The sequence below is a fragment of the Nonomuraea sp. NPDC059007 genome (assembly GCF_042740555.1).
In the GTDB taxonomy this organism is placed as follows: domain Bacteria; phylum Actinomycetota; class Actinomycetes; order Streptosporangiales; family Streptosporangiaceae; genus Nonomuraea.
In genome coordinates, this window is the sequence record NZ_JBHYJD010000016.1 from 1 (window position 1) to 212,419 (window position 212,419).

191 protein-coding genes are annotated in these 212,419 nt (G+C 71.7%); 69 read left to right on the forward strand and 122 right to left on the reverse strand.

What is annotated here, in order from left to right; genetic code table 11:
* On the reverse strand, positions 1 to 1,372 hold a 1,372-nt coding region (locus ACFWY5_RS25965), incomplete at its 3' end, for a class I adenylate-forming enzyme family protein (protein WP_379634898.1).
* Positions 1,373 to 1,579: 207 nt separating this feature from the next.
* Between ACFWY5_RS25965 and ACFWY5_RS25970 the strand changes: the two genes are divergently transcribed.
* From ACFWY5_RS25970 to ACFWY5_RS25995, 6 genes are all read left to right on the forward strand, one after another.
* Positions 1,580 to 3,118 carry an aldehyde dehydrogenase family protein gene (locus ACFWY5_RS25970; protein ID WP_379634900.1) on the forward strand — a complete coding sequence of 513 codons (1,539 nt, stop codon included), beginning with the start codon at positions 1,580 to 1,582 and terminating at the stop codon, positions 3,116 to 3,118.
* 48 nt (positions 3,119 to 3,166) lie between these two features.
* Positions 3,167 to 4,402 (forward strand): hypothetical protein, encoded by a 1,236-nt coding sequence (locus ACFWY5_RS25975; protein WP_379634902.1) that lies wholly within the window; start codon positions 3,167 to 3,169, stop codon positions 4,400 to 4,402.
* Positions 4,399 to 5,412 carry a hypothetical protein gene (locus ACFWY5_RS25980; RefSeq protein WP_379634904.1) on the forward strand — a complete coding sequence of 338 codons (1,014 nt, stop codon included), beginning with the start codon at positions 4,399 to 4,401 and terminating at the stop codon, positions 5,410 to 5,412. The genes ACFWY5_RS25975 and ACFWY5_RS25980 overlap by 4 nt, the downstream gene beginning before the upstream one ends.
* Position 5,413: 1 nt before the next feature.
* Positions 5,414 to 6,829, forward strand: a complete 1,416-nt coding sequence (locus ACFWY5_RS25985) for a hypothetical protein (RefSeq protein ID WP_379618885.1) — start codon at positions 5,414 to 5,416, stop codon at positions 6,827 to 6,829.
* Entirely contained in the window at positions 6,826 to 10,341 is a 3,516-nt protein-coding gene (locus tag ACFWY5_RS25990) for a tetratricopeptide repeat protein (RefSeq protein ID WP_379634906.1), read from the forward strand. Before ACFWY5_RS25985 ends, ACFWY5_RS25990 begins: the two co-directional genes overlap by 4 nt.
* 108 nt (positions 10,342 to 10,449) lie before the next feature.
* Positions 10,450 to 11,727 carry a CehA/McbA family metallohydrolase gene (locus ACFWY5_RS25995; protein WP_379618881.1) on the forward strand — a complete coding sequence of 426 codons (1,278 nt, stop codon included), beginning with the start codon at positions 10,450 to 10,452 and terminating at the stop codon, positions 11,725 to 11,727.
* A 73-nt stretch (positions 11,728 to 11,800) separates the two neighbouring features.
* On the opposite strand, the gene glnII is transcribed toward ACFWY5_RS25995, so the two are convergent.
* The 14 genes from glnII to ACFWY5_RS26065 all read right to left on the reverse strand — a co-directional run bounded on the left by glnII (position 11,801) and on the right by ACFWY5_RS26065 (position 28,148).
* Positions 11,801 to 12,820: a glutamine synthetase gene (gene glnII / locus ACFWY5_RS26000; protein ID WP_379634908.1), complete on the reverse strand. Its 1,020-nt coding sequence runs from the start codon at positions 12,818 to 12,820 to the stop codon at positions 11,801 to 11,803.
* A gap of 22 nt (positions 12,821 to 12,842) precedes the next feature.
* A complete protein-coding gene (locus ACFWY5_RS26005; RefSeq protein ID WP_379634910.1) occupies positions 12,843 to 14,783 on the reverse strand; it encodes a nitrate- and nitrite sensing domain-containing protein in 1,941 nt (646 codons plus the stop codon).
* 33 nt (positions 14,784 to 14,816) lie between these two features.
* Positions 14,817 to 16,052: an amidohydrolase family protein gene (locus ACFWY5_RS26010; RefSeq protein ID WP_379634912.1), complete on the reverse strand. Its 1,236-nt coding sequence runs from the start codon at positions 16,050 to 16,052 to the stop codon at positions 14,817 to 14,819.
* Positions 16,040 to 16,861, reverse strand: coding sequence for an energy-coupling factor transporter transmembrane component T family protein (locus ACFWY5_RS26015; protein WP_379634914.1), 822 nt, complete (start codon positions 16,859 to 16,861; stop codon positions 16,040 to 16,042). The genes ACFWY5_RS26010 and ACFWY5_RS26015 overlap by 13 nt, the downstream gene beginning before the upstream one ends.
* 4 nt (positions 16,862 to 16,865) lie before the next feature.
* A complete protein-coding gene (locus ACFWY5_RS26020) occupies positions 16,866 to 17,444 on the reverse strand; it encodes an ECF transporter S component (protein WP_379634916.1) in 579 nt (192 codons plus the stop codon).
* A complete protein-coding gene (locus ACFWY5_RS26025) occupies positions 17,441 to 19,063 on the reverse strand; it encodes an ABC transporter ATP-binding protein (RefSeq protein ID WP_379634918.1) in 1,623 nt (540 codons plus the stop codon). The genes ACFWY5_RS26020 and ACFWY5_RS26025 overlap by 4 nt, the downstream gene beginning before the upstream one ends.
* Positions 19,060 to 20,244: an adenosylhomocysteinase gene (locus ACFWY5_RS26030; protein WP_379618867.1), complete on the reverse strand. Its 1,185-nt coding sequence runs from the start codon at positions 20,242 to 20,244 to the stop codon at positions 19,060 to 19,062. The genes ACFWY5_RS26025 and ACFWY5_RS26030 overlap by 4 nt, the downstream gene beginning before the upstream one ends.
* Positions 20,238 to 20,573 carry a hypothetical protein gene (locus tag ACFWY5_RS26035; RefSeq protein ID WP_379634920.1) on the reverse strand — a complete coding sequence of 112 codons (336 nt, stop codon included), beginning with the start codon at positions 20,571 to 20,573 and terminating at the stop codon, positions 20,238 to 20,240. Before ACFWY5_RS26035 ends, ACFWY5_RS26030 begins: the two co-directional genes overlap by 7 nt.
* 35 nt (positions 20,574 to 20,608) lie before the next feature.
* Complete coding sequence (locus tag ACFWY5_RS26040) at positions 20,609 to 21,958, reverse strand: cytochrome P450 (RefSeq protein ID WP_379634922.1); 1,350 nt, start codon at positions 21,956 to 21,958, stop codon at positions 20,609 to 20,611.
* Between the two features lie 63 nt (positions 21,959 to 22,021).
* A complete protein-coding gene (locus ACFWY5_RS26045; protein WP_379634924.1) occupies positions 22,022 to 22,459 on the reverse strand; it encodes a hypothetical protein in 438 nt (145 codons plus the stop codon).
* A 31-nt stretch (positions 22,460 to 22,490) separates the two neighbouring features.
* Complete coding sequence (locus ACFWY5_RS26050) at positions 22,491 to 23,969, reverse strand: MFS transporter (protein ID WP_379618859.1); 1,479 nt, start codon at positions 23,967 to 23,969, stop codon at positions 22,491 to 22,493.
* A 69-nt stretch (positions 23,970 to 24,038) separates the two neighbouring features.
* Positions 24,039 to 26,924 (reverse strand): AAA family ATPase, encoded by a 2,886-nt coding sequence (locus ACFWY5_RS26055; RefSeq protein ID WP_379634926.1) that lies wholly within the window; start codon positions 26,922 to 26,924, stop codon positions 24,039 to 24,041.
* A 10-nt stretch (positions 26,925 to 26,934) separates the two neighbouring features.
* Positions 26,935 to 27,612 carry a hypothetical protein gene (locus ACFWY5_RS26060; RefSeq protein WP_379634928.1) on the reverse strand — a complete coding sequence of 226 codons (678 nt, stop codon included), beginning with the start codon at positions 27,610 to 27,612 and terminating at the stop codon, positions 26,935 to 26,937.
* Between the two features lie 128 nt (positions 27,613 to 27,740).
* Positions 27,741 to 28,148: a hypothetical protein gene (locus ACFWY5_RS26065; RefSeq protein ID WP_379634930.1), complete on the reverse strand. Its 408-nt coding sequence runs from the start codon at positions 28,146 to 28,148 to the stop codon at positions 27,741 to 27,743.
* Between the two features lie 103 nt (positions 28,149 to 28,251).
* Between ACFWY5_RS26065 and ACFWY5_RS26070 the strand changes: the two genes are divergently transcribed.
* Positions 28,252 to 28,518, forward strand: coding sequence for a carboxymuconolactone decarboxylase family protein (locus ACFWY5_RS26070; RefSeq protein ID WP_379618851.1), 267 nt, complete (start codon positions 28,252 to 28,254; stop codon positions 28,516 to 28,518).
* A gap of 93 nt (positions 28,519 to 28,611) precedes the next feature.
* Positions 28,612 to 29,835 (forward strand): lipopolysaccharide biosynthesis protein, encoded by a 1,224-nt coding sequence (locus tag ACFWY5_RS26075; protein ID WP_379634931.1) that lies wholly within the window; start codon positions 28,612 to 28,614, stop codon positions 29,833 to 29,835.
* Here ACFWY5_RS26075 and ACFWY5_RS26080 read toward each other — a convergent pair.
* Positions 29,819 to 30,277: a flavodoxin gene (locus ACFWY5_RS26080; RefSeq protein WP_379618847.1), complete on the reverse strand. Its 459-nt coding sequence runs from the start codon at positions 30,275 to 30,277 to the stop codon at positions 29,819 to 29,821. The two genes, ACFWY5_RS26075 and ACFWY5_RS26080, sit on opposite strands and share 17 nt — an antisense overlap.
* Entirely contained in the window at positions 30,274 to 31,449 is a 1,176-nt protein-coding gene (locus tag ACFWY5_RS26085) for a PQQ-dependent sugar dehydrogenase (protein WP_379634933.1), read from the reverse strand. The genes ACFWY5_RS26080 and ACFWY5_RS26085 overlap by 4 nt, the downstream gene beginning before the upstream one ends.
* A 53-nt stretch (positions 31,450 to 31,502) precedes the next feature.
* On the opposite strand from ACFWY5_RS26085, the gene ACFWY5_RS26090 reads away from it, so the two are divergent.
* Positions 31,503 to 32,252 (forward strand): SDR family NAD(P)-dependent oxidoreductase, encoded by a 750-nt coding sequence (locus tag ACFWY5_RS26090; RefSeq protein ID WP_379634935.1) that lies wholly within the window; start codon positions 31,503 to 31,505, stop codon positions 32,250 to 32,252.
* A gap of 62 nt (positions 32,253 to 32,314) precedes the next feature.
* Here ACFWY5_RS26090 and katG read toward each other — a convergent pair whose 3' ends face one another.
* The 8 genes from katG to ACFWY5_RS26130 all read right to left on the reverse strand — a co-directional run bounded on the left by katG (position 32,315) and on the right by ACFWY5_RS26130 (position 38,405).
* Complete coding sequence (katG, locus tag ACFWY5_RS26095) at positions 32,315 to 34,534, reverse strand: catalase/peroxidase HPI (protein ID WP_379634937.1); 2,220 nt, start codon at positions 34,532 to 34,534, stop codon at positions 32,315 to 32,317.
* A 29-nt stretch (positions 34,535 to 34,563) separates the two neighbouring features.
* Complete coding sequence (locus tag ACFWY5_RS26100; protein WP_379634939.1) at positions 34,564 to 35,001, reverse strand: Fur family transcriptional regulator; 438 nt, start codon at positions 34,999 to 35,001, stop codon at positions 34,564 to 34,566.
* A 67-nt stretch (positions 35,002 to 35,068) separates the two neighbouring features.
* Positions 35,069 to 35,503: a hypothetical protein gene (locus ACFWY5_RS26105; RefSeq protein WP_379634941.1), complete on the reverse strand. Its 435-nt coding sequence runs from the start codon at positions 35,501 to 35,503 to the stop codon at positions 35,069 to 35,071.
* A gap of 82 nt (positions 35,504 to 35,585) precedes the next feature.
* Positions 35,586 to 35,720 (reverse strand): hypothetical protein, encoded by a 135-nt coding sequence (locus tag ACFWY5_RS26110; RefSeq protein WP_379618837.1) that lies wholly within the window; start codon positions 35,718 to 35,720, stop codon positions 35,586 to 35,588.
* A 191-nt stretch (positions 35,721 to 35,911) separates the two neighbouring features.
* The gene (locus ACFWY5_RS26115) at positions 35,912 to 36,502 is read right to left on the reverse strand and encodes a TIGR00645 family protein (protein ID WP_379634942.1); all 591 of its coding nucleotides are present in this window, start codon (positions 36,500 to 36,502) and stop codon (positions 35,912 to 35,914) included.
* 28 nt (positions 36,503 to 36,530) lie between these two features.
* Positions 36,531 to 36,668 carry a hypothetical protein gene (locus tag ACFWY5_RS26120; protein ID WP_184962790.1) on the reverse strand — a complete coding sequence of 46 codons (138 nt, stop codon included), beginning with the start codon at positions 36,666 to 36,668 and terminating at the stop codon, positions 36,531 to 36,533.
* Between the two features lie 69 nt (positions 36,669 to 36,737).
* Positions 36,738 to 36,944 (reverse strand): hypothetical protein, encoded by a 207-nt coding sequence (locus tag ACFWY5_RS26125; RefSeq protein ID WP_379618833.1) that lies wholly within the window; start codon positions 36,942 to 36,944, stop codon positions 36,738 to 36,740.
* 240 nt (positions 36,945 to 37,184) lie between these two features.
* Complete coding sequence (locus tag ACFWY5_RS26130) at positions 37,185 to 38,405, reverse strand: ABC transporter ATP-binding protein (RefSeq protein WP_379634943.1); 1,221 nt, start codon at positions 38,403 to 38,405, stop codon at positions 37,185 to 37,187.
* Positions 38,406 to 38,516: 111 nt separating this feature from the next.
* Between ACFWY5_RS26130 and ACFWY5_RS26135 the strand changes: the two genes are divergently transcribed.
* The gene (locus ACFWY5_RS26135) at positions 38,517 to 39,674 is read left to right on the forward strand and encodes a LacI family DNA-binding transcriptional regulator (protein ID WP_379634945.1); all 1,158 of its coding nucleotides are present in this window, start codon (positions 38,517 to 38,519) and stop codon (positions 39,672 to 39,674) included.
* A 47-nt stretch (positions 39,675 to 39,721) separates the two neighbouring features.
* On the opposite strand, the gene ACFWY5_RS26140 is transcribed toward ACFWY5_RS26135, so the two are convergent.
* Complete coding sequence (locus tag ACFWY5_RS26140) at positions 39,722 to 40,207, reverse strand: glutathione peroxidase (protein WP_379618827.1); 486 nt, start codon at positions 40,205 to 40,207, stop codon at positions 39,722 to 39,724.
* A gap of 417 nt (positions 40,208 to 40,624) precedes the next feature.
* On the opposite strand from ACFWY5_RS26140, the gene ACFWY5_RS26145 reads away from it, so the two are divergent.
* On the forward strand, positions 40,625 to 41,128 hold the full coding sequence (locus tag ACFWY5_RS26145; RefSeq protein ID WP_379618825.1) for a transglycosylase SLT domain-containing protein: 504 nt from the start codon (positions 40,625 to 40,627) through the stop codon (positions 41,126 to 41,128).
* On the opposite strand, the gene ACFWY5_RS26150 is transcribed toward ACFWY5_RS26145, so the two are convergent.
* Positions 41,125 to 41,814 carry a TetR/AcrR family transcriptional regulator gene (locus ACFWY5_RS26150; protein WP_379618823.1) on the reverse strand — a complete coding sequence of 230 codons (690 nt, stop codon included), beginning with the start codon at positions 41,812 to 41,814 and terminating at the stop codon, positions 41,125 to 41,127. The genes ACFWY5_RS26145 and ACFWY5_RS26150 overlap by 4 nt on opposite strands.
* An 85-nt stretch (positions 41,815 to 41,899) precedes the next feature.
* Here ACFWY5_RS26150 and ACFWY5_RS26155 point away from each other — a divergent pair, with 85 nt between their 5' ends.
* The 5 genes from ACFWY5_RS26155 to ACFWY5_RS26175 all read left to right on the forward strand — a co-directional run bounded on the left by ACFWY5_RS26155 (position 41,900) and on the right by ACFWY5_RS26175 (position 48,666).
* Positions 41,900 to 43,018, forward strand: a complete 1,119-nt coding sequence (locus ACFWY5_RS26155) for a ferritin-like domain-containing protein (protein WP_379634946.1) — start codon at positions 41,900 to 41,902, stop codon at positions 43,016 to 43,018.
* A gap of 40 nt (positions 43,019 to 43,058) precedes the next feature.
* Complete coding sequence (locus tag ACFWY5_RS26160; protein ID WP_379618819.1) at positions 43,059 to 43,637, forward strand: TetR/AcrR family transcriptional regulator; 579 nt, start codon at positions 43,059 to 43,061, stop codon at positions 43,635 to 43,637.
* Positions 43,638 to 43,683: 46 nt separating this feature from the next.
* Positions 43,684 to 44,439, forward strand: a complete 756-nt coding sequence (locus ACFWY5_RS26165; protein WP_379618817.1) for an SDR family NAD(P)-dependent oxidoreductase — start codon at positions 43,684 to 43,686, stop codon at positions 44,437 to 44,439.
* A 266-nt stretch (positions 44,440 to 44,705) separates the two neighbouring features.
* Positions 44,706 to 46,034: an SWIM zinc finger family protein gene (locus ACFWY5_RS26170; RefSeq protein WP_379634948.1), complete on the forward strand. Its 1,329-nt coding sequence runs from the start codon at positions 44,706 to 44,708 to the stop codon at positions 46,032 to 46,034.
* Positions 46,035 to 46,125: 91 nt separating this feature from the next.
* Entirely contained in the window at positions 46,126 to 48,666 is a 2,541-nt protein-coding gene (locus ACFWY5_RS26175; RefSeq protein ID WP_379634950.1) for a hypothetical protein, read from the forward strand.
* A 15-nt stretch (positions 48,667 to 48,681) separates the two neighbouring features.
* Here ACFWY5_RS26175 and ACFWY5_RS26180 read toward each other — a convergent pair whose 3' ends face one another.
* From ACFWY5_RS26180 to ACFWY5_RS26210, 7 genes are all read right to left on the reverse strand, one after another.
* Complete coding sequence (locus tag ACFWY5_RS26180) at positions 48,682 to 48,957, reverse strand: cation:proton antiporter (protein ID WP_379618811.1); 276 nt, start codon at positions 48,955 to 48,957, stop codon at positions 48,682 to 48,684.
* Positions 48,954 to 49,214 carry a monovalent cation/H+ antiporter complex subunit F gene (locus tag ACFWY5_RS26185; RefSeq protein WP_379634952.1) on the reverse strand — a complete coding sequence of 87 codons (261 nt, stop codon included), beginning with the start codon at positions 49,212 to 49,214 and terminating at the stop codon, positions 48,954 to 48,956. The genes ACFWY5_RS26180 and ACFWY5_RS26185 overlap by 4 nt, the downstream gene beginning before the upstream one ends.
* Entirely contained in the window at positions 49,211 to 49,750 is a 540-nt protein-coding gene (locus ACFWY5_RS26190) for a Na+/H+ antiporter subunit E (protein WP_379634954.1), read from the reverse strand. The genes ACFWY5_RS26185 and ACFWY5_RS26190 overlap by 4 nt, the downstream gene beginning before the upstream one ends.
* Entirely contained in the window at positions 49,747 to 51,303 is a 1,557-nt protein-coding gene (locus ACFWY5_RS26195) for a Na+/H+ antiporter subunit D (protein WP_379634956.1), read from the reverse strand. The genes ACFWY5_RS26190 and ACFWY5_RS26195 overlap by 4 nt, the downstream gene beginning before the upstream one ends.
* A 1-nt stretch (position 51,304) precedes the next feature.
* Positions 51,305 to 52,114, reverse strand: coding sequence for a Na(+)/H(+) antiporter subunit C (locus ACFWY5_RS26200; protein ID WP_379634958.1), 810 nt, complete (start codon positions 52,112 to 52,114; stop codon positions 51,305 to 51,307).
* A complete protein-coding gene (locus ACFWY5_RS26205) occupies positions 52,111 to 54,867 on the reverse strand; it encodes a Na+/H+ antiporter subunit A (RefSeq protein WP_379634960.1) in 2,757 nt (918 codons plus the stop codon). The genes ACFWY5_RS26200 and ACFWY5_RS26205 overlap by 4 nt, the downstream gene beginning before the upstream one ends.
* Before the next feature lie 115 nt (positions 54,868 to 54,982).
* A complete protein-coding gene (locus tag ACFWY5_RS26210) occupies positions 54,983 to 55,513 on the reverse strand; it encodes a GNAT family N-acetyltransferase (RefSeq protein ID WP_379634962.1) in 531 nt (176 codons plus the stop codon).
* A gap of 163 nt (positions 55,514 to 55,676) precedes the next feature.
* Between ACFWY5_RS26210 and ACFWY5_RS26215 the strand changes: the two genes are divergently transcribed.
* Together ACFWY5_RS26215 and ACFWY5_RS26220 are read left to right on the forward strand one after the other, a co-directional pair.
* Complete coding sequence (locus ACFWY5_RS26215) at positions 55,677 to 57,398, forward strand: ABC transporter ATP-binding protein (protein ID WP_379618797.1); 1,722 nt, start codon at positions 55,677 to 55,679, stop codon at positions 57,396 to 57,398.
* A complete protein-coding gene (locus ACFWY5_RS26220) occupies positions 57,395 to 59,218 on the forward strand; it encodes an ABC transporter ATP-binding protein (RefSeq protein WP_379618795.1) in 1,824 nt (607 codons plus the stop codon). The genes ACFWY5_RS26215 and ACFWY5_RS26220 overlap by 4 nt, the downstream gene beginning before the upstream one ends.
* 72 nt (positions 59,219 to 59,290) lie before the next feature.
* On the opposite strand, the gene ACFWY5_RS26225 is transcribed toward ACFWY5_RS26220, so the two are convergent.
* A complete protein-coding gene (locus ACFWY5_RS26225) occupies positions 59,291 to 59,593 on the reverse strand; it encodes a hypothetical protein (protein ID WP_379618793.1) in 303 nt (100 codons plus the stop codon).
* A 101-nt stretch (positions 59,594 to 59,694) separates the two neighbouring features.
* Here ACFWY5_RS26225 and ACFWY5_RS26230 point away from each other — a divergent pair, with 101 nt between their 5' ends.
* Positions 59,695 to 63,603 (forward strand): tetratricopeptide repeat protein, encoded by a 3,909-nt coding sequence (locus ACFWY5_RS26230; protein WP_379634964.1) that lies wholly within the window; start codon positions 59,695 to 59,697, stop codon positions 63,601 to 63,603.
* Here ACFWY5_RS26230 and ACFWY5_RS26235 read toward each other — a convergent pair.
* The gene (locus ACFWY5_RS26235; protein WP_379618789.1) at positions 63,596 to 63,919 is read right to left on the reverse strand and encodes a DUF202 domain-containing protein; all 324 of its coding nucleotides are present in this window, start codon (positions 63,917 to 63,919) and stop codon (positions 63,596 to 63,598) included. The two genes, ACFWY5_RS26230 and ACFWY5_RS26235, sit on opposite strands and share 8 nt — an antisense overlap.
* A gap of 2 nt (positions 63,920 to 63,921) precedes the next feature.
* Entirely contained in the window at positions 63,922 to 64,248 is a 327-nt protein-coding gene (locus tag ACFWY5_RS26240) for a YidH family protein (RefSeq protein ID WP_379618787.1), read from the reverse strand.
* A 50-nt stretch (positions 64,249 to 64,298) separates the two neighbouring features.
* Between ACFWY5_RS26240 and ACFWY5_RS26245 the strand changes: the two genes are divergently transcribed.
* Complete coding sequence (locus tag ACFWY5_RS26245) at positions 64,299 to 65,222, forward strand: DUF3500 domain-containing protein (RefSeq protein ID WP_379634966.1); 924 nt, start codon at positions 64,299 to 64,301, stop codon at positions 65,220 to 65,222.
* Between the two features lie 202 nt (positions 65,223 to 65,424).
* Here ACFWY5_RS26245 and ACFWY5_RS26250 read toward each other — a convergent pair whose 3' ends face one another.
* Genes ACFWY5_RS26250 through ACFWY5_RS26280 form a run of 7 tightly spaced genes read right to left on the reverse strand, consistent with a single transcriptional unit; the run spans position 65,425 to position 72,527 of the window.
* Positions 65,425 to 65,802, reverse strand: coding sequence for a hypothetical protein (locus ACFWY5_RS26250; RefSeq protein WP_184962838.1), 378 nt, complete (start codon positions 65,800 to 65,802; stop codon positions 65,425 to 65,427).
* Between the two features lie 40 nt (positions 65,803 to 65,842).
* Positions 65,843 to 67,129, reverse strand: a complete 1,287-nt coding sequence (locus ACFWY5_RS26255) for an ABC transporter substrate-binding protein (protein ID WP_379618783.1) — start codon at positions 67,127 to 67,129, stop codon at positions 65,843 to 65,845.
* 14 nt (positions 67,130 to 67,143) lie between these two features.
* Positions 67,144 to 68,307, reverse strand: coding sequence for a branched-chain amino acid ABC transporter permease (locus tag ACFWY5_RS26260; protein ID WP_379634968.1), 1,164 nt, complete (start codon positions 68,305 to 68,307; stop codon positions 67,144 to 67,146).
* Positions 68,304 to 69,191: a branched-chain amino acid ABC transporter permease gene (locus tag ACFWY5_RS26265; RefSeq protein ID WP_379618779.1), complete on the reverse strand. Its 888-nt coding sequence runs from the start codon at positions 69,189 to 69,191 to the stop codon at positions 68,304 to 68,306. The genes ACFWY5_RS26260 and ACFWY5_RS26265 overlap by 4 nt, the downstream gene beginning before the upstream one ends.
* A complete protein-coding gene (locus ACFWY5_RS26270) occupies positions 69,188 to 71,002 on the reverse strand; it encodes an AMP-dependent synthetase/ligase (protein ID WP_379618777.1) in 1,815 nt (604 codons plus the stop codon). The genes ACFWY5_RS26265 and ACFWY5_RS26270 overlap by 4 nt, the downstream gene beginning before the upstream one ends.
* The gene (locus ACFWY5_RS26275) at positions 70,999 to 71,763 is read right to left on the reverse strand and encodes an ABC transporter ATP-binding protein (RefSeq protein ID WP_379618775.1); all 765 of its coding nucleotides are present in this window, start codon (positions 71,761 to 71,763) and stop codon (positions 70,999 to 71,001) included. The genes ACFWY5_RS26270 and ACFWY5_RS26275 overlap by 4 nt, the downstream gene beginning before the upstream one ends.
* Positions 71,751 to 72,527, reverse strand: a complete 777-nt coding sequence (locus tag ACFWY5_RS26280) for an ABC transporter ATP-binding protein (protein ID WP_379618773.1) — start codon at positions 72,525 to 72,527, stop codon at positions 71,751 to 71,753. The genes ACFWY5_RS26275 and ACFWY5_RS26280 overlap by 13 nt, the downstream gene beginning before the upstream one ends.
* Before the next feature lie 107 nt (positions 72,528 to 72,634).
* On the opposite strand from ACFWY5_RS26280, the gene ACFWY5_RS26285 reads away from it, so the two are divergent.
* Both ACFWY5_RS26285 and ACFWY5_RS26290 read left to right on the forward strand, forming a co-directional pair.
* Entirely contained in the window at positions 72,635 to 72,892 is a 258-nt protein-coding gene (locus ACFWY5_RS26285) for a UBP-type zinc finger domain-containing protein (protein ID WP_379618771.1), read from the forward strand.
* Between the two features lie 18 nt (positions 72,893 to 72,910).
* Positions 72,911 to 76,468: a protein kinase gene (locus ACFWY5_RS26290; RefSeq protein ID WP_379634970.1), complete on the forward strand. Its 3,558-nt coding sequence runs from the start codon at positions 72,911 to 72,913 to the stop codon at positions 76,466 to 76,468.
* On the opposite strand, the gene ACFWY5_RS26295 is transcribed toward ACFWY5_RS26290, so the two are convergent.
* Together ACFWY5_RS26295 and ACFWY5_RS26300 are read right to left on the reverse strand one after the other, a co-directional pair.
* The gene (locus tag ACFWY5_RS26295) at positions 76,465 to 78,012 is read right to left on the reverse strand and encodes a Na+/H+ antiporter (RefSeq protein WP_379634972.1); all 1,548 of its coding nucleotides are present in this window, start codon (positions 78,010 to 78,012) and stop codon (positions 76,465 to 76,467) included. The two genes, ACFWY5_RS26290 and ACFWY5_RS26295, sit on opposite strands and share 4 nt — an antisense overlap.
* Before the next feature lie 83 nt (positions 78,013 to 78,095).
* Positions 78,096 to 79,289 carry a hypothetical protein gene (locus ACFWY5_RS26300; RefSeq protein ID WP_379634974.1) on the reverse strand — a complete coding sequence of 398 codons (1,194 nt, stop codon included), beginning with the start codon at positions 79,287 to 79,289 and terminating at the stop codon, positions 78,096 to 78,098.
* Between the two features lie 238 nt (positions 79,290 to 79,527).
* On the opposite strand from ACFWY5_RS26300, the gene ACFWY5_RS26305 reads away from it, so the two are divergent.
* Entirely contained in the window at positions 79,528 to 81,498 is a 1,971-nt protein-coding gene (locus ACFWY5_RS26305) for an ATP-dependent DNA helicase (protein WP_379634976.1), read from the forward strand.
* A gap of 561 nt (positions 81,499 to 82,059) precedes the next feature.
* Here the strand turns inward: ACFWY5_RS26305 and ACFWY5_RS26310 are convergent.
* From ACFWY5_RS26310 to ACFWY5_RS26380, 15 genes are all read right to left on the reverse strand, one after another.
* Entirely contained in the window at positions 82,060 to 82,818 is a 759-nt protein-coding gene (locus tag ACFWY5_RS26310; RefSeq protein ID WP_379618760.1) for an SGNH/GDSL hydrolase family protein, read from the reverse strand.
* The gene (gene aroQ / locus ACFWY5_RS26315) at positions 82,818 to 83,249 is read right to left on the reverse strand and encodes a type II 3-dehydroquinate dehydratase (protein WP_379618758.1); all 432 of its coding nucleotides are present in this window, start codon (positions 83,247 to 83,249) and stop codon (positions 82,818 to 82,820) included. The genes ACFWY5_RS26310 and aroQ overlap by 1 nt, the downstream gene beginning before the upstream one ends.
* Complete coding sequence (gene aroB / locus ACFWY5_RS26320) at positions 83,246 to 84,316, reverse strand: 3-dehydroquinate synthase (protein ID WP_379634978.1); 1,071 nt, start codon at positions 84,314 to 84,316, stop codon at positions 83,246 to 83,248. The genes aroQ and aroB overlap by 4 nt, the downstream gene beginning before the upstream one ends.
* The gene (locus tag ACFWY5_RS26325) at positions 84,313 to 84,813 is read right to left on the reverse strand and encodes a shikimate kinase (protein WP_379634981.1); all 501 of its coding nucleotides are present in this window, start codon (positions 84,811 to 84,813) and stop codon (positions 84,313 to 84,315) included. Before ACFWY5_RS26325 ends, aroB begins: the two co-directional genes overlap by 4 nt.
* On the reverse strand, positions 84,810 to 85,991 hold the full coding sequence (aroC, locus tag ACFWY5_RS26330; protein WP_379618752.1) for a chorismate synthase: 1,182 nt from the start codon (positions 85,989 to 85,991) through the stop codon (positions 84,810 to 84,812). Before aroC ends, ACFWY5_RS26325 begins: the two co-directional genes overlap by 4 nt.
* A 43-nt stretch (positions 85,992 to 86,034) precedes the next feature.
* Positions 86,035 to 86,670 carry a prepilin peptidase gene (locus ACFWY5_RS26335; RefSeq protein WP_379618750.1) on the reverse strand — a complete coding sequence of 212 codons (636 nt, stop codon included), beginning with the start codon at positions 86,668 to 86,670 and terminating at the stop codon, positions 86,035 to 86,037.
* 163 nt (positions 86,671 to 86,833) lie between these two features.
* On the reverse strand, positions 86,834 to 87,361 hold the full coding sequence (locus tag ACFWY5_RS26340; RefSeq protein ID WP_379634983.1) for an SseB family protein: 528 nt from the start codon (positions 87,359 to 87,361) through the stop codon (positions 86,834 to 86,836).
* A 62-nt stretch (positions 87,362 to 87,423) separates the two neighbouring features.
* Positions 87,424 to 88,347 carry an LD-carboxypeptidase gene (locus ACFWY5_RS26345; protein WP_379618746.1) on the reverse strand — a complete coding sequence of 308 codons (924 nt, stop codon included), beginning with the start codon at positions 88,345 to 88,347 and terminating at the stop codon, positions 87,424 to 87,426.
* The gene (locus ACFWY5_RS26350; RefSeq protein WP_379634985.1) at positions 88,344 to 89,516 is read right to left on the reverse strand and encodes an ABC transporter ATP-binding protein; all 1,173 of its coding nucleotides are present in this window, start codon (positions 89,514 to 89,516) and stop codon (positions 88,344 to 88,346) included. The genes ACFWY5_RS26345 and ACFWY5_RS26350 overlap by 4 nt, the downstream gene beginning before the upstream one ends.
* Positions 89,509 to 90,462, reverse strand: coding sequence for an ABC transporter ATP-binding protein (locus ACFWY5_RS26355; RefSeq protein ID WP_379634987.1), 954 nt, complete (start codon positions 90,460 to 90,462; stop codon positions 89,509 to 89,511). The genes ACFWY5_RS26350 and ACFWY5_RS26355 overlap by 8 nt, the downstream gene beginning before the upstream one ends.
* Positions 90,455 to 91,276, reverse strand: a complete 822-nt coding sequence (locus ACFWY5_RS26360; RefSeq protein ID WP_379618740.1) for an ABC transporter permease — start codon at positions 91,274 to 91,276, stop codon at positions 90,455 to 90,457. Before ACFWY5_RS26360 ends, ACFWY5_RS26355 begins: the two co-directional genes overlap by 8 nt.
* Positions 91,273 to 92,229 (reverse strand): ABC transporter permease, encoded by a 957-nt coding sequence (locus tag ACFWY5_RS26365; RefSeq protein WP_379618738.1) that lies wholly within the window; start codon positions 92,227 to 92,229, stop codon positions 91,273 to 91,275. Before ACFWY5_RS26365 ends, ACFWY5_RS26360 begins: the two co-directional genes overlap by 4 nt.
* Positions 92,222 to 94,033, reverse strand: a complete 1,812-nt coding sequence (locus ACFWY5_RS26370; RefSeq protein WP_379634989.1) for an ABC transporter substrate-binding protein — start codon at positions 94,031 to 94,033, stop codon at positions 92,222 to 92,224. The genes ACFWY5_RS26365 and ACFWY5_RS26370 overlap by 8 nt, the downstream gene beginning before the upstream one ends.
* Positions 94,034 to 94,147: 114 nt before the next feature.
* A complete protein-coding gene (locus tag ACFWY5_RS26375) occupies positions 94,148 to 95,239 on the reverse strand; it encodes a ring-opening amidohydrolase (protein ID WP_379634991.1) in 1,092 nt (363 codons plus the stop codon).
* Positions 95,240 to 96,154, reverse strand: coding sequence for a carbamate kinase (locus ACFWY5_RS26380; RefSeq protein ID WP_379634993.1), 915 nt, complete (start codon positions 96,152 to 96,154; stop codon positions 95,240 to 95,242).
* A gap of 74 nt (positions 96,155 to 96,228) precedes the next feature.
* Here ACFWY5_RS26380 and ACFWY5_RS26385 point away from each other — a divergent pair, with 74 nt between their 5' ends.
* From ACFWY5_RS26385 to ACFWY5_RS26400, 4 genes are read left to right on the forward strand one after another with little or no spacing between them, the layout of a single operon-like run.
* Complete coding sequence (locus ACFWY5_RS26385; protein ID WP_379634995.1) at positions 96,229 to 98,841, forward strand: tetratricopeptide repeat protein; 2,613 nt, start codon at positions 96,229 to 96,231, stop codon at positions 98,839 to 98,841.
* Positions 98,831 to 99,490, forward strand: coding sequence for an alpha/beta fold hydrolase (locus ACFWY5_RS26390; protein WP_379634997.1), 660 nt, complete (start codon positions 98,831 to 98,833; stop codon positions 99,488 to 99,490). The genes ACFWY5_RS26385 and ACFWY5_RS26390 overlap by 11 nt, the downstream gene beginning before the upstream one ends.
* A 17-nt stretch (positions 99,491 to 99,507) precedes the next feature.
* Positions 99,508 to 100,458: a hydroxyacid dehydrogenase gene (locus ACFWY5_RS26395; protein WP_379634999.1), complete on the forward strand. Its 951-nt coding sequence runs from the start codon at positions 99,508 to 99,510 to the stop codon at positions 100,456 to 100,458.
* 45 nt (positions 100,459 to 100,503) lie between these two features.
* Positions 100,504 to 101,586: an aromatic acid exporter family protein gene (locus tag ACFWY5_RS26400; protein WP_379618724.1), complete on the forward strand. Its 1,083-nt coding sequence runs from the start codon at positions 100,504 to 100,506 to the stop codon at positions 101,584 to 101,586.
* Here the strand turns inward: ACFWY5_RS26400 and ACFWY5_RS26405 are convergent.
* Both ACFWY5_RS26405 and ACFWY5_RS26410 read right to left on the reverse strand, forming a co-directional pair.
* Positions 101,573 to 102,838: a hypothetical protein gene (locus tag ACFWY5_RS26405; RefSeq protein ID WP_379635001.1), complete on the reverse strand. Its 1,266-nt coding sequence runs from the start codon at positions 102,836 to 102,838 to the stop codon at positions 101,573 to 101,575. The two genes, ACFWY5_RS26400 and ACFWY5_RS26405, sit on opposite strands and share 14 nt — an antisense overlap.
* Positions 102,835 to 106,638, reverse strand: coding sequence for a PQQ-binding-like beta-propeller repeat protein (locus tag ACFWY5_RS26410; RefSeq protein WP_379635003.1), 3,804 nt, complete (start codon positions 106,636 to 106,638; stop codon positions 102,835 to 102,837). Before ACFWY5_RS26410 ends, ACFWY5_RS26405 begins: the two co-directional genes overlap by 4 nt.
* Positions 106,639 to 106,758: 120 nt before the next feature.
* Here ACFWY5_RS26410 and ACFWY5_RS26415 point away from each other — a divergent pair, with 120 nt between their 5' ends.
* Complete coding sequence (locus ACFWY5_RS26415; protein WP_379613554.1) at positions 106,759 to 106,911, forward strand: hypothetical protein; 153 nt, start codon at positions 106,759 to 106,761, stop codon at positions 106,909 to 106,911.
* Positions 106,912 to 106,966: 55 nt separating this feature from the next.
* Here ACFWY5_RS26415 and ACFWY5_RS26420 read toward each other — a convergent pair whose 3' ends face one another.
* Together ACFWY5_RS26420 and ACFWY5_RS26425 are read right to left on the reverse strand one after the other, a co-directional pair.
* Positions 106,967 to 107,503 carry a carboxymuconolactone decarboxylase family protein gene (locus tag ACFWY5_RS26420; protein WP_379635005.1) on the reverse strand — a complete coding sequence of 179 codons (537 nt, stop codon included), beginning with the start codon at positions 107,501 to 107,503 and terminating at the stop codon, positions 106,967 to 106,969.
* The gene (locus ACFWY5_RS26425) at positions 107,500 to 108,051 is read right to left on the reverse strand and encodes a peroxiredoxin (RefSeq protein ID WP_379613558.1); all 552 of its coding nucleotides are present in this window, start codon (positions 108,049 to 108,051) and stop codon (positions 107,500 to 107,502) included. The genes ACFWY5_RS26420 and ACFWY5_RS26425 overlap by 4 nt, the downstream gene beginning before the upstream one ends.
* A gap of 117 nt (positions 108,052 to 108,168) precedes the next feature.
* Here ACFWY5_RS26425 and ACFWY5_RS26430 point away from each other — a divergent pair, with 117 nt between their 5' ends.
* Positions 108,169 to 109,092, forward strand: a complete 924-nt coding sequence (locus tag ACFWY5_RS26430; protein ID WP_379635007.1) for a LysR substrate-binding domain-containing protein — start codon at positions 108,169 to 108,171, stop codon at positions 109,090 to 109,092.
* A gap of 10 nt (positions 109,093 to 109,102) precedes the next feature.
* Here the strand turns inward: ACFWY5_RS26430 and ACFWY5_RS26435 are convergent, their stop codons facing one another.
* Positions 109,103 to 110,266: a pyridoxal phosphate-dependent aminotransferase gene (locus ACFWY5_RS26435; protein ID WP_379635009.1), complete on the reverse strand. Its 1,164-nt coding sequence runs from the start codon at positions 110,264 to 110,266 to the stop codon at positions 109,103 to 109,105.
* Positions 110,267 to 110,291: 25 nt separating this feature from the next.
* Between ACFWY5_RS26435 and ACFWY5_RS26440 the strand changes: the two genes are divergently transcribed.
* From ACFWY5_RS26440 to ACFWY5_RS26460, 5 genes are all read left to right on the forward strand, one after another.
* Complete coding sequence (locus ACFWY5_RS26440; RefSeq protein WP_379635011.1) at positions 110,292 to 112,196, forward strand: alpha/beta fold hydrolase; 1,905 nt, start codon at positions 110,292 to 110,294, stop codon at positions 112,194 to 112,196.
* Positions 112,197 to 112,246: 50 nt separating this feature from the next.
* Positions 112,247 to 113,104, forward strand: a complete 858-nt coding sequence (locus ACFWY5_RS26445; protein ID WP_379635013.1) for a DUF418 domain-containing protein — start codon at positions 112,247 to 112,249, stop codon at positions 113,102 to 113,104.
* Positions 113,064 to 113,855 (forward strand): carbon-nitrogen hydrolase family protein, encoded by a 792-nt coding sequence (locus ACFWY5_RS26450; RefSeq protein WP_379613568.1) that lies wholly within the window; start codon positions 113,064 to 113,066, stop codon positions 113,853 to 113,855. The genes ACFWY5_RS26445 and ACFWY5_RS26450 overlap by 41 nt, the downstream gene beginning before the upstream one ends.
* A gap of 9 nt (positions 113,856 to 113,864) precedes the next feature.
* On the forward strand, positions 113,865 to 114,311 hold the full coding sequence (locus ACFWY5_RS26455; protein WP_312896416.1) for a hypothetical protein: 447 nt from the start codon (positions 113,865 to 113,867) through the stop codon (positions 114,309 to 114,311).
* Between the two features lie 67 nt (positions 114,312 to 114,378).
* A complete protein-coding gene (locus ACFWY5_RS26460) occupies positions 114,379 to 114,765 on the forward strand; it encodes a hypothetical protein (RefSeq protein WP_379613571.1) in 387 nt (128 codons plus the stop codon).
* 3 nt (positions 114,766 to 114,768) lie between these two features.
* Here the strand turns inward: ACFWY5_RS26460 and ACFWY5_RS26465 are convergent, their stop codons facing one another.
* Complete coding sequence (locus ACFWY5_RS26465) at positions 114,769 to 115,149, reverse strand: winged helix-turn-helix transcriptional regulator (protein ID WP_379635015.1); 381 nt, start codon at positions 115,147 to 115,149, stop codon at positions 114,769 to 114,771.
* 257 nt (positions 115,150 to 115,406) lie between these two features.
* Between ACFWY5_RS26465 and ACFWY5_RS26470 the strand changes: the two genes are divergently transcribed.
* The gene (locus tag ACFWY5_RS26470; protein WP_379613575.1) at positions 115,407 to 115,919 is read left to right on the forward strand and encodes an RNA polymerase sigma factor; all 513 of its coding nucleotides are present in this window, start codon (positions 115,407 to 115,409) and stop codon (positions 115,917 to 115,919) included.
* Positions 115,916 to 117,892 (forward strand): hypothetical protein, encoded by a 1,977-nt coding sequence (locus ACFWY5_RS26475; protein ID WP_379635017.1) that lies wholly within the window; start codon positions 115,916 to 115,918, stop codon positions 117,890 to 117,892. The genes ACFWY5_RS26470 and ACFWY5_RS26475 overlap by 4 nt, the downstream gene beginning before the upstream one ends.
* Here the strand turns inward: ACFWY5_RS26475 and ACFWY5_RS26480 are convergent.
* Genes ACFWY5_RS26480 through ACFWY5_RS26500 form a run of 5 tightly spaced genes read right to left on the reverse strand, consistent with a single transcriptional unit; the run spans position 117,885 to position 123,665 of the window.
* A complete protein-coding gene (locus ACFWY5_RS26480; protein ID WP_379635019.1) occupies positions 117,885 to 119,453 on the reverse strand; it encodes an ABC transporter permease in 1,569 nt (522 codons plus the stop codon). The two genes, ACFWY5_RS26475 and ACFWY5_RS26480, sit on opposite strands and share 8 nt — an antisense overlap.
* Positions 119,450 to 120,340 carry an ATP-binding cassette domain-containing protein gene (locus tag ACFWY5_RS26485; protein WP_379613581.1) on the reverse strand — a complete coding sequence of 297 codons (891 nt, stop codon included), beginning with the start codon at positions 120,338 to 120,340 and terminating at the stop codon, positions 119,450 to 119,452. The genes ACFWY5_RS26480 and ACFWY5_RS26485 overlap by 4 nt, the downstream gene beginning before the upstream one ends.
* Positions 120,337 to 120,963 carry a TetR/AcrR family transcriptional regulator gene (locus ACFWY5_RS26490; RefSeq protein ID WP_379635021.1) on the reverse strand — a complete coding sequence of 209 codons (627 nt, stop codon included), beginning with the start codon at positions 120,961 to 120,963 and terminating at the stop codon, positions 120,337 to 120,339. The genes ACFWY5_RS26485 and ACFWY5_RS26490 overlap by 4 nt, the downstream gene beginning before the upstream one ends.
* Positions 120,964 to 121,023: 60 nt before the next feature.
* Entirely contained in the window at positions 121,024 to 122,511 is a 1,488-nt protein-coding gene (locus ACFWY5_RS26495; RefSeq protein WP_379613585.1) for a carboxyl transferase domain-containing protein, read from the reverse strand.
* Positions 122,508 to 123,665, reverse strand: coding sequence for a CaiB/BaiF CoA transferase family protein (locus ACFWY5_RS26500; RefSeq protein ID WP_379635023.1), 1,158 nt, complete (start codon positions 123,663 to 123,665; stop codon positions 122,508 to 122,510). The genes ACFWY5_RS26495 and ACFWY5_RS26500 overlap by 4 nt, the downstream gene beginning before the upstream one ends.
* 76 nt (positions 123,666 to 123,741) lie before the next feature.
* Between ACFWY5_RS26500 and ACFWY5_RS26505 the strand changes: the two genes are divergently transcribed.
* The 4 genes from ACFWY5_RS26505 to ACFWY5_RS26520 all read left to right on the forward strand — a co-directional run bounded on the left by ACFWY5_RS26505 (position 123,742) and on the right by ACFWY5_RS26520 (position 126,687).
* Positions 123,742 to 124,272: a uridine kinase gene (locus ACFWY5_RS26505; RefSeq protein ID WP_379635025.1), complete on the forward strand. Its 531-nt coding sequence runs from the start codon at positions 123,742 to 123,744 to the stop codon at positions 124,270 to 124,272.
* Between the two features lie 123 nt (positions 124,273 to 124,395).
* Positions 124,396 to 125,004, forward strand: coding sequence for a superoxide dismutase family protein (locus tag ACFWY5_RS26510; protein ID WP_379613590.1), 609 nt, complete (start codon positions 124,396 to 124,398; stop codon positions 125,002 to 125,004).
* 129 nt (positions 125,005 to 125,133) lie between these two features.
* Positions 125,134 to 125,607 carry a pyridoxamine 5'-phosphate oxidase family protein gene (locus tag ACFWY5_RS26515; RefSeq protein ID WP_379635027.1) on the forward strand — a complete coding sequence of 158 codons (474 nt, stop codon included), beginning with the start codon at positions 125,134 to 125,136 and terminating at the stop codon, positions 125,605 to 125,607.
* 138 nt (positions 125,608 to 125,745) lie between these two features.
* On the forward strand, positions 125,746 to 126,687 hold the full coding sequence (locus tag ACFWY5_RS26520; protein ID WP_379635029.1) for a serine hydrolase domain-containing protein: 942 nt from the start codon (positions 125,746 to 125,748) through the stop codon (positions 126,685 to 126,687).
* Here the strand turns inward: ACFWY5_RS26520 and ACFWY5_RS26525 are convergent.
* Positions 126,665 to 126,934: a hypothetical protein gene (locus ACFWY5_RS26525; RefSeq protein WP_379635031.1), complete on the reverse strand. Its 270-nt coding sequence runs from the start codon at positions 126,932 to 126,934 to the stop codon at positions 126,665 to 126,667. The two genes, ACFWY5_RS26520 and ACFWY5_RS26525, sit on opposite strands and share 23 nt — an antisense overlap.
* On the reverse strand, positions 126,927 to 127,475 hold the full coding sequence (locus ACFWY5_RS26530; protein WP_379613598.1) for an RNA polymerase sigma factor: 549 nt from the start codon (positions 127,473 to 127,475) through the stop codon (positions 126,927 to 126,929). The genes ACFWY5_RS26525 and ACFWY5_RS26530 overlap by 8 nt, the downstream gene beginning before the upstream one ends.
* 204 nt (positions 127,476 to 127,679) lie before the next feature.
* Here ACFWY5_RS26530 and ACFWY5_RS26535 point away from each other — a divergent pair, with 204 nt between their 5' ends.
* On the forward strand, positions 127,680 to 128,141 hold the full coding sequence (locus ACFWY5_RS26535; RefSeq protein ID WP_379613600.1) for a hypothetical protein: 462 nt from the start codon (positions 127,680 to 127,682) through the stop codon (positions 128,139 to 128,141).
* On the opposite strand, the gene ACFWY5_RS26540 is transcribed toward ACFWY5_RS26535, so the two are convergent.
* Complete coding sequence (locus ACFWY5_RS26540; RefSeq protein WP_379613602.1) at positions 128,119 to 128,715, reverse strand: TetR/AcrR family transcriptional regulator; 597 nt, start codon at positions 128,713 to 128,715, stop codon at positions 128,119 to 128,121. The genes ACFWY5_RS26535 and ACFWY5_RS26540 overlap by 23 nt on opposite strands.
* Before the next feature lie 236 nt (positions 128,716 to 128,951).
* Positions 128,952 to 129,632: a histidine phosphatase family protein gene (locus ACFWY5_RS26545; RefSeq protein WP_379635033.1), complete on the reverse strand. Its 681-nt coding sequence runs from the start codon at positions 129,630 to 129,632 to the stop codon at positions 128,952 to 128,954.
* A gap of 73 nt (positions 129,633 to 129,705) precedes the next feature.
* Between ACFWY5_RS26545 and ACFWY5_RS26550 the strand changes: the two genes are divergently transcribed.
* Entirely contained in the window at positions 129,706 to 131,646 is a 1,941-nt protein-coding gene (locus tag ACFWY5_RS26550; protein WP_379635035.1) for a hypothetical protein, read from the forward strand.
* Positions 131,647 to 131,891: 245 nt separating this feature from the next.
* Here ACFWY5_RS26550 and ACFWY5_RS26555 read toward each other — a convergent pair whose 3' ends face one another.
* The 5 genes from ACFWY5_RS26555 to ACFWY5_RS26575 form a co-directional block, all read right to left on the reverse strand.
* A complete protein-coding gene (locus ACFWY5_RS26555) occupies positions 131,892 to 133,874 on the reverse strand; it encodes a hypothetical protein (RefSeq protein ID WP_379635037.1) in 1,983 nt (660 codons plus the stop codon).
* Complete coding sequence (locus tag ACFWY5_RS26560; RefSeq protein ID WP_379635039.1) at positions 133,871 to 135,031, reverse strand: DegT/DnrJ/EryC1/StrS family aminotransferase; 1,161 nt, start codon at positions 135,029 to 135,031, stop codon at positions 133,871 to 133,873. The genes ACFWY5_RS26555 and ACFWY5_RS26560 overlap by 4 nt, the downstream gene beginning before the upstream one ends.
* On the reverse strand, positions 135,028 to 135,747 hold the full coding sequence (locus ACFWY5_RS26565) for an amidohydrolase family protein (protein WP_379635041.1): 720 nt from the start codon (positions 135,745 to 135,747) through the stop codon (positions 135,028 to 135,030). Before ACFWY5_RS26565 ends, ACFWY5_RS26560 begins: the two co-directional genes overlap by 4 nt.
* Positions 135,744 to 136,412: a hypothetical protein gene (locus ACFWY5_RS26570; RefSeq protein WP_379635043.1), complete on the reverse strand. Its 669-nt coding sequence runs from the start codon at positions 136,410 to 136,412 to the stop codon at positions 135,744 to 135,746. The genes ACFWY5_RS26565 and ACFWY5_RS26570 overlap by 4 nt, the downstream gene beginning before the upstream one ends.
* Positions 136,413 to 136,719: 307 nt before the next feature.
* Positions 136,720 to 138,702 carry a PQQ-binding-like beta-propeller repeat protein gene (locus tag ACFWY5_RS26575; RefSeq protein WP_379635045.1) on the reverse strand — a complete coding sequence of 661 codons (1,983 nt, stop codon included), beginning with the start codon at positions 138,700 to 138,702 and terminating at the stop codon, positions 136,720 to 136,722.
* 104 nt (positions 138,703 to 138,806) lie between these two features.
* Here ACFWY5_RS26575 and ACFWY5_RS26580 point away from each other — a divergent pair, with 104 nt between their 5' ends.
* From ACFWY5_RS26580 to ACFWY5_RS26590, 3 genes are all read left to right on the forward strand, one after another.
* The gene (locus ACFWY5_RS26580; protein WP_379613619.1) at positions 138,807 to 139,529 is read left to right on the forward strand and encodes an amidohydrolase family protein; all 723 of its coding nucleotides are present in this window, start codon (positions 138,807 to 138,809) and stop codon (positions 139,527 to 139,529) included.
* Entirely contained in the window at positions 139,526 to 140,248 is a 723-nt protein-coding gene (locus ACFWY5_RS26585; RefSeq protein WP_379635047.1) for an amidohydrolase family protein, read from the forward strand. The genes ACFWY5_RS26580 and ACFWY5_RS26585 overlap by 4 nt, the downstream gene beginning before the upstream one ends.
* A 77-nt stretch (positions 140,249 to 140,325) precedes the next feature.
* The gene (locus tag ACFWY5_RS26590; protein WP_379635049.1) at positions 140,326 to 142,266 is read left to right on the forward strand and encodes a hypothetical protein; all 1,941 of its coding nucleotides are present in this window, start codon (positions 140,326 to 140,328) and stop codon (positions 142,264 to 142,266) included.
* On the opposite strand, the gene ACFWY5_RS26595 is transcribed toward ACFWY5_RS26590, so the two are convergent.
* The 5 genes from ACFWY5_RS26595 to ACFWY5_RS26615 form a co-directional block, all read right to left on the reverse strand.
* Positions 142,238 to 143,155: a dihydrodipicolinate synthase family protein gene (locus ACFWY5_RS26595; protein WP_379613624.1), complete on the reverse strand. Its 918-nt coding sequence runs from the start codon at positions 143,153 to 143,155 to the stop codon at positions 142,238 to 142,240. The two genes, ACFWY5_RS26590 and ACFWY5_RS26595, sit on opposite strands and share 29 nt — an antisense overlap.
* An 18-nt stretch (positions 143,156 to 143,173) precedes the next feature.
* Positions 143,174 to 144,040 (reverse strand): carbohydrate ABC transporter permease, encoded by an 867-nt coding sequence (locus tag ACFWY5_RS26600; protein ID WP_379613626.1) that lies wholly within the window; start codon positions 144,038 to 144,040, stop codon positions 143,174 to 143,176.
* On the reverse strand, positions 144,037 to 144,903 hold the full coding sequence (locus ACFWY5_RS26605) for a carbohydrate ABC transporter permease (RefSeq protein WP_379613628.1): 867 nt from the start codon (positions 144,901 to 144,903) through the stop codon (positions 144,037 to 144,039). Before ACFWY5_RS26605 ends, ACFWY5_RS26600 begins: the two co-directional genes overlap by 4 nt.
* Before the next feature lie 57 nt (positions 144,904 to 144,960).
* Positions 144,961 to 146,214: an ABC transporter substrate-binding protein gene (locus tag ACFWY5_RS26610; protein ID WP_379635052.1), complete on the reverse strand. Its 1,254-nt coding sequence runs from the start codon at positions 146,212 to 146,214 to the stop codon at positions 144,961 to 144,963.
* A gap of 110 nt (positions 146,215 to 146,324) precedes the next feature.
* The gene (locus ACFWY5_RS26615) at positions 146,325 to 147,455 is read right to left on the reverse strand and encodes a DegT/DnrJ/EryC1/StrS family aminotransferase (protein WP_379635054.1); all 1,131 of its coding nucleotides are present in this window, start codon (positions 147,453 to 147,455) and stop codon (positions 146,325 to 146,327) included.
* 68 nt (positions 147,456 to 147,523) lie between these two features.
* Between ACFWY5_RS26615 and ACFWY5_RS26620 the strand changes: the two genes are divergently transcribed.
* The gene (locus tag ACFWY5_RS26620; protein ID WP_379613634.1) at positions 147,524 to 148,729 is read left to right on the forward strand and encodes a hypothetical protein; all 1,206 of its coding nucleotides are present in this window, start codon (positions 147,524 to 147,526) and stop codon (positions 148,727 to 148,729) included.
* Positions 148,730 to 149,118: 389 nt separating this feature from the next.
* On the opposite strand, the gene ACFWY5_RS26625 is transcribed toward ACFWY5_RS26620, so the two are convergent.
* The 6 genes from ACFWY5_RS26625 to ACFWY5_RS26650 form a co-directional block, all read right to left on the reverse strand.
* A complete protein-coding gene (locus tag ACFWY5_RS26625) occupies positions 149,119 to 150,141 on the reverse strand; it encodes a dihydrodipicolinate synthase family protein (protein ID WP_379635056.1) in 1,023 nt (340 codons plus the stop codon).
* A gap of 65 nt (positions 150,142 to 150,206) precedes the next feature.
* Positions 150,207 to 151,214: an NAD-dependent epimerase/dehydratase family protein gene (locus tag ACFWY5_RS26630; protein WP_379613638.1), complete on the reverse strand. Its 1,008-nt coding sequence runs from the start codon at positions 151,212 to 151,214 to the stop codon at positions 150,207 to 150,209.
* Between the two features lie 53 nt (positions 151,215 to 151,267).
* Positions 151,268 to 152,161, reverse strand: a complete 894-nt coding sequence (locus ACFWY5_RS26635) for a Gfo/Idh/MocA family protein (protein WP_379635058.1) — start codon at positions 152,159 to 152,161, stop codon at positions 151,268 to 151,270.
* Positions 152,162 to 152,217: 56 nt separating this feature from the next.
* Positions 152,218 to 154,029, reverse strand: a complete 1,812-nt coding sequence (locus ACFWY5_RS26640; RefSeq protein ID WP_379613642.1) for a hydantoinase B/oxoprolinase family protein — start codon at positions 154,027 to 154,029, stop codon at positions 152,218 to 152,220.
* A 3-nt stretch (positions 154,030 to 154,032) separates the two neighbouring features.
* On the reverse strand, positions 154,033 to 156,072 hold the full coding sequence (locus ACFWY5_RS26645) for a hydantoinase/oxoprolinase family protein (protein WP_379635060.1): 2,040 nt from the start codon (positions 156,070 to 156,072) through the stop codon (positions 154,033 to 154,035).
* A gap of 42 nt (positions 156,073 to 156,114) precedes the next feature.
* Positions 156,115 to 156,498, reverse strand: coding sequence for a hypothetical protein (locus tag ACFWY5_RS26650; RefSeq protein WP_379613646.1), 384 nt, complete (start codon positions 156,496 to 156,498; stop codon positions 156,115 to 156,117).
* A 61-nt stretch (positions 156,499 to 156,559) separates the two neighbouring features.
* On the opposite strand from ACFWY5_RS26650, the gene ACFWY5_RS26655 reads away from it, so the two are divergent.
* Positions 156,560 to 157,204, forward strand: coding sequence for a thymidine kinase (locus tag ACFWY5_RS26655; RefSeq protein WP_379635062.1), 645 nt, complete (start codon positions 156,560 to 156,562; stop codon positions 157,202 to 157,204).
* Here the strand turns inward: ACFWY5_RS26655 and ACFWY5_RS26660 are convergent.
* The 3 genes from ACFWY5_RS26660 to ACFWY5_RS26670 form a co-directional block, all read right to left on the reverse strand.
* Positions 157,201 to 157,869, reverse strand: coding sequence for a DsbA family protein (locus tag ACFWY5_RS26660; protein WP_379635064.1), 669 nt, complete (start codon positions 157,867 to 157,869; stop codon positions 157,201 to 157,203). The genes ACFWY5_RS26655 and ACFWY5_RS26660 overlap by 4 nt on opposite strands.
* A 36-nt stretch (positions 157,870 to 157,905) precedes the next feature.
* Complete coding sequence (locus tag ACFWY5_RS26665; RefSeq protein ID WP_379613652.1) at positions 157,906 to 158,802, reverse strand: hypothetical protein; 897 nt, start codon at positions 158,800 to 158,802, stop codon at positions 157,906 to 157,908.
* 100 nt (positions 158,803 to 158,902) lie between these two features.
* Positions 158,903 to 159,562, reverse strand: a complete 660-nt coding sequence (locus ACFWY5_RS26670) for a carbon monoxide dehydrogenase subunit G (protein WP_379613654.1) — start codon at positions 159,560 to 159,562, stop codon at positions 158,903 to 158,905.
* 256 nt (positions 159,563 to 159,818) lie between these two features.
* Between ACFWY5_RS26670 and ACFWY5_RS26675 the strand changes: the two genes are divergently transcribed.
* Entirely contained in the window at positions 159,819 to 160,493 is a 675-nt protein-coding gene (locus ACFWY5_RS26675) for a polysaccharide deacetylase family protein (RefSeq protein ID WP_379635066.1), read from the forward strand.
* On the opposite strand, the gene ACFWY5_RS26680 is transcribed toward ACFWY5_RS26675, so the two are convergent.
* Positions 160,475 to 160,597, reverse strand: a complete 123-nt coding sequence (locus ACFWY5_RS26680; protein ID WP_379635068.1) for a hypothetical protein — start codon at positions 160,595 to 160,597, stop codon at positions 160,475 to 160,477. The two genes, ACFWY5_RS26675 and ACFWY5_RS26680, sit on opposite strands and share 19 nt — an antisense overlap.
* An 11-nt stretch (positions 160,598 to 160,608) precedes the next feature.
* A complete protein-coding gene (locus tag ACFWY5_RS26685; protein ID WP_379635070.1) occupies positions 160,609 to 160,854 on the reverse strand; it encodes a hypothetical protein in 246 nt (81 codons plus the stop codon).
* A gap of 203 nt (positions 160,855 to 161,057) precedes the next feature.
* On the opposite strand from ACFWY5_RS26685, the gene ACFWY5_RS26690 reads away from it, so the two are divergent.
* On the forward strand, positions 161,058 to 162,395 hold the full coding sequence (locus ACFWY5_RS26690) for a cytochrome ubiquinol oxidase subunit I (RefSeq protein WP_379635072.1): 1,338 nt from the start codon (positions 161,058 to 161,060) through the stop codon (positions 162,393 to 162,395).
* A gap of 10 nt (positions 162,396 to 162,405) precedes the next feature.
* Complete coding sequence (gene cydB, locus ACFWY5_RS26695; RefSeq protein WP_379635074.1) at positions 162,406 to 163,299, forward strand: cytochrome d ubiquinol oxidase subunit II; 894 nt, start codon at positions 162,406 to 162,408, stop codon at positions 163,297 to 163,299.
* Positions 163,300 to 163,304: 5 nt separating this feature from the next.
* Here the strand turns inward: cydB (ACFWY5_RS26695) and ACFWY5_RS26700 are convergent, their stop codons facing one another.
* From ACFWY5_RS26700 to ACFWY5_RS26725, 6 genes are all read right to left on the reverse strand, one after another.
* Positions 163,305 to 163,772, reverse strand: coding sequence for a hypothetical protein (locus ACFWY5_RS26700; protein ID WP_379635076.1), 468 nt, complete (start codon positions 163,770 to 163,772; stop codon positions 163,305 to 163,307).
* A gap of 12 nt (positions 163,773 to 163,784) precedes the next feature.
* Positions 163,785 to 164,531: an ABC transporter ATP-binding protein gene (locus ACFWY5_RS26705; RefSeq protein WP_379635078.1), complete on the reverse strand. Its 747-nt coding sequence runs from the start codon at positions 164,529 to 164,531 to the stop codon at positions 163,785 to 163,787.
* Positions 164,524 to 165,252, reverse strand: coding sequence for an ABC transporter ATP-binding protein (locus ACFWY5_RS26710; RefSeq protein WP_379613669.1), 729 nt, complete (start codon positions 165,250 to 165,252; stop codon positions 164,524 to 164,526). The genes ACFWY5_RS26705 and ACFWY5_RS26710 overlap by 8 nt, the downstream gene beginning before the upstream one ends.
* Positions 165,249 to 166,235, reverse strand: coding sequence for a branched-chain amino acid ABC transporter permease (locus ACFWY5_RS26715; protein ID WP_379613672.1), 987 nt, complete (start codon positions 166,233 to 166,235; stop codon positions 165,249 to 165,251). The genes ACFWY5_RS26710 and ACFWY5_RS26715 overlap by 4 nt, the downstream gene beginning before the upstream one ends.
* Entirely contained in the window at positions 166,219 to 167,097 is an 879-nt protein-coding gene (locus ACFWY5_RS26720; RefSeq protein ID WP_379613674.1) for a branched-chain amino acid ABC transporter permease, read from the reverse strand. The genes ACFWY5_RS26715 and ACFWY5_RS26720 overlap by 17 nt, the downstream gene beginning before the upstream one ends.
* A gap of 586 nt (positions 167,098 to 167,683) precedes the next feature.
* On the reverse strand, positions 167,684 to 168,802 hold the full coding sequence (locus ACFWY5_RS26725) for an amino acid ABC transporter substrate-binding protein (protein ID WP_379613676.1): 1,119 nt from the start codon (positions 168,800 to 168,802) through the stop codon (positions 167,684 to 167,686).
* A 203-nt stretch (positions 168,803 to 169,005) separates the two neighbouring features.
* On the opposite strand from ACFWY5_RS26725, the gene ACFWY5_RS26730 reads away from it, so the two are divergent.
* The 4 genes from ACFWY5_RS26730 to ACFWY5_RS26745 all read left to right on the forward strand — a co-directional run bounded on the left by ACFWY5_RS26730 (position 169,006) and on the right by ACFWY5_RS26745 (position 174,662).
* The gene (locus ACFWY5_RS26730; protein WP_379613678.1) at positions 169,006 to 170,037 is read left to right on the forward strand and encodes a LacI family DNA-binding transcriptional regulator; all 1,032 of its coding nucleotides are present in this window, start codon (positions 169,006 to 169,008) and stop codon (positions 170,035 to 170,037) included.
* Positions 170,038 to 170,849: 812 nt separating this feature from the next.
* Positions 170,850 to 171,779 (forward strand): calcium-binding protein, encoded by a 930-nt coding sequence (locus ACFWY5_RS26735; RefSeq protein WP_379613680.1) that lies wholly within the window; start codon positions 170,850 to 170,852, stop codon positions 171,777 to 171,779.
* 217 nt (positions 171,780 to 171,996) lie between these two features.
* Complete coding sequence (locus ACFWY5_RS26740; RefSeq protein ID WP_379635080.1) at positions 171,997 to 173,457, forward strand: PQQ-dependent sugar dehydrogenase; 1,461 nt, start codon at positions 171,997 to 171,999, stop codon at positions 173,455 to 173,457.
* The gene (locus ACFWY5_RS26745; protein WP_379635081.1) at positions 173,454 to 174,662 is read left to right on the forward strand and encodes a hypothetical protein; all 1,209 of its coding nucleotides are present in this window, start codon (positions 173,454 to 173,456) and stop codon (positions 174,660 to 174,662) included. Before ACFWY5_RS26740 ends, ACFWY5_RS26745 begins: the two co-directional genes overlap by 4 nt.
* A gap of 62 nt (positions 174,663 to 174,724) precedes the next feature.
* Here ACFWY5_RS26745 and ACFWY5_RS26750 read toward each other — a convergent pair whose 3' ends face one another.
* The 9 genes from ACFWY5_RS26750 to ACFWY5_RS26790 all read right to left on the reverse strand — a co-directional run bounded on the left by ACFWY5_RS26750 (position 174,725) and on the right by ACFWY5_RS26790 (position 184,847).
* Positions 174,725 to 175,147: a hypothetical protein gene (locus ACFWY5_RS26750; protein WP_379613686.1), complete on the reverse strand. Its 423-nt coding sequence runs from the start codon at positions 175,145 to 175,147 to the stop codon at positions 174,725 to 174,727.
* A 196-nt stretch (positions 175,148 to 175,343) separates the two neighbouring features.
* Positions 175,344 to 176,090 carry a leucine-rich repeat domain-containing protein gene (locus ACFWY5_RS26755; protein WP_379635083.1) on the reverse strand — a complete coding sequence of 249 codons (747 nt, stop codon included), beginning with the start codon at positions 176,088 to 176,090 and terminating at the stop codon, positions 175,344 to 175,346.
* Positions 176,091 to 176,412: 322 nt separating this feature from the next.
* Positions 176,413 to 178,764 (reverse strand): aerobic carbon-monoxide dehydrogenase large subunit, encoded by a 2,352-nt coding sequence (cutA, locus tag ACFWY5_RS26760; RefSeq protein WP_379635085.1) that lies wholly within the window; start codon positions 178,762 to 178,764, stop codon positions 176,413 to 176,415.
* On the reverse strand, positions 178,761 to 179,240 hold the full coding sequence (locus ACFWY5_RS26765; protein ID WP_379635087.1) for a (2Fe-2S)-binding protein: 480 nt from the start codon (positions 179,238 to 179,240) through the stop codon (positions 178,761 to 178,763). Before ACFWY5_RS26765 ends, cutA begins: the two co-directional genes overlap by 4 nt.
* A complete protein-coding gene (locus tag ACFWY5_RS26770; RefSeq protein ID WP_379635089.1) occupies positions 179,237 to 180,115 on the reverse strand; it encodes an FAD binding domain-containing protein in 879 nt (292 codons plus the stop codon). Before ACFWY5_RS26770 ends, ACFWY5_RS26765 begins: the two co-directional genes overlap by 4 nt.
* Positions 180,112 to 181,467: a uracil-xanthine permease family protein gene (locus tag ACFWY5_RS26775; RefSeq protein ID WP_379635090.1), complete on the reverse strand. Its 1,356-nt coding sequence runs from the start codon at positions 181,465 to 181,467 to the stop codon at positions 180,112 to 180,114. The genes ACFWY5_RS26770 and ACFWY5_RS26775 overlap by 4 nt, the downstream gene beginning before the upstream one ends.
* 150 nt (positions 181,468 to 181,617) lie before the next feature.
* Entirely contained in the window at positions 181,618 to 182,925 is a 1,308-nt protein-coding gene (locus tag ACFWY5_RS26780) for a uracil-xanthine permease family protein (protein ID WP_379635092.1), read from the reverse strand.
* A gap of 87 nt (positions 182,926 to 183,012) precedes the next feature.
* Entirely contained in the window at positions 183,013 to 183,222 is a 210-nt protein-coding gene (locus ACFWY5_RS26785) for an RNA-binding S4 domain-containing protein (protein ID WP_379613698.1), read from the reverse strand.
* Positions 183,223 to 183,233: 11 nt separating this feature from the next.
* Complete coding sequence (locus tag ACFWY5_RS26790) at positions 183,234 to 184,847, reverse strand: PucR family transcriptional regulator (RefSeq protein ID WP_379635093.1); 1,614 nt, start codon at positions 184,845 to 184,847, stop codon at positions 183,234 to 183,236.
* Between the two features lie 130 nt (positions 184,848 to 184,977).
* Here ACFWY5_RS26790 and ACFWY5_RS26795 point away from each other — a divergent pair, with 130 nt between their 5' ends.
* From ACFWY5_RS26795 to ACFWY5_RS26820, 6 genes are all read left to right on the forward strand, one after another.
* On the forward strand, positions 184,978 to 185,871 hold the full coding sequence (locus tag ACFWY5_RS26795) for a DUF2877 domain-containing protein (RefSeq protein ID WP_379635095.1): 894 nt from the start codon (positions 184,978 to 184,980) through the stop codon (positions 185,869 to 185,871).
* The gene (locus ACFWY5_RS26800) at positions 185,868 to 187,175 is read left to right on the forward strand and encodes an FdrA family protein (RefSeq protein ID WP_379613704.1); all 1,308 of its coding nucleotides are present in this window, start codon (positions 185,868 to 185,870) and stop codon (positions 187,173 to 187,175) included. Before ACFWY5_RS26795 ends, ACFWY5_RS26800 begins: the two co-directional genes overlap by 4 nt.
* Entirely contained in the window at positions 187,172 to 188,560 is a 1,389-nt protein-coding gene (locus ACFWY5_RS26805; protein WP_379635097.1) for a DUF1116 domain-containing protein, read from the forward strand. Before ACFWY5_RS26800 ends, ACFWY5_RS26805 begins: the two co-directional genes overlap by 4 nt.
* A 158-nt stretch (positions 188,561 to 188,718) precedes the next feature.
* Positions 188,719 to 191,136, forward strand: coding sequence for a protein kinase (locus ACFWY5_RS26810; RefSeq protein ID WP_379635099.1), 2,418 nt, complete (start codon positions 188,719 to 188,721; stop codon positions 191,134 to 191,136).
* A 186-nt stretch (positions 191,137 to 191,322) separates the two neighbouring features.
* The gene (locus ACFWY5_RS26815; protein WP_379613710.1) at positions 191,323 to 192,138 is read left to right on the forward strand and encodes an MOSC domain-containing protein; all 816 of its coding nucleotides are present in this window, start codon (positions 191,323 to 191,325) and stop codon (positions 192,136 to 192,138) included.
* Between the two features lie 177 nt (positions 192,139 to 192,315).
* Positions 192,316 to 193,692: an MFS transporter gene (locus tag ACFWY5_RS26820; protein WP_379635101.1), complete on the forward strand. Its 1,377-nt coding sequence runs from the start codon at positions 192,316 to 192,318 to the stop codon at positions 193,690 to 193,692.
* Positions 193,693 to 193,699: 7 nt separating this feature from the next.
* On the opposite strand, the gene ACFWY5_RS26825 is transcribed toward ACFWY5_RS26820, so the two are convergent.
* Positions 193,700 to 195,289 carry a bifunctional 3'-5' exonuclease/DNA polymerase gene (locus ACFWY5_RS26825; RefSeq protein ID WP_379613714.1) on the reverse strand — a complete coding sequence of 530 codons (1,590 nt, stop codon included), beginning with the start codon at positions 195,287 to 195,289 and terminating at the stop codon, positions 193,700 to 193,702.
* Between the two features lie 21 nt (positions 195,290 to 195,310).
* Positions 195,311 to 196,654 carry a metallophosphoesterase family protein gene (locus tag ACFWY5_RS26830; protein WP_379613716.1) on the reverse strand — a complete coding sequence of 448 codons (1,344 nt, stop codon included), beginning with the start codon at positions 196,652 to 196,654 and terminating at the stop codon, positions 195,311 to 195,313.
* A gap of 250 nt (positions 196,655 to 196,904) precedes the next feature.
* On the opposite strand from ACFWY5_RS26830, the gene ACFWY5_RS26835 reads away from it, so the two are divergent.
* The gene (locus tag ACFWY5_RS26835) at positions 196,905 to 197,309 is read left to right on the forward strand and encodes a hypothetical protein (protein WP_379613718.1); all 405 of its coding nucleotides are present in this window, start codon (positions 196,905 to 196,907) and stop codon (positions 197,307 to 197,309) included.
* A gap of 34 nt (positions 197,310 to 197,343) precedes the next feature.
* Here ACFWY5_RS26835 and ACFWY5_RS26840 read toward each other — a convergent pair whose 3' ends face one another.
* Positions 197,344 to 198,900: an FAD-binding oxidoreductase gene (locus tag ACFWY5_RS26840; protein WP_379635119.1), complete on the reverse strand. Its 1,557-nt coding sequence runs from the start codon at positions 198,898 to 198,900 to the stop codon at positions 197,344 to 197,346.
* Positions 198,901 to 198,929: 29 nt separating this feature from the next.
* Between ACFWY5_RS26840 and ACFWY5_RS26845 the strand changes: the two genes are divergently transcribed.
* From ACFWY5_RS26845 to ACFWY5_RS26860, 4 genes are all read left to right on the forward strand, one after another.
* A complete protein-coding gene (locus ACFWY5_RS26845; protein WP_379635103.1) occupies positions 198,930 to 199,430 on the forward strand; it encodes a TetR/AcrR family transcriptional regulator in 501 nt (166 codons plus the stop codon).
* Positions 199,423 to 200,877 (forward strand): glycerol-3-phosphate dehydrogenase/oxidase, encoded by a 1,455-nt coding sequence (locus ACFWY5_RS26850; protein ID WP_379635105.1) that lies wholly within the window; start codon positions 199,423 to 199,425, stop codon positions 200,875 to 200,877. Before ACFWY5_RS26845 ends, ACFWY5_RS26850 begins: the two co-directional genes overlap by 8 nt.
* A gap of 158 nt (positions 200,878 to 201,035) precedes the next feature.
* Positions 201,036 to 201,905, forward strand: a complete 870-nt coding sequence (locus tag ACFWY5_RS26855; protein WP_379613724.1) for a sucrase ferredoxin — start codon at positions 201,036 to 201,038, stop codon at positions 201,903 to 201,905.
* A 101-nt stretch (positions 201,906 to 202,006) separates the two neighbouring features.
* Complete coding sequence (locus tag ACFWY5_RS26860) at positions 202,007 to 202,318, forward strand: WhiB family transcriptional regulator (RefSeq protein WP_157245964.1); 312 nt, start codon at positions 202,007 to 202,009, stop codon at positions 202,316 to 202,318.
* A 108-nt stretch (positions 202,319 to 202,426) separates the two neighbouring features.
* Here the strand turns inward: ACFWY5_RS26860 and cydB (ACFWY5_RS26865) are convergent, their stop codons facing one another.
* From cydB (ACFWY5_RS26865) to ACFWY5_RS26880, 4 genes are all read right to left on the reverse strand, one after another.
* The gene (gene cydB, locus ACFWY5_RS26865; protein ID WP_379635107.1) at positions 202,427 to 203,422 is read right to left on the reverse strand and encodes a cytochrome d ubiquinol oxidase subunit II; all 996 of its coding nucleotides are present in this window, start codon (positions 203,420 to 203,422) and stop codon (positions 202,427 to 202,429) included.
* A 9-nt stretch (positions 203,423 to 203,431) separates the two neighbouring features.
* The gene (locus ACFWY5_RS26870; RefSeq protein WP_379635109.1) at positions 203,432 to 204,811 is read right to left on the reverse strand and encodes a cytochrome ubiquinol oxidase subunit I; all 1,380 of its coding nucleotides are present in this window, start codon (positions 204,809 to 204,811) and stop codon (positions 203,432 to 203,434) included.
* 54 nt (positions 204,812 to 204,865) lie between these two features.
* A complete protein-coding gene (locus ACFWY5_RS26875; RefSeq protein ID WP_379613729.1) occupies positions 204,866 to 205,099 on the reverse strand; it encodes a DUF397 domain-containing protein in 234 nt (77 codons plus the stop codon).
* A gap of 103 nt (positions 205,100 to 205,202) precedes the next feature.
* Positions 205,203 to 206,081 carry a helix-turn-helix domain-containing protein gene (locus ACFWY5_RS26880; protein WP_379635111.1) on the reverse strand — a complete coding sequence of 293 codons (879 nt, stop codon included), beginning with the start codon at positions 206,079 to 206,081 and terminating at the stop codon, positions 205,203 to 205,205.
* A gap of 163 nt (positions 206,082 to 206,244) precedes the next feature.
* Here ACFWY5_RS26880 and ACFWY5_RS26885 point away from each other — a divergent pair, with 163 nt between their 5' ends.
* Entirely contained in the window at positions 206,245 to 206,727 is a 483-nt protein-coding gene (locus tag ACFWY5_RS26885) for an ATP-binding protein (RefSeq protein ID WP_184971621.1), read from the forward strand.
* Positions 206,728 to 206,734: 7 nt separating this feature from the next.
* Here ACFWY5_RS26885 and ACFWY5_RS26890 read toward each other — a convergent pair whose 3' ends face one another.
* From ACFWY5_RS26890 to rsgA, 3 genes are all read right to left on the reverse strand, one after another.
* Entirely contained in the window at positions 206,735 to 207,514 is a 780-nt protein-coding gene (locus tag ACFWY5_RS26890; protein ID WP_379635113.1) for a hypothetical protein, read from the reverse strand.
* Between the two features lie 101 nt (positions 207,515 to 207,615).
* A complete protein-coding gene (locus tag ACFWY5_RS26895; protein WP_379635115.1) occupies positions 207,616 to 208,245 on the reverse strand; it encodes a phosphoribosyltransferase in 630 nt (209 codons plus the stop codon).
* 28 nt (positions 208,246 to 208,273) lie between these two features.
* Positions 208,274 to 209,371 carry a ribosome small subunit-dependent GTPase A gene (rsgA, locus tag ACFWY5_RS26900; protein WP_379613738.1) on the reverse strand — a complete coding sequence of 366 codons (1,098 nt, stop codon included), beginning with the start codon at positions 209,369 to 209,371 and terminating at the stop codon, positions 208,274 to 208,276.
* Positions 209,372 to 209,675: 304 nt separating this feature from the next.
* On the opposite strand from rsgA, the gene ACFWY5_RS26905 reads away from it, so the two are divergent.
* The 3 genes from ACFWY5_RS26905 to ACFWY5_RS26915 all read left to right on the forward strand — a co-directional run bounded on the left by ACFWY5_RS26905 (position 209,676) and on the right by ACFWY5_RS26915 (position 212,318).
* A complete protein-coding gene (locus ACFWY5_RS26905; RefSeq protein WP_379613935.1) occupies positions 209,676 to 210,236 on the forward strand; it encodes a sigma-70 family RNA polymerase sigma factor in 561 nt (186 codons plus the stop codon).
* The gene (locus tag ACFWY5_RS26910) at positions 210,233 to 210,946 is read left to right on the forward strand and encodes an anti-sigma factor family protein (RefSeq protein ID WP_379635117.1); all 714 of its coding nucleotides are present in this window, start codon (positions 210,233 to 210,235) and stop codon (positions 210,944 to 210,946) included. Before ACFWY5_RS26905 ends, ACFWY5_RS26910 begins: the two co-directional genes overlap by 4 nt.
* 136 nt (positions 210,947 to 211,082) lie before the next feature.
* Complete coding sequence (locus tag ACFWY5_RS26915) at positions 211,083 to 212,318, forward strand: CHRD domain-containing protein (protein ID WP_379613742.1); 1,236 nt, start codon at positions 211,083 to 211,085, stop codon at positions 212,316 to 212,318.
* The last annotated feature ends 101 nt before the right edge of the window (positions 212,319 to 212,419 follow it).

A 212,419-nucleotide genomic window follows, 5' to 3' on the forward strand; every position in this document is an offset into this window, starting at 1 on the left:
CGCTCAAGTCCTCGGGCACGAGCGCGGCCAGCGCGCCGAGGTCCGGCGCCCGCCCCGCGGCGGGCACCACGAACGCGTGCACCGCCTCGCCGGTCTCCCGGTCCGGCGCGCCGACCACGAACGCCTGCTCCACGTCGGGATGCGCGGCCAGCACCCGCTCGATCGCGCCCGCGTAGCAGACCTCCGCGCCGACGATGATCACGTCGCGCGTCCTGCCGGTCAAGTGGAGCAGCCCGTCGCGGTCCAGGAAGCCGAGGTCGCGGGTGCGCAGCCAGCCGTCGCGCAGCACCTCGCCGGTCAACTCGGGCGCGCGCCAGTATCCGGCCATCATGTGCGGGCTGCGCACCCACACCTCGCCGTCCGCGCCGTGCGGCACCGGCCGCCCCTCGCCGTCACGAAGGCTCACCTGTACGGCCGGCAAAGGCCGCCCCACCGCCCCGGTACGGCCGGCCGCCACGTCATCCGGTGTCAGCATGGCGATCACGCCCGCCTCGGCCTGGCCGTACCCCTGCCAGATCACCGGCCCGAGCCGGTCGGCGGCCCGCTCCAGCAGCGACGGCGCGGCCGGCGCGCCCCCGAGCACCAGCGCACGCAGACTGCGCAGATCGGCGTCCTGGTCGAGCAGGCCGCCCAGGACCGGCGGCGCCATCATCGTGGCGGTGGCCCGGTGGGCGGAGATCGCCTCGTGCAGGGGCAGTTCGGGGATGATCGCGACGCCGCCGGCGACCAGCGTCCTGCCCAGGTACGTCATCATGACCGGGCCGGCGAGGCTGGCGTGGATCAGGCAGCGCTCGAAGTTCGCCATCAGCGCCTTCAGCGGCGGCGGCCAGGCGGTGGTCCGGTAGGCGAGGCTGTAGGCGCGGTAGGTCTGGACGGGTGCCTTGGGACTGCCGGTGCTGCCGCTGGTGAACGTGAGCCGGGCCAGGTCGTCGGGCCGCGCGCCCACCTCGGCCGCGCCCGCGGCGGATCCGGCGGCCAGCTCGTTCACCTCGGCGCCGGTGAGCACGGCGTCGAAGCCCGCCGCCCGCGCCTCGGCCGTGCGCACCGGGCCCCAGCCGGGACGGGCCATGCCGACGAGGCAGCCGAGCGCGTGCGCGGCCAGCTGCGCGGCGTAGACCTCGGGGGTCGAGGCGGCGACGACGAGGACGCTGGAGCCGGGACGCAGCCCTCTCGCGCGCAGGCCTCCCGCGCACCGCGCGATCAGCCCGAGCAGTTCCCCGCGGGTGACCACCCGCTCGCCGTGCTCGATGGCCGTCCGCGCCGGCGCGCGCTCCAGCGACTCCAGAACCGGGCCGGGGAAGAGCATCGTCACTCCAGGTGTGAGGGCGCGCGCCCCGGTGGACCGCCACAGCACCCGGGGACGCGCGCGCACGGCCGTCTCCCCGCACACACCCCTTCGAGGAACGGCACCCCAGCCGTTTTTTCGGGAAGACGGTCGTCCGGTTATACGCATCCGGACAGGGCCAGAGATTCGCCTGCGCAGTAATACGAACCAGGACATCGCCGGACGTTCGCCAGGGCTTGGGAAAATGTGCGGCAGGATGATTGTCTTTGCGGAGGAACTACGAGGAGGTCATCGGTGACCCGTCAGATTGTCTCCATTGTCGGTGGTAAGGACGTTCCTGCCACCAGCACCTACATCTCGGCCAACCCGGCGCGCACCGGCGAGGTCGTGGCCAGTGTGGGCCTCGCGGACGCCGCCGCCTTCGCGGCCGCCTGCCGTACCGCCAAGGAGGCGCAGCGCGAGTGGGCCAAGGTGCCGGCGCCGGTGCGCGGGCGGGTGATCGCCTCGATCGGGCGGCTGGTGGAGGCCAACGCGGAGGCGCTGGCGCGGCTGGTGACCGAGGAGATCGGCAAGCCGTACAAGGAGTCGCTGGGCGAGGTGCGGGAGATCGTCGACACCTGCGACTTCTTCCTGGGTGAGGGCCGCAGGCTGTACGGGCAGACCGTGCCGTCGGAGATGCCGGACAAGAACCTGTTCACCTTCCGCAACCCGGTCGGCGTGGCCGCGGTGATCACCGCCGGGAACTTCCCCGTCGCGGTGCCCTCGTGGTATCTCGTTCCGGCGCTGCTGTGCGGCAACGCGGTGGTGTGGAAGCCCGCCGAGTACGCCGCCGCCTCCGCGCACGCCATGTACAAGCTGTTCGCCGCCTCCGGCCTGCCGGAAGGCGTGCTCAACATCGTCTTCGCCGACGGCAAGGAGACCTTCGAGGGCCTGGACCTCGCCCTGACCGAGGGCACCGTGCAGAAGGTCGGCTTCACCGGCTCCTCCGAGGTGGGCAGGAAGATCGGCGAGCTGACCGGGCGCCACCTGCAGTCGGCCTGCCTCGAACTCGGCGGCAAGAACCCGATGGTGGTCATGCCGGACGCCGACCTCGCCCTGGCGGTGGAGGGCGCGCTCTTCGGCGGCTTCGGTACGGCCGGCCAGCGCTGCACCAGCCTCGGCACCGTCATCGTGCACGAGAGCGTCCACGACGAGTTCGTCGAGCGCTTCGCCCGCGCCGTCTCCAACGCCAAGATCGGCGAGCCGATGGGCGACGTGCTGGCCGGGCCGCTGCTGGATGAGAAGTTCGCGGTCCGCTACGAGGAGTTCCTGACCTGGATCCAGCCGCACCACGAGGTCGTGACCGGTGACACGGGGAAGATCAGCAAGGAGAGCCCGCACCACGAGTTCACCGGCGAGGGCGGGCTCTACTACCATCCGGTGGTGGTCGACGGCGTACGTCCCGGCGACCGGCTGTTCCTGGAGGAGACGTTCGGCCCGATCGTCGGCGTGACCACGTTCCAGACCATGGACGAGGCCATCGAGCTGGCCAACCTGCCCGGTTACGGCCTGTCGAGCTCCATCTACACCACCGACGCGAAGCACGCCTTCCGCTTCCGCGAGGGCGTCTCGGCCGGCATGGTCAGCGTCAACAACTCCACCAGCGGCGCCGAGGCGCACCTGCCGTTCGGCGGCAACGGCAAGTCGGGCAACGGCAGCCGCCAGTCCGGTATGTGGGTACTTGACCAGTTCACCCGCTGGCAGGCCATGAACTGGGACCATTCCGGACGTCTGCAAAAGGCCCAGATGGACGTGGCAGATATCACTCCTGACCTGGACTTCCGCCTCCCCTAGGCAACCTTCCCTCCGGAGCCTCACAATGTTGCTCCGGAGGGATGCACAGTGGGCTCACGACAGCACCTCGACGGCCTCGCGCGGTCGGCACGATCCCTGCAGGACACGGTCGGTGAGCTCCATGCCGCGCTGACCGCGGGCAACGAACGGCGGGCCGGCTACGCCCGCGACCGCCTCGTCGAACAGGCGCGCGCCGCCCTGGACGAGAGCGGCACGTACGGCTTCGAGCCACCCCGCCCCACCAGCCCGCCCCACCGGCCCGCCCGACCTGGACCACGACCAGGACCGCAACCCCGGCCCCCACAGCCCGGCCCGGACGACCTGCTCGCCGAGGCCGTGCGCGACCTCGCCCTGTCCCAGGCCCTGATCTCCGCCGCAGCCGGCGTCGGTGAGGCCGCGGCCGACGTCGGCGAGCCCGGTGCCGGAGAAGGCGGCGGCGGGGCCGATGGCAGCGGAGGAGGCTGGGGCGATGGCGGAGGAGCAGGGGCCGTTGGCGGCGGAGGTCGGGGTGGGGCGGATGCCGGGTCCGGGCGGCTGCGCGAGGCCGGGGACTCCCTCGGGCTTCTGGCCACGGCGCTGAAACCCCCGGACCACTTCGGCTTCGAGGCGGCCACGCGCGCCTCCCCCGACCTGCCCACCGCGATCGCCACCCTCCGCCAGGAGGCCGCCGCCTGCCTGGACCGCATCCACGAACGTTCGGCCGGCGTGGCCGGCGCCGCCCTCGCCAAGATCCCCGTCGTGAGCACGGTCGCCACGACCGCCCAGGAGATCCTCGACAAGCTCGGCGTCGGCGCGCTCACCGGCACCCTCACCAAGCTCGCCGCCCGCGCCCTGCACAAGGCGCTCACCGCGCTGCACCACCTGATCCCCGCCGCCGCCCTCGACCGGGTCAACACGGCCGTCTCCCAGTTGGCCGACGGCCTGGACAAGGACGAGGCGGCGGGCCCGCTCCTGGTGTCCGCGCTGCTCGGCACCGACGGCGTCAGATCCGCGCTCGACGAGCGGCTCGCCCGCGACGCCCTGGACCGTGCCAGGCTCGACGGCGCCCGCGCCGAACTGGCCGAGCTCGGCGACCGCTTCGGCAGGCACATGGACGTGCTCGCGATCGCGATCACGGTCAGCACCGGCCTGGTCGCGTGGCTGGCCACGCCGCTCGCCGCGGGCGCGGTGGCCGCGCTCCTGCTCGGCGTGGTGCTCGTGCTGGCCGCCGACTACGCCGACGCGTGGTCCCTGCCGGTGGCCGTACGCGGGGTGCGTACCGTGGTCGAGGACGCCACCGCATGATCGACGACCATGTCAGCGCCGAGATCGACGCCCTCGACCAGGCCGCCGGCCTGGCCTTCCGCTCGGAGCCCTGCACCGCGACCGCCCGCTCCATCAGGCACCACGCCGACGACCTGATACTCGAACTGCGGGAGGTGCGCGACTGGGCCCACCTGCGCCACCTGCGGGAGAAGACCGAGCTGCTGCGGGTCGAGGCGCTCGACTACGCGCAGGCCGTCCTGCTGCGCCGGCACGCGCTCGGCGCCGACCGGGGCGCGGCCGAGGCGCTGGTGAGCTTCCTGTGCGAGCGCGCGGGCGTCCCCGCCCACGTGGCGATCGCCGCGTGCGCGCGCTCGGAGTCGTACACCAGAACCTCCGACATGCTCCGGCTGCCGCCCTCCCCCGACGCCTGGCACCTCCCGGTCCTCGCGCACGAACTCGGCCACTACGTCATCCGCGAGGTGGGCCACGTCCGGGACAAGGACGAGCGGCCCCTGCTGGAACGGGCCGACCACCCGCACAGCGAGGAGCTGATCGCCGACTGCTACGCCACCTACGCCCTCGGCCCCGCCTACCCGCTGTCGTGCGTGCGCCTGCGCATCGACCCGGACGAGGCGGACCTGACCGGCCCGTCACACCCGTCGTGGCGGATACGCGTGCACACGATGACCGAGTTACTCATGGCGATGGCGGACAAGCACGGCAGGACGTACGCCCGCGCCGTCGAAACCATGATCGAACCGGCCTGGACTGCGCTCACCGGCGAGAAGGCGAACGCCGAGCCGGAGCACCGGGCCCACATTCCCGCCGCGGCCGTCTTCGACCTGCTGGAGCGTCACCTGCCCCGCGCCCGGTACGAACCCGGCGGCATGGTCGGCGCGGCCGAGCGCGCGCTGACCGGCGAGGAACGCCGGCGTCCCGGCATCACCCCGGCCCACGTGCTCAACGCCGTCTGGCGCCTGCGCCTCGACGGCAGGGTCACCGGGGAGACCGGCGTCCGGGCCCTGGCCATGCTCGCCAGGGGCGGCTGACGTGGACGGCAAACTCATCCTGACGATCAGGCTCGACTGCCTGCTGGCCGACCTGGACCGGATCAGCGGCGCGGTGACCGACGCGATCCGCAAGCGCGAGCACATGCGCGAGGTGATGGACGCGCTGCAGGAGGCCGAGAACGCCGTCGGCGAGCTCGCCAGCAACGCCGCCCCGATCAAGCAGGAGCTGGCCAGGCCGGGCAAGGGCCGGCTCGGCGACCTCGGCAACCGGCCGCTGACGACCAGCATCACCGACCTGGACGGCCACATCCGGGCGGTCGAGGACGGCGTCGCCAGGATTCGCGAGACGATCGAGCCGCTCAGCGACCGGATGGTGGAGCTGGAGAAGCAGACCGTGCTGGAGGAGGACCTGCGGGCCGCGACGGGGAACCTGCGCTTCGAGGCGGAGAAACTGCGCGACCGGCTCGACTCCGACGGCGCCGACCTGCCCGAGCTGTGGCGCGGGTACGCCGAGTTCGTCAAGACGGAGGCCGAGCCGGTCTACGACAACTACGTCGAGTTCGTCGCGGGCCTGGCCATGCGCGACAGCGCCGTCGAGGACAGCGTGTGCATGGTGACCGACCACCTGCTCACCCGGATGCTCGGCCCGCACCAGGCCTTGTCCCTGCCCTCGCGGACACCGGCCTTCAGCATGCGCGCGGTCATCAAGCTCGGCTTCCCCGACTGGAACATCTGGGGCGTGCCGCTGGCGGCCAGGGAGGCGGGGGCCAGCGTCGTCAAGCACGCCGCCGACAAGGCCAGGATGCTCAACGAACTGCTCGCCCGGCCGCCGACGCCGTACGCGGCCCGGCTGGCCGAGGACGCGCTGGCCGCGTTCATGCTGGGCCCCGCCTACGCCCGCGCCATGTTCACCTTCCGCCTGCACCCGAGCATGCCCTCGGTCGCGAACCTGCACCCGAGCGTGCCCTCCGTCGCGAAACTGCCGCCGGACACCCTCAGGGCGCAGATGATCCTTTCCATGCTGCGGCTGGCCGGCCCCGCCGACGGCCAGGACGCCTTCGCCGAGGAGGTCGACCAGCTCGAGGACTTCTGGACGGACCTGCTGCGGCAGCTCGGCGTCCCCCCTGAGCCCGTCCTCGATCCGGACTTCTGCCGCCACCTCCACACCGCGCTGCACAGGGACCGCTTGCGCGGCTTTTCCGCCAAGAACTGGGCAGACGTGCAAACATGTGCTGACCACCTCCTCCTCGGGGACACCCTGCCGCCCCTGACCCCCGTCGACCGGGTGGTGATCCTCCTCAACGCGGGCTGGGTGGCCAGGCATCGGGACCCCCTCCACACGAACGTGATCGCCGGCCGGCTCATGCACCATCTCAAGCACGACGGCACGGGCCGCTCCCCGGATGCCAGGAGCGGCGGCCGCCCGCTCACCACCCGAACCCCCAGGGGAACATGATGACGTCACACCACGTGGCGATGGCCGAGCTCTGGCGTAACCGCCGGCGCGCCGACCTGGTCCCCGACACCGGCGACCTGTCGCAGCAGGTGGGCTGGCTGCTGGCCGGCCTGTGGCTGGAGCACTCCGACGGCCTGGCCGAGCGCGCCGCCGCCCTGGAGGACACCCTGCACGCCGCGCTCAAGGCCCGCTCCGCGCACTGGCACGCGGAGCTGAACGGCCTGCTCGGGCTGGTGCTGATCGCCCGGGGCATGCTCAAGCGCGAGTCCGGCGACCACGCAGGCTCCGGCGACCTGTTCGCCAGGGCGCTGAAGGTCTCGCCGCCCTCGTTCTCGCGGCCGCTCTACGCGCTGGCGATGCTGCACACCGGCCGCCGCGAGGAGGCGGCGCGGATCGTGGCCGAGGGGGGCGACGCCGAGAGCCCCTACACCGCCTACGCACAAGTACTGCTGGCCGAGGCCGGCGACCCGTACGCCGCGCTCGACCTGGCCGACCGCGCCTGCGCCCGGTGGGAGGGCGACGTCAGGCTGTCCAGGCTCCGGCTCGGCCTGGCCGAGCGGCTTGGCAAGCTCACCTCCACGGCCTGGCGCGACCTCGGCGGCGCGCTGCTGGCGGCCGACCGCCACGAGGAGGCGATCGAGGCGCTGCTGCGGGCCGACCGCGACGATCCGGACATCCTGGAGTGGCTGTCCATCGCCTTCCAGAACATCGGCGACGACGAGAGCGCGGCCGACGCCGCCACCGAGGCCGCCCGCCGCCGGCCGGGTGCGGCGCTGCATCTGGACGCCGCCGACGCCTGCGCCAGGGCGCGCCGCCGACCCCAGGCGCGCGAGCACGTGGATGCCGCACTCGGCGCCGAGGAGGACCACGTCGTCCGCTTCGCCGCCGCCCAGATCCTGCTCGGCACCGGCGACATGGACCGGGCTCTGGAACTGGTCCGCGCCATCAGGGCCGACCTGCCCGACGACACCAGGGCGCTGATCGTGGAGGGCATCGCGCTGTTCGGCGTCGGCCAGGTGCGGGAGGCCGAGCGGACTCTCGCCACGGCGGCCGCGCTCATGCCCGACGAGCCGGTCGTGCTGCGCCACCTGGCCGTCGCCCGCCTCGATCTGGGCCTGCTGGAGGAGGCCGCGCCGCTGCTCGACCACGCCCTCGAGCTGGACCCGGACGACGGCTGGATGCTGGCCGTACGCGGCGACCTGCGCAGGCGGCTGATGGACCTGTCCGGCGCCAAGCGCGACCTCGACCGGGCCGCGAGCGTGGGTTTCGAGAACGCGTGGACGCTGCGCGCGCAGGCCCAGGTCGCCGAGGCCGACGACCCGGCGGAGGCGCTGCGGCTGCTGGACCGGTCGCTGGAGCTGGACCCTGAGGACGCCGCCGCGCACGCCGCCCGGGGCAAGATCCTGCACGGGCTGAAACGGGTCCAGGAGGCCGACGCCGCCTTCCGCAGGGCGCTGGAGATCGACCCGTTCGACCCGCGGGCGCTGACGAAGCTGACCGAGTTCTGGCTGCCGGAGCTACCCGTCGCCGACGTCACCGACCTCAGGGAGGCGGTCGAGCAGGCCATCGAGCGCACCCCCGACGACATCCCGCTGCGCTGGGCCTACAGCGAGATCCTCAGCGTGCAGGAGCAGGCGAAGGACGCCCGCGACGTGGCAAGGCACATCACCCGCATGCCGCCGCGCGACGCCGAGGACCACCGCCTGCTGGGGCTGGCCTACAGCAAGCTGGAGGAGCGCGAGGCGGCGGTGGCCGCCTTCCGGGCGGGCATCGAACTCGCGCCCGGCTACGCCGACCTCCACGCCCACCTCGGCGTCGAACTGGGCCTGGCCGACCGGCGCGAGGAAGCCGAGCGCGAGCTGGCCAAGGCCGTCGAGCTCAACGAGGACTACCCGTTCGCGCGGGCCAGGCTCGGCAACGCGCTGCTGGCGCTGGGCCGCTTCGAGGAGGCCGAGCCGCACCTGCGCCGGGCCATCGAACTGTGGCCCGGGGTCTCGGACCCGCTGCTCGACCTGGCCGAGGTGCTGCGCATGACGCGCCGCCCCGAGGAGGGCCTGGAGCTGGCCGAGCAGGCCGTACGGCTGCAGCCGTCCGCCTTCGCGATCGGCTCGCGCGGCCAGCTCTACTACACCCTCCAGCGGCTGGAGGAGGCCAGAAAGGACCTGGAACGCGCGATCGAGATCGACCCGGAGCTGTCCTGGGCGCGCGGCACGCTGGCCGAGGTCTACCGCATGACCGGCGAGCTGGACGACGCCATCGCCCACGCCACCCGGGCCATCCCCCAGTCCGACGACAGCAGGTGGCTGCTGTCGGTACGCGGCGCCGCCAAGTTCGCCCAGGGCCACTACGCGGAGGCCGAGGCCGACCTGCGTGAAGCGGCGGAACTACGCCACCCGGCCGAGCCGGTCGACCTGCTGGCCCTGGTCATGCTCCGCAACACCCTGCAGCGCCTGGGCCGGGCCGAGGAGGCGGTGCGCCTGCTGCGCGGCCACGCCATGACCGGCACCGTGGTCAGCAGGGAGGCCGACCCCCAGGTAGTCGTGCACTACTCCGAGGCGCTGCAGTACGACGGCCGGCTCGACGAGGCCAGGGAGGTGCTCCACCAGGCGGTCCGGGTCTGGCCCGAGGACCCGGAGATCCACTCGGCGCAGGCCTGGCTGGAGGCGGCCACGGGGCGCTACGAGGCCGCGCTCGAGGCCGCGGGCCGGGCGGTGGAGCTGGCGCCGGGCAACGCCGAGCGGCTCTACGTGCTCGGCTCCATCCAGCGCACCGCCAGGGACCCGCTGTCGGCCATCAGAAACCTCACCCGGGCGGTGGAGCTGGAGCCCGACGCCGCCTGGATCTGGGCGGAGCTGTCGATCACGCTGTCGTACGTGGCCGCGTGGGAGCTGGCGATCGAGGCGGGGCTGGAGGCGACCGCGCCCGGCCGGCAGGTGACCGCCTACTGCGAGGAGATGCTGGCGTGGGCCTACCGCTACCGGGAGACGCCCGACCTGGACGCGGCGCTGGAGGCCTACGACCGGGCGCTGGCGCTGGACGCGGGCTCCACCGGGGCGCTGGCGGGCCAGGGTGACACGCTCTTCTCGCTGGGCGAGCGGGAGCGGGCCGCGGCGTGCTACGAGGCGGTGCTCGACGCGCTCAGCCCGTACGATCCCGACCACCTGTCGACCAGGGGGTGGTGCCTCTACCGGCTGGGCCGGTACCAGGAGTCGCTGGACTATTACCAGCAGTATCAGGCGGTCAAGCCGGACCGGCCGGGTTTCCTGCTGTTCGACCTGGGGTTGCTGGCCTGGGCCGAGGGCGATGACGAGGCGGCGAGGACGGCGTACGACCATGCCCTGGAGCGGGCGTTCCAGGAGGTGCCGCCGCGTACCCGCGGGCTGATCGAGGTGGCGATCCGGGACCTGGAGTCGGACCGGCGCGGCGACCCGGAAACACAGCGCGCGCTGATTGCCCATCTTCATGGGAAACGCGCGGATCTGCCCAAATACGAACCACCACCTCGACTCTAGATCCTTCTACCTCGGAGTAAGAAAGCCACTCCGCCGGGGATGGGCGGGCTTTCCGGCGAGTCAGGGTCGTGGCACGATAACGGCGCCTTCGATTACGGGGAGAAGCCGATGCGTGACGATCTGACACTACTCGCCGCCCAGCAGACCCTCCGCCTGCGCGCCGGCTTCCCATGCCGGTGGAGCGTCTGGACGGCCGACGGCCGGGGCTGGTATCCGCACGGCACCTCACCGGCCAGGGACATCGACGGCCTGCCGTACTTCCACGGCGACGACGTCGTGCTGGAGGTGCCGTCGAGCCGGCTCACCGTCAGGGCGGCGCGGGGCATGGAGTACGGCCACGCAGAGACCACGCTCACCCCCGGCGCGGGCGAGACGCTGGTGGAGCTGGCCCCGCCGCGCATCTACGACGCCGCCGCCCGCGGCTGGTACGGCGGCGACCTGCACGTACGGCTCAACCGCCCGCCCCAGTGGGTGGCCGACTCGCAACATGGCGAGGACCTGCACGTCGTCAACCTGCTCGCGGGCGACGGCGACACAGAAGACCTCTGGGCCGGCCGCAACCTGCCCTGGTCGGACGCCACCCACGTGGCCCGGGTGGGCCTGGCGCAGGACGCGCCGAGCGTCCCGTCGGGCTCGGTGGACAAGCTGCGCGAGCGGGGCGCGCTGATCGGGTACGCCAACGCCTTCCGCGGCCCGGTCGAGACGCCGGAGCAGTTGTTCGACGGCGGCTACCCGATCTACGACGCCCGCATGTCCGTCGTGGACGCGGCGCTGGGCCTGGTCGACAGCTTCTCCTCGGCGATCGGCTCCGACCGGGCCTACCGGCGGCTGATCGGGGCCGGAAACCGGGTGGCCGCGGTCGCCGGCACCGCGGGACGCCTCGGCCCGATCGGGGGCGAGCGCACGTACGCGCACGTGGACGGCCCGCTCACCGCCGAGTCCTACGCCCACGCGGTACGGCACAGCCGTACCTTCGCCACGACGGGCCCTTTCCTGGAGCTGTCGGTGGAGGGCGAGCGGCCGGGCGCCACGATCGACCTGCAGGCGGGCACCCGGGTGCGGGCCACGGCGCGGGTGATCGGCCCCGGCGTGCAGCGGGTGCGGCTGCTGACCGCCGACGGCGAGCTGGCGGCGGGCCCGCCGAACGAGGTGTCGGCGGAGTTACGCGTGGACTGGCCGACGTACGTGGTGGCGGTGGCGGAGGGCGGCGGCCTGGTGCGGGCGCATTCGAGCCCGGTCTACCTGGACGTGGAGCGCCGCAGGGTGGCGAGGGAAGAGGACGTGACGTTCTGCCTGCGCTGGCTGGACCTGCTGGAGGAGCTCGTCAAGGACAGGGGCGGGCTGGTGACGGAGGCCCGCAGGGTCTACCAGTCGCGCCTGGCGTGACGGTTCTGCCAAGTGAAAAGGAGGAACGCGGGTCCCGATCGGGGGTGCCCGCGTTCCTCCGGAGAGCGTGCCGTCAGACCTGGCCGGCCTTCTCCAGGGCGGCGCAGCAGGTGTTGACCAGCAGACGGGTCACCACGTACGGGTCGACGTTGGCGTTGGGGCGGCGGTCCTCGATGTAGCCCTTGCGGTCCACCTCGACCTGCCACGGGATGCGCACCGAGGCGCCGCGGTTGGAGACGCCGTAGGAGTACTTGTTCCACGGGGCGGTCTCGTGCGCGCCGGTCAGGCGGGACTCGATGTCGGCGCCGTACTGGCGGACGTGCTCGAACGGCTTGTCGCCCTCGCCGAGCGCCTCGCAGGCGGTGATGATGGCGTCGTAGCCCTCGCGCATGGCCTTGGTGGAGAAGTTGGTGTGCGCGCCGGCGCCGTTCCAGTCGCCGCGGGCGGGCTTGGCGTCGAGGGTGGCCTCCACGCCGAACTCCTCGGCGGTGCGGTAGAGCAGGTAGCGGGCGACCCACAGGTGGTCGGCGACCTCGAGCGGGCTCGCCGGGCCAACCTGGAACTCCCACTGGCCTGGCATGACCTCGGCGTTGATGCCGGAGATCTTCAGGCCGGCGGCGAGGCAGCGGTCGAGGTGGAGTTCGACGATCTCGCGGCCGAAGACGGCCTCGGCGCCCACCCCGCAGTAGTAGTGGCCCTGGGGAGCGGGGAAGCCGCCCTCGGGGAAGCCGAGCGGGCGCGAGCCCTTGAAGAAGGTGTACTCCTGCTCGATGCCGAACCACGACTCCTGGTCGGCGAACTGCTCGGCGATCGGACGCAGGAGGGCGCGGGTGTTGCTCCGGTGGGCCTCGCCGTCGATCTCCTCGACCTCGCACAGGACCAGTACGTTGTCACCGCCGCGGATCGGGTCCGGGCAGGTGAACACGGGGCGGAGCACCCGGTCGGAAGCGTGGCCCTCGGCCTGGTTGGTGCTGGAGCCGTCGAAACCCCACACCGGCGGCTCGGCGCCGGCGGCAAGGATCTTGGTCTTGGCGCGGAGCAGAGCCGTGGGCTCGGTGCCGTCGATCCAGATGTACTCAGCCTTGTAGCTCACGGAGGTCCTTTCGGGGTTTTACTCAGCCACGCCGAGGCTGCCAGGCTGCCGTTTCCCGGTTTTTGCCCGAATGTGAACGCCGTGTTAATCCGGAGACGATGAGGGACTGCGGAAGCAGGACGACTGCGGTGATACCTCCGTAAGCCGACTTGCTGAGGGTGACCTTGATGCCGTGGCGGCGGGCGAGGAGTCCGACCACGAGCAGGCCGAGCCGTTCGCTGTCGGCCAGGTCGAACTCCGGCGGGTCGGCCAGCCGGGAGTTGACCTCCTCGCGGATGGTGTCGGGCAGACCGAGCCCGCGGTCCTCCACCTCGATGGCGAAGCCCCGGCCGACGACCTGCCCGTACACCTGGACGGTGGTGGTGGGCGGGGAGAAGGCGGTGGCGTTGGCGACCAGCTCGGTCAGCAGGTGGGTGACGTCGGAGGCGGCGGCGCCGTCGAGGAAGGCGTCGGGGATGGGCGGGGCGTTCACCCTGGTGTAGGCCTCGACCTCGGAGATGGCCTCGCGCACCACGTCGGCCAGCGGGACCGGGTCGCCGTTGGCGGGCCCCGGCGAGCCGCCCGACAGGATGAGCAGGCCCTCGGACTGGCGGCGCATGCGGGTGGTGAGCCGGTCGAGCGTGAACAGGTCCTGGAGCGTCTCCGGTTCGGTGATCTGCCGCCTGATCACGTCGAGCTGGACGAGCTGGCGGTGTACCAGCGCCTGGTTGCGCCGGGCCATGTTGCGGAAGACGCGGCCCAGGCCCTTGCGCAGCGCGGCCTGGCCGACGGCCGCCTCGACCGCGGTGCGGCGTACTCCGGCGAAGGCGTGGGCGACGTCGCGGATCTCCTGGGTGGCGCCGTCGGTGGGGATGGGCGGGGCCTCGACGTCGACGTCCACGTCCTCGCCGCCGCGCAGCTTCTCCACCACGCGCGGCAGCCGTTCGTCGGCCAGTTCCGCGGCGGCGTCGCGCAGGGTGTCGAGCTCGGTGGCCAGGCGGCGGCCCAGGCGGGCCGACCACATGACGGCCGCGATGATGGTGACCAGGCCGAGGAAGCCCACCACGACGATCCGCACGACGATCTCGCCGGCGGCGGCCTCGGCGCGGGCGTTCAGCAGTTCCGAGCGGCTGACCAGCAGCCGGTCGAGAGTGGCGCCGAAACTGTCGGCGGCGGCCTGCCAGGAGTTGCGCACGCGCGGCAGCCGCGCGGTCTCGATGATCTCGCGCTCGATCGCGGAGATCCTCTGGTGCTCGGGAGAGGCCAGCAACAGGTCGTACGGCGCGCGCAGCTCGGCTTCCAGGGCCGCCACGCCATCGACGAGCAGCAGTTTCCTGTTGGGCGAGAGCTCCTCGACCGCCTCGTACTCCTCCCTGGTGATCCGCCCGGCCAGCGTCGCCCCGGAGATCAGCGCGTCCTCGCGCGACATGAGGTCGCGGGCGTGCGCGATGCGCTGGAGCCCGGCGGCCTGCTGGTAGAGCTTGATGTCCGGCACGGTGACGGCCTGGTCGTAGAGGCGGTAGACCTCGTCGGTGGCCTCGCCGTAGGCCTGCACGACCGACAGGCGGCTGGTGGTGCGGTCGTCGACCTCCCTGCGCACCGCGTCCAGGCCGCCGATCTTGCGCAGCACGGCGTCGATGGCCTTGCGCAGTTCGGGCGTGGTGATGGTCTGCGCCTCCTCGGAGGCCGACAGCGTGCGGAACGCGGCCGCCGCCGCGTTGGTGCGCTTGCGCGCGGAGACGAGCAGGCTGCCGTCGGGCGGCGGCGAGGACAGGAACATCGCCGCCGACTTGCGCTCATGCTGCAGCTCGGTGACCAGCGCCGCCGCGGGGGCGCTGATCTTCTCGAACGCGGTGGTGGCCCGGCGCAGCTCGAAGAAGTCTCCGACCACATGACCGGCGACGAAGGTCCACAGTGCGACGAGCGCCACGATCGGCAGGCTGAGGAGGGAGTACAGCTTGAAGCGCAGGCTCTGCGATGCCATCGTCCCGGGACGCTAGCACCTGCTCGGACGCCCCTAAAGGGCCCAAAGTTTCGTGCCGCCCACAACCGTGGCCACGCACCGTCCAGAACCGTGCTCCACCAGGCCGGCGTAGGGGTCGCGGGGATCCACGTCGAAGACGGCGAAGTCGGCGCGCCCGCCCGGCCGCAGGACGCCGATCTCGTCCCGCAGGCCGAGGGCGTGGGCGCCGCCGAGTGTCGCGGCCTCGATGAGCCGCCGGTCGAGGTCGGGGTGGTGGTAGCCCTGCCGTACGGCGAGGTGCTTGAGCGCGGCGACGTCGGCGAGCAGGTCGAGTGACGGCGCGGACGACAGCGAGTCGGTGCCGACGGCGATGGGGTTGCCCTCGCGCAGCAGCGCGGCGACGTCGGGGCCGTCGAGCCCGAGGGTGCGGTTGGAGCGGGGGCACAGCGCGATCGCGGTGCCGCGCTCGCGCAGCAGTGCGCGGTCGTCGGGGCCGAGGTGGACGCCGTGGGCGAGGTGGCAGTCCGGGCCGAGCACCCCGAGGCTGTCGAGGTAGGCGGCGGGCGCCAGGCCCGAGCCGCCCTCCAGCAGCGCGAACGGCGCGGACCACTGGCGCACCAGCTCGGCCAGCGGCCCGGTGCCCGCCATCGTGTACTCGCGTTCGTGCGCGGACTCGGCCAGGTGGATGTGGATGCGGGTGCCGCGCTCGCGGGCGAGCACGGCCGCGTCGGCGAGCACGCCGGTGTCGAGCGTGTAGGGCGAGTGCGGCGAGATGCCCGCGCGGCGCCCGCCGAGCGTCTTGAGGAAGCGCTCGCGCCCGTCCTCCTGCCAGCTCGCGTCGGTGTCGCCGATGATCTCCAGGTACGCCAGGCCGCCCAGCGGCGTGTCCACGAACGCCTCAGGATCGGTCACGATGTCGGCGGCGGCGGTGGTTCCCGAGCGCAGGCACTGCCAGGCGCCCTCGGTGGCGGCGGCGGCCCAGTCCCAGGCGCCGGTCCTGAGCGCGGGGTCCCAGCTGCCCTCGCCGCCCTTGAAGTAGGCCTGGTTGAAGACCTCGGACCAGTGCTCGAAGGAGTCGTAGACGCGCCGCCCGACCTCGGCCATGCAGGTGTACTGCAGGTGGGTGTGGGCGTTGACCAGCCCGGCGACCATTACACCCGGCCAATGCACCTCGGCCCTGCCCCGCCCGATCTCCACGACGCGGCCGTGCTCGACCGTGACGGTGCCGTCCTCGATGGGCGGGCCGTCCATGGTGAGGACGAGCGGCGCGCCGTGGACTACGGGACCCATACGACGTCCGTGCCGAGGATCTTGTACGCCAGCAGTGCCAGCGCGAAGGCGGCGAACGCGCCGAGGAGCAGGTAGTCGGCCCGGTCGAAGGCCAGCTCGCGCATCCAGGTGCGGTGCTTGGCGCCGAAGCCGCGCAGGTCCATGGCGTTCGAGGTGTCCTCCGCGTCGATGAGCGAGTTCACGGTCAGGGGGATCACGACCGGTTTGAGGGATATTAGCCGCTTTATCGGATTATTCGTGCGCGGGTGGGTGTAGCCGCGTACCCGCTGCGCGTCGATGATCTGCTGCATGGTCGCCGCCGTGGACGGCAGGAACCGGAACGTCAGGTCCACCCCGAACGCCAGCCGCTGCGAGACCCGCAACCGGGCGAAGCTGACCCCGAGGTCGCCCGGCGCGATGCAGAACGCCACGGGAAAGCCCACCATGGCCATCGCCACGAACCTGATCAGAAGCGTCAGCGAGTACGACAGCGTCGCCAGGCTGACCGGATTCCCGGTGACCGGCATGTCGAACAACGGCGGCGCAAGCTTGGTCGCCTCGATCTGCAGCGCGTTGGTGAAGACGCTGTTGACCAGCACGGTCAGCGTCATCAGTGTCAGGACGAGGGCCCAGTTGGCCCTGACCGCGTGCCACGGGATGCCCGCCGCACCGTAGTAGGCCAGGGCCACGAGGGCGCAGACCAGCATGAGGCGCAGGTCGCTCACGCGCGCCACCGCCACGAGGAAGCAGACCGGGACCAGCAGGAGCACGCGCGGGTCCCGCCGGCCCAGGAAGGACTCGCCTCCCAGATACCGTGGCGTGACGTCCACGCGGTTACCTGCCCATGCGCTTGGAGATCGGTTCCCAGATCGCGTCGAGCGCGGGCACCAGAATGAGGGCGACCAGCGTGTTGCTGAGCAGCAGCGGGCCGAAGGCGAAGGAGGCCCAGCCGCCGAACGTGAGGTCCTGCAGCCACATGTCGGTGAAGGTCGTGGCGAACCCGATGAGCATCGAGACCCACGCGATGGCGCCCACCAGGACCAGGCGCAGCATCTCCTTGGACGCGCTGATACGCCTCACGAGCAGGGCGAACAGGATGCCGGCCAGCAGCCCGGTCAGCGCGTTGGCCAGGCTCCAGTTCCAGTAGAACAGCGCGCCGTAGCCCTTGATCTGGTCGATGACCATGTTGCCGACCAGGCCGGTGAAGAATCCGGCGATCGGGCCGAACCGCATGCCGATGAACGGCACGAGCGCGAAGGCGGGGCGGATGTCGACGTTCTGGGTGCCCGGAATGGTGAAGCTGATCAGGCCGAGCACCGCGTACAGGGCGGCGCCGACGGCGGCGAAGACGACCACGCGGGAGTTGATCTCCCACAGCGAGGTGCGGACGGGTAAGGCGTCGGGGGATTTCATGGCAGGTGAGTCCTTCCAGATCTGGCCAGCTCGAACGGGTGCGGTATCGCTCCTTTCGCCATCGCTCCTTTCCCGGGTAGCAGGTCGCGGACGGCGCGGACCAGGCTGGTCTCGCGCAGGCCGCTGCCGGTCCACAGCCGCTCGTCGTGGGCCAGCTCGGCCGGTGCGGCGTCGGCGACGACGCGGCCGCCGTCCACGATGACGATGCGGTCGGCGCGGGTGAGCGCCAGGTCCACGTCGTGGGTGATGAAGTAGACGCTCTGGACGCCGTCGAGCACGCGGTCCATGAACGTGGTCGTGGTGCGCAGGTCCTGCCCGGCCGTCGGCTCGTCGAGCACGAGCGTCCTGGGGCGCATGGCCAGCGCGAGCGCCACGGTCAGGCGGCGCTGCTGGCCGTGCGAGAGCGTGTGCGGCGGGCGGGACATGATGCCGGGCTCGCGGTCGAGCAGCATGGTGGCCAGCGCCTCGCGGGAGACCTCGGCGATCTGCTCGGGGTCCTGCCCGAGGTTGCGGGGGCCGAAGGCCAGTTCCTCCTGCACGGTGGCGGAGAAGAGCGCCTGGCCGGGGTTCTGGAAGACGTAGCCGAAGGTCGTGGCGAGGCTGAGCGTGTCCCGTTCGCCGACGGGCTCGCCGTCCACGAGGATCTCGCCGCCGGTGGGTTCGAGCAGGCGTACGGCGGCGCGCAGCAGGGTCGACTTGCCGGCGCCGTTGCGGCCGAGGACGGCGACCCGTTCGTCGGCCTTCAGGTCGAGGTCGGTGTCGTGCAGGACGGTGCGGGAGCCGTACCCGAGCGAGACGTTCTTGTAGGCGAGGCGGGAGGGGCCGGTGCGGGCCGGGCGCGCCGGCTCGGGGAGGCTGGGCAGTTCGGCGGCGCGGGCCACGAGGGTCTCGAAGGGGAGTTTGACGTGCGCCACCGGCGCCTGACGCAAAAATCCCGAAATGTCGCCCGAGTAGCGGATGCGGCCCTCTTCCAGGTAGAGCGCCTTTTCCGGGCCGAACTCCAGCAGTTCCTCCACCCGGTGCTCCACCACCACGGCCGCGCCGCCGTCGTCGACGAAGCGGCGTAACGCGCCCAGCAGGCGGCGGCCGGCGTCCGGGTCGAGGTTGGCCAGCGGCTCGTCCACGACCACGACGTCCGGGCGCATCACCAGCACTCCCGCGAACGCCACCATCTGCAGCTCGCCGCCGCTCAGCTCGTGGGTGGGCCGGGCCAGCAGGTGGGCGATGCCGACGCGGGCGGCCACCTCGTCGGTCCTGGCGCGGATCTCGGCGCGGGGCAGGCCGAGGTTCTCCGGGCCGAAGGCCAGTTCGGTGGCGACCGTGGTGCCGACGATCTGCTTGGCGGGGTCCTGCAGCAGCGTGCCGACCACGGTGGAGAGCTGCCGGATCGACTGCTCCAGGGCGGGCCGGCCGCCGATCTCCACCCGCCCGGTGACCTCGGCGCGGTAGGCGTGCGGGACCAGCCCGTTGAGCAGCCGCAGCAGTGTGCTCTTGCCGCACCCTGACGGCCCGGCGACCAGCACGAAGTCGCCGCGCTCCACGGCCAGGTCCACGCCGTGCAGCACTTGCTGCCCGGTCGAGCGGTACCGGACGGTGGCGTCGCGGACGTCGACGATCACAGTCCACGGTCCAGGAACGCGCGCTGCCGATCGGTCGCCCGGTCAAGCCGTACTCCCAGCGCGTCCAGTTTCAGCCTGGCCACCCGCTCGTCCAGTTCGTCGGGCAGCGGGTGCACGCCCGGTGGCAGGCGCCGCCCGAGCAGGTGGCCGACGGCCAGTGCCTGCAGTGACAGGGACAGGTCCATGATCTCGATCGGGTTGCCCTCGGCGGCGGCGCAGTTGACGCACTCGCCCTCGGCCAGCAGGTACCAGCCGCCGTGGTCGGTGACGCCGGGACGGACCTGGCGGCCGCCCGGCGGCCGCTCCACCTCGTCCTCCACTCCCCCGGCCACCGCGACGAAGGCGCCCGGCTTCAGCGCGGCGAGGTGCCCGGCCGTGATCGTGCCGGCGACGCCGGTGGCGCTGAACAGCAGGTCCGCCTCCGGGCAGGCGTCGATCAGGGGCAGCACGCGCCGGCCGTCGTGGTGGGCGCGCAGCGCGGCGAACGGGTCCACCTCGCTGACCACGACCTGCGCGCCCAGGGCCGCGGCGTAGCGGGCCACGCCCTGGCCCACGTGGCCGTATCCGGCGACCACGCAGGTCAGCCCGTCGAGTTCCAGTCCGCTGAGGTCCAGCGCGGCCATGACGCACGACTGCCCGGTGCCGTGCACGTTGTCGAACAGGACCTTGCAGCGGGCGTCGTTGACCGCGAGGACCGGCACCCGCAGGGTGCCGTCAGCGGCCATGACGCGCAGCGGACGCAGCCCGCTCGTGGTCTCCTCGGCGGCGCCCCTGAGCGGGCCGAGCCGGTCCTCGGCGTGGGCCAGCCTGATCACCCGGGAGCCGTCGTCGACCAGCGCGTCGAGCCCGGCGTCGAGCATCCGGCGGGCCAGGTCGTCGTCCTGGGCGCGCGTCGTGCGGGATCTGGCCAGCACCTGGATGCCCTCGCGCACCAGCGCGGCGGCCACGTCGTCTGAGGTCTCCCTGCCGGGGCAGTGCGCGATCACCTCGGCCCCGGCGTCCCGCAGCGCGAGGGCCAGGTTGGCGGTCTTGGGCTCCAGGACGAGCACCAGGCCGACCCGCCAGCCGTCCAGGTCGAGCTCTCCCGACAGCGCGCCGAGCACGGGCATGAAGCGCCGCGCCCACGCGATCCGGTCGGCTCCGCCGGGCCAGAGCCCGGGGTTGGCGATGTCGGTCAGCACGGGACGCTCACGAGGTACACCTCGGCGCCGTCGGCGCCCAGGTTGATGCAGTGCACGTCCTGCCTGACCTCTGTCATGCCGAGGATGTCGCAGCGTATGCTGCCCACGATCACGGCGCCCGGCTTCAGCGCGCGTGGCTGTAAGCCGTCGCCGAAGACGAGGTCGGCCTCTTCGATGGAGCTGCCGGGGTGGGCGCCCATGTCGCGCAGCCGCGTGGCCAGGCCCGGCGGCGCGTCGCCGACGATCGCCACGCGTTTGCCGGCCATGAGCAGGTTCGTGCGGCGCAGTACGGCCTGGATGAGCCCCTGCGCGCTGAGGAGCCGGGTCAAGGGCGTCCTTCCGATCTTCGCGGGATCCGATTGAATTAGACCACTTTGTACAGTCTCATCGGAATCCCATCGCGCGGCCGGAGTGTCACCGTCGCCTCCGCCCGCACCTCCGCGCCCGCCTCCATCTCCAGCCGGAAGCGCCGCACCAGCATGGCGATGATCAGGGTCGCCTCCATCACCGCGAACCCGGCCCCCACGCAGATCCGCCGCCCGGCGCCGAAGGGCAGGTAGCTGAAGCGGCGCGGCGCCGCCCCGGGCAGGAACCGCTCCGGGTCGAACCGGTCGGGATCCGGCCAGGCGCCCGGGTCCCGGTGGGCCAGGTAGACCGGGACGACCACGTTCGTGCCCGCGGGCACCGGCAGGTCGCCGAGGTGGTCGTCGGCCACCGCCGTACGCACGATCGACCAGGCCGGCGGGTAGAGGCGTAAGGCCTCCTGGAAGGCGGCGGCGGTGTAGACGAGCCGGTCGGCGTCCTCGGCGGTCGGCACGCGGCCGCCGAGCACCTCGGCCACCTCGGCCTCGACGCGGCTGCGTGCCTCGGGGTGCAGGGCGAGCAGGTGCCAGAACCAGGCCAGGCCGTTGGCGGTGGTCTCGTGCCCGGCCAGCAGGAAGGTCATCACCTCGTCGCGTACCTGTTTGTGGTCCATGGGCGCCGCGAGCAGCAGGCCGAGCAGGTCGTCGGTGCCGCCGGGGTGCGCCGCGACGACCGCCTCCACGACCTCGTCGGTGGTGGTCAGGACGTCGTGCAGGCCCCGGATGCCGGGGATCCACTTGGGCGCCCGCCGTACGACGGCGTGGGCGGCGTCCACCAGCCACGGCGGCGTGCGGAAGAGCAACTGCAGGCGGGTCGCGCGCACGCCCGCGCGCAGGCCGGAGGTGAGGACGGGCCCGAGCCGCGCGGCCTGCTCCGACAGGCCGGAGCCGAACAGCGCCCGGCCGACCACGTCGAGCGTGAGCCGGTTCATGGCGGTGGCGGCGTCCACGCGGGCGCCGTCCGGCAGTTGCTCCCATTCCTTGGCGAAGTCCGCGACGGCCTCGGTCATGTGCTCGGCGAAGCGGCCCAGGTGGCGCTTGGCGAACATCGGCTGGATGAGCCGCCGCTGGCCGGCCCACCGCTCGCCCTCGCTGGTCAGCAGGCCGTCGCCGGTGACGACGGCGAGCAGCCGGTACTGCGCGGACTTGGCGTAGAGGTGCTGGTGGGTGACGAAGACGCGCTCGACGTGCTCGGGCGCCCACACGACGAGGTAGCCACCGCGCCGGCTCGTGCGCACCTGTACGGCTCCCGCCGACCGATCTGCGATCATGTCGAAGCGATCGAGCACATCCTGGAAGGTGTAAAGCGCCCGCAACCGGTTCCGCAGGCTGATCCGCACGACCTCCGGCATCTCGCACCCCACTATTAGCCGCTATGTCTAATTAGTGGGGCACGGGGCGGTCCGGTCAAGACATCAGGGCACTTCGTGCAGCAGGCCCTGGCCGTCCACCTGCACCTTCGCGTTCGGCCCGCCCTCGCCGCACTCGGGCCCGTTGGGGAAGCGGCCGCGCGGCATCACCTGGACATCCCGCTCCACCACCGGCTCGCCCGCGGTGCCGGTCAGCTTCAGCGAGACCTCGGCCCGCTCCTTGCGCAGCCCTTCCACGTTGCCGAAGCCGGACCGGCCGCCCCGGTCGGCCCGGAAGAGCTCCAGCCTGGCCGGCCGGCACGTCCCCGCCTGGCACACCTCCATCTCGGCCGCCGCCACCCGGTCGGAGATCGGCGGCGCCACGTCCACCTGGATGCCGACGGGCGTACCGATGAGCGTGCAGACACGGTCGCTCTGGCAGGCGGCGAGCGGGAGGGCGGCGAGAAGCACGCACATGCCCTTCAGCGGGAGAAGGCGGTTCATATCCTGACGACGGCCCGCCACCGCGGCAGGTTCACGGTTCCTCGCTCTTGAGCCGCCGCGCCTTGGCCTCGATCGCGCTCAGCGGCTCGGCGATGGTCTCCAGCGCGGCGCGCTCGGCCTTCACCCCGAAGCGCAGCTCCACCAGGCCCGCGAAGATCATCATCCCGGCGGCGAAGAGGTAGCCGTAGAACAGCCGCGTCGGTTCCGGGCTGGCCTGGTCGCCGATGAGCGCGCCGAAGACGGCCGGCCCGAAGGAGCCTACGACCTGGCCCATCGCGAAGAACAGCGAGATCGCCTGCGCCCGCATCTCGATCGGGAAGATCTCGCTGACCGTCAAATACGCCGAACTGGCCGCCGCCGAGGCGATGAAGAAGATGACCGACCACATGATCGTCTGCGTGGTCGCGGTCAGCACGCCGCGCTCGAACAACCACCCGGTGAAGGCCAGCAGCGACCCCGAGACGATGTAGGTGCCGGCGATCATCTGCCGGCGTCCCACGGTGTCGAACAACCGGCCGAGCACGATCGGGCCGAGCAGGTTGCCGAGGGCGAAGGCGAACATGTACTTGGGCACCTCGCCGGCCTCGACGTCGTAGAAGTGGGTGAGCACCAGCGCGTACGTGAAGAAGATCGCGTTGTAGAGGAACGACTGGCAGATCATCAGCGTGGCGCTCAGGAACGAGCGCCCCGGATAGGTACGGAAGAGCGTCCTGGCCACCTCGACCAGCGGCAACCGCTTCTGCGGCACCACCTCGATGGCCGCGCTCTCCGGCACCGGCTCCAGGACGAGCCTGTCCTCCTTCTCCACCTCTTTCTCGATCGCGGCGACCACCCGCTCCGCCTCGTCCTCGCGGCCGTGGGTCATCAGCCAGCGCGGACTCTCCGGCAGGTGCCTGCGCAGGCCCCAGATCAGGATGCCCAGCACCGGGCCGATGAGGAAGCCGAGCCGCCACGCCCAGTCGGGGTCGAGCGGGCCCGAGGGGTTGAGCAGGACGAAGGTCGCCGAGGTGGCCAGCAGCGCGCCGAGCCAGTAGGTGCCGTTGATGGCCAGGTCCACGTGGCCCCGGTACTTGGAGGGGATCAGCTCGTCGATCGCCGAGTTGACCGCGGCGTACTCCCCGCCGATGCCGGTGCCGGCGACGAAGCGCAGCACGAGGAAGCTGCCGAGGTCCCAGGAGAAGGCGGTCAGGCCGCTGGCGATCAGGTAGACGGCCAGCGTGAGGATGAACAGCCTGCGCCTGCCCATCCGGTCGGACAGCCACCCGAAGAACAACGCGCCGACCACCTGACCGATGAGGTACACGGTCGCCGACAGGCCCACCTCCGCCGAGGTCAGGCCCAGCGTGTCGGAGCGCTGCAGAAACGCGGCGACGTTGCTGACGATCGTGATCTCCAGCCCGTCCAGCACCCATGCGACGCCGAGCGCGATCACCAGCCGGGTGTGGAACGGCGACCAGGGCAGGCGGTCCATGCGCGCGGGCACCAGGCTGCGGACGATTCCAGGACCCATACGACGATCACTCCTTGCTCGGGTCCGTATCACCCTAAGCAATGAAGCGACCACCTTATGTGATTGAGGTCATCCTTCTCCGGCAGCCCGTCCGCCGTCGTAGCCGAGCAGGCGCATCGCCGTGTCGGGGTCCATGGCGGCGGCCAGCAACTGGGCGCGGGCATGGGCCCGGTCGCGCTCGACCTCCGCCCTGGCGCGGGCGGCGCGCAGCCCCCTGACGGCCACGACCGCCAGGCAGGCGCCCACGATCAGCGCCACCACGACCACGAACAGGATCACCAGCAGTCCCGGCGAGGCCAGCTCGGTGCTGGGTCCCGACCGGGTGACCGCCAGCCCGCCCAGCACCGCCACCGTGACCAGCCCGGCCAGGCTGCCGACCGCGATCAGTACCGCCCGGCCCAGGCCCGGCCGGGCGCGCTCGTTGACGGCCGCGACGGGCCGCTGCGGGTGCGCTTGCGGCGGACGGGCCGGTCGCGGCTGGACCTGCTGCGGGCGGGCCTGTTGCGGCTGGACCTGTTGTGGATGGGTCTGTTGTGGATGGGTCTGTTGCGGTTGGACCTGATGGGGGCGGCTCTGTTGCGGTTGGACCTGCTGGGGGCGGCTCTGTTGCGGTTGGACCTGCTGGGGGCGGGCCTGTTGCGGGGGTATCCAGGCCACGAACTCCGGCCGCGCCGTACCCCCCGCAGCCGGTACGGCAGGCCCGCCGGAACCAGGCCTGCCCCAGGAAGGCACGCCCCCAGGCGGAACCGGCCCGGCCGGGGCGGGCATGGGCGGGTTCCGGAAGGGCACCGCCGCGGGCCGGTGATCCACGACCTCGTCCGCCACCACGCCCGGCAGTTCCCGCTCGACCCGGCTGTGCTCGCGGTGCGCCCTGGCCGCCTCCCGGTGGTAGTCCTCCAGTTCGGCGTGGAACTCCTCCGAGGCGTACACGGTCCCGTCGGCCAGCGGGCCGGCCCGCCGCTCGATGATCGCCACCACGTCGTCCCCGTCGAGCGTGCGGTGCGTCTCCAGCGCGTGGGCGACGCTCAGCACCTCCCGCCGGTGCTCCCGCAGCAGCAGCTCGGTCTTGTCCAGCAGCCGCGCGAGGGTGACCTCGATCCGCTCCCCCAGCCCGTCCGGCATCAGGCCGGTCATGATCTCCAGCTCCCGCAGCGCGGGCAGCGAGGCGACCCCGGAGCCCATCCCCCACGAGGACTCCATGAGCGCGGTCAGGAACGTGGCCGCGTGCAGGTCGCCGGAGACCCCCGAGGAGTTGTCCTCGGCGAAGAACATCCGCTCCCCCGCCAGCGAGGCGAGCGAGACCATGATGTCGGCCTCGTACTCCGACTTCCACCGGGTGAACCGGTCCTCCGGCCTGATCGAGGCGACCATGCCGAGGTGGTCGGCGCCCTTCTCGATCGTGGCGACGTCGATCTCCAGATGGGAGCGCACGTGGTAGGCCACCACGGCGTGGCAGGCCTCGTGGACGGCGACGGCGTGCCGTTCGCGCTCGATGTACTCGACGCCCTCCGGCGGCCCGAGCTGCTTGAACCGGTGGGCACGGAGCACGTCGGCCCAGGTGATGACCTCGCGGCCGGCGCGGACGGCGGTGATCAGCGACTCGTTGACCAGGTCCTTGATCGTGGCGCCGGTGGCGTAGGGCGTGATCGTGGCCAGCTTGCCGATCTGTTCCGGGGTGAGCTCGTGCCGGACCTTGCCAAAGTAGCCCTGGTAGGTGCGTACCCGCCCGGCTTTGGACGGGTAGCCGACCTTGTGGACGCGGTCGATGCGGCCGGGCCGTAACAGCGCCTCGTCGAGCGCGCCGGGGTGAGTGGCGGCCATCACGATGAGGATGCGGTACCTGGGTGGTGGCTTGGGCCGCATGTTCAGCACGCGGCGTACCTGCCGGTCGCGCGGCTTCTTCAGGCCGGACAGCTCGGTGAGCAGCGCTCGCAGGACGCCGGAATCGGGGTCCGGCTCGGGGCGGCGCGCCTGGAAGGCGAGGACGGACCGGGTCTCCTCCGGCAGGTAGTTCAGGCCGTGGCAGCCGCTGAAGCACTGCCGGGCCGGGCGGTCGCGCCTGCCGAGGGAGTCGGCCCCGTCGAAGAGGACGATCACGCCGCCGTGGCACAGGGCGAGCTTGCGCAACCTCCTGAAGAGCGCCTTCATCTTGAGGCCGCCCGTGAACCTGCCGGTGAAGGCGCCGGAATCCACGAGCACGTACGGCTTGCCGGCCTCACCGGCCACCGCCTCGGCCATCAGCGTCTTGCCGGTGCCCGGCGGCCCCCAGAGCAGCAGCCCGCCGGGCACGTAGCCGCCGCGTTCCTCGATGGCGCCGGGCCTGTCCAGGAAGACGATGTTCTCCCTGAGCCGCTCGACCACGTGGTCCTGCCCCCACACGTCGGCGAAGCGGGTCGTGATGTCGTCGGGCAGGTACGTCTCCACGCCGCCGCGCGACAGGAGCCAGAACAGCCCGGCGGCCAGGACGACGATCACCAGGAGCGGGAGGACGAACGGCAGCGCCGGAGCCCTGAACGGGGCGACGAACGGGCTGACGTCCAGCACCACCCCGAGCACCAGCGCGACCAGCGACACCCAGAAGACGATCTTGACGGCTCTGGCGGCGCGGAAGCGGGTCCAGTCGCCGAAGCGGCGGTGCGACCAGCGTTCCAGGCCGCCGAAGACCTTCTGGCTCCAGAACCGGTGATAGCCGGAGGAACGCTCGCCGGCCAGGAAGTGCGCCTGCCGTACCGTCTCGGCGGCCAGCAACCAGAAGATCCACGGATGGGCCGGCCCGACGTACCGCACGGCCTCCCCGAACGGGATGATCCCCTCGAAGTCCGCCATCGCCTTCCAGGTCAGGACGAGGAAGACGGCCAGCAGCCCGATCAGGAACCTGCCGCGATCCCACAGCCGCAGCTTCTTCCTGGTGGCACGGGTGACAGCGGCGCCCCGGTGGGGGGTGGTCGTGGTCACTGGAGCTCCCTCATCCGGGCAGCCGGAGCAGCTTGAACGATCGCGCGATCTCGTCGATCTCGCCGCCGCGCTCCCTGAAGCAGAGCGACCGGCAGCTGACGATCAGCACCGAGACCGTGGAGCCCTTCTCGTCGAGGATCGCGGTCTGGTCGAAGGTCTGGACGTCGGGGCCGATCTGGTAGTTGAAGCGGAGCCGTACGCCCCTGGCGCCGCCGTCCAGGGTCAGGACCCGGTCGAGCAGCGGCTCGAACTTGCGGTAGAGCGGCATCTGCCCGCTGCCGAGCCGGTCGGTGACGTACGCGGTCCTGGCCGGCTCGGTCACCGGGAAGACGAAGTCGCGCAGCCCGTCGAGCGAGACCCGGTCGCGCTCGCGCACGGTGAGCTGGTGGACGGTGGAGTACACGAACGGCTCGCCGGAGCTGAGCAGGTGCTGGAGGGTCGGCGCGCCCGCCTGGTCGAAGGCGGTGGACCACACCCGCTCCTTGCGCAGCCTGGCGGCCTCGGAGTCGGGGTGGAGCCTGCTCAGGTACAGCTCGATCGGGTAGGCGTCGAGCTGGGCGAAGGAGGAGGGGACCTTGAAGTAGGTCGTGCCGCCCTTGTCGCGTACGTAGTGGAAGGCCGGCTGGCCGCAGGCCGATGCCAGGAGAGCCGCGATCATGACCACGGCCCAGGTCCGTACCGATATCACCGGGGCTTACCTCCGCTTAACGGACCAACGGTGTTGTTGTGCCCTTTTTCATGCGGAATGAGCGTCATGACCGGTGACAAATCTTGACCAAATCTTGGCCGTCCCTTGGCTTTACTTGTTACGGAAGCCTAGGGATATTCCTTGACCGGCACCTGCACGGTGACCGTGCCCGCCTCCTGGAACTGGAAGGTCGCCGGAACCCACGAGCCCACCCGCGCCTCCAGCCCGGTGGCGGTGGCGATCGCCCGGTCCCCGCCGACCGGCTCGGCGGGCGGCAGCTCGATCGGGGCGGGCAGGGCGAGCTTCCCGGAGGTGATCGTGAGCTGGACGAGCCGGTCGCCCCGCGCGCCGGAGTTGATCAGCACGGCGTGCAGCGAGCCGCCTTTCAGCAGGTAGGCGTTGCGCACGTGCACGCCCCGCTGGCTGGCGTTGCCGCCGTCGTTGCGGGGCAGCGCCGCGCCCGGCGCCTCCCCCTGATCGGCCCCGCAGGCCGTGACGAACAGCAACGCGGCGGCGAGAAGACCTAAGGCACGCATGCCTTCACGGTCACTCCGCCGCAACGTTCCCGCAACCCCCATTGGTCCATCTCCGGAAGTAGCGAAAGATATGGGGATCACCCGGATAGGGAGTGCGGTTTGTATGGCAGAGATGACGTTCGCCGATCTGTGGTCACGAGACGCGCTCTCTTTCCGAGAACGCCGGCTCCTGCTGCTCGGCCTGCTCGTCGGCCAGGGCGGCCTGGACGAGGAACTGCTGATCCAGCTGGACGCGGCGGTGCGGGCCAGAGAGCTGAGCGTGGAGGAGTTGCGGGAGGTCGTCGCCTTCCTCACCCACTACGCCGGCTGGACCCGCGGCGCCCGTCTCAACGCCCAGGTGGAGGATCTCATCGACCAGATTTCCGGCTGAATTCCCCTCCTTGGCAAATGCAGACGATCTCCCGACTTCACGGAAAACCACGCCACATAATCCGCGACGGGAGTGGTCCCTAGGATCTGCCCCATGGGCCGGGCGCTGAGAACGACCATCCGCGCGGCCTTCCCGATGATGGCCGCCGAGGCCGTGAAGACGGCGCTCGGCATCGTCGCCGGCGCCGCCCTGGCCCGCGCCCTCCACCCGGAGGGCAGGGGCCTCTACGCGGCGATCGTCAGCATCGCCACGACCGCCGTCCTCATCGGGCACTGGTCGCTGAACACCTCGCAGATCGCCTTCTGGCCGCACCGGGTACTGCGCGCGCGGCTGGCGGGCAACGCCGTCGTCATCGGCTTCGGCATGGGCACGATCACCGCCCTGCTCGCCTTCGCCGCGGCCGCCGCCTGCGATCCGCGCGCCGCCACGCCCGCGCTGGCGATCGCGCTGGCGTCGGTCCCGTTCACCGTCTGCTGGCTCAACCTGCGCGGCGTCCTGCTCCTGCGCGGCCGGACCCGGCTGGTCAACCAGGCGCAACTGGCCTCCGGGTTCGCGCAGTACCTCCCGATCCTGGCGCTGGCCGCCTTCGACCTGCTCACGCTCACCGCCGTCGTCGCGTGCTGGGCGGCGGCCAGCGTACCGGCCGTGCTGCGCTTCACCGGCGCGCTCGGGGCGCGCGCGCTGCGCCCCGCCAGGGCCCTGGCCGTCCGCCAGCTCGCCCTGTCCGGCCGCTACCACCTCGGCCTCGTCGCCTTCCACCTGCTGCCCGCCGCCGACACGCTACTGCTCGGGTTCCTGCACTCACCCCGCGAGGCGGGCTTCTACACCGTCGCCGCCGGGGTCCTCATGCTGGTGAAGATCCCGACCGAGGCGGTGGCCCACGTGTGCCTGCCGGGCCAGGCGGGCGGCACCGCCTCCGGCTCGCGCGCCGTCACCGCCCACATGCTCACGCTCAACCTGGTGATCTCACTGGGGTGCGTCGCGCTGATCGCCGCCGGGGCCGCCTGTGCGCTGCCTTTCGTGTACGGCCCGCCGTACGCCGCGAGCGTGGCCCCGCTCCTCGCCCTCGCGCCCGCGGCCGTGATGGCGGCGCTCATCAAACCCGTCGAGCAGCACCTGGCCCGGCTGTCCAGGCCACGCCCGATGACCATGATCACGCTGTCGGCCCTGGCGCTCAACCTCGGCCTGGACACCGCGCTGATCCCCGCCTGGGGCGCGACCGGCGCGGGCGTGGCCTCCAGCGTCACGCACGCGGTGACGGCGGCCCTGATGATCGCCTGGTTCGTGAGATCGCCGGAGGTCAGCCGGCCGGGCTGATGACCGCGGCCAGGGTCGCGCCCAGCTCCCAGCAGGCTTCCAGGTCGGTCTTGGCGGGGCGGCCCGTGACGGTGACCGGCGCGGCCGCGCGCTCCCAGCCCAGCCCGCCCGCGATCGACTCCACCGCGCGCACCGCTCCGGTGGTGTCGTTGTCGCCGTGCACCCACAGCCCGTACGGCAGCCGCCGCGTCTCGGCCAGGCACGGGTAGTAGACGGTGTCCAGGAAGTGCTTGAGCGCGCCCGACATGTAGCCGATGTTGGCACTCGTCCCCATGAGCAGCCCGTCGGCGGCCAGCAGGTCGGCCGCCGTGGCGCCCAGGGCCGGTTCCGTCACCACCTCGACCCCCTCGACCTCGTCCGTGGTCGCCCCCTTGAGCACCTGCTCGAACAGCTCGTGCGTGGCCGGTGAGACCGTGTGGTGCACGATCAGCAGGCGGCTCACGACGCCGCCTCGATCTTGTAAACGGGTCCCTGGAGGCTGAGCGCGTACAGCTCCCCGTCGGCCGCCTGCCCGAACGACGACAGTTGCTCGACCGTGCCCACGTCCACGACGTCTTCCAGCTCGTCGGCCTGCGCCGCCTTCACCCATCCCGCGCAGAAGTCCCCGTACAGGAACCGCCCGCGCAACCACGGGATCTTCTCGCCCCGGTAGACGAACCCGGCGATGACCGAGCAGTTGCCGCCCTCGCCCAGCGGATAGGTGATCACCGGATCGGTGAGTTCCTTCCCCCTGCCGCCGTTGAACGGCTGGTCGCCTTCGCGCAGGTTCCACCCGTAGTTCTCGCCGCCCTCGGAACCGGCCGGCTGGAAGTCGACCTCCTCCCAGGCGTTCTGGCCGACGTCCCCGATCCAGAGGTCGCCGCTGTCCCGGTCGAAGGTGAACCGCCAGGGATTTCGCAGCCCATAGGCCCAGATCTCCGGCTTCGCGCCTTCTTTCCCGGTGAAGGGGTTGTCCTCCGGCACCTTGTACGGCGTCCCGCGCGGGTCGATGCGCAGGATCTTGCCCAGCCACGTGCCGAGATCCTGCCCGTTGCCCTCCGGGTCGCCGCCGCTGCCCCCGTCGCCCAGCGCGATGTACAGATACCCGTCGGGGCCGAACGCCAGCTGCCCGCCGTTGTGGTTGGCGAACGGCTGGTCCTGCCGCAGAACGTCCCGGCGCCCGGTGGCCTCGCGCCCGTCGAAGGCCCACTCGGTCACGTGGGTGTGGCCGTCACGGTCGGTCCAGTCCAGGTACAGCCACCGCCCGCTCGGATGGAAGGCCACCCCGAGCAAACCCTGCTCGTTGCCGGTGCTGACCTCGCCGGACAGGTCGAGCACGGTCGCGCCGTCCAGCGTGCGGAGCTTGCCGCCCTGCTCGGCGACGTAGACGCGCGCGTCGTCCTTGCGCACGGCGAAGGCCACCGGCTTGTCCATCGTGGCCACCTCGGTGAACACCAGCTTGCCCGGCGTCTCGGGCGAAGCCGTCGAGGCCGATGTCGCGGTGGCCGATGGCGTGGCCGAAGGCGCGCCGGACGGGGCGGAGGGCGTACCGGCCACGGGAGCGGAAGGTGCGCAGGCAGGCGCCGTCACGGTGAGCACCACGACGGCCAGCGGCGCGAGAAGAGCCGATCGCACCCCCCGATCCTCTCACGCCACCCACGCCCTCGACGGCGGGCTAATCTGCGAACATGCCTACCGCACTGATCACGGGCGCGACCGCCGGCATCGGCGCCGCCTTCGCCCGCCGCCTGGCCGCCGACGGTTTCACGCTGGTCCTCGTCGCCCGCGACGAACAGCGCCTGGCCGAGAGCGCCGAGCAGCTCAAGCTCCGGTACGGCGGCGCCGTCGAGACCCTGCCCGCCGACCTGTCCACCGAGGACGGTCTCACCGCGGTCGAATCCCGCGTCCGCGACGGCGTGGACCTTCTGGTGAACAACGCCGGCTTCGCCCACCCCGACACGTTCCTGCGGACCTCGGTCGAGGACGAGCAGCGCATGCTGAAGGTGCACTGCGAGGCCGTTCTGCGCCTGACGCTGGCCGCGTTGCCCGGCATGAAGTCCCGGGGCCGCGGCGCCGTGATCAACGTCGCCTCGGTGGCCGCCTTCTTCACCCGCGGCACCTATAGCGCCTCGAAGGCCTGGGTGGTCAACTTCAGCACGGCCGCCGCCGTCGAAGTGGGCCACCCGCGCGTGAAGATCATGGCGCTGTGCCCGGGACTCGTCCGTACCGAGTTCCACGAACGCGCCAACATGGACACCTCCGGCCTGCCCGGCATCCTCTGGCTCAAGGCCGACAACGTGGTCGCCGAAGCCATGCGCGACCTGGCCCTGGGCCGCGTGATCAGCATCCCGGACCTGCGCTACAAGGCGATCGTCGCGGTGGGCAGGCTCGTCCCCCGCAACCTGGCCGCCCAGATCTCCACCAAGGTCGGCCGCTGACGACACGGGAAAGCCCCCGTCCTCCTGCGGGAGGGCGGGGGCTTGCGGTCCGGCGAGGGTGATCAGCGCAGGTCGAACCGGTCCAGGTTCATGACCTTGTTCCACGCCGCGACGAAGTCGTTCACGAACTTCTCCTTCGCGTCGTCGCTCGCGTAGACCTCGGCGAGCGCGCGCAGCTCCGAGTTCGAGCCGAACACCAGGTCGGCCCGGGTGCCGGTCCACGTGACCTGGCCCGAGGCGTCGCGGCCCTCGAAGGTGTTGGCGTCCCCGGCGGTCGCCTTCCACGTCGTGCCCAGGTCGAGCAGGTTGACGAAGAAGTCGTTGGTCAGCCTCCCGGGCGTCGTGGTGAGCACGCCCAGCGACGACTGCTGGTGGTTCGCGCCCAGGACGCGCAGGCCGCCGACGAGGACCGTCAGCTCGGGGGCGCTCAGCGTGAGCAGGTTCGCCCGGTCGAGCAGCAGGAACTCGGCGGGCAGGCGGTTGCCCTTGCCGAGGTAGTTGCGGAAGCCGTCGGCCGTGGGCTCCAGCGCGGCGAACGACTCCACGTCCGTCTGCTCCTGCGCGGCGTCCACGCGGCCCGGCGCGAAGGGCACCTCGACGTCGAAGCCGGCGTCCCCGGCGGCCTTCTCGACACCCGCGTTGCCGGCGAGCACGATCAGGTCGGCCAGCGAGACGTGCTTGCCGCCCGCGTTGAACGCCTGCTGGATGCCCTCCAGCGTGCGCAGCACGGTCGCGAGCTGGTCGGGGTCGTTGACCTCCCACCCGCTCTGCGGCTGCAGGCGTACCCGCGCGCCGTTGGCGCCGCCGCGCTTGTCGCTGCCGCGGAAGGACGCGGCCGAAGCCCACGCGGTGGACACGAGCTGCGACACCGACAGACCCGAGGCGAGGACCTGGGCCTTGAGCGCGGCGGCGTCCGCGGCGTCGAGCAGGTCGTGCGTCCGCTCGGGCAGCGGGTCCTGCCAGAGCAGCGTCTCGGCCGGGACCTCCGAGCCGAGGTAGCGCACGATCGGGCCCATGTCGCGGTGGGTCAGCTTGTACCAGGCGCGGGCGAAGGCGTCCGCGAGCTCGTCCGGGTTGTCCAGCCAGCGCCGGGTGATCTGCTCGTAGATCGGGTCGACGCGCAGCGACAGGTCGGTCGTCAGCATCGTCGGGGCGTGGCGCTTCGACGGGTCGTGGGCGTCGGGCACGGTGCCGGCGCCCGCGCCGTCCTTGGGACGCCACTGGTGGGCGCCGGCCGGGCTCTTGAACTGCTCCCACTCGTAGCCGTAGAGGATCTCCAGGAAGCTGTTGTCCCAGGTGATCGGCGTGTTCGTCCAGATGCCCTCAAGGCCGCTGGTGATCGTGTCGGCGCCCTTGCCGGTGCCGAACGCGTTCTTCCAGCCCAGGCCCTGCTCCTCGATCGAGGCGGCCTCCGGGTCGGCGCCGACGTTGTCGGCCGGGCCGGCGCCGTGGGTCTTGCCGAACGTGTGACCGCCCACGATCAGGGCCGCGGTCTCCTCGTCGTTCATCGCCATGCGGCGGAACGTCTCGCGGATGTCGCGCGCCGCGGCGAGCGGGTCCGGGTTGCCGTTGGGGCCCTCCGGGTTGACGTAGATGAGGCCCATCTGGACCGCGGCGAGCGGGTTCTCCAGCTCACGGTCGCCGGTGTAGCGCTCGTCACCGAGCCAGGTGGACTCGGGGCCCCAGTAGACGTCCTCGTCGGGCTCCCACACGTCCTCGCGGCCGCCGGCGTACCCGAAGGTCTTGAAGCCCATCGACTCCAGGGCGACGTTGCCGGTGAGGATCAGGAGGTCGGCCCACGACAGGTTCTTGCCGTACTTCTTCTTGACCGGCCACAGCAGGCGGCGGGCCTTGTCGAGGTTGCCGTTGTCCGGCCAGCTGTTGAGGGGGGCGAAGCGCTGCTGGCCGGCCCCCGCGCCGCCGCGGCCGTCGCTGATCCGGTACGTGCCCGCGCTGTGCCAGGCCATCCGGATCATGAACGGGCCATAGTGGCCGAAGTCGGCCGGCCACCAGTCCTGCGAGGTGGTGAGCACCTCCAGGATGTCCTGCTTCACGGCCGGGAGGTCGAGGCTCTTGAAGGCCTCGGCATAGTCGAACTCCTCGCCGAGCGGGTTGGCGACGGCGGGGTTCTTGGCGAGGATCCTCACGTTGAGCCGCTCCGGCCACCACTGGCGGTTGCCGCCGCCCTGGGTCGGATGCGCGGCACGCCCGTGCGCGACCGGGCAACCGCCCGCTTCCTCTGTCTTCGCGTCTGTGACGATCGCGTCGTGGTTCTCAGACATGGGAATCCTTCCGGACTGTCGGATCATGTTCAGGCACTGCGTGCGGTGGTGCAGGCGGGGCACAGGCCCCAGTAGACGACCTCGGCCTCGTCGATCGTGAAGCCCTGGTCGTCGGCGGCTCTCAGGCAGGGCGCGTGGCCGACGGCGCAGTCGACGTCGGCCACGGCACCGCACGAGCGGCACACGACATGGTGGTGGTTGTCCCCGACGCGCCCCTCGTACAGGGCGGGGCTGCCGGCCGGCTCGATGCGCCGGACGAGGCGCGCGGCGGTGAGCGCGTGGAGTGCCTCGTACACGGCTTGCAGCGAGATGTGGCCGACGCGCTCACGCACCCTGGAGGCGATCTCCTCGACACCGAGGTGGTCGCCGTGGCGGACGGTCTCGAGCAGCGCGACACGGGCGGCCGTCACCCGAAGGCCGGCCCCACGCAGTTCCTCGGCGGTGGTCGGAGTCACGGGTGCGGTCATGGCGCCAAAGCTACCCGCATAAACACGAACGATACAAGAGAACTAACGATGCAAGCTTGGCGAACACCTACATGCCGTCACATGACACGGTGGACGCGCCCACGACGTACTCGTCTCCCTCCATCAGGAGCGAGAACGTGACACCGCCCTTCTCGAAGCAGCTCGCCTCGCCGGCGACCCACCGCCAGCCATGACGCAGCGCGACCTCGCGATAGTAGGGCTCCACCTCCGCCCGCGAGGATCCCGGACGATAGGACTGCTCGACGCTGGCGAAGTAGTCGTCGGTGTCACAGCCGGACTCGCGCTCGCCGCGCGCGAGCGCGCCGGGCGGGCGTAACGCGAGGAGATCGACCGGCGTCAGCGCCCCCTCGATCCGGTCGTACGCCTCGCCGCACCTGCGCCAGTCCTCCAACCCCCAGGGGACCACGGCGATGGCGACGACCGCTAGGGCGGCGACGGCCATGAAGACGAATGCCGGACCCCACGTGCGTACCGCGTTCACGGCCCAGAACATAGCCGAAAGATCACGAACCTGGGAGCCGGGTGGGTGCCCGCCGCGGCAAGCGGGCACCCGGCTCGGAGGGTCAGGCGTCGTCGTCGGACACCCGGGAGGCGCCGCCGCAGTCGGTGACCGAGGTGCTGAACAGGACGCCGGGGCCGCCACAGGTGCTCACCGGAAGGGAGACCGGTTCGACGATCTCGTCGTTGAAGACGATCACGTCGCCCACGAGGGCCGTGGGCGCCTGGGCGGGTTCCGCCTCAGCGGCCTCGGCCTGGACGGGCTCGGCCTGGGTGGATTCCGCCGGGGCGGGTGCGGCCGGAGCGGGTGCGGCCGGGGTGGGTGCGGCCTGGGCCGGGGATGCCAGCAGCGCGCCGCCGAGCAGTCCGGCGGCCAGGGCGAGGCCGGTCCTCAGGCGGCGATCTGCTTGCGGGGCTGCTCGTCGGCGGCCGGGGTCTGGGGGTCGGACCGGTGGGCGGGACGCGGTCCGTCCATGATGCGATCGATCACCGCGAGCGCGACCGCCGAGAGGATGAAGGTCAAATGAATGAGCGTTTTCCATAGGAGTTCTCTGTCGGTTATGGCGGGCTTGGCCGCGTTGATGAAGATCTGAAGGAGGTGGATGGAGGAGATGCCGATGATCGCCATGGCCAGCTTGACCTTGAGCACGTTGGCGTTCACGTGGGAGAGCCACTGGGGCTGGTCGGGGTGTCCTTCGATCCGCAGCCGCGAGACGAAGGTCTCGTAGCCACCCACGATCACCATGATCAGCAGGTTCGAGATCATCACGACGTCGACCAGGCCGAGCACGATCAGCATCACCGTGGTCTCGGCGGGCCTGCCGCCGAATCCGAGTTCGATGAGGTGGAGAAGCTCGGCCATGAAGCGCCAGACGTAGACCACCTGGGCGGCGATGAGCCCGAGGTAGAGCGGGGCCTGGATCCAGCGGCTCAGGAACATGATGTAGCCGAGGCGCCTCAGCGCGCCGCGCGGCTGAGGCACTCGGGCTATGGATAGCAGTGGTTGCATCTCAGGAGGTCAGGACGTACAGATTCAGCCTGTCGACGATGGCCTGCACATTGAGGGTGGCCGGGTCGCTGCTGCCCATGAGGGCGGCGGCGACCGCGAGTGCCGCGGCCGTTCTTGCTACGAGGGCTCGGATGTCCAACGGAACTCCTTCGCGAAGGGGGGATGCCGGAGGGACGGCGCGGCGTGGCCCGCCGCGCCGCCTGTCGGGTCAGGGCTGAAGGCAGTTGACCGCCGGCACTTCAGCGGGTACGCCCGGCGCGGTGGGGTCGACCAGCGCGGTCACGTCGACGGCCGTTTCGGTGAGGCAGCCGAGCACGGCTGCGGGGTCGACCACGGCGTGGGCCGGTGCGGTGGCCAGCAGCAGGCCACCTGCGGCGAGGGCGGAGAGGGCGAGGAGACGAGTCGTGCGGGGCATGAAACCTCCTGTTTCAGGCTGCGAACGATTACCGACAGTAGTGGATCAGTAACGATCGGCTCAAGAGGTTGGGGTGCCTGGTCAGGATCTTCGCACCTTCTGGACAGCGTTTCCCCAGGTAACAGCTCCGGAGCCGCCTGTCGCGCTACCCAAACAAAAAAGGACCCCCGAAGGGGTCCAGGAAACAGCCGATCCCCACCACAGGAGGGGGTTGTGGTGGGGATCGGAGCTCGGGGGGCGTTACTTGCCGATGTTCGCCGCGTGCCCGATCGACAGGCCGGAAGCGGAGTCGAAGAAGTGCAGGTTGTGCGTGTCGATGACCAGGTCGATGCTCTGGCCGGGACGCGCGTGGCTGCGGGCGTTCACGCGGGCGGTCCACAGGGACTTGTCGCCCACGAGCGGCAGCGCGGCCTCGTCGTCGTCGCCGGTGTCCTGGGCGGCGACGGTGTCCTTGTGCTCGACCGGCGGGGCGTCGATCAGGAACAGGACGTTGATCTCGGAGCCGAGCTCCTCGGTGACCTCCGCCTTGACGTGCAGGGTGGCCCAGCCGTTGGCGTGGTTGCCGGCGGAGGCGGCGTCCTCGAAGTCGGAGGGACGGATGCCGAGGATGATCTTCTTGCCGATGTACTGGTCGAGACCGGGCTTGTCGGAGAAGGTCGACTCGGGGATGGAGAGCTTGATGTCGGCGAAGGAGACGGCCGCGCCGCCGCCGTCGCGGACGAGCTCCGCGGTCACGAAGTTCATGGACGGCGAGCCCATGAAGCCGGCGACGAACAGGTTGACCGGCTTGTCGAACAGGTTCTGCGGGGTGTCGACCTGCTGCAGGAGGCCGTCGCGCAGGACGCAGACCCGGTCGCCGAGCGTCATGGCCTCGACCTGGTCGTGGGTGACGTACACGGTGGTGACGCCGAGGCGCTCGTGCAGCGTGTTCAGCGAGGCGCGCATGGAGACACGGAGCTTGGCGTCCAGGTTGGACAGCGGCTCGTCCATGAGGAAGGCCTGCGGCTCACGCACGATGGCGCGGCCCATGGCGACACGCTGGCGCTGACCACCGGAGAGCGCGGCGGGCTTGCGCTTGAGGTAGGTGTCGAGGCCCAGCATCTTGGCGGCCTCGCCGACACGCTTCTGGATCTCCGCCTTGGGCATCTTGCGGAGCTTCAGGCCGAAGGCGAGGTTCTCCTCGACCGTCATGTGCGGGTAGAGCGCGTAGTTCTGGAAGACCATCGCGATGTCGCGATCCTTCGGCGGGAGGTGGTTGACCACCTTGTCGCCGATGGAGATCTCGCCGCCGCTGATGTCCTCGAGGCCGGCGATCATCCGGAGCGCGGTCGACTTGCCGCAACCGGATGGGCCGACCAGCACCATGAACTCGCCATCCTTGATCTCAAGGTTGAGCCCGTTCACAGCCTTGACGCCACCGGCGTAGATCTTGTCGACGTTGTTTAGGACGATGGAAGCCATGCGCACTCCTGCGTGGATACGTTTTCATGCATCTCACCCGAAACGGACATCCATGTCAAGAGCCAGGGGCAACACTGGAAAGCGCGTCGAAACCATGATGGAATCGTTTCCATGAAGAGGGCGACCATCAAGGATGTGGCCGAGGCGGCGGGCGTCGGCGTCGCGACCGTATCCCGGGTGCTGTCCGGCGGCTCGGCCAGCCCGCAGACCCGCGAGCGGGTGCTGGCCGTGGCCGCGCAACTCGACTACCGGCCCAGCGCCCTCGGCCGCAACCTGCGCCAGCAACGTACCGGCGGCATGGGCCTGCTCCTGCCCGACCTGACCGACAGCTTCTACGGCCAGCTTGCCGAGGGCGTGCTCGCCTGCGCCCGCTCGGCCGGGGAGCCGGTCGTGATCGGTTCCACGGCCGACGATCCCGAGCAGGAGGCCGAGCTGATCGGCATGCTGCTGGAGCAGAGCGTCGACCGGCTGATCGCGGTGCCCTGCGGCGACGCCGACACCTGGCGTCCGGCGCTCAAGGCGGGCATGACCGTGGTGTTCGCCGACCGGCTGCCGCCCGAGCCCGACCCGGGCACGCCTCGGCCCGCTCCGGCCGGGGCCGAGCTGGGCGGGGCCGTACCGGAAAGTGAGCTGGAAGGCGCGCTGAGCGGCCTCGGCTCGGCGGCGCTGTCGGAGCTGATGATGCTCGACGGCGTCGGCGCGCTGCCCGGCGCCCGCCCGGCCGCGCCACGGCCCGCCGCGCGGCCGCTGGACGTGCCCGCCATCCTCACCGACGACCGATCAGGCATCCGTACGGCGGTGCAGTACCTCAGGGGCCTGGGCCACCGCCGCATCGCCTACCTGGGCGGCCCCGGCCGCGAACGCAGGGTGGAGGCGTTCCGCCAGGCCGTGGGCGGCGTGCCGGACGAGGAGCTGATCGTCTTCTCCGACGGCAGCCGCGACTCGGCCTACGCGGCGGCCTCCGGCCTCTTCCAGACGCGCCCCGACCTGACCGCGCTGGTGGCGGGCGGCAACATGCTGGGCGAGGCGGCGGTGCTGGCCGCGCGCGAGCTCGACCTGCGCGTGCCCCGCGACCTGTCGGTGGTCATGTACGACGACGTGCCGTGGGCCGAGTTGTGCTCCCCGCCGCTGACGGTGATCGCGCAGCCGGCCCGCGACATGGGCTACCGGGCGGCCGAGCTGGTGCTGCGCGCCGGCTCCCGCCGCCCGCGCAGCGTGCTGCTGCCGACCGAACTGGTCATCCGCGGCAGCTGCGGCCCCCGTCTGTAGGCGTCCTCAAAGTAGGCGTTCTCAGAGCACGCTCAGAGCAGGCGTCCTCAGAGCACGCCTTCGATCGCGCGCACGAGCTCGGGGGCGCCGGGCTCGGTGCCGGGGCGGAAGCGGGCGGCGACCGCGCCGTCCCGGGTGACGAGGAACTTCTCGAAGTTCCACTGGATGTCCCCGCCCGCGCCCTCGGCGTCGGCGGTCTTGGTCAGCTCGGTGTAGAGGGGGTGGCGGGTGTCGCCGTTGACGTCGGCCTTCTCCAGGAGCGGGAAGTCGACCCCGTAGGTCGTCGAGCAGAACTCCTGGATCTCCTCCGCGGAGCCGGGCTCCTGGCCCATGAACTGGTTGCACGGCACGCCGACGACGGTGAAGCCGCGCGGGCCGTACTCCTGCTGGAGTTTGACCAGCCCGGAGTACTGCGGGGTCAGCCCGCAGCGGGAGGCCACGTTCACTATGAGTAGCGCCTTGTCGCCGGCGAGTTCGGCGAGTGTGGTGGGGACGTCCGCGAGGGTGCGGACGGGGATGTCACGAAGGCTCATGATCCCCACAGTACTCCTCCCCAAAACCGCTCAGACCAGGCAAAACCCCACCCCCGGCGGTACGGCGGCGCGCCGGGCCCCCTCTGGCCATCCACGCCCCGCGGGCCCTTTTTCCCAAGCGGGAACCGGATGTTCGAATCCCCCGGCCCAGGAAGCGGCCGGACCGGGCCAACCCGACCCCGCCAGAACACAAAGTCCTGTCCTCCGCAGGCCCGAGGTCCCTGACCAGCGCCGACCCCGCGCACTAGAAAACGCCTAGGACATGTCGTGGAGCTTCCGGGCCGCCCTCAACGGGCGGAACCAGATCCCGGGAAGCCGCGCGGACCCTCCTCATCCAAGCCACGGATCGGGGATCGGCAGGTACTGAGCGGTGACGCTGAGTAATCGTCTGCACACGGCCTGACAGCAAGGATCGATTTGGACAGCAAACGCGCTCTGCGCAGCACCCTCGTCACCCTGCTCTCGTTCGCGGGAGCGACCGGCGGGAGTACTGCCGCCGCCTCGGCCGACACCGAGGTGGAGCACCGGGGTATCTGGCGTACCAGTGTGGAGACACCGGACGTCAGGCAAGGGACCTGGAGCACCAAGGCCAGGCCCAAGACCACGCCCAGGCGGCCCGAGGGACGGAACAAGAGGATCGCGCTCGGCCTGGTGGTTCAGCGGGCCTGGTCGCTTCGCGAGTTCCAGTGCCTGGACAGCCTGTGGACCCGGGAGAGCAACTGGAACCACCGGGCGTACAACCGCTCGTCGGGCGCCTACGGAATCCCGCAGGCACTGCCCGGCGGCAAGATGCGGGGAGCCGGGCACGACTGGCGCTACAACCCGGCCACGCAGATCCGCTGGGGCCTGAAGTACATCAAGGGCAGGTACGGCAGGCCGTGCGGCGCTTGGGGCCACTTCAGGTCGCACAACTGGTATTAGGACAGCCGCTCAGGGGAAGGGGCGGCTGCCCCGGAAAGGGCATCCGGCGCGCCGGGTGCCCTTTTCCTGTGGACGGCGATCGCCTGGATGAGCAGTTCCACGCCGAAGTCGAACTCCTCGTCCGGATCGCAGGAGTCGAGCAGCGGCGCCAGCGAGGCGACCGTGGGGAACAACTCGGCGTCGACCCGCTCGGCCCGCATCCTGGCGGGCAACGGCGCGAACGACGGCGTCACCCCGACCTCGCGCAGCAGCGAGCCCACGATGTAGGCGATGAACATGCGCAGCACCTTCACCGCCTCCGGCCCGTCGAACCCGGCGCTGCGCAGCGTGGCCAGCGCCCGCTCCACCGGCAGCAGCCCCGCGTTGGAGTGGAGTTGCCGGCTGACGACCAGCATGGTCGAGCGGGGATAGTGATGGGCGATCTGGCGGAAGGCGCGCGCCTGGATGCGGACCCGCTCGGTCCACTCGGCGCCGGGGTCGTCGGTGAACTCGATCTCGCTGAGCACCGCCTCGGCCACCTCGGACAGCAGGGCGTCCTTGTTGGGCACGTGGTTGTAGAGCGACATCACGCCCACACCCAGCTCGGCGGCGATCCTGCGCATGGATATCGCGTCGGCGCCCTCGCGCTCGATGAGGCCGATCGCCGCGGTGACGATGCGCTTCTTGGACAGCGGCTCGGAGGGCATGGCTCATTCTAGTTTCATTGACGGACCCCGAGAGTCCATGCGAGCCTGCAGGCATACGTACGGTGTACGTCCCCCTGGAGGCGGCATGTCGACGCACGATCTCTACACGATCCCCGCGGAGCTCTCCACCTGGAACGTGGAGATGGCCGGTTCGAGCAGATTCACCTGGGAGTACGACGACGGCCGCGACCGCATGCTCGCCCTGTACCAGAAGGGCAAGGACAAGCAGTGGGACTCCACCAAACGCATCGACTGGGACCTCGAGGTCGACCCGTACAACGTGCTCGGCATCCCCGACCAGACCATCGCCATCTACGGCACGCCGCTCTGGGACCGGATGGACGAGAAGACGCGCCAGGACGTGCGGCTGCACAGCGCCGCCTGGCAGTTCTCCCAGTTTCTGCACGGTGAGCAGGGCGCCATGATCTGCTCGGCGAAGATCGTGGAGTCGGTGCCCGACCTCGACTCGAAGTTCTACGCCGCCACCCAGACCATGGACGAGGCCCGTCACGCCGAGACCTACGCCCGTTTCCTGCAGGAGAAGGTCGGCCTGGCCTACCCCATCAACGAGCATCTCAAGGCGCTGCTCGACAGCACGCTCGGCGACTCCCGCTGGGACATGCCCTACCTCGGCATGCAGGTGCTCATCGAGGGCCTGGCCCTGGCCGCGTTCGGCGTCATGCGCGACATCACCACCAAGCCGCTGCCCAAGCAGATCCTCGCGTACGTCATGCAGGACGAGGCCCGCCACGTCGCCTTCGGCCGGATGGCGCTGCGCGACTACTACCAGAACCTGACCGAGGCCGAGCGCAACGAGCGCGAGGACTTCGTCATCGAGGGCTGCTACCTCATGCGCGACCGGCTGCGCGGCAGGGAGACCTGGGAGACGATCGGCCTGTCGAAGGCGGACGTCGAGGAGGCCATGCGGGCGGTCGACCAGTCCGAGTACCTGCGGCTGTTCCGGTCGCTGCTGTTCAGCCGGATCGTGCCGTGCGTGAAGGACATCGGCCTGTGGAGCCCGCGCCTGCAGCAGGCCTACGCCGACATGGGCGTCCTGGACATGGCCGGGCAGTCGCTCGACACGCTCATGCGCCAGGACGAGGAGATCGCCGACAAGCTCGACGAGGCCCGCTTCGCCGAGGAGGAGGCGGAACGCCACGCCGAGGTCGCCGAGACCATCGCCCTGGGCGGCGAGCAGGACTGATATTTGACCGTTCGTTCTTGAATGGGCTAGGTTCTGGGCCATGGCAAGGACGAAGGAGTTCGACCCGGATCTCGCGCTGCACCGGGCCATGGAGCTCTTCTGGCGCAAGGGCTACGAGGCCACCTCCATGGCCGATCTGGTCGAGCATCTGGGTGTGGCGCGGGCCAGCATCTACGCGACGTTCGGCGGCAAGCGCGAGCTCTACCTTCAGGCTTACGAGCGCTACCTGGAGAACGGGGTCGACTTCACGGGGCGGCTGGGCGGTCCCGGGCCGGTGCTGCCGGCCGTACGGGAGCTGGTGCGACAGTACGCCGAGGAGGCCGCGCACGACGCGCAGCGGCGCGGCTGCCTGGTCGTCAACACCGCGGTCGAGCTCGCGCCGCACGACACCGAGATCGCCCGGCGGGTCCGCGTCAACTGGGACTTCGTCGAGGACAGCCTGGCCGCCGCGCTCTCCGGGGCGCGCGAGCGGGGCGAGCTGGCCGAGGGCAAGGATCCGCGGGCGATCGCGCGCCTGCTGCTCGTCGTGCTCCAGGGCCTGCGGGTGATCGGCAAGGCCTCCGACGACGCCGCGCGGGTGCGCGACGCCGCCGAGCAGGCGCTGTCACTGCTCGACTGATGCCCTTTTTCAAGACTGATCGTTCTAAATATTGAGGAGTCGTGTCATGCGTTTCAGCGACAAGGTCGTTCTGGTCACGGGTGGCGGCAGCGGGGTCGGGCGGGCCAGCGCGCGGGCGTTCGCGCGGGAGGGCGCCGCCGTGATGGTGGCGGGGCGCAACGCCGGCGCGCTGAAGGAGACCGTCGAGCTCATCGCCGCCGACGGCGGCGAGGCCGCGGCCGTGGCCGCCGACGTGACGCGCGAGGACGACGTCGCCGCGATGGTGGCCGAGACCGTGCGCAGGTACGGCGGGCTGCACGTCGCCCACAACAACGCCGGCGTCCTCAGCGCACTCGGCCCCGTCGCCGACCTCGACGCCGACACCTGGCGCCACGTCCTGGACGTCAACCTGACCGGCGTGTTCCTGTCGATGAAGCACGAGATCGCCCACATGCGCCAGCACGGCGGCGGCGCGATCGTCAACACCTCCTCCAACATCGGCGCGCACGGCCGCCGCCCCGGCTTCGCCGCCTACGCCACCTCCAAGGGCGCGGTGAGCCTGCTGACCAGGTCCGCTGCCCGCGACCACATCGGCGACGGCATCCGCGTCAACGCCGTCAGCCCCGGGGCCAACGAGGGCCCGATGTCGTCGCTGCCCGGCGAGAGCCACGAGGAGCGCGCCGCCCGCTACGCCTCGCTGATCCCGCTCGGCCGCATCGGCACGCTGGACGAGGTGAGCGCGGCGGTGCTCTGGCTGGCCTCGGACGAGGCCGGGTTCGCCGTCGGCCATGACCTGGTGATCGACGGTGGTGTCACCGCCTGACCCCGGCCGGGCGTACCGGCCTCAACCCCGAAAAGACCACAACCACGGGCCCGAGACAGACCGAAAGCACCACGCGGACAGCGCCGCGAGAGACGCAGGCGGGCCGTCAGTGGCGCGCAGGCGGGCCGGAAGAGACGCGCGGGCGGGCCTGAGAGACGCGCGCGGACGGGTCGGAAGAGACGCGTGGGCGGGCCGGAAATGGCGCGGGGGCAGGGTCGGAACACGCGTAGGCGATTTTGTCGGAGTCGATCTCTAACTTCACCGCCATGACTGCCGTTCAGGCGTACTCCTACGCCGCACCCTCCTTCCTCGACGGCTCCCGGCTGGGCCTGTCCACCTCCGGCGGACGGGCGCTGTCCGGCCCGCTGCCCCGCCCGCGCTTCTTCAGCGGGCTGGTCACCGAGGCCGCCCCCGCCGCCGCAGGGCTGCTGGCCCTGTCGGACGTGGCGATGACCCGCTACCACCAGCCGCGTCCCGGCTGGACCCGCGACCCGGTGGTGACCTGCGACGGGCAGCGGCTGCGGATGGAGTCGTTCTCCGCGTGCGGCGGCGTCTACGCCCGGCTCGACCTGGCCGCGCTCGACGGCGACATCCTCGACCGCGGCACCACCAACGTCGACGTCAACGGCCCGCTGCGCGAGGCGCTGGCCCGCGTCGGCGGCAAGGACCCGCTGCACCTGGGCGTGGGCGCCGACGAGATGTCCGTGACCACGCTCGACGGCGCGGTCGTGGAGAAGAAGGTCCCGCTGCCGCCGCGCTGGCTGCGCGGCTTCGCCGAGGTCCAGGTCATCGCCGCCGGATTCGACCTGCGCGCGGAGCTGACCGGCCCGCACGCGGTGCGCTTCCTGCGCTCGCTGCCGCGCGCCGCCGGCGCCACCGTCTGGGTCACTCCCGCCGGACGCGACCTGCGCGTCCACTCCGACGCCCGGCCCGGCGCCGTCTGCCTGGCGGGCGCGGGCCGCGTCGCGACGCTCCTGCCGCTGCTGCGCTTCGCCAAGGCCCTGCGCGTGTACGGCCCGCCCGCCGGATCCGGTTCCACCGCGAGCGTATGGGAACTGGAGCTGCCCGGAATGCGCTACACGCTGGCCATCTCCCCCGCGCCCTCGCGCGGCTTCTCCGGCGAGGGCGCCGTCCTCGACCACCTGTCCACCGACGAGGCGGCGGGCGACGCCGACGTGCTGGCCCCGCTGCTCGCCTTCGAACCGGCCATCGAGGTCGGCGCGCTCGCCGACGCCTCCGGCCTGGCGCCGGCCCGCGTACGGGCGGCGCTGACCCAGCTCGGCACGGCGGGCCGGGTCGGCTACGACCTCCACGAGAGCGCCCACTTCCACCGGGAGCTCCCCTACGACCGCGACCAGGTCGCCGAGCTCAACCCGCGGCTGACCGCCGCCCGCGCACTGGCGTCCTCCGGGGCGGTGCGGGTGTCGGGCGATCGGGCCGAGGTGACCACGCCGGGCGGCGTCAGGATCGTCGGGCTGGCCGACGGTTCGTGCACGTGCGAGTGGTGGTTCGACCACCGCGGCTCACGCGGGCCGTGCAAACACGTGCTCGCCGCCAGGATCGTCGCCCGCGTGGCCGTCGGGGTGAACGCGTGAACGGGCAGGCGTGGAAGAGCCGCGCCGACCGTCAAGGTGGTCGTGTGAACGGGCAGGCGTGGGAGAGCCGCGCGGGCGTCAAGGTGGTCGCGTGAACGGCCGGGCGTGGGAGGCCGTGCGCAAGGGGATCACCCGGGGCGACGCGGGTGAGGTCGCCGAGCGGGTCCTGGAGCTGGACGAGGCCGGGCGGCGTGAGGTCGCCCGCGAGCTTCCCGGCCACATCGCCCCGGCCAGGGCGGCGCAGCGGCGGCTGGCCGAACGGCGGCGCACCTGGGACTGGCAGCTGACCCAGGAGTGGATCGAGCCCATGCGGGTGGCCGGAGCGGGCACGATCGGCGGGGCGGCGGCGGTCGCGAGCTGGCTCTACCGGCGCGAGTTCGCCCGATGGTCACCGGTGTCCGACATGGAGCCGCTGCTGAAGGTCATCGCGGCCCGCCCGGCCGCGTGGCAGGCCGACCTGGCCGTACGGCTGGCGCTGCGGCTGCGCGGCTCGCGTGCCCAGGCCGGTGACGACAGCGCCGCCCTGGCGCTGGAGTTGCTGCGCAGGACCGGGACCGTGCCGCCCGACCACGAACCGCTGGTGGCCGCCTGGGTCGCCCTGCCGCCCAGGCTGCCTGACGACCCGCTGGCGGCGTACCTGCTGCCGCGGATGTTCGAGGCGGAAGGGGTGGGCCGGGCCCTGCGCGAGGACCGGATCGAGCCGCCGCAGTGGGAGTGGGAGCCGCAGCACTCCTGGTCGCGCACGCTGCGCGACCTGGCCGCCTCCGGCGTCCTCGACCGCGAGATGCTCACCGACGGCTGCGTGCGCCGGTTCCTGCGCGGTGGCAACGCCGCCGACCTGCGCTTCTTCGTCCGCCTGCACGAGCTGCTCGATCCCGCCCCGAGTCCCGGCCGCGCCCGCGACTACCTGCGGCTGCTGCCCGCCGCGCCGGGGCCGATCGCCGAGGTGGCGCTCAAGCAGTTGCGCGGCACGCTCGACGGCGACGACGCCGGTGAGGCGGTGTCCGCGCTGCTGTTCCGGCCCGAGAGCAAGCTGGTGCGGGCCGGGCTGACCTGGCTGGACCGTCTGGCCCGCGAGAGCGACGGCGACCTCGACCACCTGGCGCCCGCGCTGGCGTCGGCGTTCCTGTGCGAGTCCTACCCGGTCCAGGAGCGGACGGTACGGCTGGCCGTACGGCATGCGGGGCGTTTCACCCCCGTCGGCGCCGAGGCGGTGCGCGAGGCGGCGACCGTGCTGCCGGCGGACCTGCTCGCCCGGCTGTCCGAGGCGTACGGCCATGTGGAGCCGGAGGGCGGCCTGGACGACGGATTCGTGCCGGTCGCACTGCCAGAGTTCAAGCCGCCTGTCCATGAGCTGGACCCGTTCGAGCAGTGGCTCGACGGATTCGTCAAGGACGCGCCGGCGGCGGGCGGGCGGCGCGGGCCGGCCGCCGTGCGCGGGGCGGTGTTGGCGGCGCTGAACCTGCCCCGGAGCCGTCTCGACGCCGAGCGCACCTGGAGCAGCGTGGATCTGTGGGCGGAGGCGCTGATGCGCGAGGCCGCCCATCCGGGTGAGCGCACGGGAGAGCCACGGGAGCACCTGCCGAAGTCGCGCACGGTCGCCGCACCGCACCGGATGATGCTGGAGCGGTGCGCCGAGATCCTGGCCGGGCTGCGGGCAGGGACGCTGCCGCCGTACCTGCTGGCGCCGCCCACGACGGCGGCGGGGCAGGTCGAGGCCGCCGAGCTGGTCACCCGGCTGGAGGGCTACGAGCGAGTCGGGGCGCAGGCGCTGCCCGCCGACCTGCAGCAGGCGTTGCTGAGGCTGCCGCGCGCGGTCCCGGCGGAGGTGGCCGAGCGGGCAGGGCGGCTCATGTCCGAGGCGGGAGCCACGCTGGCGCGCTGGCTGGCCGACCGGCCCGAGCCGCGCCTGCGGGTGGTGTGGCGCGGGCTGCGGCCGCAGGTCGTCGTGCACCTGGAGCGGACCGGGCTCGATCTGGTCGACGCGCTGCTCGGACGGGTGTCCTCCACCCGGCTCGGACAGTCGATGGAGGACTGGCACCGGGTGCTGCCGTCGGACCGGGAGGCGCTGGCCATGCACCTGCTGCCGCACGTGCACGCGACCTGGGAGCGGCCGACGAACTTCGGCGACCTCGTGTCGGCCGTGTTCCATCTGGAGGGCCCGGCCGGTGAGGCCGTCGGGGCGCTGCTGGCCGCCCTGCTCGGCGAGCGCGAGTGGTACATGCCGGCGGAGCGGGCCGAGCGGCTGCTGCTGGAGGCCGCGGCCACCGGCGGCCTGCCCGCCGAGCGGTGCGGCCACCATCTCGGCCTGGCGCTGCGGGCGGGCCTGATCAAGTCGGCCGAGGCGCGCTCTTCCCTGGAGTCCTGTGCCAGGCAGGGCGCGCACCGCGAGGTCTGGGAGATCATGACCGGCCTGCTCACGTCCTACCTGCCGGCCGCCGACGAGCGGGGCACCGCCGCCCACACCCGGATCCTCGCCTTCGCCTTGGACGTGGCCCGCTGGGCCGGCGCTCACGGAGCGGTGGGGGTCGTCGCGCAGCTCGCCGACCGGCCCCGCTCCAGCGCTCTGGTCCGCGCGGCCCGCGTCCTGGACGACCACCTCACCGCGGAGAAGTCCCGCCAAGCCTCATGACGCGGACGACCGTGATCAGTCGGACAGGTAGGCGGCGCGGCCGACCACGTAGGTGGCCACGGCCACGGTGATGATCTGCGCGCAGCCCACGATGAGCAGCGGTCCGCCCGTGGCCGCCGTGGGCTCGCGCAGCCACATGCCGGCCAGGATGAGCAGGATGCCGGGCACCTGGGGCTTGCTGCCGGCGTGCATGCGGGCCAGAGTGCCGGGGAAGCGGACAAGGCCGACCCCGGCCACGAAGGTCAGCGCCGCGCCGAGCAGCAGGCAGGTTCCGGCGAGGACGTCGGTCATCGGCCGCTCCTGGCGAAGAACCTGGCCAGGCAGACCGACCCGACGAAGCCCAGCAGCGACAGGACGAGCAGGATCGGCGTCGCCGAGTATTCGCGGTAGACGGCGGCGGCGGTGCCGACGGCGCACATGGCCACGGCCGTCAGCACGTCGAAGGCGACCGCCCGGTCCAGCATCGAGGGGCCGCGGGCCAGCCGGTAGACGGTCATCGCCGCCGCGCCGCCGAGCAGGATCACCACCGCGACGTAGACCACGCTCATCGGAGTTCCTCCCTGTCGGCCCTGGTGCCGAAGACGGCGATCACCCGGCTTTCGAGCCGGGTGACCTCCTCCTGGACCGAACCGGTGTCCGTGGTGCCGAGCACGTGCACGACCAGTTCCTTCCTTCCGGTGTAGGCCTCGACGACGAGGCTGCCGGGCAGCGACGACAGCGCCACGATGATCAGCGTGGTCATCGGCTCCGACGAGGTGCGCAGCGTCGCGGTGGCCAGGTGGACCGGCGGGTCGCAGGCCCCCGGCCGCAGTGCCCACCAGGCCACGCGCACGCTGGAGACGACCATGTCCAGCGCGTAGCGGGGCAGGAAGGCCAGCAGCGCCACGGGCCTGAGCCGGATGCCGGGATCGAGCAACGGCAGCGGCAGCATCCAGGAGATGACCGCCCCGGCCAGCAGCCCGCCCAGGAGGTTGCCGACGCTGAGGTCGCCCCACAGCAGCACCCAGACGAGCGCCAGCCAGATCACCAGCGGCAGCGGCACGTGCCGCCCGAACACCCGCGGCGCGAACAGACGCGTCCTCATCGACCGCTCCCCGACACGGCCTCCAGGTACGGCTGCCGCGCCATCAGCTCACCGGCGGCCCGCCCGGCCAGCGCCGACAACGGCCCGGCCAGAACCGTGTACGCCAGGGCCAGCACGACCAGCGCCGCCGTGGCGGCCACCATGGGCCAGGGCGGCAGCACGGTGGTGCGGATCGCGCCCTCCTCCGACGACTCCTCGCTGTCCAGCACGGTCTCCTCCGCTCCGGCCGCGGCCGGCGGGCTGCGCCAGAACGCCTTGCCCCAGGTCTTGGCCACGGCGTACAGGGTCAGCAGGCTGGTCACGAGGCTGCCGGCGACCAGGGTGAGCGCCAGCGGCCCGCCGTCGGCCAGCCCCGCCTGAACCAGCAGAAGTTTCCCCAAAAATCCGGACATGGGGGGTATCCCGGACAGGTTCATGGCCGGGATGAAGAAGAGCACGGCGATCAGCGGGGCCAGCCGCATCAGCCCGCCGAGCCGGTCCACGGACGTGGTGCCGGTGCGCCGCTCGATCAGTCCGGTCACCAGGAAGAGGCTGGTCTGGACGGTGATGTGGTGCACGACGTACATGACGGCGCCGGCCATGCCGGCGATCGACGACAACGCGACGCCGTACACCATGTAGCCGATGTGACTGACCAGGGTGAAGGAGAGCATGCGTTTGATGTCGGTCTGGGCGACGGCGCCGGCGACGCCGATCAGCATGGTCAGCAGGGCGGCCCACATGAGGATCGTGGACACGGGCCCGCCGGGGAACAGCAGGGCCTCCAGCCGGATGATCGAGTAGATGCCGACCTTGGTGAGCAGGCCGGCGAAGACGGCGGTGGCCGGGGCCGGGGCGGTGGGGTAGGAGTCGGGCAGCCAGGCGGACATGGGGAAGACCGCCGCCTTGATCGCGAAGACCAGCAGCAGCGTGAGCTCGACCAGCAGCTTGAGGTGCTGCGGCAGCCCGGCGAAGCGCTCGGCGAGCTGGGCCATCGACAGGGTGCCCGTGCTGGCGTAGGTGATCGCGAGCGCGATCAGGAAGAGCATGGACGAAGCCAGCCCCATGACCGTGTAGGTGGCGCCGGCCCGGATGCGCGGCAGGGTCCCGCCGAAGGTGAGCAGCACGTACGAGCCGCCCAGCAGCATCTCGAAGGCGACGAACAGGTTGAACAGGTCACCGGACAGAAACGCGTCCGCCACCCCCGCGACCATGATCAGGTACGCCGGGTGGAAGATCGCCATCGGCGCCAGGTGCTCCTGGTCGGCGTAGGCGTTGGCCAGCGAGTAGAGCATGACGCAGAACGTCACCGCCGACGACACCACCAGCATGAGCGTGGACAGGCGGTCGGCGACCAGGCAGATGCCGGTCGGCGCCGGCCAGCCCCCGACGCACGCGACCAGCGGACCGCCGCGGTCGGCCGCCACGAGCAGGATCAGCGAGATCACGACCATGGCGCCCAGCGTCGCCAGGCTGATCAGCGCGTGCAGCCGGCGCAGCCGCCCGCCGATGGCCAGCTTCAGCGCCGCGGCCAGCAGGGGCAGCAGCACCGGCGCCGGGATCAGCGCCTGCATGTCAGTCCTCCCCTTCCAGCTCGGGATCTTGGGCGAGCGCCTGCCTGCGCAGGTCCTCGCGGATCGCCGCCCGCAGCTTCCTGCGCACCTCGCGCTGCCTGGTCCGCAGCTTGCGCCGCAGTTCCTGCTCGGCGGCGTCCTGTTCGCGCTGCTGGCGGGCGAAGTCGTCGCGCAGCGCGCGTACCCGATCGTCCTTGCCGCGGGCCTGGGCCTCCTCCTGCTGCCTGGCCTCCTCGAAGCGGCGCAGCAGTTCCTCAGAGGTCAGCCCGTCGTTCTTGTGCGCCTCCATCCAGCGGCCGAGATCCACGTTGATCTCCAGGATCCGCGACTCCAATTCGGCGGCCGCGCGGCGTTCGCGCTCGATCCGCTCGGCGTCCAGGCGGGCCAGTTCGGCGCGCTGGTCGGCGACGAGCCGCTCGTAGGACTTCTCCCTGTCGCGCAGTCCCCGGCTCAGCTCGCCCGCGGTGGCCCTGATGCGCACCCGGCGGTCCTCGGTGTCGTCCTGCACCGCGTCGTCGCCGGTCAGCTGCCAGGAACGGTGCGCCATGGCCAGCAGGAAGGCGGTCACGCCCAGCGTGATCACGATCGAGGTCAGGACCATCGCCTGCGGCAGCGGGTCGGCCATCCCCTCGGTGCCGGTGAACGGCGGGCGGCCCGCCGGCCCGCCCGCGGTGACGATCAGCAGGTTGACGCCGTTCGACAGGACGATGACGCCGATCAGGATCCTGACCAGGCTCCGCTCCAGCAGCAGCGTGACGCCCGCGGCGATGAGCACCGCGCACAGCGCGAACGGCACCAGCGGCAGGCTCACGAGCCCTCCATCTGCCGGTCCAGCTCGGCCCCCAGGCTGCGCAGGACGTCGCCGACCATGCCGACGACGGACAGATAGATGCCGAAGTCGAACAGCAGCACCGTCGACAGGTGCAGGGTCCCGACCAGCGGGAGCGTCACGTCGGCCGCGAGCATGCGCAGCGCGTCCCCGCCCGCGCCCCACCCGATCAGCGCGCAGCACACCGAGAGCGTCAGCCCCACCCCGATCAGCACGCCCGCGTTGACCGGCAGTGCCCTGGCCAGCTCGTAGCGCCCGCCCGCCAGGTAGCGCACCGCCACCGCGAGCCCGGCCACGATGCCGCCCGCGAAGCCGCCGCCCACCCGGCCGTGCCCGGTGAGCAGCAGGAACACCGACAGCAGCAACATCGTGTGGAAGGTCAGCCTGGCCACGATCTCGAAGATGACCGAGCGCTGGCCGGCCGGCAGCGTGGCCGACAACCAGTGCGTGCGCCCGTCCGGGAGCGGCGCCGCGTCCTCACGTTCGAGGCTGAAGGTACGGCGGCGCAGGAAGACCAGGCTCGTCACGCCGAGTGTGAGCACGATGATCACCGAGCTCTCGCCCAGCGTGTCCCAGGCGCGGATGTCCACCAGGAGCGCGCTGACGATGTTCGTCGCCCCCGCCCGCTCGGCCGCCGCCGCCAGTTGCGTCCCGACCGGTACGGCGGTGCGCTCGTGCAGCGCCACCATCCCGGCCCCCGCGGCCACGACCCCGGTGACCAGGCCCAGGCCCAGCCGCAGCCCGAACGGCACCCGGGCCGAGTCGCGCTCCGGGCTGACCGGCAGCCGCCTGAGCACCAGCGCGAACATCACCAGGCTGAGCGTCTCGGCGAGGAACTGGGTGAGCGCCAGGTCGGGCGAGCCGTGGACCAGGAACAGCAGGGCGGCGCCGTAGCCGGTGACGCCGGCCATCAGCGCGAGCAGGATGTGGCCGCGCACGAACAGCAGGGCGACGGCTCCGGCCACCAGGACCGCGCCGATGACCGGCTGCTCGGGCCTGGCCCAGGCGGTGACGTCCAGGTCGAGGACGGGGGCGCCGCCGTACAGGAAGGAGAAGCAGCCGGTGGCGGCCATGACGGCAAGGGCGAGCGTGAGGTAGGCGGGCAGGGAGCCGCGCTGGAGGAGACCGGTGAGGATGGTGGCGTTGCGGTCCACGCCGCGCATGAACGCCCAGTAGAGCTGGGCGGCGTCGAGCACGTGGAGGGAGGCGCCGAGCCTGGCCACGGGTTCCCTGATCAGGAAGAGGGCGATGCCGCCCGCGAGGGCGACGGCCGACAGGGCGAGCGGGGTCATGGCGCCGGACCACAGGGCCAGGTGGACCTCCGGGCCGTGGTCGGGGTAGGTGGCGGTGTAGGGGGTCATGGCGACGCCGTACCAGCCGGCGGAGAAGGCGGTGGCGAGGCCGAGGACCGACAGCAGCGCGGGCGGGGTGAACATCGGCGCCGGCGTGGGCCGCACCGGCGTGGGCGGCAGGCCGGGCTTGGCGGCGAAGGCGCCCCAGAGGAAGCGGGCCGTGTAGGCGACGGTCAGCACCGAGCCGAGGACGACACCGGTCAGGACGAGCGGGTCGTGTAGCAGGGCCTCGAAGGCCGCTTCCTTGCCGGCGAAGCCCAGCAGCGGCGGCAGCCCCGCCATCGACGCGGCGGCCAGGACGGAGGCGGCGCACACCCACGGCATCGTGGTACGCAGCCCGCTCAGCACGGTCAGGTCGCGGGTGCCGGTGGCGTGGTCGACGATCCCGACGATCAGGAACAGCGCCGCCTTGAACAGGGCGTGCGCCAGCAGCATGGCCACGCCCGCGAGGGCCGCGGCGCCCGTGCCCGCGCCGAACAGCACGGTGAGGAAGCCGAGCTGGCTGACGGTGCCGTAGGCGAGCAGGCGTTTCAGGTCGGTCTCGCGCAACGCCCGCCAGCCGGCCAGCAGCATCGTCGCCAGGCCCAGCGGCACCGCGACCAGCCGCCACACCGCCACGTCCCCGAACGCCGGCCCGAGGCGGGCCAGCAGGTAGACGCCCGCCTTCACCATCGCGGCCGCGTGCAGGTACGCCGAGACCGGGGTCGGGGCGGCCATCGCGCCGGGCAGCCACAGGCTGAACGGGAAGATCGCCGACTTGGCCAGCGCGCCGGCCAGCACCAGGACGAGCGCCGCCACCACCATGCCGCCCTGGGGCGGGTCGGCCACGATCCGCGAGATCCGGTACGTGCCGGCCGCCTGGCCGATGACGACCAGCCCGGCCAGCATCGCCAGCCCGCCGAGCGTGGTGACGGTGAGCGCCTGCATGGCGGCGACCCGGCTGGCCCGGCTCTCGGGGTCGTAGCCGATCAGCAGGTAGGAGAAGACGGTGGTCAGTTCCCAGAAGACGTACAGCAGGAGCAGGTCGTCGGCGACCACCAGCCCGAGCATGGCCCCCGCGAACGCCACCAGGAAGCCGGCGAAGCGCCCGAGCCCCTGGGCGTCCCGCCCGAAGTAGCGCGAGCAGTACCACAGGACCAGCGCCCCGATGCCGGTCACCAGCGTCACCATTAGCGCCGACAACTCGTCGACCCGGAAGGCCAGCTCCAGCCCGAGCTGCGGCGCCCACGCGCGTGTGTGCTCGTACGGGACCCATGCCGCGATGAACACCAGGGCGATCGCCGGGACCGCCGCCAGCACCGTGAAGGCACCCCTGCCCATCACCCGCACGAGCACCGGCGCGCACATCGCCGCCACGGCGTGCAGGATCAGCAGCGGCTCCATGCGCTCCTCACGGGCTACGGCGGTCCGGCGGGATCGTGGGCCGGTCGCGTCCCACTGTGCCGCGCGTGATCATGCCTGTCCGCCGCGCGACGCGCCGCCTTGACCGATTCCCTGCCTAATCGGGGCGGCGGCGACAGTGCCGGTGACCGTCGTTCGGGTACGGCCCCTCGGCCGGGAGGGTCTCCTCGAACAGGTAGCCCGTCTTCTCCGCCACCCTGCAGGAGGCGAGGTTGTCGACCTGGTGGAGCAGCTCCAGCAGGGCCAGGGCGGGATAGGTGGCGAACGCCCAGGCGGTCAGCGACTCCACCGCCCGCGGCGCCACTCCCCTGCCGCGGGCCGGCGCCGCCGTCCAGTAGCCGACCTCGCCAATGTCACCATGCGGGTCGGTGCGCTTCATGACCACGTTGCCCAGAAGCGCGTCCTTCCCCTCCTCCCGTACGGCGAAGCTCATCCGCTCCCCGCTCTCCCAGCCTTGGTGCTGAAGGTCCAGCCAGCGCCGCCCGTCGTCGTCGGTCACGATGGGGTGAAGCGTCCACTTGCGCAGCTCGGGATCCCGGTACGCGCTCACCAGCGCGGCCAGGTCGTCGTCTCGCCAGGGACGGAGGAAAAGGACGGGGGACGCTTCAGCGTTCACGATGACGGTCACGCGCGACATTGGATCACGCGCACGTCCGTCACGCCGATTTAGGGCCCGACCGAAATCAACCCCGGCCAAAAATGGGTTGATCGGTCGAGTTAGCATTGATTGAGTGCCTCCCGATACCACAACCTCCCGCCGTCCTGTGCTGTCTACCAACTCCCTCTGGCGGATGAAGGGCTACCTCCGCCCTTACATCGGCAAACTCGTCTTCATCTGGCTGGTCGCCCTCCTCGGCATCGGGGCCAGCATCACGCTCCCCCTCATCGGGAAAGAAGTCATCGACGGGCCCGTGGCCAGCGGTGACCAGGGGGCGCTGCTTCCGCTCGGGCTTCTGGCGCTCGGTGTCGGCGTCATCGAAGCACTCCTCACCTTCCTCCGCCGCTGGGCCCAGGTCGGGCCGGTCCTCGGGCTGGAGACCCGCATCCGGGACAACCTCTACCGGCACCTCCAGCGGCTGCCGATGGCCTTCCACAACGAATGGCAGTCCGGCCAGCTGTTGTCACGTGCCACGACGGACCTGTCGGCGATCCGGCGCTTCCTCGGCTTCGGGATGCTCTTCCTCGTCATGAACATCCTGCAGCTGACGACCGTCACCATCGTGCTGCTCAACATGTACTGGCCGCTCGGGCTACTGGTCGCCGGGTCGGCGATCCCGATCGTGGTGGTGTCGCTGCGGTTCGAGAAGCGCTACATCCTCATTTCCCGCCGGGTCCAGGACGAGCAGGGCGACCTCGCCACGCTGGTCGAGGAGTCGGCCATCGGCATCCGGACGATCAAGGCGTTCGGCCGCCGGCACCACGTCTTCGACTCCTTCGACGACTCCGCGCTCAAGGTGTACGGGACCTCCATGGAGAAGGTGCGCCACTCCGCGCGCTTCTTCACCTTCCTCGAGGTCATCCCCAACTTCACGCTCGCGCTCGTCCTGCTGCTCGGCGCGCTCGCGGTGGGCGGCGGCGACCTGTCGCTGGGCACGCTGGTCGCCTTCACCACGCTGATGCTGCAGCTCGTCTGGCCGATCGCCAGCCTCGGCTACATCCTGGCCATGTCCCAGGAGGCCATGACCGCCGCCGACCGCGTCATGGAGGTCATGGACACCGTCCCGGAGATCCAGGACGGCGCGGACACGGCCAGGGAACCACGCGGCCACCTGCGCTTCGAGGGCGTGGAGTACCGCTTCCCCGGCGCCGAGAGCCCCGTGCTCGACGACCTCTGGCTGGAGGTACGGCCCGGCGAGACCGTGGCCGTCGTCGGCGCGACCGGCTCCGGCAAGACGACGCTGACCTCTCTGGTCCCCCGCCTGCTCGACCCGACCCGCGGCCGGGTCACGATCGACGGCCACGACGTACGCGAGCTGGAGCTGGGCTCGCTGCGGCAGATCGTGGCGACCGCGTTCGAGGAACCGACGCTGTTCTCGATGAGCGTCAGGGAGAACCTCACGCTCGGCCACCTCGACTCCTCCGAGGAGGAGCTGGACGCGGCGATCCGCACGGCGCAGGCGCAGTTCGTCTACGACCTGCCCTGGGGGCTCGACACCCGGATCGGCGAGCAGGGCATGTCGTTGTCGGGCGGGCAGCGGCAGCGCCTGGCGCTGGCGCGGGCCGTACTGAGCAAGCCGAGGATTCTCGTCCTGGACGACACGCTCTCGGCGCTGGACGTCGAGACGGAGGCGCTCGTGGAGGAGGCGCTGCGGCGGGTGCTGCGCGACGCGACCGGCATCGTCGTGGCGCACCGCGCCTCGACGGTGCTGCTGGCCGACAAGGTGGCGCTGCTGCGCGGCGGCACGATCACGCACGTCGGCACCCACCACGAACTGCTGGAGGCGGTCCCCGAGTACCGGGAACTGCTGGCCCAGGACGCCGACCTCGACCCCTCGGAAGGAGCGCTGCGATGACCACCCCGACCAAGGCCTGGCGAGGCGTGGCCTCCGAGGAGCAGGACGAACTCGACGAGAAGGTCTCGGTGTTGCTGCGGGAGCGCTCCCGAAAGCTCCTCGGTGACCTGCTGAAACCGCACAAGAAGCAGATCGCGCTGCTGACCGCGATCATCATCGTCTCCAACCTGGCGGGCCTGGCGATCCCGTACCTGGTGAAGGTGGGCATCGACGAGGGCATCCCGCCGATGCTCAAGGGCACCGGGACCGGCACGCTGCTGACCGTGGTCGGTGTGATCCTGGCCGCAGCGGCGACACAGGCGCTCACCCGGCAGGCGTTCCTGAAGCTGTCGGGGCGCATCGGCCAGGACATCCTGCTGGAGCTGCGCCGGCGCGTGTTCGACCACTTCCAGCGGCTGTCGCTGTCCTTCCACGAGAAGTACACATCGGGCCGGGTCATCTCGCGGCTGACCTCCGACATCGAGGCGATCGCCGAACTGCTGCAGTCGGGCTTCGACGGCCTGGTCACGGCCGTGCTGACGATGTTCGGCACGGCGGCGCTGCTGATCGTCCTGGACGTGCACCTCGGCCTGCTCGCGCTGATCCCGCTGCCGCTGCTGCTGCTGTTCACCCGGTGGTTCCGCAGGCAGTCCGCGATCGTCTACCGGCGTACCCGCGAGACGGTCGCGCTGGTCATCGTGCACTTCGTCGAGTCGATGACCGGCATCCGCGCGGTCCAGGCCTTCCGCCGCGAGCACCGCAACCAGGAGATCTTCAAGCAGCTCAACGCCGACTACCGCGACGCCAACGCGCGCAGCATGCAGCTGCTCGCGATCTTCATGCCGGGCATCAAGCTCATCGGCAACGTGACCGTCGCCGGCGTGCTCATGTACGGCGGCTGGCTGGCCCTGCACCAGGAGGTCACGGTCGGCGTGCTGGCGGCGTTCCTGCTCTACCTGCGCCAGTTCTACGAGCCGATGCAGGAGATCAGCCAGTTCTACAACACGCTGCAGTCGGCGGGCGCGGCGCTGGAGAAGCTGTCCGGCGTGCTGGAGGAGCAGCCCGCGGTGCCCGAGCCGCGCAAGCCGGCCCCGCTGGAGAGCGCCAGGGGCAAGGTGCGCTTCGAGGACGTGCGCTTCGCCTACACCGAGGAGATGCCCATCCTGCCGCGGCTGGACCTGACGATCCCGGCCGGGCAGAGCGTGGCGCTGGTCGGGGCGACGGGCGCGGGCAAGACGACGCTGGCCAAGCTGATCTCCCGCTTCTACGACCCGGCCGAGGGGCGCGTGCTGCTCGACGGCGTCGACCTCACGATGCTCGACGAGCCGACGCTGCGCCGCGCGGTGGTCATGGTGACCCAGGAGAACTTCCTGTTCTCCGGCACGGTCGCCGACAACATCCGCTTCGGCCGGCCGGGCGCCTCCGACCACGAGGTACGTGAGGCGGCCAGGGCGATCGGCGCGCACGAGTTCATCAGCGGGCTGCCCGACGGCTACGACACCGAGGTGGGCAAGCGCGGCGGGCGCATGTCCGCCGGTCAGCGGCAACTGGTCGCGTTCGCGCGGGCGTTCCTGGCCGACCCGGCGGTGCTCATCCTGGACGAGGCGACCTCGTCACTGGACGTGCCGAGCGAGCGGCTGGTCCAGCGGGCGTTGCGCACGATCCTGGCCGACCGTACGGCGCTGATCATCGCGCACCGGCTGTCGACCGTGGAGATCGCCGACCGGGTGCTGGTGATGGAGCGCGGCGAGATCGTCGAGGACGGACAGCCCGACGAGCTCATCGCCGCCTCCGGCCGCTTCGCCGGGCTGCACAGAGCCTGGCTGGAGAGCCTCAGCTGACCGTTTCCCGGAGGGGCGCGAGGCCCCTCCGGGATTCCCCTTCGCGGCGGGGCTCCGGGTCTTCGCCAGGATTCAGAGCAGCCGGGGTCGTACCGGGCTCAGCAGGGCCGTCTCGTCGGTGACCACCGGCTGCGCGGCCAGCCGCGCCTCCGGGTGGCGGGCGAGATAGCCCTCGGGGAAGGTCGTGGTCTGCTGCCCGCCGCAGTGGGGGCAGACCGCGGCGCTCGACGGCGGCGGGACGAGCACGCCCGAGCGGACCCACACCTCCCTTTCGTTACCATGGCGGTCGTCGACCGATCGCACGAGGTAGTCCTCTTCCCAGACATGCCAGCATCCCCGGCACTCGAACGGCACGCTCCTGCGCTGTTCTTCCATGAGGTCACCCCCTCCCTTCGAGTGTCCGCCCGGCTTGCGCGTGGCCGCAAGCGGGGTAGAAACATCGGCACGGACCCGGTAACCCCCCACCTGGAGCGGCAGTGGCGCGTCAGATCTTCGTAGGCCGTACGGAAGAGCAGGAGCGCTTCGCCTCGCTGCTGAGCGCGCTGCGCGATCCGGGGGACGGGCCCGACGAGGGCTTCGCCGTTCTCGTGCACGGCCACGGCGGCATGGGCAAGAGCACGCTGGTCAACCGGTACGTGGACATGGCCGCGGCGGCCGGGCTGCGCGGGGTGCTGGTGGACCTCGACGCCGAGCAGGTGCAGGACCTCGACCAGGCGGTGGGCCTGTGGCGGGCCAGCCTGGTGAGCACGCTGGAGCGGATCGCGTTCGAGCTGTGCCCGCCGGGCGAGCGGCGGCAGGGCCGCGCGGCGGGCAAGGAGTTCGAGGACTTCGTCGCCGCCGTGGACGCGCTCGGGGAGAGCGACCAGGACGCGCCGGAGGGCGAGGAGGCCGACTCCGGCGCCCGCGCCTGGACCAAGGGCGCGCTGGAGCTCGGCGGGGAACTGGTCGGCGACGCGCTGTTCGGCGTGCCGCTGCCGACCAGCCCGCTGGACCGGATGGTCGACCGCGGCGCCGACGCGCTGCACCGCCGCAAGCAGCAGAAGGCCGAGCGGCTGGCCAGGGAGCAGGACCGGGTGGCGCGGATGCGCGACCAGGTGGTGTCCGCGTTCGCGGCGGGGCTGCGCGGCCTGACCGGCGGCCGTAAGGGCTCGCCCATCGCGATCTTCCTGGACACGGCGGAACTGCTGCGCCCGGCCGACCACCGGCGGCTGCGCGAGGCGATACGCCTGTCGGGACCCGGCGTCGTCTGGGTGATCGCCATGCGGCTGGAGGAGGAGCTGAGCCCGACCGAGGGCAACGAGGCCTCCCTCTACCAGCGCCACCTGCCCGGCACCCGCTTCCGCCGCATCCTCATGGAGGTCTTCGACATGGGGACGCTCGCCGAGTACCTGGACCGCCGCCTCGGCCCGGCCGCCGACGACCTGCCGGTGGAGCGGATCTGGCGGGCCAGCAGGGGCATCCCGCTGGCGGTGTCGATGCTGTGTCACGAGATCGAGAGCACCGGCGACGTGGAGGACGCGCTGGCCGAGATCGGCGAGAACGGCGAGGTCTCCTTCGTCATCAGGACGCTGGCCGAGCGCTACCTCAAGCACACCCACGACCCGCTTGAGCGCATGCTGCTGTTCGGCATGGCCCTGCACCGCTCGGAGCGCCTGGACGCCTCGCTGCTGTCGGCGCTGTGGGACGTCGGCGAGCCGCTGGCCTTCGCCCGCATCATGAACGAGCTGGTGCGCCGGCACGACTTCATCCTGACCAGGACCCGCCGCCTGCACCAGGCGGTACGCTCCACGTTCCGCTCGTTCCTGCTCGGGCCGCAGGACCGCTACACCGTGCTGGAGGCCAACCGCCGCGCCATCGAGGTGCTGTCCGAACGGCTGGCCGGCCAGGACGGCCTGGACGGCGCCGAGCGCCTGGACGACCGGGCCTGGCGGGAGAACGTCGAGACGCTGCTGTGGCACGCCTTCTGGACCGACAACGTGGACGGCCTGCGGCTGATGGCCAGGCTCTTCCCGATCTGCGTCCTGGATCGCGGCTTCGCCGGCGACCTCCTGCTCACCGCGCGCTTCTTCGAGCCCGTGCTGACCCCCGACCAGCGCGAGCACCTGGACACCATGCAGGACATGCTCAGGCCGGGCTTCACCCCCTACCAGAAGACGCTGGAGCGCACGTTCGCGCTGATGGACAGCGCCCGCTCCGACTACAGCCCGGTCGAGGGCGAGATCCGGGCGGGCCTGCTCGACCTGCTGCGGCTGCGGCACGCCCGCTGGCTGTCGCTCGACACCGGCGCGCGGATCGTGCTGACCGAGCGGGCCGCCGCGCTCCTGGCCGGGTCGTCGCCCGCCGTGCTCGAGCAGGTCGCGCAGGCCGCGATGGAGATCGCCCGCGACCTGGTCGACCCGGCCAACCTGCGCCGCTCGCCGTCGAACGACGCGCTGCGCGCGGCCGAGCTGGCCACCAGGTACGCGCCGGACGCCGCCGACGCCTGGCGCCACCTCGGGCTGACCGCGCTGGCCCTGGGCGAGCAGTCACGGGCCGAGGATGCCTTCGCCACCGCGGTCAGGCTCGCCGCCGACCCGGCGTCGCTGGCGATGGGACTCGGCCACGACATCACCGCCCTCGGCTACCAGGGCCTGGCGCTCGGCTTCTACCGCGAGGCCGCCGAGCTCAAGCCCGGCGACGAGGGGGCCTGGACCCAGCTCGGCCTGGCCCTGCGCCAGTACGGCAGGTACGCCGAGGCCATCCGGGCCTTCGAGGCGGCCAGGAACGACGACGACGAACGCTTCTGGCCCGCGCTGCACATCTGGAACTCCTACCACCTGTCCGGCCCCAGGGTCCTGGAGCTGGAGCACCGGGGGCGGGCCAGGAGCATCCTGGCCGAGCAGCTCGAACACGCGCCGGAGGACCCGAGCTTCCTCGACTGGTCGTGCCTGCTGGCCGAGGCGTCGGAGGAGCACGAGCAGGCGCTGGCCCTGGCCGACCGGTTGACCCGGGTACGCCCCGACAACCCCGACACCCACACCTACCGGGGCAACGCCCTGCTGGCCCTCGGCCGGATGGAGGAGGCGGAGGCGGCGTACCGGATGGTGGTGGAGCTCGATCCCGAGGACTTCAGCGCCTACGGGCGGCTCGGGTCGGTGCTCGCGCAGCTCGACCGGCCGCAGGAGGCGCGGCGGCAGTGGCGGCTCGGGCTGCGCATCCTGCAGGCGGAGGTGGAGCGCAACCCGGGGTCGGGCCCGATGTACGAGTGGCTGGGGGCCCTGTACTCCAACCTCGAAGAGCATGAGGCGGCGGCCCGCGCCTACCAGCGGGTGATCGAGATCGGGCGCACGATGTTCATCGGCAAGCAGCTGGCCGACACCCTGCACGCCCTGGACCGGCCGCAGGAGGCGGAGGCGGCGTACCGGATGGCGATCGAGATGGACGCCGGCAATCCCTATGCCCATGAGGGTCTGGGGTACGTGCTGCGCGACCTCGGCCGGCACGCGGAGGCGGTCGTGGCCTGGAGCACGGCCGTCGAGCTGACCGAGCGGCGGCTGGAGCTTCGGCCGGGCTCTTCGGGGCTGCACTATCTGGCGGGCGTCCTGCACGCGTGCCTGCGCGACGTCGCCGCCTCGGCCAGGTCGCTGGAGGAGGCGGTACGCCTGGATCCGGAGCACGCGGCGGCGCACCTGGAGCTGGGCAACGCCTACTTCGCGCTCGGCGACAACGGGGCGGCCGAGAGCGCCTACCGGGCGGCGATCAGGGTCTCACCCGACTACGCCAGGGCCTACTACCTGCTCGGCGGGCACCTGACGGCGTTGTGCCGGCTGGAGGAGGCGGCTCAGGTCTACCGGCAGGGGCTGCGGGCCGGTCCCGACCATTCCGGGATCACGGCGGGGCTGGCGGTGGTCCACGCCATGTCCGGCGAGGACGCGGCGATCACCGAGGCGGACGCGGCGAACGCCGACCACCTGGACTGCGCCATGGTCGAGCTGATGCGCGGCGCCCCGGACGCGGCCCGCGCCCATCTGGAGCTGGCGCACGCGGCGGAGCGGGACGGCTACCGGGGCTACAGCGTCCGGCTGGGCGTGATGCTGCGCAAGTCCGACCCGGAGCGGGCGGAACGGCTGCTGGTCCAGGCCGCAGAGCCGAACCCGGCGCACACCGGCAGCGAGAAGGACCGCCACGTACGGGCGCTGGCGCTGGCCTGCCTGGGCCGCACCGACGAGGCGGTGCGGGAACTGGAGCCGCTGCGGGGGCGGGATCGGGCGGACGGCTACTTCCGCTGCTTCTGGGATCTGCTGGACGATCCGCCGGTTCCGGGACGCTACCGGCTGCTTTCCCTGCTGGACGATCTGGGGCGCGGGGAGTTCCCCCATGGCTGGCGTACGCGCGGACTCAGCTGAGGACGAAGAAGATCGCCCCGCCCACCACGCAGAGGGTGCCCAGCCAGGCGAACAGCACGTCGAGGCCGGCGTCCAGGGGGACGCCTTCGTGCAGGGCGCGCTGGTGGCTGCGGAAGCGGGCGCCGGTCCTGGCCAGCAGGACGCCGCCGCTCAGGGCGGCCAGGGCGAAGCCGGCCACGGCGGCCGGGGGCAGTCCCGCCCGCAGGGTGAGCCCGGCCGCCGCGAGCCCGCCGGTGGAGAGGGCGACGGCGGTCCGTACCCAGGCCAGGCGGGTGCGTTCGCTCTGCAGCCCGGGGTCCCAGATCTCCTTCGACATGGTCAGATCGCGAGAACGATGAGCACCAGGGCGATGACGGCCACGGCGGCGACGCCGTACCCGAAGACGGCGGCGAGGGCGGGCGGCGGCAGGGGAGACTGGTCGCGCAGCGCGCGCTGGATGTTGCGCCAGCGCGGGTAGGCCATGCCGGCGGCGAGCGCGGCCAGGGCGACGAGCATGATGGCCAGGCTGGTGCGGATCCACGGGACGAAGACGTCTTCCGGCACGGCGGCCATCGCCACGCCGCCCGCGCTCAACGCCAAAGCGGTGCTCAACCACGTCAAAAAGGTACGTTCATTTGCCAGGGTGAATCTGGGGTCGGGCTCCATAGAATCACCATAATTCGTACATACAACCCCTAGAGAAGGCGGGAATCACCATGACCGCACAGGCCATGGCGGCCGTCGCCGGGGAGTTCCTCGACGCCCTGGACGAGGAACAACGGGGGCTCGCGGCGCACGAGTTCGCCGACCCGCTGCGCGTGCAGTGGACGTACGTGCCCGCGTGGCGGCCGGGCGTCCCGCTGCTCGGGCTGGGCAGGAGCGCCCGCAACGCCGCCCACCGCCTGCTGGCCACCGCGCTCGCCCCGCACGCCTTCGCGCAGGCCGTGACGGTGATGGCGCTGGAGGAGGTGCTCGACCTGCGCGAGGATGGCCGGGGCAGGCGCCACAGCGACGACTACCACCTCGCGCTCTTCGGCGCGCCCGGCGCGCCCCGCTGGAGCTGGCGCTTCGAGGGCCACCACGTCTCGGTGACCGCCACGGTCAGCGGGGACGAGGTGGAGGTGGCGCCGCTGTTCCTGGGCGCCAACCCGGCCACGGTCGGCTACGAGGGCGTCGCGGTCACCCGCCCGCTGCCGCTGGAGGAGGAACTCGCGCGGGCGCTGCTCGCCGACCTGCCCGCGACCCACCGCGCGGCGGCCCTCATCGCCGGTACGGCCCCGCCGGACATCCTCACCGGCACCGCCATCGCCACCGACCTCCTGGACCCGCCTGGCGTGCGCGGCGCGGAGCTGGCGGGCTCGGCGGCGGCGCTGCTGGGCAAGCTGGCGTCGGTCTACGTCGACCGCCTGGCGCCCGCGCTACGCGTACCGGTGGAGCCGGGCAAGCTGGCCTTCGCCTGGGCCGGACCGGCCGAGCGCGGCCTGGGCCACTACTACCGCGTCCAGGGCCCCGGCCTGCTCATCGAGTACGACAACACCCAGAACGGCGCCAACCACGCCCACTCGGTACTGCGTCGTCCCGGCGCCGACTTCGGCGCCGCGCTGCTGCCCGCCCACCTGGCCACAGAACACCAGGGGTGATGGCCGCCGCCGCGCCAGGGCCTGACGGGCCAGGCCCCAGCGCCCCGTCAGGCCCACGGCCTGAGGGCCCGCGCGGTTTGAGGGCCCGCGCGGTTTGAGCACCCGCGCGTCTTGAGCACCCGCGGGGTTGAGGGCCCGCGGGGTTTGTGGGCCCGCGGGGTTTGTGGGCCCGCGGCCCAAGGGGTCGCGCGGGCCGGGGCCGCTAGGAGCAGGCCTTGGCGATCTTCTCCAGGTAGGCAGCGGTGTCGGCGGTCACCTTCTGCGCGGAGTCGACGGCGTCGTTGGCGGTCTTGACGTTGATGTTGCCCAGCGACGTGGCCAGACTGTCGGTGGCTTCCTTGAGGGTGGTGTTGGAGGCCTTGTCGGCCACGCCGTTCAGCTTGGTCGCGGCGTCGTCGATGGCCTTGTCCATTGCCTTCGGATCGTTGGTGAACTTGCCGACCTCGGCCACCAGGTCGGCGACGATCTTCGGCGCCTCCAGGCACGCCTGGGCCTTGTCGATGGTGCTGTTGACCTCGCCGCACCCGGCGAGGAAGACGGCAGAGGCGAAAAGGGCTAGGGGCACAAACCGGAGTCGCATACCTGCGACCCTACCCAACGGCTCGCGCCCCCGGCGGCGGCTACAGCTTGGCGTAGCAGGGACCGTCCATGGCGTGGGCCTGGGCGGTGGGGCCGATGAAGAAGTCCTTGACCGTGGTGACACCGGTGGGAGCGGTCTCGTCCAGCTTGTTGACGAGCGTCTGGCGGAAGGTGGCGGTGTTCGGGTCGCCGGAGAAGTTGCCCGCCTCCGGCGGCAGCATGCCCTCGTAGTCCACGGTCGCGAGCGTCTTGACCGCGGCCAGCAGGCCCTTGCGGCTGATGTCGCCCGAGGCCACCATCTTCTCCAGCGCCGCCTTCAGCGGGTAGGACCAGACCCAGCCGGAGGTGTAGCCGTCGTTGGGGGTGACGCCGGTGAGCGCCTCGCGCATGGCCTTGTGGCCGGGCGTGTCGGCGTTGAAGGGCTTGCCGGGCGACGACTGCTCGTACAGGGCCTTGAGCGCGGGCGCGGCGGGCGACTTGAGCAGCGCGGGGTTCCACGTCGGGCCGGTGCCGATGAAGCGGCCCTTGAACCCGGCGGCGGCCGACTGGCCGACGATGGCGGCGGCGTCGGCGGGGCCGGTGGTGAGGATGACCAGGTCGGGCTTGTTCTTGGTGATCTCGGTGATGGCCCGGCCTTGCTCGGTGGCGCCGGGCGGCGTCTCGACGGCGGTGAACGTCAGCCCGTTCTTCTCCGCCGCGACCTTCGCGCCCGCGGCGGCGTCGGCGCCGTAGTCACCGGCCAGGTGGACGGCCATCACGGTCTTGGGCTTGTAGGTCTCCATCGCGTAGTCGACGGAGTTCATGGCCTCGACGCAGTAGTTGGCGCCGCTCTCGACGATCACGTCCTCGAACTCCCACGCCGAGGTCCAGGAGGCCGGGGCGGAGACGACGTTGTTGGCCTTCAGGTCGCCGATGATCGCCGCGGTGGTGGGTGAGCCGAGCGTCTGCGCCAGGCCCAGGACCTTGTCCTTGATCTCGTTGTAGACCTGCCGGTGCACCTCGGGGTTGTACTTGTTGTCGCGCACGTAGGCCTGCACGTCCACCTCGTACTTGCCGCCGATGCCGCCGGCGGTGTTGACGCGCTTCCAGAACGCCTTCTGCGCGTCGGTGATCGGTACGGCCAGCGCCGCGAACGGCCCCTGGGTCAGGTCGGAGATCGTGCCCAGGTAGATGCAGCCCTTGTTCTTGTCGACGGCCAGCGGACACGGTTCCCGGGTGACGCCGGTCGTCACGGCGCCCTTGCTGCCCTCGTCGTCCCCCCGGATGACGCCGCACGCGGACAGAAGGGCCACTATCGCGACGAATGTCACGCCATAGCGCACCTTCATCAGTTTTCCTCTCGTTAGTAGGAGAACGGCCAGGACTTCCAGTAGGTACGCACGCGGATCCAGATGCCGAACAGGCCGCGCGGCTCGAAGACGAGGAACAGGATGATCAGCAGGCCGTAGAGCACGGTCTCGACCTGGAACACGTTGGGCGTGACCGTGGTGTCGGCGCTGACGATCGGCAGCAGTTCCGGCAGCGACCGGGTGATCGGCTGCAGCAGCGAGATGAACAGCGCCCCCGCGATGGCCCCGGACACCGTCGCCACCCCGCCGATGAGCACCATCGCGATGAACTGCACCGACAGCAGCAGGCTGAACGAGCCGGGTTCCACATACCCGGAGATGCTGTAGAACAGCCCCCCGGCGCACCCGGCGTAGAAGGAGGAGATCCCGAAGGCCAGCACCTTGGAGCGGGTCAGCGGCACGCCGATGACCGCGGCGGCGATGTCCCGGTCGCGGATGGCCGAGAAGGCGCGCCCGATCCGCGAGCGGGCGAGGTTGCGGGCGGCCACCGCGAAGACGATCAGCAGCACGAGCATGAGCACGTAGAGCTGCTGCTCCTTGGTGGCGGCGCCGTCCTGGTCGAGGGGCATGCCGAACAGCTGCGGCACCGCCGCCTCCCGGCCCACGCCGGGGCCGCCGGTCAGGTGGTCCCACTCCTTGAAGACGTGCTCGCCGAGAAAGACCAGCCCGAGCGTGACGACGGCCAGGTAGAGCCCGCGCAGCCGGGTGGCAAGCGGCGCGACCAGCACCCCGAACAGCGCGGCGACCAGCCCGGCGGCCGGCAGCCAGATCCAGATCTCGGCCAGCCCGAACCCCAGGTGCTCACCCCCGCGCGGCCCGGAGACCGCCGCCGCCGTGTACGCCCCGATGGCCACGAAGAACGCGTGCCCCAGCGACACCTGCCCGGCGTACCCGGTGACGATGTTGAGCCCGATCGCCCCGATGGCCAGCACGTACGCCCCCGCCAGCACCTCCAGCGACCGGTCGGCCAGCACCACGGACAGCGACAGCGCGAGCAGCACCAGCAGCCCGGTCCAGATCTTCTTGGCCCGGGTGTCGAGCAGCGCCATGTCCTGGGCGTAGGAGGTGTAGAGCAGCGGGCGCCCGCGCGGGCGGCGCGATCGCCCGGCCGGGGCGTCGGGCACCTCCGCCTTGGCGGTGGACCTGGTGTCGGTCATACGCGCTCGACCTCCCGGGTGCCGAACAGCCCGTACGGCCGCACCAGCAGCACGACCAGCATCACCACGTACGGCGTGACCACCGCGAAGTTCTGTCCCAGCCACGGCGCGAACTCGCCCTGGTAGCTCTGGAACAGCGACTCGACCACCCCGATCGTCAGCCCGCCGGCGACCGCGCCGCCGAGCGAGTCGAGGCCGCCGACGATGATGGCCGGCAGCGCCTTGAGCGCGACGATCCAGGTCAGCTGCTCCACGCCCTGGCCGGTGCCGACGAACATGCCGGCGATCGCCGCCAGGAACCCGGCCAGGGCCCACGACAGCGCGAACACCGCCCCGACCGAGACGCCCTGCGCGAGCGCGGTCTCCTGGTCGAAGGCGGCGGCCCGCATGGCCAGGCCGTACCTGGTGTGGCGGAAGAACAGGAACAGCAGCGTGACCAGCACGGCCGTCACGGCCAGCATGGCCAGCCACCGCTGCTGCACGACCAGCGGGCCGAGCGCGACCTGGTTCAGGCCCCACGGGTCGCCCATCTGCCGTACGTCGCGGCCGATGAAGCCGTTGACGACCACACGGACGACCACGTCCACGCCCAGCGTGATGATCGCGACGACGAACACCGGGCGGCCGACCATGGGCCGGATCGCCACCCGCTCGATGCCGAGCGCGACCCCGGCGATGAGCAGCGCGGCCAGCAGGACCGCGAGGTAGAAGCCGGTCACCTCGGTCAGGTAGCTGACCGCCACGGCCCCGGCCAGCATGAGCGCGGGCTGGGCGAAGCTGATGACCCTGGTCGCCTTGTAGATGATCACGAATCCGAGTGCCAGCAACGCGTAGACCGAGCCGTTGCCCAGACCTCTGATGACCGATTCGAGCACTCCTATCACGCGCGGTACATCCCTTCGACCAGCTCCTCGAACAGCTTGGCGATGGCGCCGCGCTTGACCTTCTGCGTGGCGGTCAGTTCGCCGTCCTCGTGGTCGAGCTCCTTGGGCAGGAAGGCGAACTTCTTGACCTGCTCGACCCGGGCGAAGCGCTCGTTGACCCGCAGGACGACGTCCTGGACCAGCGCCCGCGTCTGCGGCCGCTCGGACAGGTCGCGGTAGGTGGTGTAGGCGATGCCGCGCCGGCGCGCCCACTCCCCCACGGTGTCGAGCTCGATGCCGATGAGCGCCACGAGGTAGGGCCGCTGGTCCCCGACGACGACCGCCTCCTTGATGTACGGCGAGGCCTTCAGCGCGTTCTCGATCTCGGAGGGCGCGACGTTCTTGCCGCCGCCGGTGATGATGATGTCCTTCATCCGGTCGGTGATGCGCACGTGGGTGCCGCCGTCCCACTCCCCCACGTCGCCGGTGTGCAGCCAGCCGTCGGCGTCGAGCACGTCGGCGGTGGCGCGCGGGTTGCCCCAGTAGCCGGCGAAGGTGCCCGGGTGCCTGGTCATGATCTCGCCGGTGGCCTCGTCGATCTTCAGCTCGATGCCGGCCTGCGGCTCGCCGACGGTGCCGAGCCTGACCCTGCCGGGCCGGTTGGCGGTGGCGATGGCGGTGTTCTCGCTCATGCCGTACACCTCGTGCATGGCCACGCCGATGCCCATGTAGAACTTGAGCACGTCGGGGGCGATCGGGGCGGCGCCGGAGGCGGCGTAGCGGACGCGGCGCATGCCGAGCCGCTCGCGCAGCGAGCGGTAGCAGAACACCCAGCCCAGCGCGTAGAGCAGGCGGGTGGCGGCGGTGTGGGTGCCGCCGGTGCGCACCAGCGTGTCGCCGGCCCGGTCGGCGACCCGCAGCCAGAGCCTGGTCACGGCCCGTTTGAGCGGCGAGGCGGCGTCGAGCTTGATGTTGACCTGGGCCAGCACCTTCTCCCAGATGCGCGGGACGCCGAACAGGATCGTCGGCTGCACCTCGCGCAGGTTGGCCTGGACGGTCTCGATCGACTCGGCGAAGTTCACCTGGACGCCGGCGCCGGCGTTGAACCAGACGGTGAAGGCGCGCTCGGCGACGTGGCAGAGCGGCAGGTAGGACAGGATGAGGTCGCGTTCCGACGGCGGCGGCGAGGTGAAGCCGCCGTCCTCGACGAGCGTCTTGATGGCGAACTCGATGTTGCCGACGGTGAGCATGACGCCCTTGGGCGGGCCGGTGGTGCCGGAGGTGTAGATGAGGGTGGCCACGTCGCCGGCCGTCGCCTCGTCCATGCGGCGGGCCAGCGCGTCCGGGTGCTCGGCCCGGTGGGCGGCGCCGATGGCCAGCAGGTCGGGCCAGTGGAGCAGGCGCGGGTCGTCGTACCTGCCGCGGATGCCGCGGGGCTCCAGGTAGACGATGCGCTCCAGGTCCTCGACGGCCAGCGCCTTGTCGAGCTGCTCCTGGTCCTCGGCCAGCAGGATGCGGGCGCCGGAGTCGGCCAGCAGGTACGCGACCTCGGCGGGCGGGTTGGTCGGGTAGAGGCCGACGGTGATGCCGCGCACGGCGACCGTGGCCAGGTCGGCGTAGAGCCATTCCGGGCGGTTCTCGGAGTGGACGGCGACCCGGTCGCCCGGCTCGACCCCGAGGGCCAGCAGGGCGTGCGCGACGAGTTCGACCTGGCTCCAGTAGCCGGACCAGGTGATCTCCTGCCAGACGCCGAAGTCCTTGTGCCGCAGGGCGACGACGCCGGGCGTGCGCGCGGCCCGGTCCCGGACCCGGGTGACGATGGTCGGCCTCACGCGGTCCCTCCCAGATACGCCTCGATGACCTTGGGGTCGCGCTGCACCTCGGCGGGCGTGCCGAGGGCCACCTGGCGGCCGAAGTCGAGCACGAGCACCCGGTCGGCCAGGTCCATGACCAGGCCCATGTCGTGGTCGACCAGCACGATCGGGATGCCGAGCTCGTCGCGGATGTCCAGGACGAACCTGGCCATGTCCTCGGTCTCCTCCAGGTTCATGCCGGCGACGGGCTCGTCGAGCAGCAGCAGCCTGGGCTCCATCGCCAGCGCGCGGCCGAGCTCCACCCGCTTCTGGATCCCGTACGGCAGCAGCCGCACCGGATGCCGCCGCCAGGCGGTCAGCTCCAGGAAGTCGATGATGTCCTCGATCCTGGCCCTGGCCTCCAGTTCCTGCCTTCTGGCCCGGCCGAACCATGCGATGGCCGACAGCGTCCCGTACCGGAAGTGGCAGTGGCGGCCGAGCATGAGGTTGTCCAGGACGGTGAGGTTGTGGAAGAGCTCGACGTTCTGGAAGGTGCGGGCCAGGCCCATCGCGGCGATCTCGTCGGGGCGCCGGCCGAGCAGGTCGGTCTCCAGGAAGACGACCTTGCCGCGCTGGGGCCGGTAGACGCCGGACAGGACGTTGAAGATCGAGGTCTTGCCGGCGCCGTTGGGGCCGATCACCGCGAACAGCTCGGTGGGGCCGACCTCGAAGGAGACGCCGTCGATGGCGCGGACGCCGGCGAAGGACAGGCCGACGTCCTCGACGGTCAGGACAGCCATCTCTTCCTCCGTTTGTAGTGCTTGACCTCGCGGAAGGACCTGGCCGCCCCCTCGGCGCCGAGCCCGAGGTAGAACTCCCTGATGTCCTCGTCGGCCAGCAGTTCCGCGGCCGGCTTGTCCATCACGATCTTTCCGGTCTCCATCACGTAGCCGTGGGCGGCGATCGACAGCGCCATGGTGGCGTTCTGCTCGACCAGCAGGACGGTGGTGCCCTGCTTGTTGATCTCGACGATGAGGTCGCGGATCTGGGCGACGAGCGACGGGGCCAGGCCGAGGCTGGGCTCGTCCAGGAGCAGGTACGCCGGTCCCGCCATGAGCGCGCGGCCGACGGCCAGCATCTGCTGCTCGCCGCCGGACAGGTAGCCGGAGACGCTCTTGCGGCGTTCGGCCAGCACGGGGAACAGGCCGTAGACCCGGTCGAGGTGGGATCGCGCCGCGGTGTGGCCGCCGACCTTGAGGTTCTCCTCCACGGTCAGCTCGGCCAGGATGCGGCGGCCCTCCATGACCTGGCTGAGGCCGCGCCGTACGATCTGGGCGGGTTTGAGGTGGTGGATCGGCTGGCCTTCAAGGGTGACCGTTCCTTTGGTGATCTCTCCGTCGTGCACGTCGAGCAGGCCGGACAGCGCGCGCAGCAGGGTCGTCTTGCCCGCTCCGTTGGCGCCCAGGAGCGCCACGATCGAGCCGGGCGGGACGCTCAGGCTGACGCCGCGCAGCACGAGCATCACGTCGTCGTAGACCACCTCGAGGTTGCGGACCTCAAGCACGAGGGCTCCCTTCGCCGCCCCCGATTAGCAAAGAGTCCACTGGACCAAGCGCTCGATCAATAGGTGCGGCCAAATTGGAATGTGCTTCTAGTCCTACGATTTCGCTTATGGCAATCTGCGAACATCTTTCCAACGCCGGCGACCCGCCCGCGCGTACGCCCGAGGGCTGCGAGGAGTGCCTGGCGACCGGTGGTCGCTGGGTGCACCTGAGGCGCTGCCTGTCGTGCGGACATATCGGCTGTTGCGACTCCTCACCGTCCCGGCACGCCAGCAAGCACGCGGGAGGCGACGGCCACCCGGTCATCCAGTCCTTCGAGCCCGGCGAGAGCTGGCGGTGGTGCTACGTCGACAACCAGATGGGCTGAGCGCGCATCTAACCGCTCGTGAACGGGGAACCGCTGCGGCTGGGGGACTACTGGCTGGCCGGCCGGCTGGGAGCCGGCGGCCAGGGCGTCGTCTACGAGGCCTATGACGAGGCGGCCAACCGGGTGGCGGTCAAGGTCCTGCACGCCTACCTGTCGGGGGACTCCGCGCTGCGCAGGAGGTTCCTGCGCGAGGTGCGCGCCGCCCAGCGCGTCGCCTCCTTCTGCACCGCCCGCATCATCGACCACGACCTGACCGGGGAGCGGCCCTACCTCGTCACCGAGTTCGTGGCCGGTCCCAGCCTGCGCCGGGCCGCGCCGTTCGCCGGCGACGCGCTGCACCGGCTGGCGCTCGGCGTGGCCACGGCGCTGGCCGCCATCCACCACGCCGGAGTGGTCCACCGCGACCTCAAGCCGGAGAACGTCCTGCTCGGCCCGGACGGCCCGCGCGTCATCGACTTCGGCATCGCCCGCGCCGCGGGCCTGTCGATGACCTCGACCGGCGAGCTGACCGGCACGCCCATGTACATGGCGCCCGAGGTCTTCTCCGGCGGCCGGGCCGAGCCCGCCGCCGATGTCTTCGCCTGGGGCGCGCTGGTCTACTTCGCCGCCACCGGCCGGGACGCCTTCACCGCGCCGACGACGGTCGCCGTCATCAACCGGCTGCTCAACGACGAGCCCGACCTGTCGCCCGTGCCCGCGCCGCTGCGCCCGCACGTGGCCGCCGCGCTGGCCAAGGACCCCGAGCTGCGGCCGGGCGCGCACGACCTGCTCACCGCGCTGCTCGGCGCCTCCATGGCCGGGGAGCCGCTCATGGCCTCCGGCGCGCGGGAGGCGGCCGGGGTTCGCCCGCCCGAGGAACTGGCCGGCGAGCCCGCGCTCGGCCTGGTCGCCGAGCAGGTCTACGCCGCGCTGCCGCCCGCCGAACGCGAGCTGGCCCGGCAGGTGCTGCTGCGCCTGGTCGACGTGCGCGAGGGCGAGGAGAGCCCGCGCTCCGCCACGCTCGGCGAACTGCTCGACGGCCGCCCCGCCGCCGAACCCGTGCTGGCCGAGCTCGAACGCGCCCGGCTGATCGAGCGCGGCCCCGACACCGTCTCCCTGGGCCGGCCCGCGCTGCTGCGCGCCTGGCCACGCCTGCACGAGTGGGTGGCCGGCGACCGCGCGGCCCTGGCCCGCCACCGCAGGCTCGGCGAGGCCGCCCGCCGCTGGTCCGCGCACGGCCGCCGCGACGAAGACCTGCTGCGGGGTACGGCCCTGCGCGAGGTCGTCGACCGTCCCGTGCCCGGCCACCTGACGCTGAACGCCACCGAGCGGGCCTTCGTCGAGGCGAGCCGGAGCCACGACCGGGGCGGGGCCAGACGGCGGCGCCTGGTCACCGCCGGCGTGGCCGTCCTGACGATCACCGCGCTCGTGGCCGGCATCCTGGCCTGGCAGCAGACGCGGCTCAGCCAGGCCAGCGGGAAGCAGCTCGCCGACCAGCGGGCCGAGGAGCGGGCCAGGCTGGTGGCGCTGCAGGCCGACGGGCTGCGCCGGACCGATCCGGCCAAGGCGATGGCGTTGAGCGCGGCCGCGTACCGGATCGCGCCCGTGCCGGAGGCGAAGGCGGCGGTGCTGAGCTCGCTCGCCCAGCCCGAGACGCACACCTTCAAGGATCCTTTGCTCACCAACACCGGACGGACGCTCAGCCGCGACGGCTCGCTGCTGGTGAGCGCCGGGGACGACCGGGTGCGCGTCTACGACGTGCGCAGCGGCGCGGTGAAGCGGGAGTTCGGCGGCGTCGGGGCCGGGCCGTTCCGCGCGGCGCTGTCGCCGGACGGGGACACGCTCGCGCTCGGCGCCGCCGGCAAGATCCGGCTGTGGAGCCTGCGCACCGGCAGGCTCGTGGCGCAGGACCGCTCGAAGGACGTGCTCGGCACCGGCGCCAACATCCCCGGATCGCTGCGCTTCAGCCCGGCGGGCGGCTACCTGGAGGTCACCGCCAACCAGGGCGGGCCGTTCATCGGGCTGTGGAGCAGGGCGGAGGGCACGTTCGCCCGGTACGGGGCCGGTGACCAGGAGGTGGGTCCCGGCGACCGGTTCACCGTCATGGACACCGGCGAGGAGGAGGGCGGCAGCGCGGTGCGCGGGCTGCCCTCGGGCCCGGCCAGGAACCTGCCCCGCCGGCTGCCCGGCACGGTGGCCGGCATCACCCCGGACGGCGCCGGCGCCGCGGTCTCGGAGGAGGACAACCTGGCGTTGATCAGGCTCGCCGACGGCAAGCGCGTGCGGGACTTCCCCGGCGAGGCGCAGACCGCCGACTTCTCCGCCGACGGGGCGTACATGGTGACGCTCAGCCACCTCAGCGACTACGGCGTCGTGGTGACCGAGCCCTCGGTCGTCACGCTCTGGCGGGTACGCGACCGGGCCAGGCTGATGCGGTTCACCACGACCGCGCCGCTCACCCAGCGGCCCGCGCTCAGCGCCGACAACAAGCGGCTCACCCTGCTCGACGACGGCGGCCAGGCCACCGTCTACGACCTGGCCCAGTACACCGGCGGAGGGCGCACGTTGCCCGCCGGGACCACCCGGCTGCGCATGACCGCCGACGGGAGCACCGCCTACGGGCTGGTCGGCTCCGAGGCGCGTGCGTGGACGCTGCCGTCGTTCACGCCCGCCCGCCCGGCGATCAAGGCCTTCGGCAAGCTCGAGTTCGGCCTCGAACCCGACCTCGCCCTCAGCCCCGACGGCCGCACCCTGCTCACCGCCGTCCCCAACGACCAGACCACGCCGATCCAGGTGTGGGACACCGCGACCGGCCGCCGCACCGGGATCATCGAACGGCCTCAGCGGGGCGTGGCCGACAACATGGGGCGGATGGTGTTCAGCCCCGACGGGCGGTGGGTGGCGATCGGGTTCATCTGGTCCAGCGACTACCCCGGAACCGGGCACGTGGCGCTCGTGGACGTGCCCGGCCGCCGGATCGCCAAGGTCTTCGGGCCGGTCTCCTCCCAGGACCTGTCGTTCAGCGCCGACGGGCGCCACCTGCTGGCCGGGGACTCGGTGCGGGTCGACGTGATCGACCTGGCCGCGATGACGGTCCTGCCCAGGACGTCGGGGCCCGGCACCGTCGCCAGGCTGTGGATGGTGCTCGACCGCTCCGGCGGACGCGGGGCCTCGCCGTACGGCGGGAGCGGGGTGGCACTGTGGGACGCGGCCACCTGGAAGCCGACGGGACAGGTCTTCCAGGTGGAGGGAACGGTGCGCGGGGCCGCCTTCTCCCCCGACGGCAGGACGCTGGTGCTCGCGCACGACGAGCAGGTGACCGTCTTCGACCTGGACACCGGCCACCGGCTCGGCGCGGCCCGCACCGTGGCCGCCACCCGGGCCGAGATGGACGGTCTGGAGGCGGCGCCGCGCCTGGCCTTCCTGCCCGGCGGCGACCTGCGGGTGCTCGGCTACGACGGCACGCTGCGCGACCTGCCCATCAGCGCGGAGCGGGCGCTGCCCCAGGTGTGCGCGCGGATGGAGCGGCCGCTGTCGCGCGCGGACTGGCGCGCGTACGTCGGCGACGACCTCCCCTTCAGGGACCCCTGCGCCTAGCGCTCCAGGATCGCCTCCTCGAAGTCCAGCTCCGCCATCATGCGGCGCATCACCTCGTCGTCGATGCGCCGCTCGTTGCGCAGCCTGACGAACACCTCGCGCTCGGCCACCAGCATGTCGCCGCGCAGCCGCCGGTACAGGGCGCTCGGCGTCTCCGAGCCGCCCTGGGCGGTGCCGCCGCCGAGCCGTTCCCACGCCGACATGGCCCGGCGCTCGGTCTTCTGGCGGAGCTGGCCGACCACGTCCTGGGTGATCTCGTCCATCTCGTCGTCCGGCGGGAGCTGCCTGTTCAGGGCGTCGAGGCCGGCCTGGATGGCGGCCTGCTTGGCGGCTGCCTCGCCGAGGTTGTCCTCGTAGACCTCGTTCTCGCTGGTCACCCTGAGGCGGCGGATCAGCGTGGGGAAGGTCAGGCCCTGCACCAGCAGGGTCCCGATGACCGTGGTGAACGTCAGGAAGATCATCAGATCCGCGCCCTCGAACCCCTCCGGGATGGCGAAGGCGGCGGCCAGCGAGACCACGCCCCGCATGCCCGCCCATCCCACGATCACCACGTTCGGCCAGGGTGGCCGGGACTTCTGCAGGTAGGAGGTGGGGACGACCCACACGAAGCGGGCCACCACGGCCGCCGCGAACACCGCCAGCGCGTACCCGGCCAGCTGCCAGCCGGTGTACTCCTTCGGGATCACGTACGTGAGCTGCAGCCCGATGAGCGCGAAGACGATGGTCTCCAGGAAGAAGTCCACCATCTTCCACACGCCGGAGGCGACCAGCCGGGTGCCGAACCCCTGCCGGTGCATCCGGGCCCCCAGATAGAGGCCGACGATCACCACCGAGATCACCCCGGAGGCGTGCACCAGCTCGGCGGCCAGGTAGGCGCCGAACGGGATCATCAGCATGATCGTGTTCTCGACCAGCGCGTCCTTCAGCCGGGGCAGCAGCCATCCGAACACCAGCGCCAGCGCCACGCCGATGACCACGCCCACCACCGACGCGTACAGGAACTGCCCGACGGCGCCGGTCAGCTGGAAGACCGTGCCGGTGGCCGCGCCGATCGCCACCCGGTAGGCGGTCAGCGCGGTGGCGTCGTTGAACAGGCTCTCGCCGATGAGGATCGTCAGCGTACGGCGCGGCAGCCCCAGCCGGCGCGCCACGGCGACGGCGGCGACCGCGTCCGGCGGCGCGATGATGGCGCCCAGGGCGAAGGCGGCGGCCATCGGCAGCGCCGGGACCAGGAGGTGAACGACGTACCCGACCACGACCATGGTGAACAGCACCAGCCCGACCGACAGCAGCGCGACCGGCCTGGTCACCTCGCGCAGCCGCAGGTAGGAGCTGTCGAGCGCGGCCGAGTAGAGCAGCGGCGGCAGGAAGACCAGCAGCACGACCTCGGAGTCGAGCGGCACCGGCGGCACCAGCGGCGAGGCGATCAGCCCGGCCAGCACCAGCAGCAGCGGCGCCGGCCAGCCTCTGCGCCTGGCGACGGCGGCCACCAGGAGCGCGCCCGCGGCGACGAGCAGCAGGCGCAGGGCCATCTCCGGGTTCACGGCAGCCTCCTCGGAACGGGCGGTGACACGCTGTGTCACATGGCATGATGCCCGATCAGGAGGCTGTCATCGATCTCCGCGGCTCACCACTCGCGACGGTCGCCCCGGTCGTCGTACTGCTGCTCGGGCCGCAACCGCTCGCCCGTGGAGAACATCGGGTCGCCGACGTAGGGCCGGGTGATGTCGGGGTCGGGGTGATGCGGCGGCACCGGGTTGCTCAGGGCCAGCAACGGGTCCACGGGGTTGGCGGCCGGGGCCTGGTAGGGCTGGTGGTCGCCCGAGTGGTAGTCCTGCTGGGCGCGCCGGCCGGCGCCGGGGATGCCGTGCATGGGCGTGCCGAGCCCGGCCGTGCCCTGGCCGCGTTCACGCTGGTGCTGCGGCTGCTGCTGGTAGGCGGCGGGCGCCGCGTGCTGGCCGGTCGCGTACGGGTCCGGCTGCGGGGTGTACTGCTGGTTCGTCTGGTAGTGGCCGCCCTGCTGCTGGTGGTACGGCTCGGCCGCCTGCGAGGGGAAGCCCAGCGGGTCGGTGGACAGCGGGGCCTGCCGGTGGCGGGACTCGGTGGCGGGCAGCTGGTAGAACGGGTCGGCCTGGGCGGCGGGCTCGGCGTACTGCGGGCCGGTGAAGGGCTGCTTGACCGGCTGGGTCTGGTCGGGGTGGTAGCCGGACCGGTCGCCGTAGTGCTGCTGGTCGCCGTAGGCGGGCGTGTCGTTGTACAGCGGCGTGTCGTTGTAGGCGGGCTGCTGCTCGGTGTAGGGCTGTTGCTCGCCGTAGTGCTGCTGATCGGCGTACGACGGCTGGTCGCCGTAGGCGGGGCGCTGCTCGCCGTACCCCGGGATGGGCATCTCGCGCGGTGGGGTGGTGTCGTAGGAGGCCACCAGCTTGTCCGGCGGCGCGGGAGCTCCCCTTGCCACCAGGACGTCGTTGGGCGACAGCGCCGCGGTCGGGCGCTCGTCGGCCTGGGCCTGGGAGTAGTGCGGTGGCTGCGGGAGCCCGCTCTCCGGCGGGCGGTGGTACTGCCCGGTGCCGGGGATCACCTCGGGGTCGTGCGCGGGCACGGCGGGCTGCTCGCCCGTCGCCTCCGCGAAGCCCTCGTCGAGGGTGTCGAGCAGGCGCCCGACGTCGTCCATGGGCATGCGGAAGGAGGCCGTGCACATCTCCCCACGCCATAGGCTGAGAACGAGCGTTCCCTCGTGCCAGGTGACCCGGAGACACCGCTCCTGACCTCGCGCATCGAAGAACACCTCGCCGAACGACGGCAACGGGACAACTTCCGACATGGCAGACATACTGCTTTAACCAGCCTTTATTCGTCCACTCAACCCCGGAAAACCCTACTGAACCGGCCGACCCAAACCCACCGCAACCCCCTCTGATCACGATAGGAAGATCTTTCTTGACCGGTTGGGATTCCGACCGCAAGTGTGCCATGCGAGATGCCCGACCGGTTCGGTAACGCCGGGATGCGTCCACTCGATCACTCCCCGACTACCCCGGAAATGCCGGTAGCTTTGTGGGGTGCCGGACTCCCATCTGCCCCCAGTCGAAGAGCTTCTCAGCGCCGCCGTCACCGCTCTCGGAGGGAGCGAGCGGGCCGGTCAGATCGAGATGGTGCGGGCGGTCCAGCGGGCCATCGACACCGAGGAGCACGTGGCCGTCCAGGCGGGCACCGGCACCGGCAAGTCGCTGGCCTACCTCGTGCCCTCGATCCGCCACGCCATGGGCACCGACTCCCCCGTCGTCGTCTCCACCGCCACCATCGCGCTGCAGCGCCAGCTCGTCGACCGCGACCTGCCCCGGCTGGCCGAGACGCTGGCCAAGGAGCTGCCCCACGAGCCGTCGTTCGCGATACTCAAGGGCCGGCGCAACTACCTGTGCCGCTACAAGGCCACCGCCGGCTGGCCGGAGGAGGACGAGCAGGACCAGCTCTTCGACCCGCGCGAGGTCAGCGCCACCGGCCGGATGGTCCAGCGCATCCAGGAATGGGCGGAGGAGACCGAGACCGGCGACCGCGACGAGCTCGTGCCCGGCGTCAGCGAGCAGGCCTGGCGGCAGTTCTCGGTGAGCGCCCAGGAGTGCCTGGGCGCCCAGCGCTGCCCGAGCGGCGCCGAGTGCTTCGCCGAGATGGCCAGGGCCCGCGCCGGCGAGGTCGACGTCGTGGTCACCAACCACGCGCTGCTGGCCATCGACGCCATGGGCGAGATCCCGGTGCTGCCCGAGCACGAGGTCGTCGTCGTGGACGAGGCCCACGAACTGGTCGACCGGGTCACCTCCGTGGTCACCTCCGAGCTGTCGGAGGCGTCGGTCTCGCTGGCGGTGCGCCGCGTGGCCCGCCTGATCGACCAGCCGGTCTCCGACCAGCTCATGGAGGCGGGCGAGGATCTCAAGGCGCTGCTGGCCGCGGCGCCCGCCGGCCGTATCGACGAACTGCCCGAGGTGCTCGGCCTGACGCTCGCGCTCGTGCGCGACTCGGCCGCACGGTGCGTGACCGCGATGGGCCCGCGCGGCGCCGACAAGGACGACCCGGAGCGCGCCGGGCAGCGCAAGGCCGCGTTCAACGCGCTCGACGAGGTCCACGACACCGCCGTACGCATGCTGGAGGCCTACGGCCACGCCGGCGAGGAGGACCGCGCCGAGGTCGTCTGGCTGGAGGACGGCAACGACCGCCGCCCGCCCGTCCTGCGCGTCGCGCCGCTCAACGTCGGCGGCATGCTGCGCGACAAGCTCTTCGGCGAGCGCACGGTCGTGCTCACCTCCGCCACGCTCGCGCTCGGCGGCACGTTCGACGGCATGGCGCGGCAGTGGGGCCTGACCGACGACAAGGGCTGGAACGGCCTGGACGTCGGCTCCCCCTTCGACCACCCGCGCGCCGGAATCCTCTACGTCGCCAAGCACCTGCCGCAGCCCGGCCGCGACGGCCTGCCGCAGCAGTACCTCGACGAGATCACCGAGCTGATCGAGGCGGCCGGCGGGCGCACGCTGGGCCTGTTCTCCTCTATGCGCGCCGCCAAGGCCGCCACCGAGGCGCTCAGGGAGCGGCTGGACGTGCCGCTGCTGTGCCAGGGGGACGACTCGACGATGCTGCTGGTGAAGCAGTTCGCGGAGTCCGAGCCGACCTGCCTGTTCGGGACCCTGTCGCTGTGGCAGGGCGTCGACGTGCCCGGCCCTTCGCTGCGGCTGGTCATCATCGACCGCGTGCCGTTCCCGCGGCCTGACGACCCGCTGACCTCGGCCCGCCAGCGCCACGTGCAGGCGCGCGGCGGCAACGGCTTCATGACGGTGGCGGCCACGCACGCGGCCCTGCTGCTCGCGCAGGGCACGGGGCGGCTGCTGCGCTCCATGGACGACAAGGGCGTGGTGGCGGTCCTCGACCCACGCCTGGCCACCGCCCGCTACAGCGGCTTCCTCCTCGGCTCGCTTCCCCCGTTCTGGCGCACCACCGACCCGGCCGTCCCCCGTGCCGCCCTCAAGCGCCTCTCCGGCGCGTAGCTCTCTTCCCGCGGTCGCGCGCCTTAGGGCTCTGTGATCCGTTACGGCGAGCCGCCCCACCCGCCACCCGCCGACGTGCGCGGGCGCCGATCGGGGGGATCGCTTCTCACGTCGGACGGGCCGACCACCGTCACGGCGCCCTCCTGGCCCGCGCCAGGGCACCCCACGCTCCTGGCCCGCGCCAGGGCACCAAAGACACGCGCCGCAGCGTTACGCGCACAGACGAGGCGCATCGTGCCAGGTCCCGAAAGGCGGCCAGGCGCGTGTCAACGGGCGCCGTTGCGGTGGGGACCACGTCCGACGTGAGAAGCGATCCCCCCGATCGGCGCCCGCGCGGGTCGGCGGGTGGCGTGGGAGCGGCTCGCCGTAACGGATGAAAGCCCTGAAACGGATGGAAGCCCTGAAGTGGAAGAGAGGGTGTGGTGGCGGGGTCCGCCCCGACTCCGCCACCACGTTCCCTCGGTCAGCACGGGTCGAGTCAGGCACGTCGCCGTGCTCTGCCCCTCCGGTCCCGACGGGAAGTGAGCCTAGGAGACGGCGCTTTTGATTGGCTTTTTCGCCCTACGACCAGGGGGTCAGGTCGGGGCGTTTCGGGAGGACGCCATCGCCTGAGCTGGTTCCGCGCAGGCGGCGGGTGACCCAGGGCATCAGGTGCTCCCTGAGCCACTGGGCGTCCTCGCGCCGCTTGGCACGGGGGTCCAGGGCGCGCTCCGGCCACTCCTTCTGCCACGACTCGTCGAACGGCACCCCGAGCACGTCCAGGACCCGGGCGGCGACCAGGCGGTGGCCGTCCTCGTTCATGTGGAGGCGGTCGGCGCTCCATGCCCGCCAGTCGCGCAGCCCCTGCATGGACCACTGGTCGACCAGGCGGCAGCCGTACAGGTCGGAGATGGAGCGTATGTGCAGGTAGAAGACGGCGAACTTGCCGCGCATGTGGCGCATCAGCGGGGTGTCGCGCGGGTCGACGCCGGTGAACAGCAGGACGTCGGCGCCGGCGGCGCGCAGGGTGCGGGCGGCGGCGGCGAGCTTCTTGGCCATCGTGTCGGGGTCGCTGCCGGGGCGCAGCAGGTCGTTGCCGCCCGCGCACAGGCTCACCAGGTCGGGGGCCATCTCGGCGGCGACCGGGACCTGCTCGGCGACGATCTGGTCGATCAGCCTGCCGCGGACGGCGAGGTTGGCGTACCGGAAGGCGGGGTTGTCCACGGCGAGGCGCTCGGCCACCCGGTCGGCCCAGCCGCGGTAGTGGCCGTTGGCGCCGGGGTCGTTCAGGCCTTCGGTGAAGCTGTCGCCGAGCGCGACGAAAGAGCCGTAGTGCCGCATTACTTGCTTGCCATCTCCATGATCGCGTGCAGGGCGAGGACGTAGGAGCGTAGCCCGAACCCGGCGATCGTGCCGGTCGCCACACCGGCCACCACCGAGTTGTGGCGGAACTCCTCCCGCGCCGCGGGATTGGAGATGTGCACCTCGACCAGCGGCGCGGTGCGCTGGGCGATCGCGTCGCGCAGACCGTAGGAGTAGTGGGTGAACGCGGCCGGGTTGAGCACCACCGGGATCTTGCCGTCGGCGGCCTCGTGGATCCAGCCGATCATCGTGGCCTCGTCGTCGGTCTGGCGTACCTCGACCTCGACGCCGAGCTCGCGGCCGGTGGCCCGGCACAGCTCGGTCAGGTCGGCGAAGGTCTCGGCGCCGTAGACGTCGGGCTCGCGGGTGCCGAGGCGGCGCAGGTTGGGGCCGTTGAGCACGTAGATCATCGTGCGATCTCCTTGTACGCCGCCGCCAGCAGTTCCTCGGCAGGATCCTCCAGGCGGCCCGGCTTGGCCAGGCCGTCCAGGACGACGAAGCGCTGCTTGGCGCCGCGGTTCTTCTTGTCCATGCGCATGTGCTCGCGCAGCTCCGGCCAGGCGTCGGCGCGGTAGGAGGTCGGCAGGCCCACCGAGGTGAGGATGCTCCTGGTCCGCTCGACGAGGTCGGCCCGGCCCGACAGCCGCGACAGCTCGGCGGCGTACGTCATGCCGATGGCCACGGCCTCGCCGTGCCGCATGAGGTAGTGCTCGTGCCGCTCGATGGCGTGGGCCAGCGTGTGGCCGTAGTTGAGGATCTCGCGCAGGCCCGCCTCGCGCAGGTCGGCGCCGACGACGTCAGCCTTGACCTGGATCTTGCGCTCGATGAGCTCGCGGGTGTGCTCGCCCTCGGGCCGCGTGGCCGCGTCGGGGTCGTCCTCGATCAGCATGAGGATCGTCGGGTCGGCGATGAACCCGCCCTTGATGACCTCGGCCAGGCCGGCCACGTAGTCGGCGCGGGGCATCGACGGCAGCGTCGCCAGGTCGCACAGCACGCCGGCGGGCGGCAGGAAGGTGCCGACGAGGTTCTTGCCCTCGGGGGTGTCGATGCCGTTCTTGCCGCCGACCGCGGCGTCGACCATGGCCAGCAGCGTCGTCGGCACGAGCACGACCTTGATGCCGCGCAGCCACGTGCCCGCGACGAACCCGGCCAGGTCGGTGGTCGCGCCGCCGCCCACGCCGACGACCGCGTCGGAGCGGGTGACGCCGTAGCGGCCGAGCGCCGACCACAGCCCGGCGGCCACCTCGACGCTCTTGGCCCTCTCGCCGTCGGGCACCGGCAGCTCGACCACGTCGTAGCCGGCGTCGGTCAGCGCCTCGCAGACCGGACGGGAGATCTCGGGCAGCGTCGAGGGGTGCACGACCGCGACCGTGCGCACGCCCTCGCCCAGCAGGCCGGGCAGCTCGCCCAGCACGCCGGTGCCGATGACGACGTCGTACGGGCTGTCGCCCTTGACGGTGATCCTTCCGACGCTCATGCCCCGAGCCCCTTCGCGATCTCCTCGACGAGCTCGGCGGGCTCGCGCCCGTCGGTGGCGACCGTGAGGACGGCCAGCCGCTCGTAGATCGGGCGCCGGGCCTCCATGAGCTTCTTCAGCTGGCTGCGCGGGTTGAGCACCAGCAGCGGCCTGGCCGAGGCGAGCCCGACCCGCTGGACCGCGTCGGTCAGCCCCACCTGGAGGTAGACGACCAGGTGGCCGGCGAGCAGCTCCTGGGTGTCCTCGCGCAGGATGGCGCCGCCGCCCAGCGCCAGCACGCCGTCGTGCTCGGCCAGCGCCTCGCGTACGGCCTCGAACTCCAGCTCGCGGAAGCGCTCCTCGCCGTCCTCGATGAAGATGTCGCTGACCGGCTTGCCGGCGACCGCCTCGACGTCGGCGTCGGTGTCGCGGTAGGCGACCCCGAGCTTGTCGGCCAGCATCCGGCCGAGAGTGGACTTCCCGGACCCGGGCGGCCCGATGAGTACGGCGCGGCTCATTTGATCACCATCGACGACAGGTATCCGGACAGGTTGCGGGCGACCTCCTCGACGGAGTCGCCGCCGAACTTCTCGAGCGCCGCGTCGGCCAGCACCAGCGCGACCATGGCCTCGGCCACGATGCCGGCGGCCGGGACCGCGCAGACGTCGGAGCGCTCGTGGTGGGCCTTGGCCGCCTCGCCGGTCAGGACGTCGATGGTGGCCAGCGCCCTCGGGACGGTGGAGATCGGCTTCATCGCGGCGCTGACCCGCAGGATCTCGCCGTTGGACATGCCGCCCTCCACGCCGCCCGCGCGGTTGGTGATGCGCTTGACGCCGTCTTCGGTGGTGTACTCGATCTCGTCGTGGGCGCGGGATCCCGGACGGCGGGCGGTCTCGAAGCCGTCGCCGACCGCGACACCCTTGATGGCCTGGATGCCCATGAGCGCCCCGGCCAGGCGGGAGTCGAGGCGGCGGTCCCAGTGGGTGTAACTGCCCAGGCCGGGCGGCAGGCCGTACGCGAGAACCTCGACGACGCCGCCGAGCGTGTCGCCGTCCTTGTGCGCCTGGTCGATGACGGCGACCATCGCGGCGCTGCCCTCGGTGTCGGAGCAGCGGACCGGGTCGTCGTCGATGCGCTGGAGGTCGCCGGGGCCGGGCAGGATCTCGGCCGGGGTGCGCGCGCCGCCGATCTCGGTGACATGGCTGACGATGTCGACGCCGAGCGCCTGCTTGAGGAAGCGCCTGGCGACCTCGCCGAGCGCGACCCGGGCGGCGGTCTCGCGGGCGCTGGCCCGGTCGAGGACGTTGCGGGCGTCGTCGAAGCCGTACTTCTGCATGCCGGCCAGGTCGGCGTGGCCGGGGCGGGGGCGCGAGCGGGGCGCGTTGCGCGCCATGCCCTCCAGCTCGGCCGGGTCGACCGGGTCGGCCGCCATGACCTTCTCCCACTTGGGCCACTCGGTGTTGCCGACGCGGATGGCGACGGGGCTGCCCATGGTGCGGCCGTGGCGTACGCCGCCGGCGATCGTCACCTCGTCCTGCTCGAACTTCATCCGGGCGCCGCGCCCATAGCCGAGACGGCGGCGGCGCAGCGCCTCGTCGATGGCGGCCGTGGTCACCTCGACCCCGGCCGGCAGGCCCTCCAGGATGGCAACGAGTTCGGGGCCGTGGGACTCTCCGGCGGTCAACCAGCGCAACATGCCCCCAAGTCTTCCATGCGTGGCAGTGTGCTGATGTCGGTGTTCAGTTGCCGAGACAGAGCGCGCCGAGCGCCCCGAGCAGCATGAACGGCCCGAACGGGAACTGGGTGTCGCGCCCGCCCCGTTTGGTGGCCAGCAGCCAGACCGCGTAGAGGGCACCGAGGAGCTGCCCGCCGAGCGCCGCGGCCACCCACTGCTCCCAGCCGAGCGCGCCCGCCGCCATGCCGATCAGCCCGGCCAGCTTGACGTCGCCGAGGCCCATGGCGGTCGGTCTGACGAACCACAGCACGCCGTACAGGAAGGCCAGCGCGACCCCGCCCAGCAGGGCCCGCGCCACCTCGCCGGTGGGTACCAGCGTGAGCGCCAGCAGCGGATAGGCGGGCAGCGTGAGCACGTCGGGCAGCCGCGAGGTACGCCAGTCGACGACCGCCAGCGCGATCCCGACGAGCACGAAGAAGAGGTACGGCAGGCCCGCCCGCCAGACCACCAGCGCGCAGATCGCGGCACCGGCCAGCTCGTACCAGGGCGGGAACCGGTACCGCGGCCACCGCGCCAGCGCCCGCCTGGCCTCGGCCCGCGTGTCGGCCGGCTCGGCCTCGAACCCATCGGCCATCGCCCGCACGTACCCGCCCCAGAGCAGCCCGGCGAGCGCACTCGCCGCGATGAGGAGGCCGCCCACCCCTGGAGCGTAACCACGCGGCCCCGCCCCGCACAGGCGAAAGAACCAGTCCGTACGCACGCGCGAAGGGTCAACCGCCCGCACACCGCAGAGCCACCCTTGGCACCCGCGACAAGCTCAACACGCGGCGACCATCCACCGGCCCCCGAGCGGGGCCATGCGGCTAGTTGCGGCGCCAGGGCCAGCGCAGGCCGCGCTTGGCCGGTTCGAGGCGGGCGACGGTGACACCCTCGGCGGTGTCGCCGGTGGCGATCGCGGCCAGCGCCGCCAGCACCTCGCCCTCGATGACGAAGGACACGGGCCCGGCCACGTCCACCACCACGGCGGCGGCCTTCTCCGCGGCGGCCGCCCGGCACACGTCGAGGGTGCTCACCTGGATCGGCCGCGCGTCGGCCCGCCACAGGGCCAGGGACCGCGCCGAGGTGAAGGCGAGCACCGCCTCCCGCCCGTCCTGGCCGACGAGCTTGGGCAGGGCCATCTCGCTCTCCTTCTCCTGCCTGAGCCCGTGCTCGCCGACCTCGGAGGAGGTCAGCAGCGCCACCACGGGCACCAGCAGCCGCGCCCCGCTCAGCGCCGACAGCACCTGGGCGGCGTCGGCCTCGCCCGCCGCGTAGGCGGACAGCGCGGCGGCGACGGCGGCGTCGGCGCTGCCGTCGTCATCGGGTATGAGGGGCTGCGGAATGCTCGGCACAACCCACGAGGTTACGCCCTGGTGTGCCCTGCCGCCGCAGGGCACAGGCAGGGCGCGGCGGGTTATGCCAGGGCGGGCTTGAGCAGGGTCAGCACCCCGGCGTCGGCGTCGAGGCGGGCGGGCACGCCGACGGGGTAGGTCTGCATGGGCACGTTGTGGCCGATGTCCGCCCCGGCCAGCACCGGCACGCCCAGGTCGCCGAAGCGGTCGGCGAGCAGCCGTTCCACGTCACCCGGGTCGCCGCACTCGGTGAACGTGCCGAGCAGGATCCCGGCCACCCCGTCGGTGTAGGTGGAACGGCGTAGCTGGGTGAAGATGCGGTCGAGGCGGAAGGTGTACTCGTCCACGTCCTCCAGGAACAGGATGGCGCCCTTGGCCGGCAGCGACGTGTCGGTGCCGACGCCGGCGGCCAGCAGGCTCGCGTTGCCACCGACGGTGACGCCTTCCGCCACACCGGGCACGACGGCGCGCGCGCCGGCGAACCTCAGCTCCGTGACGGGCGTGGTGATCATGGCCATGAGCTTGTCGAAGGCGTAGGAGCCCGCGCCCTCGTGGAAGGCGTCGCAGGCCACCATCGGCCCGAAGAAGCTGCCCCACCCGAGCTTGACGGCCACCGCCTCAAGCAGCGCGGTCACGTCGGAGTAGCCCGCCACGACCTTGGGCGCCGCCGGGTCGATCCGCGACCAGTCGACGAGCTCCAGCGTGCGCTGGGCGCCGTAGCCGCCACCCGCCATGAGCACTCCGGCGTACGCGGGGTCGGCCAGCGCCCTGGTGAGGTCGGCGGCGCGCAGGGCGTCGTCACCGGCGAGGTAGTCGAAGCCGGTCCCGGCGGCCCGCGCGGAGTCGAAGACCTCGGGCTCCAGCCCGAACGCCTTGAGCGCCGCGACGCCTCCTGCCAGCTTGGTCTGGTTGCACGGGCTGGAGGCGACGATGACGGCGACCCGGTCGCCGGGGCGCAGGGCGGGCGGGGGGATGAGGCGGTTCACTGAGGTACCTCCGAACAGGCCACGGAATCGGCCGGGGACAGGACGGGCAGATCGATCGTTTCGCATCCGGCGACACGGACGGGACACCTGGGGTGGAAGCGGCACCCCGAGGGCACGCGGGTGGGGTCGGGCGGCTCGCCGGTGAGCACGATCCGCTGGGGCGAGTCGGGCAGGACCGACAGCAGCGCCCGGGTGTAGGGGTGGCGGGGCCTCAGCAGGACGTCCTCGACGGTGCCGGTCTCGACGATCCTGCCCAGGTACATGACCGCGACCCGGTCGGCGATGTTCCAGGCGAGGCCGAGGTCGTGGCTGACCACGAGCGCCGACAGGCCCAGCTCGTCGCGCAGGGACAGGATGAGCTTGAGGATCTCGCCGCGTACGGAGGCGTCCAGCGAGGCCACGGGCTCGTCGGCGACGATCACCGCCGGGTCGAGGGCGAGCGCGCCCGCGATGACCACACGCTGCTGCTGCCCGCCGGACAGCTCGTGCGGGTAGCGGCGGTAGAACTCCTCCGGCGGCCGCAGCCCGGCCTTGGAGAGCGCCTCACGCACCCGCTCAGTCAACCCCTCACCACGCCGACGCCCCTCGCCCTCACCGCCCAGACGCTCCTCGCCCTCACCGCCCAGGCGCCCTTCATACTCGCGGCGCCACGGCGCCTCGTCGGCGCGGAACGACAGCTCGTCGCTGTCGCGGGGTGGAAGCCCCTCAGGGTCGCGGGGCAGCGGCTCTTCGCCCTCGGCGTGCGGCGGGCGTCCGCCGCGGCCACGCTGCCACCCGGTGTCGCCGGTGTGCGGTTGCGGTTCGGGTCTGGTGCGTAGGCGTCGGTTGTTCTCGCCGTGCAGGCGGGGGCCTTCGGCGACGGCGTCGAAGACGTTCTGGCGGGGGTTCAGGGCGCCGCCGGGGTCCTGGAGGACGAGCTGGACGCGGCGCCGGAAGGCGCGCATGCGGCGCGGGTCCAGGGGCTCGCCCTGGTACAGGACCTGGCCCGAGGTGGGGGGTACCAGGCCGACCAGCGCTCTGGCCAGCGTGCTCTTGCCGCAGCCGGACTCGCCGATGAGGGCGACGATCTCGCCGGGCCGTACCTGGAGGTTGACGCCGTCGACGGCGCGCGCGGGCGGGCGGCCGCCGCGGGCGGGGTGGACGACGGTCAGGTCGCGGGCCTCAAGCATGGAGCTCTCCCTCCAGCACGCGCACACACGCCGCGGTCCGCGCGGGTCCGCTCGGCCACAACACGACCTCCCCGGTACGGCAGGCCTCCCCCGCGTCCAGGCACCGGGGCGCGAACGCGCAGCCCGCGCCCAGGTCCCCTCGGGGCGGATCGCCGGCCAGGCCCACCGGGTTGCGGCGGGAGGCGGGGTCGCCGATGGCGGGGAAGGCGCCGGCCAGGGCCCTGGTGTAGGGGTGCCGGGGGTCGCCGATGAGCTCGCGGGCGGGGCCCTGCTCGACGATCCGCCCGCCGTACATGATGGCGAGGGTGTCGCAGAGCTGGGCGAGGACGGACAGGTCGTGACTGATCATGATGACCGCGATGCCGGACTCGCGCACGAGGCCGGACAGGAGGTCCATGATCTGCGCCTGGACCATCACGTCGAGGGCGGTGGTGGGCTCGTCGGCGATGATCAGGTCGGGGCGGCAGGCCAGCGCCATCGCGATCATGATGCGCTGGCGCTGGCCGCCGGAGAACTCGTGCGGGTAGCCGCGCAGCCGCTCGGGCGGTAGCCCGACGCTCTCCATCAGTTCGGCGGCGCGCTGCCTGGCCTGCTTCTGGGTGGTCCTGTCGTGCAGCAGGATCGGCTCGCACAGCTGCTCGCCGACGGTGCGGACCGGGTTGAGCGCGCTCATCGCGCCCTGGAAGACGACCGAGGCGGCCGACCAGCGTACGGCGCGCAGCCGGGCCCAGCGGGCGGTCAGCAGGTTCTCGCCCTTGAAGATCACCTCTCCGCTGACCTGGGCGGTCGCGGGCAGCAGGCGCAGGAGGCCGAGCGCCATCGTGGACTTGCCACAGCCCGACTCGCCGGCCACGCCGAGCGTTCGGCCGGGTTCGAGGGTGAAGCTGACGCCGCGTACGGCGGGCGTACCTCCATAGGCGACGCGCAGGTCGCGGACCTCAAGCATGCTGCACCATCCGGGGGTTGAGCAGGTGTTCCACGGCGCGGCCCGTCAGCGTGAAGCCGAGCACGACGAGCAGGATCGCCAGGCCTGGCGGCATCAGGTACCACCAGGCGCCGGCGGTGACGGCGCCGCCGGAGAAGGCGGTCTGCAGCATCGAGCCCCAGGTCACGCTGGTGGGGTCGCCGAGGCCGAGGAAGGTCAGGGTGGCCTCGGACAGGATGGCCGAGGCGACGGTCAGGGTGCTGGAGACGAGGACGAGCGGCATGACGTTGGGCAGCACGTGCCGGAGCATCACCTGGCGGTTGCCGGCGCCGAGCGCCCTGGCGCGTTCGATGAAGGGCCTGGCCTCCACGGCGAGCGTCTGGGCGCGGACGAGGCGGGCGGTGGCGGTCCAGGAGGTGACGGCGATGGCGATCGTGATGGAGGCGGCGCCCTGGCCGAGTACGGCCGACAGCGAGATGGCCAGCGGGAGGCTGGGCAGGGCGATGAACCAGTCGGTGACGTGCATGAGCGCCTGGCCGATCCGGCCCTGGTAGTGGCCGGCGAGCAGGCCGACGGCGGTGCCGAGCAGGACGGTCAGCGCGGTGGCGATGAGGCCGATGCTCAGCGACTCGCGGCTGCCCCAGATGACCAGGTGGAGGATCGAACGGCCGGCCAGGTCGGTGCCGAGCGGGTAGCCGGCGCTGGGCGGGGCCAGGCGCGGGCCGTCGACCCTGACCACGTCGAGCTGGTCGTCGCCGATGTGCAGCGGGGCGGTCAGGGCCAGCAGGGCGAAGGCGGCCAGCACGCCGATCCCCCAGAGGCCGGAGCGCCTCATTGGACCCGCACCCGGGGGTCGAGGAAGCGGTAGGCGAGGTCGGCCAGCAGGTTCATGAGGATCACGCTCGCGCTGAAGATGATGAAGGTGCCCTGCAGGAGCGGCAGGTCGGGGATCTTGAGTGCCTCGTAGGTGAGGTAGCCGAGGCCGGGCCAGGAGTAGACGGCCTCGACGGTGATGGCCCCGGTCACGAGCGTGCCGAGGTGCATGAAGATCATCGTCACGGAGGGCAGCAGCGCGTTCGGGACCGCGTGCTTCCTGCGCACGTCGGCGTCGGTCAGCCCTTTGGCGCGGGCGGTCAGCAGGTAGGGGCTGCCGAGCTCGTCGATGACGGACGCGCGCATCACCGTCACGTACTGGGCGAAGACCACCAGCACCATCGTCAGGGCGGGCAGCACCAGGTGCCGGGCGACGTCCAGCACGTGCTCGAGGCCGGTGGCGGCCAGCGACGGGTCGCTCATGCCGCCGCTGGGGAACCAGCCGCTGAACAGCACGAGCAGGATCATCCCGAGCCAGAACGTGGGCACCGACCACAACGTCAGCGAGGCGCCGGAGGAGACCTTGTCGAACAGGGTGCCGTGCCGCCAGCCGCTGTGCACGCCCAGCCAGAGCCCGAGCGCGATGGAGATCGCCGCCGCCGCGCCCATGAGCAGCAGCGTCGGCCCGAGGCGCTCGGCCACCAGCGAGGAGACCGACTGCTGGAACTGCCAGGAGAAGCCCAGTTCGCCGCGGAGCGTGTCGCCGGCGAAGGTGAGGAAGCGGTACCAGACCGGCTCGTCCAGGCCGAGCTGGACGCGGATCTGGGCGAGCTGCTCCTCGCTGGTCGGCCGCCCCCTGGTGAGCGTACGCACCGGGTCTGCCGGCATCAGGCTGAAGATCACGAACCCGATGACCAGCGTGACCAGGAAGCTCACCAGGGCCGCGGCGACCTTCTTGCCGAGGTACCTACTCACGGTCGGCCCCGCCCGCGCGGCGGCGCCAGACGAGCACGCCGCCGAGCACCACGGCCACGGCGATCCCGCCGGCGACCCAGGTCATGCCGTTCCCTGAGCGCTCGGCCTTGGCCGCCGTGGTCGCGGTGGCCGGGGCGGCGTTGAGGTAGCTCCAGAAGGCGGTCTGCGACGGGTAGACGCCTTCGGCGTCCGGCTTGCCGAGCGTGAGGCCGGTGACGGTGTCCTTGCGCGCCACGTCCAGGCCGTCGGCGTAGTAGTAGATCTGGTTGACGTTGGCGGCGTAGAGGATCTCCTGCATCTGGCCGATGACCTTGGCCCGCTCGGCCTGGTCGAACGTGGTCAGCTGCTTCTTGAAAAGGTCGTCGAAGGCGGCGTCGCAGAAGAAGGAGTCGGTGTTGCCGCCGGTGCCGTCGTCCTTGGGCAGGGTGCCGCAGCTCTGGATGCCCAGCAGGTACGTGGGGTCGGGCCCGGTGGTCCAGGCGTCCATGAGCAGGTCCCAGTCGCCCTTGGCCAGGTCGCTGTTGAGCGCGCTCATGCTGAGCGACTGGGTCGTCAGCTTGATCCCGATCTCCTTCATCCAGCCCACCACGTAGCCGGAGATGGCGGCGTCGGCCGCGTCGTCGGAGTGGATGCCGAAGCGGAAGGCGAGCGGCCGGCCGCTCTTCGGGTCGGTACGCACGCCGTCGGCGCCCTTGGTGTAGCCGGCCTCGTCGAGCACCCGGTTGGCCTGCGCCGGGTCGTACGGGGTCGGCTGGGCCGGGGTCCAGAACCACTGCGGCCAGGCCGGCGGCAGATAGCCGTGGCCGAGCCGGCCCACGCCGTCGATCACCTTCGTGACCAGCGTCTGCTTGTCGGTGGCCAGCGCGATCGCCTTGCGCAGGGCGGGGTCGCCGAGTGCCGGGTGGCCCGTGCCGATCTTCTTGCCGGACCGGGTGCGGGCGTTGTGGTTGATCTCCAGGCCCATCCAGCCGTTGCCGACCGTCCGGACCGCCGCGATCCGCGGATCCGTCTGGAGGGCCTTGAACTGGGTCGGGTTGACGCCGGCCTTGTAGTCGATCTGGCCGCTGCGCAGCGCCGCCACGGCCGCGTCGCCCGACTTGAAGCTCTGCAGCACCAGGGTGTCGAACTTCGGCGGGCCGAGCACGAACTCCTTGTTCGCGGTGAACTTGGCGTACTGCTCCTGCTTGTACTCCGTCAGCGTCCACGGGCCGTAGCCGACCAGCGGGAAGACGTCGTTCTTGACGTCCTTGAGGTTCTTGGCGAGCGGTTCCCAGACGTGCTTGGGCACGATCGGGATGCCGCTCATCGGGTGGCTCACGTACGGCACGCTCGCCTGCGGCGCCTTCGTCCTGATCACGAGGGTCGCCGGGCCCTCGGCGGTGACCTTCTCGAAGTTGGAGACCAGGGAGCCGTTGGCGGTGCCCGCGACCGCGTCCGTCATGATCAGGTTGAGGGTCCAGGCGGCGTCCTCGGCGGTGATGGGCTTGCCGTCACTCCACTTCAGCCCCTCCCGGATCGTGAACGTCCAGGTGAGCCGGTCCGCCGACGGCTCCCACTTCGTCGCCAGGTACGGGCCCGGCGCGCCGCTGGGGTCCAGGGAGTTCAGCGAGGGGTAGACCATGCCGAACGTCTCCAGGGCGCCGTTGAAGAACGCCAGGAACGGGTTGAGCGTGTCCACGCCCGAGCCGTCCATGGCGGCGCGCAGCACGGTGGACCGCACGGGGGACGCCGCCGCGCCCGCGGGAGCTGCGGGCACGGCGAACGTCAGGGTGAGCGCGCAGAGGACGGCGCCGATCCGTCTCATGGGGGGTGCTCCTTCCGGTCAGGTGTGAGAATGCTGACCAGATGGAGGGACGACCCCAAGATTCGTGCACGCTTGCGTCTCTGAGCGATGAAAACGTGGTGGGTGCCGGGAGGATCAGCCCAGGTCGGCGATGGCGGCCACCGGGCCGCCGCCCGACGGGCCCTGGTGCACCGCGGCCACCGACACGAACACCGCCGGATCGCCCGTCACCGCCGCCGCCACACCTCCCACGGTCGCCTTGATCTGCCGGTGCCAGTGCACGTCGGAGTCGTCGAGCATGATGTTGCGCCGCCCGCGCACCCGGCCCGACGGGTCGGCCTCGCACTTCATGAAGACGTTGACCAGCCGCTCGCCCAGGTCCGACGGATGCGGCCGCTCGGGCAGGTCGAGGCCGCTGTCGCGGATGGCCGCCCAGATGCCGTCGGCGTCGAGGGCGTCCTTCATCACGCTGTGCCCGATGCGGTAGCGCCCGCCGACGCCGCGTACGTTGCCCACGAGGACGATCTGCGCCCGGTCCAGCTCCACGCCCGACGAGCAGGAGGCGACGCTGCTGTAGAGCGACAGGTCGCGGAAGATCTGCTCTTCGGAGGGCATCTCGATCTCGCCGAGCGCCACGGCGATGCCGAGGGCGGTGGTGGCGTTCGACAGGTCCATGGACGGGCCGGTCTCCTCGATCGCGGTGTCCTGGCCGCGGCTCTTGGCGTCGGTGATCGTGGCCAGCGTCAGGAGCGGCGTCTTGGTCTGCACGTAGTGGACGTCCGCCGGGTCGTCGATGCCGGCGATCTTCATGGCCTCGCGTACGCCCGCCGCGACCTTCTCCACCATGGCCGGGCGGCCGATGTCCTCGGGCAGGATCACCTCGCTCATGGCCACGCCCACCGACAGGCGCGGCTCGTCGGAGGCGGGCGCGGCCGCGGTCGTGGCGAAGATCGTGGCGTGCGGGCTCAGCACCCCGTCGGTGCCGCCCGACCACACCAGCGGCACCGAGTCCGGCGCCGGGTGCCCGTGCCTTTCCAGCACCTCGCGGAAGGCCCGGTCGGCCAGGATCCGGGTGTAGTCGTTCACGCCGCCGTTGCCCTCGGTCTTGCCCACGACCGCGAGCACCCGGGGCGCCTCGATCACCCCGTCCGCGATCAGCTGTTCGAGCCCGGAGGCGTCCGTCACGCTCTCGATCGGCACTTTGCGTACCTCGATCGGGTCCGGCATCTATTGCCCCTTCTCCACTTGTGTACCGACATCTCCGTCCAGGGCGGCGGCGATCTCGGGGAGCGAGGTGATCACCGCTCGTTCCCCTCCCGCCGCGACGAAGCGCAGCGCCGCCTCCACTTTCGGTCCCATGCTCCCCCCGGCGAAGTGCCCGGCGGCGTGCAGGACACGCAACTCCGGCACGGAAATCCGGCCGATCGGGCGCGGGTCGGGCCCGCCGTACCCGATCATGGCGTGCGGCACGTCCGTCGCGATGATCAGCACCTTCGCCCGTACGGCCCGCGCCAGCAGCGCCGCCGCCAGATCCTTGTCGATCACCGCCTCGACGCCGGTCAGGGCGCCGCCCGGCTGCCGTACCACCGGCACTCCCCCGCCGCCCGCGGCCACGACCGTGAACCCGGCGTCCATGAGCGTGGTCACCGCGCCCGCGTCGAGGATCTCCAGCGGTTCCGGCGAGGCCACGACCCGGCGCCATCCCCGGGTGAAGCTCCGCCACGTCTGGCCGAGCTTCTCGAAGCGCCGCGCCTCGTCCTCGGTGAAGTAGCGGCCGATCGGCTTGACCGGCTCGGCGAAGCCCGGGTCGGCGGGGTCGACCAGCGTCCTGGTGACGACGGTGGCGACGCGGGAACCGAGCGCGTTCATGATCAGGGCGCCGATCGTGGCCTGGGTCTGCGCGCCGCACCAGTCGAGCGGCACGGGCGGCACCACGGCCGCGGCGAGCTGGTTCTTCAGCAGCAGGTTGCCCACCTGGGGACCGTTGCCGTGGGTGAGGATCACCCGGTGGCCGGCCTCCAGCAGCGTGCGCACGTGCCGCATCGCCTCCTCGACCGCCGCGCGCTGGTGATCGGGCGCCGCGCTGCCGTCCGGGGCGGTCATGGCGTTGCCGCCGAGTGCGATGAGTAGCCGTTCCCCCACGCAGGCGACGCTAGCCGAGTCGCTCGGCGCCGTTCATGGGCAATGTCTGCCGACGTCGTGATGAGATGTACGGCATGGCGGACACTCCTCGTTCGTTCCAGGATCTCGTACGCCGCCGCCAGAAAGCCGACTTCATCGGCAGAGACGGCGAACTCGCCCACTTCCGGGTGAACCTCACCCGGCCGCCCGGAGAGCGCAGGCTGCTGTTCTCCATCCACGGGGCCGGCGGCGTGGGCAAGACCTCCCTGCTCGGCCGGCTGCGCGAGGTCGCCGCCGAACTCGGCTGGCTGACCGCCGGGGCCGACGAGAGCTGTTACGACGCCGTGGAGGTCATGGCGGCGCTGGCCGTACAGCTGGAGGAGCAGGACGCGAAGCTCAGGCGCTTCACCCAGCAGCACGCCGCCCAGCGCAAGCGCAGGCCCGAGGGCGAGCCGCCCGCCGGCGACGTGGCCGGCGCCCTCACCAGAACCGCGACGGAGCTGACCACCGGCGTGGTGAACACGCTCGTCCCCGGCGCCGAGCTGATCACCAAGGCGGTCGACCCCGAGCGGGTCAACCAACTGCGCCTGGCCACCGCCGACAAGCTGCGCGGCCGCCCGCCCACCGGCGAACTCACCCCCGCCTTCCTGGAGGGCCTGCGCGAACTGCGCCGCCCGCTGGCGCTGTTCCTGGACGCCTACGAGGTCACGGACGCCTACCTGGACGACTGGCTGCGCGCCGTCTTCACCGGCCGGTACGGCGAGGCCCCCGCCGACCTGATCATCACCATCGCCGGACGCCGCCCGCTCGACCCGATCCGCTGGGACCCCTACCTGGGCGTCGTGGCCGAGATGCCGCTCACGCCGTTCACCGAGGTCGAGGTCAGGCAGTTGCTGGCGCAGCTGGGCGTCGTGGACGAGCCCGCCGTCGAGGCCATCTGCCGCGAGAGCGGCGGCCTGCCGCTGGCCGTCGCCATGCTCAGCCGGCAGCACCGGAGCGGCGGCGAGCGTCCCCGCGCGGAGGGCGACGCGCGCCTCGACCCGTCGAGCGGCCTGGTCGAACGCTTCCTGAAGTGGGAGCGGGACCCGGCCAGGCGCGCCCTCGCCCTGGACGCCGCGCTGCCGCGCCGCCTCGACGAGGACATCGTGGCGGCGCTGACCGGCGAGAACGCCGCCGAGCTGTACACGTGGCTGCACGCCCAGGACTTCCTGACCCGCCAGGGCGGCACCTGCCGCTACCACGACACCGTGCGCCGCCCGATGATCGGCCTCAGCCGCAGCCGCTCCCCGCAGCGCTGGGCGCAACTGCACGCCAAGCTGGCCGCCGTCTACCGCGAGCGGCGCACCGTGCCGATGGAGGAGGCGTGGGGCGACGAGCGGGCGGAGGGCTGGCTGCTGGAGGAGTGCTACCACCGCGCCTGCGCCGCCCCCGCCGCCGCGCTGCCCGGCCTGCTGACGGTGGGGGTGGCGGCGTGCGCGCACGGCGTCCCGCACGCGCGCCGGTGGGCCGAGACCCTCGCGGCAGCCGGGGTGGACGCCGACGCGGCCCGGCTGGCCGCGCTGGGACGGGAGCTGCGGGACAGCGTGCCGGAGGGCTGCGACCTGAGCGCCTTCGCCGACCTGCTGCTGCGCCGGCGGGAGTTGCCCGCGGAGCAGCGCAAGCACGTCCACCGGCTGCGCGGGCGCGAACACCGCTACGCGGGACGCTACGAGCAGGCCCTGGCCGACTACGACCGCGCGATCGAGCTCGACCCCGGCCACGCCAAGGCGCTGGCCGGGCGGGCCGAGACCTTAAGGCTCGCCCGCCGCCACGAGGAGGCGCTGGCCTGCTTCGACCGGGCGCTGGAGCTCGCGCCGGAGAACCGGCTCGTCTCCCTCGGCAGGGCCTACACCCTGGAGTCCCTGGAGCGCCACGAGGAGGCCCGCGCGGCGCTCGACCTGCTGATCGCGGCCGAGCCGGGCGACGCGGGGGCGCTGAAGGCGCGGGGGCGGTTCTTCCTGCTGCGTGACCGGCTGGATGAAGCCCTGGCCGACCTCGACCTGGCCATCGGGCTCGATCCCTCCTCGTGCGCGGCGCTGACCCACCGGGCGTTCATCCACCTGACGCGCGAGCGTCGCGCGGACGCGCTGGCCGACCTCGACCGGGCGCTGGCGCTGGTGCCCGACGACGTGCTCGCGCTGACCGTGCGGGGACGGGCCCGCTGGCTCACGAACGATCCGGACGCCGCCCTGGCCGACCTGGACCGCGCGCTCGCGCTGGAGCCGGACGACGCCTGGGCCCTGGCCCACCGCGGCGTCGTCCAGCAGGACCTCGGCCGCCACGCGGAGGCGGTCGCCGACCTGTCGCGGGCCGTGGAGTTCGAGCCCGGCCACGCCTGGGCGATCGCCTCGCGCGGCGAGAGCCACGAGGCGCTCGGGCGGACCGAGGAGGCCCTGGCCGACCTCGATCGCGCCATCGAGCTGGCCCCGCGCTACGCCTGGGCGCTGTGCAGGCGGGGGAGCATCCGGCTGGGTCGCGGGGAGTACGAGCGGGCGCTGGCCGACTTCACCCGCGCGACCGGCCTGGTGCCCCGCTACGAGGTGGCGCTGGCCGGGCGGAGCCGGGCGCTCACGCTGCTCGGCCGGTGGGAGGAGGCGCTGGAGGACCAGCGTCTGGCCATGGAGATCGTGCGGGAGCAGGCGTCGGTAGAGTCACCGCATGATGCGTGAGACCACTGCGAACGGGTTGAAAATCGTCTATCGGGAGGAAGGCCCGGCCGACGCTCCCCTCATGGTGCTGATCCACGGCAGGACCGCCAACCACAACGACTGGAACGGCATCATCCAGCACTTCGCCAGGCACTACCACGTGCTGGCTCCCGACCTGCGCGGGCATGGCGACAGCGCGTACCCGGGCGACTACGCGCTGCCGGACATGGCCGGCGACGTCGCCGCCCTGCTCGACGGGCGCAAGGCCGTGATCGTGGGGCACTCTCTGGGGGCGATGGTCGCCTTCCACCTGGCGATGCGCCATCCCGAGCTGGTGGAGCGCCTCGTGCTGGAGGATCCGGGCGCGCCCCTGCCCATGACCGGGCGGGCCGCGCCCGTCCGCGACGACTCCACCGGGTTCGACTGGGAGATGGTGTTCCAGACCGAGCGGCAGTTCGTGGACCCGGACCCGGCGTGGGCCGAAGGGCTCACGCGGCTGGCCGTGCCGGCGCTGGTGCTGTCGGGCGGGCCGAGCAGCCAGATCAGGGCCGAGCCCGTGGCCGAGCTCATCCCGGGCGCCGAACTGGTCACGATCGACGTCGGCCACCTGATCCACAGGGACGCGCGCGCCGCCTTCCTGGAGGCCGTCGAGGAGTTCCTGGACGCCTGATCGTAGAGTGCTGAGGCATGCGGATTACGGTAAGCGCTTCCCCTGCCCTTCGGACCCAGTTCTTCCCCGACCTCGACCGGCTGCTCGCACTCGGCGACGTCCACCTCGTGGACGACCACGCCGACCTGCCCGCCGCGTTGCCCGGCACGCGGGTGCTGGTGACCAGCTGGGGCGCGCCCGCGCTGGGACGCGAGCTGCTCGACCTGGCGCCCGAGCTGCGGCTGCTGGCCCACACGGGCGCGACGGTGAAACCGTTCGTGACCGGCGAGTCGTGGGCCCGCGGCGTCCGGGTCACCCAGGCGGGCGCGGGCATGGCCAGGTCGGTGGCGGAGGCGGCGCTGGCGTTCACGCTGGCGTCGCTGTACCGGCTGCAGCGCTTCGACCACGCGATGCGCTCCGGCGCGGAGTGGGCCGCCGCCTCCGAGGCGCCGCCCCGGCACGAGATCCTCGGCTGCCGGATCGGGGTGGTCGGCGCGTCGCGTACCGGCCGGGCCTACATCGAGCTGGTACGCGCGCTGGGCGCCGAGGTGGCGGTGCACGATCCGTACTACGAGGGCTCGGTCGGCCTGGACGAACTGCTGTCCACGAGCATGGTCGTGGCGCTGCACGCGCCGGTGCTGCCCGAGACCAGGCACATGATCGGCGCGCGCGAGCTGGCGCTGATGCCGGACGGCGCCGTGCTGGTCAACACCGCGCGCTCGTGGCTGGTGGACCAGGAGGCGTTGCTGGCGGAGCTGCGTACCGGGCGGCTCGACGCGGCGCTCGACGTGTTCGACGAGGAGCCGCTGCCCACCGATCACCCGTTCCGGCGGCTGCCGAACGTCCTGCTCACGCCGCACCGGGCGGCCGGCACCGTGGAGTGCTACCGGCGGCTGGGCGACATCGTGATCGGCGAGATCGGCCGCTTCGCCGCCGGGCTACCCCTGGAGCACGAGGTCACCGCGGAGATGCTGTCCAGAATGGGCTGATCAGGCGTGACCCTAATGTCACAAAGATCCGCGAAGGTAGGGAGAGTGGGTACGAAGCTCGGCGAGCACATGCGGGAACGGCTGCGCACGTTCGGGCTGATGGCTCCCTCGGTGGCGCAGTGCTCGGTCGGCGCGGCGCTGGCCTGGGTGATCGCCACCCAGCTCCTCGGCCACGCCCGCCCGTTCTTCGCGCCCATCGCCGTGCTCATCTGCGTCGGCGTCGGGCTCGGGCAGCGGCTGCGCCGGGTGATCGAACTGGTCGTCGGCGTCAGCCTCGGCGTCGGCGTGGGCGACCTGCTCGTCGCCTCGATCGGCTCGGGACCGTGGCAGATCGCGCTGGTCGTCGGCCTCGCCATGTCGGCGGCGGTGCTGCTCAACAGCGGCACGCTGTTCGTCGCGCAGGCCGGGTCGTCGGCCGTGCTGGTCGCCACCCTGCTGCCGCCCGGCGACACCGGCGGCCTGGACCGCATGCTCGACGCGCTCACCGGCGGCGTGGTCGGCATCGCGGCCGTGGCGCTGCTGCCCGCCAGCCCCTTCGCCATCGCCGCCAAGCACGCCTCGGGGGTGCTCGACGCGCTGTCCACGGTGCTGGAGAAGTGCGCGGAGGCGATCGAGAAGCGGGACGCGGACCTGGCCGCGGAGGCGCTGGAGGAGGCGCGCGGCACCCAGGCGGTGATCGAGGAGTTCGAGCAGGCGCTGGAGACCAGCAGGGAGATCGCCACGATCTCGCCGCTGCACTGGCACCGCCGCGCCCGCCTGAGCCGCTACGAGAGCGCCGCGGTGCCCGTGGACCTCGCGCTGCGCAACTCCCGCGTGCTGGCCCGCCGTACGCTGGCCGCGCTCGGTGAGACCGCGCCGCCGCCGACCACGCTGGCCGACTCGCTGCGCGAGGTCTCCGAGGCGGCCCTGCTCCTGCAACTGGAGCTCGGCGCGGGCCGCGAACCCCAGCTCGCCCGGCAGGCCCTGCTCGCCGTGGCCGCCCGCCAGCGTCCGGAACGGCTGGGCTTCTCCGCCGACGTGATACTCGCCCAGTTGCGCTCGATCGTGGTCGACCTGCTCCAGGCCACCGGCATCAGCAACGAGGAGGCCACGGCCGCGCTGCCCCCGCTGGACTTCACCCAGCCGTGACCAGTTCCACCGCGGCCAGCGCCGTGCTGCCCATCCCACCGGCCAGCACCAGCAGCGCCGCGGCCAGGGGAAGGTGGCGGGTCCAGCGGTGCCTTGTCACCGCACCGAGAAGATCACTCCCACGCAGTACGGCCAGCCCGACCGCCGACAGGGTGAGCGCCATCCCCACCCCGAAGGCGGCGACCAGCACGAGCGCGACGAACGCCCGGCCGGACAGCAGGCCGGTCAGCAGCAGCAGGAAGGCCGACGGCGAGGGCAGCAGCCCGCCGGAGACCCCCAGTGCCACCAGCCCGCGCCGGGTGAGCAGCGACCCCTCATGCCCATGACCGTGACCGTGACCGTGCCCATGCCCATGCCCATGCCCATGACCATGACCGTGACCGTGACCGTGACCGTGCCCATGACCGTGACCGTGGCCATCACCCTGGCCGCGCAGGTGGCGGTACACCAGCCCGCCGCCCACCGCCAGGACCGCCGCCGCCCCGGCCAGCTGCAGCCAGCGGGTCACCGCGCCCAGGTCGGGCGCGTTGTCCACGGCCAGCCACCACACCACTGCCAGGACCGCCACCGACACCGTGTGCATGAGCGCCACGACGCCGCCCAGCCGCACCGCGTCCATGGGCCTGGCCTGGCCGCCCAGCAGGTAGCCGGCGGTCAGCGTCTTGCCGTGCCCCGGAGCGCAGGCGTGGGCCGCCCCCGCCACCAGAGCCACCAGCAGCGCCAGCGGCAGGAACCGGTCGATCAGCGACGGCAGGTCCGTGGTGAACGACGTGGAGGCGGCCGTGGCGGCGGTGCCGCTGAGCCGTACCGGATGGGCGGGCTCGTCGGCGGTGTGCAGCGCGCCCGAGCCCGACGGCGTGACCGACACCGTGCGGTAGGCGACGTTGAGGTCGTGCAGCAGCGTCACGCCCACGCGCAGTTCGTCGGCCGCCCGCGGGCAGCGGAAACGCAGCACGGCGCCGGTCGTGGCCAGCGCCTCGGTGCGGACCTCGGTCACCGGGCAGTCGGCCGCGCCCTGCCGCACCGTGACCCCACGCCGGAAATATCCGTCGAGGGCGGGCACGGCCTTGGTCAGCGCGGCGATGTCGTCGGCCGCCGCCGACCAGGTGATCTCGACCGCCGGGCCGTCGGCGCGGATCTTCGCCACGGGCGGCGGGCCGAAGGGGTGTGCCCACCCCGGGCCCGCCGCCCCCAGCAGGATCAGCGCCACCGCGCCCGCGACCGCGAGCAGGCGAGCCAATCCCTTGGTCATCTAGCCGCCAGCGCGTGCAACGACCCGTCGTCGCTCAGCGCGAACACCGTGTTCCCGCTCACCGACAGCGCCGAGGCGACCCCGCCGCCCAGGTCGTAGGCGGCCAGTTGCCGTCCCGTCGCCCGGTCCAGGGCCACGACCCGGCCGTCCCAGGTTCCGGCGTACACCGTGGTCTCGGTGGCCAGCGCGTGCGCCGCCGGTGAGCCGGGCCCGTTGGCCTTGCACGAGCTGCCGGAACGCCACGGGTCCTCCATCGGGCTCTCGCCCGGCAGGTAGCCGGTGGGGGTCTCCCACAACGTCTTGCCGGTCGTGCCGTCGAAGGCGCGGACCATGCCGTCCTGACTGGCGACATAGGCGAGGTCGCCCCAGGTCGCCGGGCTGGTCACGGGCGGCGGGCCGTACTCGCAGACCGCGGCCGTGCCCACCTTGGCGTGCCAGCGCACCGCGCCGTCGGCGCCGTGCCCGCGCGTGCCGGTGGCGGTCGTCGTCACCAGCCCGGACTCGCTGAACACCGGCGAGGACTGCGAGAAGATGTCGCCCCCGGTGTCCACGCTGGACAGTTGCTTGCACGTGGCCAGGTCCATCGAGATCAGCGACTGGCTGGAGCCCGAGTGCAGCCACGCGGTGGTCGAGCCGGGCTTCCTGATCGCGGTGCTGTGGAACTCGCCCCACGCGACCGGCGCGTTGAAGCCGCCGGGCAGCCGCTCGCCGGTACGGGCGTCGCGGCAGCGCACCCCGTCCCACTCGTGGTAGACGGCGACCGCGCGGCCGTCGGGCAGGTCGAACACGCTGACCGGCCCGCCCGCCCGGCCGTAACGCCGCACCGTGCCCTGCTTGACCTCTTCCGCGTCGATGGTCTCCCACGCCACCCTGCCGGTCCGCTCGTCCAGCGCGTAGACGCGCCCGACGCCGGTCGTCAGGTAGACCTTGCCGCCGTGCACGGTCGGGAAGGACTCGGCGTCGCCGTCGAGATAGGTGCGCCACAGCTCGCGCCCGGTGCGCGCGTCGTAGGCCAGCATCATGCTGTACGGCGAGGCGAACGCCTGCGAGGCGACGATCACCCTGCCACCCGAGACGGCGGCCCCGTTGAGGTGGAACTGCTCACCCGTGTTCGCCGCCCACCGCAGATCCAGGGCGGCGCCCGGGTTGTCGGTGGAGGCCGAGCGGCCCTGCTCGTCACCGCCCTGCCGCAGCCAGTCGCCCTTCGGTTCCGGCCGCGAGACGTGGGAGTCCGGCCGTACCTCGAAGGTGGTGCGCACCTTCGGGAACGGCCTGCCCTTGCTGTCCCTGACGGTCAGCTCGGCCGTGTACGAGCCCGGGTGAAGGCCGGTGATCCGGTCGCTGACCCGCGTCCACGACACGTGCGCCCGCGGACAGGACTCGCCCTTGTAGCAGTTGACGATGCCCCTCGGCCGGGTCTCCTCCCCGAAGCGCAGGCGCTCACGCTCCCAGACGGTCCTGCCGTTCTTGGCCCGGACGGTCAGCTCCGCCCTGGACGGGGTGCGGCCGTCGTCCTCGGCGTAGATCTCCAGCGGTACGCCCGCCTTCTTGCCGTGGACGCTGCCGGTCGCCGGGCTCACCAGCGAGACGTCGTCGTTGACGCCGAACTGGCGGTGCACGCCGGTGACGTAGCCCTTGTCCCTGCCGGTGATCGCGCTGAAGTCGAGGATCTTGTAGTCGGGCCGGGCGGCGTCGATGCCGTACATGCCCATGTTGTTGACCTCGACGGAGCGGGCGAACGCGCCCCGGCGGTACTCGGCCTGCTGGTTGTGCCCGGCGGCGAACATCCGCACGTCGTACTTGGCCAGCTCGTCCACCGTCGGCTGCATCCCGGCGCCCGGACCCCAGCGGGTGAACAGCGACCGGTGCGCGAACACGAACACCTGCTTGCCCACCGCGTGCCTGCGCAGGTCCTCGCGCAGCCACTGCAGCTGCGGGGCCAGGCCGCGGGTGTCGTAGTTGTCCTCCAGCACGACGACGTGCCGTCCGTCGCGGTCGAAGCTGTACCACTCGGGGCCGACGTTGCGCCGCCAGTACTCCAGGCTGCCGCCGTACCCGACGGAGGTGGCGGTGCCGCCCACGTCGTGGTTGCCGATCACCGGGTAGAACGGGTGTCCCAGCTTGCCGTCGCGCAGGCCGTTCCTGAGCAGGTCGTACCCGCCCTGGCGGCGGGCGGCGTCGGCGTAGTCGGTGACGGTCAGGTCGCCGGTGGTGATGGTCAGCGTGGCGCCGTCCACCTCGGACATCGCCTTGACCTGGCCGGTCCAGCGCGGAGCCGCGTTCTGGTACTCCTCGTCGGTGCGGTTGCCCACCTCGACGTCGGAGACCATGAGCCACTTCTCCTTCGGGTCGGCCGCCGCCTTGGTGGGCACCAGGGCGAAGTCGACGCCGGTCTGCTGGTCGAGCTGGCGGAAGAAGCGCGGGATGTAGTCCTCGCGCAGCACCGGCTGGTAGCCGTCGGGGGAGACGACGTAGACCATGTCGGTCTCGCGGCGGTTGCGGTCGACCTGGATGCTGTAGGTGCCGTCCGCCGCGGTCGTGGCCCAGTTGGCGCCGTCGGTCACGGACACGCGGGGGAAGCCCGCCTCGCCGCGGTCCTTGGCGCCGTTACCGTTGCGGTCCTTGAACACCGTGCCCGTGACGGTGACGATGTCGGCGCTCGCCCCGGCCAGCGTGAACGTCGCCGGGTCGCTCAGCGACTCGTAGCCGTCGTTGAACATGAAGTACGCGGTCCAGGAACCCTCACCGAGCGCGGTGGTGGGGATCGAGACCGTGCCGGAACCCTGCGGCGCCCGCACCCACACGCGCGAGGCCACCACGCCGGGCTTCTCGCCCGGTCCGTAGATGCCGATCCAGTTCAGGGCGTTCACCCTGTCGGTGGAGTAGCCGAAGGTCACCGGCTGACCGGCCTTGGGGTCGGTCGTGGTCAACTTGAGCGTCCCGGCCGCCGCGTCCGCACTGCCCGGACTCGCGCTCGGGCTCTGGCTCGGGCTCGGCGTGGGCGTGGCCTCCGGCGCCGCCTTCTCGCCGTCGGGAGTCTCCCCGGCGGGCGTGGCCTCGGCCGTCGTCCCTGCACCGGGCGTCTCGGCGGCCCGCGTCTCGGCTGCGGGCCGCTCGGCTGTGGAGGTCGGTGCGGGCTCGGGGCTCGCGGCGATGGCCGCCTGCGGGGTGAGCACCGCGACGCTCACGGCGACCGCGATCGCCGCCCTGCTCCGCCACGTCCGCCGTCCGCCGGCATCCCGTCCGGTGGTCGCCGCGGCGCCCCTTCCGGTACGGCGCAGCAGTACCACCACCAGGAGCGCCAGCATCGCCAAAGCGGCCAGCACGCCCACGACGACCGGCCACACGGCGCGGACCGGAGCGTGCGCGCCGGTCACGTCGATCACCGGCGCGGCGGCGTTCACGTTGGCCGCCGTGCCGTCGAACTCGGCGATCACCTCGGTGAACCCGCCCCGATCCAGCAGGGGCGCCAGGTCCAGCGCGTCCACCGCGCACGACCAGGCCAGCTCGACCACCACTCCCCCGGGCACCCCGCCGCCGTCACCCGAGACGCCGTGGGCGCTGACCGGGCAGGGCGTGGGGAGCAGCGCGGAGGCCCACGCGCCCGCGCCTTCGGGGCTGACGACGTCGCGGTGGACGATCAGCCGTCCGCTGGTCACCCCTTCCGAGGTGGCCACGACGAGTTCCGCGTGCTGCCGGGTCAGGTGCGCGGAGGCCGGGCCTGCGCACAGCGCCACCCCTGCCGCGACCGCCAGGAGCAGCACGATGGCTTGCCACAATGACGTTAATTGTCTAGACATGTTCGGCAGCGTAGGCAGCGTCCCCTCTGGCGGAGAAGAGGCATTATCCAACCGCCCTGGATAATTCACCGCGCTCCCACCGGACGTTCATCTCACGGGCGAGGCGACGATCCGGCACGCTTGGGGGATCGCGAGGCGACCCTGGACGAGGAGTTCCACGGGTTCGTGACGAGCCGCCGGCCGCGGCTCATGCGCACGGCCTACCTGCTGGCGGGGGAACGCCACTCGTCCAGCCGGCTCTGGAGCGGGCGTACGCGGCGTGGCGCGGGGTGAGGGCCGCCGACGACCGGGACGCCCGTCGCGGGCGTCCCGGTCGTGAGGCGGGTGGTCAGACGGCGACCAGCGCCGCCTCGGCCTCGAGCGTCGCGGCGGTGGCGGCCACCACCGCGGCCACGCGCAGGGCCTCCTGGATCTGCTCGCGGGGCAGGCCGGAGCCGCGCAGCACCTGCTCGTGCGACTCCAGGCAGCGGCCGCAGCCGTTGATCGCGGACACGGCCAGGCACCACAGCTCGAAGTCGGCCTGGTCCACGCCCGGGTTGCCGATGACGGTCATCCGGAGCTTGGCCGGCAGCGTGGCGTAGGTCTCGTCACCGATGAGGTGCGTGGCCCGGTAGTACACGTTGTTCATCGCCATGATGGAGGCGGCGGCCTTGGCGGCCGTGAACGCCTCCTCCGACAGGTTCCGCGCGGCCTCTTCCGAGACCTCGGCGATGACCCGGCCGGACCGGGCGGCCAGCGCGCACGCCAGCATCGCCCCCCAGAGCTGCTGGCCGGTCAGCGACGAGGTGGTCGTGACCGAGCCCAGGTTGAGCTTGGTGTCCTTGGCGTAGGCGGGCAGGGCTTCCTTCAGCGCGGCGATACTCATGCGCCCAGCAGCGCCTTGGCGTCGAGGCCGCGCTCGCCCTTGTTCCAGTTGCACGGGCACAGCTCGTCGGACTGCAGCGCGTCCAGGACCCGCAGGACCTCCTTGACGTTGCGGCCGACCGAGCCCGCGGTCACCATCGTGAACTGGATCTCGTTGTTCGGGTCCACGATGAAGGTGGCGCGCTGGGCGACGCCGTCGGAGCCGAGGATGCCGAGGTCGGCGGAGAGCTCGCGCTTGATGTCGCTCAGCATCGGGAACGGCAGGTCGCGAAGGTCCTCGTGGTCCTTGCGCCAGGCGTGGTGCACGAACTCGGAGTCCACGGACACGCCCAGGACCTGGGCGTCACGGTCGGCGAACTCCTCGTTGAGCCGGCCGAACTCGGCGATCTCGGTCGGGCAGACGAAGGTGAAGTCCTTCGGCCAGAAGAACACCACGCGCCACTTGCCCTCGTAGGTCTTGTGGTTGATCTCCGCGAACGCCTTCTCGGGGTCGAGGTCGACGCAGGCGGTGAGTTCGTACTCGGGGAAGTGGTCACCGACGGTGAGCAAGTGCGTGTCTCCTTGGATGAAGGTGAAGGTCAGGGGCCCTAGCGTCCCGCAGCTAGCATTGATCTGAGAAATCGCTCAGTCAGACCAATCTGAGAGGTGTTCCCTATCAGTGAGCCCATGCCGACCCTGGCTCAGCTGCGCGCGTTCCTGGCCGTGGCCGAGCATCTCCACTTCAGGGAGGCGGCGAGCACGCTCCGGATCAGCCAACCCGCTTTGTCCGGAAATATCGCTGCTTTGGAGGAGGTTTTGGATCAGCAGCTCGTGGAGCGGACCACCCGCAAGGTACTGCTCACCCCCGCCGGCGAACGCCTGACCGGACACGCGCGGCGCGTCCTGGCCGCCGTCGACGACCTCATGGGCGAGGTGGCCCAGAACCGCGAACCCTTCCGCGGGCCCGCCCACCTCGGCGTCATCCCGACCGTCGCGCCGTACGTGCTGCCCGCGCTGCTGCCGATGTTCGCCAGGCGGTTCCCGCACCTCAAGCTCACCGTGCACGAGGCCAGGACCGAGACGATCCTGGAAGAGGTACGCGAGGGGCGGCTCGACATGGTGCTGCTCGCGCTGCCCACCGAGGTGAACGGGCTGGTCGAGGAGCCGCTCTACGACGAGGACTTCCTGCTGGCCGTACCGGAGGATCATCCGCTCGCGGCGAGCGAGGAGCCGCTCGGCCGCGCGGCGCTGAAGGGCCTCGACATCGTGCTGCTCAACCAGGGCCACTGCCTGCGCGAGCAGGCCATAGACGTCTGCAGGGAGGTCGGCGCGCGCGCCACCGCCACCACCTACGCCACCAGCCTGCCCACGCTCGTGCAGCTCGTCGCGGGCGGGCTCGGCGTGACGCTGCTGCCCGAGTCGGCCGTGCCCGTGGAGACCGGCAAGAGGGTACGGCTGGCGCTGCGCCGCTTCGCCGCCCCGGCGCCGGGCCGCACGATCGGCCTGGCCTACCGGGGATCGTCGGCACGGGCGGCGGAGTACGCGCAACTCGCCAAGGCGGTCAGGAGCGCGGTACGGCAGCGCCGGCTACCCGTCAAGATCGTCACCTGACCCCGCGTGGTCACGGCAGGCGCTTGAGCCTGGCCACCGCCTCGTCGATGACCTCGTCCTTCTTGCAGAAGGCGAACCGGACGAAGTGCGCGCCACGCTCCGGATGGTCGTAGAACACCTGGGTCGGGATGGCCACCACCCCCGCCAGCGCCGGCAGCCGGCGGGTCAGCTCCAGGCCGTCGGTGAAGCCCAGCGGCCGGATGTCGGTCTGCACGAAGTACGTGCCCGCCGGCCGGAACACCTCGAAGCCCGCCGAGGTCAGCCCCTCCATCAGCCGGTCGCGCTTGTCCTGGAGCCCGGACCGCAGCGCCGCCACCCAGTCGAGCTCGTGCCGCAGGCCGTAGGTGACGGCGAGCTGCCACGGCGCGCTCGCCGTGAACGTGAGGAACTGCTTGACCGTCTGCACCGCGCCGACCAGCGGCGGCGGCGCGCACACCCAGCCGGTCTTCCAGCCGGTGACCGAGAACGTCTTGCCCGCCGAGGAGATCATCACGGTGCGTTCGCGCATGCCGGGGAAGGTGGCCAGCGGGATGTGCTCGACGCCGTCGAAGGTCAGGTGCTCGTAGACCTCGTCGGTGATCGCGATCAGGTCGCGTTCCTGGCAGAGCTCGGCGATGACGGCCAGTTCGGCGCGGGTGAAGACGGTCCCGGTCGGGTTGTGCGGGGAGTTGACCAGGATGGCGCGGGTGCGGGGGGTGACGGCGGCGCGCAGCTCGTCCGGGTCGAAGGTGAAACGGCCGTCGGCCGGGCGCAGCGTGACCGCCACCAGCCGGGCTCCGGACAGCGCGATCGAGGCGGCGTAGGAGTCGTAGTAGGGCTCGAACGCGATCACCTCGTCCCCCGTCTCGCACAGCGCCAGGACGCTCGCCGCGATCGCCTCCGTGGCGCCGACGGTCACCAGCACCTCGCCGTCGGGGTCGTAGCCGAGGCCGTAGTGGGCCGCGCGGTGCTCGCTGACCGCGTGCCGCAGATCGGGCACACCGGGCCCCGGCGGGTACTGGTTCGCGCCCGCCGTGATCGCCTCCACCGCCCGGTCGAGCATCGCCGCCGGGCCGTCGGTGTCGGGAAAGCCCTGGCCGAGGTTGATCGAGCCGGTCCGCACGGCCAGCGCGCTCATCTCGGCGAAGATCGTCGTGCCGAAGGCGCGCATCCTGGATACAAGGGGTTCCGTCACGGCCCCAGACTATTAGGCTCGACCTGTGATCATCAGGGTCGTGATCGCGCTCGCTCTGAGCGTTCCCCCTCCGGCCGCCGCCGTCCGGGCCGCCGACGCCTGTCCCGTTCCCGTTCCCACCGGCACCACCTGCGGGTTCCTTGAGGTTCCCGAACGCAGGGACGCGCCCGGCCGTACCGTCAAGGTCGGGTACGCCGTGCACCGCTCGCAGGATCGCGCCCGCAAGCCCGACCCGGTCGTCTACATGGGCGGCGGGCCCGCCTCGTCGTCGTTGCAGCTGACCGGGTTCCTGAGCCAGTTGTTCCCCGACCGCGACGTCGTCACGATCGAGCAGCGCGGCGGCAAGTACTCCGTGCCCCGGCTGACCTGCCCCGAGACCGTCGAGGCCATGCTCGACCGGCTGCGCCGCCCGGAGACCGGGGCGGCGGGCGTGGCCACCGGGGCCGTCGCCTGCCGCAAGCGGCTGGCCGAGCGCGGCGTCGACCTGCGCGGCTACACCACGCGCGAGATCGTCGCGGACGTGGTCGACCTGCGCAAGAAGCTCGGCTACCCCACCTGGAACCTGTTCGGGGTCAGCTACTCCACGCGGGTCATGGTGGAGGCGGCCAAGGCCGATCCGGGCGGGGTGCGGGCGATGATCCTCGACTCCTACCTGCCGGAGAAGGTCGACTGGTACCGCGACGCCGACCGCAACCTGGCCGACACGGTGGCGGCGCTGGGGGTGAAGGACCGGTTCGAGGCGATGGTGGCGCGCTACAACCGGGCTCCCGCCCTGGTGCCGACGACCGATCCGCTGCTCGGCGAGCCGTTCACGGCGCGGATGAGCGGCGACGACGTGGCGACCGTCCTGGCCGAGGCGCTGCACGAGTCGGAGCTGGTGGCGGTGGCCCCAGCGCTGATCGACGCGCTGGCCTCGGGGCGGGAGGAACTGCTGCGCCCGCTGGCCGATGCGGTGGGCGGGGGGTTGACGTCGCATGAGTTCGGCCTTTATCACGCCGTCCAATGCCAGGATGAGGCGAAATTTCCTGATTCTTCGCGGCTTTTCACCGTGACCAATGACAAGGCCGTCTGCCAGGCCTGGAACCTGCCCCCCTCTCCTCCAACCGGCACCGGGGACACGACACCTGAGCAGACCAGCACAGGTTCCGGTCAGGCAGACCCGGCGGCCACAGGGTCGGACACGCCCGCCCACCAGCGCACCGCGGCCGCGCGGGCTGACGTGGGAGCAGGTCAACCCAGCACCACGGCTGCGGGCGCGGGTGCCGGGCGGAGGGTTCAGGGGGTTGGGGTGCCGGTGCTGGTGCTGGGTGGGCAGTTCGATCCCACGACGCCGCCCAGGACCAGCAAGCCGGCCGCCGCCGAGTTGCCGGGCGCCACGTTCGTCGAGTTCGCGGGTGTGGGCCACGCGGTCTTCCTGGCCATGGCCACCACCTGCGGCCGCCAGACGATCGCGGCGTTCGTCGAGGCCCCGGGCTCCTGGAGTCAGCCGTGCGTCCCCAGCCGGGCGGCGCTTGAGCGGTTCGCGCCGGGGTCGATGCTGGTGACGGGCGCGCCGTACCAGATCATGCTCGCGCCGTGGCTGGCCGTGCCGCTGGTGCTGTTCGCGCTGGTCGCGCTCGTGCAGCTGGTCGGCGGCGGGGTGCGGGGGCGGGGGCTGAGCGCGTTCGCGGGACTGACCGGTCTCGCGGCGGTCGGCCTGACCGTGCAGTCGGTGTACGGCCTGCTCACCACCAACGAGACCGCCCTGGCCGTCGGCGTACCGGCCTCGGTCGAGGTGTACGGCTGGCTGGCCGTGGGCGCCGTGGCCCTGAGCGTGGCGGCGGCGGTGTGGGCCATCGAGGCGAGACCGGCGCGAAGACTGTGGCCGCACCTGGTCGCCCTCGTGGTGGGCGGCGGGTTCCTCGTATGGTGGTTTGCCTGGTTCCTGTAACGCGTATCAGAGAGCTCGACGCGCTCCGCGGCTTCGCGGTGTGCGGCATCATGCTGGTCAACACCTGGCAGCACGCCCCGCACGAACCGCCCCAGCAGCCGCTGGACGCCGTCATGGAGTCGGCCTTCCAGGGCCGCTTCTACCCGATCTTCTCGCTGCTGTTCGGCATCAGCTTCGTGCTGTTCCTGCGTAGCGGCTCGCGCCTGGTGCTGCTGCGAAGGTTGTTCTTCCTGCTGCTGTTCGGGCTGGTCCAGCACACCTTCTACGAGGGCGAGGTGCTGACCGACTACGCCGCCTTCGGCGCGGCCGTGCTGCTGCCCGCCTCGTTCCTGGCCCCGGGCTACCCAGTGCTGGTGCTCGGGCTGGCGGCGCTCGGCTGGGGCGTGTGGCAGGGCGGCGGCACGCTGATCATCCCCGGCCTGTTCCTGGCCGGGATGGCGCTGATCCAGCTCAAGCCGGACCGCCGCCTGCTCCTGCCGTTCTTCGCCGTCGGCGCGGTGGCCTCGCTGGCGCTGACGGTCTTCTACTACTCCAGCCAGATCCCCGCCTACTACACGCTGGGCGCCGTGACCGGCGGGCTCGCCTACGGGACCGGCCTGCTGCTGGTCCTGCGGCCGTGGCTGTCGGCGGTGCTGGAGCCGATGGGCAGGCTGGCGCTGACCAACTACGTCTCCGGCACGCTGGTCATCTTCCTGACCGGACCGGTGACCGACGGCTGGTGGGTGCTGGTCGTGGCGGGGGCGACGGTGGCCGTCCAGGCGGTCTTCAGCCGGTGGTGGCTGTCCCGCCACCGCTACGGGCCGCTGGAGTGGATTTGGCGGTGCCTGACCTGGTTCCGCCGGGTGCCCAACGGTCTAGAGTCGAGGCGTGACGAGAATCGCCCTCTGTCAGATCCCGGTGTCCCCTGATCCCACCGTCAACCTCCAGCGGGTACGGCAGGCCCTGGCCGAGGCCGAAGGCGCCGACCTGGCCATCTTCCCGGAGGCGACGCTCACCCGCTACGGCAAGCGCATCACCGACCTGGCCGAGCCCCTGGACGGGCCGTTCGTGACCGGCGTGGCCGAGGCGGCCCGCGCCCACGGCACCGCGGTGATCGCCGGCGTGTTCGAGCCCGGCCGTGATCGTGTGTACAACACCGCCGTCGCCCTCGACGCCCGCGGCGAGATCCAGGCCGCGTACCGGAAGATCCACCTGTTCGACTCCTTCGGCGCCAAGGAGTCGGAGCTGGTCGAGCCGGGCGCCGAACCGGCCGTGGTCGAGCTGGCGGGCATCAGGATCGGGCTCGTCACCTGCTACGACGTACGCTTCCCCGAGCTGACCCGGGCGCTGGTGGACCAGGGCGCGCAGATGTTCGCGGTGATCGCCGCCTGGGGGTCGGGCCCGCTGAAGGAGGACCACTGGATCACGCTGGTGCGCGCCCGCGCCCTGGAGAACACCATGTGGACCGCCGCCGTCGGCCAGGCGCCCAACCCGGCCGAGTCGAGTGACGGTTTCGGCGTCGGCCGCAGCATGCTCGTCGACCCGCTGGGCGTGGTCCGGGCGGATCTGGGCAGTGCGTCAGGAGTCCAGCTCGTCGAGGCCGACCTGGAGACGACGGCCGCGATGAGGAAGACTCTTCCGTGCCTTGAACATCGGGTGCTCGGGGTCATGCGATCGTAAAGTGGTGACGTGAGCAGAACGCAAATGCAGAAGGTGGTCCCGCCGCGTCTGCTCGTGCCCTATCTGTCGGGCAAGCGCACGGTCATCTCCGGATATGTCTACCGCGTGCAGGACTGCGCGCGGCTGAGCACGCCCAGGCAGCTCTTCCACGGGCTCGACCTGTCGTTCGAGGGATCGGAGCTGACGGCCGAGGTGCCCGAGCTGTATGTGATGCGCTGGTACGCGCGCGACGTCGACACCTACGCCGTGCCGTACGGACCGCACATGGGCGGTGACTGGAGCGACACGCCGCCGTTCGCCGGCAACGGCTTCACCACCTCGCGCGAGCACGTGGTGCCGCAGTTCCACACGATGCCGATGCCGATCCCGGCCGGTGCCGAGATCGTCCACGTGAGTCCCGAGTCCGAGCGCCCGTTCGCCGCCTACGACGGGCTGACCTGGCGGCCCGCGGCATGAGCGAGCGCAGCGAGCGATCAATGGGACACAGCCGTCCAACGCCCATGCGGCCTCCGGAGGAGGTCGCATGAGCGTTCCCATCACCTCGGGTTTCGTTGCGCGCTTCGAGGAGCGCACCTTTCCCGCCGCGCTCGGCCCGGACAGCGACGAGGTCGTGCTGTTCAGTGAGGAGGAGCTGGCCGGCTTCGAGGCCGCCTCCGGCTACTGGCGGCGCACGGTCAAGCGGGCCGACGCCGAGTGGCTGGTGCTGGTGCGCACGGTGGCGGCGTTCGGCGGCGAGCCCTGCATCGTGCTGGACGAGGACGAGGACGGCCTGCACATCGCCTACACCGGCCACAGCGGCATGAAGGCCGAGGCCCTGGGCTACTGGATGGTCGACCACGGCGCCTACGAGGTCGTCGTGCCCCGCGAGGAGGTCTTCTCGATCAGGGTGGAACGTATCCCCGTGCCCTAGCGGTCAGGTGTCGAAGCTGCGGCGGGCGGTCTCGATGTGGCCGAGGTACTGGTGGGTCCAGCCGCACATCAGGTCGACCGTCGCCCGCAGGGCCAGGCCTGGCTGGGTGAGCGTGTACTCGACCCGCGGCGGCACGGTCGGGTGCACCTTCCGCTCGGCCAGGCCGTTGCGCTCCAGCATGCGCAGGTTCTGGGTGAGCATCTTGTGGCTGATGCCCTCGACCTCGTCGCGCAGCTCGCTGAAGCGCAGGGTGCGCTCACCGAGGGCCTCGATGATCAGCAGCGCCCACTTGTTGGCGACGTCGGAGAAGATCTCCCGCGCCAGGGAGTCCGCGCGCCTGAGGTCCGCTTCGTCGGCCGTTCCGCTGAACTGCTTGGTCACCATCAGGTTCCCCAGTCTCCGAAAGGTGCGTTCTTCCACGTCAGCCAACACTCTCCTATGGTTCCCGAGTAACCGCAAGAGAGCGAAGGAGGAGGTCTCGTGGCTGTTTCGCTCATCAACCCCGGCGGGCACGTCCGGGTCCCGATCTACCACGACGTCGCCGTGGCGACGGGCGGCAGGCAGGTCCACATTCACCGATTAGGTGATGACATTTCCTAATTCCTTGTCAACCGATGCGGTATCCGTGGGTCTATAGGGGCGTGAACCGACAAACGACCTCGGTCGCGCCGGTGCGGGAGGCGCCGCCGTCGTTCGCCGAACTGTTCGCCGTCCACTACCAGCCCCTGGTACGGCTGGCCGGACTGCTGGGCGCCGACGACCCCGAGGACATCGCCCAGGAGGCGTTCGCCCGCCTGCACACCGGGCAACTGCGCGACGACGGCGCGGCCGTGGCCTACCTGCGCGCGATCGTCTGCAACCTCACCCGCAACCGCCTGCGTCACCTGCGCCTGACACGGCTGCGCCGCCCCGAGCCGCCGGAGCCGGCGCGCAGCAGCGAGCAGTCGGTCATCCTCGCCGAGGAGCACCGGGAACTGCTGGAGGCGCTCGACCGGCTCCCCCGCCGCCAGCGGGAGGCGCTGGTGCTGCGCTACTGGCTGGACCTTTCCGAACGTGAGATCGCCGCGGCCATGGGCCTCTCGCCCGGTTCGGTGAAGACGCATGCGAGCAGGGGCCTGGCCGCGCTCGGCCGGGCGCTCGAGGAGGACGCGTGACCCCCCTGGAGGAGCGGCTGAAGGCCGCGCTGGACGCTCGCGCCCAGACCTACGAGGCCGGCCAGAACGCCTGGCTGAGCGTGCGCGCCCGCACCCCGCTGCCACCGCGAAGGGGCCGCTGGCTGCTCGCGGCGATCCCGGTCGCGGTGATCGCGCTGTTCGTTCCTGTCCTGCTCAACGGGGGCCTGGGCAGGAACTCGGCGGCCGATCCCGGCACGCTTCAGCGGCAGCTGATGGCAGGGCTGACACCGGTGGGGGAACCGGTGGAGCTCGGCGGCCTGAAGTTGTGGTTCGCCAGGGGCAAGCTCGGCAATCCGCAGTTCTGCGCGCTGTCCGGGAGCGGGCGGGAGCCGGTCGGCTCCTGCGGCGCCGTCCACGCCATGGGAGCGGGCACCTATGAGGGCTCGGCCTCCGGGAAGGACGCCGCCACGGTCCTCGACTACGGCCTGGCCCAGCCGGAGAGTGCCGGAGTCAGGGCGGTGACGGGAGATGGGCGGCAGATCGCGGGGACGGTGCACCGGGTGCCGGGGGCGCCGATGGCGATCTGGAGCGTGAGCTTCGCCGCCGCCGAGCAGGTCACCAAGGTGGAGTTCCTGGACGCGGCGCAGCGGGTGCTCGGGGAGATGCCCCGGTCGATGCTGGCGGGCCGCTCGCGCAAGGCCAAGCCGGCCGGCCTGCCGTACGCGATGGCGGGTGGGCTGTCGCTACGGCCCTACCAGGTTCCGAACGACACCCAGCCCGGCGCGACCGACCTGGAGGTGATCTGGACGCGCGCCGGCAAGGAAGTGGGCGCGATACCGCTCAAGAACGCCTACCTGTGGAAGGGCGGCGGCGCGGACCGGCCGTGGCCGGTCCGCCTGCAGGCCGAGGACGGCGTGGTGTTCGGCGCGGCCCGCCCCGACGTCGCGCGCATCGTGTGGACGCGGGAGGGCCGCGAGCTGACGCTGACCCCGCGGCCCGACCCGTGGGGCCTGAACCTGGGCCTGTTCGCGCTGACGGCCGACGCCCGGGACGAGGATCGCGGGCACACGGTGGTCGCCTACGACGCGCGGGGTGAGGAGATCTGGCGCAATGACCCGCCGCCGGAGAAGGAGGAGGCCGGCTTCTTCGGCGAGCGGATCAGCGACAAGATCGTCGTGCCGGACACGGAGGACTTCTCCTTCGGCCCGGTCGAGCTGTGGTTCTCGAAGAACACCGAAGGGACGATGCTGTGCGCCTCCGGCGGCGTCCGGCCGGACGGAGGCAAGTCCGGCGGCTGCTCCACGACCCAGCTCGACCGCCACTTCTCCTCCAGGGCCACCCTCGGCACCTACCTGCCGGAGCCGGGCGCCGAGCTGGCCTACGGCGTCCTGTCCCCCGCGACCGAGGCGGTCACGGCGGTCACCGTCGACGGCACCCGCATTCCCGCCCAGATCCTGAAGGCCAAGGGCGGACCGGCGGCGGTGTGGGCGGTCCGCTACCCGGCGAACGTCAAGATCGCCGCGTTCTCCCACCGGGAGAAGGGCCGCGAGCTCGACCGCGTCGACGTGTGGGACCACGGCTGCTCGCAGACCCCCGCGCGGGAGGGCACCGGCCAGGCCCTGCCCGGCGGCGTGTCGGCCCACCTGCAGGCTCCGATGTGCCTGCACTTCTGGAAGGACGGCAAGATGCTGCCCGGCTCCTTCGAGCGCCTGCCCGGGACGAATCTGCGCGCGATCGTCGGCCGCGAGCAGCCCGTGCAGTGGGGCCAGCACAAGGACACCTGGTACGGCTTCGCCCTTCCCGGCACCGCCCGGGTCGAGGGCGTGTCCAAGAGCGGCAAGGTCGCCGCCGAGACCGTCCCCGACCCGTGGGGACACGGCGTGGCGATGTTCGCCGCACCGGTCCCCGACGGGGTGGCCAGGAAGGGCCTGCACTGGCCGGACCTCTCCTTCACCGGCTACGACGCCGCCGGGAAGGTGTTGTGGAGATGGGACAGGGCGGGACTCAGCTAGAGGGCGCCAGGTCGCGGCGGCGCAGCACCACCAGCCCCGCCGCGGCCAGCGCCGCCGCCACCGCGGTCAGCCCGAGCAGCGCCGCGGCCGGCGCGCCCCGGCCCAGCAGCAGCGCGGGCACGTGCACGAACGGCGACAGCTCCAGCACGAACCCGTCGGCCAGCTTGAACTCCGCCACCAGGTCGACGGCCAGGATCAGGCCCAGCACGCTCCAGCTGACCGCGGCGGCCAGCCGCGGCAGCACCCCGAACAGCAGGACCGCCACCCCGACCACGGTCCAGACCGCGGGCAGGTAGGCGAGCGTGGCGCCCGCGACGCGCAGCGGGCCGCCGTCGTAGGCGAGCCCGGCCACGCCGCCGAGCACCGCCAGCAGCAGCGCCGGTCCGACGACCGCGTAGAAGAGGTGGCCGAGCGCCCAGTGCAGGCGGCCGACCGGCGTCGAGAGCAGCAGGTCGGCCCGCCCGGCCGCCTCCTCCGCGCGGGCGCGCAGCGCCGAGACCAGCGCGGCCCCGGCGACGAGCTGGCTCATGACATAGAGGATGAACGTGAAGAACACGTCGGCGACGCCGGCGCCTGGCCCGCCGATGGTCTCGGCGAGCTGCCGGAGCGTCTGCGTGTCCAGCTGGGTGTCCAGGCCGCGCGCCGAGAAGCCGATCAGGCCGCCGATCGCCGCGAAGCCGACCGTGAACCCGATCAGGGTGCCCCGGTGCAGGCGTCCGGCCAGCGCGAACGCGCCGCCCAGCGCGCCCTCGGCCGGTCCCGCGCGGGTGGGCAGCAGGCCGCCGGCCAGGTCGCGCCGGGCCGACAGCGCGAACGCCGCCGCCCCCGCCACCGCGACGAACACCACCGCCACGGCCAGCGCCCACCAGTGGTCTCCGCCGTAGGGCCGGGTCAGGCGGACCCAGCCGAACGGCGACAGCCAGGCGAGCCAGCCGATGCCGCCGGAGTCGGCCAGCGAGCGGATGCCGAAGAAGACGCCGCTGGTGGCGATCGCGATGCCGCGGGCCGTACCGGATCCGGCGGTGAGCTGCGCGGCGACGGCGGCCACGGCCGCGAGGCACCAGCCCGCGGCGGCGCTGGAGAGACCGAAGAGCAGCGACGAGCCGGCGGGCAGGCCGTTGGCGACCAGGCCGGGCACGCTGAGCAGGCCCAGCAGCAGGTTGGCCGCCAGCACCACGACGAGGGCGGCGGCCAGGGGCGCGTGGCGGCCGACGACGCCGGAGGACAGCAGCTCGCGCCGGCCCGTCTCCTCCTCGACGCGGGTGTGGCGGATGACGAGCAGGATGCTGATCAGGCCGCCGATCAGCGCGCCGGAGGAGCCGAGCGTCCAGGCGGTCAGGCCGCCGACGCTCGCGTCGTAGATGACGCCGCGGGTGGCCAGCTGGGCGGGGCTGTTCATCGAGGCGTGGGTGAAGGCGTCGCGGGCGGCCTGGTCGGCGTAGAGGCGGGCGGTGCTGGCGGCGATGGTGGCCGGGAGCACCGCGCTGATGAGGATCCAGACGGGCAGCAGGACGCGGTCGCGGCGCAGGATGAGCCGGATCAGCGCGCCGAGGCCGGTCATCGCGCCGATCCCTCGTAGTGGCGCAGGAACAGCTCTTCCAGCGTCGGCGGCTGGCTGGTCAGCGAGCGTACGCCCGCCCTGGCCAGCTCGGTCAGGACCGGGGTGAGCGCCGCGCCGTCGACCTGGCAGCGCAGCCGGTCGCCGTCCACGGTGAGCTCGTGCACGCCGGGCAGCCGCGCGAGGCCGTCGGCCGGGCCGATGAGCTCGGCCGTGACCGACGTGCGGGTGAGGTGGCGCAGGTCGGCGAGGCTGCCCGACTCGACGGTACGGCCGGCGCGGATGATGGACACGCGGTCGCACAGCGTCTCCACCTCCGACAGGATGTGGCTGGACAGCAGAACGGTGCGGCCGCGGTCCTTCTCCTCCTGGACGCAGTCGTTGAAGACCGCCTCCATCAGCGGGTCCAGGCCGGAGGTGGGCTCGTCCAGGATCAGCAGCTCGACGTCGGAGGCGAAGGCGGCCACGAGCGCGACCTTCTGCCGGTTGCCCTTGGAGTAGGTGCGGCAGCGTTTGCGCGGGTCGAGCTCGAACCGGTCGAGCAGTTCGGCCCTGCGGCGCGGGTCGAGGCCGCCGCGTACCCGGCCGAGCAGGTCGATGACCTCGCCGCCGCTCAGCGAGGGCCACAGGGTGACGTCGCCGGGCACGTAGGCGAGGCGGCGGTGCAGCTCGGTCGCGTCCCGCCAGGGGTCGCCGCCGAGCAGCTCGACCTCGCCGCCGTCGGAGCGCATCTGGCCGAGCAGGACGCGGATGGTGGTGGTCTTCCCCGCGCCGTTGGGGCCGAGGAAGCCGTGCACCTCTCCCGTCTTGACGCTGAGGTTGAGGCCGTCCAGGGCTCTGGCCTGGCCGAACGTCTTGACCAGGCCCTTGGTGCGTACAGCGGTGCTCATTGGCGTTCCTCGAACTTCTCCAAGCCCGTCCGCGCCTGCTCGAACAGCTCGCGGCCCAGGAATTCCGGTCTGATCAGGTCGAGCTGGGCCTTGCCCACGCGCAGGGCCCCGCCGGGGGAGAACATGGGCGTGCCGAGCGCGCGGGTGACGTGCTCGTGCAGCACGGTGATGCCGAGCTTCATGGCGGTCAGCACGGTCGCGCGGGCGCGGTGGTCGACGTCGTGCTCGTCGAGCTTGGACAGGTGTTCCTCGGTGACGCTGACGAGCTGGTCGAACATGGCCGCCGCGCCGGGCGAGCCGTCCACGAGGGCCCGGCCGAGGTAATGCATGAGGGGCGGAGCGGTGCGGTGGACGCTCTCGATGAAGTCAGGATCTTCCAGGTTGTGGTCGGTGACTCCGGCCTTCGCCTGGGCGCGCATGTAGGACAGGACGTACTCGTCGCAGGCTTCGCGCAGCTGGTCCTTGGAGCCGAAGTGGTGCTGGACCAGGCCGGGCGAGACCCCGGCCGCTTCGGCGATGCCGCGGATCGTGGTGGCTCTGACGCCCTTGTCGGCGAACAGCGCCATGGCGACGTCCCGGATACGGGCGCGTGCCGTCAGATCCTCATCAGAAACTGGTCGCATGTCCAGCATGCTATACGCATGTATTGGCGACCATACAAGTGTTCAGTCATATTTTTCGCGTCAAAGCGCGCGATAGCGCGATCTCCTGGCCTCCTTACGCTCCTGCGGGCTCAACCGGAGCACCGTGGCGATCTCGTACTCCAGCGCCCTGCCCACCCGCTCGGCGAACGCCCTCGGCTCGTAGGCGGCGTCGGGCAGCTCCGGCACCACCCGGTCGACGATGCCGTTCCTGCGCAGGTCCGTCGCGCGTACCCCCTGGGCCTGGGCGATCTCCGGGGCGAAGTCGACGCTGCGGTAGAGGATCGCCGAGGAGCCCTCCGGCGGCAGCGGCGACAGCCAGGCGTGCTGGGCGGCCAGCACGCGGTCGGCCGGCAGCAGCGCCAGCGCGGCGCCGCCCGCCCCCTCCCCCATCAGCAGGCAGACCGTCGGCGCCTCCAGCGAGACCATGTCGGCCAGGCAGCGCGCGATCTCCGCGGCCAGACCGCCCTCCTCGGCCGCCTTCGACAGCGCCGCGCCCGCCGTGTCGATCACCGTGACCAGCGGCAGCCCCAGCTCGGCGGCCAGCCGCATGCCGCGCCTGGCCACCCGCAGCCCCGCCGGGCCCAGCGGCGCGCCGACCCGCTGGCGGCGCCGGTCCTGGCCGAGCACGACCGCCGGCGCCGCCCCGAACCTGGCCAGCGCCAGGAGCAGGCCGGGCTCGTTCTCGCCCTCGCCGCTGCCGTTGAGCGGGGTGACGTCGGTGGCGGCCAGCTTGAGCAGCGTGCGCACGCCCGGCCGGTCGTCGCGCCGGGAACGGGTGATGGCCTCCCACGCCTCCACCGGCCGCAGGTCCTCCTCGGGCGGCCGGCCCGGGTCGAGCTCCTCCACCCGCGCGCACAGCACGCTCAGCGCGCGCGCCGCGATCGTCCGCGCAGCCTCGGCCGAGACCACCGCGTCGACCAGGCCGTGGCGGTAGAGGTTCTCGGCCACCTGCACGCCCTCGGGGAACGGGTAGCCGTGCAGCGACTCGAACACCCTCGGCCCGAGAAAGCCGATCAGCGCCCCCGGCTCGGCGGCGGTCACGTGACCGAGCGAGCCCCACGACGCGAACACCCCGCCCGTCGTGGGATGCCGCAGATACACCAGGTACGGCAGGCCCGCCGCCCGATGCGCCTGCACCGCGGCGGTGACCTTCACCATCTGCACGAACGCCAGCGCGCCCTCCTGCATCCTGGTGCCGCCGGAGGCGGGCGCGGCCAGCAGGGGCAGTCTCTCGGCGGTCGCCCGCTCCACCGCCACGGCGATCCGCTCGGCCGCGGCCACCCCGATCGAACCGGCCAGGAAGGAGAACTCGCTGGCCACCACCGCCACGCGCCGGCCGTCGAGCAGCCCTTCGCCGGTTACGACCGACTCGTCGTAGCCGGACTTGACGCGGGCGGCGGCCAGTTCGTCGGCGTAGGAGGAGTCGGGGCGCACCGGGTCGACCGGCGGCGCGTCCCAGGAACGCCAGGAGCCCTCGTCCAGGACCGCGCGGATCAGGGCGTGCGCGTCGGGACGGCTGTCGATCATCGCTCCCGCTCTTCCAGCCAGGCCAGGACCGCGTCGCCGTCCTGGCCCAGCTCGGGCGGGGCGGTGTGCTCGGCCGGCGGCAGGCCGTCGAAACGCAGCGGCGGGCCGGGCAGCTCGATGCGGCCCAGGACCGGGTGCTCCACGGTGACGAGCAGGCCCTGGGAGCGGGTCTGGTCCCAGGCGTAGACCTCGTCGAGGGAGCGGATGGCGCCGGCCGGGACGCCCAGCTCGCCGAGCGCGGCCAGCCAGTGGGCGCGGTCGTGGGCGGCCAGGGCTTTCTCCATGTCCTGGATGAGGTCCTCGCGGTGGCGGAAGCGGTCGCGGTTGGTGCGATATTTCGCGATATCTGGGTCTATGCCGAGGAGGGTGGCGACTTTTCGCCATTGGTTCTCATTCGCGACGGCGATCTGAAGCATGCCGCCGGCGCAGTGGAAGGCTCCGTACGGGGCGATGGAGACGTGGTGGTTGCCGTTGGCCCGCGGAACCTGGCCGCCGACCGTCCAGGCGGTGCCGTGGTAGGAGTGCACGCCGGTCACCGCGGCCAGCAGGGAGGTCCGTACGATCCGGCCCTCGCCGGTGCGCTCGCGCTCGTACAGGGCGGCGGCCACGCCGTACGCGCCGTGGATGCCCGCGAGCAGGTCGGCGATCGAGGCCCCCACGCGGTAGGGCTCCTCGGCGCTGGGACCCGTCAGCGACATCAGCCCCGCCTCGCCCTGCGCGATCTGGTCGTAGCCCGGCCGCCCGCCCTCCGGGCCGTCGTGCCCGAACCCCGTGATGGACAGGACCACCAGCCTCGGGTTGAGCTCGCGCAGCCGTTCCACGGCGAGCCCGAGCCGGTCGAGCACCCCGGTGCGGAAGTTCTCGATGAGCACGTCGCTCTGCCGGACCAGGCGTTCGATCAGCGCCTTGCCGCCGGCGCTCTTGAGGTCGACGGCGACCGACAGCTTGTTGCGGTTGGCCGCCAGGAAGTACGTGGAGATGTCATGCTCCGGCCCGACGAACGGCGGTCCCCAGCCCCGCGACTCGTCACCCCCGTCAGGGTGCTCCACCTTGATCACCTTGGCGCCCAGGTCACCGAGCATCTGGGCGGCGTGCGGACCCGCGAGGGCCCTGGACAGATCGAGCACGACGATGTCGCCTAGGGGTCCGAGCAAGATCAACCTCCATCCCGGGGAAAGTCAATATTCTCAGCTTGCCAGGTCCTTTCTGTCGCCCCCTACCCTCGACAGCGTGCAAACCCTCGCCCAGCGCATCAGCGACCTCCCGCCGTCGTGCGGCCCGGTCCGCCTCGTGGCCGTCGACGGGCCCGCCGGAGCGGGCAAGACCACGTTCGCGGGACGGCTGGGCAAGGCGCTCGACTGCCAGGTGATCCACAGCGACGACTTCCCCGTGCCGTGGTCGGAGGGCCCGGGCGCCTGGTTCGCGGCGTTGCGCGAGCAGGTCCTCGACCCGCTGTCGGCGGGCCGCCCCGGTCGTTTCCGCCGCTACGACTGGCACCGCGCACGCTACACGACGTGGCTCGACGTCCCGCCCGCTCCGGTCCTGGTGATCGAGGGCGTGGGTACGGCCCGCCGCGACGCCGACCACCTCCTGGCCTTCCGGGTCTGGCTGGAGGCCGAGCGCGCGACCCGCTGGGACCGCGTGCGGGCCAGGGACGGCGCCGGCCTGGAGGCGGAGTGGCAGGCGTGGTTCGCCGCGGAGGACCGCTGGTTCGCCGGCGACGCCACCCGATCCCGAGCCGACCTCGTCATTTCCACCTGACTGTAAAGGATGGCCATAACCCCGGCCACCCACCATATTGCTATACCAAATCCTATACAACATCCCGGCGGATGACCTTTACCCTCGACGCAGTCCCTTCCCCCCACCGAAAGGCCGTTCGCGATGGCGCCGCTACCGCAGCCACGGACCCTCCACCTGACGATCTGCGCCACGCTCCTCACCGCGGTCGCGGCCATCGGCGTCAGCGCCGTGGCCCAGGCCACCGCCACCACGCAGGAGGCGCACCCGGTCGCGGTCACGATCCGCGACGTGGCGGGCAAACCGGTCGGCACCCTCGCCCTGCGGCCGGAGGGGTACACCAAGTCGCGCCTGTCGGTCACGGTCAAGGGCCTGCCTCCGGGCTACCACGGCTTCCACATCCACGCCACCGGCATCTGCGACCCCGCCGCCGTCGACCCGGCGACCGGCAAGGTGTCGCCGTTCTACACCGCCGGCGGCCACTTCGACCTCGGCGGCTCCACCCACTCCCACCACTCGGGCGACCTGCCGCCGCTGCTGGTCGCCGCGGACGGCTCCGGCACGGCCTCGGTGGTCACCGACCGCTTCCGGGTCCGCCAGCTCACCGACGCCGACGGCAGCGCCGTCATCGTGCATGCCCTGCCCGACAACCTGGCCAACATCCCCGAGCGCTACAGCGCCACCGGCCCGGACGAGGCCACCCAGCGCACGGGCGACGCGGGCGGCCGGATCGCCTGCGGCCCGATCAAGTAGCCGCCCGCCCACCGCTCCCCGGACGCCGCACTGGCCCGTGCGGCGTCCGGGGACTAGGGTTGCCGCCTCGACCGGGAGCGCACGCCATCGAGAGCCCGGCGCGACCCACCGGAGAGGCGGACGATCCCGATGAACGACGACCTGGCGGCGATGGCCCGGTCCATCATCGACGCCAACGTGTACGTGACGCTCGCGACCGCCGGCCGGGACGGCACCCCGTGGGCCAACCCGGTGTTCTTCGCCCACGACGGCTACCGCGACTTCTACTGGGTCTCCTCCCCCGAAACCGTCCACTCCCGGAACCTGGCGGTCCGCCCTCGGCTCGGCATGGTCGTCTTCGACTCCCGGGTCGCCCCGGGCAGCGGCCAGGCGGTCTACATGTCAGCCACGGCCGGGCAGGTCACCGACCTGGAGCCCGCCCTGGCCGTCTACCCGGGCGACCCGTCGCGCGGCGGCCGTCCCATGACCCCCGGGTACCTGAGCGCGCCCCACCCCTACCGCCTGTACGTGGCGCGCGCCGAGGACCACCACGTCCTGTGCCCCGCGAGACGGGCGTGCCCTGCTCACCCCACGGCCTGTCCTATGACCACCGCATCGCCGTGACCCCCTGAACCACGACTTTGGTCGGTGCCGCTCCGACCAGCGACGGAGGCGCGGACTCGGCTTCAGGCGGGAGGCGCGGCGATCTCCGGGCTGCCAGTGTCGAAGGGTCATCCCCCCTCGGAAGGGCCCATCGTGCGCGTGACCACCGCCCCACTGCAGCCGGAACTGGACAGGATCGTGGCGGCCGGAGCGGGCGCGGTGATCGCGGAGCTCAGATGGGACGACCGCACCACCAGGCTGGCCTCGGGCGTGATCGAGCTCGGCCGCCCGCGCCGCGCCCCCGTCAACGGCCGCTTCCGCATCGGCGGCGTCACCGAGGCGTTCACCGCCACGGTCGTGCTGCAACTCGTGGCCGAGGGCCGGCTCGGGCTGGACGACCCACTCGGCGCCCACCTGCGGAACCCGGCGCCGGACATCACCATCCGGCACCTGCTCGGCCACACCAGCGGCCTGCCCGAGCACACCGGCCCCACACGCCCCCGGCGGGCGCGCGACCTCGTCAACCTGGCCGTCCTGTCCGACCCCGGCACCCGGTACGCCCCCTCCGGCACCGGCTACCTCCTGCTCGGCATGGTGATCGAGGAGGTGACCGGCCGGCCGTACACCAGGGAGATCACCGACCGGATCATCAAGCCGCTGAAACTGACGGCCACCCGCACCCCCACCTCCTCGACCGCGATCAACGGCCCGCACGCCCGCGGCTACCTCATGACCGGCGGCAGGCCCCGCGACGTGACCCGCCTCAACCCCACAGCGGCCGGCGCCGCGGGCGGCATGATGTCCTCCACCGCCGACCTCAACACCTTCTTCCACGCCCTGCTCACCGGCGGCCTGCTGCCACCCGCCGAGCTCACGCTGATGAAGACGCCGGGCATCGGCGGCGACCACGGCCTCGGCCTGGAGATCGCCGGCACCCCCTGCGGCACCGCCTACGGCCACCGCGGCGCCATCCTCGGCTACACCACCCTGTCCTTCCACAGCGCCGACGGCGCACGCCAGCTCAGCCTCAGCATGACCCCGTACGACGACGCCGCCCACGCGGCACTCCGGGCGGCGTTCACGACGGGGTTCTGGAGCTAGTCAGCTCGCACCGCCCGTCCACGCAGTTGCGCCGCAGCCGTCCCCTGGAGATCGTCTGCACCAGACCGATCGCCCAGCACGTCGGGCACCCGCGTAGCGCCACCAGGCCGAGCGGCGCCAGGAGCAGGCTGACCAGCCCGGTCACCGGAAGCAGCGCGAGCGCGGCGGCCAGCGCGCCGAAGCCGAGCACGCCGCGCACCAGGTGCCGGGGCAGCGACCCGCTGGCGAAGTCACGTCCGTCAGCCATGGTCGCCCCCCACCGAGCTCAGCAGCGAGGCGCGGACCGTGGTACGGGCGCGGTGCAGCCGGGACTTCATGGCCGGGGTGCTGAGGCCGAGCGCGGCGGCCACCGCCCGCCCGCTGTGGCCCTGGACGTCGCGCATGATCAGCACGCTGCGCTGGTCGGCGGGCAGCTCGGCGATCGCCTCCGCCACGATCCCGGCCTCCAGGCGCAGCAGCACCTCCTCCTCGGCCGACCGCCCGGCGCTGTCGAGGATCGGGAGGTGGTACCCCGTCAAGGTCCGCGCCCTGCGCAGGCACTCGTTGCGGACGATGCGGAACATCCACGACGCCAGCGCCGCCGAGGCCCGCAACACCCCGATCTTGCGATACAGGATGATCAGCGCCTCCTGCGCGGCGTCCTCGGCGTCCTCCGGGGTGGTGCACAACGCGTGGGCGAACCGCCGTACGTGCGACTGCGAGCGCGACACCAGCGCGGCGATGGAGTCGACGTCGCCCCGTTGCGCGGCCGCGATGAGACGCTCGTCGGGCCAGGTCGTGTCAGCCACGGCTACGGCTCCTGCGGCGCAGCACGACGACCGTACACGTGCAGACGAGCACGGCGGCGACGGCGATGATGGCGATGGTCATGATGCGAAACCTCCGGGTCAGATCCCGGCGGGATCGCCGGGACACACATAAGAGGCAGGAACCCCATAAAAGGATTCAGGCACTGACAGGAGATGTCAGTGACGCGCTCCTAGCTTCTGCCCATGAACAACTTCGACTTCTTCGAGGGCACCTGGACCTCGCACCAGCGCAAGCTGACCAAGCGGCTGGCGGGCAGCGACGACTGGGAGGAGTTCCCCGGGTACACGCGCGCCACGCGGCACCTGTCCGGCGCGGCGAGCTGTGACGAGGTCACCTTCCCCACCAAGGGGACCTCGGGGCTGACGCTGCGCCTGCACGACCCCGCCACCGACCTCTGGTCGATCTACTGGATCAGCGGCGCCGACCCCGTCCTCGGCCTGCCGCCCGTGGTGGGCCGCTTCGACGGCGACCGCGGCGAGTTCTTCTGCGACGACCAGCACGAGGGCACGCCGGTGCGCTGCCGCTTCCTCTGGATCAGGATCGACGCCGACCACTGCCGGTGGGAGCAGGCCTTCTCGGTGGACGGCGAGCGTACCTGGGAGACCAACTGGATCGCCGAATTCACCCGGGCCGAAACGCCCTGAGCGCGGCCTCGACCAGCGCGTCGGCGTACGCGGGCGTGAGCGGGCCCGAGCGTTGCAACCACCGCTGGAACAGCGGCGCGTAGAGCACTTCCAGCACCAGGTCGAGGTCGGCGTCGGCGGCGAGCTGCCCGGCCCGCTGAGCGCTGCGCAGCCGGGCCTTCTTGGCCTCGTCCACGGGCCGGGCGAGCTTGTCCCGGTACTGCGCGGCCAGCCCGGCGTCGTTGATCACCTCGGCGGTCAGCGCCCGGATCGGCTTCTCGAAGTCCGGGTCGGCGAACTCGGCGACGGTCGCGCGCATCACCCGCTTCAGGTCCGCCTCCAGATCTCCGGTGTCGGGCAGCGCCATGTCCTGTCCATCGGCGTCCTCGCTGAGCGCCAGGATCGAATCGAAGATCACGGCGCCCTTCGACGGCCACCACCGGTAGATCGTCTGCTTGCCGACGCCCGCCCGCGCGGCGATGGCCTCGATGGCGACCTTCTCGTAGCCCACCTCGGAGATCAGGGCACGGGTGGCCGCGAGGATCGCCTGGCGCGAGTGCTCGCTGCGGCGGGAGCTGTCGGGTGTCTTGGGCATGAACCCAACGGTAGCGATGCCGGGAACGGTCAAAGGCCTCCTCCTGGGGTACGCGGCGGGGGAAGCGGGGCCGGAAAAGCGAATCGAAAGCGGTCTCCCCTACCGTCGGGAACATCCATCCCGGAGGAGGATCGCCGCCTTGCCGGCAGGGCGGTGCGCCGGGCTGCCGTGCCGTCGCGTGGCACGGCCGCCCGTTCCGGCCGCCCCGTCACCCGCAGTGGCGGGGCGGCCAGGTCTCAGGCCAGGTGCGTCACGTCGTTGAACGACAGCACTTCCATCCGCCCGTCCACCACGTGCCAGGTGGAGACCGACGCGTTGCGGATCGGGGCGTAGCGGTGCACGGCGGGCAGTTCGGCGTCGGGCTTTCCGGCCAGGACGTGGCGCAGCAGCAGGACGACCGCGTCGTGGGCCACGATCAGGACCCGCCGGCCGCGGGCGGTCGCGCGCAGGTCGCCGACGAAGGCGCGCAGCCGTACCACGACGTCGCCGAAGGACTCGCCGCCCGGCGGACGGAAGGCGTACTCGCCCTCGGACAGGAAGCGGGCGGCCTCCTCGGGGAAGCGCTCGGCGACGGCCGCGCGGTTGAACGGGGCCAGGGCGCCCATCTCCCGGTCGCGCAGGCGTTTGTCCACGGTGAGGGGCAGCGTCGTCCCGACGCCCCACGCCCGTTGCGCGTGTACCCAGGTGTCGCGCGCCCGCAGGTACGGCGAGCACCACACCACCTCCGGCGCCTCCGCCTCCGGCAACGCCGCCAGCACGTGCCCCACCGCAGCCGCCTGCCGCCTGCCGAGATCGGTCAGGGTGACCTCCTGGTCGCCGCGCTCGTAGACGAGGGGACGCTCGCGCGCCCGTTCGTAGGCGAGGTTGGCTTCGCTCTGGCCGTGCCGCACCGCGATGATCCGCACCGGTCCGCTCATGCCCGCCATGTTGCCAGAAGACCTTTCTTCTAATTACGGTCAAGACCGTTAACAGATGCCATGGAGGCCTCCCATGCGAACACTCATCGCGGCCCTCTTACTCCTCCTCACCCTCGCCACTCCGGTCCGGGCCGAATCCGCGCCACCCACCGGCTGCGGGTTCCAGACCCTCGGCACGCTGCCCCTCACCGGCGCCACCACCGCCGGCGCGGCCATGGACCGCGGCCGCGTCTACACCGTCACCTCAAGCGCCTCGGGCCCCGCCGTACTGGCGGTCAGGAACGCCGCCGACGCGCGCCTCGTCTCCGAACACCCGCTCCCCCTCGCCCTCGGCTCCTGGGCGGTGACCGTCGCCCCCGACCACTCCGTCTACGTCGGCAGCTACAACGCCACCGCCGGCGCCATGGGCCGCCTCTTCCGCTTCGACCCCGCCACCGGCAAGGTGACCGAACTCGGCATCGCGGCACCCGGCGAGACCTTCGTCTGGACCGTCGCGGCCGCCCCAGGCGCAAGCGCCGTCTACGCCGGCACCTCACCCAACGGCAAGCTCATCCGGTACGACACCCGCACCGGCCGCCTCAGCGACCTGGGCAGTCCCGTGCCCGGCGAGCAGTTCATCAGAGACCTGGCCATCGCCCGCGACGGCACCGTCTACGCCGGAATGGGCGCCCAGTCGATGAAGGTCGCGGTCCTGCGCCCCGACGGCACCCCGATCCGGGTCATAGACCCACCCATCCAGGGCAGCGGCTACGCCTACGACCTCGACGTGATCGGGCACCGGCTGCTGGTCAGGTTCGCCACCTCGACGGGCGTCAACCCGATGGGCGTCTACGACCTGCGCGAGCGCCGCTGGGAACACGTCGTGGACGACGTCGACAGCCTGACCGTCGGCGGCGGACGCCGCGGCCACCAGGTGTACCTCGTCCAGAACGACCAGCTCGGCGCCCTCGACCTCAGATCCGGAAAAGTCCGGCCCACCGGCTTCACCGACCTCGGCGGCGGCGCCGCCCGGCCCCTCGGCTGGCGCGGCGACGTCCTGGTCGGCACCAGCTCCACCGGCCGCATGTGGCACTACGACCGGCGTACCGGCAAGGGCCGCATGTTCGAATCCACGGTCACCGGGCAGCACGTCAGCATCCGCTCCATGGGCAACGGCCCCGACGGCCGCGTCTACGCCGGCGGCTTCTTCACCGGCGGCCTGGCCGCCTACGACCCCAAGACCGGCGAGTCGCAGTTCTGGCCGAACGTCGGCCAGAGCGAAGGCATCGTCACCCACAGGGGCAAGCTCTACCTCGGCGTCTACCCCGGCGCCCGCATCTACTCCTTCGACGGCGCCACCCCCACCCAACTGCTCTCCCTCTCCGACCAGGAGCAGGACCGGCCGTTCGCGATGATCTCGGCGGGCGAGTGGCTGGCGTTCGGCACCGTGCCCAAGTCCGGTACCGTCGGCGGAGCCCTCGGCCTGCTCAACCCCGACACCGGCCAGAAGGTCATCAGGCGGAACCTCGTCCCCGGCCACTCCGTCATCGGCCTCGCCTACCGCGACGGCGTCGTCTACGGCGCCACCTCGGCCTTCGGCGGCATCAGCACCCCGCAGGACACCGCGGCCAAGGTGTTCGCCTACGACATCGCCGCCGACGCGCTGAAGTGGGTGACGGCGCCGGTGGAGGGTGACCTGGCGCTCGGGTCGATCACCTTCGACGACGCCGGGCGGTTGTGGGGGCTCACGCCGGACGCGGTGTTCGAGATGGACCCGGTGACCGGGCAGACACTGCGTACCGCCAAGCACCAGACCTATCCGTGGGCCACCGCCACTCAGGTGTGGCTGGACACCAACCTCGAGTTCCACAACGGGATGTTGTGGGGGAAGGTGCAGGGCAAGGCCTACCGGATCGACCGGGCCACGCTGGCGGTCACGCTGATCGCCCGGCCGATCTCGAACCTGCTCAAGGGCGCCGACGGGCACCTGTATCTGTCGCGCTTCGAGAACTTCTACACCTACCGCGTCTGCTGACCCACCCACCCCGGATCCCGCACACTCCACGAGGTGGCGGGATCGGGCCCCACCCCGGGCGGGCCGGGCCCGAACCCCCACGCACCCGGCCAGAGGGCGGGTCGGGCGGCACCAGGGGGGCGGGATCGGGCCACCCTGGGCGGGCCCAATCCCGTCTAGGGGCGGCTAAACGGCGACCCCGGTCCCGGCGCCCTTTCGGGTGCGGGACCGGGGTTACCCGAGCCGGGTGCGTGGGTGGGTGGTGGTTAGGGGTGGAGGCGGTAGAGGGTGGGGCCTTCGGCGAAGTAGACGTCGCCCGAGCGGTGGACCGCCAGTTGGTGGACCGGCCCCGAGCGCAGCACGGCGTGGCGGCCGGTCAACGGGTTCAGGCGGAACACCGACTGACCGGCATGCGCGCCGTACAACTGAAGGTCGCGGCGGTTGAAGGCCAGCTGTCCGCTCGCGCTCTTGCTCGACGACAGCACCACGCGCTTGACGACCTTGCGGGCCCAGGTGTTGACCGCGAACACCTCCCCACCGGCGATCCCCCACAACCGCCCGGCGGCGTCGAAGGCGAGGGCGGGGATGGCGGGCTTGCCGGGGGCGGGGACGATCTCCCACAGGAGCCGGTTCTCGCGCACCGACCAGGCGAACAGCTTGGCCTCCTGCTGCGTCGGCGGGGTGGCGGACTGGCCGCTGTAGATGGAGGTGCCGCCGTAGACGATGCCGTCGCGGTAGGCGAGCGCGACGATCGACTGGTCCTTGACGACGTTGCGTTGCGAGAACTTCAGGCGCCCTGCCTCCGGGTCCCAGATGGACAGGACGCCGCCCAGGTGACCGAGGTCGGGCATGGTGCCGACGGCCAGGTAGCGGCCGGCCGAGACCATGGCGCGCGGGCGGATCTGCTTGTCGGCGGCCCCGTCGTACAGACGGGCGGGGTTCGGGGCCGGGCCGGGCTGCGGGCTGGGCGAGTATTCGGTGCTGTTCCACGGCAGGCGCGGGTCGTAGGAGTAGACGCGGGCCTCGGGGTAGGCGCCGATGTACAGCTTGCCCCGGTGTGTGGTCATGTCCTCGCTCTGCGAGAACGTGTGGAACTCCTCGGCCTTGCCGGACTCGGGGTCGATGCCGGCGAAGCCGCCGTTGAGGAAGCCGCCGGCGTACATGCGGCCGTCGGGGCCCTCGGACAGCGCCGTGACGTCGATCGGCTCGCCCTTGATGCCGCTCTGCACGAACGCCTTGGCGCCGGTCTGCGGGTTGTAGCGGAACATCAGGCCGCGCCAGAGCAGGCCGACGAGGCTTTTGCCCGGGTAGTCGGGCAGGCCGAGCTCGGCCCATCCGATGCCGCGGGTGTTGGCCACGCGGCCGGTGACCGGCAGGCCGGTGGGGGTGGTGGCCCTGGTCTTGGGGTCGTAGCGGACGAGCTCGCCGCCCTTTACAAAGTAGACCCGACCCTCGTCGTCCGGGGGCGAGACATCCAGGCCGTGGGCGGCCTCCAGCCGGTCGGTCCACTTGCCCGCGGCGATGTCCCACACGTGCAGGGGGCCCGGACTGGCGCTGCCCAGCCGTACGTAGAGGTAGCCGGCGGCGGTGTTGACGTCGTAGGCCCACTTGCCGGTGGTGTCCTCGGGGGCGGGCAGTTCCTTGATCGCGCCGCTGGCCGCGTCCACCTCGAAGATCTTGGCGGGCGCCTCGGTGCCGGCGTAGATCTTGCCGCCGGCGTGGGAGACGCTGCGGATGTAGGCGTGGGCCGCGGACAGGCGGCCGTAGTCGCGTACGCCGGTGGCGGGGTCGTAGGCGAAGAGCTTGCCGCCCGGCGAGGTGCCGCCGTAGACGGTCGCGCCCTCGCCCGCGGCGAGTGTCCAGACGAACGTCTCGCCCTGGAGCGGGTTGCCGAGATCCTGGACGCCACCCTGGGCCGTCCAGCGGAAGAGCCTTGAGCCGCCGTACGTGCCGGCGTACACGCTGCCGTCGGGTGTGGCCTCCACGGCCCACGCGCCGCCGGAGCCGGGCAGGTCGAACCGGGACGTCTGCGCCCCGGTCGCCGGGTCCACGGCGTTGAGGTGGGCGGGGCCGCCGGAGGAGGCGCTCCAGAGCACCGTCCTGCCCTCCGGCCCGGGGGCCACGGCGCCGCCGAGCAGCAGTACGTCCTGGAGCGGGACGCCGAGGTTCTCCGGAGCGGGGGCGGGGGCCGGGGTGAGCGCGGTGACCGCGACCAGGACGGCCGCGAGCGCTCCCTTCCATAAGATCATGCGTGCAGCACCTTCGTGAGGGCCTCGACGAGGTGCGAGGCATGGGCGGGATCGTCCATGAGCATCGACTGGCGCATCCAGACCACCTCGCGCGTGGCGGCCTCGGTGGCGGGGCACGGCTCAGGCCGCGCCCCGGCATCGGTGAGCGCGGCCATCGTGCCGAGCGGCGGGTACCCGCCGTCGAGCGGCACCCCTTCCGCCGCCATCGCCTCCAGGAAGAAGGCCCGGTCGAACGGCACGCGCACGCGCAGCATCAGCAGGTGACGCGAGTCGAGCGTGGTACCCGGCGGCTGCGGCACCACGCCCACCGGCAGCCCGGTCGCGGCAAGCCCCCGCTCCACCTCGGCGGCGAACGCGTTGCGCCGGGCGATCTCCGCGTCCAGCCGGTCCAGCCAGGGCAGCAGCAGCGCCGCCTGGATCTCGGTCAGGCGCAGGTTCCAGCCGACGTTCGGGTGGCCGTACCACTGGCCGCCGAGCTTGCGCCCGAGGTTGCAGACCGACCAGATCGCCTCATGGTCCGCCTCGTCGCGGCAGACGATCAGCCCGCCCTCCCCCGCCGTCATCGCCTTGCTGGCCTGGAAGCTGTAGACGCCGGCGTCGCCGAGCCCGCCGATCGGGCGGCCCTTGTAGCTCGCGCCGTGCGCCTGCGCCGCGTCCTCGACGACCTTCAGCCCATGTCGTACGGCTACCGCGTTGATGCCGTCCATGTCGGCCGGGCTGCCGGCCAGGTGCACCGGCATGACCGCGGCCGTGCGCCCGGTGACGGCGGCCTCGACCGCGGCGGCCGTCAGGTGCAGGTCCACCGGGTCCACGTCCACGATCACCGGTACGGCTCCCGCCAGCAGCACCGAGGTGGCCGAGGCGACGAACGTGTACGCGGGCACGACGACCTCGTCGCCCGGCCCGACGCCCAGGCCGCGCAGCGCGGCGAACAGGCCCAGGGTGGCGTTGCCGACGGCGACGCCGTACCGGACGCCGGAGAGGCGGGCGAACGCGGCGGTCAGGTCCGCGCAGGCGGAACCGCCCTGGGTGGCTCCCCACAGGCCGCTGTCGAGTACGCCGGTGACGAGCTTGCGCTGCGCGTCGTCGAGCGGCGGCGGCCAGGCGGGCCACGGGGTGGTGCGGACGGGGGTGCCGCCGTGGATGGCGAGGGTCATGCGAGGCGTCCTTTCAGCACGCGCGCGAGGTTGCCGCCCTGGATGAGGGCACGGTCGGCGTCGCTGACCGGGGCCAGGGCGACACGGCCGAAGCCGACACGCAGGTCGAGGAAGCAGGAGTCGGAGCCGTAGACGACGCGGTCGGCGCCGGCCAGGGCGGCCAGCTTGGCGATCCAGCGGCCGGTCATCTTGGAGCCGCAGATCTCCAGGTAGAGGTTCGGGTGGCCGTGGATGAGCTCGGCGGCGCGGGCGAAGCCGTACGGCCACAGGCCCGCGTGACCGAGCAGCAGCGGGACGTGCGGATGGCGCCGCGCGACGGTCGTGAACTGGACCGGATCGCTCCACGGCGAGTCGGTCTGCCCGTGCGCGAGCACGGGCAGGCCCAGCTCCCAGACGGGGTCGTAGCGGCGGTCGTCGAGGCGGCACTGGTGCACGTCCGGGTGGATCTTGACGCCCCAGACGCCTTCGGTGGTGAGGCGGTTGCGCTGGTGCGGGTTGTAGACCTGCCAGACGCCGATGCGGCCCGGATACCGCCCGGCCGCCTCGAACGCCAGCCGGTTGCCCTCCTCGGCCGACGGCCCGACGCCGAGCAGGTGGCTGATGCCGATCGCGTCGATGCCGAGGCGGTCCATCAGCTCGACCATGCCTTCGGCGGTCTTGTCCGGGATGAGGAAATCGGGCCAGGGGCCGAGGTGGCCGTGCGCGTCGAGGATCACAGCAGGCTGCCTCCCGTCGCGATCAGCTCGACGTCCTTCTCCGGCAGGTCGAGGTGGTCGAGCAGGAAGCGCGGGCCGCAGTCGTCGAGGACGGGGGCGCCGGTGCCGAAGACCAGGCGCTCGGGGCCGTACCGTCCGGCCAGCCACTCGACGCCGCGCTGGGTGTTGACGGTGCCGATCTCCAGCCACAGGTTGGAGATCTCGGCCATGAGCTCGCCGATGGTACGCAGGTGGCGGTAGCCGGGGGTGAGCAGCAGGACGCGTTGGTGCGGCAGGTGCCCGGCGAGGGCGAGGAGCTGGCCGGGCGAGGTCTCCTCGAACTCGACGGCCACCGTGGTCTCCATCGCCCGCAGCCACCGAAGCGTGGTGGGCCCGGTGAGCTCGAAGCGGTGCCTGGACGGGCACAGGCGGACCATCGGCACGCTCCAGTCCGGGATCGGCTCGAAGGACTCGGGCACCAGGACGGGGACCGGCTGGAGGGCCGGGTCCTTCAGTTCCATGAGCGCTTCGTTGCCCGCTCTGGCGTCGGAGTAGAGGCTGAGGGTGTGGGTCACGTGGGCGCGCTGGATGCCCAGCCGGGACATGTCGGGGCGCGGGTCCTCCGGCAGGTCGTCGAACGGCACGGGGCCGATCAGGCGGTGGGCGTCCGTGACGTATTTCGGCACAGACCGAAACTAGCCGCGCCCCGCAACCCCGGTCAAGACCACCCCCACCCTTCGGCCCCGCTCTCGCCCCGCCCTCGGCCCCGCGCCGGTCCCGCCCTCTGGCCCCGCCCCCAGTCCTGTGCCGATCCGTGTCCTCGGGTAACGGGACAGGCCCGCGAGGGTGGCGCGCACGGGTGAAGCGTTTCCCGGCGCGGGACACCCTCCGGACTCGGCGTGCGACCCCTCCGGGGTGGCGCGGCCCTGGCCCAGCCAGCGGCGGGTGGGGCCATGTGGCGGGCCAGGTCGCAGGGTGGGGAGCAGCGGGTGGTCAGGGGGTGGGTGGGGTCAGGGGTGGGCAGGTGGGGGTGAGGTCGAGGCGGGCGAGGGTGCGGCCGACGAGGGCCCAGGCCTTCCAGGAGCCGGGTTCGAAGTGGAGTTGCGGGTTGGTGTACCAGTCGTCACCCAGCCCCGCCGCCACCGGCTTGGCCTCGGAGCCCAGCAGGTACGCGTTGCCCCCGCCGAAGAAGGCCGAGGTGAACACACGGCCCCGGTGCACGGCCAGCTCGCCGTACCCGGAAAGGGTGCCCTGGTGTTTGACGGTGCGGGTGGCGAGGTCGAGGGCGATCCAGGCGCCGGAGTTGCGCTTGTAGACCCCGTAGATCAGGCCCCGATGCACCTTGATGTCCTGGAAAGTGCGGAAATTGGCGACAGGCTCGACCTGCCAGAGAATCTGGCGCTTTTTCAGGTCGAAGGCGGCGATGGAGGCAGAGGTCCGGGTCGGTGGGGTGCCGCCGCCGCCCAGCACGTCGCCGCCCAGGTACACGATGCCGCGCACGGCATCCAGCGACAGGCTCATGAGGCTCTGGTCCGGCATGATCCCGGCATAGACGTCCTTGGCCCCCGTGTCCGGATCCACGATCGACAGCGCGCCGTTCAGCTTGGCGCCGAGCGGGGCCGAGGCGACCAGGAGCTTGTCGCGGACCGGGTCGTACTCGATGTCCCACGGCCGCGCCTGGTCGTGCCCCAGGAAGCCGAGGCTGCGCAGCTTGTCGGTGCGGAGGTCGATCTCGAGGATCTGGCCGCTGGGGTAGATGGCCGCGTAGATCTTGTTCCCGCGCCGCACCATGTCCTTGGGCTCGCCCGGCACCCGGAATCGGCGTTGCCTGCCGGTACGCAGGTCGCGCACGTCCATGGAGAAGTGGCCGCCGATGTACACGGCCCGGTTCGGCACGAGGAGCATGCTCTGGACGCGCTCGGCCCCCGCGGGCAATCCAGCGTCGATCAGGTCGGCGAACTCCGACTTCCCGGTACGCAGGTCCAGCCACCACATCCCGCCGCTGCCCGAGAAGCCGGTCAGCGTGTCCGCGCCGGTCAGGACCAGGCGGCGGGTCTCGTCGCCCTGCGAAGGCGGATCGGCCACCCGGGTGGTGGCGGCGTCGCCGGTGCGGTAGCGGTGCACGGCGCCGTCGGGCCGGGAGGTGCCGTAGACGGTGCCGTCCGGGGCGGAGACGAGCGCGTCGAGCGGCGCCGAGGCGGCCGTACGCAGGTCGGAGCCGTCCTTGCGCACGTCGATCAGCGTCGGGCCGCTGACCGCGAGCACCCGGTCGCCGTGCTCGGCCACGACGCCGATGCCGGTCGTGCCCTGGGCGAGCTGCCGGACGGTGCCGTCCTGGCGGTCGATGGCCATGAGCCTGCCCTTGTCGAGCAGGCCCGCGTAGACGTGGGTGGCGTCGGCGGCCAGCGCCCTGACGTATCGCTCCCCGGCGGCCAGGACCCCGAAGTTCCTGACGGCGGCCGTGGCCGGGTCGTACTCCCAGACGCGCCCGTCGGGGTAGGTCCCGGCGTACAGCTTGCCGTCGGGCGCGGCGGCCAGGCTCCACACGAAGCCGCCGTTCTTCCCGAAGGAGTGCAGATGCTTCACCTCACCGGTGGCCGGGTCGAAGCTATACAGATCGGGCACGGGATACGTCCCGACGTACACCTTTCCGCCGGAGACCGCCGTGGCCCAGCCGCCTTCCGGCTCGCCGGTCGCGGGGCCGTCCGGGAGCGTGACGCTTCTGACCACCTTGCGGGTGCTCAGGTCGATGTCGGCGAGCACCGGCGGTTTCTGGCCGCGCGTCACGACATAGGCGTGATCGTCGTGTACGGCCGCGCCGACGATCGCCCCGGTCACCGAAGCCGGCCCGAACGTCTCGACCCGTGTCCCGTCACACCTCCCGGGCTCCGGGCCGGGCGGCGTGGCGTGGGCGGGAAGGGGGGCGGCGAGAGCGAGGGCCAGCACGGCCGCCGCGATCGCGGAGAATGCGCGCATGGGAGGCTTTCTGCGAGTGGGGGGTGAGCGGACGCATCATTGTTCTTGCTCAATTTTGGCCCAGACCGTAATGTTCTGAGCGCGAATAGTCAATGGAGGCGGTTGTGACGGCGTTCGACGCGCGCGAGCTGATCGGCGAACTCACGGTGACCCTTGACGTGGACGTGCTGGTCGGAGCGTACGCCGACCGCGACGGCCCGCCCGGCGACCCGGACTCGGTCCTGGGCACGCTGACCGAGCACGGCATCCGGGCCGGGGCGGTGGCGTCGCTGCGGGCGGCGTTGTTCGACATGCGCACGGGCAACGACGAGGTGCTGGCGCTGCCGGACGTGGTCCCGGTCGGCACCGTCGACCTGCGCGACCCCCTCGGCGCGGTGCGCGAGATCGAACGCCTCGTGCCGCTGGGCGTGCGGGCGATCCGGCTGTTCCCCGACGAGCAGGGGGTGGAGGCCGGGTTCCCGTCGGTGCGGCACGTGGCGCGCAAGGCGGCCGAACTCGGGCTGACCGTGCTCACCGGCGGGGACGTGCGCAGGTTCTGGCAGCCGTTCGCCGGGCTGGGCGCGAGCGTGGTCTTCCTGGACACGCACTTCTACCACCTGGGCGACTTCCTGGTCGCCGCCGCCGACGAGCCGGGCTTCCACACCTCGACCCGGCTGCTCAACTCCCCCGACGCGCTGGAGACCGTACCGGCCGAGCGGCTTCTGTACGGCTCGCGCACCCCGCACTACGAGCCCGTCGTCCCGCTGCTGCGGCTGGCGACCAGCGGGCTCAAGCCCGAGGAGATCGCCGCGGTGGCCGGCGGCAACGCGAGGAGGCTGCTCGGATGATCATCGATGTGCACGCGCACTGGGGCCCGTGGTTCTTCACCATGGACGTGGCCGCGCTCAACCACGCCGTCATGGACCGCTACGGCATCGGCGCCTCGATCGTGTCGGCCACCGAGGCGGTCATCTACGACCCGGCGACCGGCAACCGCGCGCTGGACGGCTGGCTGGCCACGACCGACCGCCACTACGGCTACGTCACGATCAACCCCCGCCGCCTGGACCAGGCGGAGAAGGACCTGCGCGAGTACCTGCCCACCGGCCGGTTCAAGGGCGTCAAGATCCACACTGACTACACCCGCTCCCCCGCGGACTCCCCGCAGACCCGCGAGGCGCTCGCGCTGGTCGCCGCGCACGGCGTGCCCGCGCTGGTCCACACGTGGGGCCCGACCGTCCTCGACCTGGCCGCGACCTGCCGCGACACTCCCGGGCTCAAGGTCATCGCGGGGCACATGGGCGCCGACGGCCACCGCCACGCCATCGAGGCCGCGCGCGGCTGCGACCGCCTCTACCTGGAGCCCTGCTACTCGCACGCGCCCGCCCGGCGCATCGCCGAGGTGGCCGCGGCGGTGCACCCCGACCGGCTGCTGTTCGGCACCGACTCCACGCTCATCGACCCGGCCTCCGCGTTCGGCGCGGTCGCCGCCGCGCGGCTCGACCCGGAGACCGCCGAGAAGGTCGCCTGGCGCAACGCCGCGGCCCTGTTCGACCTGCCCGTCTGACCCCGCCGTACCACCGGCCGCACTCCCGCTGGCACCAATTACGGTCCAGGCCGTTATTTGACGCAAGGAGCAAGCCCATGATCCCCCGCCGACGTTTCCTCCAGGCCGCAGCCGCCTCGACGGCCGCCCTCGCCTTACCCGCGGCACCGGCCATGGCCGCGGCGACTCCCGCGGAGGGCACGCTCACCGACCTGGGCCCGGCCAGTGTGGCCAGCCCGCTGGGCAACGGCGAGTTCGTGGGCGAGGTGCTCTACATGGGCTCGCGCGGCCTGTCGCCCAACGTGGTCGGCGCCTGGGACCTCACCCAGGACAAGATCACCGCCCACTACGAGATCCCCACCGGCGTCGGCGTCTGGGCGATGTGCAAGTCCGGCACCGACGTCTACGTCGGCACCCACTCCCGCTCCGACCTGTACAAGATCGACACCCTGACCGGGACCACCACCAAGCTCGCCGAGTATCCCGACCACTTCATCTGGACCATGGCCGCCGCCCCCGACGGCAAGATCTACATGGGCATGTCGGAGCCGGGCCGCGTGGTCGAGTACGACCCGGTCACCAAGACCAGCCGCGACCTGGGCCAGCCCGCGCCCGGCGAGGCGTACGTGCGCAGCATCCAGGCCGACGACCAGTACGTCTACGCCGGTGTCGGCGCCAACGCCCACCTCATCGCCATCGACCGCCGCACCGGCGGCAAGCGCCAGCTGCTGCCCGCCGAGCTGGCCGACCGCGACTGGGTCTCCAGCATGTCCAGCAGCGACACGCACCTGGCGGGCGGACTCAACTCCACGGCCGAGCTGGTCGTGATCGAGAAGGCGGACCCGGCCAACTACAAGATCGTCAAGGCGTCGGCGCCCGGCGAGAAGTACACCGTCGCCGTCCTCATCTTCGACGGCTGGGTCTACTTCGCCGGCCGCCCCTCCGGGACCGTCTACCGCTACGAGCTCGCGAGCGGTAGGTCCGAGGTGCTCGGCGTGCCGTTCCCCGAGGCGCAGACGGTCCGCATCCTGGAGCACAAGGGCAAGGTGTACGGCCTGCAGGACAGCGGCGTCTTCGTCTACGACCCCGCCACGGGCGCCATGGACTACCTCAGCCACGTGCAGCGGGGCTTCCGCGCCGCGGCCGAGGCGCCCATGTCGGTGCACTCCGACGGCAGAACGGTCTACGTCGGCGGCAAGAGCGGCGCCGACCTGCACGACCTGGCCACCGGCAAGGTCACCAGGCTGCCCATCCCCGGCGAACCGAAGACCATGATCACGGTACGCGGCACCACGTACCTGGGCGTCTACACCCAGGGCGCCCTGTACGCCCACAAGGCCGGCCAGTCCGAGGCCAAGCTGCTGTTCCGCACCGGACACAACCAGGACCGGCCCAAGGACCTGGCCTACGACCGCCTGACCGGCCTGATCGCCATGCCGACCCAGCCGGAGCCCGGCCACCAGAACGGCGCCCTCGACATCTACGACCCCAGGACGGGCAGGCTCGACACCTACCGCCCGGTCGTGGACCGCCAGACCATTTTCTCCGTCACCGCCTACCTCGGCACGCTCTACTGCGGCACCAGCACCCAGGAAGGACTCGGCTCGCCCCCGGTCACCCCCACCGCCAAGCTGGCCGCCTTCGACCTGCGCACCCGCAAGGTCACCTGGCAGCTCGAACCGCTGCCCGGCATCGCCGCCGTCACCGACCTCGCCCACACCCCGCTGGCGGTCTACGGCATCACCAACACGGGCGTGCTGTTCGAGTACCACCTGCTGAAGCGGAAGATCACCCGCACGCTCAAGGTCAGCGAGCGCGGCGGCGACCTGCTCATCGCCGGATTCACCGCCTACACCAGCGACGTGAACGCCGTCTACCGCGTCGACCTGCGCGCCTGGACCGTCAAGAAGATCGTCACCGGCCTCGCGAGCGACTGGTTCGGCGGCGGCTCCAAGCTCAACATCGCCCCCGACCACCGATCCCTGTACGCCATCAAGGGCCGCAACCTGGTCAGCGTGGCGATCTCGCCGTACCGGTGAGGATGTCCTTGACGCTGAGCGGCTCCGACCCCAGGTCGGGGCCGTACAGGTCGTGGGCGTGGGTGGCCGGGATGCGGCCCTCCTCGGCCGCCAGCCACAACATGCGCTGGACGTAGCCCTCCATCGGCTCGGTGAACGTGGCCTCGGCCAGGCGGTCGAGACGGGCCGAGGCGTCCTCGAAGGCCCGCAGGTCGGAGCCTTGGTAGGCGCGCAGCACGTCGGCGGTGACCCCCACGTGCGCCGCCGCGAGGCCGACCAGGGCGGCTTCCGCCCCCCACAGCAGCGACGGGCCGAACATGCGGTCCTCGCCGGTGATGGCCAGGCGGCCCGCCTCGCGGGTGATGGCGATCGTGCGCTGGCAGGCCATGGCGTCCGACAGCAGGGCCGCCTTCAGCCCGGCCACGCCCGGCAGCGCCACGAGCGCGCGCAGCACGTCCGGCGGGCAGGGCAGGCTGTAGAGGTCGAAGGCGATCAGGGGCACCCCGGTCGCCTCCCACACGGCCCGGTGTTCGGCCACGCGGTCGCCGGGCGACGGGAACGGCATGAGCGCCGCGGCTCCCGCCCGCGCCGCCGCTCTGGCCTGCGCGACGACGTCCGTACTCCCGACACCCCCGGCACCCCCGACACCGACCACGACGGGCACGCCGAGCGCGACCGCGCGCTCGACGACGGCGGCGCGCACCCCTTCGCTCAGGTACGGCCCGCGCCCCGTGTGGGCCAGCACCGCCAGCCCGCCCGCCCCGTCGGCGACCAGGCCGGCGAGGTAGGCGGAGACCAGGTCGAGGTCGACCTCGCCCGCGGTGGTCATGGGGGTGGCCGCGGCGGCGACCAGCGTCCCGCGCAGGCGCTCGCGCAGGTCGGCCGCGCGTGGGTCGATTGCCGTGCTCATGTCGAACCAGCCTAAGGGTTACTTCAACCCGGTCATCGCGATGCTGTTGACGAGGTAGCGCTGCAGCAGGAAGAAGACGGCCAGGCAGGGCACCACCGAGATCGCCGCGGCGGCCATCTCCATCGACTGCGGGAACTGCTCGCCGCGCAGCGTGGACAGGCCGACGGTGAGCGTGCGCATCTCCTCGCTGCTGGTCGCCACGAGCGGCCACAGGAAGTCGTTCCAGTGCCACAGGAAGACGAAGACGCCCAGCGTGGCCAGGATCGGCTTGGTGAGGGGCACCACGATCTGCAGGTAGATGCGCCATTCCGGGGCGCCGTCCACCTTGGCGGCCTCGAACAGTTCGTCGGGCAGGTCGCGGATGAACTGCCGCATGAGGAACACGGCCTGGGAGTTGGCCAGCGTGGGCACGATCAGCCCCCAGAAGGTGTCCGCGCCGTTCAGGTCGGAGATCAGGATGAACAACGGGATCAGCGTGGCCTGGAAGGGCACCATCATCGTCGCCAGGAACGCCCACATCAGCGCGTCGCGGCCGGGGAAGCGCTTCTTGGCGAAGGCGTAGCCGGCCATGGAGGCGGTCAGCAGGATGATGACCACGGAGACGGCGGCGTAGATGAAGGAGTTGAGCGTCCAGCCGAGGAAGCCGGAGGAGGTCAGGTTCGTGACCAGGTTGTCCAGCGTGAGCGCGTCCGGCCACTGGTGCGGCAGGGTCGGCTCGTTCTTGGGGCTGAGCGCCAGCACCAGCATCAGCAGGAACGGGCTGACGGTGAGCACGGCGACGAGCCCGAGCAGGAGGGCGAACGGCCACTGCCGGCCGGTCCTGCGCCGGGGCTTGGCGGCCCGCGCGGGCGCCGCCGTCACCGGCTTGGTCTCGGTCATCGTCATGTGTTGCTCCGATCGAGCAGGCGGCGCTGGATCATCGAGACGATGAAGACCAGGACGAACAGCACGATGCCGATCGTGGCCGCGTACGCCACGTTGAAGTTCCCGAAGCCCTGGTCGTAGAGCGCGTAGATGAGGTTGTAGCTGGCCCGCGACGGCCCGCCGCCGGTCATCACGTAGATGACGTCGAAGGCCTGGAACGCCCCGATCGTCTCGATGACGATCACGAAGAACAGCGCGGGGCGCAGCAGTGGCAGCACGATGCTGCGGAAGCGCTGCCAGGCGTTGGCGCCGTCGACGCGCGCGGCCTCCAGGTACGAGGCCGGGATCGACTTCAGCCCGGCCAGCAGGATGAGCATCGAGTAGCCGAAGCCCTTCCACACCGAGACCGTGGCCAGCGCGGGCAGCACCAGCGCGGTGTCGTCGAGGAAGCCGACGGGACCCAGATCGATCTTGGCGAGCAGTCCGTTGATGAAGCCATCAAACTCGTACATCCACCGCCAGATCACGCCGGCGAACACGAAGCTGGTCACGTAGGGCAGGAACAGCGCGCTCCGGAAGATCCCCTTCATGAAGATGACGGAGTTCAGCAGCAGCGCCGTGCCGAGCGAGACGAGCAGGGTCAGCGGAACGTAGATCGCCACGTAGACGATCGTGACGCGCAGCGCTCCCATGAAGATCGGATCGTCGAAGAGCCGGGCGTAGTTGGTCACGCCGACGAAGCTCCAGCTCCCGTCGAGCTGGTAGTCCGTCACGCTCAAGCCCGCCGCGCCCAGCGACGGAACGAACCGGAAGATCACGAAGAGCACGAGCATCGGCAGGACGAACAGCAACCCGGTGATGGGGTCGCGCAGCCGGTGTCGCACAGGTTCACGCCTTTCGCGAAGGGGTGGGGAGGCCGCGCGGCGGCCTCCCCGAGTACGTCAGCCCGCGGCCGCGAGCTGGTCGTCGACCAGCTTGGCGGCGTCGTCGAGCGCCTGCTGGGCGGTCTTCTTGCCCTGCAGCGCCGACTGGATCTCCGGCGCGAGCGCGGTCATCACCTGGCGGGCGGCCGGGTGCGTGTCACCGGGGAAGGCGAACTCCAGCGACTTCTCGAACTCCTTGGCCAGCGGCGACGTGCTCGCCGGCGAGGCGTCGGTGCGGGCGGTGAAGAAGCCGGACTCGGTGGCGAGCCGGGTCGCGACCTCGGCCGAGCCCAGGTAGGCGGCGAACTTCTTGGCCGCGTCGGCGACCTTGGACGCCTTGGCCAGCACGACGCCGCCGGGGATGCCGAAGGCCACCTTCTTGGCGCCCTCGAGCGGGCCCCCGACGACCACGTTCTCCTCGCCGACGCCCGCGCCGAGCTGCGTGGCGCCGATGGGGGCGGCGGAGTGGTACATGGCGACCTTGCCCTGGGCCAGCGGGCTGCCCTCGATCACGTTGGCCAGCGTCGCCGCGTTCGCCGGCAGGCCGCCGGCCTTCTGCAGGTCGAGCAGGAACTGCAGCGACTTGACGCCCTCGGGGCCGTTGAAGGCGGCCTTCTTGCCGTCGGCGGAGAAGACGGTGCCGCCGTTGGCCCACAGGATCGGGTAGAAGCTGAGGTTGAGCGACGTCTCGGGGGCGCCGGGGTAGAGCAGGATCGGCGTCTTCTTGGCGGCCAGCTTCGGCGCGGCGGCCAGCACCTCGTCCCAGGTCGTGGGCACTTCGGTGACACCGGCGTCGGTGAGCAGCTTCTTGTTCCAGATGGGCGCCGTGATCGTCTGGTAGATCGGGACGCCGTAGAGCTTGCCGTCGACGCTCAGCGCGGTCAGCGCGTTGGGGCGGAACGACGCCTTGTCGGCGGCGATCGCGTCGTCGACGGGGGCGACGGTGCCCTGCTTGACGTACTGCGGGATCTGGTCGGGGCCCAGCAGAACCAGGTCGAATCCCTTCTTGGAGGCCAGCGCCGCCGTCACCTTCTGCTGGCGGCCGTCCCAGGGCTGCTGCTCGATCTTGACGTCGATGCCCGCGTTCTTGGCCTCGAAGTCCTTCTCGACCTTGTCCCAGAACGCCTTGCTCTTGGCCTGGTCGTCGATGACGGGGTACATCCACATCGTCACCGTGCTCTTGCCGCTGTCGGATCCGCCATCGGATCCACCGCATCCGGCGAGCGTCACTCCCAAGGCGGCCGCGAGGCCGGCTACCGCTACCTTCCTCATGGGCCTTCCTTTCTTCGTAATACCGGTCTAGACCGAAACCTAGCGATCGGGAGAACAGGGGGTCAATGCCTGATACATGACCGTAACTAGGCGGCCCTCCGGGATATCGGTCACCGGCAGTGCGCCCGCACGCTCGCGGAGATCGCGGCCACGTGCTCGCCGGTGTAGTTCTCGTTCCAGTCGATGACCAGGAGCGTATCGCCGACCAGCCGCTCGGCCTCGGGGCAGGTGGCGGCCCGGTAGCCCTCCAGCGGGTAGCGCGAGCTCCCGTACAGGGGGGCATTGAGGACCGGCGCGTGATTGAGGGTCTGATTGAGGTATCCGGCCCGTGCCGGAATCCCGTCCCCGCGCAGCTTCTCCGCCACCTCGCGGGCCTCGCCGCCGGGGAGGACGAGCGGGAACAACCACCACGCGTGACCGCCGGGGCGCGGCAGCCGTACTCGATCCAGGCCCTTGAGATCTTCGATCAGCTGTACGGCGGTGCGCCGCCGGTCGGCCAGCACGCCGGGCAGCTTGGCCAGCTGGGCACGGGCCACCGCGCCCTGCAGTTCGGTCATCCGGTAGTTGAGGCCGAGGCTCTCGTGGGAGCGGCCGCGGGCGCGGTCCCAGCCCTTGTCGGCGAACAGGCGCATGCGCCTGGCCAGCTCGTCGTCGTCGGTGAGGGTCAGGCCGCCGTCGCCGCTGGTGATGTGCTTCCACTGCTGCAGGCTCAGGGTGCCGACGTCGCCCGCGGTGCCCGCGTACCGGCCGCCGGGCAGTTCGGCCAGCCACGCCTGGGCGCAGTCCTCGATGAGGGCCAGGCCGTGCTCGTCGGCCAGCGCGCGGAACTCGGCCATCGGGGCCGGGGCGCCGAACAGGTGGACCACCATGATCGCGCGGGTGCGGGGGCCGATGAGACCGGCGACGGAACCGGGATCGAGAATGCCGGTGGAGGGGTCCACGTCGGCGAAGACAGGGACGGCGTTCTGCGCCAAGATGGGGGCCACCGTGCCGAAGTCCGTGATCGGTGTCGTGATGATCTCGTCCCCGGGGTCCGGTGCGGCCGCCACGACCGAGAGATGGAGGGCCGCCGTGCCGGAGCTGCACGCGATGGCGTGGCGGGAGCCGTACATCCGCGCGACCTCGGCTTCGAGCGCGCGCACCTCCGTCCCCCAGACGGAGCTGAGCATGCCGGAACGGATCACCCGCTCCAGCGCCGCGATCTCCTCGTCACCGAGGGTACGGCCGGCGGATTCGGCCATGCTTGGAAACTTGAGAGTCACAAGTTAACCTTTCGGTCTTGACCGTAATAGTGAAGAAGGAGGCGAGGGTGGGTATCGTCATCGGGGTCGTCGGCCCGCATGATCTGGTCGACGACGTCGCGGCCACCTGCGAGGAGCAGCCCGGGGTGAGCGCGCTGCGGCTCGACTACGACCACGAGTCGCAGGCCCCCGCCATCGTCGAGGCCCACGCCAACGCCGTGGAGGGCTGGCTGTTCACCGGCATCGTCCCGTACATGCTGGCCCGCGACGCCGACATGCTCTCGCGGCCCGCCTCGTTCGTGGACTACTCCGGCGCCACGCTGCTCAGCGGCCTGGTACGGCTGCAGCACGAAGGCTACGACGTCACCCGGCTGTCCATCGACACGCTCGCGCCCGCCGACGTCACCGCCACGTTCACCGAGGCGGGACTGCCCACCGACCAGCTGCGCACGCTCGGCTACCGGCCGGAGATGACCTCCAAGAAGGCCATCGCCTTCCACCGGCGCGGGCCCGGCCACCCGGTGATCACCTGCCTCAGCTCGGTGCACGAGGCGCTGCGCGGGGAGATGCACGTGCTGCGGCTGGCGCCGTCGGTGCACTCGGTGCGGGTGGCGCTGCGCCAGCTCCTGCTGACCGCGGAAGGGCAGGAGCGGGAGGACGCGCAGATCGCGCTCGGGCTCATCGACGTGGACGGAGAGGACGGGCTGCTGCGCGAGGCCACCGCGCTCGGCGGCACGCTGGCCGGGTTCCGGGGCGGCACCCATCTGCTGGTGACCACCCGCGGCCCGCTGTACGACGCCACCGGCGGGTTCACCGGGCTGCCCATGCTCGGGCGGCTGGCGGCGGGCGGCCGGGGGGTGCGGGTCGGGTTCGGCCTCGGACGCAGCGCCGCCGAGGCGGAGAGCCTGGCGCGCCGGGCCCTCGCCCGCGCCCGGCGGATCGGGGACGTGGCGGCGGTGCTGTCGCTGCGGGCCGACACCGACATCGTGCTGGAGTCGGTGACCAGCACGCCGGCCGGTGAGCAGAACCTGTCCGTGCTGGCCCGGCGGGTCGGGCTGTCGGTGCCCACCCTGGAGCGGCTGCTGGAGGCGCGGGACGCCTCCGGGGGTGAGCCGCTGACCACGCGGGAGATCGCGGAGCGGCTGGCCGTACAGCAGCGGACCGCGCGCAGGATGCTGCACCGGCTGGAGCTCGCGGGCCTGGCCGAACGCACCGGCAACCTCACCAGCGGCAGCAGCGGCCGCCCCCTCACCCTCTACCGCCTCACCCTGTAGCGCCCTCAACCCACGGGCTGTCAGCCCCGGGTATGTCACCCCCGGGGATGTCACCCCGGAGGATGTCCGACCCCGGGAGGTCAGCCCTCGGGCGGTCATACCCCAGGAGGTCAACCCACGGGATGCCCGACCCCGGGATGTCCGAGCCCGGGATGTCCGGCCCCAGGAGGTCAGCCCGGAGGATGTCAGCCCCCAGGAGGTCAGCCCCCAGGAGGTCAGCCCGGAGGATGTCAACCCCCAGGAGGTCAACCCACGGGTGGTCAACCCCCAGGAGGTCAACCCACCGGATGTCAGCCCGAGGGAGGTCAGCACTCGGGTGGAGGGCTTTGGGGGGTGGGCGTGGTGGAGCCCCGGTGCCGGGAGGCGGCGCCGGGGCTCGGGGTCGTTCTCTAGGAGAGCCACCGGTCCAGGCCCTCGGCCACGAACTCGTCGTCCCGCAGCCACGGGTAGGCCGCCCACACCCGGTCGATCTCGGCGAGCTGCCCCGGCGACAGGTCCTCCTCCGGGTCCAGGCACCAGCGCCCGGCCAGCAGCCCCTGCCGCCGCAGGATCTCGTGGATGCCCGGAATGCACCCGTGGAACCCGTTCGCCGAGTCGAAGATGGCCGCGTTCGCGTCGGTCAGGTGGCCGTCGAGGCTCAGCAGGCGGCGTACCGCCTCGTCGTCACCGCCGCGCGCCCGCCGCGCCTCCTCCAGCAGGCCGACGGCCTTGCGCACCCACACCGCCCACTGCCCGAGCAGCCCGCCGACGAACTCGACCTCGACCTCGCGCCCGTCCACGATGACCCGGTGAGGGGTGATGAGGTCGGCCAGGATGTGGTCGTCGTTGCCGGTGTAGAGCGCCACTTCGTCGGAGCGCCCTGCCCTGACCACACCGTGCAACACGTCGAGGGTCCGATAGCGGTCGAAGGGCGCGACCTTGATCCCGACGACGGATTCGACGCCGGCCAGGCGGGTCCAGAAGTCCCTGGACAACGTCCGGCCGCCCACGGCGGGCTGCAGGTAGAAGCCGATCACCGGCAGCACCTCGCCGACCGCCCGCGCCCGCTCGATGAGCGCGTCCTCGTCCAGCTCGGCGTAGGGGCTGAGCAGGACCATGTGGTAGCCCAGCGTCCTGGCCAGCTCGGCCTCGGCCACGGCCTGCGCGGTCGGCCCGGTCGCCCCGGCGACCAGCACGACCTCCCGTCCCGCCTCGCGCGAGGTCTCCGCGGCCAGCTCCAGCACCGGCGCCAGCAGCGGCGTGCCGTGGATGGCGAACTGCGTGGTGTGCACGCCCACGGCCAGCCCGCCCGCGCCCGCGTCCACGTAGTAGCGGGTCAGCGCCCGCTGGCGACGCTCGTCGAGCTTCCTGCCCGCGTCCAGCGCGAGCGGGTGCGCCGGGATGACCAGGCCGCGCCTGAACAGGTCACGCACGGACGTATGAGCGTCTGGAGCCGTGCTGAGCACGTGATTTCCCCCTTGGTCGAAGAGCATGCTGATCAGAACCGGCCGTCGCGCCGCTCGAACTTGGTCGGCTTGCCGAGCAGCGGCCCGCCCTCGGACACCCAGCGCGCCGTGTGCTCGATCAGCTCGGCCGGCGTCAGCTCCGGGTAGCCGTACAGGCGGTGGCACTTGCCCGCGTTCGACAGCAGCGCGGTGGGCGCCTCCTCGCCGACGAGGATCGGCTCCTTGCCGATCGCGCGGCCGAGGTCCCGCGCCGCCTGCCGCACCGAGATCAGCTCGGGTCCGGTCAGGTTCAGCAGGTACGGCGGAGCGTCCGCGTGCAGCAGCGCCCGGAGCGTCACCTCGTTGGCGTAGCCCTGCCAGACGACGTTGACCTGCCCGGTGGCCAGGTCGATGGGCTCACCGGCGACGATCTTCTGCGCCAGGTCGACGAGCACGCCGTACCGCATCTCGACCGCGTAGTTGAGCCGGATGAGGGCCAGGCGGGTGCCGTACTTCTCGCTGAAGTGCTCCATGACGCGCTCGCGGCCGAGGCAGCTCATCGCGTACTCGCCGACCGGGCCGGGCTTGGTCTCCTCGGTCGCGCCGCCGCTGGTGACGGGCGTGAGCGGGTAGACGTTGCCGGTGGACAGGGCGGCGATCCTGCTGTGCCTGAACCGGTCGGCGACCCGGCCGGGCAGGTAGGAGTTGGTGAACCAGGTCGCGTGCTCGGCGCCCTGGGTGCCGAACTTGGCGCCGACCAGGAAGACCACGTTCTCGACGTCGGGCAGGTCGCGCAGCGCGGCCTCGTCGGCCACGTCGGCGCTGACCACGGTGGCGCCCTCCGCGGTCAGCGCGTCGGCCAGGCCGGGCTCGGAGAACCTGGACACCGCCACCACGCGCTTGCCGCCCCGCGTGGCGTTGAGAGCCAGCCTGACCAGGCTGGGGCCCAGCTTGCCGCCCGCACCCAGGATCATGATGTCGCCGTCGAGCCTGGCCAGGTCGTCGACGAGCCCCGCGCTCGGTCGCGCCAGCCGCTCTTCGAGCTCCGATACCGTCCGCACCCCGAACTCCTCTCATTTACGGTCCAGACCGTAACTATCGGAGTCTCGCCCTGTCAATGGGTAGGGACCGCTTCGCGCGCCGAAATCAGCACTTCGAGGATGGCGCGGGTCTGCTCCCACGGCACCGGGCTGGGCGCGCCGGCGACCATGTCCAGGAACGCGTTGACCGTCCCCTCGTACCCGAGACCCTTCAGGTGGTCCTCGCCCGCCTCGATGGCGATCTCCCTGGAGCCGTCGCGGGTGTGGACGGTGACGGTGTACGCCTCGTCCTCGGAGACCCCGATGATCTCCACGGTGCCGGTGATCCCGCTCCCCCAGCGCAGCGCCATCACACCGGTGTCCTCCGAGCGCAGGCCCTCGTAGTGGCGTACGGCACCGGCCGCGCCGGCCAGCCGTACCTCGGGACCGAGCAGCGCGACCAGCAGCTCCACCCCGTGCACGCCCATCGTCACCATGGTCCCGCCGCCCTGGCCGGGCGTGTCCTGCCACGGGTTGTAGCCCGTCGCCCAGATCCCCACGTCGTGCCGTACGGTGGCCCGCACCGCCAGCACCTCCGCCGGATCCACGCGCGCCCCCGCGAAGGCGGGCGCGAAGCGCAGCACCGACGTCGACAGCACCCGGTCGGTGATGTCCAGCCGGTCCAGGGCCTCCAGCTGCTCCCTGGAGGCGGCGGCCGGCTTGTTCATGAAGACCGGCGCCCCGGTCCGCAGCACCGCGCCCAGCGCCGCCGGCGCCTGCGGGTTCGGCACGGTGAGCACGACCCCGTCCGGCTCCGCGGCCAGCAGTTCCTCAAGGCCGCCCGCGACCTTGGCCCGCGGATGCTCCTCCACGAACCGCGCCAGGCGCTCCGGATCCTGCTCCCAGACGGTCAGCTCGGCATGGCGCGCCAGGGTCCTGGCGTCGGTGTACGGGTGACTGGTGGCCAGACCGGCGAGTGCGATCCGCATGGTGATTCCTCCCCATCGTTTCCACGAATGGGGGAAATCATGGCACCTACCCTGCGTTACAGTTCGTCGACGTCCGGCGCCGGCCTGCCGCCCGACAGCCGCGCGTAGCCGGGCCCGCGGTCGAAGAAACGGCCGTTCGCCGGGCGCAGCCGGGCGCGCAGCTCCGCCGTGCCCTGCTCGTCGATGCGGTCACCGTCGAGCACCACACCGTAGTCGCCGAGCGCGCCCGCGATGGAGACCTTCCCGTCGCGCACGTCCGCGGCCACCGCCCGGGGATCGCGGTCGTAGGGCGAGCCCCACCCGCCGCCGCCCGTGGTACGGATGCGGACGACCTCGCCGGCCTGCACCGGATGGTCGTCCACCAGCCCCTCCATCTCCTTGCCGGCGACCTCCACGCGGAACGGCCGCCCGGCCAGCCCTCCGTTGACGCCCCAGCAGGACAGGATCGAACGGTCGGCGATCGACATGTAGGAGGCGTCGCGCAGCATCCTGATGTGCTTGTCGTAGCCGAGCCCGCCCCGGTACATGCCGGGCCCGCCCGAGTCGCACGCCAGCGCCAGCCGCTCCACCCGGAACGGCCAGCGCGCCTCGGCGAACTCCACCGGGATGTTGCGCGAGTCGGGCACCACGTGGATGGTGTCCTCGCCGTCGGCGTACCACCGCCCGCCGGAGCCGCCGCCGAGAACCTCCCGCATCAGGTACGGCCGGCCCTCCCCGTCCAGCCCGTGGACACCGGTGTAGCGGATGGTCTCCTGGTCGGCCGGCATCCTGCCCTGGGTGGCCTTGGCCAGCACCCCGGCCAGCACGCCCAGCAGCCGCAGGATGACGAACGTGCGGGCGTTGGTCGGCGCCGGGAAGACGGGCGTGAGCAGGGTGCCCTTGCCGGGGAAGCGCATCTCGATGAGCGGCACCACGCCCTCGTTGACGTCCAGCTCGGCCATGCGCTCCGGGGTGTCGGCCAGGTTGCGCAGGACCGGGGCCAGCCACTTCTTCAGGAACACCCCGTCGGCGTAGTCGCCGGCGTGGTTGATCGGTCCCTTGGCCTGCGGCGAGGTGCCGGTGAAGTCGATGGTCAGCGGCGCGGGCCTGGCGTGGTCGACGGTCAGCGTGATGCGCTGGGCGTGCAGGCGCGGCTCGTCGACGCCGTCGTGCTCGGCGTAGTCCTCCCAGACGTAGACGCCTTCGGGGATCTTGGCCAGGAGCTCGCGGCGGAAGGTCTCGGTGGTCTTGGAGATGATCGCGTCGAAGCACTCCTCGACGGCGGCCCTGCCGTACCTCTGGAAGAGCTCGGAGAGGCGGCGCGCGCCCATGAGGCAGGCCGAGCACTCGGCGTCCAGGTCGCCGGCGAGCGAGTCGGGCATGCGGGAGTTACGGGTCATGATGCGCAGCGCGGCCTCGTTGGGCACGCCCTGGTCCCAGAGCTTGATCGGCGGCACCATCAGGCCCTCTTCGAAGACGCTGCGCGCGTGGGAGGGCATGCTGCCGGGCACCGAGCCGCCGATGTCGTCGTGGTGGCCGAAGGCCTGGACGAACGCGACGACCTCGCCCTCGTGGAAGACCGGGACGGTCACGCACAGGTCGGGCAGGTGGCCGATGCCGCCTTCCGAGAGGTAGACGTCGTTGTGGAAGTAGACGTCGCCCTCCTTCATCGTCTCTGCGGGGAAGTCCCTGACGACGGGCTGGACGAGGGCGCTGTAGGAGCGGCCGGTGAGCTTCCTGAGCCGCACGTCGTGGATGCCGGCGCGGAAGTCGTGCGCGTCGCGGATCATCGGCGAGCGGGCCGTGCGCGCGATCGCGGTCTCGACCTCCCGCTCCACCGAGGCCAGCGTGCCTTCGACGATCTCGATGAGGATCGGGTCGGCGCTCATGGGTTACTCACCCTCCTCGTCGGCGGCGGGTTCCGGCTTGCCGGGGCGGATCACCAGGTTGCCGAAGGGGTCGACCTCGGCGTGGAAGCCGGGGTGGACGGGGATCGTGGAGCCGTACTCCTCGATGACCGCGGGGCCCTCGACCACGGCGCCGGGGGCCAGTTCCGCGCGCTGGTGGATGGGGGTCTCGGGGGTGGGATGGTCGAAGTGCACCGCTCTGGTGTGCGGCTCGCCCTCGGGGACGTCGCCTTCGAGGCGGCGGATGGCCGGGCGGGTGATGGGGCCGATGCCGGAGACGCGCAGGTTGACCCATTCGACCGTGTGCCGGGGGTCGTCGCGGTAGGCGTAGCCGTACAACTTCTCGTGGGCGTCGTGGAAGCGCGCGGTCACCTCGGCGCGCCACCCCTCGTCCACCTCGCCCGGCGGGGCGTGGACCCGGACCTCGTAGGCCTGGCCGTAGTAGCGCAGGTCGGCGCTGCGCGCGTGGACGGGGTCGTCGAAGCCCTCGCGGTCCAGCGCCTCGGCGGCCGTAGACTCCAGCTCGCCGAAGATCCGCGCGGCCGTCTCCAGGTCGAGCGAGCGCGTGACGTGCGTGCGGACGTAGTCGTTCTTGACGTCCACGGTGAGCAGGCCGAAGGCGGAGACGTTGCCGGGCCCCGGCGGTACGAGCACCGCGGGCAGGCCCAGGATGTCGATGAGGCGGCAGGCCAGCAGCGGGCCGGAGCCGCCGAACGTCACCAGCGGGAAGTCGCGCACGTCCAGGCCGCGCTTCACGGTCAGGCGCCGGATGGCGTTGCTCTGGTTGAAGGCGCTGATCTCCAGGATGCCGGTCGCGGTCCGCTCGGGGCTGAGGCCGAGCTTGTCGGCGAGGTCCTCGATGCCGGCGCGGGCGGCCGCCGCGTCCAGCGGGATCTCGCCGCCGAGCAGGTGGGGCGGGATGCGGCCGAGGTAGACGTGCGCGTCGGTGACGGTGACCTCGGCGCCGCCCCTGCCGTAGCAGAGCGGGCCCGGGTCGGCGCCGGCCGAGCGCGGGCCGACCTTGAGCGTGCCCTCGGGCGAGATCCAGGCGACCGAGCCGCCGCCCGCGCCGACCGTGACGATGTCGATCATCGGGATCTTGCACGGGTAACGGCCGATGGAGCCCTCGGTGGTGGTCGAGGGCTCGCCGTCGATGACGACGGCGACGTCGGTGGAGGTGCCGCCGCCGTCCAGCGTGATGACCGACGGGTGGCCCGCGGTGGAGGCGATGAGCGCGGCGCCGAGGGCGCCGGCGGCCGGTCCCGACAGCACCGTGGTGATCGGCTGGTTGACGACCTCGCGGGCCGACAGGATGCCGCCGTTGGACTTCATCACCGAGAACGGCATGCCGAGCCGGTCGGCGAGGTTGGCGATGTAGCGCCGCATGGCGGGCTTGACCGCGGCGTCGACCAGCGTGGTGACCGAGCGCTCGTACTCGCGGTACTCCCGCAGCACGTCGCTGGAGATCGAGACCACCGCCTCGGGGTGCTCGCGCTCCAGCACCTCGCGCATGCGCCGCTCGTGCTCGGGGTTGGCGTAGGAGTGCAGGAAGCAGACGCCGATCGCGGTGATCCCCTTGGACCGGAACCAGCGCGCCGCCTCGGCCGCCTGCTCCTCGGAGAACGGCCGCACCTCCTCGCCGAGGTGGTCCAGGCGCCCGCCGACGGTCTTCACCAGGTGCACGGGCACGATCCTGGGCGGCTTGACCCAGAAGTAGGAGTTGCCGTACCCGTCGGGCACGCTCTGCCGGGCGATCTCCAGGACGTACTCGAAGCCCTCGGTCGTGATGAAGCCCAGCTCGGAGATGCGGTCTTCGAGCAGCTGGTTGGTGGCCACGGTGGTGCCGTGGACGATCGAGCTGACGTCGAACTCGCCCAGCTTCTCGATGCCCGTGATGAACCCGTCGGCCGGGTTGGCCGGGGTCGAGGGCGTCTTCGTGGTGACGACCTCACCGGTACGCTCGTCCACCGCCACGACGTCGGTGAACGTGCCTCCGGTGTCGACTCCGATACGCACGCTACGCATGCTTCATATGTGTACTGGGCTCGGATAACAGACGGATTGCCATCATGTACGGCGCCGGCCCAGAACTTCGTCAATAACACGTGGCGCGTTCTGCGTGCCCACGTAGGCGGCCAGCCGTACGACCATCTCCTGGGACTTCGACAGCTCGGCCTCGACGCGCGCCTTGCCCGACTGGCCGGCCTGCACGCCGAAGTAGGCGCCGATGATCGTGCCGACCACCCCGGCCACGCCCGCGAACAGCGCGGCGAACTCCTTGGTGGCGAAGACCGCCGCCCCGAAGGCGATGAGGACCGCGATGATGCCGGTCACCACCACGAAGAACCCGTAGCGCCAGCGGGCGGCGTCCGCCTGGGCGGCGGTGAGGTCGTCGGGACTCATCATGGCGTCCAGTGCGGGCGGCTTTTCTGCGGGCTTCTCTGTGACCAAGGCGTCCTCCTGAGGCTCTTGGGACAAATCTCCCATAAGCCAACCACTAAGGTGGCACTCCGTGACCGAATCGTCTGCTCTGTCTGCCGCGCCCTCCGCCGCCGGCCGTGATGCCGTGCTGAAGTTCTACTTCGGGCCCATGGACTGCGGGAAGTCCACACTCGCCCTGCAGCTGAACTACAACCACGGCAGGCAGGGGCGGCGCGGGCTCGTGCTCACCAAGCACGACCGCTCCGGCGGGCCCAAGGTGACCAGCAGGATCGGGCTCGGACTTGAGGCCATCGAGGTCGAGGACGGCCTCGACCTGGTCGCCCTGGTCACCGCGCACGACCGCATCGACTACCTCATCTGCGACGAGGCGTGCTTCTACTCTGTCGAGCAGATCGAGCAGCTGGCCGACCTCGTGGACGAGCACCGCGTCGACGTGTACGCCTTCGGCCTGGCCTCCGACTTCCGGTCGGTGATGTTCCCTGCGGCGCAGCGGTTGTTCGAGCTGGCCGACGAGGTGAGCAGGCTCCAGGTGGAGGTCCTGTGCTGGTGCGGGCGGCCGGGCCAGCTCAACGCCCGGGTGGTGGGCGGCGTGATGGCCCGTACCGGCGAGCAGGTCGTCATCGGCGACACCGCCGCCTCACCCGTCCGCTACCAGGTGCTGTGCCGCCGCCACCACCGCGCGGGCGACCTGGGCGAGCCGCTGCGGGGCCTCTAGACCGCGCAGCTGTCGTCGGCGCAGCCGTCGGCGGGCGCGGCCAGCACCGTGATGGGCTTCTGCCCCGTCCGCTCGGCCACCTCCTCCAGCGCCGCGACGAACGTCTCGTACGGCTGCGCCCCCGAGACCGCGAACTGCCCCTCGAACAGGAAGAGCGGCACCCCGCTTATCCCGAGCTGCCGGGCCCGCGCGAGCTGCTCGTCCACCTCGGCCGAGCCGTCGCCGTCGTCGGTGACGCCCGCCTCGGCGGCCAGCTTGGCCAGCACCTCGGTGTCGCCGACGTCGAGCCCGTCGGTGAAGTGGGCCTGGAACAGCCGCCGCGCCATCTCCTCGCCCCGGCCCTGGGCGGTGGCGACCTGGATGAGGCGGTGCGCCTGGGCGGTGTTGGCGCTGACGGCGTGGTCGAAGCGCAGCTCCAGGCCCTCCTGCTCGGCCACGCCGGTGACCTGGGAGGTCATCTGGGCGATGTCAGGCCCGAACTTGCGCTCCAGCGCGGTGAGCAGCGGCTCGCCCTCGGCGGGCGCGTCCGGGTTCAGCTGGAAGGGGCGCATGGTGATCTCGACGGTGCCGCCCTTGGCGCGGTAGGCCTCGGCGGCGCGGGCGAAGCGGGTGTGCCCGATGTAGCACCAGGGGCAGACGATGTCGGAGAAAATCTCAACTTTCACGTACGACGACAACCAGCGGGACCCGTCCCCGCATTCCTATCCGGCGGCCAGTTCGTCCAGCCGGTACGGCAGGTAGCCCGAGTCGTCCACCAGCGCGGAGGCCCCGCGCCACCAGCCGAACCACTCGGCCGAGCGCCACATCCAGTCGACCCGCTCGATCGCGGCGACCACGTCCCCGACCGTCTCCCACGTCGGTCCGAGAAGGTCCTGGCCGACGCCGTGGCGCAGCGCCCAGGCCCGCAGGATGCCCACGGCCCGCTGGTCGACCTTCCTGGCGTACGGGTCGGGTGAGTCGCCGGGCAGGTGGTGGGGGCCGAGGCCGGCGGCCACGCCCCAGCTCCACTGCGCCTCCGCCGGGCGGGAGTAGCGCAGCGAGTGGAAGTCCAGGTTGGAGCCCAGGTCGTCGTCGGGGCGCCGGGTCACCACCGCGTCCAGGCGGCCACCGGCGTCGAAGTGCACCACGAGCCGCTGGCCGGGCTTCACGCCGTCGGGCAGGTCGAAGCGGTCCTCGGCCTGCCAGGAGTTGAGGTCGACCTGGGCGACGGGCCGGCCCCACAGCTGGTCGGCGGCGTCGTCGGCGATCCAGGCGCCGAGCATCTCCAGCGCCGTGAGATCGGTCCACGGCTCGATGGCGACGGCGGTGCGCAGCACCTCGTCGGGCGCGGGCAGCTTGCCGCCCCTGGTCTGCGACCACCAGGCCTCGCCGAGTTCCCTGGTGCCGACCAGGAGCGCGGCGATCGCGGCCAGCTCCGCCGAGCGGCGGGTCAGCGACGCGCCGAGGGCCAGGTCGAGGCAGCGGGAAGTGCGCTCGTGACCGAGTACCGGGGTCGCGTCGCCGATGAGCATCTCGGCGGTGGGCCGGTCCTCGCCGAGCAGGTTGCGGACGACTCGCCTGGCCTCGGTCCTGGCGTCTTCAGCATGTGCCTGGCGCATACTTGCAACGCTACGCCCGGAGATCCTTTTCCGCTACGCCGGGCCCGGCCCACGACACCCGCTTTGCCAGGCTCGCCACCGTGACGAGCAGCGGTTCCCGTTACGGCGGGCCGGGGCGGCGGCGGGTGGCCCGGCCCAGGAGCCAGCCGACCGCGACGCCGGTCAGGGCGATGCCGGCGCCCATGCCGAACGAGGCCAGCATGACCCAGGGGCGCGTCTGCGTGTGCTCCTTGGCCGGCCGTTCGTAGACCTGGGGACCGGCGGGCACGAGGGCCGCCGGATCGCCCGGCGACGCCGGCACCACGGACGCGGCGGGCGTGGGGCCTTCGCGCAGGTGGGTCTCCACGGCGGTGAAGAACTCCCCCGCCGTCCGCTTGGCCACCGACCCGAGCATGCGCTGCCCGACCCCGCCGATCATGCCGCCGACCACGGCCTCGGCGTCGTAGTCGACCCGGGTGCCGTCCTCGACCTCGCTCAGCCGGACGTGCACGGTGGCGTCCACGGTGCCGGGCGCGCCCTGCCCCCGGGCCCGCAGCACGAAGCTCTCGGGCGCGAGCGGCTCAGAAAGCCCCACTTCGCCGTGGTACACGCCTTTGATGGCGGCCACGCCCGCGGTAACCGTCATGCGGTAGGTGTCCGGCCCGCTCTCCTCCAGGCGCTCACAGCCCGGGATGGTGCGTACCAGCACCGCCGGATCCTGGAGCGCCGCCCACACACGATCTCTCTCGATGCCGATCACGGCACTGCCTGCGAGCTTCACACGGCCACTCTAGGCACACGCCCCCCTCCGCCCGCATGGCAACTCCCGCCGAGAACCGCGGGAAGTCCTCGTCGAGCTGGCATGATGGAGCGCCATGGCCAGGGGGATCTTCGGGGGGCCGCGCCGTGCGTGCGCGGCGGGGATGGTGGCGCTGTCGGCGATGACCGCGGCCTGTACGGCGGGGCAGGCCCAACCGGCCGCTAACCCCCCACCGGAGCAGACGTCACCCACGCCGCGACCCCAGGAACCGGCCGGCGTGAAACCCCGCCCAGGGGAGGTACGCAAGATCGCCGGCCCACGCCCCAGGGTGATCAGCTCGATCCCCACCCGGCGCAAGGTGGTCTTCCTGACCATCGACGACGGCTGGGAGCAGGACCCGGGCTTCGTCAAGCAGGTACGCGAGGAACGCATCCCGATCACCGCCTTCGCCATGCGCGACGCGGTCGAGGCCAAGGGCACGCCCGACCCGGCGGGCGGCACGGGCCGTTTCGTCGGCGCGGGCAAGTGGGGGTACTTCCAGGAGTTGCGCGAGGCCGGGGTGGCGGTGGAGAACCACACGCTCACCCATCCCAACCTGCTGCTGCTGGGCCGTGACGCCCAGCGCGCGGAGATCTGCGGCGCCTCCCGGCTGATCGGCAGGCGGATCGGCGCCCGTCCGGCGTTGTTCCGGCCCCCGTTCGGCAACTACAACGCCGACACCCTGGCCGCGGCGAAGTCCTGCGGCATCAGGGACGTTCTGTTGTGGACCGCCAGCGTGCAGCCGGGCGGCAAGATCGCTTACCAGGTTCCCGACAAGAGGCTGCGCCCCGGTGACATCCTCTTGCTGCACTTCCGTCCCAACCTGGCGAGGGACTTCCGCATCCTGATCGACAAGATCAAGCGGCGGGGTTACGAGCTGGGCGACCTACAGGCCTATCTGGCCGCGACCTGACGCCTGACCAGGACGGCGCGGCGGCGATGACGGTGCCGCCGCTCTTCCTCCGGCGGCGCCTCCCACAGCGGCGGTGCGATGATCTCGCGGAACAAGGGGTGCATGACGGTCCTCCTCAGGCCGCGAGCCGGTAGGCGGGGTAGGCGGCGGTGACCGCGCCGAGCGCCCAGCGCATGCGGGCGGCGAACGCGTCGGGGTGGTCGCCGGCCTCCTGTGCCACGTAGGCGGCGCACCCGGAGGTGTCGCCCCCGCAGGCGCAGAGGCGGTCGTCGATCACGGTGCGCACGCGGTCGGAGGTCAGGATGTCGGAGGGCTGCAGGGCTGAGGTGAAGAGCACCTGGGCCAGCTCGATGGTGGTCATCTCCCGTGCCTTTCTCTGAGTCTGTGCCTATTTAGACCCCGGCCCGCCCGGGAAGTCATCGCACTTTTCCACGTTCGGCGAACCTGTTTTCTCCGGCTGTGACAAAGATCGCAGAGCTCGCCGCCCCGTTGCTCTACAGCTTGTAGTACTACTTCTAGTAGATGAACTACAGGCTGTAGAGCTCAGGGACCCGTGAGGGACAGATGGACGCACTTGACCTGGCACGGTGGCAGTTCGGCATCACCACCGTCTACCACTTTCTTTTCGTACCGTTGACGATCGGCCTGGGCATCTTCGTGGCCGGGCTGCAGACCGCCTGGCACCGCACGGGCAAGGAGCACTACCTGCGGCTGACGAAGTTCTTCGGGAAGCTCTTCCTGATCAACTTCGCGATGGGCGTCGTGACCGGCATCGTGCAGGAGTTCCAGTTCGGGATGAACTGGAGTGAGTACTCCATCTTCGTGGGCGACGTCTTCGGGGCGCCGCTGGCCATGGAGGCGCTGCTGGCCTTCTTCATGGAGTCCACGTTCCTCGGCCTGTGGATCTTCGGCTGGGACCGGCTGCCGAAGAAGGTGCACCTGGCCACGATCTGGGCCGCGGCCATCGGCTCGAACCTGTCGGCGTACTTCATCCTGGCCGCCAACGCCTGGATGAAGCACCCGGTCGGCTACACGGTCGAGAACGGCAAGGCCAGGATGACGGACCTCTGGGCGGTGCTCACCAACTCCACCGCGCTGGCCCAGGTGCCGCACGTGATCGCCTCGGCGTTCATCGTGGCGGGCGGCTTCGTCCTGGCCGTCTGCGGCTACCGCTGGCTGAAGGACCGCGACGACATGTGGCGCGGCACCGCCCGCGCCGCCCTGCTGATGACCGCCGTCGCCGGAGTCGTCGTCGCGGGCACCGGCGACATGTCGGCCAGGCTCCTGCACGAGCAGCAGCCCATGAAGCTGGCCGCCGCCGAGGGGCTCAAGCGCGACACCGCGGGCGCGCCGTTCTCGATCGTGCCGGGGCTCGAGGTGCCGAAGGTGCTCAGCTTCCTGTCCACCCACGACCCCGACGCGGTGATCGCCGGAACCGAGGACCTGCAGAAGCGCTTCGAGCAGCAGTTCGGCCCCGGCGACTACCGGCCGAACCCCGAGGTGGTCTTCTGGTCGTTCCGCGTGATGCTCGTCTTCGGACTCGGCACGGTCGCGCTGTCGGTGCTGGGGCTGTGGCTGACCCGCAGGAAACGGCCGCTGCCGGACTGGCTGGCCAAGGTGCTGGTGCTGGCGCTGCCCCTGCCGTTCCTGGCGGTGATCGCCGGGTGGCTGCTCAGCGAGGTGGGCCGCCAGCCCTGGACGGTCGCCGGCGAACTGCTCACCGCCTCCAGCGTCTCGCCCGGCGTGAGCCTCGCCGAGGTGGCCACGACCCTCGTGATCTTCACTCTGCTGTACGGCGGGCTCGCGGTGGCGGAAGCCGTACTGCTGACCAGGCATGTGCGCAAGGGACTCGACGAGCCCGCGAACGTCGCCGCCCAGCCCGAACCGGCGCTGGCGTACTGAGGAGCTGACCGTGATCGATCTGTGGTTCGTGATCATCGCCTTCCTGTGGACCGGCTACTTCGTGCTGGAGGGCTTCGACTTCGGGGTGGGGATGCTGGCGCCGTTCGTCTCGCGCGGCGCCGGCGAGCAGCGGCAGGCGCTGCAGACGATCGGCCCGGTCTGGGACGGCAACGAGGTCTGGCTGATCACCGCGGTGGGCTCGATGTTCGCCGCCTTCCCGGCCTGGTACGCGGGGATGTTCAGCTCGTTCTACCTGCCGGTCGCGCTCGTGCTGGTCGGGCTGATCGTGCGCGGGGTCGGGCTGGAGTGGCGCGGCAAGGTGACCAACACGTTCTGGTGCGATGCGGGCATCGTGGCCGGGAGCGCGCTGCCCGCGTTCCTGTGGGGGGCGGTCTTCGCCGACATGCTGTTCGCCAGTGGGCTCGCGGCGCTGCTCGGCGGGGTGTTCTCGCTGGCGGTGAGCGTGCTGCACGGCGCGGTGTTCCTCGCGCTCAGGACCGAGGGGCCGCTGCGGCGGCGGGCGCGGACGGCGGCGCTGGCCGCCTCGGGGCTCGTGGTGCCGGTGGGCGTCCTGGCGCTGTCGCGGCTGGGCGGCGGCGTGGCCGGCACGGCCGCGGCGCTGGCCGCCGCCACCGCCCTGGCCGGGGCCGCGGCGCTGATCTGGCGGCGGCGCGAGGGCTGGGCCTTCGCCGCCACGGCCGGGGCGATCGTGCTGACCTCGGTCGCGGTCTTCCTGGAGCTCGCGCCGATGCCGCTGCCGGGGCTGACGCTGGCCGAGGCGGCCTCGGGGCCGTACACGCTGACGATGCTGAGCTGGATCGGGCTGATCACGCTGCCGTTCGTGCTGCTCTACCAGGGCTGGACGTACTGGGTGTTCAGGAAGCGGGTCCTGGTGCCCGCCTGAGCGGGTCAGGCGGTGGGGTGCGGCTCGTCGAGCTCCGGAGGGATCGACTGCTCCGGAGGCACGATCCCCTCACCGCCCATCTCGCGGGGCAGTACCGAGAAGAACCCGCCGTAGGCGATCACCGCGACGGTGCCGCTGACCAGCAGGACCAATCCGGCGATCCACGACATGTGCCAGAAGGCGGCCACGACCCCGACGCAGGAGGTCAGCGGCGCAACTCCTTTGGCGATGTTGAGCAGCGGCGTCGAGCCCATGAACCGGTGGGTCTTGCGCAGCTGGTTGATCATCGTCAGCACGGCCAGCAGCGGGATCGACACCGAGAAGGACAGCACGCAGATGAGCGCCGCGACGTCGAGCTCGGCCACGGTCAGGAACGGCTGGACCAGGACGATGCCGATCGCGATGAACCCGGCATAGATGAGATTGTCCTGGTCAAGCCAGTTTTCTTTGCGCTTCCAGTCCTTTGGAGACATTCGCACATCTTGTCATGTTTGGGGGCCATTTCGGGCGGCCGCTCCGCCCAGGTAGAGGGCGCCCAGCCGGGGGTCGGCGGCCAGGTCGCGGGCCGGTCCGGAGATGTGCACGGCGCCCAGGTCGAGGACACAGCCCACGTCGGCCATCTCCAGCGCGCGGCGGGCGTTCTGCTCCACCAGCAGCACCGCCACCCCGGCCCGGCGCATCAGGTCGATCTGGTCGAAAACGGTCTGCGTGGTCTTCGGGTCCAGGCCCATGGACGGCTCGTCCAGCAGGACCACCTTGGGCTCCAGCATCAGCGCGCGGGCGAACTCCACCTGCTTCTGCTGCCCGCCCGACAGCAGGCCGGCGATGCCGCCCCACCGCTCGGCCACGATCGGGAACAGTTCCTTCACCGCCTCCTCGCGCTCGCGCAGGCGCGCCTTGTCGCGCACGGTGTAGCCGCCCAGCAGGACGTTCTCCGCGACCGTCATCTCGCGGAAGACGCTGTGGCCCTGCAGCACGTGCGACAGTCCGCGGTCGAGCAGCGCCTGCGGCGAGCGTCCCGTCACGTCCTCGCCGGCCAGCACGACGCTGCCGGAGCGGGGGGCGAGCAGGCCGCTGGCGACCCTGAGCACGGTCGACTTGCCCGCGCCGTTCGGGCCGACCAGGCAGACGACCTGGCCCGCCTCGACCGTGACCCACAGGCCGCGCAGGACCAGGGCGGCCCTGCCGTACCCCGCGGTGATGTCCTTGAGTGACAGGAGCGGCTCAGACACCTAGGTACGCCTCCAGCACGCGCGGGTCGCTCTGGACCGTCTCGGGGGTTCCTTCGCAGATCGGGGCGCCGCGGTCGAAGACCACCACGTGATCGCACATGCCCATGACCACATCCATGTTGTGCTCGACGACCAGGAACGTCCTGCCCTCGGCGTTGAGATCGCGCACCAGCGTGACGATCCGGTCGATCAGCGCCGGGTTGACGCCGCCCGCCGGCTCGTCCAGCAGCACCAGGTCGGGGTCGCCCATGAAGATCGCGGCCAGTTCGAGGAGCTTCTGCTGGCCGTACGACAGGTGGCGCGCCTCGGCGTGTTCCAGGTGCTCGATGCCCATCCTGTGCAGCCAGTGGCGGGCCCGCTCGACCTCGGCGGTGTTCCGGCTGCCCGCGAGCAGTTCCCGCAGACGGGTGCGGCGGACGGCGACGAGCATGTTCTCCAGCACCGTCATGCGCGGAAATATCCGGCACAACTGAAACGTGCGCCCCAGCCCCGCGTGCGCGATGCGGTGCGGCGACCAGGCGGTGATCTCCCTGCCCTTGTACAGCACCCGGCCGGCGTCCGGCCGGATCAGGCCCGTGACCAGGTTGAAGAACGTCGTCTTGCCGGAGCCGTTCGGGCCGATGAGACCGTTGATCGCGCCCTCGCGGATCTCCACCGTGGCCCCGTCCACCGCCGTGACCCCGCCGAACGCCTTCGCCAGACCCTCGGTTCGCAGGCTCATCCCTTGACCTCCTGAAGGCGTTGCTCCGCGGTGTCCTCCCTGATCGAGGCGCCCTTCGGCCGGCCGATCAGCCTCGGCACGATGCCCTCGGGCATGAACAGCACCACCAGCACCAGCAGCACCCCGGTCGCGGTCAGGTGGATCTGCGACTCGCCGAGCGCGATGAGGAAGTACTCCCCCGCCGGGGCGATGATCAGCGCGCCCAGCAGCGGGCCGAACAGGTGGCGCACCCCGCCCAGCAGGCTCATCAGCACCATGTAGACGCCGCTGACGATGGAGAAGACGAAGATCGGGTCGAGCGAGCGGAACCAGACCGCGTACAGGCCGCCCGCCAGCGCCACGAACAACGCCGACACCGCGAACGCCGCCACCTTGAACGCCGCCGTCGGCACGCCCAGCATCTCGGCCTTGTCCTCGTCCTCCCTGATCGCCTTCAGCCCGCCGCCGAAGCGCGAGCGCGAGATGAACCACCAGGTCAGCAGCACCAGGCCGAGCAGCGCCAGGAACAGGTAGAAGAACACCATGTGCGTCTGGCCCCTGCTCAGGTCGAACGGCGCCGGCACCTGCAGGCCCGTGGCGCCGCCGGTCAGCGACCGCCAGCCCTGCACGAGCAGGTTCATCACCGACACCAGCGCGATCGACACGATCACGAACGACGCCCCGCGCACCCGGACCGCCGCCACCCCGATGACCGCCGCGGCCACCGTCACCAGCACCGCCGAGACCAGGAGCGCCAGTACCCACGGCATGCCCGCCCGGGTGATCAGCAGGCCGGTGCCGTAGGCGCCCAGCCCGAAGAAGGCCGAATGGCCCAGCGAGACGTAGCCGGTGAAGCCGCCCAGGATGTTCCACGAGGTGGCCATGGCGGCGTACATGACCGTCAGGACTCCGGCGTAGACCAGGTAGTAGTTCGGGACCAGCCAGGGGTAGGCGAGGGCGCCGGCCGTACCGGCGAGGAGGAGGAGTTTAGAAACGGTGCGCAAGCCGGCCTCCGAAGAACCCCTGCGGGCGCAGCAGCAGCGTCAGGAACAGGAAGGCGTAGAACATGAGCGTGGCCCAGGTGGCGTCGACCGTCACCAGCACCAGGCCCTCCACCACACCCAGCAGCACTGCCGCCAGCGCCGCGCCGACCACGCTGCCCAGGCCGCCGACCACGATGATCGCCATGAGCTTGCCGATCCAGGCCCAGTGCGAGGCCGGGAAGAACGGCGTGATCAACGCCAGCACCCCGCCCCCGACGGCCGCCGTCGCCAGCCCCACGCCGAACCCGTACCCCGTGACCCGATCCGTCCTGATCCCCACCAGCCGCGCGGCCTCCCGATGCTGAATCGTCGCCCGCAACGCCTGCCCGAACCGGCTCTTCACCAGCACCCCGAACAACACCGCCAGCGTCAGCCCCGCCACCCCAAAAGCAATGATCTTGTCGTACGGCAGGCTGACCGCCCCGATCGTCAGGCTCTTCGTGTCGTAGCCGACGGTGACCGACTTGTAGGAGCCTGTGTAGATGGTGCCGAGGAGGCCCTCGATCGTCAGCGCCAGGCCGAACGTCAGCAGGACCGACATCATCTGGACCTGGTCGGAGGCCAGGCGGGCCAGCAGGAGGCGCTGGACCAGCACGCCCAGCACGAAGAAGACCGGGACGGTGAGGGGGATGGTGAGCAGCGGGTCCATGCCCAGGGCTGTGTGGAGGGTGTAGGTGAGGTAGGCGGCCAGGAAGAGGAAGGCGGGGTGGGCGACCATGACGACCCGCATGACCCCGAAGTACAGGGAGAGGCCGGAGGCGAGCAGGGCGTAGAGCCCGCCCGTCAGAATCCCGAGCCCCAGCCCCTGCAGAAGCAACGTCAAGCTACCCACCTCCCCCACCGGCCCCTAGGCCCACACCCCAGGCTCCCCCGACCCCCGCCCAACCACCCCTGACCCACCGACCCGCCAGATCCCACCAGCCCGTCAGCCTCCAGTTCCCCGTCAGACCCCAGCGGCCCGTCAACCCGCGGCCTGTCAGCCCTCTGACCATCGGCCCGCGGTCCATCAACCCCCGGTCCATCAACCCCAGGCCTGTCAGCCGCCGGTCCATCAACCCCTGGTCTGACCGCCCCCGGTCTGTCAATCCCTGGCCCATCAACCCCTGGCCTGACAGCCCCTGGCCTGACAACCCCTCGTCCATCACCCGCAGGTCCGTCCCAACCCCGGCCTGCCACACCCTCGCCCGCCTGCCCCAGGCCTGTCCGACCCCGGGCTGTCGGGCCGTGGTCCGGCATCCTCAGGTCTGTCAGACCCCGGTCCGACAGACCCTCGTCCGCCATCCTCCGGTCCCTCGGACCCTGGGCTGTCAGACCGTGGTCTGTCATCCCCAGATCTGTCAGACCCCCGTCCGACCTCCCAAGGCGTGAAGGGTTCCCGGCCGTACCAGGTCCCATGGAGTTGTGGATGGTCACCACTCCTTCTTCGGGAACACGAGCTTGGCCGTCTGTGCCTTCGAGCCCTCCGGCAGCACGATCTCGACCTTGCCGTTCACGTACTGCTGGATCATGTGGGCCTGCTCGGGGCGTCCCTGGTCGTCGAAGGACAGGGGGCCGACCACGGTGTCGAAGGTGGCCTGGCGGAGGTGGGCGGCGAGCTTGTCCTGGCACTCCTTGCTCGGCTCCACGCACTTGACCGCGTTGACGGCCGCCTCCACGACCTGTCCGACCGTGTAGCCGTTGGCCGCGTCCTCGTTGGCCTCGCCGCCGAACATGTCCTTGTAGCTCTTGACCAGCGCGTCGTTGCCGGTGAACCCCGATCCGGCCGACCAGCCGACCGGGGAGATGACGCTCTCGGCCGCGCCCTTCACCGCCGCCGGGAACTCGGGCAGTGTCGGCCCGGTGCTGAAGGCGGCCAGTTTGGGCTGGACCTTGAGCTCCTGCAGCGCGCGGACGAGGCCGACGGAGTCCTCGAACTGGGTGCCGCCGACGACGATGTCCGGTTTGGCCTCGGCGATCTTGGCGGCGATGGGCGAGAAGTCGGTGGTCTCCGGTGGGTACACCTCGTCGGCCACCGTCTTGATCCCGGCGGCGGCCAGCTTGTCGCGCAGGCCGTACGCGGTGCCCTGGGCGAACGGATCGTCGAGGCTGGCGTAGGCGGCGGTCTTGGGCCGCTGGTCCGGGGGCAGCTTGATGAGGTAGTCGGCCAGGTAGTTGTAGTGGTCGTCGGCGATGGCGGGCGCCGCGTAGAACAGCTTCTTGAAGCCCTGCTCGAAGACTTCCTTGGCGGCTCCGGCCGGCTCGACGAACAGCATGCCGTACGACTCGGCGACCTTGCCCGCGGGGATGACGAGGCGCGAGGAGAAGGGCCCGAAGACCAGGTTCACCTTGTCCTGGGTGATCAGAGACTCGTAGTCGGAGGTGACGCGGTTGGGGTCCGAGGCGTCGTCGCGGAAGATCAGCTCGACCTTCCTGCCGAGCAGCCCGCCCTTGGCGTTCACGTGCTCGGCCCAGATCTTGTAGCCCTCCTGGATGCCCTTGCCGGGCTCGGCGAAGTCGCCGGTCAGGGGGAGCGAGATGCCGATCTTCACCGGCCCCGTCGTGGGCGCCTGACCCGCGGGCTGGTCCTCCGCCTTGGCACAAGCGGAAATACTCAAGCTCGATAATGCAAGAACCAACGTTGCCTTGCGCACATATGACATTTCCGGTCCTCCCGGCGTACGCAAGCGCTTTCGTAAGCGCTTTCGGTTACGATGGCACGTGTTTCAGCGGCGGACAAGGGGGTCGCGCGCCCATGGCCAATCGTCCGGCTCCGCCACGCCTCGTCGACGTCGCCAGAGCCGCAGGTGTCTCGCTGGCCACCGCGTCCCGGGCCATGACCGGCTCGGCGGGGGTGAGCGCCGTGGTCGCCGCGCACGTACAGGCCGTGGCCAGCCGCATCGGGTACGTCCCGAACAGCCACGCCAGGGCCTTGGCCGGCGGGCCCTCCACGATCGTCGGCCTGATCGTCCACGACGTCGGCGACCCGTACTTCGGCGAGATCGCCCGAGGCGTCCTGCGCGAGACCGAGTCCCGCGGCTACATGGCCCTGATCAGCCAGACCGAACGCGACCCCGCCGCCGAACTCGCCCGCATCCGCGCCCTGCGCGCCCACCGCGTGAACTCGATCGTCCTGGCCGGATCGGGCTACGTGGACGCCAGCACAGAGACCGACATAGCCGCAGAAGTCCGCTCCTTCACCAACGCGGGCGGCCGCGTGGCCGTCATCGGCCGCCACCACCTCCCCGTGGACGCCGTACTCCCCGACAACCTCAGCGGCGGCGTCACCCTGATGCGCCACCTCCTCGACCTGGGCCACCGCCGCATAGGCGTTCTGTCCGGCCCTCCCAACCTCACCACCGTCGAGGACCGCCTGGCCGGCCTCCGCCTGGCCATAGGCGCCGCCCGCCTGCCGTGGCACACGGTCCCGGTGGTCCCCGGCGACTTCACCAGAGAGGGCGGCGCCGCGGCGGCAGCGTCCCTCCTGAACAACCACCCCGACCTGACCGCCGTCATCGCCCTGAACGACCCGATGGCCGTCGGCGCCCTGTCCTGGCTCCTGGGCTCAGGCCGCAGGGTCCCGGCCGACATCTCGGTAGCCGGATTCGACGACATCCCCGCCGCGGCCGACGTCTACCCCGCCCTCACCACCATCCGCCTCCCCATGATCAGCATGGGCCGCCAGGCCCTCGAACTCGTCCTCAAACCCTCCGTCTCCCGCCCCCGCCGCCGCCGTACCCCCCACGAACTCATCCCCCGAGCCAGCACCGCCCCACCCCACCCCTAACTCACACCCCACGCCAAGCACCACATACACCCCCACACCACGCGCCGCACACGCACGTTCACATCACACGCCACACCGACACCACACGCCTCACCCACACCACCGCCACACCCGCGCCTCCACACCTGCAACCGCCACCCGCGGATCGCAATGGCGCAGCAGTGGAGCGACGGCACGCAGACCCGCTGGCTGGCACGCGGGCCACTAGCGCGGCGGCCCACTGGTGGTGCGGAGGCGCAGCGGTGGCGGGGCGCGGCTGGTGGAGCTGCGGCGGCGCGGTGGTGTGAAGCGGCTGGTGGTACGGCGGCACGCAGGCCCGCTGCGCGACGCGGCGAATGCGGTGGGGGGCGAGATGCGCGGATGGCGTGAGTGCGCAGGCGCGCGGGAACGCCACGTGCGCGGGGCAGGCCGCATGCGCGGGGCAGGCCGCATGCGCGGGAAGGCCGCATGCGCGGGAAGGCGAGTGGGTGGGGAGCGGGGTTGCGAGGGGTGTTGTGGTGGGGGTGGTGTGTGGGGGCTGGGGGCAGGTGTTGGGGGTGAAGGATTGACAGGGGGATTTGGCGAGTTACGCTTCGGCCGGAGGCTAACGGAAGCGCTTTCGGAAGCGCTTACGAATAACAACCGTCGATCACTCGACCGAGAGGATCCGGATGTCGGCCCTTCGCGTGCGCTTATGTGCCCTGGCCACCACTACTGTGCTCGGTGCGGCGATGCTCGCGCCGGGGTCCGCTGTCGCGAACGATTCGGGGGGCCCAGGGTCCGCCGGTTCCGGCCATGCTGCTTGTGATCCGGGCAGCGCTGTGGTTCGGAAGGTGAACGGAGCCGGCAACTGGGCGCCGGTGACGCCGTCCAAGTGGCGGTTGCCCGGGGATCAGGTCATTCTCGCCGAGGCGGGGGTGGCGCGGCCGGGGCCGCGGCGGCCGTTCGAGTACGCGGTGCTCACGGCCGGGCCGGAGTTCGCGTCGGTAGAGATCGAGGCGACCGTACGGCTGGACACGCCGGTCAGCGTCAGCAACCGGGACGTGATCATCGTGTTCGGGTACCGGTCGGATACGCAGTTCTACTACGTGCATCTGTCCCAGGACAACACCATCTACCCGCACAACGGGATCTTCGTCGTCAACAACGCGGACCGCCTCCGGCTCGATCACCAGTGGAACGGGCAGGTGGGGGCGCCGCCTGCCGTCACCGACGCGCAGTGGCACCGGGTGCGGGTACGGCACTGCGTGGCGACCGGCGAGATCGCCGTGTACATGGACGGGTCGACCACACCCCTCATGACCGCCACGGATAGGACGTTCGGCACCGGCCGGGTCGGGTTCGGTTCGTTCGACAACATCGGCCGCATGCGGGATATGTCGCTCAAGGGCACACCGGTCTGCGCCGGGGTGGCGTCCACCGTCGTGGGAACCGACGGGCGGGATCTGCTGTCCGGCACCTCGGGTGCCGACGTGGTCTCCGGGCTCGGCGGCGACGACCTGGTCTGGGGCCTCGGCGGGGATGACGTGGTCTGCGGTGGCGACGGCAGCGACGTGGTGCTCACCGGCTCGGGAAATGACCAGGTCTATGGGGGTGCGGGCAGCGACGTCCTCTCCACCGGTCGCGGCGACGATTCCCTGTACGGCGGGCCGGACCCCGACGCCCTGAACGGCGGCCCCGGCAACGACCACCTCTACGGCACCCGGGGCACCGACGTCCTCATCGGCGGCCCCGGAGACGACACCACCCACGCCGACTCCTGACCCGGCCCCCTCCCAGCCACACGGCCCAACAGGCCAACAGGCCAACAGGCCAACAGGCCAACAGGAGCAGATCGGCACAAGCAGACCCGCGAACCAGCGAACACCGGCAATCCCCGTCGACCGAGCGCGGCACCGGCTGGCGACACCGCGGTGCCGTACCAGAAAGCGCTGTTCTCAAGCGCCCAGAAGCCCACCCTCGACCCCCTCTGGTGATGCCATGACCGTGAAACCCCTCCGAACCTTGGCCGCCGCGCTGCTCGTGACCGTCCTGGCGACGACTCCGGCGGTGGCGGAGCCCGATATGCCCATCGACGACCCGATCCCCGAGAAGCCGACCCCGTCGGCGCTGACCCTGACGCTGGAGGAGTTCGCGCAGTTCCCGAAGACGGAGCCGGTGCCGACCCCGACCGACCAGCGCCTGGTCAGGTGGGCGCGGATCAACTACTTAGGCCAGGTGCCCGACCGTTCCGGCCGGATGTTCGTCAACGATCTCAACGGCAAGCTGTACCTGCGCGACAAGGGCACGTGGCAGGAGTACCTGGACGTCGGCGCGACGTTCGCCCCGGACTTCATCTCGGGCCGCGGGCTGGGGAGTGGGTTTGGGTTCGTGGCGTTCCATCCGGAGTTCGCGAGGAACGGGAAGTTCTACACCGTCCACACCGAGGCCGGCGCGGCGCTCACCACGAAGACGCCCGACCTGACCCCGCAGCCGAACTCGATCGTCCACGGCGTCATCGACGAGTGGACGGCCACCGACCCCAAGGCCGGCACCTTCCAGGGCACCCGCCGCGAGATCCTGCGCCTCGGGTTCGGCAGCAACATCCACGGCATCCAGCAGATCGACTTCAACCCCACGGCCGGCCGCCGCGACCCCGACTACGGCCTGCTGTACGTGGCCGCCGGCGACGGCGGACGCGGCGTGACCACCACGAACCCACAGGATCTGGGCATACCGCAGGGCAAGATCCTACGCATCGACCCCACCGGTACGAACAGCGCGAACGGCAAATACGGCATCCCAGCCGGCAACCCATTCGTTACCCGGCCGGGCGCGCTCGGCGAGATCTACGCGTACGGCATGCGCGACCCGCACCGCTTCTCCTGGGACCCGGCCGGATCGAACCGCCTGTTCCTCGGCCACATCGGCGAGCACGAGATCGAGGCGATCTACGACGTGCGCGCGGGTGACAACTTTGGCTGGAGCGTGCGCGAAGGGTCATTCGTCTTCAAGAGGGAAGACCGCTGCAACCTGTACACCTTGCCCGCGGACGACGCCCAATACGGCTATACCTACCCGGTCGCCGCATACGACCACGACCCGCCGCCCGGCCACTCCTGCACGGCCGACAGCGGGCACGCGGTGGTCGGCGGGATGGTCTACCGCGGCTGGCGACTGCCGTTCCTGTACGGAAAGTACGTGTTCGGTGACATCGTGGACGGGCGGATCTGGTTCACCCACGCCTCGAAGATGCGCCGGGGGAAGGACCGCGCGGTCATGTACGAGCCCAAGCTCCGCGACGCCGCCACCGGCCAGCTGGTGACGATGAAGAACCTGGCCGGCAGCAACCGCGTCGACCTGCGCTTCGGCCGCGACGGCCACGGCGAGCTGTACGTGCTGTCCAAGGCGAACGGCAAGATCTGGAAGGTCACGGGCGCGCGCTGGGAGTTCCCGTCATGAGATTTCGGCATCTGTCCGCCCTCACGGCCCTCCTCCTCACCGCCGCCCTGACCACCCCTCTCGCCGGTACGGCTACCGCCACAGCGTCGTCCGGTACGGCTACAGCCACAGCCACAGCGCCCTCCGGCGCCGCTTCCGCCACAGCGTCGTCCGGTGCGGCGGGAAGCCTGGCAGCGCCCGCGGCGGTTCCGGCGACCGAGGCAGTCTCCGGGACCGGGACGGGCACGCGGGAGGCGGCGGGCAGCCCCGAGGCCGAGCCGGCGCCGGTCACGGATGAGGTCGAAGCGGCCAGAACCGAGGTCGAGGCGGCGCGGGCAGAGGCAACCGGGAAGGGATGGGGGTGGCCCACCGTGCTGCCCAGCCTGCGGCGCAACCTGGTGGCCCACTACGACTTCGAGCACCCCGACCCCGCCAACCCGGCCATCGAACAGGACCGGGGACGTTCCGGCACCGGCATCACCCTGGTCAACGGCGGAGCCGGCATGCGGGTGCGGGACGGCGCGCACCGCGGCAGCCGTACCTCGGTGCAGGTGCGGCAGGTCAGCCCCACGACGGCGAGCAGCGACGACTGGAAGGCGGGCGTCTACTCCCCCACCGGCGTGCCCACGCTGAACGCCTTCAACGCCGTCCGGGGCGCCACCATCATGGGCTGGTTCAAGATGACCGGCCAGAACCCCAGCCCGAACTCCAACTCCGCCAATCCGGACGACTTCTACGGCGCGATCGGCCTGGCCGGGGTGCTGAGCGGCAACTCGCAGGGGCACGACGTACGCGCCCTGCTGGAGCTGATCACGGTCAACGGCGAGATGCGGGTCGTGGCGCTCGGGCGGCGCGTGGACGGCAGCAGCTCGCAGACATTCGCGGCAGACCGGCCATGGCAGGAGATTCTGCCGCCGGGCGAGTGGGTGTTCCTGGCGGCCACGTTCGACTACGACACCGCGACCATGCGCCTGTACAAGAACGGCCGCCCGCTCTCCGGCTTCTACACGCTGACCGGCGACCCGTGGACGATCGACGGCCCGCCCGAACCCGACCTCGCCTCACCCACCGACCCGCGCGGCATCAAGATCGGAGGCAGCTACCCGCAGAACAACCGCGAAGGCAACCCCTGCAACTGCCGGATGGACAGCCTCATGTTCCTTGACCGGATCGCCACCCCGGGCCAGGTGCTGGCCCAGTACCTTCTGGTCGCCCGGCACTGGTGAGCCACCGCCGGACCGGTGCCGCCACACCGGCCCGGCGGTCGTCCGTGAGGGCGACAGACCGGTCAGGAGGACGGCGTGGGCGTCTGCGTGCGGTGATCCTTGAGATGGAGGTCACCGCCGAGCCGCTTCCTGATCCGGTCGAGCACCTTGCGGGTGGACAGCGCGGTCCACAGGTGACCGACCAGGTGCGGGTTGTACTCGGGCGCGGTGTCCATCCAGGCGTCCTTGCCCGCCTGGGTGGCGAACGTCGTGAGGAAGAACTCGCCGTCACCCGTCTTGCAGTGGCCCTGCCGGAGTTCGGTGGCATCGATCTGGATCTTCGGCCGGCAGTCGACCTTGGCGGCGAGCTCCTCGACGGTGAGCGCCACGGGCTGCGGGTTCTGGGCGGCGGCCACGTAACCGCCCCCGGACCCATCACCCGGCGAGCAGGCCGCGGCCAGCGCGACGGCGATCCCGCAGATGGTCAGCCGCGTAAATGTCGTCATGCGCGAAGATACGCACCCCCTGACCCAAGAGTTCACCCCAAGATCACCGAGACCACCAGACCAACCTCAAGGCGCAGGGCCCACAAGACGCGGGGCGAGGCAGCGCGGGCGCCCGAGTGCGGGGCGCGAGGGCGCGAGCGGGGGTGCAGGAGCGCGAAGGGTGCGCGGGGCTTGGGGCCGTAGAGCGTGGGAGGGATTAGCGGAGCACTGTGCATCCGGATGACCGGAGGCGGTCGAGTACCGGGGGGTCGCCTTCCAGCTTGTTCCAGCGCAGGTCCAGTTTCCGCAGCCCCAGTGGCAGCTCATCGGGCAGGGTACGCAGGCGGTTGTTGCGCAGGTCGAGTTCGACCAGTCCGGAGGGCAGAGCGGGCACCCGGGACAGCAGGTTGTCCCGCAGGTCGAGATGGATCAGCCCCGGTGGCAGAGGGGGCAGTTCGCGCAGCCGGTTCCCGCGAAGGTGCAGTTCTCGCAACCTGCCCAGGCGGGCGAGCGAGGCGGGCAGGGTTTCCAGCCGGTTGTTGTACAGGCGCAGCTCCACCAGCCCGGCCATGTCCCCGAGGGAGGCGGGCAGCGACTCCAGGCGGTTGTCGGTCAGGTTGAGGTACGCGAGGCGGTCCAGCCTGCCCAGTGCCGCCGGTACCTGGGTGAGGCCGTTGTCGCTGAGGTACAGGTAGTCGGTCAGGGGGAGGTCGCCGATCGTGGCGGGGACGGTGGCGAGCTGGTTGTGACCGAGGTCGAGCATGCGCAGCGAGCGTAGCCCGCCGATCGCCGGGGAGATCTCGGTGAGCGCGTTCTCGGCCAGGTTGAGCGTCTCCAGGCCGGTCAGCTCCCACAGCGTGTCGGGGACGGAGGTGAGCCGGTTCCCGCCGACCGCCAGGTGCCTGAGGCCGCCGGGCAGCCTTTCGGGGAGGGCGGTGATGGCGTTGCCGTACAGGAAAAGCACTTCAAGGTACGGCGGGCAACAAGGCACCCGAGTCAGCAAATTCCCGTCAAGATGCAACTCCCGCAACCCGCTATATCCCGAAAAATCCGGAACGTCCGCCAACCGGTTACCATCCAGCAACAACACAGAAGCCCCGGAAGGATCCGGCACAGAAGTCAGCCCACGCCAGGCGAGATCAACACGCATGCCGCAGGAGCCTATCGGCCTCGAACCGGACGGCCGAGCAGGGGCTAACAACCCAAGAAGCGGCCGCCGAGTTAGGGGCCTTACGGCCTGGAAAGCGGCCGCCCAAGCAGGGGCAAACGGCGCAAGAAGCGCGAACCTAGCGTGCCCGCAAATGGTAAAGGTCAGACGGCGAGATAGGCATCCGATCGATGTCGAACCCCTCAGCATCCTCCACAGCCGAAGCGATCACCGCCGACACCGGAATCACCCCAGCCTCCCCCGCCCCCTTGATCCCCAGGGGGTTCAACGGCGAAGGCGTCTCCAGATGTGCCGTCTCGATCCGTGGAATCTCACTCGCATAAGGCATCAGAAAGTCCATGAACGAGGCGTTGAGCAGCTGCCCGTCCGCGTCATAAGCCATCCGCTCATAAAGCGCACCCCCGATCCCCTGAGCCACCCCACCATGCACCTGCCCCTCAACGATCATCGGATTGACCAGCCGCCCGCAGTCATGCACCACCGCATACCGCAAGATCCGAATCTCCGCGGTGTCAGGATCGGTCTCCACGATCGCCGCGTGCATCCCGGCGGCGAAGGTGGACCGGATGGGCGAATAGAACCCCCGCCCCTCCAGCCCAGGCTCCTCCCCATCGGCCACAGGCGGCCGATCCGTAGGAGTAGCGGTGGAGAACTGCGTGGCCTTCGCGGTCTCGGCGTCAAAGGAGTACCGCAGCGGATTGGACAGCACCGCCACGGTGGACAGCGGAATAGACGCGGACGGCGAGCCGACCACGTGCACCAGCCCATCGGCGATGTCAAGGTCTGCCGGATCGGCCTCCAGCGCCTCCGCCGCGATCCGCAACGCCTTCTCCCGCACCTTCCTGCAGGCCAGAGCGATGGCATTGCCGCTGACCACGGCGGCCCGGGAGGCGAAGGTGCCCACGGCGTACCCGAACCGGCGCGTGTCCCCGGTCACGACGGAGACCCGCGAGAGCGGCACCCCCAGCTCGCTGGCCGCGATCTGCGCGAACACGGTCTCGTGCCCCTGCCCCTGTGAGGTCAGCCCGGTGGAGACGTGCACCCGCCCGTCCGAGGTGATCTGCACATGCCCGCCCTCGTACGGCCCCACGCCAGTGCCTTCGACGTAACAGGCGAGCCCGATCCCCCGGTTCGGCGAACGCTCGAAGGAGTCCCACCCGATCAGCTCCTTGATCATGCGCAGCATCTCGGGATAGTTCCCGCTGTCGTAGACGAGCGGCCGCCCGTCCTGAAAGGTCATGCGCTGGTCGTAGGGAAACTCCGACGGCCCGATGAAGTTGGCGGCGCGCACGTCGGCCCGGTCCACGCCGAGATGCTGGGCGATCTTGTCCATCGTCCGTTCCATGCAGAAGACGGCCTGCGGCCGCCCCGCGCCCCGGTACGGCGTGACCTGCACGGTATTGGTGTAGATGGAGCTGAACTCCACCCGGTACGACCCGATCTTGTACGGCCCGAGCAACTGCGTGGACGTGACGATCGGCACGATGATCCCGTAAGGCGTGTAGGCGCCGTGGTCGTGCAGGATCGTCACCTCCAGCCCCAGCACCCGCCCGGCGTCGTCGAACCCGACCCGTACGTACTGCACCTGCGCCCGCTCATGCGCGCTGGCGACGAAGTGCTCGCGCCGGTCCTCGGCCCATTTGACCTCGCGCCCCAGCGTCATGGCCGCCCACGGCACCAGCACCTCCTCCGGCCACGGGTGCACGATCTTGACGCCGAACCCGCCGCCCACGTCGGGCGCGATCACCTCGACGTGGGGCAGCGGCAGCCCGAGCTTCGCGGCGATCGCCATGCGGACGCTGGTGGAGGTCTGGGTGCTGGAGTAGACGCGCAGGTCGCGGCCGTCCCAGCGGGCGTACACGCCGCGGCCCTCCAGCGGCATGCTGGCGCTGCGCTCGATGTCCAGGCGGAACGCGAGCGTGTGCGGCGAGGTCTCGATGCACTCCCTGGCACTCGCGCCGCCGGTCGAGGCGACCTCCTGGACGAGGTGGGCGCCCAGGTTGGCGGGCACGTCCTCGTGGACGAGCCGCGATCCCTGCGCCGCCTCCTCCAGGCCGACGACCGGCTTGAGCGGCTCGTAGTCGACCTCGATCAGCGCGCAGACGTCCTCGGCCAGGTAGCGGTCGGCGGCCACGACCATGACGACGGGCTCGCCGACGTGCCGGACGGTCTCCCTGGCCAGGGGGTGGGCGGTGCGGCCGTGGGTGAGGGCCGGGTGCGGGATGAGCAGGGGCAGGGGCTCGGCCACCCCGGGTGGCAGGTCCTCCCAGGTGTAGATGGCGACCAGGCCCTCGACGTCGAGGACCGCGGTGACGTCGATGTCGCGGATGCGGGCGTGCGCGTGCGGCGAGCGGACGAACGCGGCGGCCAGCGCCTCGCGCCCCAGATCGTCCAGGTAGCGTCCCTGACCGGTCAGCAGGCGCTCGTCCTCCACCCGCTGAACCGGCTCGCCGAACAACCGCGTGCTCACGACTCCTCCGTCATCAGCTCCGCCGCCCTGTGCACGGCTTTGACGATGTTCTGGTACCCGGTGCACCGGCACAGGTTGCCCGACACCCCTTCGAGCACTTCCTCCTCGGTCGGGGCCGGGTTCTCCCTGAGCAGCGCCGTCACCGTGCACAGGAACCCGGGCGTGCAGAACCCGCACTGCAGCCCATGGCACTCCGCGAACGCCCGCTGCACCGCCGACATCCCGTCCGGCCCGGCCAGCCCCTCGACCGTCGTGATCTCCTGCCCGTCCACCGTGACCGCGAACGTCAGGCAGGACCGCACCGGCTCCCCGTCCAGCAGCACCGTGCAGCACCCGCAGACGCCGTGCTCGCACCCGACGTGCGTCCCGGTCAGCCCGAGGTCGTGGCGCAGGCAGTCCGACAGCAGCCGCCGCGCCGGAACGCTCACCCGCCGCGCCACCCCGTTCACGACGAGCGTGATCTCGTGCCCGCTCAACCGCTCTCCCTCTCGCCGTCGTCACTGCCCGCGGTGCGGGCGGCCGAGCGCAGCGCCCGCTCGGCCAGAACCCCCAGCAGGTGCCGCCGGTACTCGGCCGTCGCGTGGATGTCCGCCTCCGGTTCAGCCCTTTCCTGTACGGCCCGCGCCGCGGAAGCCCAGTCGGCGCCGTGCCCGCCGTCCTGGGCCACGTCCACCACGAGCGGCACCGGGCCGACCCCGATGCACGCCACCCGTGCCACCGACACCCGCAGATCCTCGTCCAGGACGACCAGCGCGCACACCCCGGCCAGCGCGTAGTCGCCGTGCCTGCGGGCCATCTCCACGAAGGCGGTGCCGGAGCGCTCGCCCAGGGCCGGGAAGAACGCGGACACGGCCAGTTCGCCGGGCCGGATCGCGGACTCCATCGGGCCGGTGAAGAAGTCCCGCGCCGCCACCTCGCGCTCGGCGCCGCGGGCGGCCAGCCGTACCGAACCTTCCAGAAGCGCGAGGACGGCGGGCAGTTCCGCGGCCGGGTCGGCGTGCACGAGGCTGCCCACGACGGTGCCACGGCTGCGGATGGCGGGGTGCGCGACCAGCCCGAGGGCCTGCCGCAGCAGCGGCTGGACCGCGGCGACCGGCCCGGAGCGGTGGATCTGCGCGTGCCTGGCCAGCGCGCCCACCCGCACCCCGCGCGCGGAGGTCTCGACGGCGGCCAGCGCGCCGACCCGGTTGATGTCGACGAGGTGCGCCGGGGCGGCCAGGCGCATGTTGAGCATGGGGATCAGGCTCTGGCCGCCGGCGAGCACCTTGCCCTCGGCCCCGGCCTCGGCCAGGGCGTCGAGGGCCGCCTCCACCTCGCGGGGCGCGTGGTACTCGAACGGGGCGGGCTTCACCCGGCGGTCTCCCTGATCTCGGCGGGCCGGCCGGCGATCCATCTCAGCAGGTGGTAGCCGCCGACCACGACGATGGTGCCGAACGCGATGCCCTGCAGCCGGAACTCCTCGGTGATGATCTGCTCCACCGGGCCGATCGCCAGGATGATGCCGGCACCGATGGGCACCATGTTCACGGGGTCGGCGAAGTCCACTCTGTTCTCCACCCAGATCTTGGCTCCGAGCAGGCCGATCATCCCATAGAGGATGACCGTGACCCCGCCCAGCACGCCGCCCGGCGTGGCGGCGACCAGGGCGCCGAACTTCGGGCACAGGCCGAACAGGATCGCGATGACGCCGGCGATGTAGTAGGCGGCGGTGGAGTAGACGCGGGTGGCGGCCATGACGCCGATGTTCTCGGCGTAGGTGGTGGTGGGCGAGCCGCCCACGGCGCTGGTCACGACGGTGCCGATGCCGTCGGCGGCGACGGCGCGGCCCACGTACGGGTCGACGTCGGTCTTGGTCATCTCGCCGACGGCCTTGACGTGGCCGATGTTCTCCGCGATCAGCGCGATGACGGCGGGCAGGACGAGCAGGACCGCGCCGAACCTGATGTCGGGCCCGTGGAAGCTCGGCAGCCCGATCCAGTCGGCCTGGGCGACGGAGGAGAGGTTGACCCGCGGGTGCGTGTCGATCTTGCCGGTGGCGGCGTTGAACGCGGTGATGTTCCCGAAGACCTTGTCGAAGCCCCACGACAGCAGGAATCCGGCGACCAGGCCGACCAGGATGCCGATCCGGCCGATGAACCCCTTGAACGCCACGATCACCACGAACGTGATCACCATCGTGATCAGGGCCATCCACTGGTCCTGCGGCCAGTAGACGTCGGCCACGACGAACGCCAGCCCGAACCCGATGAGCATGACGACCGCGCCGGTCACCACCGGCGGGAAGATCCGGTGGATGACCTGGACGCCGAGGAAGTGGATGGCCAGCCCCGCGAGGGCCAGCACGATCCCCGCCACCAGGATCGCGCCGGTGACGATGGCGTCGGCCGCCGGGGTGTCGCCGCCCATGAGCGCCCTGATGGCGATCACGCCGCCGACGAAGGAGGCGCTGGTGCCCAGGTAGCTGGGCACCTTCCCCTTCACGATCAGCAGGAAGAGGATCGTGGCGATCCCGGACATCATGATGGCCACGTTCGGATCCAGGCCCATCACGAGTGGGAAGACGAAGGTCGCGCCGAACATCGCGATCACGTGCTGGGCGCCGAACCCGACCATTCTCGGCCAGGTCAGGCGCTCGTCGGGCCTGACGACCTCGCCGGGAGCCAGGTGTTTTCCGTCGCCGTGTTTGGTCCAACCCAAAACCATGAGAGCCCCTTTTCTACCGGGCCGTCGGTTCGGTGGCCGCCCCGCAGGCTCCTCCGCGGCGGTTCCTCGCTTGTCGGGCACATTAGGCCCGATGTCACTGTCCTACACCGTCATGATCTGCCAAAGCTGGGCCGATGACCAGAGGCGCCCTTACCGGCGCACCGCCCTGAGCACGTGATATCCCACCAGAAGGACGATCGTGCCGAGCGTGATGCCGCCGAGCGAGAAGGTCGAGGTGATCGGGAAGGCGACCGGGCCGATCGCGCAGATGATCCCGGCGCCGACCGGGACCATGTTGGCCGGCTCTGCCAGGTTCACCTTGTTCTCGATCCAGATCTTGGCTCCGAGCAGGCCGATCATGCCGTAGAGGATCGTGGTGACGCCGCCCAGCACGCCGCCGGGCGTGGCGGCGATCAGCGCGCCGAACTTCGGGCACAGGCCGAACAGGATCGCGATCACCGCGGCGATGTAGTAGGCGGCGGTGGAGTAGACGCGGGTGGCGGCCATGACGCCGATGTTCTCGGCGTACGTGGTGGTGGCCGAGCCGCCGACGGAGGTGGCGACGACGGTGCCGACGCCGTCGGCCATGACCGCCCGGCCCATGTACCTGTCGACGTCCGCGCCGGTCATCTCGCCGACGGCCTTGACGTGGCCGACGTTCTCCGCGATGAGCGCGATCACCACCGGGAGGCAGACCAGGACGGCGGAGACCTCGAAGACCGGCCCGTGCAGCTTGGGCAGCCCGATCCAGTCGGCCTGGGCGACGGCGTCGAGGTTGACGCGCAGGTGCTCGCTCACCTTCCCGTCGCCGCCGGGCGCGGTGATCGGCCCGCCGATCAGGTCCCAGGCCCACGACAGCATGAACCCGAACACCAGGCCGAGCAGCACCCCGATCCGGCCGAGGAACCCGCGCAGGATCCCGATGAACACGAACGAGGCCGCCATGGTCAGCAGGGCGACCCAGGGGTCCTGGGGCCAGTAGACGTCCGCCGCCACGTACGCCATGCCGAACCCGATCAGCATGACCACGCCCCCGGTCACGACCGGCGGGAAGATCCGGTGGATGACCTGGACCCCGAGCAGATGGATGGCCAGCCCCGCCAGCGCCAGCACCACCCCGACCGCGAGCAGCGACCCGGTCACCGTGGCGCTGTCGCCGCCCGCGGCCCTGATGGCGACCACCGCGCCCACGAACGAGGCGCTGGAGCCGACGTAGCTGGGCACCTTCCCCTGCACGATCAGCAGGAACAGGATCGTCGCGACGCCGGACATCATCACGGCCAGGTTCGCGTCCAGCCCCATGACCAGCGGGAACACGAACGTGGCGCCGAACATGGCGATCACGTGCTGGGCGCCGAACCCGATCATCCTGGGCCAGGTGAGCCGCTCGTCCGGCTTGACCACCTCACCCGGCGCGAGCCGCTTCCCGTCGCCGTGCAGCTTCCACCCGAACGCCATCTTGCCTGCCCTCGCCTCTCACCAGCGGAGATGTCTCCTCTTTGATGTCGGAGAGCACAATAGAGGCAGGAGTGACACGCGTGGTCGTCAGGCCACGTGAATGGTGAAGCCGTCTCCGGCGACCACCTGGCCGGAGCGGATCTTGCGGGTCTTGCGGAGCTCGACCTCCCCGTCGACGTAGACCATCCCCTCCGCGATCAGGTGTTTGGCCATGCCGCCCGTCTCGGTGACGCCGCAATATTTCAGCAGGTCGCACAGCGGGATGAAGTCAGAGTTCAGCTCGAAGTCCAGGTCCACAACGGCCCAGCTTAGATGCCCCGCATGCGCAGGACGTGCAGGGCCAGCGTGAGGTTGAGACGCAGGTGGTGGTCCTCGGTGAAGTTGCCGAGCATGCGCTCCAGCTTCCCGATGCGGTAGCGCAGGGTGTTGTAGTGGAAGTGCAGCCTGCGCGCGGTCTCGGCGACGTTGAGGTTCGTCTCCAGCAGGACCTGGAGGGTACGCCGCAGGTCACCGTTCTCCGCGTCGTCGTCGCCGGCCAGCGGGCCCAGGGTCTCGCGGACGAAGGCGTGCAGTTCGTCGGTGTCGTTGACCAGCGACAGCAGCCGGTACACGCCGAGCTGGTCGAACTGGGCGACCGCGCCGGGGCCGTGGAGCTGGCGGCCGACCCTGGCCGCCTTCAGCGCCTGGGAGTAGGCCTCGGGCAGGGTCGCGGGGGCGGTGCAGCGGCGGGAGGTCCCGGTCGAGAACGTGGCGGGAAGGGCGTCGGCCAGGGCCGCGGCGGCGTCCTTGGCCACGCGGGAGGCGTCCAGGGCGGCGTCCACGACCGCGACGACCTCGTGGGAGAAGCCGGCGACGGCGCCGCGCGGGTCGTGCCTGCGCACGGCGGCGGTCCAGCCGTTGACCATGCGGTCCTGGGCGCTGCGCTCGTCGCCGTCGGGGTCCAGCTCGGCCACCAGGACGGTCACGGGCCGCTCCAGGTCCCAGCCGAAGGCGCGGGCCCGCGCGCTGATGCGTTCGGCGCCGCCGGCCCGGCCGGTGAGCACGTCGCGCAGGAAGTCGGCGCGGTACTTGCTCTCGACCGCGTTGACCGCCTCCTGCCGGGTGACGACCAGGGCGGCGACGGTGGCGGTGCGTTCGAGTATGCCGATGTCGCTGTCGCGGATCGCGCCGGTCGGGCTGTAGGCGATGATCCGGCCGTGGTGGTGTCCGCCGGCGACCACGGGGACCGAGGCCAGGGTACGGCCGGCCGTACCGGGGAGGTCGACGGGCGCCGGAGCCGGCGGCCCTTCGCGCGCGATCGACTCGCGTAAGGCCGCCACGTGGTCGGAGGGTCCGGCGGCGGCGAGCACCCGCCCGCTGCCGTCGACGGCGGCCACGGCGACGTCGAGCAGCGCGGCCACCTCTGCGGTCACCTCGTTGAGCCCGCCGCCGGCCAGCACGACCTGCACCAGCGCCCGGTGCGCCTCCTCGGCGCGGGCGAGCACGGCGGCCTGCCGGTTGAGGATGTCGGTGAGCACCTGGTTGAGGATGTCGTCGAAGCCGACGTCGTTCGGCAGGATGATCAGCGGGAACCCCAGCCGGTCGGCCTGCTCGACCATCTCCCCGGGCAGTTCGTCCACGTAGCGCCCGAGTTTGATGGCCAGCGCGGCCAGCCCGCGCTCGTCGAGATCGGCGACGAGCCGGCCGAGCGACTGCGGCGTGTTGCGCAGCGGGTAGCCGGTGGTGAGCAGCAGTTCGTGCGGCTTCACCCAGGCCAGGATGTCGGGCACCTCCATGACGTTGAGGCGCTGGACGATGCGGCCGAGCCCGCTCTCCCCGGCGATCAGGCGGGCGTCGGCGAGGGTCGAGACGCCCAGCACCTCCCCGACGGAGACGCCGTGGATGATCGTGCCCGTGCTGGCCAGGCGAACGGGGGGCTCCATGTGGTGATTGTGACCCCAGAAGCGGTCTGTCAGGAAGAGCCAACCTTCTCCGTCACTGTTGGCAAATTTCTCCGTACGGGGTGTCGTGGGGCCGTTCTACGGTCAGGTCCAAGGTCGGAAGGGAGGCCCGGTGACGGTCAGTACACATCCCAGGCGTGCCCGCACCCACGTGACCGGTGCGGCCAGCGCCGCCGTGCGCCCGGTCCTGGAGTCGCCGCGACGCCGCGCCCGCGTGCTCGCCGCTTTCCCGGCCGGCATCTACTTGGAGGTCAGGACCGATCTGGAACCGTCGGTGATCGCGATCATCACCGGCGAGGCGACCCGCCTGCCCAACTCGGTCCTGCTCGCCGCCGATCTGCCGCACGTCACAGTGGGTGACGACGCGTCGGTGGGCGAGGGCACGATCGAGCTCGGCCGCCTCAGCCTGCGCGCCCGCCGCTGGTGGGACCCCGCCCCGCCGCTCGCCCCCGTCGATCCGGTACGGCTGGCCGTATCCCTTGATCCGGCCCGCCCGGCAGATCCGGCCCGCCCGGCACCCGGCCTGGCCGGGCACCAGGCGATCGAACTGCTGGCCGAGTCCTGCGCCCGCGGCTGGCTGCTCGGCGTCGTGACCGCCGCCGAGCAGCTCATGGGCCTCGGCCCCGGACTCACCCCGAGCGGCGACGACGTCCTGGCCGGGCTGCTGGTGACCCTGCGCCACCTGGGGAGGTCCGCCGGGGTGGAGCGGGCGGTCCGGCTGGCCGACTGGCTGGCCGCGACCGTGACCTACGACGCCGGCACCAGGACCACGCCGCTGTCCGCGACGCTCCTGCACTGCGCCGCGCGCGGCGAGTCGTGCCCGGAGGTGACCGGGGTCCTGCGGGCGCTGACCGGCCGCGGCGCTCTGGAACCGGCCGTGTCCAGGCTGTGCCGCCTGGGCCACACCTCGGGCGCCGATCTGGCCCAGGGCGTCGGGATCGGGCTGGCGGCCGTCCGCGCGCTGGCCGCCGACCCGGTGCCGCCCGCACTGGCGGGTGCCAGGTGAGCACGGACGAGGTGGTCCTGCGCAAGGGCGTCTACCGCGACTCCGTCACGCTGATGCGGATCAGCAAGACCCTGTCCGATCTCGACGGCGTGGAGGTGGCCGTGGTCGCCATGGCCACGCCGCTCAACCTCGATCTGGCCCGCGACCTGGGCTTCGTGCTGCCCGCGGCCGACCCGGCCGACCTGCTGGTCGCGGTCAGGGGCGAGCGCGCGGTGGCCGCCCACGCCGAACTCGACGCGCTCCTGTCCGCGCACGCCCCCGTCGCCGCCGCCGACAGCGACCAGCCGCCGCTCACCACCCGGTCGGCCGCCCGCCGTACCGAGGCCGGGGTGGTGCTGGTGTCGGTGCCGGGCGAGCACGCGTTCGCGGAGGCGGTGGACGCCGTCGAGGCGGGATTGCCGGTCATGGTGTTCAGCGACGGCGTGCCCCTGGAGCAGGAGATCGCGCTGAAGGACCTGGCCGCGGACAAGGGCGTGCTGGTCATGGGGCCCGACTGCGGCACCGCGGTGATCGCCGGGGTGGGCCTGGGCTTCGCCAACGTCCTGCGGCCCGGTCCCGTGGGCATCGTGGCCGCCTCCGGCACCGGCGCGCAGCAACTGGCGTGCCTGCTGGACCTGGCCGGGGTCGGCGTCAGCCACGTGCTGGGCGTCGGCGGGCGGGACCTGTCGCCGGAGGTCGGCGGGCGCTCGGCCAACCGGGCGCTCGCGATGCTGGACGAGGATCCTGCCACCGAGCTGATCGTGCTGGTGTCCAAGCAGCCCGCGGTACGGCCGGCCGTACCGGCGAAGAGGTTCGTGGAGGCGTCGGCGGATCTGACGGCCACGGCCGAGCGCGTCCTCAAGGAACTGGGGCGGGCCGTGCCCGAGTGGCCCGCCTGGCCCGCGTGGGCGGGCAGGACGGCCACCGGCACGCTGCGCGGCATCTACTCGGGCGGGACGCTCTGCGCCGAGGCCAAGGGCGTGGCGGGGGCCGGCGAGTTCGTCGACTACGGCGACGACGCCTACACGCGCGGCCGGCCGCACCCGATGATCGACCCGACGCTGCGGCTGGAGGCGCTGGCCGCGGTCGCGGAGGGGGACGTGGTGCTGATGGACGTCGTGCTCGGCCACGGGGCCGACCCCGATCCCGCCGCCTCGTACGCGCACGCGGTCGCCCGCTGCCCCGCCACGGTCGTCGTGGCGCTGATCGGCAGCGAGGGCGACCCGCAGGACCTGCGCAGGCAGGCCGCCGCCTTCCGCGAGGCCGGCGCCGCCGTCTTCACCTCCAACGCCCAAGCCGCCCGGCACGCCAGGAGCCTGCTGTGAGCCTTCTGTCCGGCCCGCCACGGGTGATCACGGTCGGCGCCGAGCTTCTGGGCGAGGCCCTGGACGCGCAGGCGGTGCCGCGGACCGCCGTCGCGTGGCGGCCGCCGCTGCCCGGCACCGCTGACGCGCTGACGCGGGTGCTGGCCGATCCGCGCCGCGCCGCCGCCAACGAGCGGGCCGTGCGCCGCCTGACCACCGCGCGCCCCCACCTGGCCGGGGTACGGCGGGCCGCTGAGGCGCTCGACCTCCCGGCGCGGACGTTCTTGCACGCCGGACCGCCCATCACCTGGGACCGGGCGTCGGGGCCGATGCGCGGCGCCCTGATCGGCGCGACGCTGCTGGAGGGCTGGGCGGCCGACGAACGCGAGGCCGCCGGGCTGCTGGCCGACGGCCGGATCGCGCTCGAACCCTGCCACCACCACCGCGCGGTCGGCCCGATGGCGGGCGTGGTCGGCCCGTCGATGTGGATGTTCGAGGTACGCGACGAGGAGCACGGCGGCGCCGCGTACTGCTCGCTCAACGAGGGCCTGGGCAAGGTCCTGCGCTACGGCGCCTACGGGCCCGAGGTGCTCGACCGGCTGCGCTGGATGGACGCGGTGCTGGGCCCGGCGCTGGCGGCGGCGCTGCGGGTGAGCGGGCCGATCGACCTGGGCGCGCTGATCGCGCAGGCGCTGCAGATGGGCGACGAGCTGCACAACCGCAACCGCGCCGCCACGTCCCTGCTGCTGCGCGAGCTGGCCCCGGCCCTGGTCGAGACGGCCCCGGGCACGGCGGCCGAGGTGCTGCGCTTCGCCGGCGGCAACGACCACTTCTTCCTCAACGCGGGGATGGCCGCCGCCAAGGCGAGCACGGACGCGGCGCGCGACATCCCCGGCTCGTCGCTGGTGGTGGCGATGGCGCGCAACGGCACCGACTTCGGGGTGCAGGTCTCGGGGCTGGGCTCGCGGTGGTTCACGGGTCCTGCTGGGGTACCCGACGGCCTCTACCTCGGCGCGTACGGCCCCGCCGACGCCAACCCGGACATCGGCGACTCGACGATCACCGAGACGGCGGGGCTGGGCGGCTTCGCGATGGCGGCGGCCCCGGCGATCGTGCGCTTCGTCGGCGGCGAGGTGGGGGACGCGGTGGCCGCCACCCGGTCCATGTACGAGATCACGCTGGCCGAGCATCCCGCCTACCAGATCCCGGGTCTGGGGTTCCGCGGGACGCCGGTGGGCATCGACGTCACGCTCGTGGCGAGGACCGGTGTGCTGCCGGTGGTCAACACCGGGATCGCGGGCCGCGTGGCGGGGACGGGGCAGGTCGGCGCGGGGCTGGTGAGCCCTCCGGCCGAGGCGTTCACCAAAGCTCTGGCGGCATTGACCAAGCGAGCCGCAATTCAGTAAGTGATCCATTCAAATACCACGTTTGTGCAGGTCAGACAGCACTTTTGCACGATATATCAGCGTTCAACTTCCGTTCGTCAATCAACTGCCTATATCGTGTCGAACCTCATAATCTAGAAGTATCGTGTTACCGATGAGGCTGGAGATGGGGGCGGGAGATGTCAGCCGACCGCGTGCTCAGCGGGCCAGGCGCCGAGGGCGTTCCGCAGAGCCAGGGCCGACTGATCGGCCGGCGCTATCGCCTGATGTCGCCGGTGGGGCGCGGCGGCATGGGCATGGTGTGGCACGCCCATGACGTGCTGCTCGACCGCGCCGTCGCGGTCAAGGAGCTGATCCTCCCCTACGGCCTCGACCACTCCGGCACCCAGGTCGCCAACCGCCGCATGCTGCGCGAGGCCCGCTCCGCCGCGCGCCTCACCCACCCCGGCATCGTCACCGTCCACGACGTCGTGGAGGAGGACGGGCGGCCGTGGATCGTCATGGAACTGGTCCGCGCGTGGTCGCTGGAGCAGGCCGTACGGCAGAGCGGCCCCCTGCCCGTCATCCAGGCCGCCGAGATCGGCATCCGGGTCCTCGACGCCCTGCGGCACGCGCACGCCGCCGGAATCCTGCACCGCGACGTCAAACCCGGCAACGTGCTGCTGACCTCCGACCGGGTCGTCCTGACCGACTTCGGCATCGCCGCCATCGAGGGCGACGTCACCATCACCCAGACCGGGCTGCTCATGGGCTCGCCGGCGTACATCCCGCCGGAGCGGCTGTCCGGCCAGCCCATCACCCAGGCGGCCGACCTGTGGTCGTTCGGCGCCACGCTGTACGCGGCCGTCGAGGGCCGCCCGCCGTACGAGGGGCCCGACGCCATCGCCGTCCTCGGCGCGGTCCTGACCCAGGACCCGATCAGGCCGCAGCGGGCCGGAGCCCTGCTGGGCGTCATCGAGGGCCTCCTGCGCAAGAACCCCGCGGAGCGCATGGCCGCCGCCCAGGTCACCGAGCAGCTGGAGAAGGTCCTGCACGCCCACGGCTCCCGGCCGCCGCGCGGGCCCGAGAGCAGCGGCCTGCCCACCCGTGCGGACCCGACGCCGGTCGGGCTGCTGCCTCCGCTGGAACCGCCGTCGGGGCCGATGCCGTCGCGGATCGTGGAGACGCCTTCTGGGCCGGTGCGCGTGCCGTACGACCCGCTGAAGAGCCCGTCCGGCGGCTACGTCATGCCCTACGACGGCCTCGCCAGCCCGTCCGGCAGCCACAACACGCAGCAGATCCAGCAGCCCGGATCCTCCTTCGACGCCTTCACCAGCCACTCCGGCCCGCTCCCCGCGGGCGGCTACGACTCCCTCACCGGCACCCAGGACCCCCTCCCCCACCTCCCATTCGCCGGCCCCCCGCCCGCGACCGGCCATCCGCAGCCGGGCGGCCACGCACCATCGGGCGGCCATCCCGCGCCTGGTGCCCACTTGGCGTCAGGTGCCCACGACCTGCGCTCACCCTCGGGCCCCCACGACCCCCGCGCCCCGCACTCCCCGTCCGGTCCGCATGACCCTCTCGCCCCGCAGGACCCGCGCTCCCGGTCCGGCCCGCACGACCTCCGCTCGCCCTCCGGGCCCCACGACCTCCGCGCCCCGTCCGGCCCGCACGACACGCGCTCGCCCTCCGGGCCGCACGCGTTGTCCGGGTCGCATGACGTGCGCTCGCCGTCCGGAGGCGTCTCCTCGCCCGCCGGGCCGCCCTCCCTGGAGTCGGCGTCGGGGCCGGGGATCGTGCGGCCGACGTTCGGGGGTGTGTCGGGGCCGCAGCCGATCCTGCCGCTGACCAGCGATGTCCGCAGCGCACCCTGGCCGCTGGCCTCCGCGGACGACCTGCGCGAACAGTCCAGGGACCTGTCCCGCGGCCTCGGCGGGAGCCGTAACGCGAAGGCGCCGGAACGCCTGACCAAGAGCCGCAGGCGCCCGGCCGACGACGGTTCCGGCTGGATGCGCGACGGCCGCCCCACCCCGCGTCTCATCGTGACCGCCCTGGCCGGCGTTGGCGCGGCGGCGGTGGCGATCTGGCTCCTGACCTCGGGCGGCACCCCCACCCCGCCGACGGCCGCCGGCGGCGCGCCGTCATCGTCGTCGAGCACGGCGCCGGAGCCCTCGGTGGCAACCGTCCCCGACGGCTACAAGGAACACACCGCCGCCGGCTTCACCGCCGCCCTGCCCGGCACGTGGAAGGCCGCCACGACCAGCGGCGGCGCCACGTTCACCGGCCCCAAGGACTCGGGCATGAAGATCACCGTCCAGCAGACGGCCCCGCAGCCGGACGGCGGCGTGGCCGAACTGTCCAAGGAGGAGGCGGACGGCGGCGTGGAGGGCTACATCCAGGTACAGCTCCAGGCCCTGGAGTGGCGCGGCTGGAAGTCGGCCGACTGGGAGTACACCTACGCGCTGGAGAACGGCGTCCCCATGCACGCCCTGACCCGCTTCGTCAGCATCGACGATGCCGCCGCCTACAAGATCACCTTCGCCATCCCCGAACTCAAGTGGGACGACCAGACCGAAACCCGCAACACCTTCCTGAACACCTTCCGCCCCGCCACCTGACCCCCGGGCACCCCGGCCGCCCTCGCGCGCTCTGTGCGCCCCTGACGCCCGCGTCCTCAGGCCCGGATCGCGACGATCCCACCCGGAGATCCGGGCGGCGGAATCTGCCGGCGGGTTGTCGCGGCTTTCGGTCGCGCAATCCGGCGTGCGTACCGTGAAGGGAACGATGGCCTGTACGGTGCGGGCATGTGGGTGCACGCGCTTCATGTCTATCCGATCAAGTCCACCCAGGGGCATGACCTCGGCAGCGCCGAGGTGGAGCCGTGGGGGCTGGCCGACGATCGGCGGTACCTGGTGGTGGACGAGCGTGGTGAGATGATCACCGCGCGCCAGTTCCCGATGCTGCTCGCCTGCCGGGCCGAGGTCGCGGGCGGCACGCTGACGCTGACCGGCCCGCACGCCGATCCCCTCCTGGTACGGCCGGCCGCGGCGATGACCGGTGTCACGGTCGGGCGTACCGTCGTGGAGTTGCGCGACTGCGGCGACGAGGCGGCCGCCTGGCTGTCGGCGCTGCTGGATCGCCCGGCCCGCCTGAAGTGGCTCGACGACCCGACCCGCCGCCCGGTCAATCCCGAGTACGGCAGGCCGGACGACCGGGTCAGCCTGGCCGACGGCTACCCGCTGCATCTCACCACCACGACCTCGCTCGCCCAGCTGAACGACTGGATCGCCGAGACCGCCGCCGAGCGCGGCGAGGATCTGCCGGACCCCCTCCCGATGCGCCGCTTCCGCCCGAACGTGGTGGTGGACGGGGTGGCGAAGCCGTTCGCCGAGGACGGGTGGAAGCGGGTACGCATCGGCGACCTGGACTTCCGCGTCACCAAGGGCTGCGACCGCTGCGTCCTGACCACCATCGACCCCGGCACCTACACCAAGGGCAAGGAACCCATCCGCACCCTGTCCATGCACCGCAAGTGGGATGGCAAGGTCTGGTTCGGCATCAACCTCATCCCCGACGCCCCCGGCCACATCAGCCTGAACGACCCGGTCACCCCGTTGTAGTCACACCCCTGCACAGGTCGTCTAGACGACACCCGATCAGCCGATCCCGCCCATCAACGCCTCTCACCCAACAAACCCGCCTATTAGGACGTCACGGCAGGTCAACCACCGATCCCCCACACCCACCCCACCCAGACCGTAAATAGCTGCTTTCCGGTGGTATGGGACACTTCACCGGTGACCGATACCCCAACAAAGCGCGACATTTCATCGCCCGCCGATGTTCGCGGCATCCAGCGACGTACCCTCGCCGTCCTGTCGAGCGCCCAGATCGTCGGCGGCGTCGGAGTGGCGGTCGGCCTCGCGCTGAGTTCCGTGGTGGTCGACCAGCTCTCGGGGTCCACGGTCATCAGCGGCCTGGCCGGCACCGCCACCGTCCTCGGCGCCGCCCTGCTCGCCCTCCCCATCGCCAGAACCGCCGCCAGGAGCGGCCGCCGCGCCGGCCTCTCGCTCGCCTACGTCGCCGCCACCGCCGGATGCGCGCTCTCCGTCCTGGCGATCACCATCGAGTCCTGGCCGCTCCTGCTCGCCGGCCTCGTGCTGGTGGGCGGCGGCAGCGCGGGCAACCTGGCCGCCCGCTACTCCGCCACCGACCTGTCGCCCAAGGGCCACGCCGCCCGCCACCTGTCGCTCGTGGTCTGGATGGCCACCGTCGGCTCCGTCGCCGGCCCGAACCTGGCCAAGCCCGCCGACCACGTCGGCATGTCCGCCGGGCTGGTCGCGAACGCCGGTCCCTTCGCCTTCTCCGCCCTGGCCTTCGCGCTCGCGTGGCTGGTCGTGGCGGCCGGCCTGCGCCCCGACCCGCTCAAACTGGCCCGCTCACTGACCGAACCGACCGAGCTGACCGATTCGATCGAGCGGACCGGGCAAACCGGGCGGACCGGGCGGACCAGGCGCGACGGGCAGACCGGGCACGGCGAGCGGGCCGGGCCGGGTGCGTCAGGTGCGGCGGGCGCGACGCCCGCCGTACAGGACAAGGCGTTGCGGAACGGCTGGCGCACCCTGCGCACCACCCCCATGGCCAGGCGCGCGCTCGTGATGATCGCGATCAGCCACACCGCGATGGTCTCGGTCATGTCCATGACGCCGGTGAAGCTGCACCACGACGGCTCCAGCCTCGACGTCATCGGCCTGGTGATCAGCCTGCACATCGCCGGCATGTACATGCTGTCGCCGGTCGTCGGCTGGCTGGCGGACAAGGCGGGCCGGGTGCCCGTGCTCATCCTGGGCATGTCGCTCCTGCTCGCCTCGGCGGTGCTGGCCGGGACCGCGCAGCACAGCGTCTGGCAGGTCACCGCCGGCCTGGTCCTGCTGGGTCTCGGCTGGTCGTGCGGGCTGGTGGCGGGTTCGGCGCTGGTGACCGAGTCCGTGCCGCTTGACCGCCGCCCGGCCGTCCAGGGACTGTCCGACCTGATCATGAACGTCTGTGGTGCCACCGGCACCGTCGTCGCCGGCGCCATCGTGGGCGGCCTGTCCTACGGCGTCCTGGGCCTGGTCGTCGGCGTCATGGTCACCGTCGCCGGCGTCTGGCTCTACGTCACCACCCGCCGCTGACCACGGATCACTTGGCGTCGGAGTAGCAGGACACGGCCACCGACTCCATGGGGAAACGCACCGGCGTCTGACCGAACAGCAGGCGGCTGGCCTCGGCGGCGGAGGCGGTCACGGCGGCCATGACCTCCTCGGCCAGCGGCAGCGGGCAGTGCACCATCACCTCGTCGTGCTGGAAGAACACCAGGCGCGCCGCCTCGGGCAGCCGCCCGCGCAGCACCGCGAGCAGGGCCAGCGCCCACTCGGCCGCGGTGGCCTGGACGACGAAGTTGCGGGTGAAGCGGCCGCGGTCGCGGGCGGCGCGGACGCCGTCGGGGCCGGACACGAGCTCGCGCCAGCGCTGGGACGGCGGCGGCGAGGTACGGCCCAGCCACGAGCGCACCAGCTTGCCCTCCTCCCCCGCCTTGGCCGCGTCCTCGACGAAGTGGTAGGCCTTCGGGAAGCGCTGGCGCATCACGGCCAGAAGCTTGGGCGCGTCGCCGCTGGTGCCGCCGTACATGGCGGAGAGCATGGCGAGCTTGGCCTGGTCGCGCTCGCCGCCGAACGACTTGGCCAGGGCCGAGTAGAGATCGATCTCACCCGCCGCCCCCGCCAGCCCGGCGTCGCCCGCCATCGCGGCCAGCACGCGCGGCTCCAACTGGGCGGCGTCGGCCACGACGAGCGTCCAGCCCTCGTCGGCCACCACGACCTTACGCATGACCTTCGGGATCTGCAGCGCGCCGCCGCCGCTGGTGGCCCAGCGGCCGGAGACGACGCCGCCGACGACGTACTCGGGGCGGAAGCGGCCGTCGTGGACCCACTGGTCGGCCCAGACCCAGCCGTGGAAGGAGTAGAGGCGGGCCAGTTCCTTGTAGGCCAGCAGCGGGCGTACCGAGGGGTGGTCGAGCTGCTTGATCTCCCACGAGCGCGTCGACTTGATCGCCAGGCCGGCGCCCTTGAACGCCTTGACGAGCTGCTGCACCGAGTCGGGGTTGACCGCGTGCCCGAACGCCGCCGACACCTCGTCGGCCAGCGCCTGCAGCTTGGCCGGGCGCATGCCGTGGACGGGGCGGGGGCCGAGCATCTCGGTCAGCAGGGCGTCGTGGACGTCGCGCCGCCACGGCATGCCGTCGTGGGCCATCTCGGCGGCGACCAGCGCGCCCGCGGACTCGGCGGCCACCAGCAGGCGGAAGCGGCCGGGCTCCGGCAGGGCGTCGATGCGCCTGAGCTGGTCGTCGAGTACCTCGGCGAGCTCGCCGGTGTCGAGCCTTCTGCGCTCGGGCTCGAACAGGGTGTCCTGCCTGGCGGCGGGGCCGTCGCCGTCGTCGGGGACCGGCAGGCCGCGCAGCCTGGCGTGGGCGGCCTCGGCCGAGCGGGCCTCGCCGTAGCGGCCCTCGTGGGCCAGCAGCAGATTCTCGGTGAGCGTGATGTCGTGGCAGCGCGACACGCGGCGCCCGGCCGACAGCAGCGGAGGGTAGGACTCGCGCGTGTCGGCCCACACCCACCGCGGGCGGGCGCGCTCCACCGCCGCCACGCGCTCCGGGAACGCGGCCCCCGCCTCGGCGGAGCCGTTCTCCTCGGGGAGGGTGCGGATCGCCTCCCCCGCCATCAGCGCGTACACGCACCCCAGAGTGCCAGGTCACTACGACAATCCGATGACCACCTCGTCCTCGAGCGGCGGGTCCTGCTCGGCGGGCAGGCAGCCCGTCGCGGCGAAGCAGCGCACCGTCAGCTGTCCGGGCGTCACCGACAGGTGGAGGAACTGCTTGAAGAACGGCGGTTCGTCCCAGTCGGACAGTTCGGACAGATAGCGGTGGAACACCTTGTCGACCGGCAGCCGGAACGGCCACGGATACGCGCCCAGGATCCGCGCCGCCCACCGCATCCGCCGGGTGACCACGGTGGTGGCGTCGAGTTCGCGGACCGGTGTGTTGCCGATCTGATCGACCATGATGCAGGCGGCCTCGGCAGGGGTGAGGTAGAGCCACTTCATGCGCAGCCGCCGCGCGTACAGCTGGCTGTAGAACGACAGCGAGTCGCCGCGCAGCGGGTAGCAGCGGAAGTCGTCCTCGTGCACGCCGGCCACGTCCACGCGCCTGATCGTGTGCGTGGCGTGCATGAAGGCCCCGGCGCCGCCGGTGACGAAGTACTGGATCACGCGGTCGCCGACGCGTACGGGGTAGCGCTGGTAGTTGTGCACGTCACCGCCGATGGCGGCGACGTAGCGGTATGCCGGGTCGCGGACGATGTCGTCGATGGTGCCCCCGCCCTCCAGCGGCGACGGCTTGTAGTCGTTGCGGGTGTAGATGGGCTTGCCGGTCACGAGGATCTTCGGGCGGGGGTCGAGTGAGGTACGGCGCAGCCACTCCACCTGAGCTTTGTCGATCACGCCCTTGATGCCGGTGTCGATGCCGACCACGAGCAGGCTCTCGCTCTCGATCACCCAGTAGGGACCCGGCTGGACCGACCGCTGGTTCGGCGACCCGCGCAACTTGCGCGCCTCGGCCAGGCGGTCCTCGTCGATCTTCTCCGGCTTGCGCCACAGCAGCCCGCGCAGCCCCCGGTCGGGCGTGGGCCGCAAAGGGGCCGCGTCACAGAAGACCCGCATGAACCCGCCGAGCCCGTCATACCAGTCATGGTTCCCGGGAATGGCGTAGATCGGCGCGTCATAGGCCTGATACGGACGGAAGAACTTGTCCCCGTACTCGTTTCCCGCACCCGTCGGATAGATGACATCGCTGGCGATGACGGTGAACGCCGTGTCCTTGCCCACCTTGAGCATTCCCGGCACCACGGCGTACTGCGAGGCGTCGCCCTCGCCCGGATCCCCCAGGATCAGGAACTGGAAGGAGTCGCCGACCGGCGGGGTGATCCGGTGGTCCGGGTCGACGCCGCGGGCGTGCTGCGCCTCCATCCACCTCTGGCGTACCTTGCCGGACGGATCTCCGAAGAGCCCGGCCAGGATCTCGTTGCGGGAACGCCACAAGGTGCGTGGATGCAGCCAGGAAAACGTGTCATTGTTCGGCCGCAAATCCCGATAAGTGCCGACCTGCTGGCATCGCCATCCGGCGCCTTCCTCCGATGTCCGGGACGACTGCTGCTTTCCGCGCTCCGCCGCGACTTCCACCATGACCATATCTTTGCCGCGATCTTGCGGAATCGCACCCCGAACTCTCCGTACCGCTGAGAACACGCATGGTGTACGCTCAACGGTCAACCGTACGAGGGGGGCTGGGATGGCCCGTAACGGTTTCGACGATGCGATCCAGCGCGGCACAGTGGGGGCTGAGGCCGTCGAAGGGTTGCTGGCCTATGCCCAGAGCAGACCCGGGTGGGGCCGGGCGGGGGTACGCAGCGCCCTGGAGGCGGTGGCCATGAGCAGGGCCCTGGCCACCCGCGACCCGGCGGCGCACACCGGCCTGCTCGCCCGTTCCTTACGCACGGCCGCCACCATGCTGCTCAAACGCCGCCGCCCCGCGCGGGCGCTGCCGCTCGCGGAGGAGGCGGTCAGCCTGGCCCGCGCCTCGGGCGGCGCGCCGCTCGTGGTCTCCCTCGTCGTCCTCGCCGAGATACTCAACGCCCTGCGGCGCCACGCCGAAGCCGCCGAGGCCATGACGGAAGCCGACAAGATCCGCCAGTAGACGCCAGTAGACGCCGGGAGACGCCAGGTGGCCGTCAGGCGATGAGGGCGCCGGGGTTCATGATGCCCGCGGGGTCGAGCCGGTCCTTGACCGCACGCAGGATCTCCACCCCTAGGGGCCCGATCTCCCTGGCGTAGGCGTCGCGGTGGTCGCGTCCGACGCCGTGGTGGTGCGAGATCGTCCCGCCCGCCTCGACGATGGCCGCGCTGACCGCCTCCTTGGCCCGCTCCCACTGCTCGACCGGGTCCCCGTGCTGGGCGGTGACGACGGTGAAGTACAGGGAGGCCCCGGTCTCGTAGACGTGCGAGATGTGGCACATGACCAGCGGCGAGCCGAGGGAGCCGAGCAGCGACAGCCGTACCGCGTCGTAGAGGCGCGGCAGGTTCGCCCAGAACCCGGCCGTCTCCAGCGTCTCGACGGTGGCGCCGGCGGCGAGCAGCGAGTCGCGCAGGTAGGGGGCGGAGAAGCGCCCGTGCGCCCACGCCCGCCCCGGCTCCGGGCCCAGCAGAACGCCGCCGAGCCCGGCCAGCACCTGTCCCGCCGCCTCGGCCCGCGCCCGCACGTCCGTGCCCTCGTACCCGGCGATGACCAGGCAGCCGCTGTCGCCGCCGCCGATCGCGTCGGGCTTGGCCAGGCCGATCATGGTCTCGGTCTCGTCGGACAGCCGCAGCACGGTCGGCAGCGGTCCCCGCTGGGCCAGGGTCCGCAGGGCGGCGGAGCCTTCGGCGAAGGAGGCGAAGCGCCAGCCCTCGTACGCCGTCTCCGCCGGCGCCTTCCGCACCCGCAGCCGCAGGGAGGTGATGACGCCGAACGCGCCCTCCGAGCCCAGGACGAGCTGGCGGAGGTCGGGCCCGGCGGCCGACTTGGGCGCCCGGCCGAGTTCCAGCGTGCCGGCGGGGGTGGCGAGGGTCAGCCCGGCGACCATGTCGTCGAAGCGCCCGTATCCGGCCGACGCCTGGCCGCTGGAGCGGGCCGCGGCGAAGCCGCCGAGCGTGGCGTACTCGAAGGACTGCGGGAAGTGGCCCAGCGTGAGCCCATGTCCGGCCAGGAGCCGTTCGGCCTCGGGCGCGCGCACGCCGGGCTCGAACGTGGCGATCATCGACTCGGGGTCCACCGCGACCAGGCGGTCCATCCGGCCGAGGTCGAGTGCCACGACCGCGGTGAAGCCGTCGCCGGCCGGGGTCAGGGCGCCGACCACCGACGTGCCGCCGCCGAAGGGGACGACGGCGATCCCCGCCTCGGCGCAGACGCGCAGCACCGCGGCCACCTCGTCGTGCGTGGCCGGTGAGACCACGGCGTCGGGGGCGTGCGCGCCGTCGCCCGCGCGCATCCGCAGCAGGTCGGGCGTGGACTTGCCGCGCGCGTGGCGGACGCGCGCCTCGTGGCCGGTGCCGACGTGGCCGGCGCCGGTGATCTCGCCGAGCGCGTCCAGGGCGGTTTCCGGCAGGCGGGAGGGCGCCAGCCGTACCGAGGAGAGGGTGGCGGCGGGCTCGGCGGGGGCGCGCACGCCGAGCAGGTCGTGCAGGAGCGTGCGGACCGTCTCGGGGAGCTCGCGCGCCTTGGCGGGATCGCCCCAACCGGACCAGAGCATGGGTTCACTCACGCTCTACACTGTGACACATGACGTCGATTCGTCACAATGACGGCGTGCTGGACGCGGCACGGGAGTGCGTGCTGGCCTACGGCGTGCGGCGCACGACGCTGACCGACGTGGCCCGCCGGGCGGGGGTGTCCCGGATGACCCTCTACCGGCGCTGGCCGGACGTGCGCAGCCTGGTGGGCGACCTGATGACCAGGGAGTGGGTCAGGGTGGTCGAGGGACTGGACGTGCGCGATCCGGTCAAGGCGGTGGTCGAGGGCGTCAGGGCGCTGCGCGGGCACCCGCTCCTGTGCAAGATCGTCGAGGCCGATCCCGAGATGCTGCTGCCCTACCTGCTCCAGCGCACCGGAGCCACCCACGAGGCGGTCCTGGCCGTCCTCGAACCGGCGGTCGGCGACCGCGCGAAGGCCAGGGCGATCCTGCTGGTCGCGCAGTCGTTCCTGCTGTCCGGCCCGACCATGCTCGGCGACGACGCGCTCGACGCCGAGCTCACGACCCTCCTGGAGCGCTACCTTGCCTAGATCTTTCCCGCCTGAAGCTTCCTCCCTGAACGCCGCGCGCCGCTCGGCCGAGCTGGCCAGGACGGCGGAGGAGACCGTCGACGTCCTGGTCGTCGGGCTGGGCGCGACGGGCGCCGGCGCGGCACTCGACGCCGCCTCGCGCGGGCTGTCGGTGGCCGCGATCGACGCGCACGACCTGGCCTTCGGCACCTCGCGGTGGAGCTCCAAGATGATCCACGGCGGGCTGCGCTACCTGGCCAAGGCGCAGCTGGGCGTGGCCTACGAGAGCGCCGTCGAGCGCGGCATCCTGCTGAACCGCACCGCGCCTCACCTGGTCAGGGCCCATCCGTACCTGCTGCCGCTGACCCCCGGGGTCTCCAGAGGACAGGAGTCGCTGGTCATGACCGGCTACCGCCTGGGCGACGGGCTGCGGGCCGCCGCGCGCACGCCGCGCCGCCTGCTGCCCGGTCCGTCCCGCCTCACGGCCGTCCGCGCCCGCGCAGCCGCTCCCGTTCTGAGCGGGTACGGCCTGCGCGGCGCCCTGCTGTCCTGGGACGGACGGCTGGAGGACGACGCCCGGCTCGTGGTGGCCATCGCCCGCACGGCGGCGGCGTTCGGCGCACGCGTCCTGACCCGGTGCCGGGCCCTGGAGCTGACGCCGACCGGCGCGCGGGCCCGCGACGAGCTGACCGGCGAGGAGTTCACGATCAGGGCCCGCGCGGTGATCAACGCGGCCGGGGTGTGGGCCGGGCAGCTGAACCCGGAGGTCACGCTGCGCCCCTCGCGCGGCACCCACCTGGTCCTGCGCGGCGAGACGCTGCCGGGGCTGCGGGCCGGGCTGCATGTCCCGATTCCCGGGGAGAGCAATCGCTTCGCCCTGGTCCTGCCCCAGCACGACGGCCGCGTCTACGTCGGCCTCACCGACGAGCCGGTGGACGGACCGGTCCCCGACGTGCCGGAGGCGCCCGAGGACGACATCAGGGCGTTGCTGGAGGTGCTGAACGGCATCCTGGAGGTTCCGGTGACCCGTGAGGCGGTCGCGGGCGCCTACGCGGGTCTCAGGCCGCTCCTGGCCCAAGGAGACGGCTCGGGCCGCACCGCCGACCTGTCGCGGCGGCACGCCGTGCTGGACGCGGGCGGGTTCGTCACGGTGGTAGGGGGAAAGCTGACGACATATCGCCGCATGGCGGAGGATGCCGTGGATCGGGCGGTACGGCGGGCGAAGCTGCCCGCCGGGCCGTGTGTCACCACGGAGGTGGTTCTGGCGGGGCGGGCCGTACGGCCTTATGCCGAGGCGGAGCCCGAGCCGGCCGGGGCGGGCGTCACGAAGGGCGAGCTGCGCTTCGCGGTGGAGCACGAGGGCGCGCTCGACGAGGACGACCTCCTGGACCGCAGGACCCGCATCGGCCTGATCCCGGAGGACCGCGTGGCGGCCCTGCCGATCGCCCGTGACGTGCTGAAGGGTTGAGACCCCTGGTTCGCGGGTAAGAAGATCCTTTTCATCGGCGTGTCGACCCCGCGCCGACCCCTACCCTGGCGTTAGGTTAGTCTTACCTAAATTTCCGTCGGGGAAGGTGGAACGTGGCCAGGGGTTGTGATCATCCGGACGGGTGCCACACCGGCGGCGTGCCCACCTTCGCCAGCGCGACGGTGGGTGCGCGGCTCTGGCTGCTCATCGAGTATTCCGGAGCCTGGCCCTCGCACGTCGACGACGGGACGCTTCCGCCGAAAATCTCCGAGCTGATCAGGCGGGCCGTGGCGCGGGGCGTCAGGCCGCAGCTGATCCGCCGCCCCGGACGCCGGACCCGCCCGCAGGAGCAGGGGATCCGTGTGCTAGCCGGGTATGCGATCGGCGACAACCCCTGGCTGGCCGGGGGTGTCATCGCAGGTCCCGACGATCTTGACCTGGACGCGCTGGTGGCCGGAGTGGTCCCGGAGTCCTGCATACTTGAAGACGAGCCGGTATTTCTGGTCTGCACGCACGCCAAGCGCAATGCGTGTTGCGCCCGCATTGGACTACCCCTCGCCCGTGGACTGGCGGAATTCCTGCCGGACAGGGTGTGGGAAACATCACACGTTGGTGGCGATCGGTACGCCGCCAACCTCGTGTGCTTGCCACACGGAATTTTCTACGGCAGCATGTCTCAGGCTGCTGCGCTCGCAGCAGCGAACGCGTACCGGTCCGGCGAGGTGATTCTCGACCGTTTCCGGGGACGCGCAGGCATCCCTGAGCCACTGCAAGCCGCGGAGCACTTCGCCCGAACCCATACGGGAGAGTGCGGACTCGGCGGAGTGGCCGTGGAATCCGCCAGGTCGGACGGCGACGTCACCGAAGCCATCGTGCGCATCGGAGACGTCCGGATCCAGGTTGTGGTTGAGCCATCGGTGTTCCAAGCACCGTGTGGTACGGCTTGCGCCGAGAAAATCACCACCTACCGGCTGGTCTCGCTGGACAGGCTCACGCCTGTGCGGTACGCCACGCCCGCCCTTACCTGATCACGGGAACATCACGGCCAGGCCTTGCGTTGGAACAGTGACGCCGAAAGCGTCCAATGCGGCTCAATTACTGAAATACCTCTCACGAAGGTGGTTTTCTCATGTCTCAGGTACGTCGGCAGCTCGCCCGCCCGCGCCCCAGCTGGGGATGGCAGGATGATGCCGCGTGCCGGGGTGAGGACCTCGTGCTCTTCTTCGGCCCCGATGGGGAGCGGCAGCCCGAGCGTGACGTACGCGAGCGGAAGGCCAAGGCGATCTGCGGCGGCTGCCCCGTCCGCAACGAGTGCCTTGACTACGCGCTGTCCCGTCCGGAGAAGTACGGCACGTGGGGCGGTCTCAACGAGGACGAGCGCGCCAGCGAGCGTCGCCGTCGTATGCGCCGCGCCGCCAGCGCCGGCATCTCCGCGGCCTGAACTTCACCACCGGCACCACAGATTCTCCCCGCGTGATCACGCAGTTGTTCCGATGAGCGGAGCGCGCCCGTGCGCGCTCCCGCGAACCCGGTCGGAACAACTGCCTGATCAGGCAGGAATGTCACGAACGCCGATCCTCCGGCGGAACACCCAGTACGTCCAGCTCTGGTAGAGCAGCACCAGCGGCAGGAAGATCACCGCGATCCACGTCATGATGCCCAGCGTCTTCGGCGTGGACGCGGCATTTTTCACGTTGAGGCTGTTGGCCGGATCGAGCGTCGAGGGCAGGACGTCCGGGTAGAGCACCGCGAACAAGCTGGTCACCGCGACCCCGATGGCCACCGCCGACAGGGTGAACGACCAGCCCTCCCGCGCCCTGGCGATCGCGCCGAGCGCGGCCAGCCACGCCAGCGCCGCCACGACGGCGAGCACCGCGGTCAGCACCGTCCCGCCGTGAAACTGCGTCCAGCCCAGGAACAGCACCGCGAGCGCCGCGGCGACCACGCCCGTGCGCAGCGCCAGCGACCTGGCCCGCCGCCTGATCTCCCCCGTGGTCTTCAGCGACAGGAAGATCGCGCCGTGGGCGAGGAACATCGTGAGCGTCACCAGCCCGCCCAGCAGCGCGTACGGGTTGAGCAGGTCCCAGAACGTCCCCACGTACTCGTGGTCGGCGTCCAGCTTCACCCCGCGCACGATGTTGGCGAAGGCCACGCCCCACAGCAGCGCCGGCGCGAACGAGCCGGCCACGATGCAGCGGTCCCAGCCCGCCTTCCAGCGCGCCGAGTCGCGCTTGGCCCGGTACTCGAAGGCCACCCCGCGCAGGATCAGCGCCACCAGGATGATGAGCAGCGGCAGGTAGAAACCGCTGAACAGGCTCGCGTACCACTCGGGGAAGGCGGCGAACGTGGCCCCTCCCGCGGTGATCAGCCACACCTCGTTGCCGTCCCAGACGGGTCCGATCGTGTTGATCATCACGCGGCGTTCCACCGGGTCGGCGGGCAGCACCGGCAGGAGCATCCCCACGCCGAAGTCGAAGCCCTCCAGGACGAAGTAGCCGACCCACAGGACGGCGATGGCCACGAACCAGACGTCGTTCAGCGTCATCGGACTCTCCTAGTAGGCGAAGGTCAGGGTGGTGTCGTCCTCGGGTTTGTCCTGGATCTGGGGTGGGGACTGCCGGCCGTACTTGATCATCAGGCCGAGTTCGACGACGGCGAGCGCGCCGTACAGGAGCGTGAAGACGATCAGCGAGGTGAGGACGGTGCCCGCGCCGACGGCGGGTGAGACGCCCGCCGCGGTCTTCATCTCGGTGAACACGATCCACGGCTGGCGGCCCATCTCGGTGAAGATCCATCCGAAGCTGTGCGCGGCGACCGGCAGCACCACCGACCAGGCGGCGGCCCGCCAGAGCCAGCGCTTGTCCGGCAGGCGGCCCCTCCTGGTCAGCCAGAGGAGCACGAGCGCGATCAGCGCCGCGAGGGCGCCGCAGCCGATCATCAGGCGGAAGCCCCAGTAGGTGACCGGGATGTAGGGGCGGTAGTCGCCGGGGCCGAAGCGCTGCTCGTACTCGGCCTGGAGGTCGTTGATGCCCTGCACCTTGCCGTCGAAGGAGCCCGTGGCCAGGTACGACAGCGCGCCCGGGATCTCCAGTTGGAAGATCGGCCGCCCGCCGTCCAGCGTGCCGATGGTGAACAGCGAGAACGGGGCGGGCTGGGCGGTCTCGTAGAGCGCCTCGGCGGCGGCCATCTTCATCGGCTGCGTCTCCGTCATGATCTTGCCCAGCGTGTCGCCGGAGAAGAAGACCAGGACGAAGGCCACGAGCGTGGTCCAAAGGCCCAGCTTGAGCGTGGGGCGGAAGACGTCGGCGTCGCGCCCGCGGGCCAGGTGCCAGGCCGAGACCGCCAGCAGGACGGCCCCGCCCGACAGCCAGGCGCCGAAGATAGTGTGGGGGAACGCGGCCAGCACGACCTTGTTGGTCAGCACGGCGCCGAAGTCGGTCAGCTCGGCCCGCCCGGCCCCGAGCTTGTAGCCGACCGGCCACTGCATGAAGGAGTTGGCGGCCAGGATGAAGTACGCCGACAGCGCGCTCCCCACCGCCACCACCCAGATGCAGGCCAGGTGGATCTTCTTCGGCAGCCGGTCCCAGCCGAAGATCCACAGCCCGAGGAACGTGGACTCCAGGAAGAACGCCAGCAGGGCTTCCAGGGCCAGCGGCACGCCGAAGACGTCACCGACGAAGCGGGAGTAGGAGCTCCAGTTCATGCCGAACTGGAACTCCTGCACGATCCCGGTCACGACGCCCATGGCGAAGTTGATCAGGAAGAGCTTGCCGAAGAATTTGGTCGCCCGGAGATAGTGCGCCTTGCCGGTTCGGACCCACGCCGTGTGCAGGATCGCCACCAGCAGCGACATTCCTATGGTGATCGGCACAAACAGGAAGTGGTACACCGTGGTGATACCGAACTGCCACCGTGCGAGATCCAGCGCGTCCATGAAAGATCACCCTATGGAGGCGCTCGGACGCGTATTGTTACGACACGCCTACCATCAGGCGATCAGATCGTCGAACTCCCCATCTTTCGCACCCAGGACGAAGGCTTCGATTTCAGCCTGCGTGTAGATCAGGGCGGGGTCGTCGGGGAAGCGGGAGTTGCGCATGGCGATCTCACCGGTCGGCAGAGCCGCCACCTCCACGCAGTTGCCGTTGGGGTTGCTGCGGCGGCCCTTGCGCCAGCGGACGGGAAGGGCACTCGCGGGCGTTCCGTTGCGGAACTCTTGCATGGGGGACACTCCTTGCGTGCTTACAGATGCACGTGCATGCGCAGATTACGGGAGCGTGCTGATCGTCATATACGGGATGACCAAAATTGCCGTATGGGGTGGATCACACCGGGAGCAGGCGTTCGAGGAAGCGCCTGGTCTCCGCGGGCGAGTCGGCCTGGACGCTGAGCCGGTCCATGACCTGCACATAGTGTTCGGCCTCCGCGGGCTTGTCGAGGTAGAGCGCGCTGGTGAGCTGTTCCATGTACACCACGTCGGGCAGTTCGCGTTCCGGGAAGCGCAGGATGCTGAAAGGCCCGCCCGCGGCGGCATGGCCGCCCCTGTCGAAGGGCATGACCTGGAGTGTCACGTTCGGCTCCGCGGTGGTGTCCAGGAGGTGTTCCACCTGCTCACGCATGACGTCGGGGCCACCGAGCGTACGCCGCAGGACCGCTTCGTCGATGACCGCCCAGAGCGTCAGCCTCGGGTCGGCGGACAGGCGGCGCTGCCGGGTGGTGCGCAGGGCCACCCTCCGGTCCAGCTCGCCGGTCTCGGCCTCGTCGTGGGCGAGCCGGATGACTGCACGTGCATATGCCGGAACCTGCAGCAGGCCGGGCACGAACTGGTTCTCGTAGGTGCGGATGAGCGAGGCGGAGCCCTCCAGTCCGATGTACACCTCGAACCAGGCGGGCAGCAGGTCGGCGTACTTGTGCCACCAGCCGGGCGCGTTGGCCTGCTTGGCCAGTTCCAGCAGCGGGGCGCGCTCGGCCTCGTCGCTCACGCCGTAGAGCGTGAGCAGGTCGGCCACGTCGCGCTGCTTGAAGCTGACCTGCCCCAGCTCCAGGCGGGAGATCTTCGCGTGCGAGGCCCTGATGGCGTATCCGGCGTCCTCGCGGGAGATGCCGCGGGCGGTACGGAGGTTGCGGAGCTGGGTACCGAGCAGGATGCGCAGGACCGTAGGACTCCCCTGCCCGTCGGACAGAAGGTTCCACTGTGCACTCACCCGGGGCCCCCGATTCTCGAAAGCACCCAGTCTCCCATGGCGTTGACATACCATGACAGATCATCTGCACGTGCATTTGCGGTTTGCATCCGTAATACACGAAAAGTCTTGCATCTGTAAGCACACAAGGTAAAGATGGGCACTGGATCACCAGATCGGGGACATGATGACGACTTTCGACGCACGTCCGCGAGCCGCCACTGGTCCCGTACCGCCACCATGGCTGGCCGCCGTCCTGCTGCATGGGCGAGCGGAGGGACAGGAGGCGGTCTTCCGGTTTCACGAACTCAGCGCGTTCGAGCCCGCGTGTGTGGCCACGTCACGCCGCTTCGTCGAGCGGACGCTGAAGGAGTGGGGCGGCGCGCCTGAAATCTGCTTCGACGCCCAGCTCGTGGTCTCGGAACTGGTCACCAACGCCATGCGGCACGGCGGCGGCGCGCTGCACCTGCGGCTGCTCGCCCACGCCGCCGAGCTGGCCTGCGTGGTGAGCGACTACAGCCGTGCCGCGCCCGTGCCCGCCGCTCCCGGCGTCTTCGCCGAGTTCGGGCGGGGGCTGGCGCTGGTCGAGGGGCTGACCCGCGCGTGGGGGTGGCTCACGCCGCCCGGCCCCAACAAGCTCGTCTGGGCCTGCATGTCGCTGCGCTGAACCTCCGTCATCTCCGCCCGGCGTCCTCCCAGACCAGCCGGCGCGTCCTGGTGTCGAACGGGTCCCGGCTCGGCCGCCCCGGAGGCAGCACCGGTGCCAGCGCCTCGAAGACCCGGCGCACCGCCACCTCGTCGTACCCGGCCAGCTCCCGCGTCGCCCGCAGCCACAGTGCTCCCCCGGGCAGTTTCTCCGCCTCGTGGAAGGCCGCCGTGTCCACCCGCCCGGCCAGCTCCGCCGGGCAGATCGTGATCCACGAGTAGCCGCGCAGGAACCGCCGCGCCTGGCGCGCGGAAGGGATCCGGCCGCCCCGGACCACCGCGCCGTCCAGGGCCGTCATCCCCTGCCCCATCGAGTCGTCGGCCACGTGCCCGAACGCCGGGTCGACGGGGGCGGCGAAGTCGCGCAGCACGCCGGCCCACCGTTCGGCCACGCCGGGGGCGGCCAGGCCGTACTCGGGGGCGCGCAGGAAGGACCAGGCGCGCAGCTGCGTGTGGGCGAGCCGGTCGGAGAAGCGCTCGACACCCACGATCAGCGCGTCGTCGTGGCCGTCGCCGTCGCACAGCTCCACCCACGCGTCGTTGAACTCCCCAGCCGCCACCGCCAGCAGCCAGTCGACGCTCGCCACCGTCAGCGGGCGGTACTCGAAGCCGCGCGCGTCGGTGTCCACGCACACCACACCGGAACGCAGGCCCGGAGCCAGCGCCGCGGGCACCTCGGACAACCAGCGACGCGCGTGCCCGGCCGGGTAGGGGCCATCGACGTCGATGACGATGTCGTGAAAGCTCATGCCCGCCCTTCGTTCTCGTGCGACACCGGCAGACTAATCACCGTGAGCCATCCGGGACGGGGCGTAACCGATCCGTACCAGAATTCACAGCCCACCCTCAGCTACCGCTCCCCCAGCAGCCGCAGCACGTCCGCGTCGGTCAGCTGGTCGAAGCTCTCGTACCACTGGCCGACCGCGCGGAAGTCCGCCGGAGTGGCCAGCACCACGACCTCGTCGGCCTCCCCCCGCAGCGCCCTGACCGTCTCACGAGCCCCCACGGGTACGGCCAGCGTCACCCTCCCCGGAGCGGCGGCCGCGACCGCCAGCAGCGCGGCCCTGGCCGTGCCCCCCGTCGCCAGCCCGTCGTCCACCACGATCACCTCCTGCCCCATGAGGTCGGGCAGCGGCCGCTCACCCCGGTAGACGGCGACCCGGCGGGCCAGCTCCATCCGCTCCTGCTCGACCACCCCGGCCACGGACGCCGGCGTCATCCCGAGCCGTCGCAGCAGCTCCAGGTCGAGGACCGGCTCGCCGCCCTCGGCGATCGCCCCCACGCCCAGCTCGGGCGTGGGGGGATAGCCGATCTTCCTGGTGACCAGCACGTCCAGGACCCCGCCGAGCCGCCGCGCGATGGGCTCGGCGACGGCGACGCCGCCGCGGGGCAGCGCGAGCACCACGGGATCGCGCGCGAACAGCAGCCGCTCGGCGAGCAACGCCCCCGCCTCGGCCCGATCCGCGAACAGGTACCCCACGCCCTCTATCTACCCACTCTGGTGCGGGTCAGGGGCGGTTACGGCCGGAGCGGCGCATCTCCTTGTGGATGATCTTCCACTTGTTCTGCTGCTCCTTGCGCAGCCGCGCGTCGGTGCGCGACGCCATCCACGCGGCCTCCCGCTGGAGCTTGCGCCAGCTGGTCAGCCGCCGCTCGGGCAGCTCGCCACTCTCCACGGCGGCCAGCACCGCGCATCCGGGCTCCCCGTCGTGGCCGCAGTCGGCGAAGCGGCACGCGCGGGCCAGTTCGTCGATGTCGGCGAAGACCATGTCCACGCCGTCGGTCATCCCGAACAGCCCGACCCGCCGGATGCCCGGCGTGTCGATGATGAGCCCGCCGCCGGGCAGCGGGATGAGCTCCCGGTGCACGGTGGTGTGGCGGCCCCTGCCGTCGCCGGCGCGGACGAGCTGGGTCTCCATCACGCCGTCGCCCGCCAGCGCGTTCACGAGCGTGGACTTGCCCGCGCCGGACGGGCCGAGCACGACGGCGGTCCTGGAGCCCTCCAGGTAGCCGCGCAGGAGCTGCACGCCCTCGCCGCTCTGCGAGGAGACGGCGTGCACGTCCACGCCGGGCGCGGCGACGCGGACGTCGGCCAGCAGGTCGTCAAGACCGTTCTCGAACAGGTCGGACTTGGTGATGACCACCACGGGCGTGGCGCCGGACTCCCAGGCGAGCGCGACGAGCCGCTCGATCCTGGCCAGGTCGGCGAAGTCGGTGGCGTGCATGGACGGCTCGGCGACGAAGACGATGTCGACGTTCGCGGCGAGCACCTGGCCCTGACCGTCGGCGGACAGGCCCCCTCGTGAGGTACGGCCGACGCCGCCCCTGACGAAGGAGGTGCGCCGGGGCAGGACCGTGTCGAGTTCGTAGCGGCCCTCGTCGAGCCACCGCAGCGCGGCCCAGTCGCCGACGCACGGCAGCGCGACCGGGTCCTCGGCCGAGGACCTGCGCACGCGGGCGCCGTACTTGACGTGATGCTGGCCGTCGTCCGCGATCACTTCGGCGGCGCCGCGGTCGACGCGCGCCACGCGGGCGGGAATGGTGCCGTGAGGCAGTTCGGCGGACTGCGATTCGGTCCAGCCGAGCAGAGAAAGATCGTAAGTCAACGGAGGTGACACCTTCGGGAAGAGAATCCCGGGTCACTCGTCAGATGAGCACCCGGAGGCTGATGGACGACAGGTCGAGCAGAACAACCCGCATAGTCGACACCTCCCAGCTCAGGGCACCCGAATGGGCACGGACGACACTTTACGCACGCGCCCGGGCGCGGGGCAACTTCGAAAACCGTTGAACCCTGGTGGCGGCGAGCCCCGTACTCCCTGCCGACGCCGGATTTCGCCGGCCACGATGGAAAGGGGCATGATGCGACTGAGCACCTACCCCGCGCCTTCGGCCGACGGAGCCGCCGACATGCCGAAACCCCCGCTGCGTCACCTTGTCCGGCGGCTGCGCCCGGCCGGGCGCGATGACGACGAGATCGCCGTCGCCGCGCTCTACCGGGAGTACCACCGGCCGCTGCTGGGGTTCGTGATCCGGCTGGTCGGCGGGGATCGGCAGTGGGCCGAGGACGTGGTGCAGGAGACGATGATCAGGGCCTGGCGCAGCGCCGGGCAACTGGACTCTGACGCGTCTTCGCTGATGCCCTGGCTCGCCACCGTCGCCCGTCGTATCGTCATCGATGACCGGCGGCGCAAGGACGCTCGTCCACAGGAGTCAGGTGACGGGCCGCTGGAGAGCGTCCCCGTCCCCGACGAGATGGAGAGTCTGCTGCATCAGGTGGTCGTGTCGGAGGCGCTGAAGTCGTTATCGCCTGCGCACCGCGAGATTCTCAACGAGACGATCCTGCGCGACAGGTCGGTCAACGACGCCGCCCTGGCGCTGGGCATCCCCGTGGGCACCGTGAAGTCCCGGGTCTATTACGCGGTCCGCGCGCTTCGCGTCGCGCTGGAGGAGAGAGGGGTGACGGCGTGAGCGCGCGAGTGGAGCACACCGATGTGGGCGCCTACGCCCTGGGTCTGCTGGAGGCCGACGACAAGAGGGCGTTCGAGGCGCACCTGGACACCTGCCGGGCCTGCACGGCGGAACTGGCCGAGCTGTCGGGGATGGCCGGCGTCCTGACCGGCGTGGGCCGGGTGGAGCCCGAAGAACCGGAGCAGCAGGGCGAGGGCGAGGTCGTCGACCTGCTCAGGCGGCGCAAGGCGGCCGACAGGCGGACCCGGCGCGGCACCCTGATCATCGGGGTCGCGGCGGCGGTCACGCTGGTGGCGGGCGGCATCGCGGTGGGCTCCGGGCTCAGCGGCCCGCCGTCACAGGTCGCCGTGGGCGGAACGCACCACGGTACGGGCCCGGCCGAGCAGTTCTACGAGGAGGGCACCCCTGCGGGCGGCGTCGGCGTCACCGGCGTCACCGGCGGCGTGGTCTACGAGTCCAAGGGCTGGGGCACGCACGCGGCGCTGAAGCTCGAAGGCGTCAGGGGGCCGCTGGAGTGCGAGCTGGTCGCGGTCTCCACGACGGGCGAGCGAAAGGCGATGACCGGCTGGGCGGTTCCGCCCAAGGGATATGGCGTCGACGGGGAGCCGCCGCTTTACATGCACGGCGGCAGCCCATGGAACCCGGAGAAAATCGACCGTTTCGAGGTCGTCACCACGGCGGGCAGGACTTTGCTGACCGTGGACATCTGAAAAGCCTGACGAAGGCCCTCTCACCGCTGGTGGGAGGGCTTTTTTGATGCCCGGGAAATTCGCCTGAACCTTTTCCGGCGGGCTTGCGTACAGCTTGGCGTACCGAGCGAGAATCACCCCAGTAAAGAGGTTTCCCATGCTGACGCTTGCCCTTTCAGGTGCACTTCTGGTCACCTCGCTTTCCCCAGTGCAGAGCGCCGCCGCCGATGTCTATCTGGCCGCCGGTCTGCGCGGCGCTGATGCCGACGGGCGCTCCACCGTGGTGCTGAAGATCAGCGGCGACCGGCTGAGCTTCGCGATCCGCTGGAACAAGGTGGACGCCCCCACCGCCGCCCACATCCACCTGGGCGCGAAGGGCGCCGACGGCGCCGTCAAGGTCGACTTCTTCAAGCAGCCGCTGCCCGCGACCGTGCTCGGCGTAACCGGCTCGGCCACCGCCGACGCCGGCCTGCTCAAGCAGCTCGCCGCCAATCCCGGCGGCTTCTACGCCAACCTCCACAACGCCGCCTTCCCCAAGGGCGCGGTACGCGGCCAGTTCCACAAGCTCGCCAAGCCCGTCGACCTCAACGGCGTCCTGCACGGCAGCAACCTCGCCGCGCTCTCCTCCCGGGCCGACGGCGCCCAGGAGGTGCCGGCCGCCGACGGCAAGAAGCGCGGCGACCGGGACGGCGCCGCCACCTGGTGGCTGCGGCCCAACGGCGCCGCCCTCGCCTACACCGCGACCTGGAGCGGCCTCGGCGCCCCCACCAACGGCCACGTGCACAAGGCCGTCAAGGGCAAGAACGGGGACGTGGTGGCCGATCTGTTCGCCGCGGCCAAGGGCCTGCCCGCGAACCTGACGGGAGTGGCGGGCGAGGCTCCCGTCGCGCGCAAGGTCGTCAAGCGGATCGCCGCCAACCCGGGCGGCTACTACTCCAACCTGCACACGACCGACTTCGACGGCGGCGCCGTACGCGGGCAGCTGTCCGGTGAGTCCTTCGCCCACCCGCGCGCGATGACGGCGGACGTGCTGAGGGGCGCGCAGATCTACCAGTGCAAGGGCGGGGCGTTCGTGCAGCTCGGCGTGACGGCCAAGCTGCGCAGGGGCATCGACCACGACTTCGTCGGCAGGTTCGACGGCCCGCCGCAGTGGATCGCCCCGGACGGCAGCGCCGTACGCGGAAAGCTCGTCACCAAGACCCCGAACGGCGACGGGAACATCCCCGAGCTCGTCCTGGACGCCCAGCAGTCGGGCAAGGGCAAGGGCCTGCTGGCCTTCGCCACGACGATCCTGCGCCTGAACACCACGGGCGGCGTGGCCCCGAAGGGCTCCTGTCAGGAAGGCGCCCAGGTGAAGGTCCCCTACGGCGCCGACTATCTCTACCTCGGCTGAGCCTCCGGTCACCGGGCTCCCGTCCCCCTGTCCCGGTGACCGGTTTCCCTCCGGAGCCCTTGCCCTCTCCGGAGACGCCGGCGCCCGCCGCCCTTCAGAGG

Coding starts and splice junctions, on each gene's coding strand:
- ACFWY5_RS25980 (WP_379634904.1), top strand. CDS start 4,399: ATGATCGACGACCATGTCAGCGCCGAGATCGACGCCCTCGACCAGGCC.
- ACFWY5_RS25990 (WP_379634906.1), top strand. CDS start 6,826: ATGATGACGTCACACCACGTGGCGATGGCCGAGCTCTGGCGTAACCGC.
- ACFWY5_RS25995 (WP_379618881.1), top strand. CDS start 10,450: ATGCGTGACGATCTGACACTACTCGCCGCCCAGCAGACCCTCCGCCTG.
- ACFWY5_RS26005 (WP_379634910.1), bottom strand. CDS start 14,783: ATGGCATCGCAGAGCCTGCGCTTCAAGCTGTACTCCCTCCTCAGCCTG.
- ACFWY5_RS26010 (WP_379634912.1), bottom strand. CDS start 16,052: ATGGGTCCCGTAGTCCACGGCGCGCCGCTCGTCCTCACCATGGACGGC.
- ACFWY5_RS26020 (WP_379634916.1), bottom strand. CDS start 17,444: ATGAAATCCCCCGACGCCTTACCCGTCCGCACCTCGCTGTGGGAGATC.
- ACFWY5_RS26040 (WP_379634922.1), bottom strand. CDS start 21,958: ATGCCGGAGGTCGTGCGGATCAGCCTGCGGAACCGGTTGCGGGCGCTT.
- ACFWY5_RS26045 (WP_379634924.1), bottom strand. CDS start 22,459: ATGAACCGCCTTCTCCCGCTGAAGGGCATGTGCGTGCTTCTCGCCGCC.
- ACFWY5_RS26050 (WP_379618859.1), bottom strand. CDS start 23,969: ATGGGTCCTGGAATCGTCCGCAGCCTGGTGCCCGCGCGCATGGACCGC.
- ACFWY5_RS26065 (WP_379634930.1), bottom strand. CDS start 28,148: ATGCGTGCCTTAGGTCTTCTCGCCGCCGCGTTGCTGTTCGTCACGGCC.
- ACFWY5_RS26070 (WP_379618851.1), top strand. CDS start 28,252: ATGGCAGAGATGACGTTCGCCGATCTGTGGTCACGAGACGCGCTCTCT.
- ACFWY5_RS26075 (WP_379634931.1), top strand. CDS start 28,612: ATGGGCCGGGCGCTGAGAACGACCATCCGCGCGGCCTTCCCGATGATG.
- ACFWY5_RS26090 (WP_379634935.1), top strand. CDS start 31,503: ATGCCTACCGCACTGATCACGGGCGCGACCGCCGGCATCGGCGCCGCC.
- katG (WP_379634937.1), bottom strand. CDS start 34,534: ATGTCTGAGAACCACGACGCGATCGTCACAGACGCGAAGACAGAGGAA.
- ACFWY5_RS26100 (WP_379634939.1), bottom strand. CDS start 35,001: ATGACCGCACCCGTGACTCCGACCACCGCCGAGGAACTGCGTGGGGCC.
- ACFWY5_RS26125 (WP_379618833.1), bottom strand. CDS start 36,944: ATGCCCCGCACGACTCGTCTCCTCGCCCTCTCCGCCCTCGCCGCAGGT.
- ACFWY5_RS26130 (WP_379634943.1), bottom strand. CDS start 38,405: ATGGCTTCCATCGTCCTAAACAACGTCGACAAGATCTACGCCGGTGGC.
- ACFWY5_RS26135 (WP_379634945.1), top strand. CDS start 38,517: ATGAAGAGGGCGACCATCAAGGATGTGGCCGAGGCGGCGGGCGTCGGC.
- ACFWY5_RS26140 (WP_379618827.1), bottom strand. CDS start 40,207: ATGAGCCTTCGTGACATCCCCGTCCGCACCCTCGCGGACGTCCCCACC.
- ACFWY5_RS26150 (WP_379618823.1), bottom strand. CDS start 41,814: ATGCCCTCCGAGCCGCTGTCCAAGAAGCGCATCGTCACCGCGGCGATC.
- ACFWY5_RS26155 (WP_379634946.1), top strand. CDS start 41,900: ATGTCGACGCACGATCTCTACACGATCCCCGCGGAGCTCTCCACCTGG.
- ACFWY5_RS26160 (WP_379618819.1), top strand. CDS start 43,059: ATGGCAAGGACGAAGGAGTTCGACCCGGATCTCGCGCTGCACCGGGCC.
- ACFWY5_RS26165 (WP_379618817.1), top strand. CDS start 43,684: ATGCGTTTCAGCGACAAGGTCGTTCTGGTCACGGGTGGCGGCAGCGGG.
- ACFWY5_RS26170 (WP_379634948.1), top strand. CDS start 44,706: ATGACTGCCGTTCAGGCGTACTCCTACGCCGCACCCTCCTTCCTCGAC.
- ACFWY5_RS26180 (WP_379618811.1), bottom strand. CDS start 48,957: ATGACCGACGTCCTCGCCGGAACCTGCCTGCTGCTCGGCGCGGCGCTG.
- ACFWY5_RS26185 (WP_379634952.1), bottom strand. CDS start 49,214: ATGAGCGTGGTCTACGTCGCGGTGGTGATCCTGCTCGGCGGCGCGGCG.
- ACFWY5_RS26190 (WP_379634954.1), bottom strand. CDS start 49,750: ATGAGGACGCGTCTGTTCGCGCCGCGGGTGTTCGGGCGGCACGTGCCG.
- ACFWY5_RS26195 (WP_379634956.1), bottom strand. CDS start 51,303: ATGCAGGCGCTGATCCCGGCGCCGGTGCTGCTGCCCCTGCTGGCCGCG.
- ACFWY5_RS26205 (WP_379634960.1), bottom strand. CDS start 54,867: ATGGAGCCGCTGCTGATCCTGCACGCCGTGGCGGCGATGTGCGCGCCG.
- ACFWY5_RS26215 (WP_379618797.1), top strand. CDS start 55,677: ATGAAGGGCTACCTCCGCCCTTACATCGGCAAACTCGTCTTCATCTGG.
- ACFWY5_RS26220 (WP_379618795.1), top strand. CDS start 57,395: ATGACCACCCCGACCAAGGCCTGGCGAGGCGTGGCCTCCGAGGAGCAG.
- ACFWY5_RS26225 (WP_379618793.1), bottom strand. CDS start 59,593: ATGGAAGAACAGCGCAGGAGCGTGCCGTTCGAGTGCCGGGGATGCTGG.
- ACFWY5_RS26235 (WP_379618789.1), bottom strand. CDS start 63,919: ATGTCGAAGGAGATCTGGGACCCCGGGCTGCAGAGCGAACGCACCCGC.
- ACFWY5_RS26240 (WP_379618787.1), bottom strand. CDS start 64,248: ATGGAGCCCGACCCCAGATTCACCCTGGCAAATGAACGTACCTTTTTG.
- ACFWY5_RS26245 (WP_379634966.1), top strand. CDS start 64,299: ATGACCGCACAGGCCATGGCGGCCGTCGCCGGGGAGTTCCTCGACGCC.
- ACFWY5_RS26250 (WP_184962838.1), bottom strand. CDS start 65,802: ATGCGACTCCGGTTTGTGCCCCTAGCCCTTTTCGCCTCTGCCGTCTTC.
- ACFWY5_RS26255 (WP_379618783.1), bottom strand. CDS start 67,129: ATGAAGGTGCGCTATGGCGTGACATTCGTCGCGATAGTGGCCCTTCTG.
- ACFWY5_RS26260 (WP_379634968.1), bottom strand. CDS start 68,307: ATGACCGACACCAGGTCCACCGCCAAGGCGGAGGTGCCCGACGCCCCG.
- ACFWY5_RS26275 (WP_379618775.1), bottom strand. CDS start 71,763: ATGGCTGTCCTGACCGTCGAGGACGTCGGCCTGTCCTTCGCCGGCGTC.
- ACFWY5_RS26285 (WP_379618771.1), top strand. CDS start 72,635: ATGGCAATCTGCGAACATCTTTCCAACGCCGGCGACCCGCCCGCGCGT.
- ACFWY5_RS26300 (WP_379634974.1), bottom strand. CDS start 79,289: ATGTCGGAAGTTGTCCCGTTGCCGTCGTTCGGCGAGGTGTTCTTCGAT.
- ACFWY5_RS26310 (WP_379618760.1), bottom strand. CDS start 82,818: ATGCGGCACTACGGCTCTTTCGTCGCGCTCGGCGACAGCTTCACCGAA.
- aroQ (WP_379618758.1), bottom strand. CDS start 83,249: ATGATCTACGTGCTCAACGGCCCCAACCTGCGCCGCCTCGGCACCCGC.
- aroB (WP_379634978.1), bottom strand. CDS start 84,316: ATGAGCGTCGGAAGGATCACCGTCAAGGGCGACAGCCCGTACGACGTC.
- ACFWY5_RS26325 (WP_379634981.1), bottom strand. CDS start 84,813: ATGAGCCGCGCCGTACTCATCGGGCCGCCCGGGTCCGGGAAGTCCACT.
- aroC (WP_379618752.1), bottom strand. CDS start 85,991: ATGTTGCGCTGGTTGACCGCCGGAGAGTCCCACGGCCCCGAACTCGTT.
- ACFWY5_RS26350 (WP_379634985.1), bottom strand. CDS start 89,516: ATGCTTGAGGCCCGCGACCTGACCGTCGTCCACCCCGCCCGCGGCGGC.
- ACFWY5_RS26355 (WP_379634987.1), bottom strand. CDS start 90,462: ATGCTTGAGGTCCGCGACCTGCGCGTCGCCTATGGAGGTACGCCCGCC.
- ACFWY5_RS26360 (WP_379618740.1), bottom strand. CDS start 91,276: ATGAGGCGCTCCGGCCTCTGGGGGATCGGCGTGCTGGCCGCCTTCGCC.
- ACFWY5_RS26370 (WP_379634989.1), bottom strand. CDS start 94,033: ATGAGACGGATCGGCGCCGTCCTCTGCGCGCTCACCCTGACGTTCGCC.
- ACFWY5_RS26375 (WP_379634991.1), bottom strand. CDS start 95,239: ATGCCGGACCCGATCGAGGTACGCAAAGTGCCGATCGAGAGCGTGACG.
- ACFWY5_RS26385 (WP_379634995.1), top strand. CDS start 96,229: ATGGCGGACACTCCTCGTTCGTTCCAGGATCTCGTACGCCGCCGCCAG.
- ACFWY5_RS26390 (WP_379634997.1), top strand. CDS start 98,831: ATGATGCGTGAGACCACTGCGAACGGGTTGAAAATCGTCTATCGGGAG.
- ACFWY5_RS26395 (WP_379634999.1), top strand. CDS start 99,508: ATGCGGATTACGGTAAGCGCTTCCCCTGCCCTTCGGACCCAGTTCTTC.
- ACFWY5_RS26405 (WP_379635001.1), bottom strand. CDS start 102,838: ATGACCAAGGGATTGGCTCGCCTGCTCGCGGTCGCGGGCGCGGTGGCG.
- ACFWY5_RS26410 (WP_379635003.1), bottom strand. CDS start 106,638: ATGTCTAGACAATTAACGTCATTGTGGCAAGCCATCGTGCTGCTCCTG.
- ACFWY5_RS26420 (WP_379635005.1), bottom strand. CDS start 107,503: ATGAGTATCGCCGCGCTGAAGGAAGCCCTGCCCGCCTACGCCAAGGAC.
- ACFWY5_RS26430 (WP_379635007.1), top strand. CDS start 108,169: ATGCCGACCCTGGCTCAGCTGCGCGCGTTCCTGGCCGTGGCCGAGCAT.
- ACFWY5_RS26445 (WP_379635013.1), top strand. CDS start 112,247: ATGCTGGTCAACACCTGGCAGCACGCCCCGCACGAACCGCCCCAGCAG.
- ACFWY5_RS26460 (WP_379613571.1), top strand. CDS start 114,379: ATGAGCGTTCCCATCACCTCGGGTTTCGTTGCGCGCTTCGAGGAGCGC.
- ACFWY5_RS26465 (WP_379635015.1), bottom strand. CDS start 115,149: ATGGTGACCAAGCAGTTCAGCGGAACGGCCGACGAAGCGGACCTCAGG.
- ACFWY5_RS26480 (WP_379635019.1), bottom strand. CDS start 119,453: ATGACCGGCCTCGGCGCGCTGATCCGGCTCATCCTGCGCCGCGACCGC.
- ACFWY5_RS26485 (WP_379613581.1), bottom strand. CDS start 120,340: ATGAGCACCGCTGTACGCACCAAGGGCCTGGTCAAGACGTTCGGCCAG.
- ACFWY5_RS26490 (WP_379635021.1), bottom strand. CDS start 120,963: ATGCGACCAGTTTCTGATGAGGATCTGACGGCACGCGCCCGTATCCGG.
- ACFWY5_RS26495 (WP_379613585.1), bottom strand. CDS start 122,511: ATGATCGACAGCCGTCCCGACGCGCACGCCCTGATCCGCGCGGTCCTG.
- ACFWY5_RS26510 (WP_379613590.1), top strand. CDS start 124,396: ATGGCGCCGCTACCGCAGCCACGGACCCTCCACCTGACGATCTGCGCC.
- ACFWY5_RS26515 (WP_379635027.1), top strand. CDS start 125,134: ATGAACGACGACCTGGCGGCGATGGCCCGGTCCATCATCGACGCCAAC.
- ACFWY5_RS26525 (WP_379635031.1), bottom strand. CDS start 126,934: ATGGCTGACGGACGTGACTTCGCCAGCGGGTCGCTGCCCCGGCACCTG.
- ACFWY5_RS26535 (WP_379613600.1), top strand. CDS start 127,680: ATGAACAACTTCGACTTCTTCGAGGGCACCTGGACCTCGCACCAGCGC.
- ACFWY5_RS26540 (WP_379613602.1), bottom strand. CDS start 128,715: ATGCCCAAGACACCCGACAGCTCCCGCCGCAGCGAGCACTCGCGCCAG.
- ACFWY5_RS26545 (WP_379635033.1), bottom strand. CDS start 129,632: ATGAGCGGACCGGTGCGGATCATCGCGGTGCGGCACGGCCAGAGCGAA.
- ACFWY5_RS26550 (WP_379635035.1), top strand. CDS start 129,706: ATGCGAACACTCATCGCGGCCCTCTTACTCCTCCTCACCCTCGCCACT.
- ACFWY5_RS26555 (WP_379635037.1), bottom strand. CDS start 133,874: ATGATCTTATGGAAGGGAGCGCTCGCGGCCGTCCTGGTCGCGGTCACC.
- ACFWY5_RS26560 (WP_379635039.1), bottom strand. CDS start 135,031: ATGACCCTCGCCATCCACGGCGGCACCCCCGTCCGCACCACCCCGTGG.
- ACFWY5_RS26575 (WP_379635045.1), bottom strand. CDS start 138,702: ATGCGCGCATTCTCCGCGATCGCGGCGGCCGTGCTGGCCCTCGCTCTC.
- ACFWY5_RS26585 (WP_379635047.1), top strand. CDS start 139,526: ATGATCATCGATGTGCACGCGCACTGGGGCCCGTGGTTCTTCACCATG.
- ACFWY5_RS26590 (WP_379635049.1), top strand. CDS start 140,326: ATGATCCCCCGCCGACGTTTCCTCCAGGCCGCAGCCGCCTCGACGGCC.
- ACFWY5_RS26595 (WP_379613624.1), bottom strand. CDS start 143,155: ATGAGCACGGCAATCGACCCACGCGCGGCCGACCTGCGCGAGCGCCTG.
- ACFWY5_RS26600 (WP_379613626.1), bottom strand. CDS start 144,040: ATGACGATGACCGAGACCAAGCCGGTGACGGCGGCGCCCGCGCGGGCC.
- ACFWY5_RS26610 (WP_379635052.1), bottom strand. CDS start 146,214: ATGAGGAAGGTAGCGGTAGCCGGCCTCGCGGCCGCCTTGGGAGTGACG.
- ACFWY5_RS26615 (WP_379635054.1), bottom strand. CDS start 147,455: ATGGCCGAATCCGCCGGCCGTACCCTCGGTGACGAGGAGATCGCGGCG.
- ACFWY5_RS26635 (WP_379635058.1), bottom strand. CDS start 152,161: ATGCGGATCGCACTCGCCGGTCTGGCCACCAGTCACCCGTACACCGAC.
- ACFWY5_RS26640 (WP_379613642.1), bottom strand. CDS start 154,029: ATGAGCGCCGACCCGATCCTCATCGAGATCGTCGAAGGCACGCTGGCC.
- ACFWY5_RS26645 (WP_379635060.1), bottom strand. CDS start 156,072: ATGCGTAGCGTGCGTATCGGAGTCGACACCGGAGGCACGTTCACCGAC.
- ACFWY5_RS26665 (WP_379613652.1), bottom strand. CDS start 158,802: ATGCGCCAGGCACATGCTGAAGACGCCAGGACCGAGGCCAGGCGAGTC.
- ACFWY5_RS26680 (WP_379635068.1), bottom strand. CDS start 160,597: ATGCACCCCTTGTTCCGCGAGATCATCGCACCGCCGCTGTGGGAGGCG.
- ACFWY5_RS26685 (WP_379635070.1), bottom strand. CDS start 160,854: ATGACCACCATCGAGCTGGCCCAGGTGCTCTTCACCTCAGCCCTGCAG.
- ACFWY5_RS26690 (WP_379635072.1), top strand. CDS start 161,058: ATGGACGCACTTGACCTGGCACGGTGGCAGTTCGGCATCACCACCGTC.
- ACFWY5_RS26700 (WP_379635076.1), bottom strand. CDS start 163,772: ATGTCTCCAAAGGACTGGAAGCGCAAAGAAAACTGGCTTGACCAGGAC.
- ACFWY5_RS26710 (WP_379613669.1), bottom strand. CDS start 165,252: ATGAGCCTGCGAACCGAGGGTCTGGCGAAGGCGTTCGGCGGGGTCACG.
- ACFWY5_RS26730 (WP_379613678.1), top strand. CDS start 169,006: ATGGCCAATCGTCCGGCTCCGCCACGCCTCGTCGACGTCGCCAGAGCC.
- ACFWY5_RS26740 (WP_379635080.1), top strand. CDS start 171,997: ATGACCGTGAAACCCCTCCGAACCTTGGCCGCCGCGCTGCTCGTGACC.
- ACFWY5_RS26745 (WP_379635081.1), top strand. CDS start 173,454: ATGAGATTTCGGCATCTGTCCGCCCTCACGGCCCTCCTCCTCACCGCC.
- ACFWY5_RS26750 (WP_379613686.1), bottom strand. CDS start 175,147: ATGACGACATTTACGCGGCTGACCATCTGCGGGATCGCCGTCGCGCTG.
- ACFWY5_RS26775 (WP_379635090.1), bottom strand. CDS start 181,467: ATGGTTTTGGGTTGGACCAAACACGGCGACGGAAAACACCTGGCTCCC.
- ACFWY5_RS26780 (WP_379635092.1), bottom strand. CDS start 182,925: ATGGCGTTCGGGTGGAAGCTGCACGGCGACGGGAAGCGGCTCGCGCCG.
- ACFWY5_RS26790 (WP_379635093.1), bottom strand. CDS start 184,847: ATGGAGCCCCCCGTTCGCCTGGCCAGCACGGGCACGATCATCCACGGC.
- ACFWY5_RS26810 (WP_379635099.1), top strand. CDS start 188,719: ATGTCAGCCGACCGCGTGCTCAGCGGGCCAGGCGCCGAGGGCGTTCCG.
- ACFWY5_RS26815 (WP_379613710.1), top strand. CDS start 191,323: ATGTGGGTGCACGCGCTTCATGTCTATCCGATCAAGTCCACCCAGGGG.
- ACFWY5_RS26835 (WP_379613718.1), top strand. CDS start 196,905: ATGGCCCGTAACGGTTTCGACGATGCGATCCAGCGCGGCACAGTGGGG.
- ACFWY5_RS26840 (WP_379635119.1), bottom strand. CDS start 198,900: ATGCTCTGGTCCGGTTGGGGCGATCCCGCCAAGGCGCGCGAGCTCCCC.
- ACFWY5_RS26845 (WP_379635103.1), top strand. CDS start 198,930: ATGACGTCGATTCGTCACAATGACGGCGTGCTGGACGCGGCACGGGAG.
- ACFWY5_RS26860 (WP_157245964.1), top strand. CDS start 202,007: ATGTCTCAGGTACGTCGGCAGCTCGCCCGCCCGCGCCCCAGCTGGGGA.
- cydB (WP_379635107.1), bottom strand. CDS start 203,422: ATGACGCTGAACGACGTCTGGTTCGTGGCCATCGCCGTCCTGTGGGTC.
- ACFWY5_RS26870 (WP_379635109.1), bottom strand. CDS start 204,811: ATGGACGCGCTGGATCTCGCACGGTGGCAGTTCGGTATCACCACGGTG.
- ACFWY5_RS26875 (WP_379613729.1), bottom strand. CDS start 205,099: ATGCAAGAGTTCCGCAACGGAACGCCCGCGAGTGCCCTTCCCGTCCGC.
- ACFWY5_RS26885 (WP_184971621.1), top strand. CDS start 206,245: ATGATGACGACTTTCGACGCACGTCCGCGAGCCGCCACTGGTCCCGTA.
- ACFWY5_RS26890 (WP_379635113.1), bottom strand. CDS start 207,514: ATGAGCTTTCACGACATCGTCATCGACGTCGATGGCCCCTACCCGGCC.
- ACFWY5_RS26905 (WP_379613935.1), top strand. CDS start 209,676: ATGCCGAAACCCCCGCTGCGTCACCTTGTCCGGCGGCTGCGCCCGGCC.
- ACFWY5_RS26915 (WP_379613742.1), top strand. CDS start 211,083: ATGCTGACGCTTGCCCTTTCAGGTGCACTTCTGGTCACCTCGCTTTCC.